The organism is Marinomonas sp. NPDC078689, assembly GCF_044542435.1.
GTDB classification, from domain to species: domain Bacteria; phylum Pseudomonadota; class Gammaproteobacteria; order Pseudomonadales; family Marinomonadaceae; genus Marinomonas; species Marinomonas arenicola.
In genome coordinates, this window is sequence record NZ_JBITUJ010000005.1 from 1 (window position 1) to 230,686 (window position 230,686).

Sequence of the window (230,686 nt, forward strand, 5' to 3'; positions counted from 1 at the left end):
GCTCGACTTGCATGTGTTAAGCCTGCCGCCAGCGTTCAATCTGAGCCATGATCAAACTCTTCAGTTAAAAAGCTTGCTCACTCAAATCGTTACACTAACAAATAACTTAATTAATCTGTCATCCTAAGACAACAAATCAACATAAAGCGAATTGTTTGTAGACTCTCGTAAGACTTCAATTTTTTTGATCAACTACCTTCCGGTAAACCGAACGGCGATGATCTTCTGAAGACTCCAGCGAGCGCCCACACAAATTATCTGATTATCTATTTTAAAGAGCGTGCTAACCTGTTGGCTTACTTAGTAAGCTAGACATCGTCTTCGTTGTTGTGAAGCGTTGTCCGTGTCAGCGAGGGCGTATATTAAGGATCTACAGATTTAGTGCAACCCTTTTCTGAGAAAAAGTGACATTTATCGCAATTAATTTAAAAGAAAACAAAAATCGTTTAATTAACCAACAAAAAGGCCACTTTCTGTTTGTTTTTTACTCTATTCGTTAGACGGTAGGGCTTTTTTTTTCGCCTCCCAGTCGACATTTGGCGCACTAAGACCATGGCCACCAGCGTAACCTGCACTCTTAGGCTCTTCCCAACCTTCTAATGCACTGGCTTCTAACTTATAAATCTCCACTTCCAGCGGATGGCAGGTTGATAATGGATCTTTTGCTTCTGGTCCCCATAGATCTACAGACAAATCCCCACCAGGGCAGCAAGATAGCGCACACAATAGATCCATCTCTGCAAAAAACTCCAAATAGTCCCCCTTCTTAGCAGGACAGGCTTTCATGAAGTATTTATCTTCATCATTGAGGCCCGTACATTGGAAAATATTCAGCACATCATGAACATCAAATTCTGTTAAGCCATACGGTAGTACCGCGCGCACCAAGTTCGAATGGCAATGAAAGTCGAAATCTTCTCCTGTGAGTAAACGGTTAACATAAGGATCGCAACGCGTGCCCAATAAATCATGCACTCTACCGCCCTCTGCATCTTGCCCATAGTCCGCCAAACTATCATCTATGATGGTCACCATAGGGCGGAGAAAAGGTAAGGTCGACCAAAGACGATCATGAATGCTGACGTGCGCTCTTTGCATTTGTCGAGTACGAGAAGCCCACATACGCTCACGAGGGTCATGCTTGTTCCACATATTGAAATCCCCAACCTGTGGTCCGTCAGACACACGTACCCTGAACACATGACCAGCCGGCACTTCCCATGCTTTGCCAGAGCGCATCGGAATCTTAATCGTTTCCACTAAGGTACGTTGCGCGCCTCCCTCTTTTAAGGAGTTATAAAACGCGGCATCCACCGCCAGTTTTGATCCAGGTCCAGCTCGGTACGCCGCTTCTACTTGACTCATAATGTACTCCCATCTTATTGACTATTTGACTTAGATTAATAAAACCGGAAACTCAAATAAAATGACATTATTTTAAAATACATGACAAATAGTATAGAGGTTGTTGATGAGTCATCCATATACGGCACTGCACACCTTTCACCTCGCCGTTCGCTTTAAGAGCTTAAAGCACACAGCCGCGTATTTACATTTAACAGAGTCGGCTGTTAGCCATCAGATTAAGCGCTTAGAAGCCCAACTCGGCTATGCGCTATTTTATAAGTCAGGCCGTCAGCTCAAAGTCACACCGGAAGGTCGACGCTTATCTAATGAGCTCGCTGCTCCTTTTGACCATATCGATCAACTGCTTTCCACTCCAACCGACGAACGACATCACCCACTGACCATTTATTGTATGCCGTCCCTGATTGAACCTTGGTTACTGCCGCGCTTATTGACCTTTAAAGAGACCCAGCCCAATTATGAATTTGTCATCAATTACCATTCTTCCGCCCCAGAATATTTAGACGAATACAGCCTACGCATCGGCAGTCATGAAGAAGGCGATAGCAGCCCTTATTTACGAACTAAGATTCTGACCGGAGAAACCATCCCTGTTTGCAGCCCTATTTATCTCGCTCGCTTTACCTTGCCCATTTCCAGCACAGACATGCTTGCCGCAGATTTACTTCACGACCATCAACAAGACAGCTGGCAAGCTTGGTTTAGCGCTCAAGGACTCACATTAAACAAACCCACCCAACTGCTCTATGAAGACTTTCATTTGTTAAAGATGGCAACCATTGCCGCACAAGGTATTGCCCTGTGTCCACAAACCCTAATTCAAGAAGACTTGGACAACGGCATCCTAGTTGCATTATCAGAACAGAAAGGAAACATCGGGCGCTACTATGCCATTGAACACAATCAATACGCCCACGCAGACATTCAAACCTTGCTGCAGCACCTCCTTTAAATGCAAAAAAGCCAGTATGGAATCCATACTGGCTTAGGCAGATCTATTACTGGGTTACAAGGCAATCCCTCTAACACGACGCCATGCTAATCCTAAGAATGAATGGACTGCTCTCTACGTCGCTTAACTTCATAAACAATCGCCAAGATAACCGTTATCGAAATCATCACGAGGCCCAACGCATTGACCGCTGGCGTTAGACCGGTACGGACTTTAGACGCGATATAGACGGTCAAGGTGGTGTCATAGCCTTTTACAAACAATGTCGTGTTGTAGTTTTCAAACGACTGTAAGAAAGCAATACCAGCAGCAGAAATGATCGCAGGCTTCAAATACGGCAATAGAATCCGGCGAAACGCTTGCCACTGTGTAGCCCCTAGACTCAAGGCCGCATTTTCCAACGTCCGATCAAAGCGCTGCAATCGCGCCAATACCATCAACATAACATACGCGGCGATAAAGGTTGTTTGCGCAATGACGGTCAGCATAACCCCGCCACTAACGGACAAGCCCTTCCAAAAGATCAAGGTTGAAATACCCACGATAACGCCAGGCGTTAATAATGGGGACATCATTAAGGAATAGAGGAAGGTTTTCCCTCTCCCTTGAAAGGTCGACAAGAACAACGCACAACAAATACCAATCGGCACTGCGACAACCAGCACCCCAACCGCAACGATGACACTGATCCAGAGGGCATGCCACATGGCATCATCTTCTGCTAGCGCACTAAACCACTTAAGAGTGAAGCCTTTCCAAGGAGAGACCGTAGGGAAACGGCTGTCGTTAAATGTCGCTAACCCCATGATGATCAGCGGCGTAAACAGGTACAAAAAGAACACGCCAATATAGAAGCGTACACTCCAACGTAGGATTGTTTCAGATTTCATTTTGCAATGTCCCCCAAGCCCACTTTAAAGATACGCATAACCAAAGCGATAAAACCAATACAGATGATAAGCAATAAGAAGGCATAAGCCGCGCCTTGGTTCCAATCGCCACCCTCAAAGAACCAATTGTAGATGATTTGAGTAAACCAACGACTGCCTGGTGACCCTAAAAGAGAAGGCACGGCATAGCTACCCGCCGCCAACATAAAGGTCATAATACAACCTGTCGCTATCCCTGGCTTGGCATGAGGAATGATCACTCGCCAATGGGTGCGAATCCAGCCTGCTCCCAAATTACGAGCCGCTTTAACTTGATTGCTGTCTAAGCTTTCAATCGCGTTGTAAATAGGAAAAATCATAAACAAAATATAGGCATACACCATCCCGATTAAGACACCACCATCTCCTGACAAGAAACGTATCGGTCTATCTATAAAACCCAGGCCCAGCAACATCGCATTTAATGGCCCCTTATAGGCCAGAATAATGTACCAAGCAAACGTCCGCAGGATTTCATTAATCCAGAATGGGATCACTAACAGCAACAGACAAAAAGCGGCTTGCCTCGGCGTTGCCACTTTCGCCAGATAAAAAGCAATCGGATAACTCACCAACAAGGTAAGCGCTGTAACCAATACGCTCGACCAGATGGTTTTTAAGAAAATCTTTAAATGGATAAGATTACTAAACAGCGTTTCGTAATTCCCTAGAGAATACACATCTTTAGGGCCACCTATTTCAGAAGGAAATAAGTTCGGGCGAAAGGAATAATCCACCATCAGTAGCTGAGGCAAAATCACCATCCCCAGCAACCAAATTGCAATCATGCCGAGAATGCCAACCGCTAAGCTGCTACCAAAGCGCGCTTTCAGTTGGCTAAACATGATCCGCCCCTCCAATCACCACCGCATCTTCAGCACGGTACGATAAAGACACAGGTGCGCCCTTTACTAAGCTGTCTGTATACTGATGCGAGCCTAGCTGTATCGACAAGCTGGTTTGCGCCTGTGTATTCGCATTCAAGGTTAGATAAGACCCTTCGAAGTTCACTTCTTCGATGGCGCTAGGAATAGTCAACATATTATTTTCTGCCGCCAAACGAAAATGTTCAGGTCGAATAAATAGGGTGGCATTGTCACCCACATTGACACCGCTTTGAACACGCCCCTGCAAATGGCCCAATACACCGCAATCTAGATCAGCGATGCCATTATTAAGCTGAGTAACACACCCTTTAATACCGTTATTTTCACCCACAAAAGAGGCGACGAAGGCCGTTTTTGGGTCTCGGTACAAGGTAATCGGATCTGCGACTTGCTGTATTTTCCCTGCAGACATTACGGCAACACGATCCGACATCGTCAATGCTTCGCCTTGATCGTGAGTGATATAAATAAAAGTGATGCCTGTTTTACGCTGGATTTCTTTCAACTCAATGCGCATATGCTGACGCAATTTAAGATCCAAGGCGGACAATGGCTCATCCAGCAACAAGACTTGAGGCTCAACCGCCAAGGCACGAGCAATGGCAATTCGTTGTTTCTGCCCACCCGACAATTCAGAGACTTTTTTGGTGCCGCTGCCTTCTAGTGCGACCAATTCTAGCAGTCGATCCGAGGCCTTTTTCCGCTCACCTTTCGAAACACCACGCACTTCTAGGCCAAATTCAATGTTTTCAGCCACTGTCATTAATGGAAACAGCGCGAGGTTTTGAAAAATCATCGAGGTCGGACGTTTATTCGCTGGCACGCCCCGCATACCTTGACCGCCAATTTTCACGTCGCCATGCGTCGGGTCAAGAAAGCCACTGATCATATTCAAAATGGTGGTTTTGCCACACCCTGATGGCCCTAAGAAACTAAAAAATTCACCCGACTCAATTTTCAAATCGGTTTTCTGAATAGCGGTGAAATCACCAAACTCCATAACGACATTATCTAGATGAACACTGCTGTCCATGTTACCTCTCATTGATATTTTTATAGGTGAAGATCGCTAGACGAAAAAGCCCCTCACAGAGTCAGACTGCAAGGGGCTTTTCGATATCTGTATTACGCAGACAGGTAACGATCTTGGTATTCGTTACGCAGGGCAACGTACCAAGGTTCTTGAATTGGCCACCACCATAGGTTAGCAAGATCTTGCTTAGTATAGGATGAATCGAAGAAATCTTTTGTCGCTTGAGGCAACAAGGCTTCTGCGCCTTTAGACGTTGAATTATAGCCTGTAGACTCAACAAACATAGCGCCGGCTTCTGGTGTGTAATACCAGTTAATAAACTCGTAAACAGAATCCACGTTGTTCGCATTCTTCGGAATAACAAACCCTTCCATCCAAGCCAATGCACCTTCTTTAGGCGCACCGAAGGCCACAGGCTCCCCTTCCGATTTGAGTTTGAATGCGGTGCTATCCCAAGTCTGTCCAATCACTGCGCCATTAGTACGGAACGCGCCTTGCGCTTCATTTTCCGTTGACCAGAACTGTGCAATAGAAGATTTGTGTTCCGCGGCAACTTTTAAGATCACATCAAAATTGGCGCGCATGGCTTTTTCGTTTTTATACGAATCCAATAATGGGTAAGGCAGTTTGCCCGCTTTTTCTAACCATAGACCAATGCCCACCAGCGCCGAATGGCCACGTACTGTTACGCCACCCGAATTCTCTGGCGCCCATAAGTCACCATAGCTTAGGTTTTTAGGGTCTACTTTTGCGTATTCTGTGTTGTAAGCAATGGCTTCTGTTCCCCAATCCGCAGGAGCAAAGTAACGCTTACCTTTCACAACACCACCGACTTCAGAACCACTAATAGCGCTCTCCAAACAGCCATCCCACTTAATTCGAGAGGTATCCAAAGGCTGAACCAAATCGTAATCTACATAACCTGGCACGCGATCGACTGTCGGCATGATGATATCAAACCCGGTACCGTCCGTGGCGCGCAGTGAGTTCATTAACTCATCGTTTGTACCATAAGGTGTAAAGGTCGCATTGATGCCAGTCTTAGCTGTAAAGTCAGCCAACATAGCGTCTGTGATGTATCCTGCCCACGCATAAATACGCAATTCTTTATTCGCTGCAATCGCTTGGTTAATAGAAAAAGGGGTTGCTGCAACCGCGCCTGCGGCGGAAGCACCTTTTATAAACTGACGACGTGAAAGGGTCATTCTAGAGCTCCTTGTGAGTAGTGCCATTATGATCTTATTTTCAGAAGTTTACATAACGCCTTTAAACAAAACAGACGCCTATACGACTCTTATTTTTCATTAAACGAGTAGTCAATAAAAAACCATAATACAAAACAATGACGATTTTGTTACGACTTAGAGATCAATGCCGTCAAATGGGTCGCGTATAGTCAAAAAAACGTCGTTTTTGCTAAAAAGTAATCATTTTCTTATTGTTCCTAAAAATAAACTTAAACGATTCACCAAAAACTATCAATTCGAATGCGAACTTAAATCATTCTAAACTTAATAAAATTTTTTCTAAGTCAATCACACATGTTCGCTAATGAAGACTCGCCACACAAACAAAAGGCAAAAAAAAACCAGCGTAATAACCTACCCATAAGGATAGGCTAATTCGCTGGTTTTTTTATTTAAAAAAGAAAAACTAGAACAAAACGCGCGCTTTGACGGTTCCGTCTACTTCTTTTAATTTCTCTAGCGCCATTTCACCGGCATCGGCAGACACATCCATGACCATGTAACCCAATTTTTCCGTGGTACGTAGGTACTGGCCTGTGATGTTGATATCGTTGTCAGAGAAAATAGCGTTGATTTTAGACAACACGCCAGGACGGTTCTCATGAACATGTAGAATACGGTGATTGTCCGCTTGCGAAGGCAATGCCACTTCAGGGAAGTTAACCGCTGCAATGGTGGTGCCCACATCAGAGTATTTAATCAGCTTCTCAGCCACTTCAATACCGATATTTTCTTGCGCTTCCATGGTGCTACCACCAATATGAGGCGTCAAAATAACGTTATCTAAGCCGCGTAATGGAGAAACAAATTCTTCTGTGTTGCCTTTAGGCTCAACAGGAAATACGTCTACTGCCGCACCGCTTAAGTTACCCGCTTTGATCGCGTCCGCAACCGCACCTAAATCGGCTACTGTGCCGCGAGAAGCGTTGATGAAGATAGATCCTTTCTTCATTTTCGCCACCTCATTCGCACCAATCATCATTTTAGTAGAGTTGGTTTCTGGTACATGCAAGCTGATTACATCACACGTTGCTAGCAATTCGTTCAAGCTCTTAATCTGACGCGCATTACCTAGAGGCAGTTTGGTGATGATGTCGTAGAAACACACTTCCATACCCAAAGATTCAGCCAACACACTAAGCTGAGTACCAATGCTACCGTAACCAATAATGCCTAGGCGTTTGCCGCGTGTTTCATACGAACCTACAGCGGATTTGATCCAACCACCACGATGACAGGCTGCATTCTTTTCAGGAATACCGCGCAACAACAAAATCAACTGACCAAGAACCAGTTCAGCCACACTACGCGTATTCGAGTAAGGCGCGTTAAAGACGACAATCCCTTTCTCACTGGCCGCGTCCAAATTCACTTGGTTCGTACCAATACAGAAACAACCAATCGCCACCAATTTATTGGCATGGGATAGGACTTTTTCTGTCAACTGCGTGCGGGAGCGAATACCAATGAAATGCGCTTCAGAGATCTTACTGATAAGCTCATCTTCAGCCAGTGCTGTTTTATGGTACTCGATATTTGTATAACCAGCGGCATGTAATGCATCCAGTGCAGATTGATGCACGCCTTCTAATAACAAGATTTTAATTTTGTCTTTGTCTAGTGAGGTGTTGCTCATGGCTCGTTCGACTTCTCTATTATGGTGGGGGGAATTTGTGTAAATATGTTAACACAGAACATTCAATGTCGTATTCAAGATACTAGAATGTCTTTCATTATGTTAAGAGCAAAACTCATGCAAACGGTTGTTTTCTTTTTTTCTGCGCATTGCTCAAAGAACAAACAAAATGGTCATGCTATTTAACCAATAAAAAAGGGGCTCATAAGCCCCCTTTCCATTATTCAGCGGTGTCTAAACGTTCTAAGAAAACACCTGTTTCTACATGATGCGTATAAGGGAACTGATCAAACATGGCATAGCGAACGACTTTATGAGTGCTCGCCAGCGCTTCCAAATTCGCTTTCAATGTTTCAGGGTTACAAGAAATATAAAGAATACGATCCACTTTACGAACCAACTCTACGGTGGCATCGTCCAGTCCTGCTCGTGGCGGGTCTACTAAGACAACGGATGGCGACAAAGCGTCCACTCCGGCCTGTAATAAGGTTTTTGGCAATTCACTTTCGCCATTCAATGCGGCCGAGACGTCTTCACTCGCCATTTTCACCACCTGAACATTACTCATACCGTTAATAGCAATGTTCAACTGTGCGGAATTCACTGACACTTTTGATATTTCTGTGGCCACAACACGATCAAATCGACGTGCCAACGGAATGGAAAAATTACCATTACCACAGTACATCTCAAGCAAATCGCCAGACAGGCCTTCTGTTACATCCAGCGCCCATTCCAACATTTTTTCACTGATTCCAGCGTTGGGTTGAGTAAAGCTATTTTCTACTTGCTGGTAATGAAATTTTTGGCCATGAACGGTCAATGTCTCCATGACAAAATCACGTGTCAGAATTTGTTTTTTCTTACGACTACGACCGATAAAGTGACAAGCAGGAAAGGCCTCACTCATTAGGCGAGCGGCTTTATTCCACTCATCATCGATCGGCTTATGGTAAAGCAGGCTAATCAAGGCTTCGCCTGTTGTGGTAGTGAGAAAATCGACCTGAAACAGCTTATGACGCAACACAGGGATATCGCGCACGGCATCAATCAATGCTGGCATCAGTTCATTAATAAGAGTCGAGGCAGCAAGAAATTGATCGGTTCGAATCGGCGTTCTTGGCTCCGCAGAATCAAACATAGCGTAATACAGATCATCGCCTTCATGCCAAATACGGAATTCTGCTCTCATTCGGTAGTGAGTAGGATCACTAGGAAACACTTCCAGATCAGGCAATGGCAGGTCGGCCATTAGGCGAGTCAGCTCTGCGTGTTTTTCTTCAAGCTGTTGTTCGTATAGTTCAGGTTGGATTTGATCCGGTCTCATGACACATTCTCTTAAAAACGATGGAAACTCACCACATTGAGCGCGGCATTATACGAGTTCCAACCCGACAAATCTAATCACTGTTTGTTATCTGGTCGCTCGAATTCACTTCGGGACTAAATACGGGTTCCCAAAAAGGATTTCTAAAGAAAGGGTCAAAGAGAAATCGGCACGATAATTCTCGTCTGCTTCGTACGTCATTTGTGGTTTAACATGACCAATCAGCCAGTTTTTATGCAAAAGTCGGCTGTAATCCACAAAGTACAAAAAGCTGTTGCCGTTTGTATCATCGCCCTCTGCTTGTAGAAAGCTGAGTTGATACAACAATTTGTTTCTTTCGTTGATGGTCTGATTTAGAAAAATATCTTCTCGATAATAAATTTCATCATCTTGCGCAAACCAAGTCGTTCCAAAACGACCACCATATTGAAAATCCTCTCCTAGCTGATGAGCATAACCAAGCTTATAACGTAGCCCGGTTCCTTCCGTATAATACGCAAAAGCCTCTTCTTGCTGATACCAGCGCCATCGCTCATATTGCTCTCCTTGCGAGAAGCGCGTGCGTAAAAAAGGATTCAAAGGGAAGGCCAATAATACGCCACCATCAAAATCTGCACCCCAGCTTTTCTTGATGTATCGAACCGCTGCTGACACATTGGAGTTTGCGACCGAGTTCGCCACGCTACTGTCTCTGGATGTTTCTGTAATTTCGTTGTCGCTCGTTAGATGATCGCCATCTGATTCAATCACAAGGCGCAATCTATCCTTTGTGTTAGGCAGTTTTAAACGCGCGTTAAAATCAAAAAAGCCGTCTGCCCCCTCTTCACTCAAGATAGGACCAAAACGTAAGCGCATATAACTTTTATTGGACAGGGCTTGCTTATTACCTGACAAAAACATGTCAATATTACGTGACCAACTGTCGACCGTTTCTGAGACGGATTGGTGAGCCGACTGCCACCAAGAACCGCCTTCTTCTTGCGACACTTGATGGCTCTCTTCTTCGAGGGGCTTATCGCTCTCTGGGTCTGACGCCATGAGTGGCGCAGACAAAATGAGGCAACCGGCGAACAATAAAGCATCCTTGCAAAATATCATTATTAGCCGTTTTTCAGCATTTGCTGAATCATTAGAGAGGAGTTTTCCGCCGCAACTTTCAAGTATTCCTCAAAGCTTTGTGGCGACTCTTTACCTGCAATGTCCGATAAAGATCGAACGACAACGAAAGGCGTACCAAATTTAAAGCATACTTGAGCCACCGCGGCCGCTTCCATTTCAGCCGCTACCATCTCAGGAAACAAGGCTCTGACCGTTTCGACTCTTACTGGATCGTTCATAAAACTATCGCCGGTGCCGATTAAGCCGACCTTCGCTTTCACACGATTAACATCTTGAACGGCTGTTTGCGCTTGTTTAATCAGTGCCGCATTCGCTTCATAGGTAGCTGGCATACTTGGCACCTGACCCATAGGGTAGCCAAATGCAGTCACATCAACATCATGGTGAACAACGTGATCAGAAATCACCACATCCCCAACATTTAGCTCCTCTGCAAAACCGCCGGCAGAGCCAATATTAATGACGTATTCTGGAGAGAATTTTGATAGCAATAACGTGGTCGACAAAGCGGCATTTACCTTGCCAATGCCTGATTGCAACAACACCACGTCTTTTCCCTCAAACTGGCCGATGAAAAAATCACAGCCGGCGATGCTTTCTTTGCGCACATCGCTCATCCAAGATTTAATAACGGCTACTTCTTCATCCATAGCACCAATTAAACCAATCACCTTACTCATTCATATCTCCTAATAATAATTGGCACTGAATGAATTCTTCCAGTGCACTTATTTGCTCCCCTGTATACGGGGTACTTATTTCAAACAGTGCGACATGTTCCGGTCTTTCTGGCCAGTCTTGTACCGCTAAACAACGCACTTTAGGGTAATGACTTTGTACTCTCAGTAAGACTGAGCTGGCTTGAGGCTCTAATAGAACAATGACCGCATCGGAGTGATACGGTAAAACCGAATCATAACCTGACAAGTCTGATAACCATTGAGAGGCAATCGATCGTTGCTCTAACTCGGCGTATAAAATCGCTTTTGTGACGCGACTACCGCCTACGATTATCCAAGATACCCCTTGGCTCGCCATCAAGGCGGGAACTATCGCCTTGCGTTGTGTCGACTCAATCAGTGCTTGGTGGAGGCTATAATCAAACACGCACCCCGTCACTGAAAACACATCATAATCCCCTAACTCAACAGGCCGTGTATTTAACCAAACCACAGGTAATTGCGTACGGTTATATTGTGTTTCTAAATCGGCTGTTATCGTTTGCTGAACCTCCATTTCTTGATCGCACCCAACAATGACTGCATCAAATTGTTTGATCGACGCCGATTGCATAAAAAAGTCATCGCCCGATAAAAACACCTTCACAGTCACACCTAAGCGCTTTAACCCTTCTTGGACCCTATCTGAATCAGAGTAGTCGTTGACCACCCAAGCGACCACTAAACCGCTCGATAACACAGCATTTTCTTTACCATGCCATTCGAATGGAACATGGATCCGCAAAGCGTTGTTTCGCAACTTATGAGATTGACCACCCAAGGGTTTGAGCACAATCATTAACACCCACTGAAAAAACGGCCGCGATACCATATCGTTGCTAACAACGATTTCTAACATACCGTTTTCAAAACGCACCGTGATGCTTTTTTCCTGCATCGCATTGGTCACTGCCATCATGAAGACCAGATGCAACAAGCTCTTAAGATATGGGTCCAGCGCCACAATGGCGGCACCAGACTCCACTGGGCAGTCAATGCGCATGATCGCAACGTCCAGACCCAACTGATGCATCACATGGGTACTTTCTTGGCTCAGCAGCTTGCCGATGGACGACTGCTCAACGCTGTTATCTATTGTTTGAAAGCTTTCGAGGATTTCTAACACCAAGCTGATCCAGCCTTGCAAATACCCCTCTGGTGAGTATGAGGGTAACTGCGATAGATACGTCATTTCACTCAGTAGCACCTCGACTTCCAATTTTTGATTCAAATCGAGTGTCGACGGTTTTAATTGCTCTAGCTGCCATGACAAACGCCGTTCTTCAGTGGTATCACGCCCTACTAAAACAATGCTTCTAAAGCCATTTTCATTAATAAATGAATGGGCACGCCAGTGGTAAATTTTGTTCAAATTGGAAAGAGTAAGCTCGAAGGAAACCCCCACCCCACCTTTGAGCACTTCTTGAATCGCCTTATGACAAGAGATCGGCATGAAATCAAACACAGTCCGAGAGTTCTTATAATGCGGAAAAAGGCGAATAGCATCCTGATTGATTTCTTCGACTTCGGCCATTTCATCACAGAAAATAATCGCGCTATGGGTGGACTCTAACAACAATTGGAATCGATTTTCTTTCGCCGTTAAAAAACCACGGTATTGGAGACTTTTGGCTTGAATCGGTTGTAACTCACTGTACATAACCTGATCACTCTCAGGGTATTGAGCAATCATACTCAGCGGCATGAACACAAGACGCTTAATCAAAAACATCAATAAGGCATACAAGCCAAGCAAGACCAAAAACACAAAAATCAGCACCTGCATCCACACCGACAAAATGGACTCTGAGATGGGAATTCGTTTCGACAGGCTCAAGCGATATTGGCTGCTGTACACAGGTGTCTCAATATCACTCATCACGGCGACCACGTTATCTGACGGGTCAAAGCCCGCTTTGCTTTCTTTTAAGAGCAAGGCGCCTGTCTCTCTATCATACAAGCTGATTAAGTCTGCCTTGGCGCCATCTAATAGCTCACTTGATAGCGTTAAGTTATTGTTTAATGAAACAAAGCCATATAAATAACCTTCTAAAATACGCCCCTTAGACACCAACTTCTTTTTATACATTAAAAGAATAGCACCGTCCGCCGTTGACACTTTTACCCAGCGATTAATAATGCCTTTAGTCAGCAGCTCGGGGATGTTGTCTTGCGTATAAACTCGCGCTCTTGGGTCCGTGGCGCCTTTGCGCTTTGCCCAGTCAATATAAAAGAAATCCAAGCCACCAAAGAACAGCACCTCATGATGAGAAAACAACATATCCAATTCTGTACCAGGCCGGTAATCCCCTAGAATTAAATCTTGGCTAATGTAGCCCATCTCATATTCTGCACGGGTTAAATAGCTATTTAGCACCTGCTCAACAACATGACTGCGCACTAATAAATTGCTTTTCGCTGCATGGCGAGTGGCACCATCGATGGCCAAAATAGAAACAAAGCCAACGACAATAAAAACCAAGGAAAACAGCAATAAGATGCGGTAAAACGCCCGGCGCTGCAGACTAATGGCCGCTTTCATAAGGCGGCTCCAGAATAGCGATAGGCTCGGCGTATGAGCAATTTGAGACTTTCAGCATCCAAATCTGACGAAATAAGTGACGCCTGCGCAATGTAGAGCTTAGGGACCGCTTCTCCTTCTAAATCGCCTTTAATACCTTCTGCTATGGCAATGGCCAAATCGTCCCATCGAAACAATGTACTCACCAGCGTTCGCTGACTGGTTAGGTTTGACAACTCATTGCTGGAGAACCCCCAGCTATTTGTTTTCACGCCTGCTGAAGGGAAAGCTTGAATCGCGGATGCCACACCATCTGAAATATTTTGTGTGCAACTAAAAATAAAATCGACTGAGTTTGCTGCTAATAAACGACGGGCGGCTTTTTTAGCGCGCTGAACCGAACTTTCCATCGTCTGAATTCTTTGAATAGGACGATTAATCGCTGCCATAGCATCCAGAAAAGCATCGCAGCGCTGATCGCCTAATGCCGTAGAGTCGGCCAAAAATGCCGCTATTCTAGCGTGTGGAGGAAGCTGACGATGAAGGTAACTCACCAGCATATTGACGATTTTAACCTTATCAAAGCCGATATACATGAAAGGTGGATGATTCTGCCAATTCGATAACGGTGTCGCCATATCATAGAACATCACCTTAGGATGCCCCTCTCGCAGCACCTGCTCAACATAACGGCTTTGCACTATGTCCAACTCTGTAATGATTAAATAATCCGGTCGAGAGCGTTTTAACTTAGCGTATTCAGCCGCATCATAATGATTACGCTGGCCGTAAAAGGTTTCCAGTCGATAATCTATTTTCAGCTCACTCATACGACGTTGGAACGCATTAACTAACGAATGGTTCTTGAGTGTCTGGGCTCGACCGAACAACAACATAGTGACCTGCACAGGACGACGTTGAGGTTTATCTACTGGGGTTGGCGGAGAATTCACTGTGGCAGAAAACTGATCACTGAGTGCTTGCTGCTCTGGGTATAGCGAATAGAAATGGCTGCTGTCCATAGTGAACGACTGCACATTAGCCGCTTGAAGAGGCATACACCCGCTGATAATAGCGATTACAAACAGCGTGAAAGGGAGTCGTCGCATTATTTGATCCGATAGCGCTTCAATTAAGAAGCCGTATTAAAAGTAAGCAACAAAAAAGATAAGCGGTATCACAAAGCAACACAAGCGATAGCCTGAGAAAATACGAATGAATTGCCGAAATGACAAATTTTAGACATAAAAAAAGCCGACATAAAGTCAGCTTTTTTTAAATATGGTGCGGAAGGAGAGACTCGAACTCTCACGCCGTGAAGCACTGGAACCTAAATCCAGCGTGTCTACCAATTCCACCACTCCCGCAAGGAATGGCGAGCATTATAGGCAAATCATTTTTCTGGTCAACACTTTTTTTCAATTATCTGATAAAAAGTACAAAACAATTTCTATAGGCTCGCCTTCAGGCATTAATCGCGATTAAAAATTGCGACCGTTTAGGTACTCACCACGCTCATAGCGCACTGCCATCTCTTCAAGATCCATCGTTTGGATACGAGACGCTTGTCCAGCACAGCCAAAGGCTTCGTAACGGTCAATACAAACCGCCTTCATGGCTTTGATGCTTTCGGTTAGATACTTACGAGGGTCGAAGTTGCCCTTATGCTCTGCAAGGCTACGACGAATCGCACCAGTCGCAGCTAAACGCAAGTCGGTATCTATGTTTACTTTACGCACACCGTAACGGATCGCTTTAACGATTTCTTCCACAGGCACACCATAGGTTTCCGGGATTTCACCACCAAATTCGTTGATAATCTCTAACCAATCTTGCGGCACAGAAGAAGAACCGTGCAACACAATGTGTGTATTAGGCAGCAATTCAACAATCTTCGCGATGCGCTCAATGTCTAAGATATCGCCAGTAGGTGGACGAGTAAACTTATACGCGCCGTGGCTAGTACCGATGGCAACCGCTAGCGCATCAATGCCCGTTGCGTTCACAAAATCTACCGCTTCTTGTGGGTCTGTTAGCATTTGATCCATGGTCAAGATACCAGAAGCACCCACACCATCTTCTTCTCCAGCTTCACCTGTTTCTAGCGAACCTAGCACACCCAACTCACCCTCGACAGACACACCACACGCATGAGCAAACTCAACCGTACGGCGAGTCACATCAACATTGTAGTCATAACTGGCTGGCGTCTTTCCATCGGCCATTAGAGAGCCATCCATCATCACGGATGAGAATCCAAGCTGAATAGAGCGCTGGCAAATGGCAGGAGATGTACCATGATCCTGATGCATAACAACAGGAATATGCGGAAAGTCTTCAATGGCCGCAGAGATAAGGTGACGAAGGAAGTGAGAACCTGCGTATTTACGAGCCCCTGCAGAGGCTTGCATGATAACAGGAGAATTCACCTCATTCGCTGCTTCCATAATGGCTTTAACCTGCTCCATGTTATTCACATTAAAAGCAGGAAGACCATAGCTGTGCTCAGCGGCATGATCCAACAATTGACGCATACTAATTAAAGGCATAAAAGTTTTCCTCTGACAATAATCTCCTATGAACATCATAGGAGACGGAGTTATGGCGAACTCTCTGGTTATTTATTTTTTCATAGACACTATCACTAGCGTTATGTGGCTTACGCCTTATCGTCATTGTCATCCTCGACACACGTGCCGAGTTAGTCACTCTCTAGTTTTATTATCCGTCGACTCATCATCAAAACGATCCGGTCAACGTGATTGGCTTTACGCCTTTATTATAACGAACGATTTTCGTCGTTCTTTGATACTAATTTTGCGCGCGACGCTCTAACATCGCAACCGCTGGAAGCACTTTTCCTTCAACAAATTCAAGGAAAGCACCGCCACCTGTCGAAATATACGAAACATGGTCAGTAATATCGTACTTATCAACGGCAGCCAATGTGTCGCCACCACCAGCAATAGAGAAACCATCACTCTTCGCGATCGCCATGGCTAACGCCTTGGTACCACTACCAAACTGGTCAAATTCAAATACGCCAACAGGACCGTTCCAGATGATGGTTTTTGAATTTTCCAACAAGGCAGCAAACGCCGCAGCGGCTTTTGGTCCAATGTCTAAAATCATGTCATCAGGGCCAACATCTTTGGCGTCTTTAATGATGGCTTCTGCATCCGGCGCAAACGCCGTTGCCACAACAACATCTTCAGGCAGAGGAATGCTGGTTTTTGCCATCAAGGCTTTAGCCTGTGGAATGAGATCTTCTTCATACAAAGATTTGCCGATTGGGAAACCCGCTGCGGCAAGAAAAGTGTTCGCGATACCACCACCGACAATCAGCTGATCCACTTTATCGGACAAAGATTCAAGCACGGTTAATTTGGTAGACACTTTAGAGCCACCCACAATCGCCGCCATTGGGCGCGCAGGATTCGCCAAGGCTTTTTCCAAGGCATCCAACTCTGTCGCAAGCAATGGGCCTGCGCAGGCAATCGGAGCAAATTTGGCAACGCCATGGGTCGAGGCTTGTGCACGGTGAGCGGTACCAAAGGCATCCATTACAAAGACATCACACAAGGCCGCCATTTTCTTAGCCAGGCCCTCGTCGTCTTTTTTCTCACCGGCGTTAAAACGTACATTTTCTAGCAATACCAATTGCCCTGCTGCAACGTCTACACCCTCTAGCCAATCTTTTACAAGAGGCACTTCTTGCCCCAATAAAGAAGACAAGTGCTGAGCGACAGGCAACAATGAATATTCTTCTTCATACTCGCCTTCCGTTGGGCGGCCTAGGTGAGACATCACCATAACTTTTGCGCCAGCGGCTAACGCCAATTTTAACGTCGGCAACGCGGCACGAATGCGTGCATCACTTGTTACCTTGCCGTTTTTTACCGGCACATTTAGATCTTCGCGAATAAGCACACGCTTGTCGGCTAAATCAACGTCTTTCATTTTAATTACGGTCATGCACGATTTCCTCGTCATTTAACAGCTATAAATATCGAACTCTAGAAACATTACCTGATGATGACATCAGCCCAATGCTTGGCCACATCCAACATACGATTGGCATAGCCCCATTCATTATCAAACCAGCATAATAGCTTTACCATACGCCCATCAATGACATGGGTTTGGGTGCCATCAACAATCACTGAGCGTGGGTCATGATTGAAATCCACAGACGCGTGAGGCTCATTGGTAAAACCAAGCAAACCAGCATACTTCAAGGTTGCGGCCTGCTGTAATCGCTGATTGATTTCTTCCTTGGTCACTGCATTTTCTGTACGCAAAACCAAATCAATTGCAGAAACATTTAACGTAGGTACACGCACCGCGTTGCAGCCTATTTTCCCGTCTAATTCGGGCATTAATCGAGTAATCCCCCGAGACAAACCAGTATTAACCGGAATGATAGAACTCAGTGCAGAGCGCGTTAAACGTAAGTCTTTAGGGTTATAGCCATCAATAACGGGTTGGTCGTTCATCGCCGAATGAATTGTTTGTGCGACACCATGCTCAATCCCTGCAAACGCTTTGATCGTGTCTAATACGGGAATCAGACAATTGGTAGTGCAAGACGCCGCAGAGACAATCGACTGTTCGGCGGTAATTTGATCCTGGTTAAAACCAAAGACGATCGTTGCGTCCACATCGGCTGCAGCAGGCTGGGAAAGTAACAAGCGAGGAACCCCCGCATCTAGATAGCTTTGCGCGCCTTCACGCTCAGAAAAGCTCCCTGAACATTCCAGCACCATGTCCACATTTAGCGCTTTCCAATCCAATAAATCCGGCGTTTCACAATGAAAACAACGAATTTCGTCGTCGCCAATGATGAGCGAATTTTGCTTAGTATTAACCGGTTTAGGAAAGCGGCCATGCGTCGTGTCATAGCGCGTAAGGTAACTCATTGTCTCGATATCAGACAACTCATTGATCGCCACCACCTGAAGGTGATCGCGGTAGCCGTTTTCGTATAAAGCGCGTAGTACGGAGCGCCCTATTCGACCATAACCATTGATAGCGACTCGTAACATAGCCCTACTTCATCACAACAAAAGGCTTTTCACAGCCCTTCACAAAAAGAAGAAAAAAGAGGCGCACTGATCAGCACACCTCTTTTGCTCGATGTATATTAAGCGGACAACAGTTTTTCTGCCGTGGCTACGACGTTATCGACTGTGAAGCCGAAGTGTTTCAACAAATCGCCACCAGGAGCAGATTCGCCGAAGGTTGTCATGCCAACAGTTGCACCGTCAAAGCCTACATATTTATACCAGAAGTCCACATGCGCCGCTTCGATCGCAACACGCTTAGTCACATTGCTTGGTAATACGGACGCTTTGTAGTCTGCATCTTGAGCGTCGAAAACGGTCGTAGAAGGCATGGACACAACACGTACTTTCGTACCTTTTGCCGTCAATGCTTCTGCAGAAGACATCGCCAGAGCAACTTCAGAACCCGTCGCAATCAAGATCAAATCTGGTGTGCCAGCACAATCTTGTAGAACGTAACCGCCCTTCGCGACATTGGCTAGCTGTTCAGCCGTACGCGCTTGAGCAGGCAAACCTTGGCGAGAGAAAATCAATGATGTTGGTCCATCACGACGCTCAATCGCGGCTTTCCAAGAAACCGCTGTTTCTGCAGCATCACATGGACGCCAAACAGACATATTTGGTGTCATACGTAAGTTAGCAAGTTGTTCAACTGGCTGGTGCGTAGGACCATCTTCACCTTGACCAATAGAGTCATGGGTGTAAACGAAGACATTCTGAATGCCCATCAAAGCAGACATACGTACCGCGTTGCGCGCGTATTCCATGAACATCATGAAAGTCGCACCGTAGTTAATAAAACCACCGTGTAAAGACGCGCCATTCATGATGCCGCTCATACCAAATTCACGAACACCGTAGTAGATGTAGTTACCAGAGGCATCGTCTTGAATGCCTTTTGAACCAGACCAAAGTGTTAAGTTAGAACCCGCTAGATCGGCAGAACCACCTAGTAGCTCAGGCAAAATAGCACCAAAGGTACCAATGGCATTTTGAGACGCTTTACGACTCGCGATGCTTTCGCCTTTGTCTTGGCATTCTTGAATAAAGGCTTGTGCTTTTTCTTCGAAATCCGCAGGCAAATCGCCTTTCAATACACGACGATCAAATTCTGCCGCCAATTCTGGGTAAGCCGCTTTATACGCTTCAAAAGACGCTTCCCATTGAGTTTGTGCTGCCGCGCCTTTTTCTTTGGCATCCCAACCTGCGTACACATCTGCAGGTACTTCAAATGGCGCGTGTTTCCAACCAAGAAACTCACGAGCCGCAGCGATTTCTGCATCGCCTAATGGCGCACCGTGACAGTCGTGGCTACCGGATTTATTTGGTGAACCAAAGCCGATAATTGTTTTACAGCAAATCAATGTGGGTCTAGACGTTTCTGCTTTCGCCGCTTCGATTGACGCTTTGATTGCTTCTGGATCGTGTCCATCAACACCAGCAATAACATGCCAGCCGTAAGACTCAAAACGCTTAGGCGTATCGTCAGTAAACCAACCTTCTACATGGCCATCAATGGAAATGCCGTTGTCATCCCAGAACGCGACCAACTTACCAAGGCCTAAGGTACCCGCCAGTGAACAGGCTTCATGGGAAATACCTTCCATCAAGCAGCCGTCGCCTAGGAAGCAATAAGTATTGTGGTCAACAATAGTGTGACCTTCACGGTTAAACTGAGCCGCTAAGGTTTTCTCAGCAATGGCCATACCGACAGCATTACTGATACCAGCGCCAAGTGGCCCTGTGGTTGTTTCAACACCGTCTGTGTAACCGTATTCAGGGTGACCCGGTGTTTTAGAATGCAACTGGCGGAATTGTTTGATGTCTTCAATGGATAAGTTGTAGCCAGAAAGGTGCAACAAAGAATAAATCAGCATAGAGCCGTGACCATTGGACAAGACAAAGCGGTCACGATCAGCCCATTTCGAATTGGTTGGGTTATGCTTTAGAAAATCGTTCCATAGCACTTCCGCGATGTCTGCCATACCCATTGGGGCACCTGGGTGGCCTGAGTTAGCTTTTTGTACAGCATCCATACTCAGAGCACGTATGGCGTTAGCAAGTTCTTTACGAGACGGCATTGTTATTCCACTCCTGATAGCTCAACGAACAATAAAAAATAGGTTTTATGCTGTGAATTAATCTTGCAATTCACCGGTAGCTCACGCACCAAAATAAAGCAAGAAAAACGAAACAACATGACTTCTGAACCATCCTAGCAAAAAAGAACGTCATTTACTCATTAATATGGCGAGGTTAACTTGAAATTTTAGCCTAGGTAGTAGATCATTTATCGCACTTACAGCGTCGATTTGTTTCGGCTTGCGGACGCTATATAAAAGCAGCTAAACAGAATCAGTATCACCTGTTTAGTTGCGTTCAATGCTAAGCGGGTTTTTTTATGCCTGTTTGGCGCTTATCCATCATTTTTGATAGAGGCCCTAAACATGTCAGAGTATTCTTTATTCACTTCAGAGTCTGTTTCTGAAGGTCACCCAGATAAAATCGCGGACCAAGTGTCCGATGCCATCCTTGATGCCATCCTTGAAAAAGATCCTGAAGCACGCGTTGCGTGTGAAACCCTAGTCAAAACAGGCATGGTTCTTGTGGCTGGTGAAGTCCGTACTGACGCCTGGGTAGACATCGAAGAAATCGCGCGCGGAGTGATCCGTGAGATTGGTTACAACAGTTCAGACATGGGATTCGACTGGGAATCTTGTGCTGTCATGAACGCCATTGGTAAACAATCTGCAGACATCGCCGTTGGTGTAGACGAAGCCAGTGAGAAAGAACAAGGTGCGGGCGACCAAGGGTTAATGTTTGGTTTTGCCACCAATGAGACCGAGGTTCTTATGCCGGCTCCAATTACCTACGCGCACCGTTTGGTTCAACGCCAAGCAGAAGTACGTAAAAACGGCACGCTAGACTTTTTGCGCCCAGATGCGAAGAGCCAAGTGACTTTCCGCTACGATGAAAATGGCAAGCCTTGCGCTATCGACGCCGTGGTTCTTTCAACCCAACACAGCGCGTCCGTTAAACAAGCGGATCTTCGTGAAGCGGTAATGGAAGAGATCATCAAGCCAGTACTACCGGCTGAATGGTTATCGAAAGACACCAAGTACTTTATCAACCCAACCGGTCAGTTCATCATTGGTGGTCCGGTCGGTGATTGCGGTCTAACTGGACGTAAAATCATTGTCGATACATACGGCGGTATGGCACGCCACGGTGGTGGTGCTTTCTCTGGTAAAGATCCATCCAAAGTTGACCGTTCTGCGGCCTACGCGGGTCGTTATGTTGCGAAAAACATCGTTGCGGCTGGGTTAGCAGACAGATGTGAAATCCAAATTTCTTATGCCATTGGTGTTGCTGAGCCAACCTCTATCAGTATCAATACATTTGGCACTGGCAAGGTAAGCGACGCACTGATTTCTCAGCTAGTTCGCGAGCACTTCGAATTGCGTCCTGCTGGTCTGGTTAAAATGCTTGACCTAAAACGACCTATCTACTTGCCGACCGCGGCTTATGGTCACTTTGGTCGTACCGGTGACAACTTCACTTGGGAAAAAACGGACAAAGCAGAGGCGTTACGTCACGCCGCTGGTTTATAATCTCCCGTATTTCCAGTATAAAGCCCTCTCTATAGAGGGCTTTTTTCTTTATCGATTTTTTGTTGGCTTTTTTATACTGACGGAGCGTAATAAAACATGCGAATCCCACGAATTTTTGTTGATATAGCGTTGGCTGAAAACACCAAGATCGAGTTACCTGATTCTGCATTCCAGCATGTTTGCAAAGTACTTCGTTTGAAAAATGGCAACCCTATGCGCCTATTCAATGGCCAAGGTGGCCAATTTTATGGCGAACTATGTGATGTCGAGAAACGCTCAGCCAGTGTCCAGCTATCTACCTTCGAATCACTCAACAACGAATCTCCACTAAAAGTCACCATAGGCCAAACCCTCTCTCGTGGAGAGCGAATGGATTATGCAATCCAAAAAGCCGTGGAATCGGGTGTGTTCGAAATTCAGCCACTTTTTAGCGCCCGCTGCGAAGTAAAATTGCAGGATGGTCGGCTGGAAAAACGTTTGCAACATTGGCAACAAGTCGCCATCAGTGCGGCGGAACAATCTGGTCGCGGCATAGTACCAAAGATTAAGACTCCGATGAATTTACTCGATTGGGTAGCTGGTTGTAACGATATGTTAAAGCTGACGCTTCACCATCACAGCGCAAAACCCATTTCTCAGTATGAACAACCGAGTAATAATCAGGTGGCTTTATTGATCGGCCCTGAAGGAGGACTAACAGAGCAAGAAGTAGAAAGCGCGAAGCTGCACGGCTTTAATGCGATTGCTCTTGGCCCTCGCGTTCTACGCACAGAAACCGCACCTATTGTTGCTCTGACCGCATTAAATTTACTCTGGGGTGACGTTTAACTGTTTTATCTAAAAAGAGATTCCTGTTAATGTAACATAACAACTACAGACTAATAGCTGAAATGGATCTAGCATCGGCAAGAGATGAATTAAGGGATAAACAAGACATGCTATTGAGAACTTTTATATCACATGCGACTTATCTGGGAATCATTTTTTCTTCTGCCAATCTATACGCTATCACTCTAGAAGAAGCGACCTATACGGCCATCAACAATAGCCCAACGGTTAGACAGGCGATTGCAAAATACCGAGAAGATGTGCAAAACACAGAGATCTCAAGACACTCTGGTTTTTACCCAAGCATTGATCTTGCTGCAGGTACTGGTAAAGAACGAACCTATGCAGACTCAGGCATATCGGAAGACGTAACGCTAACAAGGCGCGAACTGTCTTTATCACTAACTCAACCTTTGTTTGATGGTTTTGCCACCACTTATGACGTTAAACGTTTGAACAGCGAAGCTGAGTCGGATCGTTGGAGTGCCTTAGTAAGCGTTGAAAATACCGCACTAAGCGTCGCTCAGGTGTACGCCAATGTCTTACGCTATCGTGAGCTGGTTGCGTTAGCGGACCTCAATTTAGAAACCCACAATCGTATTTACAGCCAAATCAAACTAAAAAGCGACTCAGGCGTTGGCAGACAATCTGATTTAAGCCAAATTACCGCCCGTCTCGCAAAAGCGTATTCCAATCGATTAGCGGCCGTTAATAACCTGAGAGACGCGGAAAGTAACTACAAGAACACAGTCGGCGAATTGCCGCCAAAGGATATGATTTATCCGGTTCCTGATAAAACATTGCTGCCCAAAGATCTCAACGATGCCATTGAGCAATCTCTTGCTAAGAACCCATCAGTTGAAGGCTCTAAATGGGACATAAAAGCCACAGAGCATTTCAAGAAATCGGTTGAAGGGTCCAAATACCCAACGGTCAACTTTGTGGTAGAGCGAACCTGGAATAAAAACATCGACGGCTCTGAAGGTCCAGATGAAGACCTGCAAGCCATGATTCGCCTCAACTACAATCTCTACAATGGTGGCAACTACAAACGCAACAAAGAAGTCGCCGTGCAACAGATTGCTCAAGCGTCTGAGATTCGTCGCCAAACACTTAGAGACACAGAGTTAACTGTGCGCTTAGCGTGGGCGGCTTATGAAGCAACCACAGGCCAAAAAGAACACATAAAAGAATATGTTGTGGCGACCAAAGAGTCTCAAGTTGCCTATGAAAAACAATTCCGTCTAGGTCGACGCACTCTGCTTGATCTGCTCGACAGTGAAAATGAGCTGTTTGAAGCCCGCCAAGATTACGTTAATGCCGATTATGACGAACTGTTCTCTGAATTCCGCCTATTCAATGCAAAAGGCGACCTAATGACAGCATTCAGAATTTATCGTCCGCCATTACTTGGCTTCGAAGATCATTTTGATTCTGAGCCAGCGGCACTCAAAAACCAGTCCCCTAGCGAAGAGCTAAAGGCCGCCGAGTCATCGGTGCAGCCAAGTGAGTCGATACTAAAAAACACAGGACCTAAGCCTACCGCTCCGGCCAAAAAAGAAAACGAAAAGAGCCTCGAAGAGCAACTGTTCTTAGATTCCGATGAACAAAGTGGAGGTTGGCAATAAAACACCTTCTCCTCTTTATCTTGAGTGTCGTCAGTTCAGCGTTATACGCTGCTGACGACTTTTCTCTTTATGGGAAAAATTTCAATCCTCAATCGATAAAAGACGATGACCATGACGGAGTCATCAACTCTCGTGATGTCTGTCCGAATACGCCTCTTGGGGCTTTAGTGACATTACAAGGTTGCCCAGAAAAGAGTTCGTCTGTTTTTTCCATGGATATGCAGATTCTTTTTAAGCCAAATAAATCTGTGGTCAGCCCTCGCTTCTATGGAAAAATCCAGCAGCTTGCAAACTTCTTAATGGACAACCCAGAGACCAAAGTTCGCATTGAAGGGCATACAGATAACGCGGGCGAAGCCAAAATAAATCAGCAACTATCACAAGACAGAGCGAACGCCGTTAGCGAGATTCTTATTGATAAGTTTAGAATTGCGCCACGCCGCGTAACCGCCGTTGGGTATGGTAACCGCAAGCCAATTGCTAGCAACAGCACAGATGAAGGCAAAATGAAAAACCGACGAGTGGTCGCAGAAGTGTATTCCAATCAAAAGCGTAGTCTACAAAAATGGACCATATACAGCGTCGACCAAGACATAAAATAATCCTTTATGTTTGCCAGATAATGGGTGTTTTTCTCTTCTCAGTGCCCCCATATTTCTATAGCATCAACCCCTAACAACTGATGATAAGCGATACGTTCATTTTTTCACTCTACTCATCGCCGCAGGAAACGACACATGACAATTAAACTTGGTATTGTAATGGATCCAATCGGGACCATTAACTACAAGAAAGACACCTCTCTTGCTATGCTGTGGGCCGCCGCTGAAAAAGGCTGGCAACTCATCTATATGGAGCAAAAAGACTTGTTCCTAGAGAACGGCAAAGCCTTCGCTATGGCACGCTCTCTACAGGTCCATAAAAATCCAGAACACTTCTACGATTTAGGCGAAGAAAGCAAAATAGCCTTAGGCGACTTAAATGTTATCTTGATGCGCAAAGATCCACCGTTTGATGGTGAATTTGTCTATAGCACCATGATTCTAGAACAAGCCGAACGCGATGGCGCCATGGTCGTCAATGATCCAAAAAGCCTACGTGACTGCAACGAGAAACTGTTTGCGACACAGTTCCCTGAATGCTGTCCTCCAGTACTAGTCACACGCCGTGCCGACTTATTGAAAGCGTTTCATCAAGAACATGGTGACGTTATCTTTAAACCACTCGACGGCATGGGCGGCAGTTCCATCTTCCGTCTTAAAGCAGACGACGCCAACGTCAGTGTTATCATAGAAACACTCACCAACATGGGCGCCGAGCAAATCATGGCACAAAAGTTTATTCCTGAAATTAAACAGGGAGATAAACGAATCCTAGTGGTCAATGGCGAGCCGATTCCTTTCGCATTGGCACGCATCCCTGCTGCCGGTGAAACGCGCGGTAATCTAGCCGCTGGTGGCCGTGGTGAAGGCAGACCTCTTACTGACCGTGACCGTTGGATCTGCGATCAAGTGATCCCATCCTTGAAAGAAAAAGGGCTTATGTTCGTAGGCCTAGATGTGATCGGGGATTACCTAACTGAAATTAACGTCACTAGCCCGACTTGTGTACGTGAATTGGACACGCAGTTTGATCTAAACATCGCTAAAGTGCTGATGGATGCGATAGAAGCCCGCTTAGCGTCCTAAACACAATGCGAGTGGCGGATAGATTTACTTTTGCCCTCTTTATTGCCATTAGTGCTCATGTGCTAATGGCAATATTTGTTGGCTTCGATTTTTCACTGCCCAGTCCAAGGCCAAAAACGCTAGAAATCACCCTAGTTCAACACTCTTCCAAAGCCCCTAAAGAAGCCGATTTTATTGCTCAGGCCAACCAACAAGCCAGTGGTACTGAACTGCGCAAGCATAAATTAACCACCACAGAAACGGCACGATTTTTATCGGATAACATTCAAGACATTACACCACCGGTACAACCGCAAATTGCCTCTAGCGAACCTGAAAACGATCAACCACTGTTAGCAACATCTCATTCTGAGGCGGTTTTTAAGGTACGAAAAGTCCCTGACCAGCAGCAGAAAACCTTAGAAGAGCGCTTCAAAGGTGAAACACAAATTCCAGACCATCTGTCGGTCGATATTTCTACTCTCGAAGCGTTACTAGACAGACAGCGTCAAGCCTACGCCAAACGTCCCAGAATCCGCCGCCTTACATCGGTATCGGCTAAAGCCGCTGTGGATGCAAAATACCTTGATGATTGGCGTCGCCGTATAGAACGAATTGGCAATATTCATTACCCTGCCGAAGCGAAACGTAACCATCTATATGGTCAATTACGCTTAGCCGTGATGCTGCTTCCCAATGGGCACGTTGAGAATATTGACGTACTGCACTCATCAGGGATTCGAGTATTAGACGATGCCGCCATGAGAATCGTCAGGCTTGCTGCCCCTTTTGAGGTATTTCCTGAGGCCTTGAAAAAAGAAGTCGATCAATTAGAAATCATTCGAACTTGGCAATTCCTACCCGGCAATGAATTACACAGCCAATAGTCGATACCACCAAAAGAAACGGTCTTCAGAATGCAAAAAGCCCTCACTAGGAGGGCTTTTGATTATTACGAATAGGTCAATCAGCTAAACTGACCGTCTCCCATCGCAATACGGATTTTCTTCATCGCATTTTTTTCTAATTGACGAATACGTTCCGCTGAAACGCCGTATTCATCGGCTAACTCATGCAATGTTGACTTGCTGTCAGACAACCAGCGTTGAACCAAAATATTGCGGCTACGCTCATCCAGATCAGACATCGCTTCTTCAAGACGGCTATTGGAGTCGGCTTCCCAGTTACCATTTTCTAATAAGGTCGCTGGGTTATGAGAATGATCTTCCAAATATTGAGAAGGCGCTTGGAAAGCACTGTCATCATCGTCATCTGCAGAAGCGTCAAACGCCATGTCTGAGGCACTCAAACGACCTTCCATCTGACGCACAACCGCAGGAGTCACCCCTAAATCGCTGGCAACAGACTCTACTTCTGAGTTACTAAACCAAGACAATGTCTTTTTAGCACTACGTAGATTAAAGAACATTTTGCGCTGGGCTTTTGTTGTCGCCACTTTCACAATACGCCAGTTCTTAAGGATAAATTCATGAATTTCAGCTTTGATCCAATGCACAGCAAAAGAAACTAGGCGAACACCCACTTCAGGATTAAAGCGTTTTACCGCTTTCATCAAACCCACATTACCTTCTTGGATCAAATCGCCTTGCGCCAAGCCATAACCTGAGTAACTTTTCGCGATATGCACCACGAATCTCAAGTGTGACATTACCAATGTTCGAGCGGCTTCAAGGTCTTCTTTATAATAAAGACGTTCCGCCAGCGCCCGTTCTTCATCGGCTGACAAAATTGGAATTCTGCTGACGGCCTGTACGTAAGATTCTAGGTTCTGACCTGGAATCATCATATCTGTAGGCTGGAGAGCTTTACCCATCTCTATTTCCACCTTTATAAGTTCATATTATCTATGAATCGATAGTAGCAAGTTAATTTCTGTTGTGTGTGGCACAAATGTGAATATAGCGTGTCGTTTGTGTTACCTACAAAAAACACGATCTGTGTCACTGTAATTCTATATGCGCAATATGACGATTAACTGCAATCCAAGCACCTAATACACCAATTAATGCGCTTATAGTTAAACATAAAACAATCTCATCTGCATTAAAAGTCTGTAGCTGAAAGCCACCGTGATACAGCTCAATCAAGCGTTCTGCTGGCGCACTAACCCACCAGCTAAGCAAGAGAATACAAAGGGTGGCAAAGAATCCGCCCAACACGCCAAACCAAAACCCCATATAGAGAAATGGTCGACGAATGTAGCTATCCGTTGCCCCAACAAGCTTCATCACTAGAACTTCATCGCGACGACTTTCAACCGCCATACGAATAGTATTTCCCACGATAAGCAGCACAGCCACCACCAGCAAAATCGATAATGCATACACAAAACGCTGCCCAAAACTCAGTATATTGGCAAGGCGCTGTAACCATTGTGCATCCAACTCCGCATATTCCACTTCATTTTGACCCGAAAGTTGATCACGTAGAGATTGGAGCTCTGCTAACGACTGTAAATTAACAACTTCCCTTGGCACTACCTTCAACACGATCGGTAACGGATTCTCCGGTAACGACGATAAAATCTGCTCATAGCCACTGGAACGCTCGAAGTAACGTAGCCCTTCTTCCTTCGAAACATACTCAACAGAAGCCACATCAGCGCGAGCCGACAGTCGATGAGATAACGCCAGCGCCTTGGTATCGTCTACTTGAGGAAATAAATACAGGGTAATAACAGATTGCTGTTCCCAGTTGTCCGTCACAGATTGCACGTTTTTTAACAGCACATACAAACCGCCAGGCAATGAGAGGGCGATGGCAATAACCATCACCGTCATAATGGTCGCGAGAGGGTAATTCACCAATCGCATGAAGCTTTCGGCCAACGTAGCTTGGTGCTGACGAAGGTATTGCCCAACATCAAAAGAAGGCCGTGTTGGCCAATTATGTTTCGTCGCCTTAACGGACTGTCGTGTGGCACCACGACGAGAAGGTTTTTGAGACATTAGCCAAAACCTCCATCGTTTACCATTCGACCCTGATTCAAGGTCAACACACGGTGACGCATACGCGCGACCAAAGCCAAGTCGTGACTCGCCACCAGTACGGTCACGCCCACATTATTGAATTCTTGAAACAGGTTCATAATTTCCGCAGACAAACGTGGGTCTAGGTTTCCTGTTGGCTCATCCGCTAACAGCAACTGAGGCTTATTGACCACAGCGCGAGCAATCCCCACACGCTGCTGCTCACCGCCAGACAGCGCCATTGGGTTGTATTTCTCTTTGCTCAATAATCCGACTTTATCCAACGCAGCCCGAACGCGTTTCGCCGTTTGCTCATGATCCGCCCCACTCACTTGCAGAGGCAGGGCCACATTATGAAAAACGCTGCGATCAAACAGCAGCTGATGGTTCTGAAAAACCACACCTACGCGGCGTCGGTGCTGAGGGATAGCACGACGACTTAAGGTGCGCAGATCCACCCCATCCACTAGGATTTGCCCTGATGTTTGTCGCTCAATCATCATCATGAGTTTCATTAAGGTACTTTTGCCAGCGCCAGAATGGCCGGTTAGAAACGCCATTTCACCTTGCTGCAAATGAAAACTCACTTGCGATAGGGCTTCTTGACCGCTGTCGTACTTCTTTCCAACTCGCTGAAATTCAATTTCCACGCTGTCTTGGTATCCTTATGTCATTAGCAAACACTGAGGGTCGTTTGAGTCTTTTCTCTATCCACAAGCAACCACTCTTACTCACTATCGAACAGAGCGTCAATAAATTCTTCCGCCACAAAAGGACGTAAGTCGTCCGCCTGCTCACCGACGCCAATATAACGAATCGGCAAACCAAATTGCTTAGCAATGGCGAAAATAATCCCGCCTTTTGCGGTACCGTCTAATTTGGTCAGTGTAATACCACTCACACCCACGGTTTCCGTGAACAACTTAGCTTGGCTTAATGCGTTTTGCCCGGTTCCTGCGTCTAGCACCAACATCACTTCGTGAGGCGCTTTAACATCAAGCTTCTGCATGACACGAACCACTTTTGACAGTTCGTTCATTAAATTGGTTTTGTTTTGCAGACGCCCTGCCGTATCCGCAATAACAATATCAACGCCTTTGGCTTTTGCCGATTCAATGGCATCATAAATAACCGACGCAGAATCCGCTCCCGTATGCTGAGCCACCACAGGGACATTGTTACGCTCGCCCCACACTTGTAACTGCTCAACGGCCGCCGCACGGAAGGTATCGCCTGCAGCCAGCATCACACTTTTGCCTTCTGCTTGATACTTCTTCGCTAACTTACCAATGGTCGTGGTTTTACCCACACCGTTCACACCAACCATCAGGATAACAAAAGGGCCTTCTTGATTGACTGGCACAAGCTCTTTCTGCGATCCCACTAGGATGCTTTGCATCTGTGCTTTCAAGCTGGCCAACAAATCATCTGCGTCTTTTAACTCTTTACGCTTCAGTTTGCCGGTCAACTCATCCATGAGTGACTGTGTCGCATCAAAACCAACATCCGCCATCAACAGTTGTGTTTCTAACTCTTCTAATAAGTCTTCATCGACTTTCTTACCGCCCGAAATAATCGAAGATAATCCGCTTCCTAGACCATTACGAGTACGAGACAAACCTGATTTGATACGTTGCGACCAAGACAGAGTGGGCTTTTCAACGGGCTCTGCTGGGGCGGAAACCACAACGTCTGTTTCAGCCGGTTCTGCCTCAGAAACAGTCTTGGTCATTGTTTCCGTGGCGGTATCGTCGACCGGCTCAGTGCGCGCTTCATTTTCCGCAGCATCAGACTTCTGCGAGTTTTCTACTGCTTCTTCAGCTTTCTGTTCTTCTATACCCTTATTCTTTGCAGCCTTAACATCTGCACCCAATCCTTTTACTACGCGGCGTTTAATAATAATCGCTAAAATGGCCAACGCAGTACCAATGACAATCGGCGCATATCGGGCATACTCACCAAGATACGGTGTTAATAAAGCAATGAGCTGGTTAACAAATTCCATCAAGTCGGTCTCTTATGTCTAGACTGGTGCTGTTTACACCAGTGAAATGCTATTATTCAATACAGCAGCCACTATGGTTGGCACTGAAAGCGGTGATTTTATCATCATTCCTATTGGCAAACAGGTCTAGTTTTGTGGAAAAGCCACACATCGCGCCTGTCTTTCTTACGGTTCGATATGTTTAACAGTAAAAAACCTCTTTTTAGCCGCCCTGCTTTGGCCGCCGTCATGGTGCTATCGACCCTGGTTATCTGGGTATTAAATTTAACCGCACCAGCGCCGCGTTTTCCAACCCCTAAAGTAGAAACCTGGAAAACCCAGTCAGGCATACCGGTCATTTGGCTGTCTCAGGAAAAATGGAAAAACACCAATAAATTAGAATTGCGCTTTACCTTTAAAAACACATCACAAAGCGCCCCTCTCACGGACGCCACGCTTTCATTATTGATGGCAGATTCACTGCCTCTGAGCACATCGACCATCAATCAGAGACTAGCACCCCTTGCGGCAAAAGTGAGCAGCGATTACGACCATGAAAGTCAAACCATTGCGCTGACACTCAACAGTGAACCGGCCTACCTTATGCCGACACTGACATTGATGTCTCAATGGTTATCCGCCCCCGCATTTAAAGCACGGGCTTTTGATCACTGGAATAGACGATTCAATAACACATTGCCAACCCAACAAACGCTAGAGAACATATTGTTTGCCAACACAGCGGCGACCTCTTCGCCAGCGATTACACTCGCCGCAATCAAAAGCCACTACGCTCAACTCACCCAACAAGCTTCCGCTATTTTTGTCATTGGTGAAATGACCAAACAAACACAAGACGCCATCAAAGCAAGCCTAAATACGCTAAGCAAACATTTCTCCGTCGCCAGCCATACGCCAAAGGGTTCGCCAATATCATGGCAGCAGCCAGCGCCCACCCCACAAGCAACACAAATCACACCACCGAAAGAAACTCAGAGCATGCTGGCGCTCACGCCGCTCTCATCAGTAAAACAGTGGCTTAGCTTACAGATCTGGGGCGCAGACCTGATTGATAGCTTGAGCAATCAAGGCACATTTGGTTATGTACGCCTTAATTTAACGCTCTCAGCCAAGCATCCATGGGCCTATTGGCGAGCACAACATACAGAACCATTGTTAGCGTCAAAACAGAAAACACCAGCGGCAAACGAAGTCAGTGCTCGTAGCATGATCGAGCTCGCTCGCATCCCCTCATTACAGGATAACGCACGCTTTAAAGCGCTACTAGATCAGTTAAAAAGTCAGCTTGCGCAACGCACATTAGACCCAAGCTGGTGGGCGTTACTTGCAACCAGTGCGACCCAAGAAGACAGCTCACTAACCTTGGCTCAATTTGCGAGCCACTACCAAGATGCCATCGATACGTTTAACCAAGACGACTATAAAGCGGCCCTTGAATCGCTGCTCATCACACCGTCTTATCAAGAGATTCAGGTCTACTAATGAAAAAGAAAATCAGTGTTCACTCATCCACAAAATCCAAAGAAAGAGCGTCAAAACTGCGCATCATTTCTGGTGAATGGCGTTCAAGACAGCTGCCTATCCCTAATATTGAAGGGCTGAGACCAACACCAGATAGAGTCCGAGAAACACTGTTTAATTGGATAAATTACGAAATACCAGGCGCACGCTGTGCCGATTTATTCTGTGGCTCTGGCGCACTGGGGTTAGAAGCCTTATCACGTGGGGCGAAGAGCGCCATTTTTGTCGACAATTCAAAAGTCGTCGCGCAACAAATGAACGACAACCTCACCACATTAAAAGCAGAGAATTATCAGGTAGTACAACAAAATGCCGCTGAGTTTTTGGCCACTGCGACACCCCAACCTCTCGACCTTATCTTTTTAGACCCGCCGTTTCGTAAAAACTGGTTAGCGCAAATCGTGCCTCTGCTTGAGAACGGTTGGCTCGCAGACACGGCATTGGTCTACATCGAAATGGAAAAAGAAGCCTCTCTGCCTAGCTTGCCAGCCTCTTGGACCTTACAGAAAGAAAAAACCGCTGGCCAACTGGTGTATCGATTGTTTGCAGTGAATCAAGCAAACCACTAAATCGACCTTAACAACGGGGGTTTGATCCATTCGCACAACCATGATCTGCCCCCATGTTTAGCACAAGCAAGCATTTCTCCTCACCTCTCTTGATGAGGTCTTCCGCAACCGCTAGACTGTGCTCCAAGATTCACACTGTCCGCTTGCTATCTCAGCAAAGCGCGATGACTTTCACCAGGACACCTAAAGCCTATGCCGGACGCTATTCCAGTCGATTCTGTTGGTATCGTGGCGCCACATATTGCGCAGTTTGAGACACCTCTTACGCTCTCTTGTGGCCAAGATTTACCAGCCTATCAACTTGTTTATGAAACTTATGGAACTCTGAATTCCAATGCTTCTAATGCCATTCTGATTTGCCACGCACTCAGTGGTGATCACCATGCCGCAGGTTATCACGCCATGTCGGACAAGAAACCTGGTTGGTGGGACAGCGCTATTGGGCCAGGCAAAGCCATCGACACTGAGCGCTTTTTTGTCATCAGTTTAAACAATCTAGGCGGCTGTTCAGGCAGCACTGGTCCGACCAGCATCAACCCGGAAACCGGTGATATTTGGGGTGAAAATTTCCCTATTGTTACCGTGCAGGATTGGGTCGAAAGCCAAGCTCGCCTGGCGGACAGATTAGGCATTCAAACCTTTGCGGCCATCGTGGGTGGCAGTCTTGGCGGTATGCAGGTGCTCGAATGGAGCATTCGCTTTCCTACACGCTTAAAAGCAGCGGTGATCATCGCCTCAGCACCGAACCTATCGACCCAGAACATTGCGTTTAACGAAGTGGCGCGTCAGTCCATCCGACGTGACCCAGAGTTTCATGACGGACGCTATTTAAACAAGCAATCCGTGCCAACCAATGGCCTTGGATTGGCCCGCATGCTAGGGCACATTACCTACTTGTCCGATGACGCCATGGGCTCGAAGTTTGGCCGTCAGATGCGCCATGATAATTACCAATACAACTATGGCATCGAGTTCGAAGTAGAAAGCTACTTGCGTTATCAAGGCGAAGCCTTTACCAAACGCTTTGACGCCAACACCTATATGTTGATGACAAAGGCTCTGGATTATTTTGACCCTGCTGCCGAAACTGATGGTGACTTATCCGCGGTTCTGAGCCGTGCCCAATGCGAGTTTTTATTGGTCTCTTTCACCACCGACTGGCGTTTTGCCCCAGAGCGAAGCGAAGAAATAGTCAATGCCTTGGTAAAAGCAGGAAAGCATGTCTCTTACGCAAAAATAGAAGCCGCTGAAGGCCACGACGCTTTCTTGTTTCCTATACCTCGTTATATGACAACGCTAAACAGTTTTTTAACGCGCATCGGTAATCGAATCTTAAAGGAGGCTCAATAATGCGTTCTGATTTAGAAATGATCGATGAATGGATTCAGCCTAATTTACGTGTATTGGATTTGGCTTGCGGCCCAGGTGAACTTCTTCATCACTTGATGAACAACAAGCAAATCACTGGCTATGGCTTAGAAATTGGCCCAGAGGATCTCAATACCTGTATTGAAAAAGGCATTCCAGTTTTAGAGCAGAACATCGACGAAGGCCTACAAAACTTTGAAGATCATAGCTTTGACCTGGTCTTGATGACCCACGCTTTGCAGCAATTTCGTCGTCCAGATTTATTGATCGATGAAATGTTGCGCATTGGCAAAGAATGCATCATTACCTTCCCAAACTTTGGTCATTGGCGCAGCCGTCTGCATTTAGCACTCAAAGGTCGAATGCCCGTGTCCGATTTCTTACCTTATAATTGGTATGACACACCTAACATTCACTTTTTCACCTTCCAAGATTTTGAGCGCCTGTGCAACGAAAAAGGCATTAAGATTTTGCGCTGGGCAGCAGTCGATGGTCATCTACGAGATCATTGGTGGATTCGCACCATGCCTAACATGTTCAGCGAAACCGCCATTTTTCACATTACTCGTTAAGCCATTGTGCAACAGAGTATAAAAAGCAAACAGCACCAGAAGGCGGCTATTTAGTCGCCTTTTTACATCACAATATCGCATTTACTGCAGAGGAAAAACGATGAGCCAGACCATCGTACTAGCCAGCAATAACGCTGGTAAAATCAAAGAATTCAACGCTTTATTGGGAGACCTAGGCTTTGATGTAAAACCACAGAACGAGTTTGGCGTACCAGAAGCGGATGAAACCGGTCTGACGTTCATCGAAAATGCCATTTTAAAGGCTCGCAATGCATGCGCGCATACCGGTCTACCGGCATTAGCCGATGACTCTGGTATTGAAGTCGATTTCTTAAACGGCGCACCCGGTATTTATTCTGCACGCTTCGCCGGAGAGCATGGAGACAACGACGCCAACAATGCGCTCTTGCTCGAGAAACTAGAGGGCGTTGCAGATCATGAACGTAGCGCTCGCTTTCATTGTGTACTGGCGTATTTGCGCCATAAAGACGATCCAACGCCTTTGGTGTTCCATGGGGTATGGGAAGGCCGTATTTTACCAACAACGGAAGGCCAAGAAGGCTTTGGCTATGACCCGCTATTTTATGTACCCGAATGCGGCTGCAGTGCGGCCAGCTTACCAAAAGAAGTGAAAAATCAAATAAGTCATCGCGCCCAAGCGCTAAAACAGCTGGTGGCCGCCTTCCAACAACGCAGTGCTTCTCTATGATAAACCTCACCGCCAGCTTGCCGCCGCTTAGCCTTTACATCCATTTGCCTTGGTGTGTTAAAAAATGCCCCTATTGCGACTTTAACTCACACCAAGCCGATCGTTTCGAAAAAGAGGGCAAGTTGCCCGAAGACGCTTATCTAGCGCAATTGTTGGCGGATTTAGACGCGGATTTGGCTTATGTAGCAGGACGGCCGATTCAAACCGCCTTCATTGGTGGCGGTACGCCGAGCTTGATGAGCGAAGACTTTTACTACCGTTTAATGGATGCGCTACGCGACAAGCTCACTTGGGTGGATAACGCAGAAATCACCATGGAAGCCAACCCAGGCACGTTTGAACAAGAGAAATTTCGTCACTTTCGTCAAGCAGGCATCAACCGATTGTCTATTGGCATCCAGAGTTTTCAGCCAACGCTGCTAACAACGCTAGGCAGAATCCACAACCGCGAAGAAGCCATCCACGCGGTGGAGAAATCTCGTCTTGCGGGCTTCGATAATATTAATATCGATTTGATGCACGGCCTGCCCGAGCAAAGCCTTGATATGGCACTGGACGATTTGGCCCTCGCCATTCAGCTCGATCCTGAGCATTTATCCTGGTATCAACTCACCATAGAGCCCAACACGGAATTTTATCGACGTCCGCCAACCTTGCCTGAAGACAATACGCTATGGGGAATTCAAGACGCAGGTCAGGCGCTGCTTGAAAAACACGGCTACGCACAATACGAGGTGTCCGCAAACGCCAAACACAATCGTCGAGCCGCGCATAACTTAAATTATTGGCGCTTTGGTGATTATCTTGGCATTGGCGCGGGGGCTCACGGTAAAGTGACTCTCCCTGATGGGCAAATCTTTCGCACTCGTAAAACTCGTCACCCAAACCATTACCTAAACACACTGCCCGAAGCATTAGTGATCAAAGAATCCATAGAGCAAGAAGATTTGCCATTGGAATTTATGATGAATCGCCTGCGCTTGTTTGAAACCTTCGATTTACAAGATTACCAGCGTTACACCTACCAAGCGCTACCAGACGCATTGCTAAAAGCGTGTAATACCGCGATTAAGAAAGGGTTTTTAGACGCTGAGCAGTGGTCGAATGGCAAAGTGCAAACCACAGAGAAGGGCAAATTATTCTTAAATGAGTTGCTTGAATTGTTTCTTTCTTAATGTCCTCTTTTTTGACAATGGTTTGACATCTAAACAAATAAATGTAAATCTTGCCGCCTATTTATAGGGTGGGAACCAACAGCGTCCCACTTTATTCTTGTTTTAGATAAACACGACATAGCGTGTTTATCTAAAACAACATCGTCTAAACAACATAATTAGCGCCATCGGACTATTTATCTGTGTCATCTAATTGTTATAAAAGACCTGATAGTGTCTTTACTACCACCTAACACCACGCGACCTATTTACTCCTTGCAGGCCTTAACGCTGAGCAAAGAGATTAATAACAAGCAAACTTGGCGTGCTGAGGCGGAATAGGACAATAGATGACGTAAAAAGAACAGTTCACCTCCAGTCCTTTTTCTATGATGAAGTTGGAGTGGTAAAACACTGGCCAATTGGCTGCACGTAGTTTGTTTAGAAAGATTCGAAAAGTGTTCACTTATTCAGGAGAGATCTATGAAAAACAAGGCGCCGAGCAACGGCCGGCAAGAATACAATACCTCGTATACCGTGGGGCAAGACAATATTCGTTTCCTTGGAATGGATATCCTAAACCCGGTATTTAGCACCAGTGCAATCATCATCCTTGCATTTATCATTGCTACCATCATGTTCCCTGCCGATGCCAAAGAGGTATTAATGGGCGCTCGAACATGGTCAATCAATAACTTCGATTGGTTCTTCATAATTTCAGGCAATATTTTTGTCCTATTTTGTATCGCTCTGATTCTGTCCCCTATGGGTAAAATTCGTTTGGGTGGCAGTGAAGCCAAAGCAGAACACTCAACCATTACTTGGTTCTCAATGCTGTTTGCCGCGGGCATGGGTATTGGCTTGATGTTCTGGAGTGTGGCAGAACCGGTGGCTTATTACACTGGCTGGTACGGTACACCGCTTAATGTCACCGCCAACACACCAGAAGCAATGAAAATGGCAATGGGCGCAACCATGTTCCATTGGGGTCTTCACCCTTGGGCGATCTATGCGGTTGTTGCATTGTCACTTGCCTTCTTTGCTTACAACAAAGGCTTGCCTCTTACTATTCGCTCTGCTTTCTACCCTTTATTCGGGGAAAAAGTGTGGGGTGTTATCGGTCATGCTATCGATACATTAGCGGTTATCGCCACCATCTTTGGTTTGGCAACCTCCCTTGGTTTTGGTGCTCAACAGGCCGCCAGTGGATTAAACTTCCTATTTAATATCCCGAACACTCTAACCACACAAATTGTGGTGATTTGTGGTGTTACCGCAGTGGCTATTTTCTCTGTAGCTCGTGGCCTTGAAGGCGGCGTGAAGCTATTGAGTAACGTCAACATGATCATCGCGGCTGTGTTTGCAGCGTTTGTTTTGATCATGGGTAATACCGGCGTCATCTTCGGCACCATGGGTACCACTTTAATAGCGTATGTCGAAAACATAGTGCCGCTTGGTAACTGGATTGGCCGTGAAGACCAAACCTTCTACCACGGTTGGACTATCTTCTACTGGGCTTGGTGGATTTCCTGGTCCCCATTTGTAGGTATGTTTATCGCGCGTGTTTCTCGTGGCCGTACGGTTCGTGAGTTCCTAACCGCAGTATTACTTGTGCCTACAGTTGTCTCCATTGTCTGGATGTCTATCTTTGGTGGTTCCGCTCTGGATCAAATCACTCATGGCACTGGCGCTCTGGCTGGTGGCTTAACCGATGTGTCTTTGGCGATGTTCCAAATGCTAGAAGGCTTGCCGCTAACCTCTGTCGCTTCCTTCATTGGTATCGTGCTTGTGTTGGTCTTCTTTGTGACTTCATCTGACTCAGGCTCTCTGGTCATCGACGGTATTACCGCCGGTGGTAAAACAGATGCGCCTATGATTCAGCGTGTTTTCTGGGCGGTATTAGAAGGTGTTATTGCCATTGCCTTGTTGGTTGGCGGCGGCTCAGAAGCCCTGTCAGCGATTCAAGCGGCGGCGGTGACCATCGGCTTACCGTTTACCTTACTGATGCTGGTAATGTGTGTTGCCTTGTTTAAAGGACTGCGTGGCGACATGCATCTTTATAAATAAAGCAGACGATAAACAGTGTTAATACGAGCGGCTTTGGCCGCTCGTATTGTTTTCAGCCGAGAAGTCCTTTATTATTCGCGGCCTCTTAGGGGAGTAATCTTCTTTGCGTTTTGCAAAGATTCTTTGTCAACATAATTGAGCCTCATGCTCGTGGCAAAGAAGTCCAAATTCGAACCACTATCGAATGGGATTGATGAGACTTAAGACAATGACTTGGCTCAGGTGGGCTCAAGTGTGTTGTCTTTTGTTTATCTGCCCACCTAGGAATTCCCAATAATGGAAGCACTCATAACCTCTATCTCTACCGTTGCCCTTGCTGAAATGGGTGACAAAACACAACTTCTTGCTCTCTTTCTTGCTGCCCGTTTTCCATCAAAAACGGCGATTATCTTAGGCATGCTGTTTGCCACGTTAATCAATCACGCCCTGTCTGCCTGGTTTGGTGTTGAGGCGGCGAATTGGATTCCTGCTAGTTGGGTTAACTGGGTGGTGGGTGTCAGTTTTATCGCCGTCGGATTATGGCTGCTGATTCCAGATAAAGACGACAGCGAAGAAGGAAGCATGCTCAAATATGGCGCCTTCACAGCCACGCTTATCTTATTTTTCCTTGCCGAGATTGGCGACAAGACTCAAATCGCTACCGTATTATTAGGGGCACATTATGGGTCGGTTGGCCTGGTTTTACTTGGTTCAACCATTGGTATGATGCTCGCCAATGTCCCCGTGGTCTTTGCCGGCAACTGGATAATGGACCGTATCAACCCAACACTTACCCGTCGACTCGCTTGCGTGCTATTTTTAGTCATGGGGTTAGTCAGTATTATATCGCCAATGCTTTAATCACTAGGAATACGTTATGGATGTCGAATTAACCGAGATAGTAGAAGCACTTTGCCAACACGCGCCTTTTAGTGAGCTTGCTGATGATCCGCAACTGAACGATATGGTCAAGGAAGTAGAGGTTCAGTACTTGCGAGCTGGCGAATGGGCGATCCAACCTGGCATACTCAATCACACTCTATTCTTCATCCGTAGTGGCGCTGTTGAAGCCCTTAGCAAAGAACAAAAGCTGATTCGGCGTATGAATGAAGGGGAGCTGTTTGGTTACGCTTCTCTTCTACGTGGCGGTAAATTCTCTCAATCAATGCGCGCGATTGAAGACAGCCTACTTTATCGTATTCCCGCTCGTTGGTTCTTAAAACTCTACGAAGAAAACGATAGTTTTTCTGATTTTTTCGAACTTGAACAAGAAGTTAGACTAAAAGTGGCGATGGAATCCCAGAGCTCTGGCATCTCTTTGATGACCTGCCCTATTGTTAGTCTACTGCGCCGAAATCCCATCACGATTGGTATCGATGGGAATATTCGCATGGCCGCAAAAATGATGGCGGATAACAAAGTATCCAGCCTCCTCATCATGGAAAACGACATCTTAGTTGGCATTTTAACAGACCGCGACCTACGTAACCGTGTCGTCGCAGCGGGATTGGATTACGATACGCCAGTGGGTCAAGTGATGACGGTTGATCCTGTCACCATGGACAGTGGCGATTATGCGGCTGAAGCCGTATTGAAGATGATGGAAAAAAACATTCATCACATTCCCATCCTGAAGGGAAGTCAGCCCGTTGGGGTGGTCAGTACCGGCGATATTATCCAAGCGGAAAGCCACGGCAGTATTTATCTGATTAGCGACATTTACAAGCAAACCAGCATCGAAGGATTGCAGGCGATCAGCCGCAAAATGACGCACACCTTTACTCAGCTGGTCCTCGCTGATGCCAATACCCAAATGATCGGTAATGCCATGTCCCATATTGGCACCGCGTTTGTAAAACGCTTACTAAAGTTGGGCGAAGAGAAATTTGGTAAGCCGCCTGTGCCCTACTGTTTTGTCGCACTAGGCTCTCAAGCACGCGAAGAACAAACCATTAAAACCGACCAAGACAACGCGCTGATTTTAAGCAATCACTATGACCCTAAAGCGCATGGTGAATACTTTGAAAAGCTAAGCGACTGGGTCTGCAAAAGCCTAGATATGTGTGGTTATCCTCTGTGCACCGGCGATGTTATGGCGTCTAACACGCTTTGGCGTCAGCCGCTGAATCAGTGGAAAAAATATTTCAGCGACTGGATCAAAGAACCTAAGGCCGAAGCCTTGTTACATTTGTCTATTTTCTTTGATTTAAAAGGAATATACGGTGACAAGTACTTAGCGAAGGATCTAAGTCGACACATACGAAAAGAAGCAAAAGCCAACCCAGGCTTTCTGACTTTTATGGCACGTAACGCGAACCAACGAAAACCGCCACTCGGCTTCTTTCGACAATTTGTATTGGACGGCGAAGGGAAACAGTCTCGAACCTTTAACCTGAAAGAAAGAGGCATTGCCCCGATCATAGACATTGTCCGAGTGCATGCCTTAGCCTGTGGCAGCGACAAGCTAAACACACTAGAACGTTTGGAAGATATCGACAACGCGGGCTTGTTACCTGATGGCCGCGCGAAGGACTTGGCTCTGGCCTTAGAAATGATTGGCATGGTGCGCATTCGCAGCCAAAAAGATCAGATCGAAAAAGAACTCATCGTGACCAACCACGTTAACCCTGCCCTGTTATCATCGTTTGAAAAACGACACCTACGAGACGCGTTTCACATCGTCGAAAGACAGCAGGAGTTTATTAAATTTCGCTATGCTGGGAAGCGTAGTTAGATGTTTACGCGACTGATGACCGCCATTAAAGGACCCAAAGCTCAACCGCTCCAAGATTGGCAAGCGATGTTCAAGCAATGGGCTAAAGAGGCGCCAGAGGGCCCTCTTAAACGTTATTATGAAGCAGGGACAATAGCGCTAGACACACCATTAAAAGAAGCCCCTTTGTTGGCGCTGGATTTAGAAACCACCGGACTTGACCCACTCAACGATGAAATTATCAGCTTAGGGTGTGTGCCGATGGATCATAAAATCATTCGCTGCCAAGGTGCTGGGTATTGGATGGCAAAGCCAGAACGTACCCTTAATGCCGAGTCGGTGACCATCCATGAAATCACCCATACGGAGTTAGCCGAAGCGCCGCCTTTGCACCGCATCCTCAATGAGATTCTTAACGTGCTCTCAGGCAAGGTCGTCGTGGTTCACTGCGTGTCTATCGAACGTGAATTTCTACGCGAAGCGGCGTTAAATGTGTATGGTTTCCCTTTGTACTTTCCCGTCCTAGACACCATGCAAATAGAACATCTGGCGCAAAATAAAACCCCTTGGTGGAAGCGCATCATCGCCAGACAGCCATCGTTACGCTTAGACGCTTGTCGCCAACGCTATCACCTACCACGTTACAAAGCTCATCATGCTCTCACCGATGCCTTATCTTCCGCAGAGTTGCTGCAAGCACAGATTAGCTACCACCTTGATCCAGAGGCCAACATCTCCGCCTATTGGCTCTAATAAAAAAGCGAGGTGTATGACCAGCACACACCTCGCTTTTAGACATTTCTTGGCAATTGATCAGCGCCTCTAAAACGAGCAGCGCATCAATCACTCACCTTTACATTAAAAGGTACTCAGACGCGCTTGCGCTTGCTCAAGCGTAGGCAAAGAAGGATACGCGCCAAGTTTGGTCACTGAGTCGGCACCGCAGGCGGCCGCAAAACGAATAATGTCCGTCAGTTGTGCTTGTGATAGTGCCGCCAAAGAATCGCTGTCACCACCTTGCTCCGCCAATTGATACAGCAAGCCGCCAACAAAAGCATCACCGGCAGCCGTCGTATCTTTTACGTCCACTTTTGGCGTCACAACTTCGCCTTTGCCTTGTGCTTTACTGTAAAAACGAATGGAATTACCACCGTCAGTTAACACAAACAAGGTCACGCCAGCGGCTAGGCTCTCATCAATCAAGGCAAATGGGTCATCCGCTAGTACTGCTAACTCTTCTAGGCTGGCTTTAACCACGTCACCACTTTGCATCCAGTCAATCACCCGCTGGGTATCGACGTTATGGTCAGGCCAAAGGTTAATACGCAAGTTTACATCGATACTGACGACCCAATTCGCGGCACGCGCCATCCGAATACCAGCCAAGGTCGCTTGAGTAATAGACTCGTCTGTTAAAGTATTAGAGCAGGTGTGGAACACGCCGTGTCCTTCAAACCAAGTAGGTTTAAAGTCAGCTTCACGGAATAACATGTCCGCAGAAGGGTTGCGATAAAACTCAAAACTGCGCTCACCTGTATTGTCTAAGCTAACAAACGCCAAGGCTGTTTTTGCCTCGTTTGTCATCAGCATACTGTCCGTCACCACACCATAGCTTTCAAGAGAACTTTTTAGAAAGTGACCAAACGCATCGTCACCTACTTGCCCAGCAAAATGGCTATTGCCACCAAGCTGTGCTGCAGCAACGGCGACATTCGCCGGTGCACCGCCAGGGAATTTAGTAAAAGATTCCAGTTCGCCAGCTTGTGTCGCACCGTTAGAAAGGAAGTCGATCAGGGCTTCGCCGAACGCCATTATTTTTGTCGTCATCTTGTGATTCTCTATATTGAGCAATGAGGTCTGAAAGGTGAAAAATTATGCAGGGAGACGAAAATTAAATCAATTTAATTTATTTAATTGACTTCGCTATCCTCGATCATTGTAACAATTGGTTCCTTTTGGGTTTCTTGTTAGACTGAAACTTCTCTGCATAACTTTACTGTCTTTCACTGAGAATAATAATGACGAAAGCCAAATGTATCTACGTCGTTGACGACGATGACGACATTCGTACCTTGCTACAAACCTACCTAGAGAAACACCAGTTTCAGGTTTTAACCGCAGAGTCTGGCGAAGCGTTTCTGGCCGATTTCAAACCTTCTCAAGACGTCGACTTAGTGATTCTCGACATCATGCTACCGGGGCAAGATGGCTTTTCCGTATGCCGTTCATTACGCACCCAATCGCAAGTGCCCGTGATTATGCTGACTGCGAACTCAGACGAGATGGACCGCATTATTGGCCTAGAAATTGGCGCCGACGATTACCTGGCTAAGCCGTTTAACCCAAGAGAGTTGCTGGCGCGCATCAAAGCCATTTTACGACGCATGGAACACACCGAAATAGTAGAAGCGCCTAATGTGGCTCAACGCTTTTATCATTTCTCTCAGTTCACCTTAGACACCCTCTCTAGAGAACTGAATTACCAGAACGAGAAAGAGTCTTTGTCTGGCGCGGATTACAACCTGCTCATGCTTTTTTTGGCAAGCCCTGGCAAAGTACTTACCCGAGAACACATTGCAGAAAATACTCGCGGCCGTGATAGCGCGCCCCTAGATCGTTTTATTGATGTGCATGTCAGCCGCTTACGTCAACGCCTGCGTGAAGACGCAAGACAGCCCCAGCTGATTAAAACCGTTCGAGGCCAAGGCTATATTTTAACCGCCGATGTAATGACATCCGATATGGCACATGTGGATGAGTCGCATTAATAAGCGCATTAAGCGCTGGTCTAACTCCCTCACAGGGCAGATCCTCATCATCATGGCGTTGGGCGTGGCTAGTGCGCAGTTTATTAGCTCGACCATTTGGCTTCGTCAGCTGAATTCTGATACAGAGAAAAACGTACTCGAAGTATCAAGGCATATGTCATACCGTATCGCCTCTACCGTCAGCTACTTCACTTCATTGCCACGCAACTACCGCCACATTGTCATTGATCAATTACAAAGCATGGGGGGAACGCGCTTTTTCGTGACTCTCAATCGTGAAGAAATCCGCATTAACGAGCTTCACGACTCCCCCTTAATGGACATAGTAAAGAACCAAGTAGAATCAACCTTGGTCAAACAGCTCGGCATCCACAACGCCAAAATTGCCTTCTCTAGCCCAGACGACCTACACGTCATCAATAACCACACGCTCTTAACCGATTTGCCAGAGCGATGGGGGAATCACAGCTTATTAGTCAAACCTCTCACGCCGCCCATTATCATTATTCAAATCCCGATTAACGACAAAGACTGGTTATACCTCGCCAGCTTAATGCCCGACCCGTACTTTTTGGATGGCACCTCCGCCCTCACCGGTGAACGCCTCTTTACCATGACAGTCTCGGTGATCACTGTGCTGTTACTTAGCCTGTTGATTCTGCGTCGGGTGACTCGCCCACTCGCCATGCTAGCCAGAGCCGCAGAGCGCTTTGGTCAAGGCGATTCAAAACCTCTAAAGGAATACGGCAGTGTGGAAGTGCGCAATACCGCACGCGCCTTTAACGACATGCAGGCGCGGATTCAACGCTATTTGAATGACAGAGAACGACTGTTTGCGTCCATCTCTCATGATTTAAAAACGCCTATTACTCGACTGCGGCTGAGAGCGGAGTTACTCGATGAAGACGACACCCGAGAAGCGATGATTCGAGACTTAGAAGATCTGGATATGTTGGTAAAAGGGGCATTACAAAGCGTAAAAGAAACCGATATTCACGAAAATCGTGTCGAACTGGATATTTTACGCATGCTAAAAGACATGCAAAGCACCGCCAATTTAAGCACAGAAAAACTCACCATTAGCGGCCAATTAAACCACCCTTATATAGGCAAACCTCTCGCCATTAAACGCTGTTTGGGCAACCTGATCGACAACGCACTGTATTACGGAGCAAAGGCCACGGTATTAATAGAAGACAGTGAGAATGATCTTTGTATTCGCATTTGCGATCAGGGTCCGGGGATTCCAAGTGAACAAATAGACAAAATGTTCCAGCCTTATACTCGCCTCACGCCAGATCATTCAGGTCACCCAGGCGGCATGGGCTTAGGGCTCAGTATTGCGAGGAACATTGCTCGAGCACATGGCGGTGAAGTCGTTTTGAGCAACCTACCAGAAAAAGGGTTAGAAGCTCGGCTATGGTTGCCAAGGCACTGAATAAAGGGCTTTTTTTCACTCAACACACAGTGCAAGTTTATGCACATTGTTAAGAGGAAAACCGCAAAAAAAGTCAATTATTCTCTCTTTTACTATCCGTTTTCCTTCAAATCGCCGCGCTTTTGCAAGACTTTGTTACATTTGGTTGCTCTATCTTACCCATCAACAGCAAGCGCTCTGCTAAATTGAGACTCTTGATAAGGTATCTTGCGTAGATGCCCTTCAAGTTAACAATAAACCAAGCCTTCAGCGCTTGGATACCATAAAAATAACAAAGGTCACTATCATGAAGAAAATTGCATTAGGCTTGTCTACCGTGGCACTCGCGTTGGCAGCAGCCAACAGCCAAGCAGGTGAAGTAGAAGTACTTCACTGGTGGACATCGGGCAGTGAAGCAACAGCAATCAACGTTCTGAAACAAGAAATGGAAGATGCTGGCGACACTTGGAAAGACTTTGCCGTCGCCGGTGGTGGTGGTGAATCCGCTATGACCGTTCTAAAATCCCGCGCTATTGCAGGCAACCCTCCAGCCGCAGCACAAATCAAAGGCCCTACTATCCAAGAATGGGGCGATCTAGGTTTCTTAGCAAATATAGACGATGTCGCAAAAGCGGGACACTGGGATCAAATTCTTCCTCCTGTGGTTAGTAATGTCATGAAATACGATGGTCATTATGTTGCGGCACCAGTCAACGTACACCGTGTAAACTGGTTGTGGGCAAACCCAGATGTATTCCGTAAAGCGGGCGCATCGATTCCAACCACTTGGGACCAATTCTTTGTCGCGGCCGACAAAATCAAAAAAGCCGGTTTCATTCCTCTCGCTCATGGCGGCCAAGCATGGCAAGACGCAACACTATTCGAAGCCATTGCTCTTTCAGAAGGAACCGATTTCTATAAAGCGGCTTTCATCGACCTAAAAGACGATGCGCTTAAAGGTCCGAAAATGATCGACGCACTAACGACCTTCAAAAAGATGCGTCAATACGTCGACCCAGGTTTCTCTGGCCGAGACTGGAACGTAGCAACCTCTTTGGTTATCAACGGTAAAGCGGCGATGCAGGTCATGGGTGACTGGGCAAAAGGCGAATTTACTTCAGCGGGCAAAAAACCAGGTATCGATTACATCTGTGTGCCAGCACCGGGCACCAGTGGTCAATACACGTTTAACATCGACTCTCTTGCGATGTTCCAAGTCGATGGCAAAGACACACAAAAAGCCCAAAAAGACTTGGCTCGTTTGATTCTTGAGCCTAAATTCCAAGAAACCTTCAACTTAGCGAAAGGGTCTATCCCAGTACGTTTAGGCATGCCTCGAGATAAATTCGATACTTGTGCCGACTCGTCTATGGACGCCTTCAATGCCGCATCCGCGTCTGGCGATCTATTGCCAAGCATGGCTCACGGCATGGCAGTGAACTCTATGGTTCAAGGCGCTATGTTTGATGTCATCACAAACTTCTTCAACACAGAAAGCATGACGCCAGAACAAGCGGCTGACAAATTGGCCCGCGCTGTTAAAGCAAGCATGTAATCATCACCACCTGCTCGCGAGGCTGACCGCTGGTCAGCCTCTTTATTTCTCCTTTGTAGTGAAGTAATCAATTATGAATACTAACACCGCCAATTCTGGGTCAAAAAAGACTCAGTCAGGACGCTCTGCGCGCTTCAGTTTGGCCGATTGGATGCCTAAAATTGTACTCGCGCCAACCATGATCATCGCCATTGTGTGTATTTATGGCTACATGATTTGGAGCGCCGTGCTCTCTTTTACTAACTCTCGTATGCTGCCTTCGTACAAATTCGTTGGCTGGGATCAATACGAGCGCTTGTTTAACAACGACCGTTGGATGGTGGCGCTGACTAACCTCGGCATCTTCGGCAGCTTGTTTATTTTGATCTGTTTATTCCTTGGCATCATGTTAGCCATTTTCCTAGATCAGAAAATCCGTGCAGAAGGCGCGCTTCGAACCATTTACCTTTACCCAATGGCGATCTCATTTATCGTGACTGGTACCGCCTGGAAGTGGTTATTAAACCCAACCAATGGCATTCAAAAGCTGATGATAGACATGGGCTTTGAGAACTTTAAATTTGATTGGCTCACCAACCCCGACATGGTGGTGTACTGTTTGGTTATTGCGGCCGTCTGGCAAGCCTCTGGTTTTGTAATGGCGCTTTTCTTAGCGGGTCTGCGTGGCGTAGATGGTGACTTAATCAAAGCCGCTCATCTTGATGGTGCCAGCACCTTTACCACCTATCGCCGTATTATTTTACCGTCGCTAAAACCTGTTTTCTTCAGTGCTTTGGTGATCTTGTCCCACATTGCAATTAAGAGTTTCGACTTGGTTCAAGCGCTAACCAATGGCGGTCCAGGTTACGCGTCTGACTTACCGGCTAACTTCATGTACACCTACACCTTCACTCGTAGCCAAATTGGTATGGGCTCGGCATCAGCAATGGTGATGCTAGGCTGTATCTTGGCGATCTTAGTCCCTTATTTGTACTCAGAGTTACGAGGTGAAAAAAATGAAAAATAACCCAGTCGCTCGTAAAACATCCGGCGTTAGCAAGGTGTTACGCATCGCCTTATATACGGTGCTTTTGGTAATGGCCTTTTTCTACCTGATGCCACTGGTCATCATGTTAATTACCTCCTTAAAAGACTCAGAAGAAGTGCGTAACGGTACATTATTGTCGTTACCGGCTTATTTGCATTTCGACTCTTGGACTAAAGCCTGGTCTGGCGCCTGTACTGGCAGTACTTGTACGGGGATTTCCCCATACTTTTTGAACTCTTTTAAAATTGTGATTCCTGCAGTGGCGATCTCCACCTTGCTGGGCGCGATCAACGGTTACGTTATTTCTTTATGGAAATTCCGTGGCAGTGACCTGTTCTTTGCCGCCTTGTTACTTGGCTGTTTTATCCCTTTCCAAGTGGTATTACTGCCAATGGCACAGACACTAGGTTGGTTAGGCATTGCCAGTTCAACCACAGGTTTGGTCTTTGTGCATGTGGTCTATGGTGTGGCGTTTACAACGCTCTTCTTCCGTAACTTCTATCAGTCTATTCCAGGCGAATTGGTCAAAGCGGCACGTCTTGATGGCGCCGGTTTCTTTACCATTTTCTATCGCATTATTTTGCCGGTTTCTACACCGATTATCGTCGTGACCGTCATCTGGCAATTCACACAAATTTGGAACGATTTCTTATTTGGTGTGGCGTTCTCTGGCTTTGACTCTCAACCCGTCACCGTTGCCTTGAACAACCTAGTGAATACCAGCTTTGGTGGTAAAGAATATAACGTCGATATGGCCGCTGCCATCATCGCGGCCTTGCCAACCATAGTCGTTTACGTATTAGCAGGAAAATACTTCGTCCGTGGCTTAACCGCCGGTGCCGTAAAAGGTTAACAACACCGCTCGCGCCTATACATTTTTTCACTGCGCGGGCGATTTAGACAGAATTTGGAGCAATAACATGGCAAACCTAACCATAGATAACGTTAAAAAAAGCTACGGTAAAACCGAGATTCTAAAAGGCATTAACATTTCCATCGAAGCCGGTGAATTCTTAATTTTGGTGGGACCATCAGGTTGTGGTAAATCCACTTTGATGAATTCCATCGCCGGACTAGAAGACGTCACGGAAGGTCGCATTCTGATCGACGATAAAGACGTCACCTACACCAGCCCAAAAGACCGTGATATCGCCATGGTGTTTCAATCTTATGCCTTGTACCCAAACATGACGGTAGAGCAAAATATCTCGTTTGGTTTAGAAATGCGCAAAGTACCAAAGGCAGACCGCGACGTAGAAATACAGCGCGTTGCTGAACTGTTACAAATTAGTCACTTACTCGATCGTAAGCCGGCACAATTATCAGGCGGTCAACGCCAACGTGTGGCGATGGGACGTGCGCTTGCTCGCCGCCCTCAGCTGTACTTATTCGATGAGCCGCTTTCTAACCTAGACGCAAAACTGCGTGTCGAAATGCGTACCGAAATTAAAAAACTGCACAAGAAACTCGGCACAACCATCGTCTACGTAACCCATGACCAAATCGAAGCCATGACTTTGGCCGACCGTATTGCGGTCATGAAAGACGGTGAAGTGCAGCAGCTTGGCACCCCACAAGAAATCTATGACAACCCAGCCAACTTGTTTGTGGCCGGATTTATGGGGTCTCCGGCGATGAACTTCATCCCGGCAAAAGTCGTCGATCAAAATGGTACACCAATGCTAGAGCTAGCGGCCAACACCACCACGGCGATTCCATTCCCAAGACCTGAATCGCTGAAAAGCCGCATAGGGGAAACCGTTTTACTGGGTCTGCGTCCAGAAATGATTACCGAACCACAACCTCATAAAGAGGGCCAAGAGTTTGTTATGACCACTGGCGTAGAAGTAGAAGTAACGGAGCCAATGGGTGCCGACACCATGATCATCACCCGAATCAATGATGCGGAAATTAACTGTCGCTCTAACCCAAGCTACCTTGCCGAGCCGGGTTCTGTGATCGACATGATGTTTGATACCTCTAAAGCCGTTATTTTCGAACCAAAGACAGGCCATCGTTTGGATATTTAAGCGATTTTAGGAACATCTAGGCGTTTTTAATAAACGTCTAGATGTTTTTTGGGTCGCACTTAAACAGGTTTTGATGGATTTTAAGCCTCTTTTTGCTAGACCCTAATCTCTTTTTGAGAGCACCTAATCTCTTTTTGAGAGCACCTAATCTCTTTTTGCTAGACCCTAATCTCTTTTTGATAGTACCTAAGCACTATTTTCGCCAACCTTCGGGTTGGCTTTTTTTGGCCTTCATTCTCTACGCCCCCCCTTTTCAGCCAGTACTCGCCGCTCTTTACAAGATAGTGTCTCGAATTCATTCCCCATTTGCGTTACCTTCCCATATTAATCCCCATCGTAATGTCACGGAGCCTATTCCGCATTCATTCAAGGGGCGCACGCATGGCGCATCATCACGATCTTAAAGGAACCAAGACATGAAACGACTCTCTCGCTTTATGCACCACCTCATCATTTTTAGTGTTATTGCTCTGATAGCGGGCTGTACCGTGATGACGCCACGGCAACCAGATTGGCAGCCAGGCAAGGAATACCACCTCACCATCTTGCACACCAATGATCATCACGGGCATTTCTGGAAAAATAGCCAAGGCGAATACGGCATGGCAGCGCGTAAAACCTTGGTCGATAATATTCGCGAAGAAGTCGCCTTAGATGACGCGCACATGCTATTGCTCTCTGGCGGAGACATTAATACCGGCGTGCCTGAGTCCGATTTGCAAAATGCAGAGCCCGATTTTAAAGGCATGCGCCTACTCGGCTACGACGCTATGGCGATAGGCAACCATGAGTTCGATAACACCTTACCAGTGCTGAGAAAGCAGCAAGAGTGGGCTGGATTTCCTTTTCTTTCGGCCAATGTGTTCGACAAAAGCACCGGTGCCCCCTTGTTTCAGGCTTATAAAATCTTTCAAGAAGGGGGCCTTAAAGTGGCGGTTGTCGGTTTCACCACAGACGACACCATCAAGCAAGGAAACCCAGAAAATCTGAAAGGCGTCGAAATTCGTTCTCCAATCGAAGTCGCCAAAAAACTCATTCCTGAACTGCGTAAGCAAGCCGATCTCATCATCGCTGTGACGCATATGGGCCATTATGATAATGGTCAACACGGTAGCAATGCTCCTGGTGATGTCGCCTTAGCACGAGCCGTACCTGGTATCGATGTGATTGTCGGAGGCCATTCTCAAGACCCTTTATTCAAACCTGACGTGCAAAATGGCACCTTGATTTTACAAGCGCACGAGTGGGGAAAATACCTAGGTCGTCTTGATCTTGTGATCAAAAATGGCGCGATTGTGTCTTCTCACTATAAACTCATCCCTATCAACCTACAGAAGAAAACCGCCGCCTCCGCAGAAACTCACAACACTCGCGCGTTGCTCAACGATAAAATCGCCGAAGACCCCAGCATGATAGCGCTGCTTACGCCTTACCAAGAAAAAGGCCAAAAAGAGCTCAGCGTGAAAGTCGGTGACGCTAACGGACGTTTTATCGGTGATCGACACAGTGTGCGTTACCGCGAGACGAATTTAGGCAATCTAATCGCCCGCGCCATGATGGAAAAAACCAAGGCTGACATTGGCATTATGAACTCAGGAGGCATCCGCGATGACCTTCCTAAAGGTCGAATCACCTACAAAAGCGTTCTCCAAGTACAGCCGTTTGGCAACATGGTGTCCTACATCGACTTTTCTGCGCAGGAACTCACCGATTACTTGTCTGCCGTCGCCTCTATTCCGCCAGGAACCGGTGGCTTCGCTCAGATTCAAGGCGTATCACTGACACTACAAAACGGCAAAGCGACGCACATTAAAGTGAATGGGCAGCCGCTCAATCCAACCCGTCATTATCGGGTGGCACTCAATGAGTTTTCCGCCAGCGGTGGTGACGGTTACCCTAAAATCAGCCAGCACCCGAGCTTTGTGAATTCAGGCTACACCGACGCCGATGTACTGAAAGACTACATCCACGCGCATTCCCCTTTAGCGCCACAAGACTACGCGCCAACTGGCGCGATCAAACGCGAATAAGAAACCCGCTTTTAGCCTAGATATGAGCAACAAAAAAGAGCCGTTCACATTGTGAACGGCTCTTTTTATTGAAGGCGATTTATCATGAAAATTTACGGTTTCGTATGCGTATAAGTCAAAGTCCAAGTTAATGGCTTCGGCAATTTCTCCGACTCTAACGTGGCCGTATATTCCAATGTATTCGCGTCTAACATCTTCCATGTATTGGTGCGTTTACCGCGTTCGGACTCCAGTATGACGTCCACTTCGTTCGCGGTTTGATGGAATGTCGAGAAAATCTCGCGATCATCATCGCCCTGGGTTTTAAAGCGATTTGCATTTAATGGGATTGTCTCTGCTGCTTCTGTATCGCACTGCCACTGCCATTGCTTGGCTTGTGTCGATAGCTGCCATTGGTGGCAAATTCTGGCTTCTTTCTCCAGAATCGGCCGCGCTATCATGCGCACAAAAAAGTTCATCTCTTTCGCAACACTGTCTACCGCCGCATCCAGCTTAGCTTGAGTACTGCCAGCGTCTTGCAAATACCACTGACCATCGACTGGCGCCGCAAATACGCTCGAACTTAATCCTATGAGCAGCGATCCTGTTACCATCCACTTTTTCACCGGTACCTCCTTATTCTTATTGTTAGGTAGCCAAGATGATGACAGAGAAGTCCTCCATTGTGAGGGTCAAAAACGCGCACAATAGCTAACATTAACCGCCAGCTGAGATTTGAGCGGCTGCTGTGATGCTGCTTTTAGTATCCATATTCGATGGTAACGGGGCATCGTTGAGCAACAAGGCTGTCGCTGTATCGACCTCTACTGGGCGCGAAAAGTAGTAGCCTTGGAAGCGTGAGCAACCAATGCGCATTAGAATGTCTTTTTCTTCGCCATGCTCCACGCCTTCTGCCAATACGGAAAGGTTCATGTGGCTGGCCATGGATATGATGGTATTGATAATCACATGACTGTTGGGGTCGCTGGAAATATCCCTCACAAACGACTGATCTATTTTTAATTGATCAAGCGGTAGATGCTGAAGATAGCGCAGAGACGAATACCCAGTCCCAAAATCGTCGATGGAGAAATGTACGTTTTTCTCCTTAAGACTGCGCATTTTTGCCGCAACAGAAGTAATGCTCTCTACCAACATACCTTCGGTGATTTCGAGATCTAATAAATTAGGGTCAATATTGGTTCGCTCGATAACATCTTGAATGGTGTCGACAAAACTGTCTTTGGCGAATTGAGAAGGGCTAATATTGATTGCCAACGCCTTAAATCGTGCCGGTAATCCGGCATCTTGCCATATTTTTAACTGATGACATGCCGTGTCTAGTACCCATTGACCTAGCTCGCTAATCAAGCCGATTTCCTCTGCAACGGGGATAAAACGCCCCGGAGGAACCTGCCCTAGCTCCCTATTGTGCCAGCGCAACAAGGCTTCAAAGCCGATGATATAGCCACGATCGTTTACCTGAGGTTGATACACTAAATAAAATTCGTCTTTCTCGAGCGCGTAATGCAATGCCTTTTCCATGGCGAGCCGTTCAGCGGCTGAATTTCTCATCGCATCATTGTAGAAGTGCAAATTGCCACGGCCATTCTCTTTGGCCTGATACATGGCCGTGTCCGCTTTTTGTAAAATGTTCATACCATCGGACTGATCCAACGGAAAGAGGCTAATACCAATACTCGCACTGAGTAATATTTCAGTACGGTTCAAGTGAATCGGTCGACTCAAGGCGTCCAATATATCATTCGCTAGGCGCGTCACTTCTGCCTGCGCTTTGTCGCTGTCTGCGGACAAACTGGGCAGCAAAACAACAAACTCATCGCCTCCAATACGAGCCACAACATCCTGCTCTGATAACAACGACTGTACTCGTTTTGCCGTTCTGACTAGAACAGTATCACCCGCATGATGCCCAAGGGAGTCATTGATGCTTTTAAAGCGGTCTAAATCAATAAACAATAAGCCGCCAACAACGCCTGATTGTTTTGCTTTTTCTACGGTTTTTTCTAGACGTTCATTAAAAAAGCGACGATTTGGCAATTCGGTTAACGCATCGTAATAAGCCAGATACCTCACTTTCTCTTGGTCTTTTCTACGTTCAGTAATGTCTCGAACAGAGGCCAAAAAGTGCGGTTTTTCATCCAAGAAAATAACGTTACTGCGCACTTCTACAGGAATAAAATGGCCATCACTACGACGGTATTCCGTTTCAAATAACTTAACGTCTTCTGTTCCCGTCAGGCTTAGTTCCATTGACGATAAATGATGTTTAGGATCAATATCTTGGATATTGAGGGTCAGCAAATGCTCTTGGTCGTACCTGAGCAAATGACTCGCTTCGCTGTTGCAGTCCAAAATTCGACCTTTCAAATTCGCCAGCAACATACACTCACTAGACTGATGCAACACCGCTTTAAAGTATGACTCACTCTTTTCTAACTGGCTCTCCACATATTTCTGCTGATGCCACAATGCTGAAAAGGTTCTCGCCAACACACCAAGCTCGTCATCCCGCGACGTTTCTTCAAATTGCAATGTTGTGCTGGAAAGGGTTTTGTCGCTGAGTTGAGACAGCTTTTTAATGAAGCGATTCAAAGGGCGAGAAGTCAGCAAATAGAATAAGGTCATCATCGAAATGCCGAATAACAAGGTCATCGTTATGGTGATGCCCACCAAGCGCACACTTCGTGAAATAAAACTGGCGGTAACCGCACCAACATCCACCACCCCCGTCACTGAGCCGACTGTGATACGGCCATCGTAGTTCAGTGGCAGCACTACCCTCTTGGTTAAACCATTGAATAAGTAATCAGACAGCCAACGAAAGTTCGAGGGTTTAACGGGGCGATAGAGGTAGGCTAATTGATTGCCTAGCTCGTCTCTTAACGTCACTTCTCGAAACACGTCAGACTGAATCAAGCCTGCTAATACTCGTTCAGCCAGACTCGAGTTGAGTGTGTAGGCGGCCTCAGTGGTCGCGCTTTTCACCGTGTTGAATGTCGCCATTATTCGATGATGAATGCTGTCTTTTTCTTCTCGCCAATCCGCAATGATCTGAAACGAGCTCATGATGATACTCAATAGCAGCATTAACCCTAATGCCCACTTTGCCTGTTTATACGACAGTCTCTTACGCAGCGCTAACATGATGTTCCTTTTCTCTTCATGCTAATCCAACATCCCTTCTGATCGATAACGTTTAAGAATCTCGCGCCACTCACCATTGGCTTTCACCTCATCTAATCCTTTATCTAAAATGACACGCCATTTATCGGCGTTTGGGTAGTGCTTGCTAAAACAAACCGTATAGTGCTGTTCGGCCAAATCGCTGACCTCATAAAAGCTCAATTTATCCTCTATGCCTAATCGTCGCGCTTCAAAATACGCACCCGCTCGCTCCGTCAGAAACACATCCTGATTCCGTCGTAATAGAAGATTAAAACCCTGCGCTATACTGCCGACCGTGTGATAGTCAATCTTGGCATTTTCCAATAGAGTCGCTTGAGCCCAGCCATTCATCGCCATAGTATGGTGTTTTTTGGCGGTTGCCATCGGATAGGCACCAGGGGCTAAATAGTCACGTCGGGTAATAAAAACGCTGCGAGATTGGCTGATTATCTGAGAAAAGCGGGCAAAGTCGTGCCGCGAGGGTAACGGTCGACAAGACACGGCTCCTAGCCCAACACCTGCTTGTAGATTCCTCATGATGCGCTTCCACGGCATCAACTCGAAATGCACAGTCACGCCTTGAGTCGCGTAAGCCTGACGGACTAGATCTATGTCCATGCCATACACGCCAGCGTCTTTATTTACGTCGTCTGTGGCAGGCAAAATGGAGGAATCTATCATATAGGGCGGAAAGTGCACGCCGTACAGAGTAATGTCCTGTGCATTCGCTCCTTGGCAAAAAAGCCCTGCTAGCAGCACACTGTTTATCATCGACCTATTAAGATACTTCATGCTGGGAACTTCCTTTTGCCTCATTAGCCTAACGACTATTTCCATGATAGACACACACGCTGTCCAATATGACTCAGAAATAACAGACACTCAAGCATTAGAGGCAGATTCCTACTGGCTACCGCCAAAAGTCATGCCACCTAGAAATAAGAACCAAAAAAAAATCAGCCGAAGCTGATTTTTTTAAACAAGAACCCTTTGCATAACGGAGATTAATTATTCACCATCAGCAAGTGTTTTGCGTTGTAATTCAATGATCTCAGCGATGCCTTTACGAGCCACAGCCAACATGCCCACCATGTGTTCATCGCTGAACGCTTCGCCTTCTGCGGTACCTTGGATCTCGATGAAACCGCCTTTGTCATTCATGATAACGTTCATGTCTGTTTCGGCATTAGAATCTTCTGGGTAATCCAGATCCAACACAGGTACACCTTTATAAACACCCACAGAGATCGCGGCAATTTGTGACACGATTGGGTTTTCTTTCACCCTTTTTTTGTCCATCAGAACTTGCATCGCATCCGCTAAGGCAACAAAGCCACCGGTAATAGACGCCGTACGAGTACCACCGTCAGCTTGAATCACATCACAGTCAATCGTGATGGTATTTTCACCCAACTTTTTAAGATCCACAGCGGCGCGCAAAGAACGACCGATCAAACGTTGGATTTCAACCGTGCGACCATTTTGCTTGCCACGAGCGGCTTCACGATCAACACGGCTGTGTGTAGAACGTGGCAACATGCCGTATTCAGCCGTAATCCAACCTTGGCCCTTACCTTTCAAGAAACGCGGCACGCCATTGACCACGGTTGCGGTACAAATAACCTTAGTATCGCCACACTCGATCAATACCGACCCTTCGGCATGCTTCGTAAAGTTGCGTGTAATTTTAAGGGGACGTAACTGATCTGCTTCTCTTCCGCTCGGACGCATATTTGTCTCTCTGTTAATTGAACCATTCTAAAGCGGCAATTATAACGAACCTACACAAAATTACCCCCCTTCCCTATGAAACTATTACTCATCAGGTACACTATTCATTCGGCCTTTTAGGCTCTATTTATTAATATGCTATCAAACTTTAGGTATTTAACATGACTGCAAGCATGACCGCCTTCTCTCGCCAAGAAGCAGTATACGATTGGGGCACCATCAGCTGGGAAATTCGCTCAGTAAATCAACGCTATCTAGAGCCACATTTCCGTTTACCTGAAAGCTTTCGTGAGCTTGAATTCGCCTTTCGTGATGTGCTGAGAAAAAAACTCAACCGCGGTAAATTAGAATGCCAACTGCGCTTTCAAGCCGTAGACAAAGCAGCGGCGAGCCTAAATATAAACGCAAGTAATGCACAAGCACTTGCCGATGCTATTGATAATCTTGGTACTTGGTTTAAAGATTTGAACCCAGCCAACCCGCTCGATATTCTTCAATGGCCAGGCATCTTAAACAACGAAGGTAGCGACTTCGATATGATGAAAAAAGCCGTCTCTGAACTCTTTTCGCAAGGTGTAGAAGAACTTATTCAAGTGCGTTTACGCGAAGGTGAGCAGCTGAAAACCATCATCGAACAACGCCTAGATGCCATTGATCAAATCGTCGTCGACGTACAAGCCAAATTGCCAGAAATTCTAGCGGCACAAAAGCAAAACCTGATCGACAAATTAGAAGCGGCCAAAGCGGATCTTGATCCAATGCGAGTAGAGGCAGAAATTGTCATGCTGGCCCAAAAAGCCGACGTAGCAGAAGAACTCGACCGCCTTGCCACACACACCAAAGAAGTACGCCGTCAGCTGCAACAAAAAGGCCCAATTGGTCGTCGCCTCGACTTCTTAATGCAAGAACTCAACCGCGAAGCCAACACGCTATCGTCTAAATCCATCGTCGTTGAAACCACTCAAAGCGCCGTGGAACTGAAGGTTTTGATTGAACAAATGCGAGAACAGATCCAGAATATTGAGTAATCACAAAAGTAAAAGGTGGCACAATGCTGAATAGAGAGGATCTAACACACACGCTAAGGCAGTTAATGCCGGAGGTTAGATTGGTCTATTTGTTTGGCTCACAAGCAGATGGCAGTGCCACCCCTTCAAGTGATATCGATATTGCCGTGCTGCTCAAGAAAAAATTAGACCCAGTAGCACGTTTCGACCTAGAGCAAACCCTTGCCATCAAACTCGATAAGGATGTCGACTTGGTAGACTTATTAACCGCCTCAACGGTCTTACAAAACCAAGTCATCATGAATGGCGAGCTACTTTTCGGCAGCGAGAGCGAACAGGTTAAGTTTGAAATGCAGATCATGTCCATGTATCAGCATTTGAACGAGGAACGGGCTGACATTTTGCAGGAATACTTAAAATGAACGACTCAGTACTCAATAAGCTAGCAACGGTTGATCGCTGCTTGAAGCGCATTCGAGACGTTTACGATCTTGCGAAAGAGCAGTTCGATACCGATTACACCAGCCAAGATTCTATTATTCTGAACCTTCAGCGCGCCTGCGAATCCAGCATTGATGCAGCTAATATACTTAATAAGCAGCACCAAACAGGCATCCCCCAAAGCAGTCGCGACAGCTTTGAATTACTCAAAAAAGCCGGTTTTATTTCTGCGCCTCTCGCGTTAAGTCTTCAGAAAATGGTTGGCTTGAGGAATATTGCAGTTCATGACTACCAAACACTAAACTTAGACATCGTGAAGTATGTGGTCGAGCATCGATTAGGTGACTTTGAAGAGTTTGTTGAGGCCGTTAAAAAAACAGCTTAGCCCGCGGTTAACTTCGCCACTTGTTGCCACATAAAGTTCGGCATGGGCTGTTTTAGCTTCGAGGTAATACTCATAGATTGGGAGCCTGTGTGAGATACATACTCCACTTCACCATAATTAACAAAACCCATGGTGCGGCCATATTCATCTTTACTTTTCTCACGAACAAATAAAAATAGGGAGCAATATACTTTTTAGGTATTTTTACCAAATAGAACTCAAACCTTCGTATAGTTCCAGGTCGCCTTGAATATCTTCCCAATACGTGACCTTTTGTAAACACTCTGCTTTCATTAATTTAAAGTTAAAATGTTCTTCATAAGGCTTTCTAATTACGCGGTTTAAAAGAACAGGCGCTCCAGCAAACTCAAACACCCAGTATTTTTCAATAGAGTCACTATCCTTTCCAGCTAGCTCCTTGTCTATGTCACGCCTCGGTAAAAGCTTCACATTAGCGACTGAATACAAGTATTTTCCTAGCTGCTCTCTATCTTGATCACTGTCACGGACTGTGAGTACTAGGTAACGTACTTCACGTATAATGTTCCTGTGTACATTTTGACGATTAGTTGCAATAAGTCTTGTATGGTAACCCTTTAAACTACCTGTTCTAGCTTGTTCCAAATACTCTTGGTCACGATCAAGTTCATTCACTGGCGCCACGAATGTCAAACCGTAGTGTCTAGATACATGAACGCCATAAGGCGCAATACGAGCAGAATCTTCAACAAAATGATAATCATGTGGAGACGATTTTTTATAGTCCAAAACCTCTCGAGTTTTACCAAGCTTATGTGCCAAATATTCTTTTATCCAATAGCTATGTGAACCTTGGCTATCTTCACTTGGCAATAGTGGAAATGCACCAATACCAATTTCCTGGATAGCTTCAGCATATGGGTTCTGTTCAGTTTTTTGATTTGGAAAAAATCCCGGATACAAAGCAAACGCGCCAAGAACGGGGCGACTTTTCAGAGGTGACTCATATTCGAAGAGGTGCTGATGAATGATCGCATCACGGTATCTATGCATCTGATTAATAGCGTCTTCTGGTACGGCATCTTTATCACCAAACTGCGTAGAATCTATACGATATTTTGCATCAAACAAAATAAAGAAGGATTCACCACTTTCCAATGTGACACGAAGCACAATGTCAGGCCGATGATTTGCAAGCCAAGTCCGATTAGCAGAACCACTAGGTGTAAATGAGGGCTCATGAGCAAGCTCTATCTGCATACCATCACTTTTGTGTTGGTATACAAAAGCGGCTGCCATCTCGTCCTTTGGAAATGCTTTCTCAAACTGTATTTGTTTAAGGTTACTAAGCGTTTTGATTTGTTGTATAAAACCCAAAGACTCGATAATCGACTTCACTTCTAAGAAGCACCAAATCTCATAAATATCCGCAACAGACTTCATGGATAACTGGCTTTCTCCACTGCTTCCATTTAAATAGTATTTCAGTTGCTGCCAGACTTTATATACTTTTGAATAGCCAGCGGCTTCTTGCAGCACTTTAGATTCGGTATTTTGCCCTTTAAAGTCACCCACCTCTTGCCATAATGGATGCTTTGCATATCTACTAACCTGATCACGCCATACTTCTAAGTCTTTAATAAAAGATATAGAGACTTTTGAATCTTTCTCTTCCCGAGAGGCTAAAAGTATCTGAGATAAGCTCACTTTGGTTTTCACCAAAGCCATTTTAATAAAGCGGTTTTCTGGGGTATCAAGGTTCAAGCGCTGCTTTTTGATAGCAAGCCGAGATGTGCGTTTTGACGCTATCAATTCCTTTGCTCTCTGCTCCTGATTTGCTCCTAGCCTTTTGCTTACCTTCTCTAATTTTTGATGAATCGTATAAGACTGCAAGCGATTATGAGGAGCGCTCAATATTCTTTTAACACCTTGATTAAACTCCGCAACTAGACGCTCAAATTGCGCTAACCAGAAAAGCTCAAACTTTTCAGGCTGCCTAGATGATTTACCTTGAAAATGCGTTGTTTTACCACTAATAGCATATCGCCATAGTGGATAAACACGATCAATTTCTTGGTTCATAATACTCAAATCTAGAACCTGAACCATTTTCGTCGCGAAGACGTTAAAAACCACAGGAACAACTTGTTGAACCCCATTGATACTGTATTCAATTTCAAAACGACATAAGCCAACATCATTACCAAAGTTAATTGCTGCATGTAACGCTTTTCGCTTGGGGTGAGGTGAGAAGCATTGATCAAGCAAAGCATACTTGTGATTTACGGAAAATGAGTTCTTATCAACATGGTCATTAAACTCAATTTCAAACCAATATTGACGGTTTTCAAAAAAGAACGGCTGTAGGTGTGGTGGCCCCACAATATCAAAACTAGGCAACATTGGCTGAGAACCAACCAGAACAAGTATTTCTTCCCCTTTAGGTAGCTCAATCGATCTTGACGAATAGGTTCTTTTTAGCTTATTTCGAGGGGAATCTAAGCTATCTGTCGATACATGAATATCAAAATCATCATGTTCACAACTCAACGTTTCAGTATTTTTTTTAACCATATTCCATTACCACCAAAGCATCAAAGTTCCGTTGATTTAAGGCCAAAAAGAGGTAAACCCACGAACAAGCTGATAGTTCATCCAGTTCAATTTATCCTTAGAGCGACAATCCACAATAATATTTTCACCTTTCGGCTCTTCTTTCTCACGGTACAAATCAGGCCGTCCTGCTTCCCAAACATCAGCAAGCTGTGCTTCCAAAACTTTTAACAATTCCTCTAAGATATTGCCCTCACCATGCCCAGACAACTTATCTTCATCACCTTCGATGCGCGGCAATACTTTACACATCATAAAGTCGTCCCACACGGCTTTTAAAGTCGTTTCGTCTTTGGGTTGATTAGCGGTAACAGCAAGCAGTAATTCATTAAGTGCGCGAAATGCTAATTCAAACGGTGTGTTTTTTAGCACTGAATTTACTTGGTTTAAGAAGTCAACCGTTGCAGCACCAACATTAATATTTACTCCACCTTCAATGACTACTTCATAATCAACATCTGCTTTGCTAGCATGTGACCAAATGGGATAGCTAAGGCGCTTATTGCAGCTAGTTGGGGTGAAAAAATCGTTATAGTCGTTCGGGAAAAACACGCCAAAATCAAAGCTCAGCGCTCGGTCAATCACCTTGCGTGAAAAGCCGTGAGTGGTTTCATCCATATTCACCGTGCCCGCGACCAGCAGGTTAAACGGAATACCTAAACCATATTGGCAAATATGTGCCCACAGTTCATCGTATTGCGCATCATCAAAGCCTAGCGTTTCGCGCAGCTTTTCTTTATCCGCGACTTCTTTAATGGTGGCGGGTTTTAATAGCGCATCACTATTGTAGGTAAAGCTGTCATCTGTCCAACGCCATTCGCGGGTTTCCAGTACCGACAAATAATCAGCAAAATACTGCTCAACAGGGGCAAGGTTCATTTCATCCAAACACAGCCAATAAGGCAGCACCTTATCTAACTCATCACGTTCACCTGCTACGACTAAACGCTCGCCTTGGTCTTCGCTCTCTTGCACTTCAACGGTTAAGCCACTATCAGCAATCGCACACCAAGCTTTGGCGATAAATTGCAATACATCAGTAGCGATGTATTCCGCAGCGCCATTTAAGCGTGAAATATACCCCAGCAAATCGCTCGGCTCATGCCAGTCGGGGCGCACCGAGGTCAAACAATAGGTATCAGCAAACTGCTGTGATGTTTTTGCTTGCTCACGCACAAAGCGGGTTTTACCTGTTCCTGAGATACCTGCGAGAAGAAGGAAGGGTTTGGATAAAGCTTGTGCGTTACTAACTGCATGTGCATGTTGCGAATACTGATTAGTATCTAAATTTACATCTGCATATATATCTAACAGCTCTTTTAGGTCAGAGGTAAGAGTATCTTCATCAGGCATATTTTCCAGAGGATAAAATTTTGCACCAGCTGAAGCCCACTCATAAGATCGGCCTAATGTTGTATTAGAGCGTAAATCAACTTTCTGGTCCCAAGCGTTCAGTCGACTATCAAAACTCCTTATGTTATTGCGTAGTTCCTCAGCTTTTTGCCTTGCTAAAGCTGTTCCATATTGTTTCTTAAGCTCTGTAGTTCCAAAACCCAACGAGAGATAAACACCACTACCGTCTGAACGAAACAAATAAACAGGATAAATACCGGACTGCGTTGACTCTGTAATTGACGGGTTGAGTATCGAGAGCCAAGGTACGTCGGCCCAATTCCCAGCGCCAGCACTCGCTTTTATTAGGTAATTAGCTGGAGATGGCAGCTTGCTTTCAATTGCTTTAATTAAATCTTGTCTTAGTAAATTGGCTATTGGATGGCTCGTAAACTGCTCATTTTTTGCTTGTTCCCAACCACCTGCTATTTCTGTTAAAAGTTGTCTTAAACTCATACGTATCCTTTATACTAAGACCAAGAATTTTTGGTATTGCAGCTCTATTTTTTTTGGTTTTGCATATCCTGAAGATGCCAACTTTACGATGCCCAAACCATCAAGTGTTTTCAATGTTCTCGACACATTGCTGACCGCTCGGCCAGTCAGCATGGCCAGCTCAGTCACCGATTGCGGCTGTTGGTCGGCAATCACTTTTAACAATTGCTGATTTTCTTTCGACAGCACATTGGCCACCGATTTCAGCGAATCGAACCAAATATCGACGGGGTAATCGGGATCGAGCGTTTGACCTTTAATGCCTATTACACAGCGCGACTGTTTTACGTTTTTCATTTCTTTACTCGCATAGCTTACTCAAATCGTTTGCTCGCACTCCCTACTGTCCTCTCTCTACTCTCAATAAAGCCAGCGAGTGCGTAAAACAGCATTTGATCCATCAAAAGACTGTACGTTTATACATAAGCTTCGTATCTTATCAACTGCTGATAATCGCGCAAGTAAATTATCTCGCTTGAGTGAAAATCAATCTCACTGATCTGTTAAGTTCAGTTAGGAGTTTGCATGTCTATTATTAAAGAGTTAAACGGACGCAGTAGGTAGATAAATGCCCAGATCATGCAGCTTTTTGAGGGTACACACAGCTACCTGCCCCAAAAGCCCAAGGTATGGCGTATTACTTTGAAACTTCCTACCCAAAACCCAGTTTTGGTGAGTCGTTTGGCTTATGTCTTGATTTGTCGAGTAGATCGACACACTAGAAAGTTATGTCGAAAAAACAGTAAAAAATCGACACATGAAATTGATATGTCGATCTAATCGACAGGACCTGTTCAGATCTTGGTTCACTTTACTTCGAGAGATTGGCAATTTATAGAAAAAACGCGGCATTTTCCTGCTTGCGCTGATCCAATGTCTTCGCAATCGCAGACATTGTTGTTTTACTTATCCCTTGTTGCATCGCAAGATAAGTAAATTGGCTGATGGCTTCTGCGACTTCTTCAATGACTTGCTTTGCCTCATGCCAACTCCCATAGCCAGCACTGGTCGCTAGCTTTTGCATCACCTTAAGCGGTGGCGCTTTGCCATAACCTCCGAACGCAGTGGCGTGTTCGTTGAATGGATGTGGGCTGTAAGTAACATCGTAAAAAGGTGCAGGATCCCATTGACCGTCATCCGCTTGCAAAAACGCCCAGTTTTTACTGTGGTCGTCTTGGTTAGACGACAGCAGGTTAAACATGGCACGGCGAAATTGCAGTTGCCCAGCCGCTGGAGATTTACACAACTGACGGCTAGCTTTGATCAAGTCAATATAATCTAAGCTTGGCGTTCTAAAGTCCGCATCCAGCAGCCCGCAAGCGCTGTGCATATGCAAGCAACCTGCACTGCGCTCGCTGCCTAAGTCTGCCTGCTCAGTCACATAATCAAAACGCTTAAGCGCTAACCACGCAGGCGCACCGCTTGAGGATGGTGCTTCAATGAGTTGCCATTGCGGTGGTTGACACTTAGCAAGTTCTGCCATTTGTAAATAAACCGCCTCACACAAACCTTCTTCATGGCCGAGCGCTAGATTTTTCGAGGTGAACTTAATCAGCCAAGCCTCATCTCCAGGCTGAGCAAAGGTTCGACAATGCTGAGTTTCCCCAGCGGGCATATAAATCTGCGCCTTGGGCCTTGCCCCACCCGAACTACCTCCGGCGACTAATGCGGCCAATACCTGTTGAGTATGTCCATCTAACTCATCGTGGTTGTCGTCTATATAATCTGACATTGAAGAATCGAACAGCGTCTGCGCTTCTAAGCCTAAAGTAGCTAAATCAATGTCAGCGTTCGTCGTGGTTGAAAACTCAGACACCGGAGAAAAAGACAATGCTCCCATGCCTTTATCACCAACAAAGGCCAGCCTATCCATCGCCGTTAATTGATTAGGCAGGATGCCCTTTTGCCGGAAAATACGATCTTGCAACAGCATGCCCCAGCCATCGGGTAAACAATCTCCAAATACGCCATGTACTCCTTGATGAGGCGCTCTAGGTGCGGCTTGAACTTGCGCATTCGCTTGCAAGGTAAAAGGTGATAAATTGCCAAACTGCTGCAAATAGCTGTCTGCATACTGAAAAAAAACACCTTGACGATTCTGCGCCAAGACCCCTACTGCAACCTGCTCACCTGAACTTAAGGTGCGAGTCACGGCGAGTTTTTGAATGGGGTTAAAACTCATCTTTTAGCACCTCATCAATACTCGTGGGTACAGCAGCGCGTTCTTTGTTAGGTTGTGTGAGCCCATACAAACGCCCAAGCGAGTCAAGGGTCTGCCAAAGCAACAATAATTGGCGAAATGAAATTTGCCCAGTTAGCTCAAACTTCTTAATGGTGGCCGCAGGTACACAGCTTCGCTCAGCAAGCGCTGCTCGTGACAGCTTTGCCTGTTTTCGTAACTCACGCAAATAAGACGCATAGGCTTGGCTGACGTCGGTATCATCAAGTAAGGTAAAATTCATCCGCAAAGACCAAATGGATACAGTTATATCCATTATAGCAAAATAAAGCATAAAGTGGACACTACTGTACCCATAAAAAATGGAGTGTTGAAAAATCACTCGATAAAGCCTTTCAAAATTGCTATTTTTAAACCCTAACAGCAGCATAAAAACGGCACTGTTTTTCCATTGCTAACCACTAAGGTTTAGTAAAAGCCATAGGCAAGTGTTGGGCAGTACCACCTCTTAAAGCGATATCGATAAAGCTCGTTCGCTCACATAGCAGCTTTTTTGTAAAACCGCGTCGTTTCATTGCCAACAACAAGTCCTCACCAAAGTGGGTCAGGATTTTGCGCTGCTTTGGAAACAACACATTGTGTAAATCACGCTTAGCCATAACATTAACCAAAGGGACTATATTCCCACTATTCGAACATTAATGGGAATATAGTCCAACTTTTAAATCCAACCAAATCTAACACGCGAAAAATGGGACTATATTCCCGTTTTTATCATAAAAGTGGGATTAATATCCCACTTTTAGATTCAGCTTGCACGATGGAAAGAGCGATAGTGCAAAGAACTGGAAACCCGCTACCAGGGATCTACACAAAGTGACTTTATTGATAACAAGCTGTAGACCCATTGAGTATGACTTGCGATCTTCAGAACGCCCCACAAATAGCATTCTTCTCTATTTCTAACTAGCTGCAGTTTTTAGACCTTGTGGCAATCAGTAAATTGAAACAATACGTTTTACTTATAAATTCACCAAATCCGATAGAATAAATCCACGGACAATTTGATTAAAAATAGGCATTCTTAACAGATAGCTTTTCGTTGTAGGTTTAAAGGGTAATCCATCAATAAATGTCTTTTAAACGATTTAAAGCGTTTTTATCTGATCAATCGGTTAAGATAAAATAAAATTGATTATCCACCATTCTAGTTATGGAAAACGACAAATGACTGGCACAGGCTCCCGTTCATCGATTGTTGTCTTAATAATGCTTTTGTGCGGGCTATTGTCTTCGATCGTGAATGCGGCGCCACCGACGCTTCAGGTCAACCATGATTTTAAAAAGCTGGAACAGTTCCAGATGGGGTATTTTGTCGATCCATCCGGCAATATGCCCATTAGCCAAGTACAAAACCAACACTTTGAAGCGTCTTCTAACTCAATCACCTTGGGGTCCAACGCAAAGACAACTTGGGCAAAAATAGTACTTCAAAATACCAGCGACTCCCCGATCACTCTCTACCTTCATAATCCTTATGCTTACTACAATCATGCCATTGAACTTAATGAAGTAGTCAATGGCCAAGTCACCCGTAAGCGGCTGTTGGATATGGATAATAAAGACACCTACGAGTGGATGTATCAGGGCACTGCTGTGTTTGACATAACGCTCCCACGCCAACAGGTCACAACACTTTACTTGAAGAATGTTTCTTATATTTATCAAGTGTTTAGCGTTGAACTCTACAGTCAAGATTTATCAAAAAGAGTACTCATAAACCAATACAATGACATTACCTTGATTGTGGGTATGGTATTGGCGCTCATTATTTATAACTTCTTTCTGTTTTTGTCATCGCGCTTAAAAGAACATCTTTTTTATGCCTGCTACTTGGTTTCAGGGGGCTTTTGGATCGCCCTTTCATACGGCTTATTTGCCAGCTTTTTTGATGTCTTTGGCTCTATCACACTGAAATGGAATATCGCCCTCGGCACCATGCCGATCTGTTTGTTGTTCTTCATGATCAACATTTTTGAAACGAGAAAAAAATACCCGATCGAACACAAAGCTTTGCTGACGACCATTGCCATATTAGCCACCAATTCTATCTATGGTTTGTTTGACATTATCAGTGCGCTTGAATATGCCAGTACACTGGCCTTTATTGTTATGTCCATCAGCCTATGCGTCACCATTTCAATGTTTGTGCGTCGGCACCCTCTTTCCCTTTTATTTTTAATTGGCCATGGTTTTTTCGTTACATTTAGCCTGTTGGCTGTGCTGTTTTATCAGGGAAGAATTGGCTTCAACTATATCAATAGCCACGGAGTTGGCATTGGGATTTTGTTAGAATCGCTTGTGCTATCACTGATCATTGCCAATCGTATTCGCACATTAGAAAAGCTCGAGGCGACCCAAGCGGAGTTGCAGCTACTGGCTTCCACAGACCCATTAACACAGCTGCTGAACCGCCGATCATTTGACTTAGAAGCCAGTGCATTGTTAAACCAAGATAAACAAATACGATTCCCTCTTTCACTGGCCATTCTCGACATCGATTTCTTCAAAAACATCAATGACACCTATGGGCACAGCTTAGGAGATCAAGTCATTGTACGCGTCGCCGACGTGCTCAGAGCACAGTGCCGTCTGCAAGATATTGTTGCCCGTTATGGCGGAGAAGAGTTCGTTATTCTGATGCCAAATACCACCCGAGAAAAAGCCCACGTATTAGCCGAGCGCATTCGTACCACCTTGGCCCACACTAGCGTTCAGGTTGACCAAAATCAGTTAGTCAACTTCACGCTTAGTGTGGGGATTTCCGAAGTGGATGCTAAGACCGCAGATCTACAAGCCGCTATAAATCAAGCAGATAAAGCCTTGTACAAAGCCAAAAACAGCGGACGAAACCAGTCTCAGCTGCACATTAGCTAATACTCTAGAGGCTGCATTTTTTGCTATACCTCACAACTCACCCTGCAAACGCCTGTTTAAAGGCGTCAAACAACCATTCATAAGCAGGGCCTCGCTGGGCGCCTTTTTTGGAGACTAGATCCACTGGCACCGACCAAGGTTTATGGTCGAAAACCACGTCTATTTTATGAATATTGTTGTGTTCTATGAGCGGCGAAACCAAGGGTAAAGGCAAGTATGCCCAGCCGACCTTCTGCATCACCAACTCCAGCGCGGCGTAATTGCTAGAGCACCACCAGACATTGGGCGTTATGCTGATCAATGCCTGAGGCTCTTTCTTACGCGTACCTCGAACCGTCACCTGACGATAAGGCGCTAGATCAGACTCTGAGCTCACTCTTTGCCCAGCTAAAGGGAAGGCTTCATGGCAAACGGCAATAAAATCGACCCCGCCCACATAGCAAAAATCGACTTGTTTATTGGCTTCAATTTCAGCAAACATCACACCTATGTCTATATTACCGGTAGCAACGGCGTTAACTATGTCTGGCGACGCCAAAGACACAAGCTCAATCTGAACGTAAGGAAACGTCAGCGCAAACTGTTGCAATACGGTTGAAACGTAAGGCGCTAATAAAGCGTCGTCTACTGCGATGGTAAGTCCGCTTTCCTCATTCCTCAAAATCGATTCTGCAATCTGTTCGAATTCATAAGATTGCGCCAAAAGCGACCGCGCGCTGCGAATTAAACGCTCGCCTTCTGGTGTCAACTTGGGGCTACGAGAGCTTCTATCAAATAGCTCAACGCCCAAGTCCAGCTCCAAATTACTAATCCCATGGCTAACCGCCGACTGCACTTTTCCAAGCCGTCTCGCGCACGCCGAAAATGAACCGAGTTCGGCCGACAACACCAGCATATTGATCTGTTCTAGACTTATCATATGAATAATATCGATAGTTAATAACTTTTAAATATCATAATAATTGATAGTATAAAGCGCAAACCTACTTTTCTCCTTCCTCATACACGCCGTAAGGAACTACCCTAATGAGCTGGTTATATTTGCTACTTGCCGGTCTTACTGAAATCGGCTGGCCTATTGGCTTGAAAATAGCGCAATCCGGCGGCTCCAAAATCGCAGGAATCGCCATCGCCGTGTTCTTTATGTTTATCAGCGGCACGTTACTTTGGCTCGCCCAAAAAGAGATTCCGATGGGAACTGCCTATGCAGTATGGACAGGAATCGGTGCCTCAGGCACCTTTTTAGTTGGCATTTGGTTTTATGGGGACCCAACATCCTTAATGCGTTATAGCGGCGTCTTACTCATTATTCTCGGTGTCGTTGTGTTAAAATTCGCACACTGATCACTCGAATCACAAGCAGCGTCTTGGCAACAATTATAATGCCCTTACTAACCGCGCTATAAAGTAGAATGCCGCCAACAAGCAAGCGGCATTTCCTTGATGGGTTAACAGGGAATAACACTCTCACTCTTTTCCGAATTTGGCTGATTACACTATGAATACCTTACGTCGCCTCGCACAACATGACGCCGCCTACTTGCTCGTATTTATTTTTCTTATCTCACTCAATTTGCGCGGTCCCGTTACTGGCTTGCCGCCATTATTAGACCGCATCAGCCAAGATTTACATCTATCTAGCTCTCAGTCCGGTTTATTAACCAGCTTGCCTCTGCTTATTTTTGCGCTATTCGCACCGGTGGCGTCTTGGTTAACCAGACATTTTCAGATCGAACGTATCTTAGCCACTGGAGTTGGTTTAATAGCCCTAGGGATGGTGGCTCGCTCCCTTGGCTCACTCAGTACCTTGTACATGGGCGCTGTGCTGATTGGTGCCGGTATCGCCATTGGTAATGTTTTGCTGCCCAGTTTATTAAAACGTGAATTCCCAAATCACATTGTTCAGCTCACTGCCATTTATGTCCTGATGATGAGCGTGGGCGGATTCATAATGTCCAGTTTTGCGGTGCCATTAAGCGTGTTTGCTGAAGGGTCGGGCTTCACCCTACCAATGAGCAGCTGGTCATTCGCATTAGCTTGCCAAGGGTTAATGATTCTTTTGCCATTGGTGGTTTGGTTTACGTGCAAAATAACCCAGCACCACACGCCACAAATCAATAACACTGAAGTGTCCCCCAAACTATGGCGTTCTGTTACTGCGTGGCAAGTGGCTGGGTTTCTCGCCGTTAACTCATTAGTGAATTACATCGTCGTCGCTTGGGTGCCTTCCATCTTGGTGAGCTACGGTTATACGGACTCAACCGCCGGCTTGTATCAAGGCTATTTACAGCTGGCTGGGGCGTTACCGTCGTTAATTCTCGCGCCCTTTATCCATCGCTTAGGCAGCCACCGCCGACTGTGCTTAATTGCAACAGGCTTAACTTGGTTGAGTTTATTTGGCTTTTTATACCTTCCTAGCTGGTCTGGTGTCTGGGCCGTGAGCTTTGGTTTTGGGGTCAGCATGGGATTTATTTTGGGTTTATCCTTTGTCAGCTTAAGAACCAATAGTCCCAAGCAAGCCGCGGCACTCTCAGGTATGGCGCAGCTTATTGGCTACACATTAGCCGCCTTGGGTCCGGTGCTTATTGGGGCTCTTCATGACTGGCGTCATTCATGGGATGAACCGCTCTATGTGCTCTTAGTAATTGGCTTTTTGTGGATGATTCTAGGTTGGATGGCGAGCCCTAAACCGTCGAAATAACGCGATTGGCTTATAAAAGCGTAAGAAATACAGTTTTATCGGTGATCAAAAAAGTACTCAGTCGAAAAAAAAAGGGAGAGTGTTATACTCCATTTTTTCTCCATATTTGTCGCTTAGGAATCATCGGTTCATGTATCAAACGAGAGTTCGTTCACTGTTCGTCACTTTAACGGTTCAAATACTGTATCTCGTGCTGATTTTGATGGCGTCGCGCTATGTCATGTTGGCGGTTTTCTCTGAACCTAGTCAATTAGCCACTCACAGCGACGACGTACAACGCATGTGGACAACCGGTGTACGCTACGATTTGCGTGTCGGTGGTATGCTAATGGTGCCCTTTGCTTTATTGGGTCTCCTAATGGCAAGCAGTCGCATTACATGGCGCGCTTTCAGAGTCTGCTTACCTTGGATATTTGGCTTCATTGCTTTTGCCGTCGCTATGGTCGCCATCAGTAACTATTACTACTATCAGACCTACCACAATACCTTTGATGTGTTTGCTTTTGGTCTGGCTGAAGACGATACCGCCAGCGTCTTAGCGAATATGTGGGAAGGCTATCCCGTGATTCGAGGTTTGCTTGCCGCACTGGCTGCGGCCTATCTTTCCGGCCGCTTTACTCATTATTTCCTAAAAGACAAAGCCCCTAAAAAGTGGAATCTAGCCCTCTTTGTTTTGTTCACTTTTATCATGATTCTTATCTTGGCGATTATTAGCCGCGGCAGTCTAGGCACCTTCCCATTAAGACGTGGTAATGCGCAGGTATCGCAACTTTTATTACTCAATAAAATAACACCAAATGGTTTGATGAGCCTCAACTGGGCCATCAATGACCATAACGAAGATTTGTCTTTTTCTCCGGTTAGCAAGGCCAAAGGCGAGCAATTAGAGAAACAGCTGGGCATCAGCAGTCTAATAGAAAAAACACCTAAAAACCCTTGGCTTGCAGAACACAAACCCAATGTTGTGATGGTGCTCATGGAGAGTTTCGGTAGCAACATGCTGCAATTTGATGAAGTCGGTAAGAATGATCTGCTCGGTCACCTTCGCCCACATTTTGCAGAAGATTTTGTCTTCAAACGCTTTGTCTCTGAAGACAATGGCACCGCGCCGTCTCTGGCCGCTATGTTCTTTCACAGCCCTCTGCAAAACATTAGCCACAGCTCAGCACAACACACCAAGCTAACGGGTACACCCTTCGATGTGTACAAGAAAGCAGGCTACAAAGTCATTTTCATCTCACCTGGTAATATGATGTGGCGTAACCTGGTGAACTATTTACCTGTTCAAGGCGTGGATGCGGTTTACGACCAAAACACCTTAATGAAGATGTACCCTGAATCTGCCAATGAAATCACCGATTGGGGCGTGCCTGATGACTACGCTTATCGTCTTGCAGAGAAGTTGCTAAAAGAGTCGAAAGAACCGACCTTTATCAGCATTCTGACCATTACGAATCACCCTCCTTATGTCACACCGGATCGCTACCAACCGCAACCTATCGCGCTCACGCCTGAGGTAAAACGACACGCTGAGGCACAAGGCCAAGAAGAGCTCAACATTCAAGAAACTTACCAATATGCAGCAGACGCCTTTGGTCAGTTTATTAGTTCCGTGGAAAGCTCCGATAAGGCTGATAGTACCTTGATCGCCGCCACTGGCGACCATCAAATGCGCCGTCTCAAGGCCTATTACCCAGAAGAGCAAATGCTCGATCGTGCGGTGCCTTTCTATCTGCATGTGCCAAAGAAAATACTCGACAACAGCCAATGGCACTACGATCCAAGTCGCGTCGGTTCGCACAAGGATATCTTTCCAACGCTGTACAATTACTCATTATCAGACACCTCTTATCAAGCCATTGCTGGGCGTAACATGCTGGCAGTAGAAGACGATAAGCAACGTGCGTTTGGTTACAACACCACCCTTTGGATAGATGACAAGGGGGCTTATCCAATGAGTGGTCAACCGGCTTTTTACCCTTGGAAAGACGCAACCAGCTTAGAAGTTAAAAAACAAAGCCAACAGGTTCCCCCTTTCCAGCAAGCTCGCCAAAAGGCGCTGCCAGAGCTATTACGCTGGCAAATTAACGCACATATAAAAGGCTTTAAAGAATAACGGAAATGATAGATGACCAAGGGGTTTATAACCCTTTGGACATCTCCTCTAATGATACATCTCTGGTTTGTACCAAAGGGATGATGATAGTAAAACTCGTTCCTTCTCCTTCTTTAGACTCGATTTCTATTCGGCCCTTCATAAGGGTATATACCCATTGATGAACTAAATGCAGACCAAGCCCAGTGTGTTTATCGACTCGTCCGGTCGTCACAAAGGGGTCAAAAATACGCTCCCGTACCTCGGAAGAAATACCGTTACCATTATCCTTGACGCTTAGTGCTAACATGTCATTCTGGCATTTTGCTGTCAGCGTAATAATGCCTTTCGGATAATCTTTCAAACCATGCTGCAGCGCATTGTCTATCAAGTTTTGTATCACTTGGGAAAGGATCCCAGGAAAACCTTGCATATGAATATCTGCGTCACACTCATCCTTTATTAACACGTGAGGAAAGCGCTTCAATCTAGGCTTATACACAGTTAATAGGTCCTGTAGCACACTATTGAGTACAAAATCCTGCACATCCTGTCCTGAGCGATCCAAGGTAATACGTTTGAAACTCGCGACTAGATTGATCGCTCGTGTAAGGTTTTTCTCCGCTATTTCTAGTGTTTTTCCCATACTCTGACGATTTCTATCTGACAACGAATCCGCCTCTTTATTAATCAATGCGGTTAATGAAGACAGTGCCATACGCACGCCTCCCAATGGCGTATTCATTTCATGGGCTAAGCCTGCCACCATTAGCCCTAATGCCGATAGTTTGCTGTTCTCTACCAACTCACTTTGTAGCTCAACCAATTGGTGATTAACCACGTTAAACTCATTATTGGCGACTTTGAGCTGTGCTTGCTCTGCCTCTAATGCAGACAATAGAGCACGGCGTTTATAAGACGCGTTCATTTGCCACCACACTAAAAAGGACAAGATAAGAAAGGCCGCACTGCCCAAAGAGAAAATTAACCATTGGAGGTATTCTCGATACTCATCCAGCACATGACTTCGTGAACGTGCAACAAAATACAAAAATGAGGACTGCTCCGTCTCCATAGACGAGATTGGTGCTTCGACTATTACCCTCATTGAGCTCCAAACTTGCCCCTCTGAAATGCGACTAGAAAGCCCTTCTTCAGAAGAAATGGATGCCCACACTTTGGGGTACAAAGACTTTACATAGTTCGTCTGTTTATCTTGCTTTAAGGCACTAGCCCATTCTTTTTGAGCGTCTTGACTGATCAGCCACTCACCATTTTCGCTCACCACATCCATAAAAAAACGATCATTGGACAAGGTTCTAAGCTGAGCGAATAACTTGGTCAGGTCATAATTGACCACTAGCACACCTTGACGCTCACGATTGATAGACACCGCACCTCGTAGAGTGGGTTCAAGAGGGCGAACAATTTGGTCGTTTTCCATATTCAGATCAACAGGGGAAATATAGACATCGTTTTCTGTTGCAAGCTTGGCTTGCTGAAAATAATAGCGGTCCGACTTATCTTGTAATTGACTAGCGGGGACCACGGCTATCTTCCCATCACGGGCGTTGATGCGTATTAGCTCTTTACCATTCGAGTCAAGCCAGCGTACTTGAGAAATAAAAGGGGAAGTCAGCGCAAATTGAGAGAAGATTTGCGAAATATCAGACTGCCAAAAAACAGACTCAGGAATATGGTGATGGGAGGTAAGAAGTGCATACACGCTATTCCGAAGGAAAAGCGTCGTACTTTTTATATGTCCTAATTCACGGTTAAAAAGGCTGCTTCCTTGCGATAAAAGTCCAGATTCTTCTAGGGTTAACTGAGTGACATATCGATTTTCGAATAACCGGTAATTACTCCACCCTACCAATACGACAACTAAAAAAAGAGTAATCATAGTCGTCGGAAATAGCATTTTCTTAGGGATGCGCGTCATCGGGCTAGACCCTGGCTCCCAGAATGTCCTTCTACCCAGCTAATCACCTGCTCTAGCGGCATAGGTCGCGCAAACAGATAGCCTTGCCCTTGTTGACACCCTAAATCAATCAAATTCTGTCTCTGGGTATCGGTTTCTATACCTTCTGCTATCACGGAAAGCCCCAAGACTTGGGCCAGATCGATAATCATTTTTAGTATCTGCCAATCTTTTTCTGAGTCAGCCATGCGCCAAACAAAGCTGCGGTCAATTTTTAGCGTAGAAAGAGCCAAACTCGACAAATACGCTAATGACGAATAGCCAGTACCAAAATCATCAATGTTTACTTTCATACCGCTTTTTTTCAGCGCATCAAGCTGCTTACAAATAACGGCTTTTTCTTCGATCAACTGCGTTTCTGTGATCTCCAGCTCAATAAGCTGAGAGTCCACATCAAGTTCTCTAAACAAGGCTTCTAATCGCTCAAAATAATCTGGGCGAACCACGTCTCCGCCCGTCACATTAACGGAGATAGGGACACGAATACCCTGCTCAATCAAGGCTTTCTGTGCCACACAAGAACGGCGCATGATATTTTCGTCTAGTCGCCCTATCAAACCGCAGCTTTCAGCAAGGGTGATAAATTGATCTGGGGGAATATAGGAACCACTATGGTGTTTCCAACGAGCTAAGGCTTCAAAACCGATTAGCTCACTATTTTCTAGAGAGACTTTAGGTTGTAAATAGATCTCGATCTGGTCTTTCACCACAGCATCACGAAGGTCTTTCAGCAATGCATAGCGCTCTGACATCGCCGTCGCCAATGCTTCGCTATACACCAAAAAGGATAAGCCATGGCGTTTAGCGTGCTCTAATGCACTTTCTCCAGCACTAATAATTTGCTCTGCTTCATAATGATCAAACAAAGCCAAATCAATCGAGCTCATAACAATATCGACCGAGTGAGTGACATCCTCAATGCTCAGGTTGGCATGAATAATCGGCTCTAATTTTTGTTCGTCATACTCTTGATTGGTATAAACAACGACGGCTAATGTGTCTCTGTCGATCAAGGCAATATTGATGTTGTCAGTAAAATAAGTTCGTAAGTGGCTGTAAAGCGACTGAATAAGTTGGTCAACAAATTTTGTCCCAAAAACAGTTTCAGTGTGGGACAGATCTTCCACATGTAGCATCAGTAATTTGGCATATGGCAAATCGACCAATGACATATTTTTAATCTCGCGCGATAGCCAGTTTTTATTATGAATACCCGACACCGGATCGAAATACGCCAACTCAGTTAATTTGCCATGCAAAGCAACATTGCGAAAACCTACATTGATATTTTCACACATGACTTGCAGCAAATTCAGATCATTCGGCAATAACTCTCTGTCTAACTTCACCAGCAAAATACACTCTTTTCCTTCGAGCTCTTTATTGGCAAAGAATAAGATTGAGTAACCTTCAATAAAAACATGTTGCTTAGCCTGACAGGCTTTAGAGATGCAAACCATGAGCTCTTTGTCATCAAGAACATTGCCTAAATATTGATGAGAGTAATGTGCTAAGTCCCCACTGGCGGCGACAATAAGTGCTTGTTCAACACCATGATCGAAGCCACTCGAGAAACAAACAATACCGCCTGTTTTCATATTTAGTAATTGGGAGACTTCTTCTAGAATCGATTGGGTATAAGCCAAAATATCACGTTTAGTTGCAAGCCGCTGACTCGACTCAACAAGCATTTGCATGCCATGCCGAGCCTCTTTCATGTCTTTTAAATGATGCCAGGTTCGTAGGTTGCTTAAAATAATCGTCTGGAGATGATCATGGGTAAGATCCGGCTTGCTCCAGTAGTCATCAATATCATAATTTTTCATAATATCGTTTACTGGCGCTGCACCTGATTGCCCAGTTAACAATACAATTCGAACAAGATCATTGCCTATTCCATCTCGAATCGTATCGACAAGTCGTAACCCTGCATCGTCAGCTTCCATAATCACATCGAGCAAGATAACGCTAATATCTGGGTTTTTAGCGATCACTTTTATCGCTTCTCTTGCTGAATTAGCCGTTAGGATTTCAACATCTTTATCATCGTAGTTTAGCGTCACCAAAGCGTTGATTAACGCTTCTTGGTAATCTAGGTCATCTTCCACTGAAAGTACTTTGTAGGTGTGGCTTCTTTGCTCAAGCAAAGGTGTGTGTGTTTTTTCCAGTTTCGCTGTATTCATAGAACGGCTCATCCTTGCTCTGAAAACATTTTTTCATTATTAAAAGTCTAGATGCTAGAGACTTATTTTTCCTAACTAAAACCATTCGAATTGTATTTCCCTCAAATTCAAAGTGTTCCTTTGGCATACACACCTAGAAAGTACCTTCTAATGCCTCAATAGAACATAAGCGGAGCGAAAAACAGCATATTATGATATAGTCATATTACTTATATTTTGGCTAATCTCAACTGGGTTTAAAGGTAATATGGATCGACACACGGGCAACTTATTTATCCTTTCTGCGCCTTCTGGTGCAGGCAAATCTTCTTTATATAAAGCATTATTACAAGCGGATGATAAGGTTCGTATTTCGATATCTCACACCACAAGAGCACCACGAAAAGGTGAAGAGCATGGTCGTGAATACTACTTTACTGAAGACGAAGATTTTTTAGATATGATTGCCGAAGATGCCTTTTTCGAACATGCTCAAGTGTTTGATAACTATTATGGCACTTCGAAAGCGTCGATTTTCAACATGCTAGAGCAAGGCTTAGACGTTATTCTAGAGATCGATTGGCAAGGCGCGCGCCAAGTGCGTAAGCTCTACCCAGATGCCATTGGTGTCTTTATATTACCGCCTTCTTTAAAAGCACTTGAAGAACGTTTGCATGGTCGCGGAACAGACAGTGAAGAGGTCATTCAGCGTCGCATGAGTAAGGCAGTTGCTGAGATGTCACACTATGATGAATACGATTTTGTCATCGTAAATGACGACTTTGAGACCGCGTTAACACAAATGCAGTCGATTTTTACCGCAATGCGCTCAAAAAACACCGTAATGAAACAAAAATATGGCAATCTTATCAATGATCTCTTGTCATTATGAGAAGCCGTTAAGTAGAATTACATTTGCATAAATAGATAACCGCAATACAGAGGTCAAAATGGCTCGAGTTACCGTAGAAGATTGTTTAGAAAACGTTGATAACCGCTTTGAATTAGTCATGGTGGCATCAAAACGTGCACGTCAACTTGCCACTGGTGGTGAAGAAGCGAAAGTGGCACTTGAAGACGACAAAGTAACCGTAGTTGCTTTACGTGAAATAGCTGAAAACTTGATTAACGCCAAAAACGTTGATCTTCAAAAGCAACCTATTCACGAGTTCTAATATTGATGGTGTCGCTCATACCACTGCCGTCGTGCTTTCTATTTGCTGTTGTGAGGTGAGCGATGTATACCATTGAAAATTTAGCTCAGACATTAAGTCAATATTTACCTCACGAGCAAGTCGCTCAGGTAAAACGCGCATACTATTACGCAGAACAAGCTCATGATGGGCAATGGCGTAAAAGTGGCGAACCTTATGTTACCCATCCACTTGCTGCCGCTGAAATCCTTGCGGATTTACGCATGGACAGTGAAGGGTTAACAGCAGCCCTCCTTCATGACGTTATCGAAGACACCGGCATCAGCCGTGAAGCGTTAACTGAGCAGTTTGGAGAAGGCGTTGCCAGTTTGGTTGATGGCGTTAGTAAACTGACGCATCTTGAGTTCAATAGCCAAATTGAAAAGCAAGCTCATAACTTCCAGAAAATGGCCATGGCCATGGCGGATGACATTCGAGTCATTCTCGTCAAATTGGCGGACCGTCTGCACAATATGCGCACGCTGGATTCGATGCCAGCTCACAAAAAACGCCGTATTGCTCGCGAAACTCTCGATATTTATGCCCCTATTGCAAACCGCTTAGGGATGTACAATGTTCGAGTGGCTCTGGAATCTCTCGCTTTTGAAGCTTACTACCCAATGCGGGCTCGCATGCTGCAGCGTGCTATCAACAAGAAATATGGCCACCGCAGCAAAGATACCGAAAAACTTGAAGATTTTATTCGCTCTGAATTAGCCGCCGACTATATCGACGCTCATATCAGTGTGAGAGAAAAACACATCTACAGTATTTATCAGAAGATGAGCAAAAAACGCCGCTCTCTTGATGAAATCATGGATGTGTTAGGTGTGCGTATCGTGACCGATCGCCACGACAGCTGCTATCGCATTCTCGGCATTATTCATGCCTTGTTTAAACCCATCGAAGGCCGCTTTAAAGATTATATCGCCGTTCCAAAATCCAATGGCTACCAATCGCTGCATACCACGGTTGTTGGTACTAATGGCCTACCGATGGAAGTACAAATCCGCACCGAAGAGATGGATTTAGTCGCTAATAACGGCATCGCAGCGCATTGGGCTTATAAATTCAGTGGCAATGCCGCCGCGCCAAACAATCACGATCGAGCAACGAAATGGGTGAAAAGCTTGCTGGAAATCCAGCAAAAAGCAGGTAACCCGATTGAGTTTGTTGATAATGTTAAAAGTGATTTGTTCCCTGATGAGGTGTATGTATTTACTCCGAAAGGTCAGATCATCGAACTGCCATCTGGTGCTACACCGGTCGATTTTGCTTATGGCGTACACACAGAAATTGGTAACACCTGTATTTCTTGTCGCATCAACCGCCGCCTGGCACCGCTTAGCACTCAGCTCGAAAGCGGACAGACCGTTGAAATCATCAGTGCCAAAAATGCGCAACCTAACGTTGCTTGGTTAAGCTTTGCCATCACGGGTAAAGCGCGCACGAATATTCGCCATTACCTTAAAGACAAACAGCGTGAAAATGCGATATCTATCGGACATCGTCTGCTAACTCGCTCGTTAAATGCCTTTAAAACGAATATTGAAGAACTAACGAAAGAGCAAATCGATCAAGTCCTTGTGCAACATCAACTTAACACTCTGGATGATTTACTTGAGTCCATCGGCAAAGGCCGACATGTTGGTTATTTGGTCGCACGAGAGCTGTTCCCAAATTACGATGAAAACACTCTTATCACGCCGAAATCCTTTAAGGTGAACGGCTCTGAGGGAATGCTGATTTCGTATGCGAAATGTTGCTCACCAATTCCTGGAGACCCAATTGTTGGTCACGTTCAAGTGGATAAAGGGATCATTATTCATCATTTGAACTGCCCGAACATTCAAGATCATCTCTCCAGCCCTGAGCGCTTTATCCGTATGGTTTGGGGCAAAGATATTGAAGAAGATCTCAATATTAGCCTGATTGTTAGTTACATTAATGAACGTGGTGCCGTGGCAAAAATTGCCAGCTCCATCAGCGATACCGATTATCAAGTGTCTAACTTAGACATTATTGAACGTGGACGTGTCAGTCGCCTTCGTTTGAATATCACTATTTCTAGTCGTGTTGGCTTAGCAGACGTAATGCGCCGTATTAAGGCTGTTCGTTGCGTCGAGAAAGTCTCTCGTGAGACCATTGTTGGTCGTTAGAGCCTTTAACATGACCTCTATATTTTAACCCGCCTCAGTCAGAACAGACCGAGGCGATATAACATTGAAATGGGATTAAATATCATGGCAAAGCAAGTGATTCACACTGAAAAAGCACCAGCAGCAATCGGCCCTTATTCTCAAGCGGTTCGTGCAGGCAACACAGTTTACCTTTCTGGCCAAATTCCTTTGGTTGCTGAAACCATGGAAGTGATCAGCGAAGACATCGTTGAGCAAACCACGCAAGTGTTCAAAAACTTACAAGCAGTTTGTGAAGCCGCTGGCGGTTCTTTGGAAGACGTTGTGAAATTCAACATTTTCATGACAGACCTAGGCAACTTTGCAACCGTCAACGAAGTGATGACTCAGTTTATCAAACAACCTTACCCAGCTCGTGCCGCAATGGGCGTTCGTGCGCTACCAAAAGGCGTTCAGGTTGAAATCGAAGGCATCATGGTACTTGAAGACTAGTTATCCAATCATGTTGCTCGCAGCATGATGAAGATGATCTAAAAAGAGGCGCTCGACGCCTCTTTTTTTATGGCTAGTGTTCGGCTAGATAAGCGCTTACTAGCTCATCATAACCACTCACATAACTAGGGTAATGAAAACAAAATCCTGTTTCTTTGAGCGCTTGATTACTAATTCGCTTGCCTGAAGTGGGCAAAAAGTCACTGACCTTTTCAGGGAGATTCGCTTTAGTGTCTAGCAGCTTAGCAATACACAGCTTCACCTCCCACATAGTGACTGGCGTATCGTCAGTAACATTATAATGACTCGCCAATGCCGCACCACTAAGCACCTTGTCTGCCACATGACACAGAGCGCGCACAACATCGTGACGATGCACACGATTGGTCCAACTGTTTGCTTCCCAAATCTCATCAGACATCACTTTGCTGAGCATTCGATACCGCTTCGGCCCATAAATACCTGAGCACCGCAGGGCAATCGAAGGCATAGCTTGCGAGAGCAATTGTTCCGTTTCTAACAAGATAGCCGCGGTCGCTTTACTGCCGAGCGGAGGTGTATTTTGATCAATCCATTCTCCTTTATTTTGCCCATAAACACTGGTACTGGAGACAAAGATAATGGGCGTCTGGGCACTTTGATAACGCGCTACAAGACGCTTAGCCGTATCGTAATACGCGGCACGGTAAGCCGTTTCCGTTCGACCTGAAGGCGTCATGATTAACACAATAAGATCCACCTCAGGCAGATCGTCGTCTCCCAGTTGCGTGATATCACCGGTCATCCCATGAACTCCTTTGGGAAAGGCGCTGCCAGTACGACGAATACCGTAAACCTGATCCCCTCTGGCCACAAAATACGGCGCCATACCACGCCCTAAATCACCACACCCTGCGATCAGGATTCGTTTTGAATTCATGACTACCTCTTTAAGCAATAAAAGCGCAAACTAGATTATCTGGTACACTTTATCAAATTTTGTATTATCATAGTTATTAACAATGATTAGGTTGAGGGCACGATATGACATTAACTGAATTAAAGTACGTTGTTATGCTGGCAAAAGAAAAACACTTTGGCCACGCTGCCGAAAAATGCCATGTTTCTCAACCGACTCTGAGTGTTGCCGTGAAAAAGCTCGAAGAAGAGCTAGGCGCAGCCATCTTCGAACGCAGTAAAAGCTCGGTCTATATCACTCCCATTGGTGAGCAAATCGTGGCCCAAGCCAAACGCGTTATCGAGCAGGCTAACACGATTAAAGAGTTGGCGTCGTCCGGTCATAACCAACTAAAAGGTCCTATTAAAATTGGCGCCATTTTTACCATTGCGCCCTACCTTTTCCCGATGATGATCCCTAATCTACGCGCCATCACTAACGACATGCCATTGATCATTGAAGAAGATCTCACTGAGAACTTACGCCCTAAACTGCGTAATGGCGAGCTCGATGCGATTATTATCGCGCTCCCCTTCAATGAGCCCGACGTAGTGACCCAGCCAATTTACGAAGAAGAGTTTGTCGTATTAATGCCCAAGGATCACCCTTGGACTAAACTTTCTCACATCAACACGGATCAGCTTTCTACTGACAACTTGCTGTTATTAGGCAAAGGGCACTGTTTCAGTGAGCAAGTTCTAGAAGCTTGTCCTTTAGTGAAAGAAGAAGAGTTTAGCGAAGGACGCACCATTGTTAACGGCAGCTCATTAGAAACCATCCGCTACATGGTGGCATCTGGATTAGGCGTCACTGTGCTACCAAAATCCGCCGTCACAAACATCGACCATACTTTATTAGAAGTTCGCCCATTTGAAGAGCCTGCACCAAAGCGTACTGTTGCCTTAGCGTGGCGTGCAAGCTACCCACGCCCAAATGCCATCGACGTGGTAAGCCAAGCTATCCGCAACACCAGCAAGAAGCTGGATATCTAAGCTCGCCATGATAGACGACCTCGACACACAAGATGTGAGAGAGCTGAAAGGGGTTGGCGATGCCATGGCTGAAAAATTGGCAAAGCTGCACCTTCATACGGTGCAAGATTTGCTTTTTCATCTCCCCATTCGCTATCAGGACAGAACCCGAGTGCTGCCCATCGGACATTTGCGCTTTGGTGATGAGGCGGTCATTGAAGGCACTTCCACCGGTTGCGAAATAAAAATGGGCAAACGTCGCAGCTTGTTGTGTCGTATCAAGGATTCAACGGGCACCTTATGCCTGCGCTTTTTCCATTTTTCTGCGGCGCAAAAAAAGCAATTAGAGTCCGGTAATCGGATCCGTTGCTTTGGGGAAATACGTCGCGGCAGCACTGGATTTGAAATTTATCATCCTGAATACAAGATCATTAGTAACACAGACACACACTCAGATACGGATCAATTGACGCCGATTTATCCGTTAACAGAAGGCCTAACACAAGCCAAAATTCGGCAGTTGTGTGAGCAAGCATTGGAGCGTTTAACGCCCTACAATCTCAAAGAGTGGCTGCCCGATACCATACGTCAGTCATTTAGCTTGCCACCATTAGACGACGCGATTCGTTTTCTTCACCACCCGACAACTGACGCGAATTTAGAGCAATTACGAGCCGGTGCGCATCCTGCACAATACCGACTTTCTTTTGAAGAACTGATGGCCCATCAGCTGTCTTTGATTGGCAAGAAAATCAAAGCCAAAGAAGACAAGGCGATTCGTGTAACAGAACCAGGTCAACTGGCTCAAGGATTACTAGAGCAACTGCCTTTTTCCCCTACCAACGCCCAGCAACGTGTTTTTCAAGAGCTCTTAACCGACCTCCAATCGGGCCACCCAATGCTCCGCCTAGTGCAAGGCGATGTCGGCTCAGGAAAAACACTGGTCGCAGCGTTAGCGGCAGCAGCCATCGTCAATGCGGGTTATCAAGTTGCTATTATGGCGCCAACGGAGATCTTGGCTGAGCAGCACCTCGCAAACTTCACTCAATGGTTTACGCCACTGGGCTTAAATGTCGCTTGGATGGCAGGAAAGCTAAAAGGCAAAGCCCGTGAAGTCGAACTGGAAAATATCGCGTCGGGCGCCGCTCATATCGTCGTCGGCACCCACGCCCTTTTCCAAGAAAGCGTCCAATTTGATCGTCTAGCATTGGCCATCATCGACGAACAACATCGCTTTGGTGTTCATCAACGTATGGCATTGCGAGAAAAGGGCTTACAACAAGGGTTTCAGCCTCATCAGCTGATTATGACGGCTACCCCTATTCCTCGTACCCTGGCCATGTCAGCGTATGCGGATTTAGATTGCTCAATAATAGACGAACTGCCGCCAGGAAGAACCCCAGTTAATACCATTGTGGTATCAGACCAACGCCGTAACGAAGTCATAGAGCGTGTAAAAATCGCCTGCCAAGAAGGCAAACAAGTCTATTGGGTATGTACCCTCATTGAAGAGTCAGAAGCCTTACAATGCCAAGCGGCGGAAGACACGGCTATTCTACTCGCAGAGCAACTTAACGGTTTGTCTATTGGCTTGGTTCACGGACGACTTAAGTCGTCTGAAAAGGCCGAGATTATGGCAAGATTCAAAGCGAATGAGATACAACTTCTGGTGGCCACCACTGTCATCGAAGTGGGTGTGGATGTGCCTAATGCGAGCTTAATGATCATTGAAAACCCAGAACGTCTGGGGCTTGCTCAGCTGCATCAATTACGCGGCCGAGTAGGTCGAGGGCAAACGGCCAGCCATTGTGTCTTATTGTATAAAGCCCCTTTAGGCCAACAAGGGAAAGAACGCTTATCCACGATGCGAGAAACCAGTGATGGTTTCAAAATTGCGGAAAAAGATTTAGAACTGCGCGGCCCAGGTGAATTACTAGGCACTCGTCAAACGGGGCTATGGGAATTTAAAGTCGCAGATCTGCAAAGAGACAAAGCACTGCTTGACGATGTACAAAAAGCCGCCACGCAACTGCATCAGCACTACCCAGAAAGGGTCTCGCCCTTACTGGCTCGATGGCTGCCAAACCACAGCCAGTATTTGAACGTATAAACGCCTGCAGCGCCCAAACAAAAGGCGCTGGAATATCCCTTCCGCGCCTTTTGTATTCGTTTCATATCGCTGTCATCAACCCTTATGGGATGCTAACGACCGTGGTATTTTTCACTTCTTCCATCGCCACATACGTTCTCGACTCACGCACATGTGGCAAGGTCAGTAATGTTTCGCCAAGCAACAAGCGGTAAGAATCCATATTGGACACACGCGCTTTTAATAGATATTCGAAATCACCTGCAATCAAGTGACACTCAAGAATCTCGGGGATTTCTGTGACCGCGGTTTTAAATTCGTTGAAACCTTCTGGGGAAGTTGTTTTTAAACGAATTTCCACAAATACAAGTAAACCAGCATCCACCTTTTTAGGGTCCACTAACGCGCAATAGCCTGTGATATAGCCGTTACGTTCTAGACGTCGCACCCGCTCTAAACACGGGGTCGCACTCAAGCCTACACGACTGGCTAATTCAACGTTTGATAAGCGGCCGTTGACTTGCAGTTCACGCAGAATCTTTTTGTCCAAACGATCGAGCGGTTTAGTTGAGCTTTCCATTCGACATGGATCTCCTTAATCACACTAAAGTATTGTTAATACTATCATGTAGATAACAAAGTATGGGAAGCGCTTTCTAGAATATATTTCTACCCTAAAAACACCGTCATTTGAATTGCACCAATATAAAACAAAAGAAAGTCCACGCACCAAATTGGTATTTTTTGGCTGTTTTTAACCTATATCAGTCATTTTGCTTCTTAGCTATGCACCATTAGATGTCACGTTTTCTTACAAAAACACACACTTTTTAATAAACAAAGAAAACTGCCTGTTTTTTAAACACCTTCCTGTTTTTATGGGCTTATTTTGTAAGAATTATGCACTAATAACCATATTTATAGCACTTTATCCTTGACTAGAGACCATCAACAGTCGTTCTATTAGGTAATGCAACATTCTTCTAGAAGAATGCTCTGTATCTAAAATTAAAAAAATAATCATGATGTTGGCAATATTTTTGCATTGTTTACCTATAAGTCCCAAGACTTATAAAAACGAAAAAATACAACACACACAAAAGAAAGAAATGCCTGGGAGGCTATCAATGAAATCGAACGTTTGTAAACTACTCTCAACAGCCGCTGTTGCTGCCGCCATTAGTACTGGTGCTGCCGCAGGTACACTAGATGACGTTAAAGCAAAAGGTTTCGTACAATGTGGCGTAAGCCAAGGCGTGCCAGGTTTCTCAAATGCTGATGACAAAGGTAATTGGACAGGGATCGATGTTGACGCTTGCCGCGCCGTTGCTGCCGCTATCTTTGGTGATGCTCAAAAAGTAAAATTCACACCTCTTTCTGCTAAAGAGCGTTTCACTGCACTACAATCTGGCGAAATCGATATTCTTTCTCGTAACACCACCTGGACTTATACTCGTGACGTTTCTCTAGGTCTTGATTTTACCGCGACTAACTTTTACGACGGCCAAGGCTTCATGGTTCGTAAAGATCTTGGTGTAGAATCTGCTTTAGACCTTGATGGCGCAACCGTTTGTACTGAACAAGGTACAACAACAGAATTGAACATGGCTGACTTCTTCCGTAAGCACAATATGTCTTACGTACCAGTTGTCGTGCAAAAAGCTGACGAAGCGGTATCCGCATACGATTCAGGTCGTTGTGATGTTTACACTACGGATAAATCCGGTTTAGCAGCACACCGTACTAAACTTAAAAACCCAAGCAACAACATCATCCTTCCAGAAACCATTTCTAAAGAGCCTTTAGGCCCTGTGGTTCGTCACGGCGACAACCAGTGGAAAGATTTGGTTACTTGGGTAATGTACGTACAAGTAAATGCCGAAGAAATGGGCATCACGTCTAAAAACGTCGCTAAGATCAAAGCTGATGCAAAAGATCCAGGCATCCGTCGCCTTCTAGGAGCTGAAGGCAACATGGGTCAAGATCTAGGTCTTAATGCAGATTGGGCTTACAACGTTATCGCAGAAGTAGGTAACTACGGCGAAGAGTTCGAACGTAACCTAGGTAAAGACACTGCGCTTAACCTTCCTCGTGCCATCAACAATCTATGGAACAATGGCGGCATCATGTACGCGCCACCAGTACGTTAATATCTGAATTAGGTAACTCGCTTCGGGTTATTATCCAGCGGCCATCCGCCGCTGGATCTCTCCCCCTTCCTTTATACCTCTGACGAGCATATCTACTGCCTGAATCAAGATGAGCAATATAAAAAATACTCCTAGTAACAAAAGTTTTCTGAATGATGCCGGTAATCGCTCCCTCATCTTTCAGATCGTACTTTTAGCTGTCGTTGTTTTCGTTGGTTATTACCTTTTCAGTAACCTACAAGCCAACTTAGAAAACAGAGGGATTTCTACTGGTTTCTCATTTTTAAATGAGCCAGCGGGCTTTCCTATCCTTATACACCTTGTTAGTTACACAGAATCCAGCACTTATGGACGTGCTTTCTTAGTTGCTTTGATCAATACTTTCGTGATCTCGCTCCTAGGTATTATTCTCGCCACTATTATTGGCGTTGTGATGGGCTTGGCTCGCTTATCAAAAAACTGGTTAGTTGCACGCCTTGCAACGGTTTACATCGAAACCATGCGTAACATCCCTTTGTTACTGCAAATGTTCTTCTGGTACTTTGCTGTGCTAGCCGCTCTCCCCGTACCTCGTAATAGTTATGAGTTTGCGGACTTCCTACTTAATAAACGTGGCATCTACTCGCCAAACCCTATCGCTCAAGATGGTTTTGGTCTGGTCATCGTTGGCTTTATAGTTTCCATTGCCTTAGCTATCGGTCTCATTGTATGGGCGAAAAAACGTCAAACACGTACAGGGCTATGGTTTCCTGCTTACTGGTCATCACTGGGTATTATTCTAGCCGTTACTTTTCTCTTTTTTGCTGCAGCAGGCTTTCCTTTAGAGTTTGATTTACCGCAGAAAAGTCGATTTAACGTGACCGGAGGTATGGTATTACCGCCTGAGTTTGTTGCTGTACTTGTGGCTCTTTCAACTTATACGGGGGCTTTTATCGCTGAAATCGTACGTGCTGGTATTCTTTCCGTTAACTGGGGTCAAACAGAAGCCGCTCGCTCTTTAGGCTTGCGCGACAGTATGACCCAACGTCTGATTGTTTTGCCTCAAGCACTGCGCGTTATTATCCCACCGTTAACAAGCCAATATCTAAACCTTGCGAAGAACTCTTCGTTGGGTGCCGCTATTGCTTACCCTGAATTGGTGGCCGTGATCATGGGGACAACGCTGAACCAAACTGGTCAAGCGATTGAAACCATTGGTCTTTGTATGTTGGTTTACGGTTCATTGAGTCTTTCGATCTCATTGTTCATGAACTGGTACAACAAAAAAATGTCATTAATTGAGCGCTAGGAGGCTAAATATGGCTATTGAATTTAAACCATCACCCAGCCTCCCACCACCGTCTACTGCGGTAGGTCCTGTGGCTTGGGTACGTCAGAACTTATTCTCTTCTCCATTGAATGTGTTCTTAACTTTATTCAGCATTTACATTATTTATTTGCTCGTTCCTCCCATTATTGAATGGGGTATTATCAACGCAACCTGGGAAGGTGCATCTAAGGCAGAATGTACTGCTGGCGGTGCCTGTTGGGCGTTTATCAATGTCTATTTCGAACAGTTCATGTATGGCTTATACCCATCTGAGGAAACATGGCGCATTAATTTAGCCGTAATCCTAATTGTTCTTCTCATTGGTATGTTTGCCATCAAGGCAATTAATAAGCTATTCCTGTCTTTAACCATTCTGCTGGTTTACCCAGTGGTTGCTTACTTCTTGTTTGCAGGCGGCGTATTTGGCTTAGAAGTAGTGGAAACATCTCGTTGGGGTGGCTTGTTCTTAACCGTCTTATTGGGTGTGGTTGGTATTGTTGCCTCCTTCCCTTTAGGGGCGCTATTAGCGTTAGGACGTCGCTCTAACATGCCTGTTGCGAAATCTGTTTCTTTGGTCTTTATCGAAACGATTCGTGCGGTACCATTGATCACTATTTTGTTTATGGCATCGGTAATGATCCCGCTGTTCTTACCAGAAGGTCTAAACTTTAATAAATTATTGCGAGTATTGATCGGTATCACTCTGTTTTCTTCTGCCTATATGGCCGAAGTAATTCGTGGTGGGCTACAAGCCATTCCAAAAGGCCAATACGAAGCCGCTGATGCAATGGGGTTAACTTATTGGCAATCAATGGTGTTGGTTATTCTGCCTCAAGCACTGAAGCTGGTTATTCCAGGCATTGTGAACTCGTTCATCAGCTTATTTAAAGATACAACACTGGTTTATATCGTAGGCATGTTTGACTTCTTAGGAAGGATACAAGCCGCCAATCACGATACAAATTGGTTAGGAACAACAGTGGAAGGCTATGCCTTCGCAGCCCTTGTTTACTGGATCTTCTGCTTTGGTATGTCACGTTACAGTATGGCACTAGAGCGTAAATTAGACACCGGACACAAGCGGAATTAGTTAAGAATTTGAGGCCTTTAAAATGACAAATACGAACATGGCACGCGCCCAATTAGAGCCGGGTGAATCTGCAATCATCGAGTTTAACGATGTTAATAAATGGTATGGCGACTTTCATGTATTGAAGAACATTAACTTCAGTATTAAAAAAGGTGAGCGCATTGTTGTCTGTGGACCTTCTGGTTCTGGTAAGTCCACTATGACTCGCTGTATTAACCGTTTAGAAGAACATCAAAAAGGTAGCATCCTGGTCGATGGTATTGAAATGAATAACAACTTGAAAAACATCGAAGCCATACGCAAAGACGTTGGCATGGTGTTCCAGCATTTCAATTTGTTTCCTCATCTCACTATCCTAGAAAACCTGACGTTGGCTCCGATTTGGGTACGTAAAATGCCTAAAAAAGAAGCTGAAGAAATGGCAATGCATTACTTGGAGCGTGTAAAAATCGCTAACCAAGCATTGAAATACCCAGGACAGCTCTCAGGTGGTCAACAACAACGTGTGGCGATTGCACGAGGCTTGTGCATGCAACCTCGCATCATGCTATTTGATGAGCCAACCTCTGCCCTTGACCCTGAAATGATCAAGGAAGTATTGGACACTATGGTTCAATTAGCAGAAGAAGGCATGACCATGGTGTGTGTTACCCACGAAATGGGCTTTGCTAAAACCGTTGCTGACCGCGTTGTGTTTATGGATGCCGGAGAAATCGTGGAAGCAAATGAGCCTCACGAGTTCTTCGATAACCCACAACATGATCGAACTCAAATGTTCTTGAGCCAAATTTTGAATCACTAATCATTCAAAAACTGCTATATTTAAAAGGCTCCTTTTAGGAGCCTTTTTTACGTTTTAAGCAACGATTCTATTTGAGCTGATTTATGAAGTTCGTAGCACCAGAGTTAACCCATACCAAAAAAGTACGAGTGGTCCATTTGGCGGACCATACAGGGCGCTTACAGGTTATTTTCCCTGAAGATAGCATGCTAGACTTGGCCGCTATTGCACGTTTAACAAAGCGTCGCTTTGATCCCATCGCTAATTACAACACCGCTGGTGACCCTCTTTTACAATCTGCTAACTGCTCTAGCATCATAGAAAAAAGCCTTCTAAAAGAATCTTTTATCGAGATTCGCAGTAATGCGAACAGCCAATATCATCAGCTGTCTACTGAGGATTTTATCACCCGTTTTTCAGGCCCTCTTAGCCGTTTCGAAAACATTTCCATTCACATAGACGACATCCAAAAACCCTCCAGTAATTATCTTAATGACGAACAACAAATGCTGGAGTCTCTCGGTCAATTCCAATCGATCCGACTCAAGCAACGACTGGAAGAAACCTTAGAAATCCCGCCTCTGCCGGCGATTTCTAACCAAATAATACGACTCAGTTCCAATGAGTCATCCGGTATGGATGAGCTGTGTGATGTGATTAGCCTAGACCCAAGCTTGGCAGCACAAGTTGTCAGCTGGGCGGCCTCCCCCTATTACGGTGCAAAAGGGGGCATAGAGTCCGTTAAAGACGCGATTATTCGTGTGCTTGGCTATGATATGGTGATGAACTTGGCACTTGGTCTTTCAATGGGAAATGCTTTTGCGCAACCAGAAGACGGCCCTCGTCACTATGAAGATTTTTGGCTTAGCTCAGTCTCCCATGCCGCTTTGATGGAAGCGCTGGTTGCAGTCGTGCCTATTGCCCACCGCCCAAGTAGCGGGCATGCCTACCTAACGGGCCTGTTGCATAATTTCGGATTTCTCGCGATTAGCACTATGATGCCGCCCCATTTTTCTATTTTATCTCGCTACAAAGAAGCCAATGCCCACCTAACGTCAGACATTGTCGAAATGCAAATTTTGCGTTTCACCAAAGAACAACTTGGCTCATGGTTACTAAAGCACTGGGATATTCCAGAGAATATCTGTATTGCGATTCGTTACAGTAAATCCCCTAGCTACCAAGGTGAATACGCCAACTTAGCGAATCTTCTGTACATTACACACCAGCTTAATAGTCACCAAGAAATAGAGCCCTCTGTTCTTGAGCGCATGGGGGTTTCGTTAGAACAAGTAGAAGCCTGTCATAGCAAAGTCCAGCAATCTTCGGCAGAACTGTATAAAATGGTCGCCCTGATCAACGGTAAGAAGTCTTAAGCCCTATAATGCAGATCAACCATACCATTGCACAGCAATTAGATTACCGCTGGCACCCTATACACAGAGTGAACAAAGCAAAAATCCCAGCGGATTTATGGCCTTGGCTTTCCACTGCGGCCTCATTGACTAAGAAGTTACAACAAGCGGGAACCTTGAGCGTAGAAATATTAGAGGACGGCTGGGGCAAGCCAACCCAAAGAGAAAGAAGAAAGTTGGGACTCTCTCCTCGGCATGCCGCTCGTATTCGCACCGTGCTCCTGAAGTTTAATGGCGAAGCTGTGATTTATGGCCGCTCGATCATTCCAGCACAATCGCTTCGAGGTCACTGGCGTAGAGTCAGCCAACTAAAAGAAAAACCGCTTGGCGGGTATTTATTTCGTCATCGCAACTTATCTCGCAGCACCATTGAAATCGCCGAATTACCGGCTTGCTTATTCCCAGACGTGAATAAAAAAATCTGGGCAAGACGCTCCGTCTTTCAACAATATGGGCCAGGTATATTAGTTAACGAAGCTTTCTTTGATACTATTCTCGACATCAAGCCTATTCTGAGACCTCTATGAGTAAACTACACGATTACGCTGATCTAACTCGCTTTAATCGCCCAATTGGGTCGTTATTATTAATGTGGCCAACACTATGGGCGCTTTGGCTAGCGGCCGATGGCTGGCCCCAGTGGCAATTGGTGGTGATCTTTGTCTTGGGCGTTTTTAGTATGCGTTCCGCGGGTTGCGTTATTAATGACTACGCCGACCGCAAAATTGATGGCCATGTTGATCGCACTAAAAATCGCCCTCTTCCATCAGGGCGAGTCAGTGAGAAAGAAGCATTAGGGCTATTCGCTGCCTTGGTCGTATTAAGCTTTGTGCTGGTGTTATTTACCGATCTGCGTACGATTCTTTTGTCGTTTGTCGGCCTTGGTCTCGCGGCGTTATACCCTTTTATGAAGCGCTACACTCACCTTCCTCAGCTGTTTCTGGGGCTTGCATTCTCTTGGGCCATTCCAATGGCTTACAGCGCGCAGGGAGGCGATTTACTAGACCCCCAGCTATGGATGCTGTTTTTGGCAAATTGCCTGTGGACCATCGCCTACGACACCTACTATGCCATGACGGATCGCCCTGATGATCTCAAGATTGGCGTTAAATCAACTGCCATTCTCTTCGCACAATACGATCTGTTGGTAATCCTTTGTTTGCAAGCATTGACCCTATCTCTGCTACTGTGGATTGGGGTGCTTTCGCATTTACAATGGCCGTACTTTTTGTCCATTTTGGTTGCTATTGTTTTGTTTTACATGCAGTTTAACAAAGCGAAAGGCAGAGAACGCCTACCTTGTTTCCATGCATTTTTAGACAATAATCGCATCGGATATTGTATTTTCATCGGCTTGGCCGTCAGTTATTTGGTTTAAATATGGCAAACATGTGACAATGTAACCTAATTGTCACATTTTGCGGATTAAATAAAACCGTTCCTGAGATGAGGGTGAATCCTGTGACCGGTAAAAAAGTATTAATCATTGATGATGAGTCTTCCATTCGCGAAATGATCGCGGTTGCCCTAGAAATGGCTGGGTACGAATACATGGAAGCCGAAAATAGCCAACAAGCCCATGAAATTATTGTGGACCATAGACCAGACTTAATTCTCTGTGACTGGATGATGCCAGGCGGTAGCGGAATTGAGCTGACTCGACGCTTAAAAAAAGACAGCACCACAGCGGAAATCCCCGTTATTTTATTGACCGCGAAAAGCGAAGAAGACAATAAGATTCAAGGTTTAGAAGTCGGTGCGGATGACTACATCACCAAACCTTTTTCACCTCGTGAACTGGTCGCTCGCTTAAAAGCCGTGTTACGCAGAGCAACGCCACAAGGGGTTGATGAACCGATTGAAATTGATGGTTTGGTGCTTGACCCAATTAGTCAACGAGTCACCATTGGCAGCACGCCCTTAGACATGGGACCAACCGAATACCGTTTGCTTAAGTTCCTCATGACGCATCAAGAAAGAGCCTACTCCAGAGCGCAGTTGCTCGACCAAGTATGGGGCGGTAATGTTTATGTTGAAGAAAGAACCGTTGATGTTCATATTCGTCGTCTCCGTAAAGCCATTGGCACAGACCACGACTCGTTAATTCAAACAGTCCGAGGCACGGGCTACCGATTCTCAGCTAAACGGACCGCATAACATATGAAAACCATTTGGCGACAATCTATTATCCGCTGGCTACTTGGGCTAGCGGCCTGTGTCGTTATCGGGTTAATTATTAAGCAGACTTTTCTTGTTGTCTTAATCTATCTGCTTGGCTCTCTTTATCACCAACTTTATCAGCTTTACCAATTCCATAACTGGTTACGCTATTCCGGCAAAGCACCACCGCCGGAAGCATCTGGTATCTGGGGGGATATCTTTGATGCCGTCTATCGCTTGCAGAAAAAACAACGCAAATCTAAGCGTCGTATGCAGCAAGCATTAACCAGAATCGAGCATTCTACCGCGGCGCTAAAAGAAGGCGTCATCATGGCAGACAGCGAGGGAAATCTGGAATGGTGGAACAATTCCGCCGGCCATTTTTTTGGCCTCATGCGACCGGTTGACCGTGGCCAAGCCATTACCAATATTATGCGCAACCCCAGCTTTTTTCGTTACTTCACACAGAAGCGTTTTGGGGAACCGCTGATCATCAAGTCCCCTGCGAAAGAAGGGGTGTATTTGGAAATTCAAACCACGCTCTATGATAAGAATGACCATCTCATTTTTGTCCGCGATGTGACCCGACTTCACTTGCTAGAACAAATGCGCAAAGATTTCGTTGCCAACGCTTCTCACGAACTAAAAACCCCTCTTACCGTAATCAAGGGCTACTTAGAGACCCTAGACATGTTCAAGGAAAACCTGCCTCCTAGCATGCAAAAAGGCATAGTAAACATGTCTGATCAGTCGGTTCGAATGGAACACTTAATCGAAGACCTATTGTTGCTATCTCGGTTGGAAAGTAACGAAAAACGCGAAGAAGATCAGTGGAATGCCATGCAAGATTTCTCGTCAGCCATCCAAAAAATGGCCACCCCGATACTTTCAGAGAAACATCAGATACGTTTTGAGATCACCACTAATGATCGCATCTATGGCTCCTATAATGAGCTCTACAGCGCCTTCTCTAACCTAGTTGTGAATGCCATTAAGTACTCACCTGATGGCGGAGAGATTGTCGTGACATGGGAGTCGAGTGAGTTTAACGGTGTCTTCTCTGTGAAAGACAATGGCTTAGGCATTGACCCAAGACACATACCACGCCTTACTGAGCGCTTCTTTCGTGTCGACAAGGGACGTAGCTCTAAAACAGGAGGAACAGGCCTCGGACTCGCCATCGTTAAACATGTGCTCATGCATCATGATGCGAAATTACAAATCCGCAGTGATTTGAATCAGGGCAGCGTCTTCTCATGTCATTTCCCTGCAAGCCGAGTACGCAGTGACAGCATCCCTTCTGTCTCCGTTTCTAGCGCCCCGATATCCGAAGAATAAAAAAATGGCCCGCTAAAAAGCGAGCCATTTTCTAATACGATGAACGCTTAGAAGTGATTAAATAACTTACCAATAAACGCCTCTTTTTCTGCATCTTGATCAATAAGCCCTAAGATCACGGTAAGAAAAGTGGAGTCGTGTTTCTTTTCTGTCGTGGCCACCGATTGAATATAGTAATTCAGCCGGTTCACTTGGCCAGCTAGCTCTAAATCTAATACCGCCTGCCCTAGTACTTGAGGCACCACATCATCGCTCTTAATCAGAATAGTCACATCCTGTTTACTCAGCTGAATGACCATGCAGCGAAACTGCTTCTCTTCAAATCTCACCATGGTCGGTATTTTCACGTCTTTACTCGTGACAGCCGTCGCTGCCGGATGAGTAAATTTCGTCGCCTGTACTGGCCGAGTCGATTTGCCAGCTCCCATTAGGACATCGATCGAAGCCGCCGCAACACCACCTTGCCCTGCCGCATTCGCTGCATTTCGAGGCTTTTCGGCAGCAAGCTTACTTTCCATTTTATGTTTTTTGGACGCGCTTAAAATTTTATTAACCAGCTGTTCACTCGAAAATGGCTTGCCTAAATAATCCGTAACCCCGGATTGCACCGCTTCCACCACATTACTTTTATCGCCACGACTGGTAATCATAATAAAAGGGATATCTTCCTTTTTATAATTTGCCTGCTCACGACACCATTTGAGCAGTTCAACACCCGTCATTTCCGGCATTTCCCAATCACACAAAATCATGTCAAATTGGCTTTTTTCAAGCATTTTCTGAGCTTTTCGGCCATTTACGGCTTCTTCCACAACAGACGCTGGGAATTGCTGGCGTATTGTTCGTTTGATCAAATCACGGGTAAAGGACGCGTCATCCACGACAAGAATTTTTATCGACATTATAAAAGTCCACTCGTACGGCCCACTAACGAAGACACATCTCCGTGTTGTGGTCTAAATACCGAAATCCACAATAAAGTCGCGGCAACCACCGCAATCGGCATCACAAATAAGTTAAGCAAAGGTATCGTTAGACACACCATAACGATGCCACCGAATGTCCAACATAACAAAGGTTTAGTGCGCAACATCTGACGCATATCGTGAAAGGCTACCTTATTGTTATCAAAGGCATAATCCATATATTGCAACGATAGCATCCAAGCAGAAAAGAGTAAGAGCAAGACAGGCGCAACAACATTGACGAGGGGAATAAATGACAGCATCAGCAGTAAAATAAAACGCGGTAAGAAATACAGTATTTTTTGCAGTTCACGCTGTAACGTTCGTCCCGTCATCACCAATATGGCTTTGGCATTAAGCGCCTCATCGAATACTTTTCCGGTTTGACGCTCTTCCACTTTCTCGGCAAGAAACGCCATAAAAGGCGCGGCCAAGATGTTGATACCAACCGAGAAGCTGTAAAACAGTAACACTGTGATAATGGCGGCAAAAATCAGATAGAACAACCAGTGCAAAAAGGCCAGCCAACCGGGTAGATAATCCATCGCGATGGTAATCAGATCATTGAAATAACTCAATGCCACCATGTAAAGCAGAGCCATTAAGGCAAAGTTTGCTAACAAGGGCACCACAATAAATATTCTCAACCCAGGTGAAACGGCCAAAGGTAATGCTTTCAAAAACGCACCTGCGGCCTTAAATGGCTGTGTAATCACTCTTCCTACCTTAAATTTAGTCAATTTTTATCATCAATCCTCAGAGAGTAACACGCGCTTATCATGGGCTCCATACAGAGTCTCGACTATCCAGATGACACGCCGCTATTTCCCCCTTAAGCCGCTTGAAAAGCGTCTTTTTAACCGGCTTAAACAAGGTCGATTTTATCCCCAGCGTTTATTTGACGCATAGCTTGATGCGGAATTTCGATTGTGACCTTTTGTAAATTGATGAACTATGAAAGCTCAGCGGTCGCTTAATGCCATGCGATGCACGGCTGCCATTATAAAAATACATAAACAAAAGTTAACTACGAAGGGAACACTATGAAAATGACAAAAACGTTACTTGCGAGTGCGGTTATCGCAGCATCGTTTACCGCTATGCAGGTACACGCAGCCGATGTGCCGGCGGGTGTAAAGCTAGCGGACAAACAAGAATTAGTAAAAGGCGGTGAAAGAGAACCAGCGACACTAGATCCGCAGAAGATCCAAGGAACGCCTGGTTCTCTTCGCGCTAAAGATCTTTTTGAAGGACTTTACAGTGAAGGCGAAGGTGGCAAGCTAGTACCTGGCGTGGCCACAGGCTATACGGTAAATGACGACAATACCGTTTACACTTTTAACTTACGTCACGATGCAAAATGGTCTGACGGCACCCCAGTCACAGCCAATGACTTTGTGTATGGCTTCCAGCGCCTTGTCGACCCAAAAACCGCCTCTGTTTACTCTTGGTACGCGGCCCTTGCTGGTATCATTAATGCACAAAACATCATTGACGGTAAGGCTAAACCGGCTGACATGGGGGTTAAAGCACTGGATAAATACACTTTCCAAGTCACTCTAGATCATCCAGTACCTTACTTCGTTAAAATGACCGTGAACTCGGCCATGTACCCAGCGCCCAAAAAAGCCATTGAAAAATTTGGTGACAACTGGACGAAACCAGGCAACTTGGTCAGCAACGGCGCTTACAAGTTAGACACTTGGATTGTTAATGAGAAAATGGTGTTTGTCCGTAACCATGATTACTGGAACGACAAAAAAACCATTATTAACAAGGTGACTGTCTTACCGATTAAAGATTCAACCGTCGAGTTCAGCCGTTACCAAGCTGGGGATTTGGATGTTACCTCTTTTTCAGGTATTCCGACTAACCGCTACAAAGAGTTATTGAAAACCACGCCGGACGAAGTAAAAGTCACACCGCAATTAGCGGCCTACTACTACGACTTTAACAACCAAAAACCGCCTTTTGATGATGTTCGAGTCCGTAAAGCGCTTTCTTACGCGATCGACCGTACTATCATCACCAAATACGTCACTGGCGTTGGGGAGATCCCAGCCTATACATTTACGCCTCCTTCTGTTGATGGTTTTAAAGCAAAACAGCCTGAATACGCGAAGTGGACACAAGCTGAACGTAATGCAAAAGCAAAAGAACTGCTGAAAGAAGCCGGTTACGATAAGAACAACCCACTTGATTTCACCTTGCTGTACAACACCAACGATGGCCATAAGAAGATTGCCATCGCGGTGGCGTCCATGTGGAAAAAAACCTTGGGAGTCAACGCAACACTTGAAAACCAAGAATGGAAAACCTTCATCGACACTCGTAACCTAGGCAACTTTGGCGTAGCGCGTGATGGTTGGGTAGGTGATTACAACGAAGCCTCTACTTTCTTGGATTTGTTTAAATCTACCAATACCAGTAACAACGCCCATTACAACAACCCAGAATATGATGGTTATATGGCACAAGCGGCCAAAGCGAAGGACCCTGCGCCCTTCTATCAAAAAGCAGAAGATTTAGTGATTGATAAAGACATGGCCGTTGCGCCTATTTACCAATACTCAATCAAACGCCTAGTGAAAACCTACGTCGGCGGTTACAAACCCAACCTTGAAGACAATATCTACACTCGCGATATGTACATCATCGCCCATTAAGATTGCTTCGACCTCTCCCAGCGCAGTCATGCGCTGGGTATTTACTCCCAATTAACGGTTCCTAGTATTAGCCGTCTAGCGGCGACCTAATCAGGTGTTTTTTATGCTCAGATTTATTATTAAGCGCTTGCTTGAAGCGATTCCTACGCTGCTTGCTTTAGTGACTCTTTCGTTCTTTTTAATGCACTTTGCTCCGGGCAGCCCGTTTACCTCAGAGCGTGGTGTGCCGCCCGCCGTGTTGGCAAATTTGCAAGCCAAGTACCACATGAATGAATCCCTAATGAGTCAATATTTTCATTACCTTTGGGATCTGCTGCACGGCAACTTAGGGTATTCCTTTCGTTTCACCGACTTCACCATCAACCAATTGGTCGCACAAAGCTTTCCAGTCTCTGCTGAAATCGGCTTTTGGTCTTTTGTCGTTGCTGTCTCTATCGGTGTGTTATGTGGTGTGTTTGCCGCATTGCGTCAAAACTCTTTGCTCGACTATGGGGTGATGGCCTTTGCCAACATCGGCATGGTACTGCCAAACTTTGTGATTGCCCCCTTGTGCATTCTCTTTTTCTCCATTCATTATCACTGGTTGCCAGCCGGTGGTTGGAATGGCGGAGCTTGGCCTTACTTGATCATGCCTGTTATTGCCATGTCCACCAGCTACATTGCACAAATTGCCCGTATCACTCGCGGCAGCATGATAGAAACCATGCATTCCAACTTCATCCGTACCGCCAGAGCAAAAGGCCTGCCGAAGTCGCACATTATTATTCGTCATGCACTGCGCCCAGCGATGCTGCCTGTGGTGTCTTATCTAGGCCCGGCTTTTGTCGGCATTATCACCGGCTCCGTGGTGGTGGATCAGTTTTTTGGTACCGGGGGCATTGGCCAGCATTTCGTAAATGGTGCGATCAATCGTGATTACTCTATGGTCATGGGCATCACCATTTTGATCGGCACGTTGACCATTCTTTTTAACGCCATTGTCGACATCGTTTATGTCTTCATTGACCCAAAAATTCGTTACTAGAGCACGTCACCATGATAACAAATAAAGAAAATATAACGGCCGTAACACAATTCGCCGAGCAGGTTGTCGAAGTAGAAGGCCGCAGCTTATGGCAGGATGCTCGACGTCGTTTTTTCAGTAATAAAGCCGCGGTAATTAGCTTAATCATACTGTCGATAATCGCCGGATTGTCCATCTTTGGCCCTATATTAAGCCAATGGAATTACGCTGATATCGACTGGGAAGCCCTCTCCGATATCTCAACATTAGGCAGCCCTAGCATCGCCTCAGGGCATTATTTTGGCACCGACCCACTAGGCCGAGATATCTTCGTACGCACCATGCAAGGCGGTCAAATATCCTTAATGGTCGGGGTGCTCGGCAGCTTTGTCGCCATCGTCATTGGCACTCTATATGGCGCCACATCTGGCTATATGGGCGGCCGCGTAGACAGTGTGATGATGCGTTTTCTTGAAATCCTTAACTCGTTTCCTTTTATGTTTTTCGTGATCATTATGATGACGGTATTCGGTCGTCATATTTTATTGATCTTCGTCGCCATTGGCGCCGTTTCTTGGTTAGACATGGCGAGGATCGTTCGCGGCCAAACCTTAAGTTTAAAAAACAAGGAATACATTGAAGCCGCTTACGCTTGTGGTGTCTCCACACCCAAAATCATTTTGCGTCATATCGTGCCAAATGTGTTGGGCGTGGTGATCATTTACGCGACCTTATTGGTGCCGAATATGATTCTCCTAGAATCCTTTATCAGTTTCTTAGGGCTTGGCGTACAAGAGCCAATGACAAGCTGGGGAGCCTTGATTTCAGAAGGCGCTCCAAACATGGAAATTGCGGTTTGGCAGCTAGCTTGGCCCTTGGCCTTTTTGGTCGTCACCCTGTTTTGTTTTAACTTCCTAGGCGACGGTTTACGCGACGCTCTAGATCCAAAAGACCGCTAGGAGGCGACCATGACATCCTTGAACAATACGCCCAAACAGGCGACCAACAACATTCTAGAAGTCGACCATCTGAGGGTCAATTTCACTACGCCAGATGGCCAAGTAACCGCCGTCAACGACCTTAATTTCAATCTCGCTCAAGGCGAAACACTTGGCATCGTTGGTGAATCCGGTTCAGGCAAAAGCCAAACCGCCTTTGCACTCATGGGGTTGCTCGCCGGTAATGGCCTAATCGAAGGCGAAGCTCGCTTTGAAGGACAGAACATTCTTAGCCTAAATGAAAAGGCAATGAATAAGATCCGTTCGGAAAAAATCGCGATGATTTTCCAAGATCCTATGACGTCATTAAACCCTTACATGAAAGTCGGTCAGCAATTAATGGAAGTGCTGATTTTGCACAAAGGCATGAGCAAAGCCGATGCGTTTGAGGCGTCTGTGAAGATGCTCGACGCGGTCAAGATGCCAGAAGCCCGTAAGCGGATGAAGATGTATCCTCATGAGTTTTCAGGCGGCATGCGCCAACGAGTAATGATAGCAATGGCGCTATTATGCCAGCCGAAATTGCTCATCGCCGATGAACCAACAACGGCGCTTGATGTAACAGTACAGGCGCAGATTTTGACGCTCTTAAATGAACTGAAAGCGGAGTTCGATACCTCCATTATTATGATCACCCACGATTTAGGTGTGGTGGCTGGGCTCTGCGACAAGGTACTGGTGATGTACGCGGGTCGTACCATGGAATATGGCCTAACAGACGATATTTTCTACCATCCGACTCACCCTTATACGCAAGGCTTATTAGAGGCGATTCCTCGTCTCGATAGCAATGAGGGCACGTTGGCCACCATCGCAGGCAACCCACCCAATTTATTAAACCTACCCACTGGTTGCCCATTCCAAGAACGCTGCCAGCACGCAGAGGACCGCTGTCGTAAAGAAGCACCCTCGCTAGAAGAGTACCAAGCAGGAAAATTGCGCGCTTGTCATAAACCGATTCATTGGGAGCAGGCTGTATGAATAACGCAACCAACACTGTATTGATGAAAGTAGAAGATCTAAAAGTCCATTTTAATGTCAAATCTGATAACGCATGGCCGTGGCAAAAAGGCCAAACGTTAAAAGCCGTCGATGGTGTCGACTTGACCATTTTTGAAGGCGAAACCCTAGGCGTCGTAGGCGAATCAGGCTGTGGTAAATCCACGCTAGCACGCGCGTTATTGCGCCTTGTGCCGATTACCGAAGGTCATGTTGTTTGGCTAGGACAAGACCTAACCGACCTCGACAAAAAACAAATGCGCGACAAACGCCAAGAACTGCAAATGATCTTCCAAGATCCGTTGGCGTCATTGAACCCACGCATGACAGTCGGTGACATCATTGCAGAGCCATTACGCACCTTTAAGCCTCATCTGTCCAAGCAGGAAGTGAAAGATCAGGTACGCGCTATCATGGACCGTGTTGGCTTATTGCCCAATGTCATTAACCGCTACCCTCATGAGTTCTCTGGCGGCCAGTGCCAACGCATCGGCATTGCTCGCGCTTTGATTCTCAAACCCAAATTGGTGGTCTGTGACGAACCCGTGTCGGCATTGGATGTGTCTATTCAGGCGCAGGTCGTAAATTTGCTTAAAGAGCTCCAAGCAGAAATGAGTTTGTCCTTGGTCTTTATCGCTCATGATTTGAGTGTCGTAAAACACATATCAGACCGTGTTCTTGTGATGTATCTTGGCAACGCAGTCGAATTGGCAAGCAAACATGCTCTGTATGATAACCCTCGTCATCCATACACCCAGGCCTTGTTATCTGCCGTGCCAGTGCCAGACCCTAAGCATGAGAGAAACAAAAAGATCCAACTCCTTCTCGGCGACCTCCCCTCCCCGATCAATCCACCATCAGGCTGTGTCTTTCGTACTCGCTGTCCGCATGCGAATGAAGAATGTACCCAGCAAAAACCGGTTCTCGAAAAGCTATCAGACCAACACCAAGCGGCATGCATTCGCCTTGCTGAACTTGCGTAACCAAGCTTGACTCTCTCCTAACAGCGCCCTATATAACTTACTGGGCGTTTGTTATAACCATAGACGTTATTGTGCTCAATCACGTTCTCTGCAAATTGTCCGCACTTTGTTATGATGAAGAATGACTAAATCATAAGGGATCTATGTATGCGTGCATTTCTATTATCTGTGATGCTACTTTTCGTCACACCAGTGTTTGCACTGCCTCAGCCTACTGGACCCGTACTATTAACCTTAACGGGTAATGTCGCCAATACGAACGTTGGCGACAGCGCACAACTCGACAGAAAAATGCTGGAGGCCTTACCTCAGCATAAGCTCACCACAACCATGGGTTGGGTTAGCAAAAACGAACGCCCACACGACTATATTGGCTTTTCCGCCATGGACTTACTAAAGCTAGTGGGTGGCACAGGCGCCACGTTAAGAATCAGGGCGCTTAATCAGTATGTCATTGATATTCCAGTTAGCGATTTTGTGAAGTACGGCGCTATTTTTGCCATTAAAAAAGACGGTAAAAACATTAGTATCAGAAACCTAGGGCCAATAATGGTGCTCTACCCATTTGATGATAATGAGCATTTGCGCAATGAGGTTTACTATTGGCGAGCCATTTGGCAAGTCAGCTCGATCAAGGTACTCACCAATAGCGCTCAGGAAGAATAAAATATGCTAACGCGATTTATGCAAAAACTCTTTCCGCCTAAATTGCAGCACTGGTACCTTTACGGGTTAGCCACTTTTTTCATTAGCACTCTATTACTCTCCTTCAGTCTCGTTATCTATTCTAGCGATGGCTCACAAGCGACCAAGCAACGAATTTATGAAGACTCTCTTTGGAACTCATTACAATTTCAGTTGCAGTCGTATCGCTTTCTTAACTATCTGGTAGAACTCGATAAAAACGATCTGCCTCTAAACGGCGCTGCCTATGCGCAATACGATCTATTAATGAGCCGTGTCGACCTGTTACGTAACGGTGAAGTGGGTTATCTGATTCGCGGCTTAACCGGTGGCAGAACCGTACGCCTGCTCAATATCATTACTGGTGAACTGGAGCTGATCAGTTTAAACCTGTCGAAAATCGAAGAAGGCGACCTTTCCTATCTCAATGATATGACGACTCGGTTAAAGCGACTCGATAACCAGGTTAACGAATTTACCGTGCTAGTCAGTCAAGGCACCAATAAATACATCGCCCGACAAAGACGCGCCCTAGGGGACAATCTAGAACGCGTCCGCATCCTCATGGTGTGCTTTCTTGCGAGCTTGTTTTTACTCTGCTTTTGCATTGTGAAAGGCTTATCTGTGTTCAGAAAGAATCAGAAAAAAAACCAACAGTTGGTTCAAGAAGTCCAAGATATTCATGATGAAAAAGCCAAAATATTGGCGCTTGTCGTGCAAGAAACACGACCTCAAATCCAGGCGTTATTAGGACAACCCTCCAGCTCAGCAGACAAAAACAACGGCTCCAGCCCCACCTTCTCAACGAACGTTAAAGAATCGGCAAATGAGCTGCTGCATACGATTAATATGTTTTCTGATTTGGTCTTGATGGACGCGCAAAAGCTCAATTTGGTGACAACCACCGAATCATTGCAAAAAAACCTCGACGACTATGTGCATATTTTCGCCCATAAATTACAGCCCAAAGGCTTAAAATTAGTGAGCTATATTGATCCTGCCTTACCCTCCATGATCAATCTAGACTTCAAACGCATAAAGGAAATCCTCTTAGAGCTACTGCAAAACGCCATTAGCCATACCTCAAAAGGCAGCATTAGCATTCATGTTAGACCTTCTAGCTTGGCGCCCCCGCAGAACAGCAACGGGGGCAATCACTTTGCCATGTTACAAATAGCCATAAAAGACACGGGCTTTGGGTTAGAAAACTCGCTTCAAAAACACTTACGCTCGTCTCCTCTAACACAAAATGACCAGCACTCTATATTACAAAGCGACATTGGACTGGGTCTGTCCCTTTGCTATCAGCTCGTTCACTTAATGGGGGGCGACATTCACTTCTCGAGCGAACCCAATACGGGAACCGAGTTCTGGGTTGATATTCCTTATGAGACAGACCAAGAGCACACAGAAGAGAGAGAGACTTTCGTTTGTTCTTTGCAAAAAAGAGCGCTTATTTTCACCAAAGACATGCATTTAGCCCAATTTCTACGCATGCAATTAGGGGATTTGAATATTGAGGCGGGATACTATTCGGAAGGCCCTCATCACGAAGAAGAGGAAATTGATCTGGTGATCATCACTGAACCTGACTTGATCAGCCCAGAAACAGAAGCCAGTATTCTACAATGGCAAAAAAATGGCGCGCTGGTTTTATACGATCATCTCCTTGAGCTGGATGCAGAACACTGCCCTTACTTAGCGAGCGCGCAAAGTATCACTTTTCCCCTAACGCAATCTCAGCTAAACATACGCATCAAGCACTTTTTCCAGCGCTCATAGCATTGTCTTAATGTCTTATTTCACCGCGCTATGGCCGCCAGTGTGGCGGGCAGCTACCTCATTCTTCAAGCAAGGCCAAAGCGCGTAACAACACCTTATCTTACAGCGACCAAGTGAAATCCGTTGCGGCCACAAACGTGTCAACCAATCTCTCTAAACCGATTTGATCCGTTGCCGAGAAGCGTGCTGTTGATGGGCTGTCCATATCAAACACTCCCACTAAGCGCCCCTCAACCACAACCGGGATAACCACTTCAGACGCCGACGCGGAATCACACGCGATGTGGCCTGAGAAGGCATGCACATCTTCAACGCGTTGGGTTTCTTGGTGTAAGGCAGCGGCGCCACATACGCCTCGTCCAAAAGGTATCCGAGTGCACGCTACTTTGCCAACATAAGGCCCTAAAACCAGCGCTTCGTTGCGGGCAAAGTAAAAACCCGCCCAATTTAAATCCGCTACCGTTTGCATAATAAACGCAGAAAACTGAGCGGCGTTGCAGATCAAATCACGCTCCCCTGTCAACAAGCCGGCCAACTGGTCGTTCAATTCCTGATAATACACTTCAGGTGTGCTATTCGAGTTGACGTCTATCTCAAACATGGGTGCTTACCTAATCAATGAAAATAATCATCGAATGATAGGCAAAGTCAGATCAAGAACCAATATGAAATACGTAAAAGAATGGGGAATTGAGAGGCGCGATAGGGAAAAGCTGCCCTTGGTCACAACGCGACCTAGAGCAGCTCATACTCATCAAAACAAGCGATCAATATAACAAGGTGATTACTGGTTTACTTGGGCAGCAATCTCATGGGCTGGCGTATGACGAACATCCACCCCTTTCACCATAAACACCAAATGCTGGCATACATGACGTGAGTAATCGCCAATTCGCTCTAAGGAGCGTAAGACCCAGATAACGTTCAATACACGAGAAATACTGCGAGGGTCTTCCATCATGTAAGTAGCCAAAGAACGCAACGCCGTTTTGTATTCTTGGTCCACCGAATGGTCTTGTTTTACAACGGCAATCGCGGCATCGATGTCTAAACGGGCATAAGCATCCAAGGTATCGCGAATCATACGTGACACCATTTGACCAATACGGTTGATCTCTACATAACCGCGAGGAGACTCACCTTCATCAATCAATTTCAGCGTTAATCGTGCAATTTTCTTCGCTTCATCACCCATACGTTCAAGCTCACTGACGGCTTTACTGATGGATAAGACCATGCGTAAGTCACCAGCGGCTGGCTGACGTTTTGCCAGTATACGGTTACATTCCTGATCGATGATGCCATCCAGCTCGTTTACCGTAGCGTCTTTGTCTTTCACATCTTCAGCTAAAGAACCATTGCTATCAATCAAAGCTTGAACGGCATTCTGTACTTGTAATTCAACCACACCACCCATCGTCAGAAAGTGCTGACGTAAAGCTTCCAGCTCGTTGTTAAACTGTTTCGATGTGTGATCTGATGTTAGTTCTTTCATAATTAGTCCTTCCGCCTCGATGCCTTAATGACTGTAATGCGGTTTAATGGAAACCCGTTGATTGACTGTATTGCTTTAGCGTTTGGTTTTTCATCAAGGCTTAAAAAGCCATTAAGCAGTCCTTCCCAAGAAAATAAACAGAACACCAATATAAGATATTTGCTTACTCTATCACCAGACTACTCATATTAAGCCCGAACTATAACGCCACTGTGTTACAGAAATGTTAAAAACAGACTTTCCAGCACACCGCTCAGGGACTATTTCTCATCATAAGAAGATTCCCATATATTCCGATATCCCATAGACTGTTTCCTTACAGTAATATTCTACGTAAACAACAATTACAACTACGGTGATAAGCGAGAGTTTTATGAAAGCAATGCAGATAATGAATTATGGCCCAGCAAGCGATCTAACATTGGTTGACGTTGACACACCAACAATAAATGCAGATCAGGTATTGGTAAAAGTCGGCGCGGCCGGCGTCAACCCTGTCGATACTTACATTCGCTCAGGTGTAAATAATTATTCTGCGACCTTTCCTCATACACCAGGTTCAGACGGTGCCGGTACCGTTATGGAAGTGGGCGCAAACGTTGTTGGTTTTACCGTCGGACAACGCGTGTATTTTAGCCGCAACCTAGGCGGTTCTGCCGCTGAATACACCATTTGTGCGCCAGATAGACTGTTCCCTCTAGCGGACTGCCTAAGCTTTGAAGAAGGTGCTTGCCTTGGTGTTCCTTTCACAACGGCGCATCGCGCACTGTTTGGACGTGCGCAAGCAAAAGCCGGCGACAAAGTATTGATCCATGGAGCCACTGGCGCCGTTGGTACGGCAGCAGTACAGCTTGCGTTAGCCGCAGGAATGGAAGTTGTTGCCAGCGCAGGCACTCAAGCGGGTGTTGAACTGCTTAATCAACTGGGTGTGACGAACGTCATCTTGCACAATGAAGACAATCATTTAGCGCCTTTTCAGTCACTTGAAAACGGCTTTAATGTGATCATTGAGATGCTCGCCAATCACAACCTAGATCAAGATTTAAAAGCCTTGGCTTTTGGTGGTTGTGTGGCCGTTGTTGGCAACCGAGGAACCGTGGAGATTAACCCTAGAGACTTAATGGCTCGTGACGCCTCTGTTATTGGTGTCGCCTTGGCAAATGCTCAACCAAAAGATCTACAACTTATTGCCAAAAGCATGCTGCCGCTGTTTCAAAAAGGCGTATTAAAACCCGTCGTTCGTAAAAGTTACCCATTAACCGAACTCGCACAAGCGCACGATGACGTCTTATTATCAGGCGCATTAGGCAACTTAGTGGTTCAAGTTAACTAGCCATTACCGACCGAAGACACCTTATAGATCAATAAGGTGTCTTTACTATCACGCAACACCGCGAGAACGAACTAACGGACTGAATAAATCTCATCATCTCCCCTCTACTAAAGGCCTATTAAGACAGCTATACTTGGGATTATTTTCCACTACTATATTGATGAGTTTATGTACTTTGACTTCTTCTGAATCTGACGTTTTCAGTTTGCCTAATGAAGCCGATACTCACGACCATGATTACCATCAACTTGTGGTGGTGGTTGATGGTAAGACGGACTTCGATATTGAGGGTAAAAGCAGACAGCTTCCTACTGGTGGTGGCTGTATTTTGCCATCTGAAAACAGTCATGCCTTTGCGGGCCTAGGCGACAATCAGATCATGGTGGTTAACCTTCCTATTCCACCACAAAAAGCCATTACCGACGAAGAATATGAGATAGTGTCACGGCTCTTTGACCAAGCGGCCTACTTTCAATTAAATCCTAGGTTACAAATTCTAGCCTCCGCCTTATCTGGCGAGCTACAACAATACCCAAACGACCCAATGTTAGCCAGAGCCTGTGGTAACACCTTACTCAGCGCTATTCGCCATCAGTTGACGAATAACAAAGACGTAAGAGTCCGTGGCAACCAGCTGGACATTACTAAGCTGGATCAGTTTATCGAGCTCAACTTATCGCGCCGTGTTCATATTAGTCAGTTAGCCAATTTTTGTTTCTTAAGTGTGAGCCAATTTCACGAACGCTTTAAAGAACGAACCGGTATGACGCCTCACCAATATTTAATGCGCAAGCGCTTAGAACGCGCTCAAAAATTATTGAGCGAAGGGTTTCCGCCTATTCAAGTGGCAGAGATGTGTGGTTTCTCAAGTCAAAGTGCAATGACGAATGTGTTTTCTCAAACATTGGGGATTACGCCACTGCGTTATCAAAAACAATTTCCAAAAAGTTAATATTTCCACGTTTTTGGAAAATATTCCATTTCGCTAAATGACAATATCTAAAAACCACTTACGCACCATTCGTAAGCATTTCGATCATTTTAGCGACAGTTTTTGCACAGTTATCGAGCGATGTACGTTTTCTTCCATTAAAATCGGATTTTCTTATAAAAAAAACCGACTTTTTCGAAAGACAGTTTCTACACTCTGTCACTAAAGTGTGTCCATTATCCAGACATGCAATTTTTTGAAAATTAACAGTAAAAATGAACCGTTAATAAAAAAGCAAAAAATCGCCTGATGCTCTATAACAACACACGGTCTAATCAAAAAAAGCCAACCGGCTTTTTGATTTGTAGCGGGAGAATCCGACCATGTTTAAAGCAATTGAAGTATTACAACCCAACTTCATTCAGCGACCACTAAACGAATTGTGGCAGCTCATTTCTCCTCTTTACAATACGGATGAGGAAAAGTGGTTAAACGAATTATTACCTTTAGCTAAGCCGACTGACGCTGCGCTAAAAACCTGCACGGATGCTGCTACACAATTGATCGAACAAGTGCGTAAAGACGATGACAGCATGTCTATGATCGACGCCTTGTTGCTGGAATACAGCCTAGACACAAAAGAAGGCATTTTGCTGATGTGTTTGGCCGAAGCACTAATGCGTGTGCCAGACAAAGCCACTGCAGATGCTTTCATCAAAGACCGTTTAAGTGTGGCCGATTGGGCTTCTCACGCTAAAAACTCTGATTCCTTCTTCGTTAACGCGTCAACATGGGGACTTTTGCTAACCGGCAAAATCGTCACTATGGACGAAAAAAGCGATGGCACACCAGCCAACCTAGTAAACCGCATGGTAAACCGTGTTTCTGAGCCAGTGATTCGTAAAGCGATGAACCAAGCGATGAAAATCATGGGACATCAGTTCGTACTGGGTCGCAACATCGAAGAAGCCTTGTCTCGTGGCAAAAGCTACCGTGACAAAGGTTACACCTACTCTTTCGACATGTTGGGTGAAGCCGCACTAACTTCTGCAGATGCAGACAAATACCTAAAGTCTTACGAGCAAGCGGTTGAATCCGTTGGTCGTGATACGTACACCAAAGGCTACCGCCCAACCATCTCCATCAAACTGTCTGCACTGCACCCACGTTACGAAGTGGGCAGCGAAGAACGCGTGATGACTGAGTTGTTCGAAAGCGTAAAAGGCCTTATCACGAAAGCACGTGCATTGAACGTCGGTATTACTATCGATGCAGAAGAAGCAGATCGTCTTGAATTGTCTCTTCACCTGTTCGAAAAACTGTACCGTGACGAAAGTGTTCGTGGCTGGGGCTTATTTGGTTTGGTTATTCAAGCCTACTCAAAACGCGCGCTACCTGTTCTCGCTTGGCTTGCCGCTTTGGCTAAAGAACAAGGTGACCGCATCCCTGTTCGTCTTGTAAAAGGCGCTTACTGGGATTCTGAGATCAAACTTTGCCAACAACGTGGCATCAATGGTTACCCGGTTTACACTCGTAAAGAAGCGACAGACACTTCTTACTTGGCTTGTGCCCGTTTCCTATTGAGCGAACACACTCGCGCGAACATCTTCCCGCAGTTTGCGAGCCACAACGCACACACAATTGCGACCATCAGCTGCTTAGCACAAGAGCTAGGTGCGACCACGCAAGAATACGAATTCCAACGCCTTCACGGCATGGGCGATGCGTTATACAACAGCCTAATCAAAGGCAATGACATCTGTGTACGTATCTACGCACCAGTAGGTAGCCATAAAGATTTGCTACCTTACTTGGTTCGTCGTCTACTAGAAAACGGCGCCAACAGCTCTTTCGTTCACCGTTTGATCGATGCTCGTTGCCCAATTTCTGAATTGGTAGATCACCCAGTAACAACGCTAGAAGGCCGCAAGTCTCTATCGAACCCAAACATCAAACTGCCAATCGACATGTTTGAAGACCGCAAAAACTCGTTTGGTCCAAACATCGAGATCGAATCTGATTGGGGTCCATTTAAAGCCAAAATTGATGCCTTCATGACGCAAGACACTCAATGGCGTGCTTTCCCTATCGTGGGTGGCGAAAAAGTAGAAACAGGCCAAACACATACCATTACTAGTCCATATGACCACAGTGAAACTGCGGGTCAAATCGACTGGGCAGACGCAGCAACGGTTACTAAAGCCATTGATCTAGCGGATGCGGCTTTCCCTGCATGGTCTGCACGTCCTGCCTCTGAGCGTGCTGATTGCTTAGACAAAACTGCCGACCTAATGGAAGAAAACTACCCAGAGCTAATCGCGCTTTGTCATCGTGAAGCGGGTAAAACCATTCAGGACAGTATTGACGAAGTCCGTGAAGCCGTGGATTTCTGCCGTTACTACGCGCAACAAGCGCGCAGCAACTTCGCAGCGCCTCACACCTTTACTAACTACCTAGGTCAAGAACAAAGCGTTCAACTGACAGGTCGTGGTGTCTTCACTTGTATCAGCCCTTGGAACTTCCCATTGGCGATCTTCTCTGGACAAGTTGTAGCGGCATTGGTTGTTGGTAACACAGTGGTGGCGAAACCCGCTGAACAAACCAGCTTAATCGCGATTCGTGCGGTTGAATTGATGCACCAAGCCGGTGTTCCTACTGATGTACTTCACCTACTTCCAGGTGACGGTGCAACCGTTGGTGCGCCAATCACAAGCGACAAACGCATTGCAGGTTTGGCCTTCACAGGTTCAACCGGCACAGCACAATTGATCAACCGTACCTTGGCAGCTCGTGGTGTTGCACCGGTTCCTGTTATCGCAGAAACAGGTGGTCAGAATGCCATGCTAATCGACTCTACTTCTCTGCCTGAGCAAGTCGTTCGTGATGCCGTGCGTTCCGCCTTCGCTTCTGCTGGTCAACGTTGTTCAGCTCTGCGTGTCATGTTTGTTCAAGAAGACATCGCTGATCGAGTTATTCCGATGATCAAAGGCGCCATGCAAGAACAATCTGTTGGCTTACCTTACCTACACAGCACAGACGTGGGTCCAGTGATCGACAAAAAAGCCCAAGCCATGTTGCTTGAGCACATTGAACGCATGAAAGTAGAAGGCAAATTGATCGGCGAAACCGCATTGCCGACGTTTGCTGACAAAGGAACATTTGTTGCACCTACTGCGTTTGAAATTGCCACTATTGATCAGCTAACGGATGAGAAATTTGGTCCTATCTTGCACGTGGTTCGCTACAAAGCGAAAGACCTAGATAAGATCATCGATACCATCAACAACTCAGGGTTTGGTTTGACCATGGGTGTTCACAGCCGAAATGAAACGACATGTGCACGTATCGCACGTCGCGCTCGCGTTGGTAACTTGTACATTAACCGCGACCAAGTTGGTGCCGTTGTTGGTGTACAGCCATTCGGTGGCCAAGGCTTATCAGGTACCGGTCCTAAAGCGGGCGGTCCACATTATCTACAACGCTTCGCTATTGAAAAGCAACTTTAAGGCGAGCAGAGGAGACAAGGCAATGACAATCGTACAACCTGTTCAAATTCAAGTAGCAGACAAAGTATTTGAAGCATGGGATTCTCTAGGTGTAGAAGGTCGTGACGAGCATTTAGCTCGCACCCTTACCCTATTCCCTGAAGCGCAACGTAAAATGGCGGTTTGGCAGATCGATAACGCTCAGCGTGAAATCGCTGAAACGTTAACTATGGTAGGACCAACAGGTGAAAGCAATGAGCTTTCTACTCAAGGTCGTGGTGCTTTCCTATGTCTTTCTAACGATGACAGTGAAGCGGCTATCGTTGGTTTAGTTGGTCAAGTGTTTGCGGCCTTGATTGCGGGGAACCCAGTCATCACCGTGGGCCCTAAAGGCCAAGAAATCATGGATAAAATCGCCACGTCGGTTCCTGAAGGTGTGATTCAAAACATCGCAGAATCAGCACTAGATTCTATCGTTGAAGCGAATAACCTAGCGGGCATCGCCATTTTGTGTGATGACGCAGAAGCGCAAGCATTAAACCAACGCCTAGCAGCAAAAAGCGGCTTGATCTGTCAGCTAGTCATTGAAAATGACAGCCAGAACTTAACGACTATTGCGGCACCGCATTACATTTTGCGCTTTGTTACAGAGCGCGCTATCTCTATCAACACCACAGCAATCGGCGGTAACGCGACCTTGCTTGAGTTGGGTAGCTTAGACGAGTAATGCAAACGACTCAGAGACCCATGTCTCTGAGTCAAAGTTTCTTTTTCAATAGAGACCTCCCTATTGAACTGATTTACCCTCTTTCCTCGAAAGAGGGTTTTTTTTGTCTTGAAAAACAGCGCTAGCCTAATCTTGGCGTGTAATCCCAAGCCACTCGTTGGCCGGTTTCGGCGGATTGCTCCGCTAAACATAAGCCATAAATAAGTTGGCAAGCCTGCTCCATGGAAACAGGGGCATCACCTTTACCGGCAATGGCATGGCCTAATTGACGATAAAAAGCCGCGTAGTCGCCCTGTGTGGCGGACTCTTGGAACGTTTCTATGTCATTTTGAGTGTGGGCGACAAAACGAGTGTTACGCTGCTGTGCGGCTTGTGAGGGGAATTCAGACTGCCAGGGCATTTGCCCAGCACGTAACGCTTCTTCTTGTGGGTCTAACCCCACACATTGCCAACTGCCTTGTGTAAAACGCGCATTAAAACGACGCATGTCACCTGCTTCAAATGGCGTTGATCCTAAACGAATGCGCTTATCGTCGTAGCCTAGCTCCAGCTCAAACCAGTCGTGTGTTTGGCAGCCTTCTCGCAGGCAATCGATACTCGCATGAAGCCATTTTGGCGCGCCGAAAAGAAACAAGACTTGGTCTAATATGTGCGGTCCAAGGTCCCAGAAAATCCCCGTCCCCACACCAGGCTCTTCACGCCAACGGGCTTGAGCCAGAGGCCGAAAGCGGTCAAAACGAGAATCTAGGTGCTTTAATTCACCCAGTTCTGCGCCATCAATAAGGGCTTTCAGGCGCTGCAAATCCCCATCGAAGCGACGATTCTGATACACGCAAAACACCAAACCTTGCTGCTTGGCTAAGGAGCAAAGCGCTTCGATCTGGCTCACACTCGTCACCGAGGGTTTTTCTAACAACACATGTTTACCGCTTTCGAGCGCACTTTTTGCCTGCTCAAAATGCAACGCATTCGGTGTCGTAATCACCACCAGATCCACATCAGAAGCGGTAAAAACCGCCTCTGCTGTCGATACTACAGTCACTTCTGGCAGCGCGGTGTGCACCTCTTCTACCTTAGAGCTGCACACATACGCCATCTCCATATCAGGATCATTGATCACAAACGGCGCGTGAAAAACACGCCCAGATAAGCCGAAACCAATCAAACCAACACGAATTGCCATGCTCTACCCCTTCCTTTTACTCTTTATTGTTATAAACAGTTTACAGGCAATAAATGAAATTTGCTGTAAGCAAAGAAATAGCCCAACACTCTGGACTTAGTAGCTAAAGAATGGAGGAAAGAGAGCGAGTAAGAGGTTTATTCAGGAAAAAGACCCTGCAGACTTTTTTAAATTATCTCGCTGTCTGATTTGCGCTGAGCTTGCGAAGCAGGCGCAAGCAAATCAGACAAGGAGATATTTCATCTACACCGAAGCTACAAAACTTCCAATTTAGCGAACGACAAGACGAGCCACTTGCTGCCTTCGTCATCGAAGTTCACTTGCACACGAGCCTGTGGGCCTTGGCCTTCGTAGTTGATGACCAAGCCTTCCCCAAACACCGGATGCTTAACCCGATCTCCCATGCTGACATTCACTTCTGGCGCTTTGAAGTTGTTCAGTACCGTACTGTTTTGCAGACGGTTTTTCTCTGTCTGATAATCAGGACGCTGCATAGAAACAGGTCGGCTCACTTGTGAACGCAGGCGAACTTCTTCTAAGCACTCGACTGGGATCTCTTTGATAAAGCGCGATGGGCTATTGAAAGACTCGCTGCCAAACAAACGACGAGACTCTGCGTAGGTGATGTAGAGTTTTTCCATCGCGCGAGTGATGCCCACATAGCAAAGTCGGCGCTCTTCCTCGAGGCGGCCCGGCTCTTCAAAGGACATCTTGCTAGGAAACAGATTTTCTTCCACCCCAGTCAAGAACACCAGAGGGAACTCCAGGCCTTTCGCAGAGTGCAGAGTCATCAATTGCACCGCGTCTTGGTATTCATCCGCTTGCGCATCGCCAGCGTCTAATACGGCTTTGTCTAAGAAAGCCATCAAGGGCGAACTGAACTCTTCGTCTTCATCACTCCAGCTAAAGCCACCTGCCGCGCCGACCAACTCTTTCAAGTTCTCGATGCGTGCTTCGCCTTTCTCACCTTTCTCTTTTTCATGAAACGGGATCAAACCTGCTTCTTCAATGATTTGCTCAAAGATGTCATTTAAGTTGAGGTCTGGTTGCTGAACCGTCGTGTTTAAACCTTCGATCAAATGTAAGAAAGACTTAATGGCATTGGTTGCGCGAGCCGGCATCAAGCTCTTCTCTACAATCATTTGCGCGGCTCGCCACATAGAGCAGCCTTCATCACGAGCCATTTCTCTCAAGGTGCCAATACTGCGCTCACCAATGCCACGAGGCGGCACATTGACGACTCGCTCCATTGCCCCATCGTCATTTGGATCAAGCGCTAAACGGGCGTACGCCAAGGCGTTCTTGATTTCTAGACGATCATAAAATCGATGACCACCGTAAATGCGATAGGCAATCTGTTCGCGCACCAAACATTCTTCCAGCACTCGGGATTGCGCATTGGAACGATACAAAATGGCCATATCACTCAGCGACGTGCCTTTGTCGCGCCATTGCTTAATGATGCCGATGATAAAACGCGCTTCGTCTTGCTCATTGAAGCCAGCATAAAGAGAAATAGGGTCCCCTTCGCCACTTTCTGTCCAAAGCTCTTTGCCAAGACGATCGTCGTTATTTTTGATCAAGCCATTGGCGGCATTCAAAATATGCCCCGTCGAGCGATAGTTTTGCTCCAGACGAATGGTTTGTACATCTTTGAAATGCTTAGTGAAGTTTTGAATATTTTCGATTTTTGCGCCACGCCAACCGTAAATGGATTGGTCATCATCCCCCACCGCGGTAATAGTGCCTTGATCACCAACCATAACGCGTAACCAGGCATATTGGATGGTGTTGGTGTCTTGAAACTCGTCCACCAGCACATGGCGAAAGCGCTCTTGATAATGACGCAACAATGGTGGGTTCGTCAGCATTAACTCATGGGCGCGTAGCAGCAACTCGCCAAAATCCAACAAGCCACCATTTTCACACGCCTCTTCATAATGATAATAAAGTTCTCGCATGCCTTTCGAAAAAGGGTCGTGGCTGTCTGGCACATGGGCTGCGCGTCGGCCTTCGTCTTTTTGCGCGTTGATAAACCAACAGACCTGCTTCGGCGGCCAGCGAGTGTCATCAATATTCATGGATTTCATGATGCGCTTCACTAAGCGCAATTGATCGTCACTGTCCATGATCTGGAAGTTTTCTTTCAGACCAGCATCACGCCAATGGGCACGCAATAATCGATGGGCTAAACCGTGGAACGTTCCCACCCACATACCTTGTGGTGGCACTCCAACAAGCTCTTCAATACGCCCTTGCATTTCACGCGCGGCTTTATTGGTAAAGGTCACCGCCATCAGGCTATAAGGCGACAATTCATAGGCGTGCATTAACCACGCGATGCGATGCACCAATACGCGAGTTTTACCAGATCCTGCCCCCGCGAGTACTAGGCTATTTTGCAATGGTGCGGCCACTGCATCACGCTGTTTATCATTTAACGAGTCGAGGATAAAAGAAACGTCCATTACATTCCGCCGTAATTATTTAATATGTTTGTCATAAAAAAGCGCAAAAATAGGTTGATTTTTGATCGATTAGCGTTTTTTATAAACTTGAAAACGAGTTGTCTGTCTATTTTGACTTTTTTCAACAGTCGATGACAGTGATCTGTGCATTTCAGTGTCATCGAATTAGCCAAAGGGTATAGCGATGAATCATATTTCTGAAACTTTGACTGAAGTAAAAACCGACATCCTTCACGCTTCTATTAGCCTAGAGAAGGAAAAAAGCGAACGTAATCAAAAGGAAGACAGTGTACGCATGCTAAAAGCACGTCGTGCCATTGAACAGCATTTAGAGGAAAAACGCTTACACCAAGCGATTTCTGACGGGTGGGACGAGTAAGACACTTTTTCAATTGTCTCACTAAAAAAGTAATTTATTAAGCAGCAGACACCCTATCTGCTGCTCAAGCTCGCTGACCTTTTCTTCCAGCGATGCTCTCTTTTTCGCTAAGATTTTTGCTTGGCCGCTTTTTTTTACGCTCAAAAACGCACTAAGTATTGATATAAAACAACTGAAAGACACTGCCTATTCGCCCTTCTTTGCTCCCTTTTTATAGCGGTTATGTCTGTGTTGGAGTACCATACGCTCTGATTTCTGATCTTTTAACCGATAATAAAAACAGCAAATAACCCTTTTGGGGAGTCACCATGTTTGAACATATCCAAGCTGCTCCTGCAGACCCTATTCTTGGCCTAAATGACGCTTTCCGTAATGATCTAAATCCCAATAAGATCAATTTAGGTGTGGGTGTATACAAGGATGAACAAGGCGCTACGCCGATATTAAAATCGGTAAAACAAGCAGAAGAGCGCTTGTTGAACCAAGAACTAACAAAAAGCTACTTAAGTATCGAAGGCGCACCAGCCTATCGACAAGCGGTACAAAAACTTCTGTTTGGTGAAGAACACAACATCATTACCAAACAACTTGCACAGACCGCCCATACACCTGGCGGTACTGGTGCACTTCGTGTTGCAGCAGAATTCATTAAAAAACATTTGCCAGAAGCCACCATGTGGGTCAGTAACCCAACATGGGCAAACCACCAAGCGGTTTTCCAATCCGTTGGTTTGGAAGTCGGCAGCTATGCTTATTACGATGCCAACACAAAAGGCTTGGATTTCGAAGCCTTGCTGGCCAGCCTTTCTCAAGTGCCAGCTGGCGACGTGGTTCTGTTTCATGGTTGCTGCCATAATCCGACTGGCATAGATCCAACACCAGAACAGTGGTACCAATTGGCCAAGCTTTGCAGCAAACAAGGGTTCTTGCCTCTGTTTGACTTCGCTTACCAAGGGTTTGGTGAAGGCATTGAAGAAGACGCTAAAGGCTTGCGTACCTTCCTTGAACATGTTCCTGAAATGTTGATCGCAAACTCCTTTTCGAAAAACTTTGGCCTCTACAACGAACGCGTTGGCGCCTTGACGATTGTTTGCGAAACCGCAGAACAAACCGACGCGGCTTTCACTCAAGTGAAACGCTGCATCCGTACGAACTATTCGAATCCACCGTCCCATGGCTCTGCCATTGTCGCTGAGATTCTTAACAGCAAAGAGCTGCGTAGTTTGTGGGAAATGGAGCTGAAAAGCATGCGTTCTCGTATCCATGAGATGCGCAGCTTGTTCGTCAATACACTGCGAACTAAAGGCGTAACACAAGACTTCTCCTTTATTTCTAAGCAACGCGGCATGTTCTCTTTTTCAGGTTTGACACCAGATCAAGTGGCTCAGCTTCGCAAAGACTTTGGTATCTATATTGTGGGTTCTGGACGTATCAACGTCGCTGGAATGACCCATGAAAACATGGATCCTTTGTGCGATGCGATCGCGGCGATTCTCAAAGACTAGCGCGAATTTCACCGAACCTAGAGTGAAATAACGCCACTTAAAAGGCCATTTTAACCATGTTAAAATGGCCTTTTTTAATGTCTTTCTTCGGGTAAATTACGCAAAAAAATACTGTTCAGTGAAGAGTCAGGCTGTTAGCCTTGAAGGCTTTCTTTTATTCATTTTTTGATGGAAATCACCTATGACAGCCACACTAATTTACTGTTATGACCCTATGTGCAGTTGGTGTTGGGGATTTCGCCCTACTTGGACCAAACTGCAAAAAAGCCTGCAACCTTTAATCGATTCGAAGCAGCTTTCGATTCAGCCTATGTTAGGTGGGCTAGCCGTCGATTCAGACACGCCCATGTCAGAAGACATGAAAGCCAAGCTAGAAGTAACCTGGCAGCACATTAGTGCGTCTCTTGGTACGACCTTTAACTTTGATTTTTGGCGCAATGCTCAGCCTCGTCGCTCGACCTATCCTGCGTGCCGCGCTTGCCTGGTCGCCAGAGATTCAGACCTTGAAGATGAGATGTACCATGCGATCCAAGAAGCCTATTATCTTAACGCGCAGAACCCATCAGACCTAGACACACTAACCGCGTGTGCCGAACACATTGGTTTAAAAGCAGCCGGATTCGAAAAGGCCATGGCCCATGTGAAAAATGAAAAATTGCTAGAGCAGGAAATCAATCAAGCGCGTCATTTGGGCTTGAATTCATTCCCTTCTCTGGCCTTATTGCTGGGAGATCACCTAACGCCTATTCCATTGGATTACCAAGATTCAACCACCATGCTAGCGGCCATTAAAAAGGCGCTCGCTTAGCCAAAATCGTGGTTAATCAGATCCAACATTGGGTTATAAAGAGGATTAGCAGACGCATCATGGTGTTTTCTGTCCTCTTTTTTATCAACGGCCTCAGAATCCGTTAAAGGCGTGCTTTTTATCGCTTTTTCAGGACGATCCAGAGGTTCAGATTTAGCGCTGTCAGCGGTGTTTGTTAGGTTGGTTTCTGGTCCGTTTTTGGCCTTCAAAGACAAGCGTTCAGCCAGTTTTTTAGCCAGTGGCTCTATATCATCTAAGGTAACGTTAATCGCCATCCAGTGATCTGCCTCTGGCTCGTCACTGATCAACTGACCTGGCACGATAACATGGCGGTAATTGGCCAGTAATGCTGTCATATCCTGTTGATTTAGTGGCGCCTTTAACTTCATCCAAAGTCCGATTCCTCCCTTACTAGCGGCAAAACTGACTTGCCCTTGTAAATGGGTTTCAAGGTGCGCTTTTATACGCTCAGAATTGGCCCAAACCTGACGAGCTCGACGCACTAACGAGCGTTTTCCTGTCGATAATAACGCCTCGCTCAAGGCGTGTTGCTGGGCATCGCTCAAGGCCATGTCCACCGACAGAAATGCGCCTTCTAACGCACTCTGATGGCGACCTGGCAAACACCAGCCAGCAGAACGATTTACCCCTTTTGTCTCTACTCCTCCGATATAAACAATATGATCGGACGAATCTAACGATTTATAGGTCATTAGCGAGCCTGCTCGATGCGCCAAATGCGAACAAAGATCCCATTCAATGGTTGGCAGTTTTAGCTCATCAATAATGGCCACCCAGCGACGCAAGCTTAAATTACTGATCGCAAGCCCTGCAGGGAAGGCAAACTGCCCAGGTAAAATCAGAAGCTTTATTTCATTTTCCTGCAAACAGCGAACCACTAGATCAAGGTCCACACCTCGGTCTCCAGCCGCTATGCTGATCACTTGGCGGCCCAAACTTTGTAATGTAGATGATAAACGAGGATCGCAAGGCGTAATGACCAACACAGTGTCATCACGCTGAGTCAGTGTTTGAATGCTTTGTGTCAGCATGGTCAAGGGGGAATGCCCCAACCATAATTGCGAGGCGTGATTTTTAATCCCTAACCCTTTGAGGTGTTCACTGACGGTTTCACGGACAGTCAGGTGGCCCTTTCCTAAAACGGGTATATCCACTTCTTCGGAACGCACAGAAGACGCTAGGAAAGCATCGCTTTGATCGACCAAGGCACCGCGGTGGGCAAGGCAAGACCACGCCGCTTTACTGCCTACAGGCGTTAATTTACGCAATGCTTCGCCAGCCAATAAAAGCGCCGGTTTAATATCGCTCCGGTGACAAACAAAGTAACCAGATTTAGGTCGAGATTCGATCCAACCTTCTTCCGTTAATATCTCATAGCCATGGATCACAGTGTTTAAGCTAAGACTAAGCTGCTTAGCCAACGCTCGTAACGAGGGCATGCGATCACCAGGTGCAATCGCTTCTTGTGAGACTTGATCTAAAAACCAGTCCACTACCCCTTTGTATAAAAAATCCGCCACCGCTTTGTACCTTTTCTAGTTTGTCATCTACTATCTGTTATCAAAGAGTAAGGGGGTTATCAAAAAAGACAAGCAAAAAAGGCAAGTAAAATACCAATAATTCCCAATGACCCTAGGAAGTTAAGGTACAATTTCATTAAGTTAACAGCAGTATTGGCGCTTTTTAGGCTTTTACCTAACACTAATGCGTGCTGCAACACGCTTATTTAAGACCACCAGCAACGCAAAAAGTAGACTGTCTATGGCTTTTGATTCTTATACCTTGCGCAACCAGTTCCCCATTCTTCAGCAAACGGCGTATGGGTACCCGTTGGCTTACCTCGACAATGCGGCAACAACGCAAAAGCCATTGTTCGTCTTAGACGCCATCCAAGACTACTATCGCTCTTTTAACGCCAATGTTCATCGTGGTGCGCATTTTCTCAGCGACCGAGCCACCAATCATTTTGAGCAAGCCAGAGAGCGTTTAGCGCACTTTATTAATGCCCCAAAAAACAGCCATGTTATCTGGAGCAAAGGGGCCACAGAAGCGATTAATATGGTCGCTTATGGTCTAGAACACCTACTACAAAAAGACGATGAGATTCTGATTACCAGCCTTGAGCATCACGCCAATCTTGTTCCTTGGCAGCAGCTGGCTTTTCGTACCGGAGCACGGTTGCGCGTACTGCCTCTCACCTCAAATGGCGAATGGGAAAATGAGTATCAGAAATACTTTACCGACAGAACCCGCATCTTTGCTGCGACTCAGGTTTCCAATGCCATCGGCGTAAGCACGCCATTAAAAACCATGATCGCAGAAGCCCAAAAATACCATGCCTTTACCCTAGTAGATGGCGCTCAAGCCGTGGCCCATTACCCTGTGGACGTACAAGACATCGATTGTGACTTCTATGTTTTCTCCGGCCATAAGATGTATGGCCCAACGGGCATTGGGGTTTTATATGGTAAGAGTCAGGCATTAGAGGTTTTAATCCCTTACCAAACGGGTGGCGAAATGGTGCGTCATGTGGCCTATCAAGCGACCGAATTTAACCTGTTACCTTATCGCCTTGAAGCTGGCACACCTCATATAGAAGGTGCCATCGGCCTTGCTGCTGCTTGTGAGTTTCTTACCCAACAAGACAGGCCCGCATTATTAGCATGGGAACAAAAACTCGCCAATCACGTCTACACTCGGCTCATCAAAGAAGGTGGTATCGAGCTCTATTCACCAGAGAAGAACACCACATTGGTGTCGTTAAGTGTACCCAATATTCATACCATCGATTTAAACGCTTACCTAGATAGCAAGGGCGTCGCGGTTCGAGCGGGCAGCCACTGTGCCCATCCATTAATGGCACAGTTAGGTGTCAGTGGTACGTTAAGAGCCTCGTTTGCTTGTTACAATACACTCGAAGAAGCGGATCAATTCTGCGATGTTTTACTAGAAGCTATTGAGATATTAGGCGATGACTGATTTTCCGACGCCACATACAGTTAAACAACAGCTGCAAGCCTGCCGCAGCAAAGAAGAAACGTTTAAAGCATTGGTTACCTTGAGTAAGGCGTTGCCGCGCTTATCAGGTGAAGAGAAAACAGAAGACAATAAAATCAAAGGCTGTGAAAGCGCGGTCTGGCTAATAGTGGTAGAAGACGCTGGACGTCGCTATTTCAAGGCCGACAGCGACGCCAAACTAATGCGGGGTGTACTCGTCGCGGTCATCAGCCTAGTGACAGGAAAAACGCAGCAAACCATACAAAAAATGGACTTAAAAGCAGAGCTAGCTGAATTCAACCTCTCCAGCTATCTCACTAGCTCACGCAGTAATGGTGTGTTGGCCATCCTCAAGCAGATTCAAGACAACCCATTGTCACGTTAGGTCATAATGAAACTCTTTCATACCTTGAGCCACTTTTTTCAGCGTCTGAGTAAAGTTATAAAGAGATTTATGCTGCCGTGCATTCGTTGGGTAGGCTAAACCATATGGGTAGTATACAGCGGGCTCAAAAGGACGAACTATTACCCCTTTTCCTTCCCATACTCTTGCCGCAAAAGGCTCTAACACACCAACAGCCATACCTTCTGCAATAATTCCATACCCAGTGTGCGAAGTGTCTATCATAATATTCTGTTTCAATTGAGACTTTACCGAACTAAGAACACCACCTAGCTCGCTCCAGTATGCTGGAGAATGATCCACCACAGTAAGCACAGACTCACCGATTAAGTCCTCAGCTGTAATTACTGCTTTGTTAGCCAAAGGGTGGTCTGAGCGAGCAGCAAACACGAAACGCGCATGACCAATTAGCTCACGCTCAATACCAATCAATTGTGGCAGTTGTAAGCCAATCGCTAAATCCACTGAGTTCGTTTGCAGCTTCATTACCAACTCAGACATAGCATCTGTATGAATAATCACCCGTTCATCTGGAAAATACTTATTATGCTCCTTCAAAGCGAGTGGTAATAAGCTGCTCGCAATCGCTGATGTACTGGCAATTTTCAACTCACTAGGGGCTCGTGTACGAATATTCGACGCCACAGATTCCAGCTTTTCCATGCCTAAAAAGCTTTCTTCTACCGAACGAAAAAATTCCGCCGCCTCCTGAGTCGGATAAAGCCGTCCCTTGCGTCGATCAAATAAAGCAAAGCCTAAATCGTATTCTAAATCACTTAATAATCGGCTGACAGCAGGTTGTGAGACATGCATTTCAGCCGCGGCTGCTGCGGTTGTGCCTCGTAGCATTATGTAACGAAACGCTTCCAGCTGTCTGAATTTCATAAGAAATGCGCCTTTTCAATAATATTTAGTTATCAACTATACAATAATATAAGTGGATGTCATGGATATAAATTCACATTATTAAAGTACAGAAAAATACGCTCCTGCGTAAAAGACGGTAACAGGCCTCACGCATCTCTCTTAGCAACAGGCCATAAAACTAACGTACTCATAGTAAAAGCGCTTTGATAATAAGGATTACTTCGTGGCAGACATTTCACCTACTCCCATATTAACAGTCGAAAATCTATCTGTTGAGTTCGGCACCTCACGTGTTATCAATGATTTAAGTTTTTCCGTCATGCCTGGACGAACACTGGCTATCGTAGGTGAGTCGGGTTCCGGTAAATCCATTACTTCTCAATCTATTATGCGTTTGGCAGAAACAAATGGTGCCACCTATCCAGCTGGGCGCATTTTGTTCTCCAGCGGCAATGGCGAAGTGGATTTGCTCTCCCAGTCACAGAATGAAATGAGGCGCATCCGCGGCAAAGACATCGCGATGATATTTCAAGAACCCATGACCTCCCTTAATCCTGTTTTTACCATTGGTAATCAAATCTCTGAATCCCTCGCGTTACATAAAAAACTCAGCAAAGAAGAAGCAAGAAAAGAAAGCATACAGCTACTAAAGATGGTGCGTTTACCGGATGCCGAAGACATGCTGAACCGCTACCCACATCAGCTTTCTGGCGGTATGAGGCAGCGAGTCATGATCGCCATGGCCCTCGCGTGCCGCCCTAAAGTACTGATCGCGGATGAACCTACCACCGCCCTAGACGTTACCATTCAAGCTCAGATTTTGACCATTCTGCATGATTTGCAAAAAGAGCTCGATATGGCCGTCATCTTCATCACCCATGACATGGGTGTTGTGGCAGAAATAGCCGACGATGTGGTCGTTATGTGGCAAGGTGAAAAGGTTGAAAACGGCCCAGTTAAAGAGCTCTTTGCACGCCCTCAACACCCCTATACCCAAGCTTTGTTATCCGCTGTTCCTAAGCTAGGTAGTATGACTGGCGAGGCCTTCCCGAAGCGTTTTCCCATTACCATAATGAAGAATGGCTCAGCGTGTTTAGTCGGTGAGGAAGTCTCTCAGAAAACCGCCAATTACGATGAAAAACCTCTGCTTAGCGTACGTAATTTGGTCACGCGTTTTGATAGTAAGAAAAATTTATGGGGCAAGGTGACCCATAGGGTACATGCGGTAGAGAATGTAAGCTTTGATATATTTCGCGGCGAAACCTTAGCCTTAGTCGGTGAATCAGGCTCGGGGAAATCCACCATAGGTCGTACTATTCAACAGCTGCAAAAAGCCACCAGCGGTGAGATCAGCTTTGAAGGAACACCATTCGCGACAATGAGCAAAGTCGATAAGAAAAGACTGCATCAAGAAATCCAATATATTTTCCAAGACCCTTTAGCCTCGCTAGACCCAAGAAAAACCATAGGTTTTTCCATTGCTGAACCGATCAAAACTCACGATTTAATCCGTGGTGAAGAGAAGATCAAAAAACGAGTTGAAGAGCTATTAATACGAGTCGGCTTAACCGCTGAACATGCCAAGCGCTACCCTCATCAATTTTCTGGTGGCCAACGACAACGCATCTGTATTGCCCGAGCGTTGGCCTCAAATCCTAAATTAATCATTGCCGATGAAGCGCTTTCAGCGCTCGATGTTTCTATTCAAGCTCAGATCATTAACCTTTTTATGGAGCTACAAGAAGAGTTTGGTATCGCTTATTTGTTTATTAGTCATGACATGGCGGTAGTTGAAAAAATGAGCCACAGGGTAGCTGTGTTATATCTTGGTCAAGTTGCAGAACTTGGCTCACGCCAGCAGGTTCTTGAAAGCCCAACACACCCTTATACCCAACGCCTGCTCAGTGCGGTTCCCGTTGCAGACCCGACTGTCACAAGGCGCTCAAAACGGCTAACTGGGGAAATTCCAAGCCCAGTACGACGTGTCGATAATGAACCCAGCATAGTGCCCCATATAGAAATAACACCAGGACACTTTGTCGCTGAAGCCTAATAACTAACTACAACAATAATAATGCCATTTATCACAAATTAACGGAGCAATGAATAATGAACAAAAGATCACCTTTAAGGACAATGCTAAAAAGTATTGCTATCGCAAGTTGCTTAGCCACCGCCACAGCAAATGCCACAGGAACGCTAACCGTCTCCTCTTCACAAGACCCTGGCAGCTGGGACCCAATCGATACCTTTCTCGTCAGCTGGGCCGCGGTGGCCACCAATATTTATGATGGCCTAACCTATCGTGATACAGACCTAAAACTGCAGCCAGGGCTGGCGACATCTTGGCAACAGCTTGATCAGGGCAAGCGTATTCGTTTTCATTTGCGTAAAGGCGTGACCTTTCAAAATGGTGAGGCGTTTAACGCGGCTGCCGTAAAATTTACCTTTGACCGACTTATGGGTGACGAAGGCAGAAAAGGCCCACAACGCTCCAATTACTCCAGTATTGATTCTGTAGAAGTGATTGATGACTATACCGTTGATTTTCACCTGAGCGCACCCGATCCTGTACTATTAACCAAACTAGCAGGTTATGGCGCCATGATAGTGCCGCCGAAATACATTAAAGAAAAAGGCGATGCGTATTTCAATAGCCACCCTATTGGAACAGGCCCTTTTAAAGTGGTGTCTTATCAACCAAAAGTAGGCGTCAAATTAGAAGCGAATAAACACTTTTGGGGCAAAGCTCCTAAGATCTCCAATCTTAACTACCGCTTTATCAGCGAGCCTTCTACCGCAGTAGCTGAGCTTCAATCCGGACGCATAGACCTGATTACCCCCAATATCCCCATTGGTATGATTTCGACTATCGAGCAAGACCCAGATTTAAAGGTTATATCTACCGTGAGTCCGAGTGTCTACGCTCTGCGCTTTAATACTCAGCGAGGCATCACTAAAGATGCGAAAGTCAGAAAAGCCTTAATTTACGGGGTTGACCGTCAAGCCATCATTGACTCTATTTTAGCCGGTCAAGCAGAACCAATTAGTAGCTTCCAAAGCTCAATCTCATTTGGTAATGATCCAAAGATGAAACCACTGGCTTATGATCCATCACAAGCCATGAAGCTGTTAAAAGAGGCTGGTGTTAAACCTGGCACCAAGATCCAAATAGATATTCGCGGTAATGATCCAACCTTTAATGAGGTGACTCAAGCCATTGCCAGTTATCTGCAAATCATTGGCGTAAACGCCACTATCAAACCATATGAAACAAGCGTGTTGCTAAATGACATTATTCCAGCAGGTAAAACCGGTGAAATGTTTCAACAATCATGGGGGGGTTGGACCCTCGATTATGACAATACCGCCTACTTCATGTACCACTCAGGGGAAAAATGGAACCCTTATGACAGCGATCCAAAACTCGATGCATTATTAGAATCTCAACGCGATATTACCGACCGAGATAAACGAGAGTCCATTCTCAAATCCATTGCGAAATACACAGTGGACCAGTCATTAGAAATGCCACTTTACAACCTAAATGCCATTTATGCGGTATCCAATAGGGTCAAAGGCTTTGTGCCGGTTGCTGACAACCGCTTGCGATTTACCGACGTGAGCGTCGAGTAACGTGAGCGCCAAGTAAAAAGAGGCACTAACGTCCCCGTTTAAACATCCGATTTAAGCGCTTTTAAACGGGGGCTATCTCAATTCATAACACAGTATTCAGCGTTAAATGAGGGATGTCACTCTCTTAATGCTGAAAAGGCAGCCTTATTAGAAGCTGGCTTTATAAGGGAAAAGGGAATGGTAAACTTTTTAATAAAACGACTTTTACAAGCAATATTCGTACTGCTTGCCGTCACCTTACTGGTGGCTTTTGCAATTCGCCTAACCGGCGATCCTGCGCTTATGCTGACACAAGGTGCTGGCAGTGTCACAGAAGCAGATTTGGCGATGATTCGAGAATCATTAGGTATTAATAAGCCCTTTTTTGTTCAGTATTTTGAATTTCTGTCAGGCCTTTTTCATTTTGATTTTGGGCGTAGCTTTTTAGGCGGAACTCCAGTTTATCAGCTCATCAGCACTGCGTTACCTGCCACTGTTATGCTGGCGGCTTCTGTCATGGTCATCTCCATTGTTATCTCAATTCCGTTGGGTATCAAAGCTGCCGTGTCTAAAGGAAAGTGGGCTGACCAGGTGATCCGAATTTCTTCATTAATCGGTCTATCTTTTCCCAATTTTTGGCTAGCTCTGATGCTGGTATTGATTTTTTCTATCTGGCTACAGTGGCTACCACCAAGCGGTATGTATGGCTTTTCCAGCTTCCTTATGCCGGCTTTTACTATGGCCATTATTTTAGTCGCAACAAACGTCCGACTAGTACGCTCTTCCATGCTAGAAACTCTGCAATCCCAATACATCATGGTAGCAAGGGCAAAAGGACTCAGTGAAAACACTGTGCTTTATAAACACGCCCTACGTAACTGTGCGATTCCGCTTATTACCTATTTTGGTTTGCAATTCGGCGGCCTGTTAGGCGGCATTGTCGTCATTGAGCGGGTTTTTAATTGGCCAGGTTTAGGCACTCTTGCCTTCGATGCAGTAAGTGGCCGCGACTATCCGGTACTGCAAGCTGTTATCACTATTTTATCCATGCTCATCGTAAGCGTTAACCTCTTGGTTGATATTGCGTATGGCTTAATTGACCCACGTATTCGCACGGAGTAGTCATGTCTCAACATCGTTTTAGTGCTCATTTATCCAGATACAACAGCATGGAATTTATTGTCGGAGCTCTGCTCACTGGTGGTATTTGCTTTTTAGTGATTTTTTCAGATTTGCTGTTCCAAAGTCCCGATAAAATCAACTTGTCGGCACGTTTACTCGGTCCTTTTATTAACCCAGACCACCTATTTGGTACCGATCCGCTGGGCCGAGATATCTTCGCGCGAGTGGTAGCCGGTGGCAAAGTGTCTCTGCAAGTGGGTTTTTTATCTGTTGCTGGCGCGGTTGTTCTAGGCGTTATTATGGGCTTAATTTCTGGCTATTATCGCGGTTTCTGGGACGTAATTGTCATGCGTTTTGCGGATGTTCAATTAGCGATGCCTTTCATACTTTTAGCCATCACTTTCATCGCGATTGTCGGTGGAGGTTTAGGCAATATGATCATTCTGCTTATTCTTTCCCAATGGGTACAGTACGCTAGGCTAGTTCGCGGCTCGGTTCTATCATTGAGAGACCGTGAATTTATCCAATCCGCACAAGCTATCGGCGTTAGTAACTTTAGCATTCTATTCCGTCATCTACTGCCTAACCTAATTGGCCCTGTTATCGTACTGATGACCTTAAACGTCGCCAATAACATTCTGTTAGAAAGTAGTTTGACTTTTCTTGGATTAGGCGTGGACCCATTAACCCCTAGCTGGGGCGGTATGCTAGCTGACGGCCGAACCTATATTCAAAATGCATGGTGGGTCAGCCTCTTCCCAGGATTAGCTATTTTGCTCACCGTATTAGGCCTAAATCTACTAGGTGACTGGTTACGAGACAGTCTTGATCCAACAGGTAGAACGTCACGATGAACCATATATTTTCGACAAACTTCATACCAACCACAGAGCAGTTGATCGAGAAATTCTCGCATCCTGAGTGTCAAGGACAAGAGGTTGAAGCTTGGATCTTTGCCGACAAAGAGCAGCGTCAACAACTGGAAACACGCTTATTAGAGGTCGGCGTAAAGGCTAAAATACGCAGCGCCTACAAACCGCTATTACACTTTTTCTTAGAAGAATTAGCGCTGGATTTGAGTACGCTAACCTCTGTTGAAGTAGCCTATCCTGTCCATAAATCCGCCTCAGAAAAACGATTTTTATTAGAAACTTACCCGTTAGCGGCGTTGCTCGAAGCACCAGTAAATTTTAGCGAAAATAAAGACAGTGTCGATTTCTACAAAGTCACCTTATATAGACTAGATGCAACGCCACTTTCCTATCATGTGTTTGCGCCAAACTACTTGCATCTGGATGTTATAGGTCAACAACATTTATCGCCATGCGGTTGGCTAAAAGTCGTCAATCCGCAAGGAGAAAACCTAGAAAATAAGCGTCTAATAACAGATTACGAGATGCTTTTTAGTTCGGCGATGAAAGCGGTCTCTGAGCATTCATGGGGAGAAAATAGTCCTTACTTTGAAGAACTTAATATTCAGGTTTCGTTACCTTGGAAAGAGTTTCCTTTGGCTTACCAACACGAGGTTATTAGCCTCAGTGAGGCCTTACATGAAGACTTATATTTCTCAATACTGGAATGGTTTAAGGTAAAACAAGGCTACCTACCAACCGACCGAGAAGGTCAACCAGGACAAATAGTCCCAGAAATTACCTATTCGGCAAACTCATCTCTTAGCCTAAGCATAGAAACACGACCTTATCAGATCAATAAAACACACAGTTTGCAGATTTTAGAAAAGGCCAGTGCTCCCTTAAGCATGGCGCAAGTTAGCGCAGAGCTGGCACTTATTGAAGGGACTGAGTTCACCGCAAGCACGATCACAGGCCAAGCCATTCAAGCCCGCTATCACTATGGCACTGACTTTCCTGTGATGATAAGCGGTGGACAGCATGCTAATGAAACGACAGGTGTCGTTGGAACATTACGTGCCGCACAATATTTAAATGAGCAACCAAACAGCCATTTTACCATTTCACCATTAGAAAACCCTGACGGGTATGCGCTGCATCAGAGATTAATTAACGATAACCCATGTCATATGCATCATGCTGCTCGCTATACAGCGCTCGGTGATGACTTAGAATATCGAATCGAAGCTCCATTTTATGAAAAAGAAATTCGCCATAAAGCACGTGCTATAAGCCAAGCTAAATTGCACATCAATCTACATGGCTATCCATCCCATGAATGGACACGCCCCTTTTCGGGCTATGTTCCCCACGGCTTTACTATGTGGACGATACCAAAAGGCTTTTTCTTAATTCTACGCCATAACTCTAATCCCGAATGGTCAGCTTATGCCGAGGAATTTATTCATCAGGTTACATTAGAGCTAGTCAAACTGCCTGGCGTACTGGCGTTTAATGACAAGCAAATTGAGCTTTATAAAGTCCATGCTGGAGACTCAATGTTTCGCATTATTAATAGTTTTCCTTGCCTAATATCGCACAGCAAAGAGGGAGATATTCCTTTACAACTCATCACAGAATACCCTGATGAAACCCTTTATGGTGAGCACTTTATAGCAGGGCACAATGTACAAACCGCCACAGTATTAGCGGCTTATAAAGCGCATCAAATACTGTCGTCTAGATAACTAAACGCCGTTACTAGGCAGCCTGCTTGTCGCGGCTTTCTAGTAACGGCGCCTACTCGCTTTTTCTTTATGGCTGAAAAGGCATTACCACGCTAGATACATGGCGATCCAGCTCCGTGCGAATACGCTCAATGCCTTCGGGTGTTAGCCAAAACTTCACAATCACCACTTGTTTTTCCTTGCCGTTGTCTTTGTAGTCCACAGACCAAGCACGTTTGTGCTCTTGTATGCTCACCACGTCTTTGTAGTGAATCGCTTTTACAACGGTAACTTTTGACGGTTTAACCTCAAACAGCTCATTTTTAAACACCACGTAAGGTGTGTTTTTCCAGTACTTTGCTGTCATGTAGCGTGAGCCTATCAACAATAATACGGGGACGATCAAGAAATAGTTGTTCACGTAAATACACACCGCCAGCAATGGCAAGCAAGACATCAGTGCATAACGAATAATTCGAAAAGACAGATTCGCGCCTTTTTCACCATAGATTACGGTGGGTTTTGTTGTTTCTGACAAGCTCATAGTCGGTCTCTTTCACAATGGATTGATCAATATAGATAAGAAATATTAAAGGTTTATTGGTCCGATTTTGCTAATTTTTCGAGCACTTTTGACACCGCAACAAAACCAAAAGTAGCGGTCACTGCGGTGCTTGCACCAAAACCAGTATCACACCCCATTTTGGTTTCTGTATCCCCTTTCAGTCTCGTTTTAGAAACCGTGCCGTCGCCTTGTGGGTAGTTCAACTGCTCAATGGAATACACACATTCAATGTGAAAACGGCGTTTGGTATTTCGACTGAAGTTATAATAACGACGTAAAAAATTACGCAAGTTCGCCGCTAATGGATCGCCAATCGTTTTTGCCAGATCCGCGGTCTGAATTTTGGTCGGATCGGTTTGTCCGCCAGCACCACCAATCGTGATAACAGAACGCTTGTTGCTCTTACACCAAGCCACTAGAGCGGCTTTTGGCTTAATGCTATCAACGCAGTCAATAATGTAATCAAATTGCTCTGCAAGCAGCTCAGAGAGGTTTTCAGGGGTAATAAAGTCTTCTACCACCGTTACTTCACAGTTTGGATTAATCAGGCCAATGCGTTGGCTCATCACATCCACTTTTGATTGGCCGATATTGCCGTCTAATGCATGAATTTGGCGATTGGTGTTGGTGATACAAATATCATCCATGTCGATAAGCGTAATTTTACCAATACCCGAGCGCGCTAAGGCTTCTGCAGCCCACGAACCAACGCCACCAATGCCCACCACACAGACGTGTGCTTGAGAAAAAGTCAGGTAGGCCGCATCACCATATAAACGGCGAATTCCGCCAAATCGTTGATCGTCAGTCACTTTCTACTCCTCGCAAAAAACAGTGCTTTGCGTTTTATCACTTATTAAATGTCTTGTTCCATGCCTTTACACCAACACAAACGGGCGAGTATTCTGCACCCTACTATTGATATTTGGTTTTTGTGACTCTTATGATCCAACATGCTTTTGAACAACTCGGTCTCACCCCGAGAGAAACACAGCTCTACCAAACTTTGTTGAAGCTTGGACCTTCGTCTATTCGAGACATAGCTGAACACAGCGGTATTAACCGTGGTACCGCCTATGAAGCGCTTAAACAATTGCAGAGCAAAGGGGTGATCAGTTATTTTCCAAAAGGGAAACGCCGCTTTTTTATGGCGGAAAATCCAGATATTTTGCTCAGTCTCGCGGAAGACAAACGCCTCCAATTAGACAAAACCATTGAGTCACTCAAAAGCACTATCATTCCCAATTTAAGCCAACAGCAGCCGGATTATCACCATACTGACGTTCGCTATTATGAGGGTGACGATGGCATAGAGTGGGTATTGCGCGACATTTTAAACGTCGTATCGCAACAAGACCATAAAGAATATTGCGTGTTTTCATCTAAACCGATTCGCCCTTACCTATATCGTCCGTTTCCGAACTACACCAAACAACGTGTAAAGCTAGGCATTAACGTAAAAGTCATCGCATTAGGAGAAGGTGGTGAAGAAGCGGAATTATCAGAACGTAAGTGGATCAAAACCGAAGGCCCGGTAGACGCCAGCTACATTGCAATCTATCCGCCTAAGTGTGCGATTATTTCTCTCGCCAGCAACAACTTCCCTTCCGCTGTCGTACTAGAGTCTCAAGACATCGCCAAGGCTCAACAAATCATCTTCGATACGCTTTGGAAGATGCTGTAACCCTTCTCTGTGTACTTTCATTCGTCTTTTACAAGACATAAAAAAGCAGCCCTAGGGCTGCTTTTTAGACTGTTCAGATCCAGCGTTTCGCTTATTGATGGCGGAACTGCTGGATAGTACGCAAGCGAGCCATGGCTTCTGCCAATTCCGCTGTTGCACGAGAATAGTCAACATCAGGTTTTTGGTTGGCTAAAAGCTCTTGAGCATGTTGCTTCGCTTTTAGTGCCGCCTCTTCGTCAAGATCTCTTGCACGAATGGCCGTGTTGGCCAAGACGGTGACACGGTGCGGTTGAACTTCTAGGAAGCCACCGGACACGAAGATGATCTCTTCGTCACCATTTTCTTTAACCACACGAACAGGACCTGGTTGCAGAGTCGTCAATAATGGCGCATGACCAGGCATAATACCCAGATCACCAAAATCACCTGCAGCCACAAGAGATTTAACGGTACCGTTAAAGATCTCTTGTTCAGCGCTTACGATATCGCAGTGTACTGTGATAGCCATAAGTTGCCTCTCTTAGTCAGACTAAGCAAGAACGCCTAAACGCTCTTGCTTCGCGTGATGGTTAAAGTTTCTTAGCTTTCTCGACGGCTTCGTCGATGCTACCAATCATGTAGAACGCTTGTTCTGGAAGGTCATCAAACTCACCATCCAAAATGCCTTTAAAGCCGCGGATAGTATCTTTCAAAGAAACATACTTACCTGGTGCGCCAGTAAAGACTTCTGCTACGAAGAAAGGCTGAGACAAGAAACGCTGGATTTTACGAGAACGGTTAACCGTTTGCTTATCTTCTTCAGATAACTCGTCCATACCCAAGATTGCGATGATGTCTTTAAGCTCTTTGTAACGTTGCAATACCATTTGTACGCCACGTGCTACGTCGTAGTGCTCTTGACCGATAACCAGAGGGTCAAGCTGACGTGAAGTAGAGTCAAGAGGATCGATCGCTGGGTAGATACCCAAAGATGCGATGTCACGAGACAATACAACGGTTGCGTCCAAGTGAGAGAAGGTTGTTGCTGGAGACGGGTCAGTCAAGTCATCCGCAGGTACGTATACCGCTTGGACAGACGTGATAGAACCAGTCTTAGTAGAGGTGATACGTTCTTGAAGAACACCCATCTCTTCAGCAAGTGTAGGCTGGTAACCTACCGCAGATGGCATACGACCTAGCAATGCAGATACTTCCGTACCAGCAAGCGTGTAACGGTAGATGTTATCTACGAAGAAAAGTACGTCACGACCTTCGTCACGGAATTTCTCAGCCATAGTCAAACCAGTCAAAGCAACACGAAGACGGTTACCTGGTGGCTCGTTCATTTGACCGTATACAAGAGATACTTTATCGATTACGTTCGAATCCGTCATCTCATGGTAGAAATCGTTACCTTCACGAGTACGCTCACCAACACCAGCGAATACAGAGTAACCGCTGTGCTCGATTGCGATGTTACGGATAAGTTCCATCATGTTTACGGTTTTACCTACACCGGCACCACCAAACAGACCAACTTTACCACCTTTCGCGAAAGGACAAACAAGATCGATAACCTTGATTCCTGTTTCTAGCAATTCGTTGCTAGAAGACTGATCAGCATAAGAAGGAGCAGCACGGTGAATTGACCAACGCTCTTCTTCGCCAATTGGGCCTTTTTCATCAATTGGATTACCTAGAACGTCCATAATACGTCCTAGTGTTTGAGTACCAACTGGTACAGAAACTGGTTTGTTTGTGTTTTCAACAATCAAGCCACGTTTCATGCCGTCAGTGGAACCCATGGCGATGGTACGAACAACACCGTCGCCTAGTTGTTGTTGAACTTCCAACACCAACTCTTTACCCTCGATGGTAAGGGCATCATATACTTTTGGCACATTATCACGTGGGAATTCCACGTCGATAACCGCACCGATAATCTGTACGATTTGTCCGCTACTCATGTTCGGATCCTCTTAATACCTAAATACCTTAAACCGCTGCCGCGCCGCTGACTATCTCAGAAATTTCCTGAGTAATCGCTGCTTGACGAGCCTTGTTGTACACCAACTGCAATTCATCAATGATATCGCCTGCGTTGTCGGTTGCGTTCTTCATAGCAAGCATACGAGCTGCTTGTTCACACGCAATGTTTTCAACGACAGATTGATATACTTGAGATTCAATGTAGCGAACCAATAACTCGTTTAGAATTTCAACGGCTTCTGGCTCATAGATGTAATCCCAGTGGTGCTTTAACTCTGTATTCTCTTCTGCTTTCAATGGCAAAAGCTGCTCGACTTTAGGGGTCTGAGTCATGGTGTTCACGAACTCATTTGAAACCACATAAAGACGATCAATGCGACCTTCATCAAATGCATCAAGCATCACCTTCACACTACCGACTAAGTCGTCTGCTTTAGGTGCATCACCCAAACCAGTGAAGGCTGCTGTTACGTTTCCGCCGTAGTTACGAAAGAATGTTACGGCTTTACCGCCAATCGCACAGATGTCAATTTCGACACCAGCGTCAGCTTGCTGTTTCATTCCTTTTAATGCTGCTTTGAACACATTAAAGTTCAAACCACCACATAAACCACGATCAGAAGAGATTACGATATAACCAACACGCTTCGCCTCACGCTCGGTAAGGTAACGGTGTTTATACTCAGGATTCGCGTTGGCCAAATGACCAACTACTTGGCGAATTCGTTCCGCATACGGACGAGAAGCGGCCATACGATCCTGAGCTTTACGCGTCTTACTTGCTGCTACTTTTTCCATAGCACGAGTAATTTTACGCGTATTGTTAATGCTCGAAATCTGAGTACGTATCTCTTTTCCGACTGCCATAATAGAACTGCCCTTGTGAGAATGTTATTTCACAAACTGCAAAGAAAGACTGGTGATGGACTGCGTTAACAGCCTATCACCAAGCTCATTACCAAGTTTGTGTCGCTTTAAACTTCTCGATTGCCGCTTTAAATGTCGCTTCAATCTCGCCGTTAAAATTACCAGTTTTGTTAATATCAGCCATAAGGTCAGCGTGTTCGCTGTTCATGTAGCTGATTAGAGAGCTTTCAAAACTGCCAATCTTGCTTGTTTCAACATCTTCAAGGTAGCCATCATTAGCAGCGTAAAGGACTACGCCCATGTCAGCGACAGGCATTGGAGAGAACTGCTTCTGTTTCATCAGTTCTGTAACCTGTTTACCGTGCTCTAACTGCTTACGAGTTGCTTCATCTAAGTCAGATGCGAACTGAGCGAATGCCGCCAATTCACGGTACTGAGCTAAGGCCAGACGAATACCACCGCCTAGTTTCTTAACGATCTTAGTTTGCGCTGCACCACCTACACGAGAAACCGAGATACCTGCGTTCATTGCTGGGCGAATACCCGCGTTGAATGCACTCGCTTCAAGGAAGATCTGTCCATCAGTGATGGAAATAACGTTCGTTGGTACGAAAGCAGATACGTCACCACCTTGAGTCTCGATGATTGGCAATGCAGTCAAAGAACCTGTTTTGCCTTTCACTTCACCATTGGTGAACTTCTCAACGTATTCAACGCTTACGCGTGAAGCACGTTCTAGAAGACGAGAGTGAAGGTAGAACACATCACCTGGGTACGCTTCACGACCTGGTGGACGACGTAGTAGCAATGAGATTTGACGGTAAGCCCAAGCTTGTTTCGTCAAATCATCATATACGATCAATGCGTCTTCACCGCGGTCACGGAAGTATTCACCCATTGTACAGCCAGTGTATGGAGCAAGATAAAGCATTGCTGCTGGATCAGATGCGCCGGCTGCGACAACCGTGGTGTATTCCATTGCGCCAGCTTCTTCAAGCTTACGTACAACGTTAGCAATAGTAGATTGCTTCTGACCGATGGCTACGTATACACACTTAATACCGCTGTCTTTCTGAGCGATGATAGTGTCGATAGCCAACGCCGTTTTACCAATCTGACGGTCGCCGATGATCAACTCACGTTGACCACGACCCACTGGAACCATGGCATCGATCGCCTTGTAACCAGTTTGGATAGGTTGATCAACGGACTGACGAGCGATAACGCCCGGTGCCACTTTCTCAACTTTATCTGTCAATTTAGTGTCGATCGCGCCTTTGCCGTCGATTGGGTGACCCAATGCGTCAACAACACGACCTAGTAGTTCAGGACCCACTGGAACTTCCAGAATACGACCTGTACATTTAACTTTTTGACCTTCTACAAGGTCTTGGTATTGACCCAGTACAACCGCACCTACAGAGTCACGCTCTAGGTTCAAAGCCATACCAAAAATACCACCAGGGAATTCAATCATTTCCCCGTACATTACGTCTGCCAAACCGTGGATCAGAACGATACCGTCTGCCACGCTGACAATTGTGCCTTCATTCTGGGCATCAGAAGAAACATCAAGGTTCTCGATGCGCTTCTTGATAATCTCGCTGATCTCAGATGGATTCAGTTGCTGCATGCTAAATTCCTCAACCCTGTTTTCGATTTAACGAAATACTAGGAGTTTATCGCCTCGGCCAGTTTCGCTAATTTACCGCGTACTGAACCGTCGATGATTAAGTCACCGGTACGGATAACCACGCCACCAATTAGGCTCGCGTCTGTTTCATTGGTTAAGTTGACCGTACGATCTAACTTTTTCGCCAACGAAGCGGCTAATGATTGTGCTTGTTCAGTTGATAACTCGAACGCTGAAGTAAATTTAACATCTACTGCTTTTTCGAAGTTCAATTTGAACTCTTGAAATAACGTTGAAATAGCAGGTAACAGCAATAAACGCTTGTTCTCTGCAAGGTTAAGCAAAAATGCTTTACCTTGTTCTGTCGTTACTTCAGCACAAACTTCCGCTAGAGCGTTTGCCTTCTCTTCCGCACTAAAAGCAGGGTTCTGAAGTGCGATCTTAAGCTTAGGTTCAGAGGTAACAGACGCTAATATGTTCAACATACTAGCCCACTCTGTTACATGACCTTGCTCACGAGCTACTTCAAAAGCCGCTTTAGCGTACGGTCGCGCGACTGTTTTTAATTCAGCCATTAGACCCTCGCTTAAAGCTCTTTGGCGAGTTGTTCAACGATCTCGCTATGTGCTTTTTCGTCAATAGTGGCACCCAAAATTTTCTCGGCACCGGCATAAGCAAGAACAGAAACTTGAGCTCGCAATGCTTCTTTAGCACGCACAACATCTTGTTCTATTTCTACTTGAGCCGCTTCGCGCAGACGCTTGCCATCGGCAATTACCTGCTCTTTCGCCTCGTCGATCATTTGGTTCGCACGTTTGTTGGCTTGTTCAATAATCTCGGCCGCGTGTTCCTTGCTTTCGCGTAATGTTTGAGCAGCTTGTTCTTGAGCTAACTCTAAATCACGTGAAGCACGGTTCGCTGCTTCCAAACCGTCTGCAATTTTTTTGCTACGCTCTTCGAGCGCAGCAATAACTGGTGGCCACACATATTTCATGCAGAACCAGACAAAAATCGCAAACGAGATAGCTTGGCCTACAAGTGTGAGATTTAAATTCACGCTAATATCCTCGCTCTAAGTCGTTTATAAATAGTTTCTGCAAAGTGTCGCAGAATCTTAACCAGCGACCTGAGCAACAAAAGGATTCGCGAAAGTAAAGAACAATGCGATACCTACACCGATCATAGTTACGGCGTCAAGAAGACCCGCTACGATGAACATTTTAACTTGCAGCATTGGAACCATCTCTGGTTGACGCGCAGCGCCTTCCAAGAATTTGCCACCTAGTAGACCAAAACCAATCGCAGTACCTAGGGCACCTAGACCGATAAGAAGGGCTACAGCAATCGCAGTAAGACCAACTACAGTTTCCATTTTAACTCCTACATTTTCACAGTTTTAGATTCAAGAAATAAGTATAACTAAAGAACTCTTTTTTAATGCTCTTCGTGTGCCATGCTTAGGTACACAATGGTCAACATCATAAAGATGAAGGCCTGAAGCACGATAATCAAAATATGGAAGATTGCCCAAGGCACAGAAAGCGCCCACTGCAAGCCCCAAGGCAGAACAGCGATCAAGATAAAGATCAATTCACCGGCATACAAGTTACCAAATAGTCGCAATGCCAATGACACAGGCTTCGCAAGCAGGCCAACACCTTCAAGTAACAAGTTGAAAGGAATCATCCATTTGCCAAACGGCTGTAATGTTAACTCACCAACAAAACCACTCACGCCTTTTACTTTGATGCTGTAGTAAATGATCAAAGCAAAAACCGAAAGAGACATACCCAAGGTCGCATTCACATCTGTCGTAGGGACAAATTTGAAGTACACATGACCGTCGGTTGCGCCAAACAGGTTAACCCCAACCCAATTTGCCAAAACAGGCAAAAAGTCGACTGGAACCAAGTCCATCGCGTTCATTAAGAACACCCAAACGAAAATGGTTAACGCCAGTGGAGCAATGACTTTATTTTTTCCATGGAAGGTTTCTTTGACGCTGCCGTCAACAAACTCCACCATCAATTCAACAAAGTTTTGCAATCCAGACGGTGTATCTGCAGACACTTTCTTTGCTGCCATGCGAAACAACCACAAAAATAGAACACCAAGTGCGATAGAAACCGCCATTGTGTCTAAATGAATTGCCCAGAACCCCATTTCCGACGCTGCCTTAGCACTATGGGCAATACCCCACGAACCATCAGGATGCTGACCAAAAGTCAAATTCTGAAGGTGGTGTTGTATGTATGCGGAAGTCGTTGGACTTTCAATTGCCATATTTATATCCACGCTCTTTCAATGATTAAAATCTTAACCTTCTGTACGGTTACTTATTCAGTACAAAAGGGCTGAGCCAATGACTCAAAATCGCAACACCAAAGCCAGCAAAAAAACTGCCTGCCGCTAAGGGTTTAATAAAAAGAAAAACCAGCGACAATAACACCGCTGTCAAAACCAACTTACCGGTTTCTCCTTTATAGAATGCTCTTACGACATCCTTAGCTGGGCGAGTTCCTCGATAACCAAAGACACGCCATGCCATGTAAATATTAGGAACCAAACTGCAAAGAGCCCCCAGTACAAAAGAGTACCCGTAGAGACCACTAAGAAAGCAAAAAATTCCCAAAGAAATGAAGAAAACGAAAAGAATCTGCAAAAATATGAAGCGAATGACCGATTGTTTCTTAGCAAGAAGCAACGCTGTCGCTGTTAAAGGCTTCTTGTTAGTCATTTTCTACTACCTTTTTGCGATGCACCAAAATAAAGCAAGGAAGGTGCATTTTCTTCCCTCAATTCTAAAATTCGACGCATTATATGAGTATTAGAAGCTGTGATCAACCGAAACTGACCACTCTCACCACTTCTTAGTAATTATGTCCAGATGGGAAAATCAACTTGTCATAAAATTACTTTATTTTTTCGTAAAGAGCTCACTGATCAGTAGCTCAAGATGCTCAGGATTGCGGTATTCAATAACCACTTTTCCTTTGCCTTTTGCGGACGGCTGAATTTTTACAGAAGCGTTTATAGACTGACTAATTTTCTCAGCTTCGGCGTTAAAATCAGGTAAGGCAGGCGTATTTTTCTCTGTGTTTTCAGGGGCTTGAAGTAGTTTCACTAAACGTTCAGTTTCACGAACTGACAAAGATTTAGTCACCACTTGAGAGGCAGCCTGTATTTGTTTTTCTTGCTCTAAGGGTAACAAAGCACGTGCGTGCCCCATTTCAATATCACCGTGTTCTAATAAACGACGCACCTCAGGAGAAAGTCCCAATAAACGCAATAAATTGGCCACGGTAGAACGAGATTTACCAACGGTATCAGCAACTTGCTGCTGAGTTAGGTGAAAATCCTCAACTAAACGTTGCAGTGCTAATGCTTCTTCAACAGGGTTTAAGTCTTCACGTTGAATGTTTTCAATCAACGCTAATACCACGGCATCCGAATCTTCAACATGACGAACAATGACCGGCACTTGAGTCAGGTCGGCTAATTTAGCCGCCCGCCAACGACGCTCACCAGCAATAATTTCATACTGATTTGTGCCATTTGGACGAACCACGATCGGCTGCATGATGCCTTGAGTTCGAATCGAAGACGCCAACTCATCCAACAAGGCAGGGTTCATATCACGACGAGGCTGAAACTTACCTTTAGAAAGCCACTCTACAGGCAAATAGGTTAAGCCCTTAATAGGCTCACTACCAGAAGGTGTCTGTGATTCGGTCGTCGTGGCCTGCGGTGCTAACAAGGCATCTAAACCGCGACCTAAGCCTCTTTTTTTCATCGTCATCTTCTAACACCTTAATTGAAATCAGTATAATCGCTATGCTCGCACTCTAAGAGTGCGTTTTTCTAATAAACTCGCCCGCGAGTGCGAGATAAGCAATGGCACCACGAGATTGTTTTTCATAATGCAGCACTGGAAGCCCGTAACTCGGCGCTTCAGCAAGACGTATATTTCTTGGAATTACCGTATCGTAAACCTTACTGCCAAAGTGCTTTTGCAGTTGGCCTGACACATCGTGCGTTAAGCTGGGCCGAGGATCATACATAGTTCGCAGAATACCCTCAATTTCCAATGAAGGGTTCAGCGCACGAGTAATATGCTCTATGGTTTGCAACAGCGCAGTAAGCCCTTCAAGAGCGTAATATTCGCATTGCACAGGAATCAATACGCCTTGCGAAGCCGCCAACGCATTGACGGTCAACATGTTTAATGCAGGCGGACAATCTAACAAAATATAATCAAAGTCATTATCGACTTCGTAAAGTCCCGCCCGTAAACGGGTTTCTTTACTCGGTAAATCCAACAAGGCAACTTCAGCCCCGGTTAAATCACCATTGGCCGGTAGCACCCAATATTTACCTGGATCAGGGGTGTCTTCCATCACGACTTTCATGACTTCTTTCACCCCATGACTACCAACCAATACATCAAAGACACTGGTTTCTAGCTGATCTTTGATTAATCCACTTCCCGTTGTGGCGTTACCTTGAGGGTCGAGATCGATCAAAAGCACACGGCGTTTCATCGCCGCTAAAGAAGCGGCCAAATTGACGCAGGTTGTGGTTTTACCCACCCCACCTTTTTGATTCGTGACTGCGATTATTCTCGCCATGGTTATTTATCCTTTACGTGCCATCACGACCATATGACGCTCGGCATGTATGGTTGGCACATTGAGCGGTTCGATATGGATGACCTCTACTCCAGACGGCAACCCAGCAAGCTCTTCACTAGGGTATACCCCTTTCATAGCCAAAAAGTTACCTGTGTCCTTTGGTAGCGGCAAGGTCCAGTTTATCATGTCTTGAAGCGAAGCAAAGGCTCGAGAAATAACATGATCATAGTGACCTTGATAAGCGTGTTTCTCAACGCGCTCATTAGCAACCGTGACATTATTAATGCCCAGTTCCATTTTAACTTGGGTTAGAAAACGGGTTTTTTTGCCGTTGCTGTCGAGCAAAGTAAAACGTTTTTCAGGAAAACAAATAGCAAGCACCATACCAGGTAAGCCAGGACCGGTTCCCACATCGATGATGTCGTCTCCGGTAATAAAGGGCAAAGTGGCTAAGCTATCAAGTAGATGTAATGAAATCATCTGATCAACATCTCGAATCGCAGTAAGATTGTAGGCCTTATTCCATTTTTGGAACATAGCAAGGTAATCTACCAGCGTTTGAATCGTTGTATCAGATAAATCGGCGCCCATTTGTTGGGCGCCTTTTTGAATGGCATCAAAGTGAGTCACAGTCGAATCCAATTAAAAGGCGTTATCGGCTGCTGATTCTAGGCACTTTTGCGTGCAATCGCACGTTTTTTCAAGTGAATTAATAGTAAGGATACTGCCGCAGGCGTGACACCTTGGATACGAGATGCCGCTGCAAGCGTTGCTGGACGGGATTGAGTCAGCTTTTGCTTGATCTCATTAGACAAACCTTCCATCTTGCTATAATCCAGATCCGCAGGTAATTCGGTATTCTCTTGTCGGCGTAAGCGCTCAATGTCTTCCGCTTGACGAGTAATATAGCCGGCGTATTTCACCGCGATTTGAACTTGCTCAGACACTTGTTCATCAACCGGAGTTTCTGGCGCATTCTTCAAATTGGCAATATCGCTGTAAACCACATTCGGACGTTTCAATAAATCCAATAAGCTGTATTCATGGGTTATTGGCGTTTCAAGCTTAGGGTTTATAACGTCTGCTTCAGGTGAATTAGGCACAATCCAGCTGGATTTTAAACGCTGAGTTTCCAGTTCAATGGCTTCGCGTTTTTTACAGAATTGTTCCCAACGAGCGTCTGAAACCAACCCAAGTTCGCGGCCTTTTTCAGTCAAACGCATGTCTGCATTGTCTTCACGAAGAATCAAACGGTATTCCGCTCGACTGGTGAACATTCGATAAGGTTCTTTGGTTCCCATGGTGATCAAATCATCCACCAACACACCTAAATAGGCTTCATCACGGCGAGGCGTCCAAGCGTCTTTGTCTTGAGCAAGACGCGCAGCGTTAATCCCAGCCAACAAACCTTGTGCACCCGCTTCTTCATAACCGGTTGTACCATTGATTTGACCAGCGAAGAACAAACCAGGCATGTGCTTGGTTTCTAAAGAGTATTTTAGGTCTTGAGGATTGAAGTAATCGTACTCAATAGCGTAACCAGGACGAATGATATGAGCATTTTCCATGCCTTTCATTGAGCGAACTAGCTCAATTTGCACATCAAATGGCAAAGACGTTGAAATGCCATTCGGATAAAGTTCGTGAGTGGTTAAACCTTCTGGCTCAATAAAAATCTGATGAGAGTTTTTATCCGCAAAACGCACGATTTTATCTTCAATAGAAGGACAGTAACGTGGGCCAACACCTTCAATCACACCTGTGTACATAGGAGAACGATCCATACCACTACGAATAATATCGTGTGTTTTTTCATTGGTATGAGTAATAAAGCATTCAATTTGACGTGGGTGCATTCCACGGTTGCCCATATAGGACATCACAGGAGTGGTGTCATCACCTGGCTGCGCCTGCATTTGAGAAAAATCAACAGAACGCGCATCAATACGTGGTGGCGTACCTGTTTTCAAACGGTCTACACGAAATGGCAAAGCGCGTAGCTTTTCAGCCAAACCTATTGATGGTGGATCACCGGCTCGCCCACCCGCGTGGTTTTGTAAACCAACGTGGATAATGCCGCCTAAAAATGTTCCAGCTGTTAACACAACCGTTTTACTGTTAAAGCGGATACCAGTTTGAGTGATAACCCCTCTTGCTTCGCCATCTTCAACAATAAGATCTTCAGCAGATTGTTGGAATAACCAAAGATTTTCTTGGTTTTCCAATTGGTAGCGAATAGCGGCTTTATAAAGAATACGATCCGCTTGAGCACGAGTCGCTCGCACTGCAGGACCTTTACGAGAATTCAAAGTACGAAATTGAATGCCAGCTTTATCTGTAGCCAGTGCCATAGCACCGTCTAAAGCATCAATTTCTTTTACTAAGTGGGACTTCCCGATACCACCGATAGCAGGGTTACAGGACATTTGTCCTAAAGTTTCAATGTTGTGGGACAACAATAACGTTTTCACACCCATACGTGCAGCGGCTAAAGCAGCTTCCGTACCAGCGTGTCCACCACCGACCACAATCACATCAAAGCGGGTTGGGAAATCCACGGGAACCTCGGAATAAAAAATGAATAAAAAACGAACAACTCGAATCAGGGCGCTTAGTATATCGGCTAATTTTGAAAAAGAAAGCGACGCTAGAGCCCATTACCCGGTCATCAATATTAATATAAGTATATTATATATATGTCTTTTTATGTTTGTTATGTTTATATAGCAGCCTAAAATCAGTGGATAACTTAAAAATATTCATATAAATTATGATTTTACAGCGATAACAACTTGTTAAGACAGGGCGGGTTATCTTGTGGTGTGGATAACCTGAGCCTGTGTATAAAAGGGGTAGTTATACACGGCGATTTTTTTACCTCTGAGTTGTTAAAAACTGTGCAAAACTTCTTATGAACCTATCACCATACTTATCAACAAGCGTGTTTTTTGAGTGTTTTTAACGTATCTTTATGTTAAATAAGGTTTTTGTTGTTTTATTAACATGGCTTTATGGCTCTTTCCTATAAAAACTATCCACAAGTAAAAAATCAAAAAAAATTAGATTTCCTTAATTTCTGTAGAAAGTGATATGTGAATAATTCTGCTTTTTCCATGTTTTCAACATGCAGAAGAGATTGTGGAGAAAGGATGAAAGTCTCGATTTTGTTAAATTGTGAGTAACTTTTATACGGTTTTACTTTGCAGCCATGGACTGTTGACGGCCCGATAGGCGTTTAGACATTCCCAAGATGTTGGCAACAACCCCTGTCTCATCGCCAACAATCGGGCGACATTATGAGTAAAGGTCCATTAGGCATAGGGCAGAAATGCGGTAAGCAGTGTGCAGCGATAGGTTCGCTTCGATGGTCAGTGGTGGGATAATAAAAAGCACCATCATGACATGATCGACCTTGTCTTAAAAAGGTCGTCTTCAATCTGGTGCTTTTGATGTAAACGGTTACGCCTTTAGCGTGGGATTAAGCCGTTTTTTTAAGCGTCTTCTTTTAAACTTTTCATGTCTATAATGAAACGATATTTCACATCGCCTTTTTTCATTCGCTGGTAGGCTTCGTTGATGTCTTGAATCTTGATCATTTCAGCATCGCACTCGATATTGTGTTCCGCACAAAAATCCAACACTTCTTGCGTTTCTGCGATACCACCAATTAATGATCCAGTGAGTACTCGACGTTTCAAAATCAAATTAGCAGTGTGAAGCGCAGGTTCAATAGGCTCTATTAGACCAACCAAAATATGCGTTCCGTCGACTTTTAAAACATTAAGGTAAGGGTTCAAGTCGTGTTGTACTGGAATGGTATCTAACAAGTAATCAAAGCTAGAAGCGGCCGCTTGCATTTGAGCGTCGTCGGTCGAAACAATAACATGGTCGGCGCCTTGTTGTTTGGCTTCGCTGACTTTGCTTTCAGAACGGGTAAAAATGGTCACTTCAGCGCCAAGTGCTTTCGCGAATTTAACGCCCATATGGCCCAAACCGCCCATACCGATAACGCCAACTTTGTCTCCAGCTTTCACACCATTATGACGCAATGGAGAATAAGTGGTGATACCTGCACATAATAGTGGCGCGGCTTTGCTGATATCCAATGCTTCAGGAATCGATAAAACAAATTCTTCGCGTACGATAATATGATCAGAATAACCACCATGGTTTAGACTGCCATCAATCATGTCACGGGCGCCGTACGTTCCTTTTATGCCCGCATCGCAGTATTGTTCTAAATTTTGCTGACAAGATGGGCAAGTTTGGCAAGAGTCGACCATACAGCCAACACCAACAAGATCGCCTACTTTGTATTTGCTGACACGACTGCCAATTTCTGTCACGCGGCCAATGATTTCATGACCAGGTACGACTGGGTATTCACTTGGTCCCCAATCACTTTCTGCGACATGGATGTCTGAGTGGCAAACACCGCAATACAGAATATCGATATTAACGTCATTATCACGCAATGCGCGACGTTCAAAAGTAAAGGGGGCTAAAGGGCTTGTTGCAGAACGGGCTGCGTACGCTTTTGCTTGGCTCATAATGCTCTCTCAAATAATTATGATGGGATATGTGCCATGCAGTGTAAAAGATGAAAGCCTACTGTGTGTTGTGCATTCTTGTTATAATTTTGCCAATTCCTCCAAATAGCCCAAACTTAACTTTTCCTACACAATCTTGAATATTATATTTTTACTATTGATTACAGTAGATCAAAGGATAATGCATGCCGAAAACAAAATTAGTCGATTTGATCAAACCTCTTATTGAAGACGATGGCTTTTCAGACAGCTTGATTGAAAATGTACGGTTAATGAAGTGTGCGAAATCCATACCTAGAATGCCGCTTATTTACAGCCCAGGCTTAACCATCATTGTTCAGGGGCGAAAAATTGGCTATCTAGGCGATCGTGAAATTCATTATGATTCCGGCCATTACCTTGTACAAACCTTACCCTTGCCCTTTGAATGCGAAACTTTCGCCAGTGAAGACGCTCCCTTGTTTGGCGTTTCGATTACCATCGATCCTGCATTATTATCTGAGCTGGTTATTGATACCCATGAAGACGAAATTCCGTCATCTGTTCCCTATTTTCCCATGTCTTCAGTCGCCATGAGCGACAACATGGAAGTGGCTGTAACGCGACTTGTCGAAGCGCTCCATGATCCGAAAACGGCGAAAATAATGGGGCAAAGTCGATTGCGTGAAGTGATTTTTGAAGCATTGCAAAGCTCACAAGGCAGCGCATTACGAGCTTTGGTGGTAAACCAAGGACGCTTTTCTCAAATTGTTCACTCTTTAAAGCAACTGCATCAACAATTAGACCAAGAAGTGCGAGTTGAGCAACTTGCGGAAGAAGCCAATATGAGTGTGTCTAGCTTTCATTATCACTTTAAAACGATAGCGGGCTCTTCGCCATTACAATACTTAAAACGTTTGCGTCTTTTAAAATCACAAATGCTTTTAAATCAAGGCTTTAAAAATGTAAGCCAGATTTCTTTAGACGTTGGATACAAAAGTGTTCATCAGTTTAGTCGAGATTATAAGCGTTATTTTGGCGTCCCTCCGACCAAAGACAAACAAAAAGAAAGCGCATTATTGTGATGATTTAAGCGCGTATTTGATTTTAATAGACAAGTGGTCTAAATTATAAGTTCATCATGTCATTAGGTAGGAAATTTTTTTGTTACGATCCGAAGCCATACCAACAACAAGCGTGCTTGAAGGGGCAGTCAAGCCGCGTCGTGGGCGTCCGAAAAAACACCCAAATGAAACGCAAGATACCCGTGAAGTTCTATTGCGCGCAGGCATGTTGGTATTGACGGAAACAGGCTTTACCCGCAGTGGCATAGAGTCGATTTTAAAGTCTGTTGGGGTGCCAAAAGGGTCTTTTTATCACTATTTTGCTAGCAAAGAAGCGTTTGGGTTAGCGGTTCTTGAACGTTACCGACGGTATTTTGAAGCCAAGCTCAGTAGTTTTTTATTGGACGACGCCTTCCCTCCTCTCGAGCGATTACAGCGCTTTGCGAAGGATGCTCAAGACGGTATTGTGCGCCATGATTTTAAGCGCGGCTGCTTAGTTGGTAATTTAGAGCAAGAGTCTGCATTACTGTCAGATGCGTTTCGAGAGCAGCTGCAAGCGACCTACGAAAGCTGGCAACGACATGTGGCTGTGTGCCTATTGGAAGCGCAAAAACAGGGACACATTCAATTAACCGGAAGCCTTGAAGAAACTGCTCAGGCATTTTGGATTGGCTGGGAAGGGGCGGTTCATCGTACTCGACTGATAAAAAGTACTCAGCCGTTGACTGTTTTTCTGTCATTTTTTATTCAGGCTATTACAGCCAAATCGCGTTAAAAAACCAACCAAAAGACTACTTTTGGTTTTTTTATATATTTAAATAGACGATCGGTCTAAAAGGAGATCTTATGTTTCGTGCATTGATTATTGATCAAAATGAAGAACGCCAGCAAACCTGTACTTTGAGCAATGTAGAAGAATCTCAGCTTCCTGAAGGGGATGTTTTAGTTGAAGTTGCTTACAGCACCTTAAATTATAAAGATGCGTTGGCCATTACCGGCAAAGGTCGTATTGCTCGTTCTTTTCCTATGGTGCCAGGCATCGATTTGGTTGGTAAAGTGCTGCAAAGCGATTCTGAACGCTTTCAAGAAGGCGATTGGGTGCTGCTTAACGGTTTTGGTGTGGGTGAAATGCATTGGGGTGGATTGGCGGAAAAAGCGCGTCTGAAAAGTGAATGGCTTATTCCATTGCCAAGCGGTATCGATGCGAAACAATCGATGGCCGTTGGCACCGCAGGATACACCGCAATGCTGTCTGTTTTAGCATTAGAAAAACAAGGTGTGACACCGGATTCTGGGGAAATCTTAGTGACTGGCGCAAACGGTGGCGTGGGCAGTTATGCGATTCGCTTGTTAAACCGTCTTGGCTATCAAGTGGTCGCGTCTACCGGAAGAATGGAAGAAACAGAGTATCTAAAAAGCCTGGGTGCAAACGATGTTATTGATCGTGCTACCTTGTCTGAGCCAGGTAAACCGTTGCAAAAAGAACGTTGGGCTGGGGTTATTGACTGTGTTGGTAGTCATACTTTGGTCAATGTGTGTGCCAGCACCAAGTACGGTGGTGTGGTGACTGCATGTGGTTTAGCACAAGGTCTCGACTTCCCTGCTTCTGTGGCGCCCTTTATACTGCGTGGTGTTAAATTGATTGGCATCGACAGTGTGATGCGACCTTTAGCGGATCGAATGGAAGCATGGCAGCGCTTAGGCGAACTGTTACAAGCGGAAGATTTCGATGCGATTAGTCAAGAAATTACGCTGGATGACGTCGCCAAAACCGCTTCTGCTTTACTTGATGGTAAAGTACGTGGACGAGTCATTGTGGCTTTTTAAGAGAGCAGCGTTTTATGTATGTGTTAGACCACGCTATTGCCATGAAAATTGTCAGCCGAACCATGGCCATTTTGGATTACAACGTGAATGTGATGAACAGTCAGGGAACCATTCTAGGTTCTGGTGACAGTCAGCGTATTGGCACCGTTCACGAAGGCGCATTGCTGGCGATAACACATAATCGGATCGTTGAAATTAACCAAGACGTGTCAGATAGCTTAATGGGCGTAAAGCCCGGCATTAATGTCCCCTTGCACCATCATGGAAATATCATAGGTGTGATTGGTATTACTGGGGACGTTAGTGAGCTTAATCAGTATGGTTTATTGTTAAAAATGACCGCGGAAATGATCGTTGAGCAAGCCAACCTTCAAGAAACCATACAGTGGGAAAACCGCCAAAAAGAAGAGTTTATTCTACAGCTGATTCGTGCGGATTTTGAATTAACACCACAGGTGGTTTCTTGGGCTGGGCAGCTTGGCATTGCTCTCGATATGCCAAGAGTGGCTGCTGTGATCGAAGTCAGTGATAACACGGGGAGTTTAAAAGAGCTCGTGCATTTATTGCAGCACCCAGAGCGCGACAACTTGGTGGCGATGACGTCGTTGAATCAATTGGTGATTCTAAAACCTGCTTTTCTTGATGGCTTCGCGTGGGACCCAGAACTTGAGAGTCGTCGTATTGATCAATTATTGAAGCGTTTGCCCCAGCCGCTTGCTGGGCATACTAAAATAGCCTTGGGGCACTATTTTCCAGGCTTAGAAGGCTTGTCTCATTCCTATCAAACAGCGCAAGATGCCCTTACTACAGGGAAAAAACTCAAACCAGATGAGCAGAAGTATCTCTTTGAAGAGTATTCCTTACAGGTTTTGTTGTCTGGCATGAAGCAAACATGGCGTGGTGAGGTGCTTTCTTCGCCTTACCAAACTCTTTTGGAAGCTGATAAAAAAGGCTTATTAATTAAGACGTTATCTGCTTACATCAAACACTTCGGTGACCTTCAAGCGTGCGCTAATGCACTGCATATCCATAGAAATACACTGCGTTATCGATTGGATAAAATTCAACGTTTAACCCATCTTAATATTCATTCTTTGGATGGATTATTCAGCCTGTACTTAGGGCAATTGATTACGAAATAACGCTCTTATTTATCATATACGCTTAATTTTTTGTGTATATGAACAAAAAATAGAAAAATCTCCCCGCCATTTCCAGACAATCGTCTAAAGCTTCCTATGCTATTTTGGTGAATAATAACCCGTTCTAATACTGAGCGTTTTCTCGCTCTACCTAATAAAAATTAAAAAGGTAAAATCATGGCTCTCGTACTCATCTTGATTGCGGTCATCATCTTTATTGTTTTGGCGACCTCTAAATATAAGCTTCACCCCTTTCTTACCTTAATCCTAGCGGCTTTTATTGCTGCATTTGCGTATGGTTTACCGAGCAGCACCATTGCTAAAACTATAACGTCTGGTTTTGGTGGGATTCTAGGTTATATCGGTTTAGTGATTGTTTTAGGTACGATTATCGGCACCATTTTAGAAAAAAGTGGCGCTGCCATTACCATGGCCGATGTGGTGATAAAGCTATTAGGAAAGCGTTTCCCGACGCTGACCATGTCCATTATAGGCTACATCGTTTCTATTCCTGTGTTCTGTGATTCTGGCTTTGTCATCTTAAACTCCCTTAAGCAATCCATGGCAAATCGTATGAAGGTGTCGAGCGTTTCTATGAGTGTGGCTTTGGCGACGGGCTTGTATGCAACTCATACGTTTGTACCGCCAACACCTGGTCCGATTGCTGCAGCTGGTAATCTTGGATTAGAGTCGAATTTAGGTTTGGTTATTGGCGTGGGCCTTTTGGTGTCTGCGGTTGCTGCGATTGCAGGAATGTTGTGGGCAAACCGATTTTCTAACGTTGAGCCTGATGGTGAAGGTGCCGCTGAGCTGAAAATAGAAAATAAAGATTACGATGCGCTTAAGCAAAGTTATGGAGTGCTACCAAGCCCAATAAAAGCTTTTGCCCCTATTTTTGTACCCATTTTGCTTATTTGTTTTGGTTCTATTGCCAATTTCCCTTCTCTACCGCTAGGTCACAGTGGCCTTTATCAAACGCTTGTTTTTTTAGGGCAGCCTGTTAATGCCTTGTTGATTGGTTTGTTTTTATCTTTGCCTTTATTAAAAGGCGATAACAAGGTCACGGCGTTTAGTGAGCGCATTAGTGAAGGTTTAGTATCTGCGGCCCCTATTCTACTGATCACCGGCGCTGGTGGAGCATTTGGTGCTGTGCTTAAAGCGACGCCCATTGGTGACTATTTGGGATCGTCTTTGTCGGCCTTAGGCGTGGGAATTTTTATGCCTTTCTTAGTGTCTGCCGCTCTTAAATCTGCGCAAGGTTCATCAACAGTTGCCTTGGTCACCACCTCTGCGTTGGTTGCGCCACTGCTTGGTCAGATTGGCTTAGACAGTGAAATGGGACGCGTACTAACAGTGATGGCGATTGGTGCGGGTGCGATGACGGTTTCTCATGCGAATGACAGTTTTTTCTGGGTGGTTGCTCAGTTTAGCCGCATGAGCGTGAATCAGGCTTATAAAGCACAAACCATGGCGACGCTTATTCAGGGTGTGACCGCGATGTGCGCTGTGTATTTGTTGAGTCTAGTATTGCTTTAAAGGCCAACAGGCTAGTTTGCTATAGATCTATCAAGCACTCAGGCGCTTATGTTTGAGTGTGTTTTACTCTTTTAGAGCGCTCGATTTTCTGGATGTGAGTGCGTTTGTTAATGATTTGCTTTTTTTCTTAATGGGTATTTTTATGAAAATTGTCATTGCTCCCGATTCATTTAAAGAAAGTCTGAGCGCGTTAGGTGTTTCTAATGCCATTGAAGCGGGTTTTCGCCATGTTTTTCCGGATGCTGAGTACGTCAAAGTACCAATGGCCGATGGTGGTGAAGGCACAGTTCAATCCATGGTGGACGCCACAGAAGGTTACTTTATTGATTTGAGCGTCACAGGGCCGCTTGGACAGCCCGTTCAGGCTCAATATGGTGTGTTAGGTAGCCAACCGGGTAAACCCAGTACTGCGATTATTGAAATGGCGTCAGCGTCGGGTTTGCATCTGGTCCCCAGAGAACAACGTGATCCGCGTATCACCACCAGCTATGGTACTGGTGAATTGATTAAGGATGCCTTAGATCGTGGTATTGAGCACATTATTCTTGGCCTAGGTGGCAGTGCGACAAACGACGGTGGCGCAGGCATGGTGCAGGCATTGGGCTATCAGTTACAAGACGTAAATGGCAGGGAGATTCCATTCGGCGGTCTTGCGTTGAAGCAACTTAACAGGATCGACGCGAGCTTGGTTCACCCGAAATTGGCGGCTTGTGTTATTGAGGTGGCGTGTGATGTGGACAACCCTTTATGTGGTGAACGCGGTGCGTCGGCGATTTTCGGCCCTCAAAAAGGCGCGACGCCAGCAATGGTTCAAGCATTAGATCTGTCACTCGCACACTTTGCGGATGTGATTGTCAGCAGTGGCCGAGAAGACCAGCGTTTGGTCGCAGGGGCTGGTGCTGCAGGTGGGATGGGACTTGGGGTTAAGGCGTTTCTAGGTGGCAAATTAAAGCCCGGAATCGAGATCGTCATGGCGACGGTCGCGTTTGCTGAGAAGCTTGAAGGCGCCGACTTGGTGATTACCGGTGAAGGCCGTATTGATGGACAAACGGCATTTGGCAAAACCCCAATGGGGGTATTAAAGCAAGCCCAAGATAAAGGTTTACCGACGATTGGTATTGCTGGTTGCCTCGGTGAAGGGGCTGAAATTATGTTGGAAAAAGGCATGTTGGCTATTTTCCCCATCATCCCCTTTTTGCATTCTTTAGAGCAGGTGTTGGCTGAAGCTGAAGCTAACGTTACTTATACTGCTCGTAATATCGCACAAAGCATCAAGCTTGGTGGCCAGTTAAACCGCTAGCTAAGCGGTAAAGTTTGGGTGCAGAACAGTTAACTCAGAGGCTGTTTTGCACTTTTTTCCATGATAACGTCGCTTATTCAGTGGTTTCTTCTTGAGCTTTAGCGCGGGGTAATTGGTCGCTGTTCCAGCCTCCTCCTAACGCCGCAATAAGCTGTACGCTGTTTACCAATTGCGTGCTGATTAAGCTCAATTGGCTTTGTTGCTGGCTTAAGCTGGTGGCTTCGGTTGTGGCGACATCTAAGTAATCAATCATGCCTAATTTGAACTGATTGTAAGTAACGCGGGCGGACTCTTTAGCAAATTGAGTCGCCAGTTGCTGAGCCTGTATTTCTTTCTCAAGCACTTGCATCTCTACCAGATAATCTTCGACTTCTTGAAACGCGCTGAGTACCGTCTGACGGTAATTAGCGATATTGGCGGCATACTCAGCTTTGGCTTGTTTTACCTGGGCTTTGGTTGCCCCGAAATCAAAGATATTGCCACTAAGTGAAGGCCCAACAGACCACGCTCTGGATGGCAACTCGAAGAGATTGCCAAGCACGCTGTTTTCAAAACCGGCACTGGCTGATAACGATAAATCGGGATAATACCCAGCGATGGCAACACCCACGGACGCATTGGCAGACGCCATGTTTCGCTCCGCATAGGCAATATCCGGGCGACGCTCTAAGAGTGCGGAAGGCAGCGTTTTAGGGACCGCAGGCAATTGAAAGCTCAGTGGCTGAGCGGCTAATGAAAACGCCGCCGGCGGTTTACCGATGAGCGCCGCAATGGCGTGTTCGTATTGTGCCCGTTGCCATTGTAAATCGAGCATAGAGACGCGCGTACTATGGAGCTGAGTCTGTGCCTGTGACACGGATGCACTGGAAATATTGCCCACTTTGTATTGGTTGGTGACGACTTTCAAGTAGTGCTGATACACGGTGATATTAGCCTGATAAAGGCGGATTTTTTCGTCTAATACGCGCAACTGAAAATAATATTGAGCCAACGAAGATTGGGCACTGAGTATCGCTGAGGCTAATTGCGCAGCACTGGCTTGTGCGCTGGCGCGGTCGGCTTCACGCGTGCGTCGTAATTTGCCCCATAAATCGATTTCCCAGCTTACGGTGCCTTGCGCAGAGTACGCATTGCTGGTTTGGCTCTGGCTACCAGAACGTGTTGCGCTCGCTGTGGCACCGATAGATGGGTACAGATTCGCGCCTGCTTCTTCGGCCACCGCTTTTGCTTTTTCGTAGTCTGCTGCGTATTCAGCGACGTTCTGGTTGCTGATTCTTACCTGTGCGATCAAGGCAGATAAGGTGTCGTCTTGATACAGATCCCACCAAGCACCTTTCGGCTGTAAGTCAGATGGAGTGGCTTTTTTCCAGCCTTTTGCTTCTTTGAATTGCTCGCTGCTGGGCGCATCGGGACGCTGGTAATCTGGTCCTACGGCGCTACAGCCTGCGAGTACCAAGGAAATTAAGGTCAAGGCAAACACTTGTGTTATTCGATTATTCATCATGATCCATTTTTATCATTGGTTACAGTGCTGGTGGGGTTCAATGAGTGACTTTCTTGTGCTCGGTCACGTCCTACAAGGCGTAGCCACAGACCTTTACCTGTGTCGCTGATGCGCTCCATATAAAGGTAAACCACAGGTGTGGTGTAGAGTGTTAGGAGCTGGCTAACGAGCAAGCCACCACAAATGGCTATCCCTAATGGGCTGCGTAAATCCGCATCTCCACCGCTTGCAATGGCCATGGGTAGAGCGCCAAAAAACGCCGCTAAAGAGGTCATCATGATAGGACGGAAGCGCTTTAGACAGGCTTCCCGGATCGCCTCTTCAGAAGATAAGCCCTGTCGTCGCTGCGCATCTAATGCAAAATCAATCATCATAATGGCGTTCTTTTTAACAATGCCGATCAACAGCAAAATGCCAATAAACGCGACGACCGTCAGCTGGGTGCTGGTTATTTTCATTAGCAACAAGGCCCCCAGTCCAGCGGATGGCAAGGTCGATAAAATGGTCAGCGGATGGGCAAAGCTCTCGTATAACATGCCTAAGATCAGGTAAACCGACAGCAAGGCCGCAAGGATTAACCATGGCAAGCTGCTGGCAAAGGCTTGCGACAGTTTGGCGCTACCGGCGTAATTGGCCACGATACTGCTGGGTACCGCTAAGCTCGCAAGTTCTGCTTTGATTGCTTGTTGGGCTTGTTGTAACGTGCTGCCATCGGCGGTGTTGAACGCAATAGTGACAGTGGCAGAAAGGTCCTGATGGGCGACCGACAAAGAGGCATTACCGCTTTTTAGGCGAGTAAATTCACTGATTGGTATGACATCGCCACTGTTATTAACGATATTGAGAGAGCGCAGTACTTCGCTGTCGCTGGTGTAGTCGCTGGTTAAGCCCATGACCACATGGTATTGGGTGGATTCCTTATATAAAGTCGTGATTTGTCGCTGGCTGAAGGCGTTGCTCAACAGGGTATCAAAATCGTCTACCGAAATGCCCAAACGGGTGGCAGCGGCTCTGTCTATGATGATCTGTACCTCTTGACCGCCCTCTTGAAGATCTGAATCTACTCCGCTGAGTTGAGGCAATTTGGCCAGCGCGGTTTTAATTTTTGGTGCCCATGCCCGTAATGTGTCTAGGCTGTCGGATTGCAGACTTAATTGATAATTGGCGTTGGCGCTGCGTCCGCCTCCTCGAATATCACTGTCGGCGCGTAAAAATAAACTGCCATCGGCCAGTTGTTGGCCTTGTTTGTATAAGCGGTTGGCGACTTCGCTTGCGGTTGCTTGGCGCTCACCAATGGGTTTGAGACGAATAAAGAACTGGCCAACATTACGGGAACCGTGGCGGGAACTGCTGATTGAACTCATTACCCCCGCAACGGCAGGGTCATTTTTTATCATTTGAGAGTATTTGCGTAGCCGAGGCTCCATGGCGGCAAAGGAGGTATTTTGATCGGCTCGTACTGCACCAAACACAATGCCTGTGTCTTGTTCTGGAAAAAAGCCCTTTTGCACGCTGCTGTACAGATTGACGTTGAGAAGAACTGTTCCAAGCAGAGCCAACATCGTCAGTCGCTTGTGTGCCAGCACTCGATCTAAGCTAGTACGGTAGCCGTTCTGTAGCCTTGTAAAAGCCGATTCAATAACGCGATAAAGCCATGGCTGCTTGCTACTGACCGTATGGCGTCGCAGCATCCGCGAGCACAGCATTGGCGTTAACGTCAGTGACACCAACATAGAAATCACCAAAGAGACGGATAACGTGACCGCAAACTCTCGTAATAGCTGGCCCACCATGCTGTTCATAAAGAGCAAAGGAATAAACACGGCAATCAGGGAAATTGTCATCGCCAATACCGTAAAGCCGACCTCCTTGGCCCCTTTCAAAGACGCTCTGACAGGCCCTAAGCCATTTTCTATGTGTCTTGAGGTGTTTTCCAAGACAACGATGGCATCGTCGACCACAAAGCCGGTAGAGACGATGAGCGCCATTAAAGACAAGTTGTCTAGGCTATAACCCAGTAAATACATCACGGCAAAGGTGCCCAATAGCGACACTGGCAAGGCCATTGCCGGAATCAATAAGGCACGACCATTGCGTAAGAACACAAACACAACGGCGATGACCAAGGCGATGGCAATCAATAATGTGCGCTCCGTTTCATGCAAAGCAGAGCGTACGGTTGGCGAGCGATCCAGCACAATGTTCAATTCGGCATCTTTTGGTAACAGTTTTTTAAAGAGCGGTAACTGAGCTTTGATGTCATCAATGGTCGACAGCATATTGCTGCCTGAGGATTGCGTAACGCCAAGGTTGATGGCGGGCTGATTGTTGTAATAGCCGACATTGAAACGGTTCTCGACGCCGTCCGACACCTGAGCCACATCGGATAAATGAATCGCGGCCCCATCCACATGATAAATAACCAAATCAGCGAATTCTTGAGCGTGCAGTAGTTGATCATTGGTGTTGACCATCCAGCTGCTTTTTTCCCCTTGGATAATGCCTTTCGGCTGATGATCCGTCGCGTTCACTATGGCTTTACGAACCGTGTCTAACGAAATGCCGTAATGGGTTAAGGCTTGTGGGTGTAAATCGATACGCACGGCCGGCAAGGCGCTGCCAAATAAAGAGACGTCACTGACCCCTTCAATTTGTGAAATACGAGGTTCTAACTGGTTGGCGGCAAAATCATACAGTGTGCTTGGGCTCAATGATGGCGAAGTCAAAGAGAGCATGAAAATCGGCGCCGAGGAAGGGTTTCTCTTCTGGTAGGTTGGCGACGACGTCATGGCGCTGGGTAAGAGGCTCTTAGCGGCGTTAATCGCGGCTTGCACTTCTCGAGCTGCGCCGTTGATATCGCGGTTTATATCAAACACCAAGACGATAGACGTAGAGCCTTGTGAGCTCGACGAGGTCATTTCACTGATGCCTGAAATTTGCCCTAACGCGCGCTCTAGCGGTGTTGAAACGGTGGCGGCCATGACCTCTGGGCTGGCGCCAGATAGGCTGGCATTCACCACTATCATAGGGCTTGAGATGGCCGGTAAGCTTGCCACAGGCAGCCACTGAAAGGCGATTACTCCCAATAACATGATGGCCATGGTGATCAGCCAAGTGGCCACCGGCCGAAAGATAAACACACGCGACAGGTTCATTAGATTGACCCTTTCGCGTTTTGTTTTTTGGTGCGTCGACGACGATAAATCAACTTATCAAACAACAGATAAATAACCGGAGTAGAAAACAACGTCAGTAATTGACTGAGGATCAAACCGCCGACAATAACCAACCCCATTGGCTGGCGTAATTCCGCGCCTGAGCCTTGCGCCAGCATTAAGGGCAAAGCGCCAAACAGTGCGGCCATGGTGGTCATTAAAATCGGTCGTAAACGCAATAAACACGCCTGATGAATGGCTTCTCTAGGGGACAAATGTTGCTCTTTCTCGGCTTCTAAGGCGAAATCGATCATCATGATGGCGTTCTTTTTGACAATCCCGATCAGCAAGATAACACCGATGAGCGCGATCAAATTGAAATCCGTGTCGCGCATTAATAGCGCGAGAAATGCGCCAATGGCAGCGGTCGGCAAGGTGGATAGAATCGTTAAAGGGTGAATAAAGCTTTCGTACAAGATGCCCAGTACCACATACATGGTCAGCAATGCCGCCAAGATGAGCCATAAGGTGTTGCCGGTAGCGTCACTAAACGCCGACGCCGAACCTTGGTATTTGAGCGTTAGACTGTCTGGGACCTTAAGCTGATTGATGGTGTCGCTAATGGCCTGTTGAGCTTGTTCTAATGAGTAACCCTGTGAGACATCAAAAGAGACAGTCACCGCAGGTATTTGCCCTAAACGCGCCTTCATTAAGGCGCCGGTAGTTTGTGTCACCGTCGCCACATCCGTGAGACGCACCATAGGGGTGTCATCATCGTCACTGCTGGCGGTTCCAGCCAGATAAATATGATTGAGAGTATCGGTTGCGCTCAGAGGATTAGGGGGGACTTCAAGCACGACGCGATACTGATTCGATTGGGTAAAGATCGTTGAGATCAAACGTTGTCCGAAAGCGTTGTATAAGGCGGTGTCAACGTCGGCGGCGGTAATCCCATAGCGTGCGGCAATGTCTCGATGAATGGTGACATAGCTGACCAGTCCTTGATCCTCTAAATTACTCACAACATGACGAAGTTCGGGTTGCTGCTGCAAGGCGGACACCAGCTTAGGTGTCCACTTGGTCAGCTGGGTGCTGTCGGTGTCGTCGAGGGTGAACTGATATTGGCTTGGGGTGATTTGATCATCGACGGTGAGATCTTGTTGGGCTTGTAAATAAAGCTGAATGCCAGGCACATCCGCGACTCTGTGTCGTAAGCGCTCAATAATGTCAGGAGCGCGGTCTTCCCGCTGTTCAAAACTGGTGAGGTTGATTTGCAACATACCGCGATTAAGGCTGGTATTTTGCCCATCCACGCCTAGGGTCGAGCTAATACTGGCAACATCTGAATCGGTCAATAAATGGCGAATAATGGCCTGCTGTCGAATGCTCATTTCTTTAAAAGAGACGCTGTCTGAGGCCACAGTAATACCGCGAATAACCCCTGTGTCTTGCGTTGGGAAAAAGCCTTTCGGCAACAAGACATACAAGCCGACAGTCAATAATAAGGTGCCAAAAATCACGGCCAAAGCGATGCGCTGGTGGTTCAATACCTTGCTTAACGCACGGTCGTAGGCGGCAACGATTTGGTCGAATACTTGACCGCCTTTTTTATAAAAACGACTTTGTTCTGCATCGGGAATACGGCGCAACAAATATGCGCAAAGCATCGGGGTTAAGGTCAGAGATATCACCATGGAAACTAAAATAGCCACCGATAAGGTAATGGCAAACTCACGGAATAAGCGCCCAACGACGTCGCCCATAAAAAGCAAAGGAATCAACACGGCAATCAGCGAAAAAGTCAGAGAAATGACGGTAAAGGCGATTTGTTTGGAGCCTTTCAAGGCGGCCTGAAGAGGAGACTCTCCGCGCTCTAAGTGGCGGGAAATATTCTCAACCACCACAATGGCATCGTCTATGACAAAGCCGGTGGCGATAGTCAGAGCCATTAAACTTAAGTTATTGATACTGAACCCTGCTAGGTACATGACCACAAAGGTGCCAATCAAAGACAAAGGCACCGCAACGCTAGGAATCAGGGTTGCCGCCAAGTTTCGTAAAAACAAAAAGGTCACCATCACCACTAAGGCAATGGACAACATCAGCTCAAATTTTACATCACTGATGGATGAGCGAATGGTTTGTGTGCGATCCGATAAAATCGTTAATTTGACGCTGTCTGGAAGCAGGGTTTGTAATTTCGGTAATTTGGCTTTGATGTTGTCGACGACATCAATCACATTGGCGCCAGGTTGGCGTTTCACCTGCATGATAATGGCGGGTTTTCCATTGGCCGTGGCGGATAAGTAGTCATTTTCATTACCTGAAACGACCTTGGCCACGTCTTGTAGGTGTAATGCCGCGCCATTTTCGTATTTCAAAATGAGGCTGCTGTATTGCGCCGCGCTTTCTAATTGGTCGTTTGCATCGATCGTAATAGAGTGATATTTGCTGTCGAAGCCGCCTTTTGAGCCGTTTAAATTGCTGTTATTGACTAGGGTATAGATGTCTTCAAGGGTCAAATTGTGCGCGGCTAACGCCTTAGGGTCTGCCTTAATTCGAATGGCTGGCTGATGACCGCCAGCCAAGGTGACCAAACCGACGCCAGATACCTGCGACAGTTTTAAAGCGACACGAGAATTGATCAGATCCTGAACTTTTGTCAGTGGCAAGGTATCAGAGCTGGCGGCAATCGTGAGCACAGCACCATCTGCTGGGTTCACTTTCTTATAGGTTGGTGAATACGGCAAATCAGACGGTAACAAGCTGTCAGCGGCGTTGATCGCAGCTTGGACTTCTTGTTCGGCGACATCCAAAGCAAGGGCTAAGTTAAATTTCAAGGTGATGATCGAGGCCCCACCAGAGCTGGTGGAATATATCTGGTTTAGCCCCGACATTTTTCCCAATTCTTGCTCAAGCGGCGCAGTCACAGACGTTGCCATCACATCAGGGCTTGCGCCAGGGTACAAAGTAGTGACTTGTATCGTCGGATAGTCGACTTCTGGCAAGGCCGATACGGGCAACAAGCTGTAAGTGAACGCACCGGACAACAGCAGTGAAACCATCAATAAAATGGTCGCTACAGGGCGCTCAATAAAGACTCTAGACGGGTTCATTCGCGGTCCTTTGTCTGCTCGTTATCCTTGTGCTGCTCAATAATCTTAACCTTGCTGCCTTCTATTAGATTATCAATGCCTGTCGTTACCAGCTTGTCCCCTACTTTGACCCCAGACAGAGCAACGATGGTGTCTTCGTCTGCAACAGGACCTAGGTTGACCATTTGTTTATGAACGCTATTGTCCGCGTTAATAACAAACACGAAATCGCCGCTGTCATTGAGCTGTAGCGCCGCTTTAGGGATGACCACCGCTTGGTTGAGTTGGGCGATTTTCATGCGTACATTCACAAATTGATTGGGGTAAAGCGTTTCATTGTCATTATTGAATAGTGCCTTTAATTTGACCGTGCCGGTGTCGCTATCAACGCTGTTGCTAATGTTGGCCAGCTTACCTTGCGCTAGTGTTTGTTTACCGATTTGGTCGAATACGAAGACTTGAAAGGACTGATTTTTGCGCCATCCCTGTAGCACACTTTGCAGGCGCGCTTGAGGGATGCTGAAGGTAACGGCAATAGGATTAACTTGTGTAATGGTGACTATTGACGTGGAATCCGCTGTCACCAAGTTGCCTTGGTCCACATCAAGTAGGCCTGTATAGCCACTGATAGGCGCGTGAATTTTAGCGTATTCGATGTCTAATCTAGCCGCGACGATTTGTGCTTTGTCGGTTGCAACCAAGCCTTGGTATTGGCCCACTGTCGCTGCTTGCTCTTGCACATCTTGCGCTGAAATAGAGTCTTCTTTCGCTAGTTGTTGATAGCGCTCTAATGTGGCTTGCGCGCTTTTTAATAACGCTGCATTTTGCGCTAGCTCGCCTTGGTATTGGGCCAAGGTTGCTTGATAGCTCCGATCGTCTATTTGGGCCAGCACATCCCCTGCTTGCACATACTGACCTTCATTGAACAAGACTTTCTGCATTTCACCGGTAACACGACTGGTTACCGTGACAGAGGTATTGGCTTTTACTGTGCCTAACGCATCCAAAAAAACCGCAACATCAGCTTGGCTCGCTTTATCGGCATACACGGCAGTGACCTGATTCGGGTTAAAGCGTCTTCTTCCACCGGGACCTCCAGGGCCTCCGCCTGGTGGTCTTTGGCGTTCGCCTTGTTGCGCACCGTGCGCGGGTTGTTCAGCATGAATATAGTGCCAAGCATACCAACCTCCCCCAATGACCAGAGCGGCAAGAATGAGTAAACCTAGTCGGGATGTTTTGCTTGAACGAGTCGTCATTTTTTTGTCACTGTTATGCAGATGATGAGAAAGTCTGAATCGAAATAAGAAGGATAGTTACCGCAACGCGTTGCTAAATAGGAATCGCTCTTACTCAGAAATTAAGAGCATCAGTCTATGAATAATCCGCTCACCAACAATGCTTTTTACCTTTATTTACATAAGGCGTCTGAGACAGTCGATAAACCAATAGGCGAGCTAAAAAACAGCGAAATATTGAGCGTTAACAAGGTGGTGGGGTGAGAGTTAGCGGAGATATGGAGGCGGTAATAACGTGGTGAAGGGCTATCCTACACCACGTTTTTATACTGCTAAGGGAGGATTATTTACCGATACAGAATGAACCAAAGATGCGGCCGAGCAAGTCATCACTGGTGAATTCACCGGTGATTTCGCTGAGTGCTTGTTGGGCTTCTTTTAGGTCTTCTGCGAGCAATTCTCCGGCGCCATAACCGTGAAGTTGCTCATTACCAGCGTCCAAGAAGCGATTGGCTTTGTTTAGCGCTTCTATGTGTCGACGACGGGCGATAAACCCACCTTCAGTCGTGCTGTCGAAGCCCATGATGGCTTTTAGGTGATCAGTCAGGTCTGACACGCCCTCCCCTGTTTTTGCCGACAGAGAGATCACAGGGACATCATTGATGATTTCTGTGCCAGTGGATTCTTTGGTGAGATCGACCTTGTTTCGAACCAAGGTGAGGTGCTTGGTATCGCCGAGCTTTTCGATGAATTCTGGCCAGATTTCGTTCGGGTCTTTACTGTCGATGGATTGGCTGTCCACCATCATCAAGATCCGGTCAGCTTTGCTGATTTCATCCCATGCGCGTTGAATTCCGATGCGCTCTACTTCGTCTGGACTATCGCGTAAGCCGGCGGTATCAATGATGTGCAGCGGCATGCCATCGAGATGAATGTGCTCGCGCAGAACATCTCGGGTAGTGCCTTCTATGCTGGTTACTATGGCGGAGTCTTTGCCTGATAAGGCGTTCAACAAGCTGGATTTGCCCGCGTTCGGACGGCCAGCGATGACCACATTCATGCCTTCACGAATCAAGGCACCTTGGTTGGCTTCTTTGAGTACTTCGCTCAGTTTTGCTTGGATGCCAGCCAGTTCATTGGCCACTTTGCCATCGCCAATAAAGTCGATTTCTTCTTCAGGAAAATCGATCGCGGCTTCCACATAAATACGCAAGTGGATGAGCGCTTCAACCAGCTCATTAACGCGTTTAGAAAACGCACCCTGTAGTGAGCGTAACGCGCATTTGGCAGCTTGTTCAGACGAACTGTCGATCAAATCCGCAATGGCTTCGGCTTGGGTTAAGTCCATTTTATCGTTTAAAAAAGCCCGCTCAGAAAACTCTCCAGGGCGTGCCAAACGTGCGCCTAAGGCCACACAATGGGTCAGCAGCATGTCCATGATGACAGGGCCACCATGGCCTTGCAGTTCAAAAACATCTTCTCCGGTAAAGGAGTTAGGGCCTGGGAAATACAAGGCAATGCCTTCATCAAGCTGCTCGTTGTTGGCGTCTTTAAAAGGCACATAATGGGCGTAGCGTGGCGTCGGCTCAAAGCCAACAATGGTTTTCGCGATCGCGCTGCTTTTCGGCCCAGATAAACGAATAATACCTACGCCGCCACGGCCAGGTGCGGTCGCTTGAGCAACGATGGTGTCTTGGTCAATGGCGTATTGAAAGTCGGTCATAATCAAACTCTGTACGGTGACTTTATAAGGTGAAAGTAATAGCAATATCACCATTGTCCGTTAGCACGGAGAGCATGGCAATCTAAACGTAAAAAAGGCCTCCCGAAGGAAGCCTTTTTTCAAAGAAGGTCGCGGCTAAAAACAGCGGCTAGGCTTCTCTTTCAATACGCTTGGTAATGATGTACTGCTGTACGATCGACAAGCTGTTGTTGGTTACCCAGTATAGAACAAGACCTGCAGGGAACCACAAGAAGAAGAAGGTAAATGCGATTGGCATTAGCTTCATCAAGCGGGCTTGCATTGGATCTGGTGGAGATGGGTTCAACATTTGCTGACCAAACATACTTAGACCCATCAAGATAGGCAGTACAAAGTATGGGTCCATCACCGACAAGTCATGAATCCATAACATGAATGGTGCGTGACGCAATTGTACGGATTCCATGAGTACCCAGTACAAAGAAAGGAACACTGGCATTTGTACCAAAATTGGCAAACAACCGCCTAGAGGATTGATCTTTTCTTTCTTGTACAGCGCCATCATAGCCGCAGACATTTTCTGACGATCGTCTCCGTGCTGTTCTTTTAGCTTGGCAATTTCAGGGCCGAATTTGCGCATTTTCGCCATAGAACGGTAGCTGGTAGCAGACAACTTGAAGAAGATGGCTTTCACACACACTACGATTAGGATGATAGAAAGACCCCAGTTAATAACCACGGATTGAATCAAGGTTAGTAACCAGAAAATTGGCTTAGCCAACCACCACAACCAACCATAATCGACGGTTAGATCAAGGTTTTCTGCCGTTGCTTCAAGGTGATCTTCCAGTTTTGGACCAACAAAGAATGTGGAACTCAAAGTACCTTGTGAGCCTGGTGCGATTTCCACCGCTGAGCCCGTGAAGCCAACTAGGTTAAAGTCACCATTGGTGCGTGCTTGTAAGGTAAATTTCTTACCTTGCTCAGGCACCCAAGCGGTCACGAAGTAGTGTTGAAGAACCGCTACCCAGCCTTTTTCTGAAGACACTTTAACTGGCTCTTCTTTCATTTTATCGAAAGAAACCTTGTCGTATTTTGTCTCTTCGTCAGAGATAGCGCCACCTAGATAAGGCTGTAGCCCCATGCTAGTTGCTTTACTCGGATCTGGTGAGTTATCGCGTTTGATTTGACCGAATAAGTTACCACGCCATGTTTGGTTTGTGGTGTTATCAACGGTAATCAATTGACGGATACGGTAGTTGCCTTTAGTGAAGCGGAAAGTTTTGGTGTATTTCACCCCTTTCGCATCTGTGTAGTACAGGTTCACATCTAAACTGTCTTTGCCTTTTTCTAAGGTGTAAGACGATTTATCAGATTTGTACACTGGACGACCATTTGGCGACGCGTCAGGACCATCAGGACCGATCAAGCCACTTTGTGTCACATACGTATGGGCCGCGTCATTTTCCAAAATAACAAAAGGATCAGGCTGGCCTAATTCTTTGGTGTATTTAAGAAGTGCAGCGCCAACAAGGTCACCACCAACAGGGTCTATCGTGACTTTAAGTGTATCGGTTGTTACCTCGATAAGCTTTCCTGGGGCAATGCTTTTTGCATTACTAGGAATCGCATTAACACTGGTGTCACTGCTGTGAACGGCATTAGGTAAATCTGTGTCTGACGAAGAGTTCGTCGCAGATTCTGTTTGAGTCGATTGAACTACGCTTTGCTGGGACTGAGGACCATAGTCTTGGGTCCACTGTAAAAACAGCAGGTACCCACTGACAAAAAGCGCACCCCATAAAAAGTAACGTCTGAAATCCATGGTATTCAACTAATTTGTTTGGTTGGACAATGGGTTCGCAGAACCCTATTTAAAAATCACGCGCTATTAAACCAGCCTTTGGCGGTTTTTTCAGCTTATTTCTGATTCGAATGATCGCGTTTTTGATTAGGTGCTGCTTTTTTCGATTTTTTCGCCAATTGATCCCACGCTTTATCGAGGCGTTTGTGCAACGTTGGGTTGTCTAATTCTTTGATGCCCTGACGAGCTAAGAAGACAATATCGAGACCTGCGAGAGGGATTTTGTGATGGCGAAATGAATCGCGTACCAAGCGTTTGATACGATTCCGGCCTACTGCACGTTTATCCGTTTTTTTAGCAACGATAAGACCCAAGCGAGTTTGGTCATCATCTCGTTTTGTTGCCAATAGAAGGAATTCACCTGCGAAGACTTTGGAGGAGGTGTTATTAAATACGGATTGATAATCCCCGGCATTCAGAAGTCTGACGTGCCGAGGAAAACAATATTCGGTCATCAGCGTGTTTATGCGCTTAATACCTTACGGCCGCGAGCACGACGACGAGCGACGATTTGACGTCCGCTTTTGGTAGCCATACGAGCACGGAAACCGTGGTTACGTTTGCGTTTTAGAACGCTAGGTTGGAAAGTTCTTTTCATCTTTATTCACTCACTGAAGCAGTGTTTCAGTTTTGAGGGTTAGCCTTAGCCAAGCCTCTACATTTGATTCAAAATCAGGGCGCGGATTTTAGAACCTTTCCTTAAGGAATTCAATCACTAGCTGCGCTTAATTGTTAAAAAATTAACCACACATTTCATTAAATAGTTATACACAGACTTTTTCCCTGTCAGTGGACAAGCATTTTTAACCATCCAGAAAGTTATTAACAGGTGCGTTTTTTTAAAATTTATGTGCATAAAAATCAAAAGGATAAGTTAAGTTATCCCTGTGAATAATAAGTCAGAAAACACGCTGTTAATATGTGCATAAGTGCGGTGTTTATACACACAAATAAAATCTTATCTACTGCTGTGTATAACCTTGCCTGTTATTAACAAATTTTTTATTTCATACAGAGAATTCGTCTTTTTCTATTTATGTGTGGATAACTAAGGTTTCGCGAGGTAAAATCCGCCTCTTATATCTGTCACTCAACCAGGGAGTACGTCTACAGTGTCTTTGGAGCATTGGAATCTTTGCCTGCAACGCTTGCAGGATGAGTTTTCCACATCGCAGTTCAACACTTGGATTCGTCCGTTACAGGCTGAAATGACGCCCAATGGCGAATTGTGCCTACGCGCGCCCAACCGTTTTGTATTGGATTGGGTGAGCAACAAGTACCAAGCGCGTATTAAGGAGTTGTTGTCAGAATTTGCAGGCAGCGACCCTTCGCCCGCTTTGCGCTTTACTGTGAAAGAGCAAAACTTTGCGCAAGCCAATCAATCTGCCCCGCCACCACCGGCGCCGCCAGTCGAACCTATCTCTAGCCCACTAAATAATGAAGTGGCCAATGAGTCAGGCTATCGCCCAGGTGTTGGCTTTGGTTTAATGGATGGTGAAGGCAGTCAGCACGCTGATTTAGAGTTTGAAGCCCCATTAACCTTATCGGGCGCAGGTTTACGCGGCCATGATTTGGAACCTTACGAGCAAGGTCAGCTACCGCTTACCGCGCCAAAACGTAAAGTAGAAGTGGAAGGTGGTATTAACCACGGCGCTAACCTAAACAATTCGTTTACCTTTGAGAACTTTATCGAGGGTAAATCGAACCAGCTTGCTCATGCCGCGGCGTTGCAAGTGGCTGAAAACCCAGGCGGTGCTTATAACCCACTCTTTATCTACGGTGGCGTTGGTTTGGGTAAAACTCACTTAATGCAAGCCGTTGGTACAGAAATGATGCGTCATAACCCGAATGCCAAGGTGGTTTACCTGCATTCTGAGCGTTTTGTCGCCGACATGGTAAAAGCCTTGCAGTTGAATGCGATTAACGATTTCAAACGTTATTATCGTTCTGTGGATGCATTACTGATTGATGACATTCAGTTTTTTGCCGGCAAAGACCGAACGCAAGAAGAGTTTTTTCATACCTTCAATGCCTTATTAGAAGGCGGTCAGCAGATGATTTTGACCTGTGATCGTTATCCAAAGGAAATTCAAGGTTTAGAAGACCGCTTGAAGTCTCGTTTTGGCTGGGGTCTGACCGTTGCCATCGAACCACCCGAGTTAGAAACCCGAGTGGCTATCTTGATGCGTAAAGCCGATGAAAGTGGCGTGAAGCTGTCTTATGATTCTGCCTTCTTTATCGCTCAAAAAATTCGATCTAATGTGCGAGAATTAGAAGGCGCGTTAAAACGCGTTATTGCTAACTCACACTTTACGGGTCGTGCGATTACCCCTGATTTTGTTCGCGAATCACTAAAAGACCTTTTGGCCTTGCAAGATAAGTTGGTGAACATTGATAATATTCAGCGCATCGTCGCGGAGTATTATAAGATTAAGATCAGTGATTTATTGTCTAAGCGTCGCAGTCGGTCTGTTGCTCGCCCTCGCCAAGTTGCCATGTCGCTTGCGAAGGAATTGACCAACCATAGCTTGCCAGAAATTGGTGATGCGTTTGGCGGCCGTGATCATACCACCGCTTTGCATGCGATTCGTAAGATCAAAGAACTACAAGATACGGATTCTGATATCCGTGAAGATTACAAACAATTGATGCGAATTCTGACCACCTGATGGTCTAAGACGTTGAGTTAACGGGGAAAATAATGAAATTTTCAGTTGTCCGCGAGACACTTCTTAAGCCACTTCAATTGGTGGCGGGCGTTGTAGAGCGCAAACAGACCATGCCAGTTTTGGCCAATGTCTTGGTGGAAGTAAAAGACCAAACATTAACCCTTACCGGTTCGGATTTAGAAGTGGAATTGGTGGGTCATGTCCCATTAGACGAGTGTGAAGAAGGCCGTATTACTGTGCCGGCTCGTAAGCTAATGGACATCTGTAAAAGCTTACCAGACAGTGCCGTTATTGAATTTACGCTAGATGAACAAAAAGCCGTGATTCGTTCTGGTCGCTCGCGCTTTAGCTTATCGACATTGCCGGCTGATGAGTTTCCAAATATTCAAGACATGCAAGGCGACCTAACGGTGGCGATTCCGCAAGTGAGCGTGCGTCGTTTGATCGATCGTACGGGCTTTGCGATGGCCAACCAAGATGTTCGTTATTACTTAAACGGCATGTTGTTTGAAGTCGCAGACGGCCAATTACGCGTGGTAGCAACCGATGGCCACCGTTTGGCGACGGCGGTAGAAGACGCTCACGTGAGTGGCGATTTAACGCAAGTGATCGTGCCGCGTAAAGGTGTATTGGAATTAAATCGCCTATTAAACGACACCGAAGAAGTGGTTGAGTTAACCGTAGGTTCTAACCATATTCGTGCCAAAGTTGGCGAATATATCTTCACTTCTAAGCTTGTTGACGGCAAGTTCCCAGATTATCACCGGGTGATTCCTCGCAATAACGAGAAAATCATCATCGCTGATCGTCTTGAGCTACGCCAAGTTTTCTTACGTGCTTCGATCCTATCGAACGAAAAATACCGTGGTGTGCGTTTGATCTTATCAAATGGCATGTTGCAAGTGTTTGCCAATAACCCAGAGCAAGAAGAAGCCGAAGAATCCGTATTGGTTCAATACCAAGGCGATAATTTGGAAGTGGGCTTCAACGTGGGTTACTTGTTGGATGTGCTGGGCGTTGTGGACACACAAGAAGTACGTTTGTCACTGAACGACTCTAACAGCAGTGCACTGATCGAAGAAGCGCAAAGCCATGCAGCACAATACGTTGTGATGCCAATGCGTCTGTAATCTTCCTGTGAAACCGCTTGGCTTGCTTAACAGGTAGGCTTAAGCGGTTTTCTCTACTTCCTCCGAATAAGGTTTTCGCTTTATGCCACTGGTGCGTTTGGACATCTCTCATGTTCGCAACCTCTCAAGTGTGCGCTTTGAACCTTCACCCCAAGTTAATGTCATTATTGGTGAAAACGGCAGTGGTAAAACCTCTGTTCTGGAAGCGATTCACCTACTTTCCTTCGGTCGTTCTTTTCGTAGCCACAAACACAAAACCTATATCCAACACGAAAACGAGCATTGTTTGGTGTTCGCTCAATTGCATCAAGAGCACGGCAACCCTGTGCCAGTTGGCCTTCAGCGTCATCGTGATGGGCAAATTGACGTGCGCATTCAAGGACAGCGAGCTCAGTCGGTTGTTGAGCTTGCAGAGCGTTTGCCGGTGCAGCTTATTAACCCAGACGCGTTTCGATTATTAGAAGGCTCGCCAAGTGTTAGAAGGCAATTTATCGACTGGGGTGTGTTTCATTTTGACAGTGAATTTATTCGCGCATGGCGAGGCTGGCAAAAAGCATTAAAACAGCGGAATACCTTGCTCAGACGTGGTAAAATATCCCCTAGTTTATTGGCGGCTTTCGATCAGGAATTAATCCGCCTCGGTGAACAGGTGAATACCTCGCGTAAAGCCTATGTTGAGCGCCTAACACCTTATTTTTTAACGGTGTTGTCATTGCTGAACGAAGACTTAAATGTCTCTTTGCAATTCTTCCAAGGGTGGGATTCGCAAAAGTCGTTACAGATGGCGGTAGAAGCCGGCCGAGAACGCGATATTGAGTTAGGTTACACGCACACAGGCCCGCAACGAGCGGATTTGCGTGTTAAAGCCGAGACCGGCGATGCCTTAGATACCTTGTCGCGCGGACAGCAAAAGTTAGTTGTGTCCGCATTGAAAATCGCCCAAGGGCAGCTGCTGATCGACATGGGCCGCCCATTGGTCTTTTTAGTGGACGATTTACCCGCAGAGTTAGATGCCAATCATAGGCAAAAACTGTGTCGTTTATTGGAGTCACTAAACAGCCAAATTTTTATTACGAGTGTTGGACCAGATACCACGGATTTTGCGTGGGCCGACACCACAGACGTTCGTCACTTTTCTATGAATAACGGCGAATTGTCCTTATCGAGCAAAGGTTTGCAGGAGAGTTAAATGAGTGAAAATAATTACGATTCGTCCAGTATCAAGGTGCTCAAAGGGCTAGATGCCGTACGTAAACGTCCTGGTATGTATATTGGTGACACAGACGATGGAACAGGCTTGCACCACATGGTATTCGAAGTGGTCGATAACTCGATCGATGAAGCCTTAGCAGGTCACTGTGATACCATCACCGTTCTAATCCACCCTGATGAATCCATTTCTGTCTCTGATAATGGTCGTGGTATCCCTGTTGATATGCACGAAGAAGAAGGCGTATCCGCTGCCGAAGTTATCATGACCGTCCTACACGCTGGCGGTAAGTTTGACGATAACTCTTACAAGGTGTCTGGTGGTCTTCACGGTGTTGGGGTGTCTGTTGTAAACGCGCTTTCTGAAGCACTGACATTGACGATCCGTAAAAACGGCAAAGTCTACGAACAGCATTATGTTCATGGCGTACCACAAGCGCCGTTGGCGATCGTTGGCGACTCTGATGGTGCCGGTACTACCGTGCATTTCAAACCGTCTCCTGAAACTTTCAACAACATCTTATTTGTCTACGACATTTTGGCTAAGCGCCTACGTGAGTTGTCTTTCTTGAACTCTGGCGTGGCGATTAAGCTGAAAGATGAGCGTTCTGGTAAAGAAGAATTCTTCAACTACGAAGGCGGCTTGCGTTCTTTTGTTGAGCATTTGAATACCAACAAAACGCCAATCAACGATATTTTTCACTTCATCTGCCAGCGTGATGACCTAGAAGACGGCATCGCAGTAGAAGTGGCGCTGCAGTGGAACGAAGGTTTTCAAGAAAACATTTACTGTTACACCAACAACATCCCACAGCGCGATGGCGGTACTCACTTAGCGGGTTTCCGTGGTGCACTAACTCGTACCTTGAACAACTTCATTGAAAAAGAAGGCTTAGCGAAGAAACAAAAAGTGGCCACTACGGGAGATGACTCTCGTGAAGGGTTGACCGCGATTGTTTCTGTGAAAGTACCGGATCCAAAATTCTCTTCTCAGACCAAAGACAAACTTGTGTCTTCAGAAGTAAAAACGGCGGTAGAACAAGAAATGAGTAAGCGTTTCTCTGAGTTCTTATTAGAGAAACCAAATGAAGCGAAAATCATCGTAAACAAAATGATCGATGCCGCTCGTGCTCGTGAAGCTGCTCGCCGTGCCCGTGACATGACGCGTCGTAAAGGCGCGTTAGACATCGCAGGCTTACCAGGTAAATTGGCCGATTGTCAGGAGAAAGATCCAGCGCTTTCTGAAATCTACCTAGTGGAGGGTGACTCTGCGGGTGGTTCTGCAAAACAAGGTCGTGACCGTCGTACTCAAGCTATCTTGCCGCTCAAAGGTAAAATCTTGAACGTTGAGAAGGCACGCTTTGACAAGATGTTATCGTCTGTTGAAGTGGGCACGCTGATTACCGCACTGGGTTGTGGTATTGGTCGTGATGAGTTCAACGCCGATAAATTACGTTACCACAGTATCGTCATCATGACCGATGCCGACGTCGATGGCTCGCACATCCGTACCTTGTTGCTGACCTTCTTCTTCCGTCAAATGCCGGAAATTATCGAACGTGGCCATATCTTTATTGCGCAACCACCTTTGTTCAAAATCAAACGTGGTAAGCAAGAGCAATACATTAAAGACGAAGCCGCGATGGAACAGTACTTAATTGAAGTGGCTCTAGACGGCGCTCACATGCACGTCAATGAAGACGCTCCAGGCATTCAAGGCGCGCCTTTGGCAACATTAGTACGTGATTACATCCGCATTGAGTCCGATATTGATCGTTTGTCTCGTGTGTATCCAAAAGATGTAATGGGCAAACTTCTGTACTGCAAAGCGTTAACCCAAGACGATCTAATGAACGAAGCGGCTGTTATCGAATGGGTTGAAGCAATTCGTAACCAAATGCCATTAGATGCACGTACCGGTTTCCGTTTTGACTTCTCAGTAGAGAAAGACGAAGAGCGCAACCTGTACTTGCCAGTGGTCAACATCATGTCTCATGGTGTGTCGAACCGTTACCGTTTTGAAGCGACTTTCTTCAACTCACCTGAATACAAACGTATTGTTGCTATGTCTGAAACGGTTGCTGAATTGTTTGGTGAAGAATCTTTCATCCAGCGCGGCGAACGTCGTCAGCCAGTAGAAACCATCAGCGATATGAAAGCTTGGTTGATGAAAGAAGCGTCTCGTGGCTTAACGACACAGCGTTATAAAGGACTGGGTGAGATGAACCCTGAGCAACTTTGGGAAACCACAATGGACCCTGATGCACGTCGCATGTTGCGCGTAACCATCGATGACGCCGTTGCTGCTGACCAAATGTTCACAACCTTAATGGGCGACGAAGTAGAACCACGTCGTAACTTCATTCAAGACAACGCCTTGAATGTAGCGAACTTGGACATCTGATTCTTCGTACCAGCATCCTTCAAAAAACGGTTAGAGTGAACGCTCTAGCCGTTTTTTTATGCCTAGATAAACCTTTCACTGATAATAGAGGTGGGCTTTCTTGTTGCGGGATAGTTGTAGAATCGTTATTACACGGCTTTGATGCAGTCTTCGATCGGTGTCGTTGGTCGTCCGATCAGTGTCGATGTTTTACTAAAGCACTGATAGAGAGCCGCTTCTTAATAAATCAATTAAAAATCGATAGTGAGTACTTACCTTATATTGCTTCATATCGAGCGCTGATTAGGCCGATAATTGGCGTTTTTTATGCTCTCTGGCGTGTTTTGCCTGCAATCTTGGGCAATTCGAACAAAGCGCACCATCACAACGGCGAAAGTGCAAACAGCAGGTTTGACGGACAAATCTGACTTTTTTATCTGGACTGTATTGCAGCCCTTTGAGTGGCGTTAGTGGCAGCGCAAGGGCGTTGGCCCAGTGTTTAAAGTCCGTGTTAATTGCCGCTTCGTCAAACGCTGGAAATAATTGCCCTGCGACAACAAGAGAGGCTAACAACTGATCTGCCAGCAAGGTTTGGTACAGAATGGGGTTGCCGCCAAATAAGGCCATATGAGCATGCTGAAGCGTCTTAAAGAGCCTAGCTAGTGACTGGCAAATGGTGTTAATAAGCTCCTCTTTATGGCCTTCTTGCCATTCTCCGTCAGGCAATTGGTAACCCGCTACCATGGTCGCTTGCTGATTTTGTACTAATGTTTGTAGATTCAGAGGGACGCTTTTTAATTGGTAAACGCAGATCAGCGCAAGATAAATAGGCTGCCAACAGACTAATCCCCAACAGCGTACACGCCAATAAGGCGCACCCGCTTCCGGGTGCGCCTCTTGCAAAGCATGATGCAATGTATGCAGGGCTTGGTCTGGTTCATCGGCGGACAAAGAGCCGATGCCTCTGTCCGCAGGTGTGTTTAGCATTCGCCCCTCTAGAATGGGAATAAAAGAAGCCGCAGTTTTAAAAAGACGAGGCAAAGGGGTTTCCATATTAGCTTCTACCCTCCTTCGCGGCTAAACGTCCCTGTTGGCTGGCCGGATTAAAATTCATAACGACCTGTGATTTCGAAAGAGCGTGAGTCGCCATACCAGCAGTTATCTTCGTCGTAACAGCTGTAGTAGGTTTTATCAAAGGCGTTGTTCATGGAGAAACGAACGCTTGCCCCCTTCCATTTTGAGCCGAGCATGGCCAAATCATACCCTACAGACAAATCAACAAGAGTATAAGAAGGTACAGTATCGGTATTGGTTGAGTTCAGTTCCATTTCACCAACATAGCGAACCCCAGCCCCGAACGTCGCGCCTGTTAGTTGCCCATCTTGTGGTGCGTAAGAAAGCCAAGTAGACAGCTGCTGATCAGGCACCCAAATCGGCGTGTTGCCTTCAATGCCGCTGTTGTCTTTTGTTACTTCTACATCTTGTAATGTATAAGCTGCGCGCCAGTTAATGGCAGGCGTGAGCTGCTGTTGGATCTCAAGCTCTAGGCCTCGAGAGCGAATCTCACCTACTTGGATTTTGTCGTAAGCAGTACCATTCGGATCGCGGGTTAGCACGTTTTCTTTGAGGATCTGAAAACCTGCCAAACTTGCTTTGGTACGGCCTGATTCATACTTAACCCCAGCTTCCCATTGGTTCGCAGTGGAGGTGTCATAAGCATTGCCATCTTTGTCTGTGCCTGAAATGGGTTCAAAGCTCTGTGCGTAACTAATAAAGGGCGATAGACCATTGTCCATTTTATAGAGCACACCAAGGCGACCTGTAAATTGATCTTGGTCTACTGAGCTATCGACATCGGAACCGTACTGAATACCCTTAGTGGTCGAGTGGTATTTGTCGTAACGGCCTCCGGCGATCAGAATCCATTGGTTAAGGCGTATTTGGTCTTGAATGTATAAACCGGTTTGCTCTTTCTTAATAGTGAAATCACTGCTGTAGCCAGATGCTGCGAAATCTAGATTATTGTAAGAGATTTGATAATAATCTGGATCGTATAAATTAAGGCTAGGCGCCGCCGCATCTTCATATTGAATGTCGGATTTTAGTTTCAGATAATCCACCCCAATCAGTAAGTTATGCTCTGTTTCACCTAGGTCAAAGACACCAGAAAACTGGTTATCAATAGTGATGCCTTTACTGGACTCGTCGGTTAGGTAGGCACGTCTTGATACTGTTGTTTCGTCAGCGCTTAAACCTGCTGTATAAGTATTTTCTTGATAAGCGGTGGCGTCCATGAAGCGGGCATTTTGCAAGAAGCTCCAAGTATCATTAATGGTGTGGTCTATTTTATAGCCAAGTAAAAACTCTTCTCGGCGATAGGTATTCCAGTCGGCGTCTCCAGAAAATGCATCTGAATCCAATGAGCCATTAATGTTGCTGTATACCGTTCCTTTAGAGGGTAATGAGGTATAGGCACCCATACTTGGGTCTTTTTGGTAATACATATTGATGTTTAATAGCGTGTCGTCACTGATTTGCCAGTCAATCGATGGCGCAATCATGATGCGCTCTTCTTCCGTCGTTGTTGCTTGGCCGTCTTTCTTGCGGAACAGACCAATCACTCGATAATTTATATCGTCGGTTAGAGCGCCTGTGCTGTCGATTTGTGTTTCGCGCTTATTGTCGTTACCAAGGGTGACTTCAACACTGCTTTTACTTTCTTTTTGTGGTGATTTACTGATCATGTTCACCATGCCACCTGGTGGCATAGAGCCATATAGCGTCGAGGTGGGTCCTTTAAAGACTTCAACTTGTTCAACCGCAGCCATGTCGATTTGCGGTTGTAAGTTCCAGTCGTTAAACAGTAATTGCAAACCATCGTAGTAGGTTTGATAGTTTTGGAAGCCTCGAATATTAAACAAATCTATGCGTGTCACTGCGCCGCCACGAAGTTCGGTATTCACCCCTGATGTGTATCTAACCGCTTCAGCAACGGTTTCAGTTCCTCTTTGCTGTAAGGTTTCTTGATCAACAACCGAAATGCCCTGAGGTGTTTCTTCGGGGTCTAATTGGGTTTTGGTCGCGGTGTTGCGGTAGGTTTGTCCTTTAACCACTAACGGGCTTAGTTGATCAGTGGATAGAGTGATCTCTTCTTCAGTATTGGCTGCATTCCCTGCCGAGGTATTAGTATTTGAGGACTCAGCCGCAAATGAATGTGATGAAGCACTGGCAATCGCGAGTGCGAGTAAAGTGGGTTGAATCGGCAAAGAGGATTTCATTTTGACTCCGAGAGTGTGTTTTATTTTATAATGAGAATGAATCTCATTATATTTCTCGGGAGTGGATAAAACTTAACGATTTGGTGCATCTTGAATGAAATAAGCAAAACTCTTTACTCTATCTTGGCTGAATCGGCAGCCAGTACTCCATGTAACTCTGAGTGCTGTTTGGGTCGTAATTGACATCATATTTCTCCAATTCATAACCTGAAACACTGTAGTAATTTGACTCAGGTAGCCAGCAATGCAGAAACCAGCCTACTGCTTTTTCGACTTCAGAGGCTTTACCGTGTACTGGGATCACTGCATATTCTTGAGCTGGAACTACAATGCTCTCTTGGCCTTCTAATCGCTCCCCTAAATACCCTGCCCAATAACACATTTGCTCTGGGTGCTGAGCATCATAATGTGTGTCTATTATGCCGATGGGGCTTTTGTCTTTGATGGCCGCGGCTTGTTTTTCAACGCTGTTCCATAGTTTGGGCACACGTTCAAGAAAGTCTGGGGCTGAAGAAAAAGGCCCTCGAATCCAGTCGTGCGTGCCATAAAGGCAAAGTGAATCGTGGTTTTCAATTCGGATTTGCGTAAAGGCTTTGGATTTGTCTGCCGATAGCGCATTGTTCGTTCGATAGTGTAAGGGGGTTCTTAACCCTTGGCGCTTGCCTCTCTGGCGATACGATCGAGGGGTGCAATGAAACATCTGTTTGAAAGCGCGGGAGAAACTGATTTCTGAATCAAAGCCACATTGCATCGCTACGTCCACTTGGCGGCTTGTGCTAGAAAGCAGCAACTCAGCGGCTTTGCTTAAACGAAGCTCTCTAATGTATTGAGCGACCGTAAGCCCAGTGGCTTCGCCAAAAACGCGTTGGAATTGCCAACGTGACCAACAGCTTCTTTCTGCTAGGTTCGTCACATTAATAGGTTCATCCAGATTGTCATGGATGTAATCTAAAACCTTTTCGATGCGAGTGAGTCTGTTTTGCTGAGCCATAATAAGATACGAATAAATTAATAATAACCATTATCATCTATGGGTCTATAAAATACCAACTTTTGTGTGATTTTAAAACAGAAGTCCCGTCGATAGAGAATACGTAATTCGTGCTAAAGAGGCTCAAAATGCATGCGCTTTTTCTGAATGCCTATTAGAGGATGAGTTAAGACTTTGCGAAGCGGCGTTGAACCTACTGAATAAGTCGTGAGTGTATTAACCTGCCTTATCGTCGGCAGATTAAGCGCCGTTCCAATGAGAAATGTATTTTGATGTTTGTTGATACATCGAGAACAAAAAGGCGTCCTTGGTGCAATATGGAAAGCGGTGGGTTTCTATCAGGAAAAAACAATAGGAATGACCAATAGAGCAAGAAGAAAGTAAGCACTTACCTACCTCTTACTCTATTAATCTCAGCTTTGTTAGCTGTATTTCTGTAGTGTTGCTATGGTAAATGCCGCTAGGTCTGTGTAGATATCAAAGTAGAAATCGATCTCTTTATACTGTGTCTCACGTCCATTTCCTGTTAGCACAAGCACAGGAGCGCAGCCTCTTGCCTTACCGGCCTGCAAATCTCGTAATGAATCCCCTACCATGATGGCAGGTGTGGTTTCAAAAGAGACACCAAGTTGAGTTTCAATAGCCTCAATCATGCCGCTATTTGGTTTACGACACTGGCAATTATCATCAGGTCCGTGTGGGCAATATTCGACTCCAGCAATGGCGCCACCTTCTGCTTCTACCAGTGTTTTCATTTTGTCATGCATGGCCTTGAGTGTTGCTTCGTCGTAATAACCACGAGCGATGCCAGATTGGTTAGTTACGACAAAAACTTGAAAGCCTGCTTTTGATAATGCGGCAATGGATTTGATGCTGCCTGGTAATGGAATCCATTCTTCCACCGATTTTACATAGGCGTCAGAGTCTTGGTTAATGACGCCGTCTCGGTCTAATAGAATAATGGGTTTAACTTGCGCCATGGTGAGCTACCTTTTGGGAACATGATTCGCCTTAAACAAGGCTGAGTGAATAGTCGATTATTTCGTGTCGCGGATATCCGCAAATTGAGCCTGATGGCAAGCGCGGCTTAAATCTTCCGGAGCAAGGCCGATGTCTAAGCCACGCTTGCCGCCACTGACATAGATTTTAGAAAACGCTTTTGCACTGCTATCGATACAAGTGACTAGCCGCTTCTTTTGACCTATAGGACTGATACCACCGACCAAATAGCCAGTGAGCCTTTCTGCCTCTTTAGGATCAGCCATGCGCAATTTTTTAACGTTAAAAGCGCTTGCTGCTCGTTTCAAATTCAACGTGCTTGTTACAGGGACTATGGCCACAAAGAAGTGTTTGTCGTCGCTTACTAACAACGTTTTAAACACAGACTCAGGGTCTAAGTTGAGCTTTGTTGCCGCCTCTTCGCCAAAGTTATGGCAGTTAGTATCGTGCTCGTATTCGTGAATAGAGACGGCCATTTTTTGTTTCTTTAATAGGTTAATCGCGGGCGTCATGACAACCTCGTCGTTATTTCTGCCAAAACATAGGGGTAAATAATACCAGCAAGGTGAAGACTTCTAAACGACCTAGCAACATAGAAAAACACAGCATCCATTTGGCAGGGTCATTGACCCCAGCAAAGGTACTTGAAACACTGCCAAGCCCAGGGCCTAGGTTGTTTAAAGTCGCTGCAACCGCAGACCAAGCGGTGACTTGGTCGAGCCCCGTTGCCATTAACCCGATCATCAAGATGACATAGACCAACAGGTACGCGGAGAAAAAGCCCCATACCGCTGACACCACTCGTTCTTGAATGGCTTTGCCACCCACCTTAACGGGAATAACCGCATTTGGGTGTACGAGGCGTTGAATTTCACGCAGTCCCTGCTTGAGGATCAGTAGAATCCGAATGACCTTCATACCGCCACCAGTAGAGCTCGCACAGCCGCCAGCAAATGAGGTGACAATCAATAAGAAGGGTAAGAAATGCGGCCAGGTTGAGAAGTCCGAAGTACCAAACCCTGAGGTTGTGGCGATCGAGACACTCTCAAATACAGCGTAACGCAATGACGAGCCCCAGTCATAGGTGGAGGTCATGGCGAGAACAAACGTAGACAAAGAAATGGTACAAAGCAGGATAAAGAGGAAGAAACGTGCCTCAGGATCCATTAGGTAATGCAATACGCTTTTGTGTCGCCAAGCGTGAAAATGCAGCGCGAAGTTAAACGCTGAAACCACCATGAAGAAGGTGGCAATCATCTCTATCGGCACACTATTAAAATAACCAATACTGTCATCATGAGTGGAAAAACCACCGATCGCAACGGTCGAGAAACTGTGACAAATAGCATCAAATAGGCTCATTCCTGCAACCCAATAGCCTATCGCACAAACGCACGTGAGCGTGGCATAAATGTACCAAAGTGCTTTGGCGGTTTCGGCAATACGAGGCGTCAGCTTGGTGTCTTTTACTGGGCCTGGTGTTTCTGCTCGGTAAAGCTGCATACCACCTATGCCTAACATTGGCATGATAGCCACGGCCAAAACGATAATCCCCATCCCGCCTAACCAGGTTAACAATTGACGGTAAAAGAGAATGGATTTAGGCAGATCATCAATGCCTGTCAGTATGGTTGCACCGGTTGTGGTTAAGCCTGAGATGGATTCAAACAGAGCATCGGTAAAAGACAGATCTGGTGTGTCCGCCAAGAAGAAAGGGACTGAGCCGAAGAGGCCAAGTACTGTCCAGAATAGAACGGTAATTAAGAAGCCATCGCGGATTTTGAGCTCGCCTCTATGATTCCGCACAGGAAACCAAAGAAGGAAACCGCCGACTAGGTTGATGCACATAGCATAAACAAAGGAGTCTAATACTCCATCGGAATAAATTAAGGAGACAATCATTGGCGGAATTAAGGAGAGGCTAAATACCATCACCAACAAACCAATAACCCGCAAAATTACTTTAATGTGCATAGTTGCTTCCTAGCTCAGACTCTGCCGAGTCTGGCTTAATTTAATCACCTAGCTGAAGGTCTTCTTATTTTCAGCGCTTTTTTATGTGTGGCTTTACTCAGTGTTCACACGATAAAAAAGCAAGGTTGGTTATTTAAAAGAAGGTTAATCCCACTTGGAATAGTTGCTCTACAGCAGGGATCTGTTTCTTATTCGAGACGAAAATAATCACGTGATCTTCAGCCTGAATGACCACATCACCAGTTGCTAGGATGATGTCATCATCACGGACTACTGCGCCTATCGTCGCGCCTTCTGGTAGGTTGATTTTAGCTATGCTTCGGCCAACCACTTTTGACGAACGAATGTCCCCATGGGCCACCGCCTCTAATGCCTCTGCTGCGCCTTTGCGCATAGAGTGAACGTTGACGACGTCGCCACGACGAATATAACTCAACAAGGAGCTGATCGTTGTTTGCTGTGGCGAGATGGCGATATCGATCATACCTTCTTGCACTATATCGACATAGGCAGGGTTATTGATGATGGTCATTACCGTGCGTACGCCTAATACTTTCGCCAGCATAGACGACATGATGTTGGCTTCGTCGTTATTGGTCAGTGCACAGAACACATCGGTAGATTCTATGTTTTCTTCTAACAGCAATTCTTTTTTCGACGCGTCTCCGTTAAGGACGATCGTGCTGTCTAGGTTCTCTGATAAATAACGGCAGCGCTCTAAATCCCGCTCAATGATTTTGACACGGTATTCTTTTTCTAAGCTCTGCGCCAAACGCTCACCAATGTTGCCACCGCCAGCAATAATGATGCGACGATAAGGTGTGTCTAGCGGGCGCAACTCACTCATTACATCCAGCACATCGCGTTGTGGCGTGAGGAAGAAGACTTCATCATTGGCTCGAATGCAAGTATTGCCATCGGGTTTTATAGATTGACCATCGCGATAAATAGCGGCTATTCGGGTTTGAATCGACGGCATGTGTTCGCGTAAATAGCTGATTGGCTGATCAATCAGTGGACCGCCCTTTTCTGCTTTTACGACGACGAGCTGAACCTTGCCATCGGCAAATTCCATCACTTGCAATGCACCAGGGTAACGAATTAAGCGACTTAAGTGTTTGGTCACTTCTTTTTCTGGACTGATACGTACATCGATAGGCAAAGCTTGATCGTTAAACAGCTCAGGGTAACCGGCATAGGCGCTGGAACGAACTCGGCCAATTTTGGTTGGTGTTTTAAATAGTGTGTGGGCAACTTGGCAAGCCACCATGTTGGTTTCGTCTTGGTTGCTCACCGCGATAAGCATATCGGCATCATTACAGCCGGCTTGTGCCAGTACCGCCGGATGCGAACCGCTGCCTTCAACCGTTTGAATATCTAAACGGTCTTGCAGCTCTCTTAAGCGCGTTAGATCAGGGTCAATGACGGTAATATCATTGTCTTCATTTGCGAGATTCTCAGCCAGAGTAGCGCCAACTTGGCCTGCCCCAATAATGATGATTTTCATAGTTTGCCTTAGAGCACAATGTTAAATACGGGCTCTTTTTCTGGTTATTCTTGTTGGCTCATATGAGTGCCAAAACCGATTTTGAGTTGCCCTCTATGTTAGGCCGAAATTTAGCCACTTCAACCAATTATTTAACGACATCTCTGAAATAGTGAAAAAAATACACTTTTGTCTTTGCCTAGGAAGTAAAACCTCACCTTGTCTGTGCTTCCTCGTACACACAATGATTCTTTAATGTGTGTACGAGCGACGTATCAAGGTGATGGGTTTATGAGTTCACTGACTTTTTTATGCGTAAAAAAATGCCCAGATAATAGAATTGTTTCATGTGAAACAACTATCTGGGCAGGTTTATCTGAGCACATTTTTAATGATAGTGAATCTAGCCTAAAGTGCGTTTTCGTAAATTAGCCTAGACGATATTTTTCTGAATTAAACAGTAATAAAAACCATCGTTGCCTTTGATCGTCGGGAAGAGTTGTTGGCCGTGTGACACAGAGACTCCCGAGGCTACATTCAATACTGGGTTTAATGCATTCAATGGCACTTCTTTAGCATCATCATGAGAAGTCAGAAAAGCAGCAACCTGCTGTTCGTTTTCTTCGGGCATCAGAGAGCAGGTTGCGTAAAGAAGGTGGCCGCCAGGTTTTAAGGTGGTCCAAACTTGCGCCAAAATTGTTTTTTGAATGGTGACGAGTTCATCTATGTCTGCAGGCTTGCGGTTTATTTTGATGTCTGGATTACGACGAATGACACCAGTAGCGGAACAAGGCACATCAAGAAGAATTTTGTCGAATTGCGCCCCATCCCACCAAGTATCAAGATCCCCAGCATCGGCACATTGTAGGTTCGCCATGAGTCCAATGCGTTCCAAATTGGCTTCGATTTTTTCTAAGCGCCATGGTTCTAATTCAACGGCGGTTAGATCGAGCGTTTCTTCTTGGTCTTGCTTTGCGGCTGCAAATTCCAATAGATGACCTGTTTTACCTCCAGGCGCAGCACAGGCGTCCAATACATGTTCCCCTACCTCAGGAGCCAGAATATGGGCAGCAAGTTGAGCAGACTCGTCTTGTACGCTAGAAAAGCCTTCATCGAATTCAGGTAACTCATTTACTCTAACAGCAGATCTTAGGTACAAAGCGGTAGGAGAAAGCTGACCATTTTCTGAGTCTATACCCTCTTCAGCCATTTGTGCCTTGTATGTTTCACGTGAAACTTGGCTCTCGTTAACGCGAATGCACATTGGAGGGTGCGCGTTGCTGGCTTCTATTATCTGTTCAAATTGCTCTGGCCAATGTTTTTTGAAACGCTTAACCAGCCATTTAGGTTGGTTGTACTCAACGGATGGCATGGCCTCCAGTTCTTCAATGATATCATCGGCTTCGCGTTGGTAGCGGCGTAGTACTGCATTGATGAGTTTGGTTGCCCAATCTTTATTAAGTATGCGACAGGCTTCGACGGTTTCGTTTACCGCCGCATGATCTGGCGTATTCATGTATCCCAGTTGATACAGGCCAATCAATAACGCGGCATAAAGGTCCATGTCCTTTTCTTCGAAAGGATGGTTTAAAAGGTGCAGCGCAATACTGTTTAATAAAGGGTACTGACGGCAAACGCCAAAGCACAATTCCTTTAGCAGCGGAATATGCTCGCTGGCCACATCGTGTTGGTGGCGTGCTAGTTGAGTACTCAAAGAACCTTGTTGTAACAAGATATTCGTCACTACTTGAATCGCGACCTGACGAGCACTGTGCTGGATAGAAGGTACATCTGTTGGTTTCATGATAATGACTCTACTAGGCCGAAGTGTTGACCAATTTGTAAGGCGGCTTTGTGTTTGCCGTTTAATGCGTCTTGGATTTTCATGCGTTTGCCACCGGCAAATTGCACTTCAGTAATTCGAACGCTGCCTTGTCCTGTTGCCACAATAACGCCCTCTTTACTGACCACTAGAATTTCGCCAGGCGCTGCGTTTTCGGATTCCACGTTAGCCAATTCTGCCCCATGGATCTTCATCACCCCTTCGCTGCTTTGTGTGAAAGCCGATGGCCAAGGAGATAAGCCTCTGACTTGGCGTTCTATTAATTCAGCGGCTTGTTGCCATTGAAGCTCACCTTCTTGCTTCGTGAGTTTCGCCGCATAGTTACTCAAGCTATCATCTTGTTTTTCTGCAACCAGCTCGCCTTTTTTGAGTTTCTCAAGAGCATCAACCAGCGCTTCTCCTCCCAGTGTTGCCAACTTGTCGTGCAGGCTCGCAGAAGTGTCTGTTGGCTTAATATCACAATAGGCTTTTAGCAACATATCGCCGGTGTCCAGCCCCACATCCATTTGCATAATAGTAATGCCCGTTGTTTCATCGCCAGCGATGAGCGCACGGTGAATAGGCGCAGCACCACGCCAGCGTGGCAAGATAGAGCCATGCACATTAAGGCAACCTAGTTTTGGTGTATCGAGTACGGCCTTTGGCAAAATGATGCCATAAGCCGCCACTATCATGATGTCAGCATTTAGAGCGGCTAACGCGGCCTTGTCTTCTTCTGATTTAAAGTTCACGGGTTGGAAAACGGGAATGTCGTGCTCAAGCGCCAGTTGTTTAACCGGACTTGCTACAAGTTTGTGGCCACGCCCAGCAGGACGATCTGGCTGGGTATAGACGCCAACCAACTCATAGTGATTTTGTTCTTGATTATCTAATAACGCTTGAAGACTGGTGGCAGCAAATTCGGGTGTGCCTGCAAAAACAATACGCAGCGGTGAGGTAGTCATTTGGTTTCCTTTAACGAAAAAATCAGGCCGAGGCCTGATTTACAAAACGGGTATTAATGGGCTGAACGGCGGCCTTTGATAGCGCTCTAGTACGACTGACTGTCGCCGTTGAAGCGAGCGCTATGTAAATCAAAGTTTAATCGCGTTTTTTCTGAGCTTTAACCAGTTTGGTTTTGATTCGATTGCGCTTTAATGGTGACAGGTAATCAACCATTAATTTGCCATCTAGATGGTCAACTTCATGCTGTACACAAACCGCCATTAGCTCATCAACCTTCATTTCGAACGGTTTGCCGTTACGATCAAGCGCTTTCACAATGACTTCTGCGGCACGGTAAATATGTTCATAAAAACCAGGCACAGATAAGCAGCCTTCTTGGAATTCATTAGGCTCGTCATTGATGATTTCAAACTCAGGGTTAATGAACACAAGCGGCTCATTACGCTCTTCTGAGAAATCCATGACAACAAGACGGTAATGGTAATCCACTTGTGTCGCTGCCAGTCCCAAACCATTCTCATCGTACATGGTATCTAGCATGTCATCGATTTGGGTTTGTAATTCAGGTGTGAAGTCTGTAATGGGTTCTGCGACTTTACGAAGACGCGGATCCGGGTATTCAAGTACGGGTAAAACTGCCATGATCTTTTCCAATATGTCTTATATTCGTCGGTCTCGCCATTTTTGGTTCGACTCTTTGCTTTCCTATATTGTACCGCAAGTCACTGAGATGGGCATTGCTGTGATGCCAGTTTTTTAAGCAATTCGATACAATCGACTTAATAGAATCTGTCTATTTCATCGTTTTTAATGGCAAAAAAGCAATTTTCAATCTAGACCAAGATAGGGGCATTGTAAAAATATCGGCCGCTATTTGTTTCACTGTCGCAAGGATGCACAGCAATATGACCACTTCTTCTCGTTTACTTGGAGGGTTGAATCACGAAGATTGGCTCAGCCTGAGCTTTTTGTCTGGCATTGGGCCGGCTCGTTTATCTCGCCTGTTCACCTATTTTGATCAACTCGATCGTATGCAAGAGACCGATTTATTGTCTGAGACGGATGCTCAACCATTTCCGGATCAGGTTAACTACGAACTGCTTCGCCATCTTAAATGGCCGGACGTGACAGCTCGCGAAGCGATGACGTACCTTGATCATCAGACCTTATCGTCAGAGCAAGCTGAAAAGAAGCGACTGTCATTAGATTGGTTGGCAGACGATTATCATCATTTGTTGCTACAAAGCGATCCTCTGTACCCTAATGAATTAAAAGAGATCAGTGTAGCGCCCGCTTTTCTTTATGTGGATGGCGCGTTAGCCAGCTTCGCATTGCCTAAATTGGGCATAGTCGGAGCGCGTCATTGCACGGGATACGGTCGTGAAATTACCCGACAACTTGCGAGCCAATTAGCACGCCAAGGCATTTCGGTGGTCAGTGGTGGTGCCAGAGGCATTGATACCGCCGCCCACCAAGGTGCTCTAGAAGCGGCCATTACTCCGACCATCGCAGTAATGGGAACCGGATTGTTTATGCATTATCCGAAACAAAACAAAGGCTTGTTTCAAGAAATTTTAGCCCAGGGTGGTTGCTTAGTCAGCGAGTACCCATTGATGACCGAAGTTCGTCCTCACCTATTTCCGCCTCGAAATCGAATCATCAGTGGTTTGAGTATGGGCGTGTTAGTCACAGAAGCCTCGCCAAAAAGTGGCTCTCTTATCAGTGCTAATTATGCGGTGCAACAGAATCGCGAGGTCTTTGCATTGCCTGGGCGAGTGAAAGACGCTCAGGCAGAAGGGTGTCATCAATTGATACGTCAAGGTGCCATATTGGTTCGTCATGCTGAGGATATTTTAGATGAGATTCTACCCGCTAGCCGCCTCCAAAATGGAGAAACGACCGGCACGAAAGTAATGAAATCCACAGAGAAAAAATCCATCAAGGGAGGTAATAACAGGCGCATTGTTTCACGGGAAACATTGTTAAAACAAGCAGCTGGACAGACCAAAAGACAGTTAACAGAAGATGCGGCCAACACAAAAGACACGGCGTTTTCTTTGATTGAAATAAATCCTAAAAAGGCGTTACCCGCGCATTTGTCGGACAATGCTCGAACTGTGGCCGCGCTATTAGAGACAGAGTCTCAAGCGATGGATTTTGATGCTCTAGTGCGGCATACGCAGTTAGCGGCTCCCAGCATGATGCAGGTTTTGATGGAGCTGGAGCTTTGTCAGTGCATCGAGAACCGCCACGGTGTGTATGTGCGTTGTTGAGGCGCTTTTATTCGGTGCCGCTAAAAATGTCTTTTTTAAGCTGCTTAATATCGCGACGTTCTTTTTTATTGGGTTTGTGGTCTGACATGATGCGGCCACCAAACGACTTGTGTTCCAGTGCTCTTTTTTCTCGTTTCTCTACGGATTCTGGTGTTTCCTCGTAGAGCAATTGCGCTTCTGGTGCGCCACGGCGTTGCCCACTAATGGCTTTGATTTCGACGACCTTTTCATCCCAACCAAGGCGTAAACCAATCAGTGCTCCAACTTCGACATTGCGGCTGGCTTTGCCTTTGCTGCCATTGTAAGTGACCTTACCGCCATCAATTGCGTCCTTACAAAGAGAGCGCGTTTTAAAAAATCGTGCGGCCCAAAGCCATTTATCCAAACGTACTGCTTGTGGTGCTGGTTGTTTTTCTGCTTTACTCATAAGTTACGTATTGATCCAATTTTGTTTATTATCATGTTCGAGGCTGTTATGCGGGATGTAAGTCATCACCCTATTTTCCAAGCGTTACAAAAAATAATACACGATGCCGCCGATGTGATCATGGAAATTTATCAGCGTGCCGATTTGGGTATTGAACAAAAGTCAGACCATAGTCCCGTGACGGCAGCGGACATTGCAGCCCACAGAACGATCTTGGCGGGCTTGAACGCCATGGCACCGGATGTGCCTGTGTTATCAGAAGAAGGCGTGGTGCCTTTTGAAGAGCGATCTCAGTGGCCTTTATTATGGATTGTCGATCCATTAGATGGCACCAAAGAATTTATTAAGCGCAATGGAGAGTTCAGTATCAACATTGCGTTGGTAGAGAATGGCGTGCCTATCGTTGGAATGGTGTATTTACCGACGACGTCTGAAGGGTATTTTGGGGTTACAAAAAGCTGGCGCGGATTGCCACTTGGTGCTGTGAAATGGCAAGGTCAAGAAGTGGAAACCATTACCGTACGCAAACCCAATACACCACTGATTGCCATGACCAGTCGCAGTCACGGCCCTTCTCTTCCTGCCGAGCTAAAAGCCGATCTGAAAGACAGTTATGAATCGGTACGAGAAATTCCAAAAGGCAGCTCTATCAAAGCGTGTCGTATTGCCGAAGGCGTGGCAGATTTACATCTACGTCGCGGTCCAACCAGCGAATGGGATACGGCGGCACAGCAAGCCATTATTGAAGCCGCTGGCGGTATGTTGGTCTCTCCGACAGGCGACCCTTTCCGTTATAACCAAAGAGAAACATTATTGAATGGGCATTTCTTTGTGTCTGGTCCAGAAATCGCGCCTAACGTGATGGCTTGGTATCAGCAGAAGGCAGACGAAGAAGAGTAGGTTTTCGCTACTCTTCTTGTTCTTATTGGTTATTGGACACTGTTTGTGGGTTTTTGATCGCGGCATGGATGCGGTTAAAAATACGCGTTTGTGCTCGCTTCAAAAAGTCTGCTTGGAGTGGGTGCGTAATAGAACGTGCAATGGCGACGGTACCAACAAGCGACACAACGGTTTCTTCCGCTAGGTCTTTGACATCCCCAGTCGTGCCTTGTTTTTGCAGAATGACCGTCAAACGCTCGATCAAACTGTCCAGACAAGCTTGGTAGGCTTTACGGACTTTCTCTTCTTTATGCGCCGCGTCTGTGACTAGGAACTCTAATGGTGAAGGCGCTTCATCATCGTTATGAGTCCAGCTAAGGTAGCGTGTGACCAAGGCTTTTATATGGGTTTCTTTGTCTTCTGATTGCTTTTCTCTGCGTGCCCAAAAGGAATTTGAGGCAGCAAATTGCAACGCCGCTTCATAGAGGCTGCTTTTGCCTGAGAAATGACCATAAAAAGCACCACGGGTCATGTTGGCTTTTTTCATGATTTGATCCAATGTGACGCTATCAAACCCATAGGTGCAAAATAGTTTAGCGGCCGTCTGCAGAATCCGCTGACGGGTTTGTTCTTTATGCTGTGGCGTGTAAGGCATATTTAGTCTCCTAAATATTATCTTGATCATATATAGATCTACTTTACCATGTCATGTTTCCTTGAGTCGAAAGTAAAAGAGGTTTTCTTATGTCAATCAAGCAAAGAATTGTTATCACGGGCATGGGCTTGGTATCTCCTTTAGGCTTGGGAGTGAATGCTGTTTGGGACCGTATTACCAAAGGCGAATCCGGCATTCGCCGTTTGGCTTTGGAAGGCTCTGAACCATTAGCAACCCAAATAGCAGGTCAAGTACCTAGTCACACAGAACAAGAAAATGGTCTGAATGAAGCAGACTATATGACGCCAAAAGAGCGTAAGCGCATTGATTTATTTACCTTGTTTGCTTTGGCTGCCGCCGATGAAGCGCTGACCCAAGCAAACTGGTTCCCAACGTCGGATGAAGATAAAGAAGCAACTGCGACTATTATCGGCACCGGAATCGGTGGCTTGCCGGCGTTAACGAATGCCCAAAAAATATTAGACGCACAAGGCCCAAGACGCTTGTCGCCATTCACAGTGCCCTCTTTCCTAGCCAACTTGGCGGCTGGGAATGTCTCAATCAAATACGGTTTTAAAGGCCCACTTGGTACGCCAGTGACTGCTTGTGCAGCCGGTGTGCAAGCGATTGGCGATGCGGTTCGTATGTTGCTCACGGGTGAGGCAAAAGTTGCGCTAGCAGGCGGTACCGAAGCTTGTATCGATCCATTGTCTCTCGCAGGTTTTGGTGCTTTGAAAGCCTTGTCAACTTTGAATGAAGCGCCAGAGCATGCCTCTCGCCCGTTTAGTAAGGACCGTGACGGCTTTGTTATCGGTGAAGGTTCTGGTCTATTGGTTATTGAAACGTTAGAGCACGCCTTAGAACGTGGCGCTACGCCACTTGTTGAGATTGTCGGTTACGGCACCAGCGGCGATGCTTATCATCTAACATCTGGTCCAGAAAGCGGTGAAGGCGCAGCTCGTGCGGTGAAACAAGCACTGAAAATGGCAGACCTTGACCCTAGTAAAATTGGTTATGTTAATGCACACGCGACTTCAACCCCTGTGGGTGATCGTGGTGAAATTAATGCGCTACGCAGTATTTTTGGCGAAGGGGTTAAAGACGTGGCCATTTCATCGACTAAATCGGCAACAGGCCATTTGTTAGGCGCGGCTGGCGGTATTGAAAGTATCTTTAGCGCACAAGCGATTCTAACCTCAACGCTACCGCCAACCTTGAACTTACATGAACCAGATGAAGGCATGGAAGATTTAGATCTTGTGCCATTAGTCGCGCGTAAGAAAGACGTGGAATATGTGCTTTCAAACGGTTTTGGTTTTGGTGGTGTCAACGCGGCCTTGATCTTAAAGCGTTATACTGCATGAATAAATAAGTAAGTGTGTACTCACTTATTTTGTTTAAATAGTTAATCTAAGGCGACTCAGTGAGTCGCCTTTTTTATGCTTCTGTTTTGAGTATTTCTAAGTAATCACTACAAACTAAAGAAGGATAACGCTCGCCTTCTCTTAAGCGGTATAAGAGAATACTTAGCACAAACGAATATAGAGTAGAGGAATGAGTTGCCATGAGCGCAAAAAATTACTCACTGGGTCAAGTTGGTGATTATGAGATTAAGCAATTAAAAGTGTTTAAAAGCGTGGTGGATTGCGGTGGTTTTTCGGCGGCAGAAACGGCGTTAAACATCGGGCGTTCAACCATCAGTTTGCATATTTCAAACTTAGAATCTCGCTTAAACTTGGTGCTTTGTAAGCGTGGTCGTGGTGGCTTTTCTCTTACCGAAGAAGGCGTTGTCATTTATCAAATGACAGAAAATCTACTGGATTCTTTGGACGCCTTTCGAACCACGGTAAACAATCTAAATGCCAGCCTTACTGGTAAGTTAAGAATCGCCTTGTCTGATAAGGTGAGCTTAGACCCACGCAGTCATTTTCCTGAGCTGATTCAACGTTTTTCTAACGAGGCTCCAGAAGTTTCTATCACCACGAATGTCGCGTCTATGTCGAATATTGAGCGTATGATATTGAACGATGAGGCGGACATAGGTTTTATACCTTACCACCGTAAACTAGAAGGTTTGGAGTATATCCACCTCTATAGCGATGTGTGTTATTTGTATTGTGGCAGCGAGCACCTGTTGGCAGGCATGTCGGAACAAGAGCAAGACAGCACCGCTGACCTCTATCCAGCGACTCATGCTGGTTTGAAACCCCATGAAGCGATCAGCAATCAAATCGCAAGAATGAACATGACCGCGGTGTCTTATTTTTACGACAGTCGTTTGGCGCTGATCTTATCTGGTAAATACATTGGATTTTTGCCTGAGTTGTACGGCCAACCTTATGTTGAGCAAGGCAAAATAGTGAAAGTGGCAGAAAAGCATCGCTCTTATACCTTAGGAGTGGCGGTGATTTGTAAGAAGTCTTCTCAACCTAATAAGCCGCAAGAACTGTTTCTTAACCTTCTCACACAAACCTTTCAAGAGCTGAGCGCTGCGCCTTATTAGCTAAGACGCAACACGGTTTCTTATTAAGCCGCTGCTATTTGTAGAAGCGGCTTAGCTCGTCCATTGCTTCTGCCATATGTTCATAGTTCAACGTGGGCTTTTCAATTTTATTCATATGCATGTCGTACACTTGCAGCTTACTGTTGTAGTCCGACAGAATAATTTGCTCGTTATCTATGATGGCGAAATTATGATAACTGCTGACTAAGCGCCACGGCTTGGGCTGCACGTCGATTAAGTCATTGCCCATTGAATAATCTTTCTCGTCATTGGTTACTCCCAGAGCGTGTTTAAGGAGTGTGGGCGCTAATTCAAAATGCGTCGTTGTTTTTTCGACGGTTTTGGCTGGTTTGTTTGGCCAATACATAATGAAAGGAACATGGGTTTGTGCCGCCGTAAAGTTACTAGAATGCCCCCAGAAATTGTGTTTATTGTCGTTAAATTCTTGGCCATGATCGCCAGTGAAAACCACAATGGTATTGTCTAATAGACCGCGCTTTTTAAGGTCGTCCATCACCTTGCCAACTAACATATCATCCTGGTAAACGGCGTTACGGTAGCGGTTGTGGTACGGCGTAGGATCGGTGTTATTGGTGAGTGTCAGGTAGTCCATGTCTTCGTCTGGTTGGAAAGGCATCGGCTGACTTTTATCGACTGAATAGCCATGAGGCGCATCGTAGAAGATAAAGCTGAAGAATGGCGTGTTGGGTTTATTCGTTTGATGCTGCTGCATCCACGCTAGGTAATCTTGGGTTGTTTTCGTGTCTCGAGAAATTGGCGAATTCCCTTCTGAATACAATCGCAAGTTATCTACGTTACGAAACACCGTCTCGTTGAAAGCCGGGCTGGTTAAGCCTGCACTGCCAAAAATACCAAATTCATAACCTTGCTGTTTCATGACTTCCATAAGAGCTGGTGCTTTTTTGTTGCCTAACATGGCATTCCAATACTTGCCTGGTAGTCCATAGAAAAGCGAGAAAATCCCAGTCTGAGTCGCATTCCCACCACTGAAATGATGTTCGTACACGGTAGATTGTTGCGCCATTGCCCACATATTTGGGGTGTTGCGCGCATTCATGTCATCACTGCGCCAACAATCTAAAGCGACGATAAGAATGTTCATCGGCTGTGTCGGCGGAATAATGGTTAAGGGCTTTAGCGGGTAGTTAATCGTAGATTGATTGCTTTTTATCTTAATAGCCGCATTGGCTTTTTGAGCTTCGCGGTCAATCCAGCCGTGTTGGCTCATAAAGCCATTGGCTGTGGCAGGGTAAAAAATAGGCAGCCCAGCGTCGTATCGAGTGACACCTTGTTGGTTTTGAGCGGCGGCCCAAATATGAATAAAGTTAGCGATCAAATACATAAAGATAATGCCCGCCATGGTTCTTTTGGCTGGCACAGGCTTGCTGTTATAGCGCCACAGGGTGCGATTGATCCAAAACATCACAATTAAAATAATCGCAATGGCGGCCACCGCAATACTTTGCATCATCACGGAGAAGGTAAAAATATCGTTTTTGCCGTTATTGACAACCAGTGCCCAAACGAATGAATTCAAATGGTAATGATATTGCTGGAAAACAAAGGTATCGAGCAAGACTAAAACCACAATGGAAATGGCAGCCAGTGTAATTAAGGCTCGCGCAAGCCATTGATTGGGAATGATTAAGCTAATGGGCAGTGCGATGAATAACCAAGCGAGAATGGCAAGAAAGCCGAAATGCCCAAGATAAGCAGAAATAAAATAACTGTATCCTAAGAAGTCACTTGGTAAGGGGACATTGGTGTAATAACGCGTTCCAATAGCATAAATAATCAGCAGCACCACGCTGCTCATTTTTAGACTCCAGCGTAATGTCTTTTTAGGTTGGTAATTGATAACTGTCATATAAAGATCATTCTTAGGTAAATTTTCGCAAAATCATAACATAGATAAAAGACTTAAACTTCTGAATAAGTGTGCATCTAGAAAGGCTGTCGCCGCGGTTTTTATGTGAAGAAGAAAAGGGATTTAGGCTCAGATTAAGCGTTTTATAGAAGACGTTGACAACATTTAGCCGCAGGATGTGTTTGTGTGTGATTGGTCTTTTAAGCTAAAAAAAACCGCAGTGCTATGGGGCACTGCGGTGAAAGGGAGGTAATCATATTGCTTGAAATACAGGTTGTTAAGGTACCCGTGATTAGGCTTGAGTAAGCTCTGTGAAACAACGTTTAAAGATGGCCATGCCTTCATCGATAATGTCAGTTTCAATGGTCAATGCTGGTAAAAAGCGGATAACGTTGCCGCGAATACCACAAGACAAAAGTACTAAGCCATTTTCAGCGGCTTTTGCAGACAATTTCTTAGCCAGCTCTGGGTAAGGTTTGTTGACGTCACCCTCGTGTACGAACTCGACCGCGATCATGGCACCAGCATTACGGACTTCGCCAATAATGTGTGGGTATTCAGCTTGAAGGCCTTTTAGGTGCTCGACAAAGTGGGCACCGACTTGTGTTGCACGGGCACACAACTGTTCTTCTTCGATCACATCAAACACCGCAAGACCTGCAGCACAACCGACAGGAGAACCGCCGTATGTTCCGCCTAAACCTCCTGGAATTGGCGCATCCATTATGTCTGCTTTACCGACTACAGCAGCAATAGGGAAACCGCCGGCGATGCCTTTGGCTGCGGTCATCAGATCCGCTTCAATGCCAGCTTGTTCGTGGCAGAACATGGTGCCAGTACGGGCAAAACCTGATTGAATTTCATCCATAATCAATAGAATGCCATGCTCGTCACACAGTTTACGAAGCGTTTGCAAGAAGTTGGCCGACGCTTGGTAGAAACCACCCTCGCCTTGTACTGGCTCAATGATGATAGCCGCAACGCGAGACGGCTCAATGTCACAAGTGAAGCGCATTTGGAGGTCAGCAAGTGCTTGCTCTTCAGTAATGCCAAGGTAATCGTTTGGATAAGGAATATGGTAAATATCACTTGGGAAAGGACCAAAGCCAATTTTGTATGGATTGACTTTGCCCGTTAGCCCCATGGTCATATTAGTACGTCCGTGGAAACCACCGTTAAAGGCAATAACACCTGGGCGACCCGTGTAAGCGCGGGCGATTTTCACACAGTTTTCAACCGCTTCAGCACCGGTAGTGACAAAGATGGACTTTTTCGGAGTATTACCTGGTGCCGCCGCATTTAGCTTTTCCGCCAAAGCGACAGCAGATTCATATGGGCTGACCATCACGCAAGTGTGAGTGAAGCGCTCAAGCTGAGCCTGTACGGCCGCTTTGACTTTTGGGTGGTTATGGCCTGTGTTGACGACAGCAATACCGGCGCCGAAATCAATGTGGCGTTTGCCTTCAACATCCCAGATTTCTGAGTTTAGAGCGCGGTCAACATAAACAGGAGCCATGTTGCCTTGGCCACGAGCGATCGCACTTTCTTTACGTTTTTGTAGGTCAGCGTTGTTCATTTTGTTTTTCACCTTTTAGAGCATGCTCAATGTTGGAACGCGGCGCGTCACACGCCGCGGTTACTTATTAAATAGGGTAAAACAGTCTTACTAAGTGAATGACTTAGCTTAAACCGCCCATACACATGTATTTGATTTCTACGTATTCATCGATGCCATACGAAGAACCTTCACGGCCACTTCCTGACTCTTTTACACCACCGAAAGGGGCGACTTCGCTAGAAATAATGCCTTCGTTGATGCCTACCATGCCGTACTCTAAGGCTTCAGAAACACGCCAAATACGAGCAATATTTTGGGAATAGAAATAAGATGCCAAACCAAATGGGGTATTGTTAGCCATAGCAACCGCTTCTTCTTCCGTTTTAAATTTGAACAAGGGCGCGACTGGACCGAAGATTTCATTGGAGAAAATCTCCATGTCGTCGGTGACGCCTGTCAAAATAGTCGGTTCAAAGAAACGCTCGCCAGCGTGTGATTTTTTGCCGCCAATGATGGCTTTAGCGCCTTGTTTGATCGCGCCGCTCACTAGTTGCTCAACTTTGTCTACCGCGGCATTATTAATCAGTGGGCCAATGGTCACGCCGTCTAAGAAGCCATCACCGGTACTAAATTCGGCCACACGTTTTGCAAGTTTTTCCGCAAAGGCATCGTACACACCTTCTTGAATCAACAAACGGTTCGCACAAACACAGGTCTGTCCTGCATTGCGATATTTAGAGGCAATAGCGCCTTCCACTGCCGCGTCTAGATCAGCATCATCAAAGACGATGAAAGGTGCGTTGCCGCCTAACTCCATCGAGGTACGTTTTACGGTTTGCGCACATTGAGAAAGCAATAGCTTGCCCACAGGTGTGGAACCCGTGAAAGACAATTTACGAACCGTAGGATGGCCTGTTAACACACCGCCAATGGCTTTAGCATCACGCCCAACAACGACGTTTAATACGCCAGCAGGAATGCCTGCCTGATGCGCTAATTCAGCGAGTGCAAGAGCGCACAATGGCGTTTCATCAGACGGTTTGATCACAATCGCACAACCGGCCGCCAACGCAGGCCCTGCTTTACGAGTGATCATGGCAATGGGAAAGTTCCAAGGCGTGATAGCCGCAACAACACCAATTGGCTGTTTGATGGTTAACACGCGTTTGTCTTTTGCAAAGGTTGGTATGGTGTCGCCATTTAGACGGCGAGCTTCGTCTGCGAACCAGTCAATAAAAGACGCACCGTAAAGTACTTCGCCTTTCGCTTCTGCAAGCGGTTTACCTTGTTCTAAAGTCATGAGAGCCGCAAGGTCATCTTGGTTTTCTAAGATCAGCTGATTCCAGCGACGCATTAATGTCGCTCGCTCTTTAGCAGTACGAGATTGCCACTCTTTTTGAGCAATGGCAGCGGCTTCAACCGCTTGCGTTGTCTCTTGCGCACCTAAATCTTGCACATCGATTAGGTGTTCGCCATTCGATGGGTTGATAATCGCAAAGGTTTTTCCTGATGCGGAAGATACCCATTCACCACCAATATAAGAGTGGCTTTTAAGGAGGGCTGGCTGTGTTAACTGTACTGACATAAATAACTCCAAACTCACTTGGGAGAATCGTTGTAAAGTGCCGTTAAGGTAGAAATAACCGCGTTCTTCGATAGTAGATAAAGCATTGGGATAGAAAAATGAAAAGCTATCAATGCAATGTTTGAAGTTTCTCAAACATTCGCGCGAAAGCACAATTTGCTGCTGCCATCTTCTTTGTTCTTGATGGCTTTTTACTAAAAGGTAGCCCTTTTCTTTCAGTCTATCCCTGAATGAGATAAAGGCACGTAAAAGGTGAAGAATACGCTAAGGCCAGAAAAACTTTAGCCCTTCTTTGCACGAACTTTTGCGTATAATAGAGGCGATTGTGTGTGTTTAACGTGCTGCACAGAGATTTTAAAGAGGAAAGAATATTGGCTCAGAATCGAGCGGTTGTCCGTCAAAGCTTACCGGATGTTATTGTTGCAGATCTTCGACAGCGTATTTTATCAGGTGACCTTGCTGAGGGAGAACTGATTCGCCAAGAAGTGCTTGCTGAAGAATACGATGTATCGCGAATGCCTGTTCGTGAGGCGCTGCGCCGCTTGGACGCAGAAGGTCTAGTGGTGTTTATTAACAACCGTGGCGCCACAGTAACGACACATACATTGGATGAAATTCGTGAGATCTTTGATGTTCGAACGCTACTCGAAGTGGACCTTTTTAAGCGCGCTATCCCGCTAATGCAAGACGTACATTTTGCCGAATGCGAAGCCATCCTAGAAGAAATGGAAACCTCGTATCGAGACTGTCATGTGGCAGACTGGGGCCCGCTCAATGCTCGATACCACGCAGCATTGTATGAAGCGGCAGGCCGAGAATTAACCACCAATTTATTAGCACGGGTGAGCTTGCAGGCGAATCGCTACGTCAGTATGCACATCGATCAGTTGAAAAAATCAGACAGTGCCCAACAAGATCACCGAGCGTTATTGACGTTTGCGCGCCAGAGAGACATCGACTCTGCTGCGGAAAAACTGCGTTCTCATATAGAAGATACTAAGCGCCAGGTATTGGAGTTAATCGCCGAAACCCGCGCTTAGTCTTCTGTTTTATAAGAGATTATTTACGTAACGCCAATAGGTCGTTGTACAGAGTTTGAGGGATTTCTACGGCGTCACGAGCAAGGTTACGCTCACGAGCTTGATAACGACGCTGGGAAGGCAAGCGAGCACCTTGATCAATAATATCCGCAAATAAGCGCTCTGCTCTATCGTTGTTAGCGGCCGCCTTGCCACCGCTCAATAGGTTAGGATCAAAGGCAATAATAATTTCCCCATGGTAAGGCGCTTCAGGCTGTCCGTTGGCGGCTTCCATACTCTCTTTACTGGTTAAATCATCAATTAAAGGGCCGGCGAGCAACTCGATCATAATCGACAGTGCAGAGCCTTTATAATCTCCAAATGTCAGCATAGCGCCCCCCATAGCGGCTTCGGCATCGGTCGTTGGCTGACCTTCTTTATCAATGGCTACGCCCTCTGGGAGTGGTTTGCCGGCGCGGCGATAAAGCTCTATTTCACCCCGAGCGAATTGGCTAGTGGCAAAGTCAAACGTGAACGGATGTTGCCCTTGGCGTGGCCAGCTAAAGGCCAAAGGGTTGGTACCAAGCGTGCCTCGTGAACCGCCCGCTGGCGCAACCCAAGCGTGGCTCGGCACCATGGCTAAGCCTGCCAAACCCGCGGCAGAGAGCTTCTCAACCTCTGGCCACAACGCAGAAAAATGGAAACAGCGGTTAATGGCCAACGCGGCAATGCCATTCTTTTTGGTCTTCTCAATTAATAAAGGTAAGGCGGCATCCATTGCCAATAATGAGATGCCTCCGTTGGCGTCGGCTTTCACAACAGAAGGCGCCGCATCCACAATAGTGGGCTTGGCTGAGCCGTTAATACGACCAAATTTCATACTTTGCGTGCACATGAGAAGGCGGAACAAACCATGAGAATGGCAGTCGTCTTGCTGACAGGCCAGAATCACATCCGTGATGGACTTGGCGTGATCTTCGCTGAATCCGTTGTCCATTAGAATACTTTCGCTGAGCTCGCGCGCTTGCGCCAAACTCAGGATGATATTGTCACTCATGTTTTTTCCTTCTATTGTGGATTGTCCCGTTGAATCGACATTATAGAGAAGCTTAAAACCATGTTTTAAAGCGTTCTACTGAATAGGGCGCCATGGCAATACTGGGTGCCTCCCCTGAGAGTAATGTCGCCACCAGTTCGGCGGTGCCTGCGGATTGAGTTAGCCCTAAATGACCGTGTCCAAACGCATACACAACGCGCTTAGAATTACTTGAATAATCGATGACTGGCAAGCTGTCAGGCATCGAGGGACGAAACCCCATCCATTGCTTACCTGCGCTAATGTCTAATGTGGGCAGGAACGCCGCGGCTTTCTTGAGTAGTACATCGGCGCGCTGAAAGTTCGGTTTTAACTGTAGCCCCGCGAGTTCTACAGCACCTCCAACGCGAATTCCCTTGCCTATTCTTGTGACCACAAAGCCATGATTACTAAAGGTAAGATGGGTTTTTAGGTCAAATTCACTGCTTGAAAAGGTTGTGTTGTACCCTCGTTCTGTATCAAGCGGTAAATTGTCCCCTATTGATTGCGCTAATGTTTTTGACCAAGCACCGGTTGCGACCACAAGCTGATGACATTGATAGTCGGCCGTGTCGCCCTTTAGCAGCACATGATCCTCTTTGATCTCTATAGCGCGCACTGTGGAAACGGCTATTTTACCGCCCTTTTTATTGAACGCTGTCGCAAGGTGTTGAGTCCATAAGGCTGGGTCCACCACATTCTTCCATTCAGGCGTGAAGCCTGCGTGAGTAAATCTAGGGTGAATGCCGGGTTGGATTTTTGCGATGGCTTCAGGGCTGTCTAAAAGCTCGAAGGCGACCCCATGTTCTTTGCGGGTTTGCCAGCTTGCAAGACTGGCGTTGAACTCGGCTTCACCTTCATACAGTTGCAGTTGGCCTTCATGGCGAATCAGCGCGTTGCCATGAGTCGCTTGTATCTGACGCTCAAGAGCGGCTTTTGACAATGTCATTAAGCTGGCTTGAGCGGTCAATGCTGAGTGGTATTTCGTTGCGGAACTGGCGCGCCAAAAACGCCACATCCATGGTAGGATTTTCAGTGCATAAGCAGGACGCAGAGACAGAGGCCCCAATGGGTCCAGTAGCCATTTTGGTGCCTTGCGCATAATACCAGGCGTTGCCAAAGGAATGACATCAGCAAAGGCAAAGGCGCCAGCATTTCCTGCGGAGGTTTCCGCTGCCACGCCGCTACGATCAAGTACCAGCACTTGCCGACCTTCTGATTGCAGTTTTAACGCAATACTGATGCCGATAATACCGGCACCGATCACGATAACATCTTGAACATGTGAATGGCTCAAGAGCACTCCTTAATAATGATGAGCTACTCAGCGAATCTCACCCCATGACGCAATGGGTCATTAGGGTTGCTGACGAGGGTCGCTTCGCGAGTGATAAACGCCTGTCCCGTAATAGAAGGAATCACGGCTCCCGCAGGCGCATTGGGACCATGAGAGTGTTGATAGCTTAAGGTGTAACCACTGCCGATAATGCTCTCCTGATAAATCTCCTCACCCGCTTGCAGCAAACCATCCGCCGCCAAACAGGCCAAACGCGCCGAACTGCCAGTACCGCAAGGTGAGCGGTCGTAGGCATTGTCGGGGCATAGGACGAAATTGCGAGAGTGGTGTGTCGCTGTTTGCGCCGGACCGTAGAAAATAATGTGATCGATCACTCCAGCATGCGCACCTTCTATTCCAGCCCCATAAATGGCGTCTCGGACACGAATGCCTGCTTCTGTTAACTCCCTGATATTACTGGGAATAACAGGGATTGGGCTGTCATTGATGATAAAAAACCAGTTGCCACCGTAGGCAATATCACCTGTTACCTTTCCAAGGTTAGTTACATCAACTGTTACTGCTTTCTGGGCACGATAGCTGTCGATATTCTTTACCGTGACGGTGTTTTTATCACTTAACGTCACGTTAACAATACCAACGGGGGTTTCAATTTTGTGGGAGCCGATACCGATTTTACCCATGTGCGCTAGGGTCGCGGCTACGCCAATGGTGCCGTGTCCACACATGCCAATGACCGCAGCAGCATCAAAGAAAATGACGCCCGCTACGCAATCTGGGTCAGTCGGTTCAACTAACAGAGCACCGACCATCGCCTCTTGACCATAAGGCTCGGTGACCACGGAGCGGTAGAAGTCGGTGAAGTCGTTTGCCAGTCGTGCAGCACGTTCAGACAAGGGGCCAGAACCAAGGTCTGGGCCGCCTTCTAAAATGACTCGGGTAGGTTCACCTTCTGTATGACTATCGATTACCAACATTCTGTAATGACTCCACCTTGTTTAAACCAATCCGCAAACCAGGCTTTAAACAAAGCATACTGCTGTTCACAATAAGTCCGTTGGGCGGCGTTTAGTTCATCTGTTTCGTTAAAATGTAAGTGATACTCTTGTTCTCCATTTAATACCAAGAGGTATTTGAAGAACAACACCAATTCAGGGCCTTCATCAAAACTGGCTAATACAGACATGCCTTCTTCTAATTCTTGAGCGCGTATTCGAGCTTCTGCGTTGCCAGCAGCGGCGCGTTTGGACAACTCAGCCAGCAACAGCACTTCTTTGGGCAAAGCGGTTCCTATTCCGGTAATGGCACCAACCGCACCGCATTTCACAAAACCATGATAAACAGCGGTATCGACTCCCACCATTAATAAAACGTCATCGTCTTTAGAGGTGATATTTTCGGCTGCATAACGCATGGCTTCTTTGCTGCCAAACTCTTTAAAGCCGATCAGATTCGTGTGTTCAGAGCGCAGCTCAAAAAATAGGTCAGCGCGAGTTTCAAAGCCATACACAGGGCTGTTGTAAATGATCGCCGGAATAGAAGGTGCGGCGCTCAGAATGGCTTTAAAATGATGTTTTTGTGCGCTGATGACGGAACCGCGAGACAGCACACGAGGAATGACCATTAACCCGGCGGCGCCTACTTTTTCGGCATGAGTGGCCAGCGCCACAGCAGATTTTGTATTAATGGCCCCCGTCCCAACAACAACCGGAATACCTGCATTCACCAAGCGTTCAACGCCTTCCATGCGCTCAGCGTCTGTTAGCAAGGGCCAATCACCCATAGAGCCGCAATACACCACGGCAGACATCCCTGCCGCGATCATCTCTTTGCCCTTCTTCACCAAGTTGTCGAAGTCTGGTGTGCGATCGGCTTTACATGGTGTCATGAGTGCAGGCATTACGCCGTTAAAAACAGATTTGTTCATTGTCCACGCCTCTTGTTGTTGGTTTGTGTTTCTTGTTATCTCACAATTGGATATTGGATACAAAATATATTTTGAGTAAAAAACAGTCAACGCTATAAAGTTATAATGAATGAAAAGTTTTATAGCCGAATAGAGACAGATTGAATTAGGAGAGAAGGTATTGTCTTATTTAGAGCAGTTTATGCAGCAGTGGAAAATGTATTTAAAACAACATCTTTCCCACTGTGGGCTGAGCTATGTAGAAACAGGTAGTGGCGATAAATTTGATATTAAAGCGAATTCGTTGGCCTATTTTCGCAGCTTGCGGACGGCCTCTACATCCATCGTTGGCATGGATGATTCAAGGGATGAGTTGGCCTGGGCCATGTTAGTAAAGCAGTTATCAGCGCTGGCGAATAAAGCCGAAATAGGCACTTCTAATCTCGTTGCTAAGCTGCATATTGAAGAAACTCAAATCCAGATAACGCTCAATTTTAGCTACGATAACGAGCAACATATTGTTTATGTGAGCTAGTGGCTGAATCAGAGTTGAGGCTGGCGATAAGGCGAGAAGAAGCCCCTAACAGCCGTTGAACATGCAGACGCGATTTCGCCCTGTCTGTTTCGCTTTATAAAGCGCAGTGTCCGCTTCTCGCAGTAATTCATCTGTGTAGCAATGCAGCCCAAAGCTGAAGGTAATTCCGAGCGAAACGGTATAGTAAATCGTTTGTTTATCGTGGCTTGTTAGGCCTTCTGCAGACAGGGATTCACGCAGGGATTCTGCCACTTCTAAGGTGGAAACTCGGTCTGTGTCGGGCAGTAAAATAGCGAACTCTTCACCGCCGATACGGCCCATAATGGCGCCTTCAGGCAGGTTAGCGAGGCTGTTTTTAGCCAGATGTTTTAATACTAGGTCGCCGAGATCGTGACCATGAATATCGTTAATTTTTTTGAAATGGTCGACGTCCATCATGAGCAGCGCGCAATTTTCCTTTAAGGCGCTAGCTTGTTTGAGCAGGTTACTACTGAGTTCAAAAAAGGAGCGGCGGTTGGCGAGCCCCGTTAGATAATCAAAATAAGCTCGGCGTTCCAGTTCTTGATGAGCGTTGTGGTTTTCAATGGCAATGCTGGCAAGGTTACTGGCGAATTGAATTTGCTCAATGTCTTTTTGTGTTGGTGTGGGCGACGGGCTGTTGTAAATGGCGAAGGTGCCGAGCAGCGTGCCGTCAGCGTCTCTGATGGGGTCTGACCAGCAAGAGGTGAGCCCTGCTTTTTGTGTTAATTCAGTAAACGCTTGCCAGTTAGTGTGAGTGTCTATGTCTTCTACTATGACGCGTTGGTTATGGTAGGCCGCAGCCCCACAAGAGCCGATGTTAGGTCCCACATGGATGCCGTGTATTGCTTGATTGTAAAAACCTGGAAGGTTTGGTGCAGCTCCCAGTAATAAGCGCTGTTCTTGTTTGTCGAACAATAAAACGCTGCACAGCGATGGGGGGCTTTCTCGTTGTACTTGCTGAACAATAACCGTCAGTACGTCTTTCAGAGAGGAGCTTTTGGCGACCATTTCCAGCATATCACTGCGTACTTGCAGGCGTTGCTCAATGATCAATTGATCGGTTATGTCGTTCACGTAAAAAAACTTTTTCCCTTCAAATAGGGTCAAAGATATACAAACTTGTCGAACGCTGCCGTCTTTGCTTCCTAGACTTGTTTCTATGCTGGAAGGCGGCAGATTTGGTGATGCGCCCTCTTCGATCCGTGTTAACCACGGCTCCACGCTTTGTTCATTGGCTTCAGAAAGCGGTAAGGATTTATCGTACCAGGTAGCGAGGTCAGGAATGTCCGTTAGAGTGTAACCAAATAACGTTTGGAAGGTGTTATTAAGCAATAGGGTTTGCGTTGATGCGGTGTCGAATACAGCGACCGCCATAGGCGCAAACTTCAGCAAGTTTTCTAGCTGCGCTACTTGATTCTTCTCTGCTAATGTCATTATGTCATGCTCGCTCGTAAAACCTTTCCAATTGCTGTATCTCGCCGCTTGTTCATTGGACGGAGGGGGGAATTGGAACAACAAATCGCTTAGTAAATATACAGTAAACGATTAGCGAAAGAATGCAGTATGGCGCTTTTTCCGGTATTTAATTGTCATAAATTTGTAAGTGGGTGTGAGGATTTGGAAGTAAAAACAGAGCGAAGCTGTGAGAACGCAGCCTTTTGAGCATAGGTTATAACACCATGATGGATGTTAGTCGTGCGAAATAAGAGAGTGAAAAAGGGTAAATAGTTTGTTTTCACGGGTTATTTTCTGATTTAAATCGTGTGGTTATTTTGAGGCTAATTCGCCTTGATGTACTATGTGGGCTTATTTCATTCAGGCAAGATATTGGTCAAGATGAGCACAACAGACAAACATTTACATAATCCTACGTTCAAGTGGCGCTTTCTTCTTCCTCAACACTGGTTGACTTGGCTCGGTCTTTTTTTTGCAGCCTTGATTGCGTTTGTTCCCTTTCGGATACGAGATAAGGTTGGCGCGAAGATCGCGCACCTCTTGGTGAAGCGGAACAACAGCGCGTTAAAGCGCGCGCGCCTAAACCTACAACACTGCTTTCCAGAAAAGTCACTAGAAGAGCGTGAAGACATTTTGACACGTTGCTTTGAAACCGCCGTGCAGTTTTTTCTTGGCTATGCTGGTTTGCTAGTACGCAGCAAAAAGCACAACCAAGCCAAAGGCGTCATGATAGGCGCAGAGAATTTGTTGCCATTATTAGACCGTGGCGAAAAGATCATTGCCTTGGTTCCTCACTGTTGGGCGATTGATTACGCCGCTGTGATGATTGCGGCTAAGGGCTATCAAGTCTCAACCATGATGAAGCCGCAGAAAAAAGAAATTGTCGATTGGTTGATTCACAAACAGCGCATGCAATTTGGTGGCAAAATTTACCCACGATCAGCCGGTATTAAGCCTTTTCTAAAATCCGTCAAAGAGGGTTATCTAGGCTATTATTTGCCGGATGAAGATCTAGGTCCGCAGCATTCTGTCTTTGTTCCCTTTTTCGGTGAAACCAAAGCCACCATGAAAGGTTTAGGCAAATTTGCCAAGCTGACAAAGGGGGTTGTGGTGCCTATGTTGCCGACCTATAACGCTAAAAACGGTAAGTATGAGTTGTTTATTTTACCGGCGTTAGAAAACTTCCCGACAGGGGATGAAGAGCAAGACGCCATTGCCATGAACCAAGCCATGGAAACGCTGATTGCAGAGCACCCTGAACAATACATGTGGATTTTAAATTTGCTGCGCAGTCGCCCAGACGGCAGCAAGCTTTATTAACGTCAAAGAGACGACACTCAACAACGAAACGTAAAATATGATGTTGTTGTAGAAGCGGTTTTTCTTTGTTGAAACGCCGCTTCTCCGCTTCATATGCTTTCACTTTCAATGATGAACTGCGGCTCATCGATTGCCTGTTATTGCGTAGTAGGCCGAACCAAACGTGATGGAGTTCCTCATGTCAGACAGTAAACAAACTTCTCTAACCCGTCTTGATATAGACGCGGTTAAAACCTACCTGCTTTCTTTACAAGACCAGATTTGTCATGCCTTAGAAGGCGTTGAGCCAGAGCGTCGTTTTACGGAAGATGCTTGGGATCGTCCAAATGGCGGCGGTGGTCGAACCCGCGTGATTGCAGATGGAAAAGTGATTGAAAAAGGCGGAGTCAATTTTTCCCATGTAATGGGGGATAACCTCCCTCCTTCTGCTACGGCAGACCGTCCGGAATTAGCCGGTGGCAGTTTTGAAGCCATGGGAGTGTCCTTGGTGATTCATCCGAAAAACCCAATGGCGCCAACATCCCATGCTAATGTGCGTTTATTTATCGTGCATAAAGAAGGCATGGAGCCAGTTTGGTGGTTTGGCGGTGGCTTTGATCTGACGCCTTATTATGGTTTTGATGAAGATTGTGTTGCTTGGCACCAAGCGGCTTTTGACGCGGTAGAGCCATTTGGCGAAGGCTATTACCAACGCTTCAAACTGTGGTGTGATGAGTACTTTTATCTTAAACACCGAGGCGAGCCGCGCGGCATAGGTGGGCTGTTTTATGACGACTTCAATGAAGGCAGCTTCGAGCACGGTTTTGGTATGATGCGCGCAGTGGGTGACGCTTATAGCAAGGCCTATATGCCAATTTTAGAGCGTCGTAAGGAGCTTCCTTTTACGGAGCAGCAACGCGATTTTCAGCTGCATCGTCGTGGTCGTTACGTGGAATTTAATTTGGTGTTTGACCGAGGTACGCATTTTGGTTTGCAAAGCGGCGCTGGACGCACAGAATCTATTTTAATGTCTTTGCCGCCAGAAGTTCGTTGGACCTATGACTATCAAGTTGAACACGGCAGCGAAGAAGCCAAATTGACCGATTACTATTTGACCTCCAAAGATTGGCTCAACGGTTAAGCGCGAAAAAGTAGCGTTACTAGATGATCTTCTAGTGACTAACAATATTGAGACAAAGAGGCTAGATCGTGGATTTATACGCAGTTGTTGGTAACCCTATAGCACACAGCAAATCGCCGAGTATTCATACCTATTTTGCGCAGAACACTCAGCAAGATTTACACTATTCGACGCTGTTAGGCGACGAAGAGCGCTTTGAAGAGCAAGTAACAGAATTCTTTAAAAATGGTGGCAAAGGGTTAAATGTCACCATGCCTTTTAAAGGTCGTGCTTATGATATGTGTGATGTGCTGAGTAAACGAGCCAAGCTAGCCGGTGCGGTTAATACCCTAATGATGGGAAGAAATGGCGACATCTTTGGTGATACCACAGACGGTGTTGGCATGGTCAACGATATCACCAAAAACCATGGGCAAACCTTACAGGGTAAACGCGTGTTGGTGATTGGAGCGGGCGGTGCAGTACGTGGTGTACTCGAACCTGTTTTGGCCGAAAAACCCGCCTCTGTTACCATAGTGAATCGAACCGTTTCTAAAGCCGAAGCGCTGGCTGAACAATACGGCTGTCTGGCTTCTTCCTTTGAGGCATTAGAGGGGACGTTTGATGTGATTATCAATGGCTCAGCCAGCAGTATTTCAGGCCGCTTACCGCCATTAAAAGACAGCATTATCGACGCCAACACCTGGTGTTACGACATGGCTTACAGTAAAGAGCGCACATTGTTTCTGACGTGGGCTGAGCAGCATGGCGCACAAGGCGTCGATGGTTTAGGAATGTTGGTTTGCCAAGCGGCAGAATCGTTTTATTTATGGCGCCAAGTTCGCCCTGAAACCAGCTCTTTGGTCACCAAAATGCGTCAGGAGATGGAAGCTTAAGGATGAAAGCGCAGTGGTTTAATCGCGTTGATCAGATCGGTGAAGCCAATTGGCAAGCTGCTATTGGTGAGACCCGTTACCCCTTTGCGCAGTATGCGTTCCATCAGGCATTAGAGCAAAGTAATAGCATTGGTGATGACACTGGTTGGTATCCAGAATACTTACTGGTGTCAGACGACGATGACCAGCCTTTGGCAATCGCGCCCACCTACCTGAAAACCCATTCTCAAGGTGAGTTTGTGTTTGACTGGGCTTGGGCCGATGCATACCAGCGCTATGGCATGGAATATTACCCTAAGCGCGTTTGGGCGGTTCCCTTTTCTCCTGTCACGGGCATTCGTTTGTTTTCCCATTTGGATCCAAATGGTGACAATGCCGACTTTGCCAATATGTATCCTGCATTGGCAAAACTGATGACGGACGCCAATCAAGAGCGTCATTTTTCAAGCTGGCATTTACTCTTTACTAAGCCTGAACACGCTGACTTATTTCGTCACGATAAAACGCTATTACAGCGTATTTCCTGTCAGTTTCATTGGTTTAATCGTGATTATCGCGACATGGATGACTATTTCTCACACTTCTCGAGTCGTAAACGTAAAGCGGCGCGCAAAGAGCGTAATAAGGTTGTTCAACAAGGTGTGACCTTGACGCGAACACTGGGCAATGAACTGACATCCGCTGAGATCGATTTCTTTTACCTGTGCTACCAATCGACCTATGCAAAGCGCGGTCAGCAAGGTTATCTGACGCGAGAATTCTTTGGCTTGCTCGCGGACACCATGGGCGATCAAATCCTATTGGTGCAGGCCTACAGAGAAGGCGAAGCAATTGCCGCTTCTTGGTGTTTCTTTGACGACCATTCTTTATATGGGCGCTATTGGGGCTGCATGGAAGAAGTGGATTGCCTGCACTTTGAAGCCTGTTACTACCAAGGTATCGAGTTCTGCTTGGAAAAAGGGTTACAGCATTTCGATCCTGGTACACAAGGGGAACACAAGATTGCTCGTGGCTTTGAACCTGTTTTTAGCCATAGTGTGCATTACATTGCCCACCAAGGATTTCGTGACGCGATTGGCAATTTCTGTGAGGAAGAAGCGCAAGCGGTACGTGAGTATCATCAAGATACCCACGCATTATTGCCTTTCAAACAAGCACCTCGCTAATGGCTAAATAGCCATTGCTCGGCTCAGGCTGAACCGCTTCTAATGGGCAGAAGCGGTTGCTACCACACTCTTAAACGTCTTGATGTGGGCCAAATAATTCGTAATGAATTCGATCCGCTTCAACGCCCAGTGTGAGCAATTGCTGTTTCACGAACATCATAAAGCCCACTGGACCACAAAGGTAAAAATCCCCTTCGCTTAATGGCAGTTCATCTTGGATGTCTGCAAGTTGCATATTGCCTTCGTACACACCCTCTTCTGTTTCTCTAGCACGTTCATACCAAGTATGAACAGACAGTTGAGGCAACTGCGCTTTAACGCTGCTTACGTGCGCTTTAAACGAATGCTGACCTTCGTGAGCACAAGCGTGTAAGTAGCTAATTGGTTGGCGGTAACCTTGTTTCGCGAAGGTATCCAACATCGCTTGCATAGGGGTTAAGCCAACGCCTCCAGAAATCAATACCACAGGTTTTGCTTTATCTTCGAAGATAAAATCACCCGCTGGTGGCATGGCTTCGACAATGTCGCCGACATTGATGTGATCGTGTAAGTAGTTAGACATGACGCCTGCCATATCATCGCTGCCTTCACGTTTAACGCTAATGCGGTAGCTTTTGCCGTTGGCAGTAGTAGACAAAGAATACTGACGAATCTCTTCGTACTGGTTGCCTTTAGGGTGAACTTTAATGCCAAGGTACTGACCTGGTGTGTAATCGATCACTGCTTTACCATCGACAGGCTCTAACACAAAGCTAGTTACCAATTCAGACTCTGGGGTTTTAGACGCCACGCGGAACTGACGGAAATCTTTCCAGCCACCGGTTTCTGCGGCATTTTTCTCGTACAAATCGCCTTCCACTTTGATGAAGATTTCAGCCAATTGACCGTAGGCGGCGACCCAAGCTTCTTCTACGTCTTGAGTGAAGGCTTCAGGAGCAAGTTCACGCAAGGTCTCAATCAAGTGATGACCAACAATGTCGTATTGGTCTGGTTGGATGTTGAAACTTGTGTGTTTGTGAGCAATGCGCATAACGGCGCTTGTGAGCACTTCTAAGTTGTCGATATGTGTGGCGTAAGCGGCAATCGCATTGAACAAGGCAGCAGGTTGGCGGCCTGTTTTTTGGTTGGTCATGTTAAACACATCGTTTAGCTCTGGGTTGTGTTTAAACATACGTTTGTAAAAATGCTCAGTAATGGCTGGTCCGGCAGAGGCGAGTAATGGGATAGTCGCTTTTACTGTATCTATGTGTTTCTGCGATAGCATTGTGGTGCTCCTTTCTACTGAAATGTCGTCGTTAAATATCAATTACTCCTTCTATTGCGAAAGGCGTGCCAATAAAATAAATTCATATATTTCAATGTTTTACGATTTTATATTTTAAAAGTGAGTCATTTAGACCTAAATAAAAATAGGTCATTTAGTTTCTTCTGTGTCAAAATGACTCAAGATTAATGGGTTGATAGGGAAAAAGAATGAATCAGGTGTCCAACAATGCCTTGCTGAGTTTTGCCCTCGATTTGGCGAGTGCAGTCACACAGACTAATCGATTTGAACAGCTAGTGTATGCGGTTCGAGCAACGATTAATTGTGATGCTGTGGTGCTATTGATACATCATCATGGTGTGTTGACACCGATAGCTCAACGGGGGTTGTCGGAAGACCTAATGGGGCGTCGTTTTACCATTGCAGAGCACCCACGCTTGCGTGAAATCTGTGCGGGTCATTATCCGGTTCGATTTCCTGCTGATTCCGCTTTGCCCGACCCTTATGATGGCATGGTGCTTGGTCACGATGAGCATCTGCGGGTGCATTCTTGTATGGGTGTGCCTTTGTACTTGGATGGCACTCTGATTGGCGTGGTGACGTTAGACAGCATTACTCCGAATGTGTTTGATGATATTGATTCGCGAGCGCTTGAAATCATTGGCACCATGGCGGCGATGACGTTGAATACTGCGATTTTAATGGAGCAGCTAGAAGCAAAGTCACAACGAGCAGAGCATGCTTTGCAAGCGATGAACGAGCAGTCAAGAGTCAACGATGGCCATGAAATGATCGGTCAAAGTGATGTTATGAAAACGCTTTATCAAGCGATTAAGTTGGTTGCTCCTTCTGATTTTGCCATTTTGATTGAAGGTGAAACCGGGGTTGGTAAAGAGCTGGTCGCGCGCGCTTTGCATCATGCTTCCAATCGCAGCAATTTGCCCATGGTGTATGTGAATTGTGCCGCTATCCCGCAGAATTTGATTGAAAGTGAGCTGTTCGGACACGTAAAAGGCGCGTTCACCGGCGCCGATCGTGATCGCGAAGGCAAGTTTGTCTTAGCGGATGGAGGCACCCTCTTTCTCGATGAGATTGGAGAGCTGCCACTAGAAGTTCAAGGCAGTTTGTTAAGAGCGATTCAAAACCAAGAGATACAAGCGGTAGGTAAGGACGATATTCGCAAAGTCGACGTTCGTATTATCGCGGCGACCAACCGACGACTAGAGCAAGAAGTGGCAGAGCATCGTTTTCGCTCAGACCTTTTTCATCGACTTAGCGTTTTTCCTATTCAAGTGCCTTCATTAAAAGAACGGCAAGGTGACATTCCTCTATTAGCGGGCTTTTTTGCCGAAAGTTTTCGCCGCAAACTCGGACTTCAACAGCTGACGTTGTCGGCCGCCGCCATCTCCTTGTTAGAAGCGTACCATTGGCCTGGAAACGTTCGAGAGTTAGAGCATGTTATTTCTCGGGCTGCCCTATTTGCTAAAGCGGATGCGCCCACAGGCATCACTATTATTACGCCGCAGCATCTAACAGGGTTACAGGTTGATAACTCTTATCAAGAAAAGGTACAAACAACAGAAACCGCGCTTGAATCACCTCAAGAAGCAGGCTTTGAACCTATCGACTTACGACTAGAAACCGAGCGATATCAAAAGGATAGAATTCGCCATGCACTGGAAGCAGCACATGGAAACTGGTCGCAAGCCGCGCGCTCTTTAGCGATGGATCGTGCCAATTTGACACGATTAGCCAAGCGTTTAGGCATCAGTGTAGGAAAGGAAATAAAAAGTTAGTCGCTATGACCATGGCGGGCAGCACTGACTTGACGGACCCGCTCTGCAGGAAACTCAAGCTTAGTAAGCAAATAAGCGCGTAGTTCGTCTTGGTAACCTAGCTCGATTAACGCCGCTTCCATGCAATTGAGCCACATGGCCTTTTCCTTCTCGGTGACGACCAAGTGAGCATGGGCTTGCGGTAGGCTAATGGGGCCAAATTTTTTCGAAAATAAACGTTCTCCTCCCATCCAACCGGATAAGAAAGCCACGAGTTTTTCAATAGTCAGCTCGATGTTATTGGGGTGCATGTCGAATAACGGCCGAAATTCTGGCGTATTTTCCATTAGCCGATAGAAGGTTTCGACCAATGTTTGCAGCCCCGATAATCCACCGACGGCTTGCAATGTTCCATCGCCTTCGCCATAAGGTGGACGAAAAGAATCTGTCATTTACTCTGAATCCGATGTGCTGCTATCGGTTTTTTTGTCGTTTTTAGCACGATCCATCTTAATCGAATTGCGGTAACCGCCAAGTGCGGCCAAAGCACCAATAATAAAACTCATATACAGTGGAATTTGAAACAGCATGGTGATGCTGATAAACACACAACCTACGGCCAATCCTTCTAACCAAGGTCTAAGTTGCTTTTTCATAGTGTCTCCGGTGCATAAAAAATAAGCGCGAGTTTAACAAAATTTATCCGCGTTGTAGTCCTAGTTGTGGAAAAAAGCATCACTTATCCCATAAAAAACCGAATATGAGTGAACAAAACTTATTGGGGGGTAAAATAGGCTTATTCCCAAATATAAGAGAAAAATGCCCCCAAAGACCTCGATCACGGTTAAAATACGGCACTATTTCCCTTATAAAGTGGCTATTTGTGTATAACTAGGCAAATTACCCACATTGAAAATCAAATTCGCTATGCAATGTGGGCAAACTTTTATCCACAATGTCAAAAATATCCACAAGGTTGTGATTCTGGTGCCGTTATTAAGTTTTCAACAGATTATCCACTCTTATAAAAGCGATGCCGCCTTACATCAGAAAATCTGGCGTATGGCTTGGCCTCCTATGATCTCCAATATCACAACGCCATTATTAGGGCTTGTGGATACGGCGGTTGTTGGGCATTTAGGCACCGCGACTCACCTAGGAGCGGTGGCGATTGGCGCGAGTATTTTTAGCTTTTTGTTTTGGGCATTTGGCTTTTTGCGCATGGGGTCAACTGGGCTGACGGCGCAAGCGTTAGGCCAAGGCGATGAGCGGCGTGTACGAGAGCTCTTGTTGCAGTCTATTTTGATGGGGGTATTCATTGGCTTAATGCTGATTCTTTTCCGTCACCCTATTATTGACTTGGCCATCACCCTGATGGCACCGAGTGCCGACGTAGAACCTTGGGCTCGTTTATATTGTGAGGCGAGAATTTTTAGCGCACCGGCGGTACTAGCAGGGTACGCCTTAATGGGGTGGTTCTTTGGGGTGCAGTATTCCAAAGGCCCACTGTGGATGTTATTGATCATTAATCTGGCCAATATGGTGTTGGATTATATTGCCGTCTATGGCTTAGGTATGGCCAGTGATGGCGTCGCTTGGGCAACTGTTTTTGCGCATTATATTGGCGTGACTGTGGCTGGGGTAATTGCGTGGCATAAGCTAAAAGGTTTCAGCGGTCATGTGCCACTTAAAGCGTTGGCAAAATGGCGTGAATACATGGCGTTGATTCGGGTAAACCGCTATCTGTTTGTGCGCACGATTCTGTTGTTGCTGGTGATGCTATTTTTCACCGCGCAAGGCGCTCGCCAAGGGGATTCTGTGTTGGCGGCCAATGCCGTATTACTGACATTTTTAATGATTATTTCCAATGGCTTAGATGGCTTTGCCTTCTCTGTTGAAGCGCTTTGCGGTGAGTACTATGGTCGCAAGGATAAAGCCTCATTTCAAAAAGTATTGCGCCTTTCCACCTATTGGGCGCTTCTTGCTGCGCTAATCCTTGTGGTTATTTTTTGGGTTTTTGGTAATGGAATCATAGGGTTATTAACCAGCGTTCAGTCAGTTAGAGACGATGCTGCTCTGTACCTACCTTGGCTTATTATTTTTCCTCTGTTGGGTATTTGGTCTTTTATGCTGGATGGTGTTTTTGTTGGCACTACCAGTGTAAAGCAGATGCAAAACACCATGATAGTGTGTGTTATCGGCGTCTTTTTCCCTTCTTGGTATTTGACTCAAGGATTGGGGAATCATGGCTTGTGGCTTAGCCAAGCGCTGTTATTTGTTGCCCGTGGACTCACCTTGTATTGGTGCTATCGGCAAAATATGAAAACCGGGGTTTGGTTTAGTAATCAGTCGAAGGCCGTCAGCGACTAGCTTATCTGGCCGTGGCTGGCCTTCGGGCTCAACCCTATTTCTGGATTGAAAGCCTGCTAAATTCAGCGGTTTAGCAGGCGTTGAGCCTAGTATTTGTTGAGCCTAGTTTTATTGTGGGCTGAGGCTTTCGTTGCGCCTGAGTGAACGTTGAATACGGGTTTCTTCTTGGCGCATTTTGAGCAAATTTTCTTCCACAAAAACAAGATGTGCATGCGCGGCGTCGCGAGCGCTTTCGGCGTTCCCAGCGATGATGGCCTCATACATGGCTCGGTGTTGATCCATAATCAGCTTGCGCGCAGCCTTCTTTTCAAAGAGGTTTTTTAAGTTAGCCGAAATGCTGCTGGCTAGAATTGAAAACAGACTGCGCAAGGTGTGAAGTAATACGACGTTATGCGCAGATTCGGCGATAATCATATGAAATTCCGCGTCTAGTTTCGCTTCTAAGGCAAAATCTTGCTGCTGATTTGCTTCTTCTAATTGATGAAAACATTGGCTTAATCGGGCTTTGTCCGCATCGGTACTACGGTGTGCCGCGTAATAGGCAGACAGACTTTCTAGAGCATCTCGAAACTCAAGTTGATCGTATAAAAACTCGTCATGAGCGCTGAGTAAGTCGTGAAGAGGGTCGGCAAACGAGCTGCCTATTTGATCTGATACGTAAGTGCCGCCACCGTGTCGGCTGTAGAGGATACCGCGCGCAATCAATTTCTGAATCGCTTCTCTTAACGAGGGACGCGACACTTCAAACCGCGTCGCCAACTCTCGCTCCGGTGGCAGTTTTTGACCTGGGGTGAAGCTGCCTTCTAAAATCATGCTTTCTAACTGCTGCATAATGATGTCTGAGATTTTAGGTTGTTTCACGAGGGCAAAGCGATTGGTTTCCATGAGCTGCCTTTCTTTCATTTAGTAAGTTAAGCCTTGTTTGACAGTGCTGAGCGACCGAGAGAATGCGTATCTGTTGATAACATTAAAAGTGGTCAAACCAATATTAAATGACGCTAAAATCCGCTAACTCACTACTATTGTATAGGTTGACAAATGCTAGCAGGGTTTTTATTGTAGCTCAGTTTTACAAGGTAAATTGGTATTACCAATTTATTATTTTGTACGATCTCTGTCTAGTTGTTTATTCGTTTAAATGACCAAAATAATAACAGTAAGTTGGCCTCATACGCCTTGGGATGCATTGTTATGACTTCTCCATTATTAACCTCACAAAATACCCACCCTCTCTATTTAGACTTGTATCGAGAGTTAACAAAGACCATTGATGACGACCGTTTGATCCGTGATCCGTTGCGTACCTTGGCGTACGGCACAGACGCCAGCTTCTATCGCTTGATTCCGCAATTAGTGGTCCGTGTTAATGACGAAGCAGAAGTTCGTTTGGTATTAAAAGAGGCGAAGCGGAGAAGTCTTCCTGTTACCTTTCGCGCGGCGGGCACTAGTCTGTCAGGTCAAGCGGTAACAGAATCCATCTTGATCCAACTTTCGGATAATTGGAAAGGTCATAGAATCCATCAACACGGGCAGATTATTTCGTTGCAACCAGGGGTTATCGGTGCTCGTGCGAATCAATTATTGGCGCCTTTTCAGCGTAAAATAGGCCCTGATCCAGCGTCTATTAATGCGTGTATGATTGGTGGGATAGCGGCGAATAATGCCAGTGGCATGTGTTGCGGTACCGCGCAAAACAGCTATAACACCATCCAAAGCGCTCGCATCTTATTGGCCGACGGCACGCTTCTCGACACCGCCGATGAGGCAAGTAAAGCAAGCTTTGCCCAAACCCATGCCCATTTACTCGAAACCTTAGCGGAATTGGGTGAGAAAACCCGCAGTAATACGGCGCTTGCGGATAAAATAAGACACAAATACCGTCTTAAGAATACAACGGGATACAGTCTAAACAGCTTGGTGGATTATCAAGATCCATTCGATATTTTGCTGCATTTAATGATTGGTTCTGAGGGCACATTAGGCTTCTTAAGCGAAGTGACCTATCAAACGGTCGTGGATCACCCCGTCAAAGCCGCCACCATGTTGTTTTTTGAAGACATGGAAGTCACATGCCGTGCAGTAACCGCATTAAAAAGTGCTCCAGTGGCCGCTGTTGAGCTGATTGACCGAGCGGGATTACGAGCGGTCGAAGGCAAACCCGGTATGCCAGACATGCTTTCTTCGCTGGGCGATAAAGCGGCAGGCTTATTGATTGATGTACGAGCCTCAGATCAACAGGAGTTGTTACGTCATCTTGAACAAGTTTCTGCGTCGCTTTGCCACTCTGAACCGATCAACCCAATTGAATTCACACAAGAAAAAGCGATTTACGATTCTTATTGGAAAATTCGCAAAGGGCTATTCCCCGCTGTAGGCGCGGTTCGTCCTGTTGGCACCACAGTGATCATTGAAGACGTGGCCTTCCCTGTTGAGCAATTAGCAGAAGGCGTTTTGGAACTGCAGGGCGTCTTCCATAAACATGGTTATGACGAGGCGATCTTGTTTGGTCATGCTTTAGAAGGCAACTTGCACTTTGTGTTTACGCAAGGCTTTGATGCACCAGCCGAAGTGATTCGTTATGAAAAACTCATGGATGAAGTTGCCCAGTTGGTGGCCGTAAAATATCAAGGTTCATTAAAAGCCGAACATGGGACTGGCCGAAACATGGCGCCTTATGTGTCCCTAGAGTGGGGTCAAGAAGCGTATGACATCATGTGGGAAATCAAGCGAGCTTTCGATCCCGATAGCCTGCTGAATCCAGATGTAATTTTGACCCACAATGCGAACTTGCACGTACAAAATCTTAAGCCGTTGCCCAAAGCCAATGACAAGGTGGATACCTGCATTGAGTGTGGTTTTTGTGAATCCTCTTGCCCTTCTAAATCCCTGACCTTGACCCCTCGTCAACGCATCGTGATATGGCGTGAAATTCAACGGCTCAGCGCGGCAGGCGACCAAGCGGAACGCTTAGCTCTATTGAAAAAAGACTATGATTATCAAGGTGTTGATACTTGTGCTGGCTGTGGGCTGTGTTCTATGCAGTGCCCAGTTGGTATTAATACCGGCGATTTAACGCGAGAATTACGACACGATCGTCATCCAGATAATAAAGTCGGCTATTGGATCGGTGATCATTTTGAAGGGGTGACTAAAACCGCGCGCTTTGGACTGGCTTCTGCTGCGACTATGAAACGAGTCGTTGGTGATGGTGGTATGAAAGCCATCACAGGGATTGCGAATGCCGTCTCGGGCGGCGTGGTCCCAAAATGGCGGTCGACGATGCCGAAGGCGTCAATCCCACTGAAAAACTTGCTTGAAAACAATGATTGTAGCGCCACTCAGAGTGACCAACTTACGGTTGTGTATTTACCCAGCTGTGCGACTCGAGTAATGGGCAGTGGCCCTGAGTCTAAAGATCAGCGCCCTGTTATGGAAGTGATGTTGAGTGTGCTGAAAAAGTCAGGATATCGCGTGATTATTCCCGACGGCGTAGAAAGTAGCTGCTGTGGTTTGGCTTTTCAGAGCAAAGGGCAGTTCGCTGTCGCGGAGCAGAAAGCGAACGATCTCAATACATCGTTATTAGCCGCCAGTGAGAATGGTCGCTACCCAATTGTCTGCGATACCAGCCCTTGTTTGCTGCGTATGAAAGAAACCTTGGACGAGAAACTGAAGCTGTACGAGCAGGTGTCATTTATCAATGAGTTTGCTTTGCCACATTTACAGATCAGCAAAAAGTCAGCGCGTATTGCGGTGCACGTTACCTGCAGCACTACTCGTATGGGCTTAGCGGATAGTTTTGTCGCGTTAGCGCATCAACTAGCGGACGAAGTGGTGATTCCTGCTGATATTACGTGTTGTGGTTTCGCTGGTGACAAGGGATTCTCTACCCCTGAACTGAATGCAAGTGCCTTAAAAACGTTATCTAAAGCAGTCGAAGGGTGTGACGCTGGTTACTCGAATAGCCGGACGTGTGAAATTGGTTTAAGTGAGCACAGCGGGTTGGATTATCAGTCGATTGTCTATCTAGTTGATGAGTTGAGTCAGCCTTGCCAGTAACGGATTGCTCGCGATATCGAGCTAAGATGCCCATGGGTGCCTGCAGCGGATACTTTTTATAAAGATAAGTGGCTATATCAATAACCACTTATCTTTATGCGGGTTTATTTAGAATGCGTTCGGGTTCGTGGGCAGCGCAAATGACGCTTGTTGTATCGGGTCTTGCTCTAGCGGCCCCCATTGCTGTTGCAGCGGCACTACGCCAGCCCAAACCGGCCAATCATTGTCGTCTGGGTCATCCACAGGAGGTTCCGCTCTAACTTTAATCGACGCCTCTTCTATTTTGATTCTTAATAAGCCTGTCGCTTTGATTTCAATGTCATTGATCGGCCTGAGCGCATCCCAACGACCAGGGCTAACTTTATCGAGGAAGATTTTAAACTGACGGATCTTTTCATCCGTGTTTTCAATTAATTCAGGAACGCCAAACAAGGTTACTGAACGGTAATTGACAGAATGGTGCATGGCTGAGCGCGCCATCACTAAGCCATCTAGCTGGCAAATATTAATGCAAACTTTCTCTGCATCATCGATCGGCGCCTTGATGTTTCTTGCTTTCGCATGCCCATGCCAATAAAAGTATTCCCCCTCACGCCAATGGCAAGTGGGTGTGACAAACACCTGGCCGTTTTTGCTCTGTCCCACATGGCACATTAGTGTGTCATCAATGATGCGAAAGGCGGTCTCTGGGTCGTACTGTGCTCTGTTCGGGCCGCGTTTTACTTTGCTAAGTGGCGTTTCTAAAGTCTGGGGCATGATTTCTCTTCTTGTGTCTTGTTAAGTGACTGGCTATAACAAGACTCTAGAGTGATCTGGTATTTATAAAAATAGCCAGAATATAGATAAATAAGCAGGCCAGATATGAAGCACGCCATTGCCAGTTTGCGCTTTTCTTTGGATGAAGGCGGCGCCGCCTATTATCAGCAACTGATGACCCAGATCCAGCAAGGCATTGTCTCGGGTGAGTTATCGGTTGGTGATAAGTTGCCATCGTCACGGGCGCTCGCCATTACCTTAGGTGTTTCTCGAAGCACTACCTCCAAAGCGTACGAACATTTGGTCGCGGAAGGCATTTTGTTAAGCGAGGAAAAACGCGGTGTCTTTGTGGCTGCCCAGCCTATTGTCAGGCAGGCGAAGCGAGAAGAGGACAAGATTGTGGTACCGCCAGCAGAGCCTGCGCTGCAATGGACGTTTGATTCTGGGGTGGATGTGGATGTCTTCCCGAATAAAGAGTGGGCGGCCAGCATGCGTCGTAGTTGGTTGGCGCCAGACCCTGCGGTGCTGCAAGGACAGTATCATACTGGGTTACCCGAGCTGAAAGTCGCCATTGTTGATTACCTTTACCGCGTTCGCGGATTAAGCTGTGTACCTGAGCAAATTATCGTGACAGCAGGAAGCCGAGACAGCTTGATGTTGTTACATCATGCCCTGTCTTGTTTGGCGCTCCCCCCCGACTCTCTTGACTCTTCCGTCGGTGAGTCTGCTCTAGGAAAGATAGCTTGGTGGGCCGAAGATCCTACTTATCCGCCGATACGAGAAGTTCTGTCGCAGCAAGGGCCGCTTTCTTTTATTCCAGTCGATGACGAAGGCGCCTTGTTGGTGCCGACAAAAGACGCGACGCAGCAGGTCACGAATGTGGCGCTGTTGACCCCGAATAGGCAGTATCCGCTAGGGATAAGCATGAGCTCCTTACGTCGCCAACAATGGTTACAGCGCCTACAATCCAGAACGCAGAATTGGTGGTTGATTGAAGACGATTATGACAACGAGTTTGTCTACCAAGGTCGAGTCGATGTGCCTTTTATGCAAACGGCCTCTTTGCATAAAGACGCCATTGATCGCACCTTCTTTATTGGCAGTTTTTCTAAGGTGCTTTTCCGTGGCCTACGATTAGGCTTTATCGTGTCGCCACAGGGTCATATAGCACAGCTTAATGAAAGTCAGCGCACGATAGGCTTTTCTGCCTCTTTGCCGATCCAGCCCGCGGTTGCGGACTTCATGCACCGCGGAGGGTTTGATCGACATATTAATCGGATGCGTCGGCATTACCGACTAAAGCGCGACGCATTGCTGACAATATTAACTGAGCAACTGGCTTTGTGGTGTGAGTGGCAAAAGCCGCAAGGAGGGATGCACATCTTGTTGGAAATAAAACCAGACTGGTTACAGGCAAGAGAAGATATTAAATGGGACAGAGAAATTGCGCAGGATTTAGTAAAGGAAGGGGTTGTTTTGTCACCACTAACGCGACATTTTTCAATTAGTTATCAACGCCAAGGCTTTGTTCTAGGTTTTAGTGGATCATCAATTGCAACAATGCGCCAGTCCATTAATGTGCTAAAAAAATGGTTTTTAGACCACAATGAATGACGCTTGGTCTTACAATCGTCAGGAATCTTCTTTATAACGTAAGTTGAATGGTCAGCATAAGCCTTCGTTATGATCAATAAGGCGCTTTTTTATAAAAAGGCCGTGAAGCGAATGCCGACAAAGGCTAAACTACACTTTGTGCGATTGTATAATTTTTGATATATTCCGCGCACTAGAATGAGTGTAATACAGAAAACACGGTTATTACGCGGTTAATACTTGATAATTTTGGACGAGAAATTGAACTCACTACAAAATAGTTTGCATAAGAAAGCGCTACTTTCTCAGCAAATGTCACCTACTTGGTTGACAGCTTTGTGGTGCCTGTCGTTTTCCGTTATCACGCTCTGCGTTGTGACTTTTCTTATCCCTCCAACACAAGCGCACCTTCTCAATTCCCCTATTTTTACGTCGGTGCTGTTAATCAGCACAAACGTTACCTATTTATTGGTTAGATATTGGCGCACAAATGCAAATATCAACCTAGCTCGCCAAAAAATGGCCTTCTTGATTAATCGTGATGACTCTTTAATAGAGCAGTTGGTTCGTGTTGAGGCACGGCCCACGACAGGATGAAATAGAGCACCCTTTTTCAGATTTAGGTGATCCAACAAGACATTTGCCTCGTTAATATACATTAATGAAGTAGGGGTCTTTGTAATACTGATTTCAGTGTGCGGAGCATCTTTGCTGAAATGCCCGGTCTAGGCCGGATTTTTCGTTCTGCATTTTTAATGGTAAAGATGCAGTGTTGTGAACCTCAGGGTTAGAGGATGATTCTTTTGTTAACTCGTATCCTAAGTAAAATCGCGTTGGCTATTACAGTAGGCTTGCTTGCTGGTTGCCAAGGTGGCGTGCTTGATCCAAAAGGGCAAGTTGGCGTTGATGAAAAGCAGTTGATCATTGTATCAACCGTTTTAATGCTACTTGTTGTGATCCCAGTGATCTTCTTAACGCTTTATTTCGCTTGGAAATATCGTGAAGGTCGTGATGAGATCTACGAACCTAAGTGGTCCCACTCCACTAAAATCGAAGCTGTATGTTGGGCAGTTCCAATTATTATCGTCCTAATTTTGGGCGTAATTACTTGGAAATCTACCCACGCACTAGACCCTTATAAACCGTTGAAGTCTGATAAAGAACATATCACGGTAGAAGTCGTTTCTATGAACTGGAAGTGGTTATTTATCTATCCAGAGCAAGGAATTGCGACCGTGAACAAGTTGGTATTCCCAACCGATGTTCCTGTTTCATTCAAACTTTCTTCAGAAGGAACTATGAACTCGTTCTTCATTCCGCAATTGGGTAGTCAAATTTACTCAATGGCTGGCATGGTGACTAAGCTGCACTTGATTGCAAACGAGCCTGGTACTTACCAAGGTTTCTCTGCAAACTACAGCGGCGCTGGTTTCAGTGGAATGAAGTTTGAAGCCATCGCTACTCCAACTGAAGCGGATTTTGAAGCTTGGGTTGAAGGTGTGAAAGCAGGTACTCATGGCGATGTAATTAATCATGCCATCTTGGATCAAGCGTCTTATGACAAGCTTGCTGAGTATGATGCCGATCCTCATCATGTACATGTAGCGACTCCTGTTCAGTACTACAACTCAATCAAACCAGGCATCTTCCATGACAATGTCATGAAATTCATGAAAGATCACGGCAAAGTTGAGCTTCTAAAAGGCACCCCTTTTGATTCTACAATGATTAAAGGCAGCATGGATCATAGCGATATGGACCACGGCAGCATGAATCATAGTGAAATGAGCCATGAATCGCCTGAACACGTGGAGGAAGACAAGTAATGTCTATTCTAGGTAAATTATCGTTAGACGCGATTCCATACCATGAACCAATTTTGGTCGGAACATTTAGTGCCATTGTGGTTGGTGCAATAGCGCTTGCTTATTTGCTTATCAAGTACAACTTGCTAGGTGTGTTATGGCGCGACTGGATTACGTCTATTGACCACAAACGTCTAGGTGTAATGTACATAGTACTTGCGCTTATCATGCTGCTTCGAGGATTCTCGGACGCTATTATGATGCGTTTGCAGCTCGCATTGGCGACCAATGGTGACCCAGGTTACCTACCGCCCCATCACTATGACCAAGTCTTTACGGCGCACGGTGTCATCATGATCATCTTTATGGCAATGCCATTTATGATTGGTTTGATGAACATTGTTGTACCACTACAGATTGGTGCGCGTGATGTTGCCTTCCCGTTCCTAAACAACCTTAGCTTCTGGCTAACGGCTGGTGGTGCGATCCTAATCAACATCTCTCTTTTCGTGGGTGAGTTTGCAAAAACAGGTTGGGTGGCGTATCCGCCATTGGCCGGGTTGCAGTTCAGTCCGGACGTGGGGGTTGATTACTACATATGGGCACTGCAGATATCCGGGATAGGGACGACCTTAACGGCCGTTAACTTCTTGGCAACTGTGTTCAAAATGCGTGCTCCAGGCATGAAATTGATGGATATGCCGATCTTCACTTGGACCTGTACTTGGGCCAACATCCTGATCGCTGCTTCTTTCCCAATTTTGACTGCAGTATTGGCAATGCTAACGCTTGACCGTTACCTAGACTTCCACTTCTTTACGAATGATGGCGGTGGTAACTCAATGATGTATATCAACTTGTTCTGGGCATGGGGTCACCCTGAGGTGTACATCCTTATACTGCCTGCATTTGGTATCTTCTCTGAGGTTGTCTCTACCTTTACTGGTAAGCGTTTGTTCGGTTACAAATCTATGGTTTGGGCGACAGCATCGATTTCCATTCTTGGTTTCATCGTATGGCTGCATCACTTCTTTACCATGGGTTCAAGTGCCAACGTCAATGCCTTCTTTGGTATCATGACCATGATCATTGCGGTACCGACGGGTGTGAAACTGTTTAACTGGTTGTTCACTATGTACCGCGGTCGCCTTCGCGTTACCGTTCCGGTTCTTTGGACGCTTGGTTTCATGGTGACCTTCACTATCGGTGGTATGACAGGTGTATTGCTTGCTGTACCTGGTGCTGACTATGTATTGCACAACAGCTTGTTCTTGATTGCCCACTTCCATAACGTAATTATTGGTGGTGCGGTGTTTGGATACCTTGCAGGTTTTGCTTTCTGGTTCCCTAAAGTAATGGGCTTCCACCTTAACGTTAAGTTGGGTAAAGCGGCTTTCTGGTGCTGGTTGATTGGCTTCTTGTTAGCCTTCTTACCATTGTATGTATTGGGTTTCCTAGGTATGACTCGTCGTCTAAACCATACGAATAACCCTGACTGGAACATCTGGTTGTACATTGCTTTGGTGGGTGCGTTTATCATCATGGCCGGTATTATTTGCCAGTTGCTACAATTGTATGTCAGCTTCCGTGACCGCGCACAAAACTTGGACACTACTGGTGATCCATGGAATGGTCATACTCTTGAGTGGTCTACTGCATCTCCACCGCAGTACTATAACTTTGCTAAAATCCCAACGATCTCTAGCCTTGATGCATTCACTGATATGAAAGAGAAAGGTGAAGCATATGTTCGTCAAGAGAGTTATGAGTCGATCCATATGCCGAAAAACACAGCTTCAGGTATCTTAATCGCTGGTTGTATTACGGTGATGGGCTTTGCCTTAATCTGGCACATTTGGTGGTTGGCTGCGCTTGGCTTGTTTGGTGGCTTTGTATCTCTTGTCCTGCGTGCTTATACCAAAGACGTTGATTACTACGTTCAACCAGATGAAGTGGCTCGTATTGAGAATGCGCATCTAGATAGCGTGGCTAAGGGGTAATCATGAGCACTACACATTTGAATACGCACGACGCTCACGACGAGCATCACGATCACGATCCAGCACCACATAATGTGTTTGGTTTTTGGTTATACCTGATGACGGACTGTTTGTTATTCGCATCCGTCTTCGCTACCTACGCTGTGCTCTTTATGAACACAGCAGGTGGTGTATCAGGCAAAGATATCTTTGAATTAGACTTCGTTGCCTACGAAACGGCAGCGCTACTTCTTTCAAGTATCACTTACGGTTTTGCAATGATTTGCGCGCACAATAAAAACAAAAAAGGCACCCTTAGCTGGTTGTCTGTTACGTTTCTTTTGGGTGCTATCTTCATCGCGATGGAAATCTATGAATTCCATCACTTAATCGTCAATGGTCATGGTCCTCAAGCCAGCGCTTTCTTGTCAGCCTTCTTTGCCCTTGTCGGCACACACGGCTTGCACGTAACAGCAGGCTTGATCTGGATGGCCATCCTAATGATTGAGTTAGTAGTGTCTGGATTTGGTAGTCGTACAGTGACACGCTTAAGCTGCTTAAGCTTGTTCTGGCACTTCCTAGACGTTGTCTGGATTTGTGTTTTCACCGTTGTTTATCTGATGGGAGCGATCTAATGAGCGGTCATTCTTCTGAAGCAAATACACACGGTAGCGTTAAGTCTTACCTAACAGGTTTTGTGCTGTCAGTTATTCTGACAGCCATTCCATTCTGGATGGTAATGACGGAAACGTTTGATAAAGGTCCTACTTACATAACAATTATATTGTTAGCCATTGTTCAAATTTTTGTTCACTTGAAGTACTTCCTTCACTTGAACTTCTCTGACCAAGGCAAGTTGGACACTTATTCTTTCATATTCGCTGCTGTAATTATTGTAATGGTTGTCGCGTTATCCGTATGGATTATCTACGCATCCAATGCAATGATGATGTAAGCAGAATAATTTGATGAATATGCGGAGTAAAAGCCGCGTCGATGGGAGTCTATAAAGATGTTTAAGCGTTACCTACAGGTGACTAAACCGGGCATCATTATGGGCAACCTCATCTCAGTTGCGGGAGGCTTCTTATTAGCCTCTCGCGGCGAGATCGACTGGATTCTTATGCTAGCGACAGTCATTGGCTTGTCGTTAGTTGTTGCTTCTGGCTGTGCCATTAACAACTATGTAGACAGAGACATAGATGCAAAAATGCAACGCACACGTAACCGAGTAACGGTCACGGGTGAAATGTCTGGTAAAGCCGCTTTTTTCCATGGTGTTGTGTTAGGTCTAGTGGGTATGGCCTTATTGGTTTACTTCACTAACTGGGTTGCTGTTTCCTTCGCAGGATTTGGCTACTTTGTATATGTTGGCCTATACACCATGTACTTTAAGCGCAAATCCGTATACGGAACGGCGATTGGTAGCTTATCTGGCGCGGTACCACCTGTTGTTGGGTACTGTGCTGCTGCAGGTCAATTTGATGCCGGCGCTGCGATTCTTCTTTTGATGTTTTGTATTTGGCAAATGCCGCATTCTTATGCCATTGCCATCTTTCGTTACAAAGATTACGCCGCTGCCAACATCCCAGTGCTTCCTGTTGCTGAAGGTATTACCAAAGCGAAACGCCATATCGTGTTACACATAGCCGCGTTTGCGATTGTGACTGCACTGCTGCCGTTAACCGGTTATGTGGGTGTTGGTTTTATGGTCGTAGCATTGGCAACCAGCCTTTGGTGGCTAGCGATGGCGCTACGAGGTTACCGTAAGGACATTGATGTGAACGGTTGGGCTCGCCAAGTGTTTTTCTTTTCTATCATCACAGTGACTGCGTTAAGCGTCACCATGGCGATAGACTTTAAAACGCCTGCGGATCTTTTGGTCTTCGCCTCAGCGCACTAATCTTTGTTCTTATTGCGGATGTTTCTATCAGCAATGTCTTTATAAAAACGGGCTTCTAGCCCGTTTTTTATTGCCTAGTGTTTTCATGCCCCACCTTGTCCAGAAGTAGGACTCTGCGCCCTGTTATGATAAACAATAGCGCGGTATCTCTGACCGCTTCAGTTTGCTACTTTGTGCTATCGGGACCAAGGACAATGTGATGAAACGACTTCTTCTGCTGCCACTGTGTTTTTCTTTATTGATGGGAAGTGCCCTTGTGCATGCGATCGCATGTGATCGACTAGCGACAATAGCGCCACAAGGCATCCAGATCAGTTCTCAGCGTTATTTGCCTGATGGTCAATCACTAACACCATTTTGTCTTGTGAAAGGGCAGATGAACGATCGTATCGGCGCAGATGGCAAACCGTATGCCTTACAGTTTGAATTGCGGTTGCCGGACTATTGGCAAGGGCGTTTTGCCTATCAGTTTAATGAAGGCAACGATGGTTATGTAAAGCCTGCGGTAGGAAAAGTCGCGGGTCTAGCGCCCAATCAATATGCCATCAATCGGGGCTTTGCGGTCATTTCCAGCAACGGTGGGCACGATGCAGAACCCATTTCCACCGCAGGGCTAGTGGGGTCAGCATTGTTCGCCCGTGATCCACAAGCGCGCCGTGATTATGGCTATGATGCGGTGCGCAAACTGTACCCTGTGGCGCGAACACTCATCCAGCATTATTACAGCGCCCCGATTCGTTACAGCTATGGCATTGGTGAGGGCAACGGTGGACGACTTGCCATGGTGGTGGCGTCTCGTTTTCCGCAGATGTTCAATGGCTTACTGGTTGGCTCCCCTGGTATCAAGCTGCCTCAAGCGGCGCTGCAATACGCATGGGATGCACAAATACTTCATCGTCTCAGCCCGCAGACATTAACCACACGAGACATGGCGGTTTTTGCGCAAGGCGTGCTTAAACAGTGCGATGGCTTAGATGGTATTCAAGACGATTTGATCTTCGCCTCAGAAGCCTGTCAGCGGCATTTCCAACCGACATTATTGGCCTGCAAAGGCGAGTTTGATCGTTACTGTTTGGCGCCAGAAAAAGTGGCGGCGATTGTGCGCATGCAACAAGGCCCTAAAAATTCGCACGGGCAAGCCCTGTATTCCGACTGGGTGTATGACTCTGGCATTGGCTCAGCCAATTGGCGCCGCTGGAGAATTCAAAGTGGGGTCCGCGTTTGGCAAGATAAACCGGCTTCGAGTGTCTTGGGTGCGGCGGCATTAGCGAATATTTTCATGACGCCTCCGGTCCATACTGGTACGAGTCCCAGCGCGCTAGAGGCGTATTTACTCGGCTTTGATTTTGATAAAGACGCCCCTCAAATTTACGCCAATGACTCTCGTTTTCCAGACTCAGCAATGACCTTTATGGCCTCACCTGAGGTAAACAACCCTACCTTGTCTGCGTTTCAGCATAATGATGGGAAAATGATTGTTTTCCATGGCAATAGTGACCCAGTTTTTTCCATCAAAAGCACCCTTCGCTGGTACCAGGACCTGGATTTCAATCTGCACGGCAAAGCGAATCAGTTTGTTCGCTTATACCGTATTCCGGGCATGCCTCATGGTGAAGGTGGCCTCTCGTTGGGCCGCTTCGACACGCTGTTAGCGCTGATGAACTGGGTGGAAAAACAGCAAACAGCAAACCGTATCATAGCAACCGCGAGCACCGCTAACCCAGAAATAACCCCACGTATAGTCGACTTAGAACGCCCTCTTTGCCCGTACCCAACGACGGCCATTTATCGTCAAGGTGATGTACGTCTCGCCAGTTCGTTTGCCTGCCTGAAAAAGCCATAGCAGCAAATAAGGCGGTTTGCGTTAGCGGCCACCACCAACATCAATAAAACCGGCTGTGGTATAGCTGGATTTTTCACTCACTAGCCACATAATGGCTTCGGCGACTTCTTCTGGTTGGCCGCCACGCTTTAGCGGCAGAGTTGGACCAAGACGGTCGACACGTCCAGCTTCGCCACCTTCGGCGTGCATTTGGGTATAAATGAGCCCTGGGCGGACTGCATTGACACGAATTCCCTCATTAGCCACTTCAAGGGCAAAGCCTTTGGTAAAGGTGTCGATGGCGCCCTTGCTGGCGGCATAATCCACGTACTCATTGGGCGAACCATATACCGCAGCAATAGACGACAGATTCACAATGGCTCCGCCCTGACCGCCAGTACTCTTTGCCATATGGGCAAAGGCTTGCTGGCAGCAGCTCATGGTGCCAAAGACATTGGTCTGAAAAATTTGCTGCCAGCGCTCAGGCGCGGTGTCTACGAAACGAGCTTGAGTATCTAAAATACCAGCACTGTTCACCAAGGCACTAACTGCGCCCCAGTTCTGACGGATTTGCTCAAACATCGCGGCCACTTGATCTGGCTGACTGACATCTGCTTGCAGACAATGCGCAAGCCCGCCACCTTGTTTGATGCCGTTGGCAAGCGCTTCTGCGGCGTTAGCATCATTACGGTAATTGATAATGACTCTATAACCTTGTTTCGCCGCTAATTTAGCGGTGGCAGCACCAATCCCACGGCTGGCTCCAGTGATCAAAATAATGGCTTGTTGCATGGCAACCTCGACTCAAATTAAACAAAGTATTGCGCGTGAATAATCACGCGAAATAAACACAATGATGCAAACACCATACAGATAATAATCTACTTTTGTATAGTGGCTTTTAGCGACAGCCAGCGCTGTTATTGAGTTAAGAATAGGCTTGTTAAGTCGTGGCTTAGCATGGAAGATTTTCGTTCAAACCTAGCGATGTGATAGACCGCACGTTATGATGCTCTTCATAGTAACGTCTGCGCGTTAAAATCATGTATAGGAGGCTGAGATGAGTTCACAAGACCGACACTTTATTCTAGGTTACGGTAGTCTGATCAATGGTGAAAGCCGTGCTAAAACAGGCGAAACAGGTGACGTTTGGCCAGTCAAATTACATGGTTTTGAGCGTCATTGGTCGGTAATGTCTGCTGACTATGGCATGAGTTCAGTCGCTGTCGTTGAAGCCGCAGAGCGAGCTTGTAATGGTGTGTT

The 230,686-nt window shown here is 46.0% G+C and carries 192 protein-coding genes, 1 tRNA gene, 1 rRNA gene, 1 pseudogene and 1 riboswitch (1 of these 196 cut by a window edge); of the genes and pseudogenes, 100 read left to right on the forward strand and 95 right to left on the reverse strand.

Going from position 1 to position 230,686, the window contains the following annotated elements; all coding sequences use genetic code 11:
* Positions 1-67: ribosomal RNA gene (locus ACIGBN_RS09885) — 16S ribosomal RNA — on the reverse strand; the annotation flags it as partial.
* Positions 68-489: 422 nt separating this feature from the next.
* Complete coding sequence (locus ACIGBN_RS09890) at positions 490-1,365, reverse strand: urea carboxylase-associated family protein (protein ID WP_396665169.1); 876 nt, start codon at positions 1,363-1,365, stop codon at positions 490-492.
* 106 nt (positions 1,366-1,471) lie between these two features.
* Between ACIGBN_RS09890 and ACIGBN_RS09895 the strand changes: the two genes are divergently transcribed.
* Positions 1,472-2,320, forward strand: a complete 849-nt coding sequence (locus tag ACIGBN_RS09895; RefSeq protein ID WP_396665171.1) for a LysR family transcriptional regulator — start codon at positions 1,472-1,474, stop codon at positions 2,318-2,320.
* 92 nt (positions 2,321-2,412) lie between these two features.
* Here ACIGBN_RS09895 and ACIGBN_RS09900 read toward each other — a convergent pair whose 3' ends face one another.
* The 15 genes from ACIGBN_RS09900 to tkt form a co-directional block, all read right to left on the reverse strand.
* Complete coding sequence (locus ACIGBN_RS09900; protein ID WP_133002134.1) at positions 2,413-3,210, reverse strand: ABC transporter permease; 798 nt, start codon at positions 3,208-3,210, stop codon at positions 2,413-2,415.
* Positions 3,207-4,094, reverse strand: coding sequence for an ABC transporter permease (locus ACIGBN_RS09905; protein ID WP_133002135.1), 888 nt, complete (start codon positions 4,092-4,094; stop codon positions 3,207-3,209). Before ACIGBN_RS09905 ends, ACIGBN_RS09900 begins: the two co-directional genes overlap by 4 nt.
* Positions 4,087-5,169 carry an ABC transporter ATP-binding protein gene (locus ACIGBN_RS09910; RefSeq protein WP_133002136.1) on the reverse strand — a complete coding sequence of 361 codons (1,083 nt, stop codon included), beginning with the start codon at positions 5,167-5,169 and terminating at the stop codon, positions 4,087-4,089. Before ACIGBN_RS09910 ends, ACIGBN_RS09905 begins: the two co-directional genes overlap by 8 nt.
* A gap of 92 nt (positions 5,170-5,261) precedes the next feature.
* Complete coding sequence (locus tag ACIGBN_RS09915) at positions 5,262-6,374, reverse strand: extracellular solute-binding protein (protein WP_133002137.1); 1,113 nt, start codon at positions 6,372-6,374, stop codon at positions 5,262-5,264.
* Positions 6,375-6,822: 448 nt separating this feature from the next.
* A complete protein-coding gene (gene serA / locus ACIGBN_RS09920) occupies positions 6,823-8,052 on the reverse strand; it encodes a phosphoglycerate dehydrogenase (protein ID WP_133002138.1) in 1,230 nt (409 codons plus the stop codon).
* A 220-nt stretch (positions 8,053-8,272) separates the two neighbouring features.
* On the reverse strand, positions 8,273-9,379 hold the full coding sequence (trmA, locus tag ACIGBN_RS09925) for a tRNA (uridine(54)-C5)-methyltransferase TrmA (protein ID WP_396665175.1): 1,107 nt from the start codon (positions 9,377-9,379) through the stop codon (positions 8,273-8,275).
* Positions 9,380-9,484: 105 nt separating this feature from the next.
* Positions 9,485-10,477, reverse strand: a complete 993-nt coding sequence (locus tag ACIGBN_RS09930) for a hypothetical protein (RefSeq protein WP_396665177.1) — start codon at positions 10,475-10,477, stop codon at positions 9,485-9,487.
* Positions 10,478-10,479: 2 nt separating this feature from the next.
* Positions 10,480-11,178: a 5'-methylthioadenosine/S-adenosylhomocysteine nucleosidase gene (gene mtnN / locus ACIGBN_RS09935; RefSeq protein WP_396665179.1), complete on the reverse strand. Its 699-nt coding sequence runs from the start codon at positions 11,176-11,178 to the stop codon at positions 10,480-10,482.
* Positions 11,171-13,759, reverse strand: coding sequence for a hypothetical protein (locus ACIGBN_RS09940; RefSeq protein ID WP_396665181.1), 2,589 nt, complete (start codon positions 13,757-13,759; stop codon positions 11,171-11,173). The genes mtnN and ACIGBN_RS09940 overlap by 8 nt, the downstream gene beginning before the upstream one ends.
* Positions 13,756-14,847, reverse strand: coding sequence for a substrate-binding domain-containing protein (locus tag ACIGBN_RS09945; protein WP_396665183.1), 1,092 nt, complete (start codon positions 14,845-14,847; stop codon positions 13,756-13,758). Before ACIGBN_RS09945 ends, ACIGBN_RS09940 begins: the two co-directional genes overlap by 4 nt.
* A gap of 173 nt (positions 14,848-15,020) precedes the next feature.
* A tRNA-Leu gene (locus ACIGBN_RS09950) sits at positions 15,021-15,105 on the reverse strand.
* Positions 15,106-15,219: 114 nt separating this feature from the next.
* Entirely contained in the window at positions 15,220-16,287 is a 1,068-nt protein-coding gene (gene fba, locus ACIGBN_RS09955; protein WP_133002144.1) for a class II fructose-bisphosphate aldolase, read from the reverse strand.
* Between the two features lie 262 nt (positions 16,288-16,549).
* The gene (locus ACIGBN_RS09960; protein ID WP_133002145.1) at positions 16,550-17,713 is read right to left on the reverse strand and encodes a phosphoglycerate kinase; all 1,164 of its coding nucleotides are present in this window, start codon (positions 17,711-17,713) and stop codon (positions 16,550-16,552) included.
* Positions 17,714-17,763: 50 nt separating this feature from the next.
* The gene (locus ACIGBN_RS09965; RefSeq protein ID WP_133002146.1) at positions 17,764-18,783 is read right to left on the reverse strand and encodes a type I glyceraldehyde-3-phosphate dehydrogenase; all 1,020 of its coding nucleotides are present in this window, start codon (positions 18,781-18,783) and stop codon (positions 17,764-17,766) included.
* Positions 18,784-18,881: 98 nt separating this feature from the next.
* Positions 18,882-20,882, reverse strand: coding sequence for a transketolase (gene tkt, locus ACIGBN_RS09970; RefSeq protein WP_396665186.1), 2,001 nt, complete (start codon positions 20,880-20,882; stop codon positions 18,882-18,884).
* 213 nt (positions 20,883-21,095) lie between these two features.
* A riboswitch (SAM riboswitch) is annotated at positions 21,096-21,171 on the forward strand.
* Positions 21,172-21,248: 77 nt separating this feature from the next.
* On the opposite strand from tkt, the gene metK reads away from it, so the two are divergent.
* The 6 genes from metK to ACIGBN_RS10000 all read left to right on the forward strand — a co-directional run bounded on the left by metK (position 21,249) and on the right by ACIGBN_RS10000 (position 27,422).
* Entirely contained in the window at positions 21,249-22,412 is a 1,164-nt protein-coding gene (gene metK, locus ACIGBN_RS09975; RefSeq protein ID WP_396665188.1) for a methionine adenosyltransferase, read from the forward strand.
* A 96-nt stretch (positions 22,413-22,508) separates the two neighbouring features.
* Positions 22,509-23,240, forward strand: coding sequence for a 16S rRNA (uracil(1498)-N(3))-methyltransferase (locus ACIGBN_RS09980; protein ID WP_396665190.1), 732 nt, complete (start codon positions 22,509-22,511; stop codon positions 23,238-23,240).
* Positions 23,241-23,347: 107 nt separating this feature from the next.
* Positions 23,348-24,868: a TolC family outer membrane protein gene (locus ACIGBN_RS09985; protein WP_396665192.1), complete on the forward strand. Its 1,521-nt coding sequence runs from the start codon at positions 23,348-23,350 to the stop codon at positions 24,866-24,868.
* Positions 24,859-25,470: an OmpA family protein gene (locus ACIGBN_RS09990; protein ID WP_396665194.1), complete on the forward strand. Its 612-nt coding sequence runs from the start codon at positions 24,859-24,861 to the stop codon at positions 25,468-25,470. Before ACIGBN_RS09985 ends, ACIGBN_RS09990 begins: the two co-directional genes overlap by 10 nt.
* 135 nt (positions 25,471-25,605) lie before the next feature.
* Complete coding sequence (gene gshB / locus ACIGBN_RS09995; protein ID WP_133002152.1) at positions 25,606-26,556, forward strand: glutathione synthase; 951 nt, start codon at positions 25,606-25,608, stop codon at positions 26,554-26,556.
* 65 nt (positions 26,557-26,621) lie between these two features.
* Positions 26,622-27,422, forward strand: coding sequence for an energy transducer TonB (locus tag ACIGBN_RS10000; RefSeq protein ID WP_396665196.1), 801 nt, complete (start codon positions 26,622-26,624; stop codon positions 27,420-27,422).
* An 80-nt stretch (positions 27,423-27,502) separates the two neighbouring features.
* Here the strand turns inward: ACIGBN_RS10000 and rpoH are convergent, their stop codons facing one another.
* The 4 genes from rpoH to ftsY form a co-directional block, all read right to left on the reverse strand.
* A complete protein-coding gene (rpoH, locus tag ACIGBN_RS10005; RefSeq protein ID WP_133002154.1) occupies positions 27,503-28,369 on the reverse strand; it encodes an RNA polymerase sigma factor RpoH in 867 nt (288 codons plus the stop codon).
* 127 nt (positions 28,370-28,496) lie between these two features.
* Complete coding sequence (gene ftsX / locus ACIGBN_RS10010) at positions 28,497-29,504, reverse strand: permease-like cell division protein FtsX (RefSeq protein ID WP_133002155.1); 1,008 nt, start codon at positions 29,502-29,504, stop codon at positions 28,497-28,499.
* The gene (gene ftsE, locus ACIGBN_RS10015; protein WP_133002156.1) at positions 29,504-30,175 is read right to left on the reverse strand and encodes a cell division ATP-binding protein FtsE; all 672 of its coding nucleotides are present in this window, start codon (positions 30,173-30,175) and stop codon (positions 29,504-29,506) included. Before ftsE ends, ftsX begins: the two co-directional genes overlap by 1 nt.
* A 77-nt stretch (positions 30,176-30,252) precedes the next feature.
* Positions 30,253-31,530, reverse strand: a complete 1,278-nt coding sequence (ftsY, locus tag ACIGBN_RS10020; protein WP_396665200.1) for a signal recognition particle-docking protein FtsY — start codon at positions 31,528-31,530, stop codon at positions 30,253-30,255.
* Between the two features lie 177 nt (positions 31,531-31,707).
* Between ftsY and ACIGBN_RS10025 the strand changes: the two genes are divergently transcribed.
* From ACIGBN_RS10025 to ACIGBN_RS10070, 10 genes are all read left to right on the forward strand, one after another.
* A complete protein-coding gene (locus tag ACIGBN_RS10025) occupies positions 31,708-33,012 on the forward strand; it encodes an insulinase family protein (protein WP_396665202.1) in 1,305 nt (434 codons plus the stop codon).
* Positions 33,012-33,620, forward strand: a complete 609-nt coding sequence (rsmD, locus tag ACIGBN_RS10030) for a 16S rRNA (guanine(966)-N(2))-methyltransferase RsmD (protein ID WP_133002158.1) — start codon at positions 33,012-33,014, stop codon at positions 33,618-33,620. The genes ACIGBN_RS10025 and rsmD overlap by 1 nt, the downstream gene beginning before the upstream one ends.
* Positions 33,621-33,812: 192 nt before the next feature.
* The gene (locus tag ACIGBN_RS10035; protein WP_133002159.1) at positions 33,813-34,970 is read left to right on the forward strand and encodes a homoserine O-acetyltransferase; all 1,158 of its coding nucleotides are present in this window, start codon (positions 33,813-33,815) and stop codon (positions 34,968-34,970) included.
* Complete coding sequence (gene metW, locus ACIGBN_RS10040) at positions 34,970-35,560, forward strand: methionine biosynthesis protein MetW (protein WP_133002160.1); 591 nt, start codon at positions 34,970-34,972, stop codon at positions 35,558-35,560. The genes ACIGBN_RS10035 and metW overlap by 1 nt, the downstream gene beginning before the upstream one ends.
* A gap of 100 nt (positions 35,561-35,660) precedes the next feature.
* Positions 35,661-36,269, forward strand: coding sequence for an RdgB/HAM1 family non-canonical purine NTP pyrophosphatase (gene rdgB, locus ACIGBN_RS10045; RefSeq protein ID WP_133002161.1), 609 nt, complete (start codon positions 35,661-35,663; stop codon positions 36,267-36,269).
* On the forward strand, positions 36,266-37,444 hold the full coding sequence (gene hemW / locus ACIGBN_RS10050; RefSeq protein WP_396665206.1) for a radical SAM family heme chaperone HemW: 1,179 nt from the start codon (positions 36,266-36,268) through the stop codon (positions 37,442-37,444). Before rdgB ends, hemW begins: the two co-directional genes overlap by 4 nt.
* Positions 37,445-37,906: 462 nt before the next feature.
* Positions 37,907-39,490 carry a BCCT family transporter gene (locus ACIGBN_RS10055; protein WP_133002163.1) on the forward strand — a complete coding sequence of 528 codons (1,584 nt, stop codon included), beginning with the start codon at positions 37,907-37,909 and terminating at the stop codon, positions 39,488-39,490.
* Positions 39,491-39,766: 276 nt separating this feature from the next.
* Positions 39,767-40,330: a TMEM165/GDT1 family protein gene (locus tag ACIGBN_RS10060; RefSeq protein WP_133002164.1), complete on the forward strand. Its 564-nt coding sequence runs from the start codon at positions 39,767-39,769 to the stop codon at positions 40,328-40,330.
* Between the two features lie 16 nt (positions 40,331-40,346).
* Positions 40,347-42,203 carry a DUF294 nucleotidyltransferase-like domain-containing protein gene (locus tag ACIGBN_RS10065; RefSeq protein ID WP_396665209.1) on the forward strand — a complete coding sequence of 619 codons (1,857 nt, stop codon included), beginning with the start codon at positions 40,347-40,349 and terminating at the stop codon, positions 42,201-42,203.
* Entirely contained in the window at positions 42,204-42,935 is a 732-nt protein-coding gene (locus ACIGBN_RS10070) for a 3'-5' exonuclease (RefSeq protein WP_396665211.1), read from the forward strand. It begins immediately after the preceding gene.
* Between the two features lie 105 nt (positions 42,936-43,040).
* Here ACIGBN_RS10070 and ACIGBN_RS10075 read toward each other — a convergent pair whose 3' ends face one another.
* Positions 43,041-44,009 carry a carbohydrate kinase gene (locus ACIGBN_RS10075; protein ID WP_396665212.1) on the reverse strand — a complete coding sequence of 323 codons (969 nt, stop codon included), beginning with the start codon at positions 44,007-44,009 and terminating at the stop codon, positions 43,041-43,043.
* A gap of 191 nt (positions 44,010-44,200) precedes the next feature.
* Here ACIGBN_RS10075 and ACIGBN_RS10080 point away from each other — a divergent pair, with 191 nt between their 5' ends.
* The 7 genes from ACIGBN_RS10080 (at position 44,201) to ushA (ending at position 53,009) form a co-directional block, all read left to right on the forward strand.
* Positions 44,201-44,950, forward strand: a complete 750-nt coding sequence (locus tag ACIGBN_RS10080; RefSeq protein WP_133002167.1) for a response regulator — start codon at positions 44,201-44,203, stop codon at positions 44,948-44,950.
* Positions 44,937-46,388: an ATP-binding protein gene (locus tag ACIGBN_RS10085; protein ID WP_133002168.1), complete on the forward strand. Its 1,452-nt coding sequence runs from the start codon at positions 44,937-44,939 to the stop codon at positions 46,386-46,388. The genes ACIGBN_RS10080 and ACIGBN_RS10085 overlap by 14 nt, the downstream gene beginning before the upstream one ends.
* Positions 46,389-46,674: 286 nt before the next feature.
* Positions 46,675-47,922, forward strand: a complete 1,248-nt coding sequence (locus ACIGBN_RS10090; protein ID WP_133002169.1) for an ABC transporter substrate-binding protein — start codon at positions 46,675-46,677, stop codon at positions 47,920-47,922.
* A 73-nt stretch (positions 47,923-47,995) separates the two neighbouring features.
* A complete protein-coding gene (locus ACIGBN_RS10095) occupies positions 47,996-48,928 on the forward strand; it encodes a carbohydrate ABC transporter permease (protein ID WP_133002170.1) in 933 nt (310 codons plus the stop codon).
* Positions 48,918-49,802, forward strand: a complete 885-nt coding sequence (locus tag ACIGBN_RS10100) for a carbohydrate ABC transporter permease (protein WP_341563580.1) — start codon at positions 48,918-48,920, stop codon at positions 49,800-49,802. The genes ACIGBN_RS10095 and ACIGBN_RS10100 overlap by 11 nt, the downstream gene beginning before the upstream one ends.
* Before the next feature lie 67 nt (positions 49,803-49,869).
* On the forward strand, positions 49,870-50,979 hold the full coding sequence (locus ACIGBN_RS10105; protein ID WP_133002172.1) for an ABC transporter ATP-binding protein: 1,110 nt from the start codon (positions 49,870-49,872) through the stop codon (positions 50,977-50,979).
* A 416-nt stretch (positions 50,980-51,395) separates the two neighbouring features.
* Positions 51,396-53,009, forward strand: coding sequence for a bifunctional UDP-sugar hydrolase/5'-nucleotidase UshA (ushA, locus tag ACIGBN_RS10110; protein ID WP_396665216.1), 1,614 nt, complete (start codon positions 51,396-51,398; stop codon positions 53,007-53,009).
* Between the two features lie 92 nt (positions 53,010-53,101).
* Here ushA and ACIGBN_RS10115 read toward each other — a convergent pair whose 3' ends face one another.
* From ACIGBN_RS10115 to rph, 4 genes are all read right to left on the reverse strand, one after another.
* The gene (locus ACIGBN_RS10115; RefSeq protein ID WP_133002174.1) at positions 53,102-53,614 is read right to left on the reverse strand and encodes a hypothetical protein; all 513 of its coding nucleotides are present in this window, start codon (positions 53,612-53,614) and stop codon (positions 53,102-53,104) included.
* 91 nt (positions 53,615-53,705) lie between these two features.
* Positions 53,706-56,156, reverse strand: coding sequence for an EAL domain-containing protein (locus tag ACIGBN_RS10120; RefSeq protein ID WP_396665218.1), 2,451 nt, complete (start codon positions 56,154-56,156; stop codon positions 53,706-53,708).
* A 21-nt stretch (positions 56,157-56,177) separates the two neighbouring features.
* Positions 56,178-56,969: a substrate-binding periplasmic protein gene (locus ACIGBN_RS10125; protein WP_396665220.1), complete on the reverse strand. Its 792-nt coding sequence runs from the start codon at positions 56,967-56,969 to the stop codon at positions 56,178-56,180.
* A gap of 216 nt (positions 56,970-57,185) precedes the next feature.
* Positions 57,186-57,908, reverse strand: coding sequence for a ribonuclease PH (gene rph / locus ACIGBN_RS10130; RefSeq protein WP_133002177.1), 723 nt, complete (start codon positions 57,906-57,908; stop codon positions 57,186-57,188).
* Positions 57,909-58,069: 161 nt separating this feature from the next.
* Here rph and ACIGBN_RS10135 point away from each other — a divergent pair, with 161 nt between their 5' ends.
* The 3 genes from ACIGBN_RS10135 to ACIGBN_RS10145 are packed head-to-tail and all read left to right on the forward strand — an operon-like array spanning position 58,070 to position 59,741.
* Positions 58,070-58,936, forward strand: coding sequence for a YicC/YloC family endoribonuclease (locus tag ACIGBN_RS10135; protein ID WP_341566343.1), 867 nt, complete (start codon positions 58,070-58,072; stop codon positions 58,934-58,936).
* Positions 58,937-58,959: 23 nt separating this feature from the next.
* On the forward strand, positions 58,960-59,337 hold the full coding sequence (locus tag ACIGBN_RS10140; protein WP_396665223.1) for a nucleotidyltransferase domain-containing protein: 378 nt from the start codon (positions 58,960-58,962) through the stop codon (positions 59,335-59,337).
* Positions 59,334-59,741, forward strand: coding sequence for a DUF86 domain-containing protein (locus ACIGBN_RS10145; RefSeq protein WP_396665225.1), 408 nt, complete (start codon positions 59,334-59,336; stop codon positions 59,739-59,741). The genes ACIGBN_RS10140 and ACIGBN_RS10145 overlap by 4 nt, the downstream gene beginning before the upstream one ends.
* 204 nt (positions 59,742-59,945) lie before the next feature.
* Here ACIGBN_RS10145 and ACIGBN_RS10150 read toward each other — a convergent pair whose 3' ends face one another.
* The 6 genes and pseudogenes from ACIGBN_RS10150 to ACIGBN_RS10175 form a co-directional block, all read right to left on the reverse strand.
* Positions 59,946-62,294, reverse strand: coding sequence for a DUF2357 domain-containing protein (locus ACIGBN_RS10150; protein ID WP_396665227.1), 2,349 nt, complete (start codon positions 62,292-62,294; stop codon positions 59,946-59,948).
* 36 nt (positions 62,295-62,330) lie between these two features.
* Entirely contained in the window at positions 62,331-64,181 is a 1,851-nt protein-coding gene (locus tag ACIGBN_RS10155) for a DUF3578 domain-containing protein (protein ID WP_396665228.1), read from the reverse strand.
* 9 nt (positions 64,182-64,190) lie between these two features.
* Positions 64,191-64,517: a helix-turn-helix domain-containing protein gene (locus ACIGBN_RS10160; protein ID WP_396665230.1), complete on the reverse strand. Its 327-nt coding sequence runs from the start codon at positions 64,515-64,517 to the stop codon at positions 64,191-64,193.
* A 535-nt stretch (positions 64,518-65,052) separates the two neighbouring features.
* Complete coding sequence (locus tag ACIGBN_RS10165) at positions 65,053-66,402, reverse strand: type II toxin-antitoxin system HipA family toxin (protein WP_396665231.1); 1,350 nt, start codon at positions 66,400-66,402, stop codon at positions 65,053-65,055.
* Positions 66,392-66,682, reverse strand: a complete 291-nt coding sequence (locus ACIGBN_RS10170) for a helix-turn-helix domain-containing protein (RefSeq protein ID WP_396665233.1) — start codon at positions 66,680-66,682, stop codon at positions 66,392-66,394. Before ACIGBN_RS10170 ends, ACIGBN_RS10165 begins: the two co-directional genes overlap by 11 nt.
* Positions 66,683-66,923: 241 nt before the next feature.
* Positions 66,924-67,058: pseudogene (locus tag ACIGBN_RS10175) on the reverse strand (transcriptional regulator); the annotation flags it as partial.
* Positions 67,059-67,626: 568 nt separating this feature from the next.
* On the opposite strand from ACIGBN_RS10175, the gene ACIGBN_RS10180 reads away from it, so the two are divergent.
* Positions 67,627-69,336, forward strand: coding sequence for a diguanylate cyclase (locus ACIGBN_RS10180; protein ID WP_396665235.1), 1,710 nt, complete (start codon positions 67,627-67,629; stop codon positions 69,334-69,336).
* 37 nt (positions 69,337-69,373) lie between these two features.
* Here ACIGBN_RS10180 and ACIGBN_RS10185 read toward each other — a convergent pair whose 3' ends face one another.
* Positions 69,374-70,255 (reverse strand): LysR family transcriptional regulator, encoded by an 882-nt coding sequence (locus ACIGBN_RS10185; RefSeq protein WP_396665237.1) that lies wholly within the window; start codon positions 70,253-70,255, stop codon positions 69,374-69,376.
* Positions 70,256-70,362: 107 nt separating this feature from the next.
* Here ACIGBN_RS10185 and ACIGBN_RS10190 point away from each other — a divergent pair, with 107 nt between their 5' ends.
* From ACIGBN_RS10190 to ACIGBN_RS10200, 3 genes are all read left to right on the forward strand, one after another.
* Positions 70,363-70,680: a multidrug efflux SMR transporter gene (locus ACIGBN_RS10190; RefSeq protein ID WP_133002186.1), complete on the forward strand. Its 318-nt coding sequence runs from the start codon at positions 70,363-70,365 to the stop codon at positions 70,678-70,680.
* 154 nt (positions 70,681-70,834) lie between these two features.
* A complete protein-coding gene (locus tag ACIGBN_RS10195) occupies positions 70,835-72,037 on the forward strand; it encodes an MFS transporter (protein ID WP_341566348.1) in 1,203 nt (400 codons plus the stop codon).
* Between the two features lie 130 nt (positions 72,038-72,167).
* Positions 72,168-74,153 carry an LTA synthase family protein gene (locus ACIGBN_RS10200; protein ID WP_396665240.1) on the forward strand — a complete coding sequence of 662 codons (1,986 nt, stop codon included), beginning with the start codon at positions 72,168-72,170 and terminating at the stop codon, positions 74,151-74,153.
* Between the two features lie 25 nt (positions 74,154-74,178).
* Here the strand turns inward: ACIGBN_RS10200 and ACIGBN_RS10205 are convergent, their stop codons facing one another.
* Complete coding sequence (locus tag ACIGBN_RS10205; protein ID WP_396665242.1) at positions 74,179-76,074, reverse strand: ATP-binding protein; 1,896 nt, start codon at positions 76,072-76,074, stop codon at positions 74,179-74,181.
* The gene (locus ACIGBN_RS10210; protein ID WP_396665244.1) at positions 76,071-78,296 is read right to left on the reverse strand and encodes an EAL domain-containing protein; all 2,226 of its coding nucleotides are present in this window, start codon (positions 78,294-78,296) and stop codon (positions 76,071-76,073) included. Before ACIGBN_RS10210 ends, ACIGBN_RS10205 begins: the two co-directional genes overlap by 4 nt.
* 247 nt (positions 78,297-78,543) lie before the next feature.
* On the opposite strand from ACIGBN_RS10210, the gene gmk reads away from it, so the two are divergent.
* From gmk to ACIGBN_RS10230, 4 genes are all read left to right on the forward strand, one after another.
* The gene (gmk, locus tag ACIGBN_RS10215; RefSeq protein ID WP_133002190.1) at positions 78,544-79,167 is read left to right on the forward strand and encodes a guanylate kinase; all 624 of its coding nucleotides are present in this window, start codon (positions 78,544-78,546) and stop codon (positions 79,165-79,167) included.
* Between the two features lie 58 nt (positions 79,168-79,225).
* Entirely contained in the window at positions 79,226-79,450 is a 225-nt protein-coding gene (gene rpoZ / locus ACIGBN_RS10220; protein ID WP_133002191.1) for a DNA-directed RNA polymerase subunit omega, read from the forward strand.
* 62 nt (positions 79,451-79,512) lie between these two features.
* Complete coding sequence (locus tag ACIGBN_RS10225) at positions 79,513-81,627, forward strand: bifunctional (p)ppGpp synthetase/guanosine-3',5'-bis(diphosphate) 3'-pyrophosphohydrolase (protein ID WP_133002192.1); 2,115 nt, start codon at positions 79,513-79,515, stop codon at positions 81,625-81,627.
* A gap of 84 nt (positions 81,628-81,711) precedes the next feature.
* Complete coding sequence (locus ACIGBN_RS10230) at positions 81,712-82,098, forward strand: RidA family protein (protein ID WP_133002193.1); 387 nt, start codon at positions 81,712-81,714, stop codon at positions 82,096-82,098.
* Positions 82,099-82,171: 73 nt separating this feature from the next.
* On the opposite strand, the gene ACIGBN_RS10235 is transcribed toward ACIGBN_RS10230, so the two are convergent.
* Positions 82,172-83,017: an NAD-dependent epimerase/dehydratase family protein gene (locus ACIGBN_RS10235; RefSeq protein ID WP_133002194.1), complete on the reverse strand. Its 846-nt coding sequence runs from the start codon at positions 83,015-83,017 to the stop codon at positions 82,172-82,174.
* Between the two features lie 104 nt (positions 83,018-83,121).
* On the opposite strand from ACIGBN_RS10235, the gene ACIGBN_RS10240 reads away from it, so the two are divergent.
* Positions 83,122-84,027 carry a hydrogen peroxide-inducible genes activator gene (locus ACIGBN_RS10240; protein ID WP_133002195.1) on the forward strand — a complete coding sequence of 302 codons (906 nt, stop codon included), beginning with the start codon at positions 83,122-83,124 and terminating at the stop codon, positions 84,025-84,027.
* A 7-nt stretch (positions 84,028-84,034) separates the two neighbouring features.
* Positions 84,035-86,116 carry an ATP-dependent DNA helicase RecG gene (gene recG, locus ACIGBN_RS10245; protein ID WP_396665248.1) on the forward strand — a complete coding sequence of 694 codons (2,082 nt, stop codon included), beginning with the start codon at positions 84,035-84,037 and terminating at the stop codon, positions 86,114-86,116.
* Between the two features lie 82 nt (positions 86,117-86,198).
* On the opposite strand, the gene lrp is transcribed toward recG, so the two are convergent.
* Complete coding sequence (lrp, locus tag ACIGBN_RS10250) at positions 86,199-86,675, reverse strand: leucine-responsive transcriptional regulator Lrp (protein ID WP_133002197.1); 477 nt, start codon at positions 86,673-86,675, stop codon at positions 86,199-86,201.
* A gap of 547 nt (positions 86,676-87,222) precedes the next feature.
* Here lrp and ACIGBN_RS10255 point away from each other — a divergent pair.
* From ACIGBN_RS10255 to phoR, 9 genes are all read left to right on the forward strand, one after another.
* Positions 87,223-88,245: an amino acid ABC transporter substrate-binding protein gene (locus tag ACIGBN_RS10255; RefSeq protein ID WP_396665250.1), complete on the forward strand. Its 1,023-nt coding sequence runs from the start codon at positions 87,223-87,225 to the stop codon at positions 88,243-88,245.
* Positions 88,246-88,354: 109 nt separating this feature from the next.
* Positions 88,355-89,533, forward strand: a complete 1,179-nt coding sequence (locus ACIGBN_RS10260; protein ID WP_341563540.1) for an amino acid ABC transporter permease — start codon at positions 88,355-88,357, stop codon at positions 89,531-89,533.
* Between the two features lie 10 nt (positions 89,534-89,543).
* Positions 89,544-90,644 carry an amino acid ABC transporter permease gene (locus ACIGBN_RS10265; RefSeq protein WP_396665253.1) on the forward strand — a complete coding sequence of 367 codons (1,101 nt, stop codon included), beginning with the start codon at positions 89,544-89,546 and terminating at the stop codon, positions 90,642-90,644.
* A gap of 22 nt (positions 90,645-90,666) precedes the next feature.
* On the forward strand, positions 90,667-91,446 hold the full coding sequence (locus ACIGBN_RS10270) for an amino acid ABC transporter ATP-binding protein (protein WP_341563536.1): 780 nt from the start codon (positions 90,667-90,669) through the stop codon (positions 91,444-91,446).
* An 83-nt stretch (positions 91,447-91,529) separates the two neighbouring features.
* A complete protein-coding gene (locus ACIGBN_RS10275; RefSeq protein ID WP_133002202.1) occupies positions 91,530-92,801 on the forward strand; it encodes an HDOD domain-containing protein in 1,272 nt (423 codons plus the stop codon).
* A gap of 8 nt (positions 92,802-92,809) precedes the next feature.
* Positions 92,810-93,367, forward strand: a complete 558-nt coding sequence (locus ACIGBN_RS10280) for a chorismate lyase (RefSeq protein ID WP_243711938.1) — start codon at positions 92,810-92,812, stop codon at positions 93,365-93,367.
* On the forward strand, positions 93,364-94,218 hold the full coding sequence (gene ubiA, locus ACIGBN_RS10285) for a 4-hydroxybenzoate octaprenyltransferase (protein ID WP_341566354.1): 855 nt from the start codon (positions 93,364-93,366) through the stop codon (positions 94,216-94,218). The genes ACIGBN_RS10280 and ubiA overlap by 4 nt, the downstream gene beginning before the upstream one ends.
* 83 nt (positions 94,219-94,301) lie before the next feature.
* Entirely contained in the window at positions 94,302-94,997 is a 696-nt protein-coding gene (gene phoB / locus ACIGBN_RS10290) for a phosphate regulon transcriptional regulator PhoB (RefSeq protein WP_133002205.1), read from the forward strand.
* A 3-nt stretch (positions 94,998-95,000) separates the two neighbouring features.
* The gene (gene phoR / locus ACIGBN_RS10295; protein ID WP_133002206.1) at positions 95,001-96,338 is read left to right on the forward strand and encodes a phosphate regulon sensor histidine kinase PhoR; all 1,338 of its coding nucleotides are present in this window, start codon (positions 95,001-95,003) and stop codon (positions 96,336-96,338) included.
* A 47-nt stretch (positions 96,339-96,385) separates the two neighbouring features.
* On the opposite strand, the gene ACIGBN_RS10300 is transcribed toward phoR, so the two are convergent.
* On the reverse strand, positions 96,386-97,240 hold the full coding sequence (locus ACIGBN_RS10300) for a response regulator (RefSeq protein ID WP_396665257.1): 855 nt from the start codon (positions 97,238-97,240) through the stop codon (positions 96,386-96,388).
* On the reverse strand, positions 97,240-98,019 hold the full coding sequence (gene cysZ, locus ACIGBN_RS10305) for a sulfate transporter CysZ (protein ID WP_133002208.1): 780 nt from the start codon (positions 98,017-98,019) through the stop codon (positions 97,240-97,242). The genes ACIGBN_RS10300 and cysZ overlap by 1 nt, the downstream gene beginning before the upstream one ends.
* A gap of 327 nt (positions 98,020-98,346) precedes the next feature.
* On the opposite strand from cysZ, the gene ACIGBN_RS10310 reads away from it, so the two are divergent.
* The 7 genes from ACIGBN_RS10310 (at position 98,347) to ACIGBN_RS10340 (ending at position 106,418) form a co-directional block, all read left to right on the forward strand.
* Positions 98,347-99,969 carry an ABC transporter substrate-binding protein gene (locus ACIGBN_RS10310; RefSeq protein ID WP_396665259.1) on the forward strand — a complete coding sequence of 541 codons (1,623 nt, stop codon included), beginning with the start codon at positions 98,347-98,349 and terminating at the stop codon, positions 99,967-99,969.
* A gap of 103 nt (positions 99,970-100,072) precedes the next feature.
* The gene (gene oppB, locus ACIGBN_RS10315) at positions 100,073-100,993 is read left to right on the forward strand and encodes an oligopeptide ABC transporter permease OppB (RefSeq protein ID WP_133002210.1); all 921 of its coding nucleotides are present in this window, start codon (positions 100,073-100,075) and stop codon (positions 100,991-100,993) included.
* Between the two features lie 11 nt (positions 100,994-101,004).
* Positions 101,005-101,931 carry an oligopeptide ABC transporter permease OppC gene (gene oppC / locus ACIGBN_RS10320; protein ID WP_133002211.1) on the forward strand — a complete coding sequence of 309 codons (927 nt, stop codon included), beginning with the start codon at positions 101,005-101,007 and terminating at the stop codon, positions 101,929-101,931.
* 9 nt (positions 101,932-101,940) lie between these two features.
* A complete protein-coding gene (gene oppD / locus ACIGBN_RS10325) occupies positions 101,941-102,951 on the forward strand; it encodes an oligopeptide ABC transporter ATP-binding protein OppD (RefSeq protein WP_396665262.1) in 1,011 nt (336 codons plus the stop codon).
* Positions 102,948-103,952, forward strand: a complete 1,005-nt coding sequence (gene oppF / locus ACIGBN_RS10330; RefSeq protein WP_133002213.1) for a murein tripeptide/oligopeptide ABC transporter ATP binding protein OppF — start codon at positions 102,948-102,950, stop codon at positions 103,950-103,952. The genes oppD and oppF overlap by 4 nt, the downstream gene beginning before the upstream one ends.
* Before the next feature lie 147 nt (positions 103,953-104,099).
* Positions 104,100-104,618, forward strand: a complete 519-nt coding sequence (locus tag ACIGBN_RS10335; protein ID WP_133002214.1) for a hypothetical protein — start codon at positions 104,100-104,102, stop codon at positions 104,616-104,618.
* A 3-nt stretch (positions 104,619-104,621) separates the two neighbouring features.
* Complete coding sequence (locus ACIGBN_RS10340; protein ID WP_396665264.1) at positions 104,622-106,418, forward strand: sensor histidine kinase; 1,797 nt, start codon at positions 104,622-104,624, stop codon at positions 106,416-106,418.
* 100 nt (positions 106,419-106,518) lie between these two features.
* Here the strand turns inward: ACIGBN_RS10340 and ACIGBN_RS10345 are convergent, their stop codons facing one another.
* Complete coding sequence (locus ACIGBN_RS10345) at positions 106,519-107,019, reverse strand: GAF domain-containing protein (protein ID WP_133002216.1); 501 nt, start codon at positions 107,017-107,019, stop codon at positions 106,519-106,521.
* Positions 107,020-107,202: 183 nt separating this feature from the next.
* Positions 107,203-107,913 (reverse strand): phosphate signaling complex protein PhoU, encoded by a 711-nt coding sequence (phoU, locus tag ACIGBN_RS10350; RefSeq protein ID WP_133002217.1) that lies wholly within the window; start codon positions 107,911-107,913, stop codon positions 107,203-107,205.
* Positions 107,914-108,286: 373 nt separating this feature from the next.
* Between phoU and ACIGBN_RS10355 the strand changes: the two genes are divergently transcribed.
* The 4 genes from ACIGBN_RS10355 (at position 108,287) to ACIGBN_RS10370 (ending at position 114,389) form a co-directional block, all read left to right on the forward strand.
* Positions 108,287-109,246, forward strand: a complete 960-nt coding sequence (locus tag ACIGBN_RS10355) for an NADPH:quinone reductase (RefSeq protein WP_133002218.1) — start codon at positions 108,287-108,289, stop codon at positions 109,244-109,246.
* A 175-nt stretch (positions 109,247-109,421) separates the two neighbouring features.
* Entirely contained in the window at positions 109,422-110,198 is a 777-nt protein-coding gene (locus ACIGBN_RS10360; protein ID WP_133002219.1) for an AraC family transcriptional regulator, read from the forward strand.
* Positions 110,199-110,560: 362 nt separating this feature from the next.
* On the forward strand, positions 110,561-113,683 hold the full coding sequence (gene putA / locus ACIGBN_RS10365) for a bifunctional proline dehydrogenase/L-glutamate gamma-semialdehyde dehydrogenase PutA (protein ID WP_396665267.1): 3,123 nt from the start codon (positions 110,561-110,563) through the stop codon (positions 113,681-113,683).
* A gap of 22 nt (positions 113,684-113,705) precedes the next feature.
* Positions 113,706-114,389 (forward strand): 1-pyrroline-5-carboxylate dehydrogenase, encoded by a 684-nt coding sequence (locus ACIGBN_RS10370; protein ID WP_341566360.1) that lies wholly within the window; start codon positions 113,706-113,708, stop codon positions 114,387-114,389.
* A 121-nt stretch (positions 114,390-114,510) separates the two neighbouring features.
* On the opposite strand, the gene ACIGBN_RS10375 is transcribed toward ACIGBN_RS10370, so the two are convergent.
* On the reverse strand, positions 114,511-115,572 hold the full coding sequence (locus ACIGBN_RS10375) for a Gfo/Idh/MocA family oxidoreductase (RefSeq protein ID WP_396665269.1): 1,062 nt from the start codon (positions 115,570-115,572) through the stop codon (positions 114,511-114,513).
* 254 nt (positions 115,573-115,826) lie between these two features.
* Positions 115,827-118,040 carry a DNA helicase II gene (uvrD, locus tag ACIGBN_RS10380; protein WP_133002223.1) on the reverse strand — a complete coding sequence of 738 codons (2,214 nt, stop codon included), beginning with the start codon at positions 118,038-118,040 and terminating at the stop codon, positions 115,827-115,829.
* Between the two features lie 184 nt (positions 118,041-118,224).
* Between uvrD and ACIGBN_RS10385 the strand changes: the two genes are divergently transcribed.
* From ACIGBN_RS10385 to ACIGBN_RS10395, 3 genes are all read left to right on the forward strand, one after another.
* Positions 118,225-118,419, forward strand: coding sequence for a PA3496 family putative envelope integrity protein (locus ACIGBN_RS10385; protein WP_133002224.1), 195 nt, complete (start codon positions 118,225-118,227; stop codon positions 118,417-118,419).
* A 308-nt stretch (positions 118,420-118,727) separates the two neighbouring features.
* On the forward strand, positions 118,728-119,924 hold the full coding sequence (locus ACIGBN_RS10390; protein ID WP_133002225.1) for an amino acid aminotransferase: 1,197 nt from the start codon (positions 118,728-118,730) through the stop codon (positions 119,922-119,924).
* A gap of 181 nt (positions 119,925-120,105) precedes the next feature.
* On the forward strand, positions 120,106-120,732 hold the full coding sequence (locus ACIGBN_RS10395) for a DsbA family protein (protein WP_396665272.1): 627 nt from the start codon (positions 120,106-120,108) through the stop codon (positions 120,730-120,732).
* Here ACIGBN_RS10395 and ACIGBN_RS10400 read toward each other — a convergent pair.
* Positions 120,729-122,273 (reverse strand): GntR family transcriptional regulator, encoded by a 1,545-nt coding sequence (locus ACIGBN_RS10400; RefSeq protein WP_396665274.1) that lies wholly within the window; start codon positions 122,271-122,273, stop codon positions 120,729-120,731. The genes ACIGBN_RS10395 and ACIGBN_RS10400 overlap by 4 nt on opposite strands.
* A gap of 241 nt (positions 122,274-122,514) precedes the next feature.
* Here ACIGBN_RS10400 and ACIGBN_RS10405 point away from each other — a divergent pair, with 241 nt between their 5' ends.
* Entirely contained in the window at positions 122,515-123,732 is a 1,218-nt protein-coding gene (locus ACIGBN_RS10405; RefSeq protein WP_133002228.1) for an aminotransferase class V-fold PLP-dependent enzyme, read from the forward strand.
* Entirely contained in the window at positions 123,725-124,135 is a 411-nt protein-coding gene (locus ACIGBN_RS10410; protein ID WP_396665277.1) for a SufE family protein, read from the forward strand. Before ACIGBN_RS10405 ends, ACIGBN_RS10410 begins: the two co-directional genes overlap by 8 nt.
* Here the strand turns inward: ACIGBN_RS10410 and ACIGBN_RS10415 are convergent.
* The gene (locus ACIGBN_RS10415) at positions 124,127-125,038 is read right to left on the reverse strand and encodes a LysR family transcriptional regulator (RefSeq protein WP_396665279.1); all 912 of its coding nucleotides are present in this window, start codon (positions 125,036-125,038) and stop codon (positions 124,127-124,129) included. The genes ACIGBN_RS10410 and ACIGBN_RS10415 overlap by 9 nt on opposite strands.
* A gap of 214 nt (positions 125,039-125,252) precedes the next feature.
* On the opposite strand from ACIGBN_RS10415, the gene ACIGBN_RS10420 reads away from it, so the two are divergent.
* From ACIGBN_RS10420 to ACIGBN_RS10440, 5 genes are all read left to right on the forward strand, one after another.
* The gene (locus ACIGBN_RS10420; RefSeq protein ID WP_396665395.1) at positions 125,253-127,073 is read left to right on the forward strand and encodes a dipeptide ABC transporter ATP-binding protein; all 1,821 of its coding nucleotides are present in this window, start codon (positions 125,253-125,255) and stop codon (positions 127,071-127,073) included.
* A gap of 56 nt (positions 127,074-127,129) precedes the next feature.
* The gene (locus ACIGBN_RS10425; protein ID WP_396665281.1) at positions 127,130-128,656 is read left to right on the forward strand and encodes an ABC transporter substrate-binding protein; all 1,527 of its coding nucleotides are present in this window, start codon (positions 127,130-127,132) and stop codon (positions 128,654-128,656) included.
* A gap of 177 nt (positions 128,657-128,833) precedes the next feature.
* Positions 128,834-129,757 carry an ABC transporter permease gene (locus tag ACIGBN_RS10430; RefSeq protein ID WP_396665283.1) on the forward strand — a complete coding sequence of 308 codons (924 nt, stop codon included), beginning with the start codon at positions 128,834-128,836 and terminating at the stop codon, positions 129,755-129,757.
* Positions 129,758-129,759: 2 nt separating this feature from the next.
* Positions 129,760-130,611, forward strand: a complete 852-nt coding sequence (locus ACIGBN_RS10435) for an ABC transporter permease (RefSeq protein WP_396665285.1) — start codon at positions 129,760-129,762, stop codon at positions 130,609-130,611.
* Positions 130,608-132,356, forward strand: coding sequence for a M14 family metallopeptidase (locus ACIGBN_RS10440; RefSeq protein WP_396665287.1), 1,749 nt, complete (start codon positions 130,608-130,610; stop codon positions 132,354-132,356). Before ACIGBN_RS10435 ends, ACIGBN_RS10440 begins: the two co-directional genes overlap by 4 nt.
* Before the next feature lie 67 nt (positions 132,357-132,423).
* Here the strand turns inward: ACIGBN_RS10440 and ACIGBN_RS10445 are convergent, their stop codons facing one another.
* Together ACIGBN_RS10445 and tcdA are read right to left on the reverse strand one after the other, a co-directional pair.
* On the reverse strand, positions 132,424-132,879 hold the full coding sequence (locus ACIGBN_RS10445) for a hypothetical protein (RefSeq protein WP_396665289.1): 456 nt from the start codon (positions 132,877-132,879) through the stop codon (positions 132,424-132,426).
* 53 nt (positions 132,880-132,932) lie between these two features.
* Complete coding sequence (gene tcdA / locus ACIGBN_RS10450; protein ID WP_341566367.1) at positions 132,933-133,712, reverse strand: tRNA cyclic N6-threonylcarbamoyladenosine(37) synthase TcdA; 780 nt, start codon at positions 133,710-133,712, stop codon at positions 132,933-132,935.
* Between the two features lie 131 nt (positions 133,713-133,843).
* On the opposite strand from tcdA, the gene ACIGBN_RS10455 reads away from it, so the two are divergent.
* A complete protein-coding gene (locus tag ACIGBN_RS10455; RefSeq protein WP_133002232.1) occupies positions 133,844-134,584 on the forward strand; it encodes a TrmB family transcriptional regulator in 741 nt (246 codons plus the stop codon).
* A 91-nt stretch (positions 134,585-134,675) separates the two neighbouring features.
* On the opposite strand, the gene ACIGBN_RS10460 is transcribed toward ACIGBN_RS10455, so the two are convergent.
* From ACIGBN_RS10460 to ACIGBN_RS10525, 14 genes are all read right to left on the reverse strand, one after another.
* Positions 134,676-135,092 (reverse strand): F0F1 ATP synthase subunit epsilon, encoded by a 417-nt coding sequence (locus ACIGBN_RS10460; RefSeq protein WP_133002233.1) that lies wholly within the window; start codon positions 135,090-135,092, stop codon positions 134,676-134,678.
* Between the two features lie 61 nt (positions 135,093-135,153).
* Complete coding sequence (gene atpD / locus ACIGBN_RS10465; protein ID WP_133002234.1) at positions 135,154-136,530, reverse strand: F0F1 ATP synthase subunit beta; 1,377 nt, start codon at positions 136,528-136,530, stop codon at positions 135,154-135,156.
* Positions 136,531-136,558: 28 nt separating this feature from the next.
* On the reverse strand, positions 136,559-137,419 hold the full coding sequence (atpG, locus tag ACIGBN_RS10470) for a F0F1 ATP synthase subunit gamma (protein WP_133002235.1): 861 nt from the start codon (positions 137,417-137,419) through the stop codon (positions 136,559-136,561).
* Positions 137,420-137,507: 88 nt separating this feature from the next.
* On the reverse strand, positions 137,508-139,052 hold the full coding sequence (atpA, locus tag ACIGBN_RS10475) for a F0F1 ATP synthase subunit alpha (RefSeq protein WP_133002236.1): 1,545 nt from the start codon (positions 139,050-139,052) through the stop codon (positions 137,508-137,510).
* Between the two features lie 38 nt (positions 139,053-139,090).
* Positions 139,091-139,627, reverse strand: a complete 537-nt coding sequence (locus ACIGBN_RS10480; protein ID WP_396665293.1) for a F0F1 ATP synthase subunit delta — start codon at positions 139,625-139,627, stop codon at positions 139,091-139,093.
* An 11-nt stretch (positions 139,628-139,638) separates the two neighbouring features.
* Positions 139,639-140,109: a F0F1 ATP synthase subunit B gene (locus ACIGBN_RS10485; RefSeq protein ID WP_133002238.1), complete on the reverse strand. Its 471-nt coding sequence runs from the start codon at positions 140,107-140,109 to the stop codon at positions 139,639-139,641.
* Between the two features lie 57 nt (positions 140,110-140,166).
* On the reverse strand, positions 140,167-140,424 hold the full coding sequence (gene atpE, locus ACIGBN_RS10490; RefSeq protein ID WP_009834415.1) for a F0F1 ATP synthase subunit C: 258 nt from the start codon (positions 140,422-140,424) through the stop codon (positions 140,167-140,169).
* Between the two features lie 62 nt (positions 140,425-140,486).
* Positions 140,487-141,335, reverse strand: coding sequence for a F0F1 ATP synthase subunit A (gene atpB, locus ACIGBN_RS10495; protein WP_133002239.1), 849 nt, complete (start codon positions 141,333-141,335; stop codon positions 140,487-140,489).
* A 49-nt stretch (positions 141,336-141,384) separates the two neighbouring features.
* Entirely contained in the window at positions 141,385-141,789 is a 405-nt protein-coding gene (locus tag ACIGBN_RS10500) for an ATP synthase subunit I (RefSeq protein WP_133002240.1), read from the reverse strand.
* A 180-nt stretch (positions 141,790-141,969) separates the two neighbouring features.
* A complete protein-coding gene (locus ACIGBN_RS10505; protein ID WP_133002241.1) occupies positions 141,970-142,851 on the reverse strand; it encodes a ParB/RepB/Spo0J family partition protein in 882 nt (293 codons plus the stop codon).
* A 46-nt stretch (positions 142,852-142,897) separates the two neighbouring features.
* A complete protein-coding gene (locus ACIGBN_RS10510) occupies positions 142,898-143,680 on the reverse strand; it encodes a ParA family protein (protein ID WP_133002242.1) in 783 nt (260 codons plus the stop codon).
* 6 nt (positions 143,681-143,686) lie between these two features.
* Positions 143,687-144,313 (reverse strand): 16S rRNA (guanine(527)-N(7))-methyltransferase RsmG, encoded by a 627-nt coding sequence (gene rsmG, locus ACIGBN_RS10515; RefSeq protein WP_133002243.1) that lies wholly within the window; start codon positions 144,311-144,313, stop codon positions 143,687-143,689.
* A gap of 38 nt (positions 144,314-144,351) precedes the next feature.
* A complete protein-coding gene (gene mnmG / locus ACIGBN_RS10520; RefSeq protein ID WP_133002244.1) occupies positions 144,352-146,241 on the reverse strand; it encodes a tRNA uridine-5-carboxymethylaminomethyl(34) synthesis enzyme MnmG in 1,890 nt (629 codons plus the stop codon).
* A 933-nt stretch (positions 146,242-147,174) separates the two neighbouring features.
* On the reverse strand, positions 147,175-148,233 hold the full coding sequence (locus tag ACIGBN_RS10525) for an NAD(P)-dependent alcohol dehydrogenase (RefSeq protein WP_133002245.1): 1,059 nt from the start codon (positions 148,231-148,233) through the stop codon (positions 147,175-147,177).
* 185 nt (positions 148,234-148,418) lie between these two features.
* On the opposite strand from ACIGBN_RS10525, the gene ACIGBN_RS10530 reads away from it, so the two are divergent.
* From ACIGBN_RS10530 to ACIGBN_RS10555, 6 genes are all read left to right on the forward strand, one after another.
* A complete protein-coding gene (locus ACIGBN_RS10530; protein ID WP_396665298.1) occupies positions 148,419-149,297 on the forward strand; it encodes an AraC family transcriptional regulator N-terminal domain-containing protein in 879 nt (292 codons plus the stop codon).
* A gap of 79 nt (positions 149,298-149,376) precedes the next feature.
* Positions 149,377-150,051: a TetR/AcrR family transcriptional regulator gene (locus tag ACIGBN_RS10535; RefSeq protein ID WP_207923331.1), complete on the forward strand. Its 675-nt coding sequence runs from the start codon at positions 149,377-149,379 to the stop codon at positions 150,049-150,051.
* Positions 150,052-150,122: 71 nt separating this feature from the next.
* On the forward strand, positions 150,123-151,103 hold the full coding sequence (locus ACIGBN_RS10540) for an MDR family oxidoreductase (protein ID WP_396665301.1): 981 nt from the start codon (positions 150,123-150,125) through the stop codon (positions 151,101-151,103).
* A gap of 14 nt (positions 151,104-151,117) precedes the next feature.
* The gene (locus ACIGBN_RS10545) at positions 151,118-152,245 is read left to right on the forward strand and encodes a sugar diacid recognition domain-containing protein (protein WP_133002248.1); all 1,128 of its coding nucleotides are present in this window, start codon (positions 151,118-151,120) and stop codon (positions 152,243-152,245) included.
* A gap of 177 nt (positions 152,246-152,422) precedes the next feature.
* A complete protein-coding gene (locus tag ACIGBN_RS10550) occupies positions 152,423-153,781 on the forward strand; it encodes a GntP family permease (protein WP_133002249.1) in 1,359 nt (452 codons plus the stop codon).
* Positions 153,782-153,923: 142 nt separating this feature from the next.
* Positions 153,924-155,081: a glycerate kinase gene (locus ACIGBN_RS10555; protein WP_396665304.1), complete on the forward strand. Its 1,158-nt coding sequence runs from the start codon at positions 153,924-153,926 to the stop codon at positions 155,079-155,081.
* 73 nt (positions 155,082-155,154) lie between these two features.
* Here the strand turns inward: ACIGBN_RS10555 and ACIGBN_RS10560 are convergent, their stop codons facing one another.
* The 8 genes from ACIGBN_RS10560 to rpmH all read right to left on the reverse strand — a co-directional run bounded on the left by ACIGBN_RS10560 (position 155,155) and on the right by rpmH (position 168,234).
* Entirely contained in the window at positions 155,155-156,585 is a 1,431-nt protein-coding gene (locus ACIGBN_RS10560) for an efflux transporter outer membrane subunit (protein ID WP_396665306.1), read from the reverse strand.
* A complete protein-coding gene (locus tag ACIGBN_RS10565; protein WP_396665308.1) occupies positions 156,582-159,740 on the reverse strand; it encodes an efflux RND transporter permease subunit in 3,159 nt (1,052 codons plus the stop codon). Before ACIGBN_RS10565 ends, ACIGBN_RS10560 begins: the two co-directional genes overlap by 4 nt.
* The gene (locus tag ACIGBN_RS10570; protein ID WP_396665310.1) at positions 159,740-162,856 is read right to left on the reverse strand and encodes an efflux RND transporter permease subunit; all 3,117 of its coding nucleotides are present in this window, start codon (positions 162,854-162,856) and stop codon (positions 159,740-159,742) included. Before ACIGBN_RS10570 ends, ACIGBN_RS10565 begins: the two co-directional genes overlap by 1 nt.
* On the reverse strand, positions 162,853-164,091 hold the full coding sequence (locus ACIGBN_RS10575; protein WP_396665311.1) for an efflux RND transporter periplasmic adaptor subunit: 1,239 nt from the start codon (positions 164,089-164,091) through the stop codon (positions 162,853-162,855). The genes ACIGBN_RS10570 and ACIGBN_RS10575 overlap by 4 nt, the downstream gene beginning before the upstream one ends.
* A 322-nt stretch (positions 164,092-164,413) precedes the next feature.
* Positions 164,414-165,793, reverse strand: a complete 1,380-nt coding sequence (mnmE, locus tag ACIGBN_RS10580) for a tRNA uridine-5-carboxymethylaminomethyl(34) synthesis GTPase MnmE (protein ID WP_133002255.1) — start codon at positions 165,791-165,793, stop codon at positions 164,414-164,416.
* A 148-nt stretch (positions 165,794-165,941) separates the two neighbouring features.
* The gene (yidC, locus tag ACIGBN_RS10585) at positions 165,942-167,597 is read right to left on the reverse strand and encodes a membrane protein insertase YidC (protein ID WP_133002256.1); all 1,656 of its coding nucleotides are present in this window, start codon (positions 167,595-167,597) and stop codon (positions 165,942-165,944) included.
* Positions 167,598-167,692: 95 nt separating this feature from the next.
* Positions 167,693-168,091 carry a ribonuclease P protein component gene (gene rnpA / locus ACIGBN_RS10590; protein ID WP_133002257.1) on the reverse strand — a complete coding sequence of 133 codons (399 nt, stop codon included), beginning with the start codon at positions 168,089-168,091 and terminating at the stop codon, positions 167,693-167,695.
* 8 nt (positions 168,092-168,099) lie between these two features.
* On the reverse strand, positions 168,100-168,234 hold the full coding sequence (gene rpmH / locus ACIGBN_RS10595; RefSeq protein WP_084035504.1) for a 50S ribosomal protein L34: 135 nt from the start codon (positions 168,232-168,234) through the stop codon (positions 168,100-168,102).
* A gap of 514 nt (positions 168,235-168,748) precedes the next feature.
* On the opposite strand from rpmH, the gene dnaA reads away from it, so the two are divergent.
* The 4 genes from dnaA (at position 168,749) to gyrB (ending at position 175,048) form a co-directional block, all read left to right on the forward strand.
* A complete protein-coding gene (dnaA, locus tag ACIGBN_RS10600; RefSeq protein WP_133002258.1) occupies positions 168,749-170,305 on the forward strand; it encodes a chromosomal replication initiator protein DnaA in 1,557 nt (518 codons plus the stop codon).
* A gap of 32 nt (positions 170,306-170,337) precedes the next feature.
* On the forward strand, positions 170,338-171,435 hold the full coding sequence (gene dnaN, locus ACIGBN_RS10605; RefSeq protein WP_133002259.1) for a DNA polymerase III subunit beta: 1,098 nt from the start codon (positions 170,338-170,340) through the stop codon (positions 171,433-171,435).
* Positions 171,436-171,517: 82 nt separating this feature from the next.
* Entirely contained in the window at positions 171,518-172,624 is a 1,107-nt protein-coding gene (recF, locus tag ACIGBN_RS10610) for a DNA replication/repair protein RecF (RefSeq protein WP_133002260.1), read from the forward strand.
* The gene (gyrB, locus tag ACIGBN_RS10615) at positions 172,625-175,048 is read left to right on the forward strand and encodes a DNA topoisomerase (ATP-hydrolyzing) subunit B (protein WP_133002261.1); all 2,424 of its coding nucleotides are present in this window, start codon (positions 172,625-172,627) and stop codon (positions 175,046-175,048) included.
* Positions 175,049-175,330: 282 nt separating this feature from the next.
* Here gyrB and ACIGBN_RS10620 read toward each other — a convergent pair whose 3' ends face one another.
* The 3 genes from ACIGBN_RS10620 to ACIGBN_RS10630 all read right to left on the reverse strand — a co-directional run bounded on the left by ACIGBN_RS10620 (position 175,331) and on the right by ACIGBN_RS10630 (position 179,296).
* Positions 175,331-176,080 carry a siderophore ferric iron reductase gene (locus ACIGBN_RS10620; RefSeq protein WP_396665316.1) on the reverse strand — a complete coding sequence of 250 codons (750 nt, stop codon included), beginning with the start codon at positions 176,078-176,080 and terminating at the stop codon, positions 175,331-175,333.
* Positions 176,081-176,130: 50 nt separating this feature from the next.
* Entirely contained in the window at positions 176,131-178,305 is a 2,175-nt protein-coding gene (locus ACIGBN_RS10625; RefSeq protein WP_396665317.1) for a TonB-dependent siderophore receptor, read from the reverse strand.
* A 118-nt stretch (positions 178,306-178,423) separates the two neighbouring features.
* Positions 178,424-179,296, reverse strand: a complete 873-nt coding sequence (locus tag ACIGBN_RS10630) for an AraC family transcriptional regulator (protein WP_133002264.1) — start codon at positions 179,294-179,296, stop codon at positions 178,424-178,426.
* Positions 179,297-179,535: 239 nt separating this feature from the next.
* Between ACIGBN_RS10630 and ACIGBN_RS10635 the strand changes: the two genes are divergently transcribed.
* On the forward strand, positions 179,536-179,664 hold the full coding sequence (locus ACIGBN_RS10635) for a CGNR zinc finger domain-containing protein (protein ID WP_396665397.1): 129 nt from the start codon (positions 179,536-179,538) through the stop codon (positions 179,662-179,664).
* 54 nt (positions 179,665-179,718) lie between these two features.
* Here the strand turns inward: ACIGBN_RS10635 and gmhB are convergent, their stop codons facing one another.
* From gmhB to def, 7 genes are all read right to left on the reverse strand, one after another.
* Positions 179,719-180,276 (reverse strand): D-glycero-beta-D-manno-heptose 1,7-bisphosphate 7-phosphatase, encoded by a 558-nt coding sequence (gene gmhB / locus ACIGBN_RS10640; protein WP_396665319.1) that lies wholly within the window; start codon positions 180,274-180,276, stop codon positions 179,719-179,721.
* A 57-nt stretch (positions 180,277-180,333) separates the two neighbouring features.
* Complete coding sequence (gene ybaK / locus ACIGBN_RS10645; protein WP_133002267.1) at positions 180,334-180,807, reverse strand: Cys-tRNA(Pro) deacylase; 474 nt, start codon at positions 180,805-180,807, stop codon at positions 180,334-180,336.
* Between the two features lie 13 nt (positions 180,808-180,820).
* Positions 180,821-182,269: a TrkH family potassium uptake protein gene (locus tag ACIGBN_RS10650; RefSeq protein WP_396665322.1), complete on the reverse strand. Its 1,449-nt coding sequence runs from the start codon at positions 182,267-182,269 to the stop codon at positions 180,821-180,823.
* Between the two features lie 133 nt (positions 182,270-182,402).
* Positions 182,403-183,776, reverse strand: coding sequence for a Trk system potassium transporter TrkA (trkA, locus tag ACIGBN_RS10655; protein ID WP_133002269.1), 1,374 nt, complete (start codon positions 183,774-183,776; stop codon positions 182,403-182,405).
* A gap of 412 nt (positions 183,777-184,188) precedes the next feature.
* Entirely contained in the window at positions 184,189-185,559 is a 1,371-nt protein-coding gene (rsmB, locus tag ACIGBN_RS10660) for a 16S rRNA (cytosine(967)-C(5))-methyltransferase RsmB (protein ID WP_396665324.1), read from the reverse strand.
* Positions 185,556-186,542, reverse strand: coding sequence for a methionyl-tRNA formyltransferase (fmt, locus tag ACIGBN_RS10665; RefSeq protein WP_133002271.1), 987 nt, complete (start codon positions 186,540-186,542; stop codon positions 185,556-185,558). The genes rsmB and fmt overlap by 4 nt, the downstream gene beginning before the upstream one ends.
* Before the next feature lie 136 nt (positions 186,543-186,678).
* Positions 186,679-187,185 carry a peptide deformylase gene (def, locus tag ACIGBN_RS10670; RefSeq protein WP_133002272.1) on the reverse strand — a complete coding sequence of 169 codons (507 nt, stop codon included), beginning with the start codon at positions 187,183-187,185 and terminating at the stop codon, positions 186,679-186,681.
* A gap of 263 nt (positions 187,186-187,448) precedes the next feature.
* Between def and dprA the strand changes: the two genes are divergently transcribed.
* Positions 187,449-188,816 carry a DNA-processing protein DprA gene (gene dprA / locus ACIGBN_RS10675; protein ID WP_396665327.1) on the forward strand — a complete coding sequence of 456 codons (1,368 nt, stop codon included), beginning with the start codon at positions 187,449-187,451 and terminating at the stop codon, positions 188,814-188,816.
* A 7-nt stretch (positions 188,817-188,823) separates the two neighbouring features.
* On the opposite strand, the gene ACIGBN_RS10680 is transcribed toward dprA, so the two are convergent.
* On the reverse strand, positions 188,824-189,243 hold the full coding sequence (locus tag ACIGBN_RS10680) for an RNA-binding S4 domain-containing protein (protein WP_133002274.1): 420 nt from the start codon (positions 189,241-189,243) through the stop codon (positions 188,824-188,826).
* 48 nt (positions 189,244-189,291) lie between these two features.
* Here ACIGBN_RS10680 and cysQ point away from each other — a divergent pair, with 48 nt between their 5' ends.
* Positions 189,292-190,143, forward strand: coding sequence for a 3'(2'),5'-bisphosphate nucleotidase CysQ (gene cysQ / locus ACIGBN_RS10685; protein ID WP_133002275.1), 852 nt, complete (start codon positions 189,292-189,294; stop codon positions 190,141-190,143).
* Positions 190,144-190,165: 22 nt separating this feature from the next.
* Here the strand turns inward: cysQ and ACIGBN_RS10690 are convergent, their stop codons facing one another.
* Entirely contained in the window at positions 190,166-190,777 is a 612-nt protein-coding gene (locus ACIGBN_RS10690) for a TetR/AcrR family transcriptional regulator (RefSeq protein ID WP_133002276.1), read from the reverse strand.
* A gap of 89 nt (positions 190,778-190,866) precedes the next feature.
* Here ACIGBN_RS10690 and fabF point away from each other — a divergent pair, with 89 nt between their 5' ends.
* Positions 190,867-192,141 (forward strand): beta-ketoacyl-ACP synthase II, encoded by a 1,275-nt coding sequence (gene fabF / locus ACIGBN_RS10695; RefSeq protein ID WP_133002277.1) that lies wholly within the window; start codon positions 190,867-190,869, stop codon positions 192,139-192,141.
* Positions 192,142-192,341: 200 nt separating this feature from the next.
* Positions 192,342-193,280 carry a LysR family transcriptional regulator gene (locus tag ACIGBN_RS10700; RefSeq protein WP_133002280.1) on the forward strand — a complete coding sequence of 313 codons (939 nt, stop codon included), beginning with the start codon at positions 192,342-192,344 and terminating at the stop codon, positions 193,278-193,280.
* Between the two features lie 34 nt (positions 193,281-193,314).
* On the opposite strand, the gene ACIGBN_RS10705 is transcribed toward ACIGBN_RS10700, so the two are convergent.
* From ACIGBN_RS10705 to ACIGBN_RS10715, 3 genes are all read right to left on the reverse strand, one after another.
* On the reverse strand, positions 193,315-195,168 hold the full coding sequence (locus tag ACIGBN_RS10705) for a DUF3413 domain-containing protein (RefSeq protein ID WP_396665331.1): 1,854 nt from the start codon (positions 195,166-195,168) through the stop codon (positions 193,315-193,317).
* 292 nt (positions 195,169-195,460) lie between these two features.
* Positions 195,461-196,744, reverse strand: a complete 1,284-nt coding sequence (gene gabT, locus ACIGBN_RS10710; RefSeq protein ID WP_396665333.1) for a 4-aminobutyrate--2-oxoglutarate transaminase — start codon at positions 196,742-196,744, stop codon at positions 195,461-195,463.
* Positions 196,745-196,847: 103 nt separating this feature from the next.
* A complete protein-coding gene (locus ACIGBN_RS10715) occupies positions 196,848-198,311 on the reverse strand; it encodes an NAD-dependent succinate-semialdehyde dehydrogenase (RefSeq protein WP_396665335.1) in 1,464 nt (487 codons plus the stop codon).
* A 371-nt stretch (positions 198,312-198,682) separates the two neighbouring features.
* Here ACIGBN_RS10715 and ACIGBN_RS10720 point away from each other — a divergent pair, with 371 nt between their 5' ends.
* On the forward strand, positions 198,683-199,351 hold the full coding sequence (locus ACIGBN_RS10720) for a GntR family transcriptional regulator (protein WP_396665337.1): 669 nt from the start codon (positions 198,683-198,685) through the stop codon (positions 199,349-199,351).
* Positions 199,352-199,370: 19 nt separating this feature from the next.
* Here the strand turns inward: ACIGBN_RS10720 and ACIGBN_RS10725 are convergent, their stop codons facing one another.
* The 4 genes from ACIGBN_RS10725 to ACIGBN_RS10740 are packed head-to-tail and all read right to left on the reverse strand — an operon-like array spanning position 199,371 to position 203,629.
* The gene (locus tag ACIGBN_RS10725; protein WP_396665339.1) at positions 199,371-200,387 is read right to left on the reverse strand and encodes an Ldh family oxidoreductase; all 1,017 of its coding nucleotides are present in this window, start codon (positions 200,385-200,387) and stop codon (positions 199,371-199,373) included.
* 52 nt (positions 200,388-200,439) lie between these two features.
* On the reverse strand, positions 200,440-201,702 hold the full coding sequence (locus tag ACIGBN_RS10730; protein WP_396665341.1) for an NAD(P)/FAD-dependent oxidoreductase: 1,263 nt from the start codon (positions 201,700-201,702) through the stop codon (positions 200,440-200,442).
* A gap of 23 nt (positions 201,703-201,725) precedes the next feature.
* On the reverse strand, positions 201,726-202,679 hold the full coding sequence (locus ACIGBN_RS10735) for a proline racemase family protein (protein ID WP_396665343.1): 954 nt from the start codon (positions 202,677-202,679) through the stop codon (positions 201,726-201,728).
* Positions 202,670-203,629, reverse strand: a complete 960-nt coding sequence (locus ACIGBN_RS10740; protein ID WP_396665345.1) for a dihydrodipicolinate synthase family protein — start codon at positions 203,627-203,629, stop codon at positions 202,670-202,672. The genes ACIGBN_RS10735 and ACIGBN_RS10740 overlap by 10 nt, the downstream gene beginning before the upstream one ends.
* Before the next feature lie 160 nt (positions 203,630-203,789).
* Between ACIGBN_RS10740 and ACIGBN_RS10745 the strand changes: the two genes are divergently transcribed.
* Complete coding sequence (locus tag ACIGBN_RS10745; protein WP_243711941.1) at positions 203,790-204,143, forward strand: hypothetical protein; 354 nt, start codon at positions 203,790-203,792, stop codon at positions 204,141-204,143.
* A 45-nt stretch (positions 204,144-204,188) separates the two neighbouring features.
* On the opposite strand, the gene ACIGBN_RS10750 is transcribed toward ACIGBN_RS10745, so the two are convergent.
* Positions 204,189-205,598 carry a diguanylate cyclase gene (locus ACIGBN_RS10750; RefSeq protein WP_396665348.1) on the reverse strand — a complete coding sequence of 470 codons (1,410 nt, stop codon included), beginning with the start codon at positions 205,596-205,598 and terminating at the stop codon, positions 204,189-204,191.
* A 402-nt stretch (positions 205,599-206,000) separates the two neighbouring features.
* Here ACIGBN_RS10750 and lpxM point away from each other — a divergent pair, with 402 nt between their 5' ends.
* The 4 genes from lpxM (at position 206,001) to ACIGBN_RS10770 (ending at position 210,100) form a co-directional block, all read left to right on the forward strand.
* Complete coding sequence (gene lpxM / locus ACIGBN_RS10755) at positions 206,001-206,939, forward strand: lauroyl-Kdo(2)-lipid IV(A) myristoyltransferase (protein ID WP_133002290.1); 939 nt, start codon at positions 206,001-206,003, stop codon at positions 206,937-206,939.
* A 178-nt stretch (positions 206,940-207,117) separates the two neighbouring features.
* Positions 207,118-208,059: an oxygen-dependent coproporphyrinogen oxidase gene (gene hemF / locus ACIGBN_RS10760; protein WP_396665350.1), complete on the forward strand. Its 942-nt coding sequence runs from the start codon at positions 207,118-207,120 to the stop codon at positions 208,057-208,059.
* A 68-nt stretch (positions 208,060-208,127) separates the two neighbouring features.
* Positions 208,128-208,934 carry a shikimate dehydrogenase gene (gene aroE / locus ACIGBN_RS10765; protein WP_396665352.1) on the forward strand — a complete coding sequence of 269 codons (807 nt, stop codon included), beginning with the start codon at positions 208,128-208,130 and terminating at the stop codon, positions 208,932-208,934.
* 2 nt (positions 208,935-208,936) lie between these two features.
* On the forward strand, positions 208,937-210,100 hold the full coding sequence (locus tag ACIGBN_RS10770) for a GNAT family N-acetyltransferase (RefSeq protein WP_396665354.1): 1,164 nt from the start codon (positions 208,937-208,939) through the stop codon (positions 210,098-210,100).
* A gap of 70 nt (positions 210,101-210,170) precedes the next feature.
* Here the strand turns inward: ACIGBN_RS10770 and hmpA are convergent, their stop codons facing one another.
* Positions 210,171-211,364 (reverse strand): NO-inducible flavohemoprotein, encoded by a 1,194-nt coding sequence (hmpA, locus tag ACIGBN_RS10775; RefSeq protein WP_396665356.1) that lies wholly within the window; start codon positions 211,362-211,364, stop codon positions 210,171-210,173.
* Positions 211,365-211,573: 209 nt separating this feature from the next.
* Between hmpA and norR the strand changes: the two genes are divergently transcribed.
* On the forward strand, positions 211,574-213,160 hold the full coding sequence (gene norR / locus ACIGBN_RS10780; protein ID WP_396665358.1) for a nitric oxide reductase transcriptional regulator NorR: 1,587 nt from the start codon (positions 211,574-211,576) through the stop codon (positions 213,158-213,160).
* Here the strand turns inward: norR and ACIGBN_RS10785 are convergent.
* Both ACIGBN_RS10785 and ACIGBN_RS10790 read right to left on the reverse strand, forming a co-directional pair.
* Positions 213,157-213,591: a group II truncated hemoglobin gene (locus ACIGBN_RS10785; protein WP_133002296.1), complete on the reverse strand. Its 435-nt coding sequence runs from the start codon at positions 213,589-213,591 to the stop codon at positions 213,157-213,159. The two genes, norR and ACIGBN_RS10785, sit on opposite strands and share 4 nt — an antisense overlap.
* Positions 213,592-213,795: a hypothetical protein gene (locus ACIGBN_RS10790; RefSeq protein WP_133002297.1), complete on the reverse strand. Its 204-nt coding sequence runs from the start codon at positions 213,793-213,795 to the stop codon at positions 213,592-213,594. It abuts the gene before it with no gap.
* A gap of 406 nt (positions 213,796-214,201) precedes the next feature.
* Between ACIGBN_RS10790 and ACIGBN_RS10795 the strand changes: the two genes are divergently transcribed.
* A complete protein-coding gene (locus tag ACIGBN_RS10795; protein ID WP_396665399.1) occupies positions 214,202-215,509 on the forward strand; it encodes an MATE family efflux transporter in 1,308 nt (435 codons plus the stop codon).
* A 108-nt stretch (positions 215,510-215,617) separates the two neighbouring features.
* Here the strand turns inward: ACIGBN_RS10795 and ACIGBN_RS10800 are convergent, their stop codons facing one another.
* A complete protein-coding gene (locus ACIGBN_RS10800; protein ID WP_396665361.1) occupies positions 215,618-216,394 on the reverse strand; it encodes an FCD domain-containing protein in 777 nt (258 codons plus the stop codon).
* 306 nt (positions 216,395-216,700) lie between these two features.
* On the opposite strand from ACIGBN_RS10800, the gene ACIGBN_RS10805 reads away from it, so the two are divergent.
* Entirely contained in the window at positions 216,701-219,565 is a 2,865-nt protein-coding gene (locus ACIGBN_RS10805) for an FAD-binding and (Fe-S)-binding domain-containing protein (RefSeq protein ID WP_396665363.1), read from the forward strand.
* 108 nt (positions 219,566-219,673) lie between these two features.
* Here ACIGBN_RS10805 and ACIGBN_RS10810 read toward each other — a convergent pair whose 3' ends face one another.
* Positions 219,674-220,321 (reverse strand): pyridoxamine 5'-phosphate oxidase family protein, encoded by a 648-nt coding sequence (locus ACIGBN_RS10810; protein ID WP_396665365.1) that lies wholly within the window; start codon positions 220,319-220,321, stop codon positions 219,674-219,676.
* Positions 220,322-220,426: 105 nt separating this feature from the next.
* Here ACIGBN_RS10810 and ACIGBN_RS10815 point away from each other — a divergent pair, with 105 nt between their 5' ends.
* From ACIGBN_RS10815 to ACIGBN_RS10845, 7 genes are all read left to right on the forward strand, one after another.
* Positions 220,427-221,935 carry a PLP-dependent aminotransferase family protein gene (locus ACIGBN_RS10815; RefSeq protein WP_396665367.1) on the forward strand — a complete coding sequence of 503 codons (1,509 nt, stop codon included), beginning with the start codon at positions 220,427-220,429 and terminating at the stop codon, positions 221,933-221,935.
* A 773-nt stretch (positions 221,936-222,708) separates the two neighbouring features.
* Positions 222,709-223,740 carry a ubiquinol oxidase subunit II gene (cyoA, locus tag ACIGBN_RS10820; RefSeq protein ID WP_396665369.1) on the forward strand — a complete coding sequence of 344 codons (1,032 nt, stop codon included), beginning with the start codon at positions 222,709-222,711 and terminating at the stop codon, positions 223,738-223,740.
* Positions 223,740-225,719 carry a cytochrome o ubiquinol oxidase subunit I gene (gene cyoB, locus ACIGBN_RS10825; protein ID WP_396665371.1) on the forward strand — a complete coding sequence of 660 codons (1,980 nt, stop codon included), beginning with the start codon at positions 223,740-223,742 and terminating at the stop codon, positions 225,717-225,719. Before cyoA ends, cyoB begins: the two co-directional genes overlap by 1 nt.
* Before the next feature lie 2 nt (positions 225,720-225,721).
* Positions 225,722-226,333: a cytochrome o ubiquinol oxidase subunit III gene (gene cyoC / locus ACIGBN_RS10830; RefSeq protein WP_396665373.1), complete on the forward strand. Its 612-nt coding sequence runs from the start codon at positions 225,722-225,724 to the stop codon at positions 226,331-226,333.
* Positions 226,333-226,653, forward strand: a complete 321-nt coding sequence (cyoD, locus tag ACIGBN_RS10835; RefSeq protein ID WP_133002305.1) for a cytochrome o ubiquinol oxidase subunit IV — start codon at positions 226,333-226,335, stop codon at positions 226,651-226,653. Before cyoC ends, cyoD begins: the two co-directional genes overlap by 1 nt.
* Positions 226,654-226,710: 57 nt before the next feature.
* On the forward strand, positions 226,711-227,601 hold the full coding sequence (cyoE, locus tag ACIGBN_RS10840) for a heme o synthase (protein ID WP_133002306.1): 891 nt from the start codon (positions 226,711-226,713) through the stop codon (positions 227,599-227,601).
* Positions 227,602-227,800: 199 nt separating this feature from the next.
* A complete protein-coding gene (locus ACIGBN_RS10845; RefSeq protein ID WP_396665376.1) occupies positions 227,801-229,444 on the forward strand; it encodes a tannase/feruloyl esterase family alpha/beta hydrolase in 1,644 nt (547 codons plus the stop codon).
* A gap of 21 nt (positions 229,445-229,465) precedes the next feature.
* Here ACIGBN_RS10845 and ACIGBN_RS10850 read toward each other — a convergent pair whose 3' ends face one another.
* Positions 229,466-230,215 (reverse strand): SDR family oxidoreductase, encoded by a 750-nt coding sequence (locus ACIGBN_RS10850; RefSeq protein WP_396665378.1) that lies wholly within the window; start codon positions 230,213-230,215, stop codon positions 229,466-229,468.
* Positions 230,216-230,483: 268 nt separating this feature from the next.
* Here ACIGBN_RS10850 and ACIGBN_RS10855 point away from each other — a divergent pair, with 268 nt between their 5' ends.
* Positions 230,484-230,686, forward strand: partial view of a gamma-glutamylcyclotransferase family protein gene (locus ACIGBN_RS10855; protein WP_133002309.1) — the 5' portion only. Its footprint extends 406 nt past the window's final position; 203 of the gene's 609 nt are visible here — the first part of the coding sequence; it begins with the start codon at positions 230,484-230,486; its stop codon lies off the right edge, out of view.

Bases quoted from the DNA above. Each gene is read 5' to 3' on its own strand.
- ACIGBN_RS09890 (WP_396665169.1), bottom strand. From the start codon at position 1,365: ATGAGTCAAGTAGAAGCGGCGTACCGAGCTGGACCTGGATCAAAACTG.
- ACIGBN_RS09895 (WP_396665171.1), top strand. From the start codon at position 1,472: ATGAGTCATCCATATACGGCACTGCACACCTTTCACCTCGCCGTTCGC.
- ACIGBN_RS09900 (WP_133002134.1), bottom strand. From the start codon at position 3,210: ATGAAATCTGAAACAATCCTACGTTGGAGTGTACGCTTCTATATTGGC.
- ACIGBN_RS09905 (WP_133002135.1), bottom strand. From the start codon at position 4,094: ATGTTTAGCCAACTGAAAGCGCGCTTTGGTAGCAGCTTAGCGGTTGGC.
- ACIGBN_RS09910 (WP_133002136.1), bottom strand. From the start codon at position 5,169: ATGGACAGCAGTGTTCATCTAGATAATGTCGTTATGGAGTTTGGTGAT.
- ACIGBN_RS09915 (WP_133002137.1), bottom strand. From the start codon at position 6,374: ATGACCCTTTCACGTCGTCAGTTTATAAAAGGTGCTTCCGCCGCAGGC.
- serA (WP_133002138.1), bottom strand. From the start codon at position 8,052: ATGAGCAACACCTCACTAGACAAAGACAAAATTAAAATCTTGTTATTA.
- trmA (WP_396665175.1), bottom strand. From the start codon at position 9,379: ATGAGACCGGATCAAATCCAACCTGAACTATACGAACAACAGCTTGAA.
- ACIGBN_RS09930 (WP_396665177.1), bottom strand. From the start codon at position 10,477: ATGATATTTTGCAAGGATGCTTTATTGTTCGCCGGTTGCCTCATTTTG.
- mtnN (WP_396665179.1), bottom strand. From the start codon at position 11,178: ATGAGTAAGGTGATTGGTTTAATTGGTGCTATGGATGAAGAAGTAGCC.
- ACIGBN_RS09940 (WP_396665181.1), bottom strand. From the start codon at position 13,759: ATGAAAGCGGCCATTAGTCTGCAGCGCCGGGCGTTTTACCGCATCTTA.
- ACIGBN_RS09945 (WP_396665183.1), bottom strand. From the start codon at position 14,847: ATGCGACGACTCCCTTTCACGCTGTTTGTAATCGCTATTATCAGCGGG.
- fba (WP_133002144.1), bottom strand. From the start codon at position 16,287: ATGCCTTTAATTAGTATGCGTCAATTGTTGGATCATGCCGCTGAGCAC.
- ACIGBN_RS09960 (WP_133002145.1), bottom strand. From the start codon at position 17,713: ATGACCGTAATTAAAATGAAAGACGTTGATTTAGCCGACAAGCGTGTG.
- ACIGBN_RS09965 (WP_133002146.1), bottom strand. From the start codon at position 18,783: ATGTTACGAGTCGCTATCAATGGTTATGGTCGAATAGGGCGCTCCGTA.
- tkt (WP_396665186.1), bottom strand. From the start codon at position 20,882: ATGCCGTCTCGTAAAGAACTTGCTAACGCCATACGTGCTCTGAGTATG.
- metK (WP_396665188.1), top strand. From the start codon at position 21,249: ATGTCAGAGTATTCTTTATTCACTTCAGAGTCTGTTTCTGAAGGTCAC.
- ACIGBN_RS09980 (WP_396665190.1), top strand. From the start codon at position 22,509: ATGCGAATCCCACGAATTTTTGTTGATATAGCGTTGGCTGAAAACACC.
- ACIGBN_RS09985 (WP_396665192.1), top strand. From the start codon at position 23,348: ATGCTATTGAGAACTTTTATATCACATGCGACTTATCTGGGAATCATT.
- gshB (WP_133002152.1), top strand. From the start codon at position 25,606: ATGACAATTAAACTTGGTATTGTAATGGATCCAATCGGGACCATTAAC.
- ACIGBN_RS10000 (WP_396665196.1), top strand. From the start codon at position 26,622: ATGGCAATATTTGTTGGCTTCGATTTTTCACTGCCCAGTCCAAGGCCA.
- rpoH (WP_133002154.1), bottom strand. From the start codon at position 28,369: ATGGGTAAAGCTCTCCAGCCTACAGATATGATGATTCCAGGTCAGAAC.
- ftsX (WP_133002155.1), bottom strand. From the start codon at position 29,504: ATGTCTCAAAAACCTTCTCGTCGTGGTGCCACACGACAGTCCGTTAAG.
- ftsY (WP_396665200.1), bottom strand. From the start codon at position 31,530: ATGGAATTTGTTAACCAGCTCATTGCTTTATTAACACCGTATCTTGGT.
- ACIGBN_RS10025 (WP_396665202.1), top strand. From the start codon at position 31,708: ATGTTTAACAGTAAAAAACCTCTTTTTAGCCGCCCTGCTTTGGCCGCC.
- rsmD (WP_133002158.1), top strand. From the start codon at position 33,012: ATGAAAAAGAAAATCAGTGTTCACTCATCCACAAAATCCAAAGAAAGA.
- ACIGBN_RS10035 (WP_133002159.1), top strand. From the start codon at position 33,813: ATGCCGGACGCTATTCCAGTCGATTCTGTTGGTATCGTGGCGCCACAT.
- metW (WP_133002160.1), top strand. From the start codon at position 34,970: ATGCGTTCTGATTTAGAAATGATCGATGAATGGATTCAGCCTAATTTA.
- rdgB (WP_133002161.1), top strand. From the start codon at position 35,661: ATGAGCCAGACCATCGTACTAGCCAGCAATAACGCTGGTAAAATCAAA.
- hemW (WP_396665206.1), top strand. From the start codon at position 36,266: ATGATAAACCTCACCGCCAGCTTGCCGCCGCTTAGCCTTTACATCCAT.
- ACIGBN_RS10055 (WP_133002163.1), top strand. From the start codon at position 37,907: ATGAAAAACAAGGCGCCGAGCAACGGCCGGCAAGAATACAATACCTCG.
- ACIGBN_RS10060 (WP_133002164.1), top strand. From the start codon at position 39,767: ATGGAAGCACTCATAACCTCTATCTCTACCGTTGCCCTTGCTGAAATG.
- ACIGBN_RS10065 (WP_396665209.1), top strand. From the start codon at position 40,347: ATGGATGTCGAATTAACCGAGATAGTAGAAGCACTTTGCCAACACGCG.
- ACIGBN_RS10070 (WP_396665211.1), top strand. From the start codon at position 42,204: ATGTTTACGCGACTGATGACCGCCATTAAAGGACCCAAAGCTCAACCG.
- ACIGBN_RS10075 (WP_396665212.1), bottom strand. From the start codon at position 44,009: ATGACGACAAAAATAATGGCGTTCGGCGAAGCCCTGATCGACTTCCTT.
- ACIGBN_RS10080 (WP_133002167.1), top strand. From the start codon at position 44,201: ATGACGAAAGCCAAATGTATCTACGTCGTTGACGACGATGACGACATT.
- ACIGBN_RS10085 (WP_133002168.1), top strand. From the start codon at position 44,937: ATGAGTCGCATTAATAAGCGCATTAAGCGCTGGTCTAACTCCCTCACA.
- ACIGBN_RS10090 (WP_133002169.1), top strand. From the start codon at position 46,675: ATGAAGAAAATTGCATTAGGCTTGTCTACCGTGGCACTCGCGTTGGCA.
- ACIGBN_RS10095 (WP_133002170.1), top strand. From the start codon at position 47,996: ATGAATACTAACACCGCCAATTCTGGGTCAAAAAAGACTCAGTCAGGA.
- ACIGBN_RS10100 (WP_341563580.1), top strand. From the start codon at position 48,918: ATGAAAAATAACCCAGTCGCTCGTAAAACATCCGGCGTTAGCAAGGTG.
- ACIGBN_RS10105 (WP_133002172.1), top strand. From the start codon at position 49,870: ATGGCAAACCTAACCATAGATAACGTTAAAAAAAGCTACGGTAAAACC.
- ushA (WP_396665216.1), top strand. From the start codon at position 51,396: ATGAAACGACTCTCTCGCTTTATGCACCACCTCATCATTTTTAGTGTT.
- ACIGBN_RS10120 (WP_396665218.1), bottom strand. From the start codon at position 56,156: ATGTTAGCGCTGCGTAAGAGACTGTCGTATAAACAGGCAAAGTGGGCA.
- ACIGBN_RS10125 (WP_396665220.1), bottom strand. From the start codon at position 56,969: ATGAAGTATCTTAATAGGTCGATGATAAACAGTGTGCTGCTAGCAGGG.
- rph (WP_133002177.1), bottom strand. From the start codon at position 57,908: ATGCGTCCGAGCGGAAGAGAAGCAGATCAGTTACGTCCCCTTAAAATT.
- ACIGBN_RS10135 (WP_341566343.1), top strand. From the start codon at position 58,070: ATGACTGCAAGCATGACCGCCTTCTCTCGCCAAGAAGCAGTATACGAT.
- ACIGBN_RS10140 (WP_396665223.1), top strand. From the start codon at position 58,960: ATGCTGAATAGAGAGGATCTAACACACACGCTAAGGCAGTTAATGCCG.
- ACIGBN_RS10145 (WP_396665225.1), top strand. From the start codon at position 59,334: ATGAACGACTCAGTACTCAATAAGCTAGCAACGGTTGATCGCTGCTTG.
- ACIGBN_RS10150 (WP_396665227.1), bottom strand. From the start codon at position 62,294: ATGGTTAAAAAAAATACTGAAACGTTGAGTTGTGAACATGATGATTTT.
- ACIGBN_RS10155 (WP_396665228.1), bottom strand. From the start codon at position 64,181: ATGAGTTTAAGACAACTTTTAACAGAAATAGCAGGTGGTTGGGAACAA.
- ACIGBN_RS10160 (WP_396665230.1), bottom strand. From the start codon at position 64,517: ATGAAAAACGTAAAACAGTCGCGCTGTGTAATAGGCATTAAAGGTCAA.
- ACIGBN_RS10165 (WP_396665231.1), bottom strand. From the start codon at position 66,402: ATGAGTTTTAACCCCATTCAAAAACTCGCCGTGACTCGCACCTTAAGT.
- ACIGBN_RS10170 (WP_396665233.1), bottom strand. From the start codon at position 66,682: ATGAATTTTACCTTACTTGATGATACCGACGTCAGCCAAGCCTATGCG.
- ACIGBN_RS10180 (WP_396665235.1), top strand. From the start codon at position 67,627: ATGACTGGCACAGGCTCCCGTTCATCGATTGTTGTCTTAATAATGCTT.
- ACIGBN_RS10185 (WP_396665237.1), bottom strand. From the start codon at position 70,255: ATGATAAGTCTAGAACAGATCAATATGCTGGTGTTGTCGGCCGAACTC.
- ACIGBN_RS10190 (WP_133002186.1), top strand. From the start codon at position 70,363: ATGAGCTGGTTATATTTGCTACTTGCCGGTCTTACTGAAATCGGCTGG.
- ACIGBN_RS10195 (WP_341566348.1), top strand. From the start codon at position 70,835: ATGAATACCTTACGTCGCCTCGCACAACATGACGCCGCCTACTTGCTC.
- ACIGBN_RS10200 (WP_396665240.1), top strand. From the start codon at position 72,168: ATGTATCAAACGAGAGTTCGTTCACTGTTCGTCACTTTAACGGTTCAA.
- ACIGBN_RS10205 (WP_396665242.1), bottom strand. From the start codon at position 76,074: ATGACGCGCATCCCTAAGAAAATGCTATTTCCGACGACTATGATTACT.
- ACIGBN_RS10210 (WP_396665244.1), bottom strand. From the start codon at position 78,296: ATGAATACAGCGAAACTGGAAAAAACACACACACCTTTGCTTGAGCAA.
- gmk (WP_133002190.1), top strand. From the start codon at position 78,544: ATGGATCGACACACGGGCAACTTATTTATCCTTTCTGCGCCTTCTGGT.
- rpoZ (WP_133002191.1), top strand. From the start codon at position 79,226: ATGGCTCGAGTTACCGTAGAAGATTGTTTAGAAAACGTTGATAACCGC.
- ACIGBN_RS10225 (WP_133002192.1), top strand. From the start codon at position 79,513: ATGTATACCATTGAAAATTTAGCTCAGACATTAAGTCAATATTTACCT.
- ACIGBN_RS10230 (WP_133002193.1), top strand. From the start codon at position 81,712: ATGGCAAAGCAAGTGATTCACACTGAAAAAGCACCAGCAGCAATCGGC.
- ACIGBN_RS10235 (WP_133002194.1), bottom strand. From the start codon at position 83,017: ATGAATTCAAAACGAATCCTGATCGCAGGGTGTGGTGATTTAGGGCGT.
- ACIGBN_RS10240 (WP_133002195.1), top strand. From the start codon at position 83,122: ATGACATTAACTGAATTAAAGTACGTTGTTATGCTGGCAAAAGAAAAA.
- recG (WP_396665248.1), top strand. From the start codon at position 84,035: ATGATAGACGACCTCGACACACAAGATGTGAGAGAGCTGAAAGGGGTT.
- lrp (WP_133002197.1), bottom strand. From the start codon at position 86,675: ATGGAAAGCTCAACTAAACCGCTCGATCGTTTGGACAAAAAGATTCTG.
- ACIGBN_RS10255 (WP_396665250.1), top strand. From the start codon at position 87,223: ATGAAATCGAACGTTTGTAAACTACTCTCAACAGCCGCTGTTGCTGCC.
- ACIGBN_RS10260 (WP_341563540.1), top strand. From the start codon at position 88,355: ATGAGCAATATAAAAAATACTCCTAGTAACAAAAGTTTTCTGAATGAT.
- ACIGBN_RS10265 (WP_396665253.1), top strand. From the start codon at position 89,544: ATGGCTATTGAATTTAAACCATCACCCAGCCTCCCACCACCGTCTACT.
- ACIGBN_RS10270 (WP_341563536.1), top strand. From the start codon at position 90,667: ATGACAAATACGAACATGGCACGCGCCCAATTAGAGCCGGGTGAATCT.
- ACIGBN_RS10275 (WP_133002202.1), top strand. From the start codon at position 91,530: ATGAAGTTCGTAGCACCAGAGTTAACCCATACCAAAAAAGTACGAGTG.
- ACIGBN_RS10280 (WP_243711938.1), top strand. From the start codon at position 92,810: ATGCAGATCAACCATACCATTGCACAGCAATTAGATTACCGCTGGCAC.
- ubiA (WP_341566354.1), top strand. From the start codon at position 93,364: ATGAGTAAACTACACGATTACGCTGATCTAACTCGCTTTAATCGCCCA.
- phoR (WP_133002206.1), top strand. From the start codon at position 95,001: ATGAAAACCATTTGGCGACAATCTATTATCCGCTGGCTACTTGGGCTA.
- ACIGBN_RS10300 (WP_396665257.1), bottom strand. From the start codon at position 97,240: ATGTCGATAAAAATTCTTGTCGTGGATGACGCGTCCTTTACCCGTGAT.
- ACIGBN_RS10310 (WP_396665259.1), top strand. From the start codon at position 98,347: ATGAAAATGACAAAAACGTTACTTGCGAGTGCGGTTATCGCAGCATCG.
- oppB (WP_133002210.1), top strand. From the start codon at position 100,073: ATGCTCAGATTTATTATTAAGCGCTTGCTTGAAGCGATTCCTACGCTG.
- oppC (WP_133002211.1), top strand. From the start codon at position 101,005: ATGATAACAAATAAAGAAAATATAACGGCCGTAACACAATTCGCCGAG.
- oppD (WP_396665262.1), top strand. From the start codon at position 101,941: ATGACATCCTTGAACAATACGCCCAAACAGGCGACCAACAACATTCTA.
- oppF (WP_133002213.1), top strand. From the start codon at position 102,948: ATGAATAACGCAACCAACACTGTATTGATGAAAGTAGAAGATCTAAAA.
- ACIGBN_RS10335 (WP_133002214.1), top strand. From the start codon at position 104,100: ATGCGTGCATTTCTATTATCTGTGATGCTACTTTTCGTCACACCAGTG.
- ACIGBN_RS10340 (WP_396665264.1), top strand. From the start codon at position 104,622: ATGCTAACGCGATTTATGCAAAAACTCTTTCCGCCTAAATTGCAGCAC.
- ACIGBN_RS10345 (WP_133002216.1), bottom strand. From the start codon at position 107,019: ATGTTTGAGATAGACGTCAACTCGAATAGCACACCTGAAGTGTATTAT.
- phoU (WP_133002217.1), bottom strand. From the start codon at position 107,913: ATGAAAGAACTAACATCAGATCACACATCGAAACAGTTTAACAACGAG.
- ACIGBN_RS10355 (WP_133002218.1), top strand. From the start codon at position 108,287: ATGAAAGCAATGCAGATAATGAATTATGGCCCAGCAAGCGATCTAACA.
- putA (WP_396665267.1), top strand. From the start codon at position 110,561: ATGTTTAAAGCAATTGAAGTATTACAACCCAACTTCATTCAGCGACCA.
- ACIGBN_RS10370 (WP_341566360.1), top strand. From the start codon at position 113,706: ATGACAATCGTACAACCTGTTCAAATTCAAGTAGCAGACAAAGTATTT.
- ACIGBN_RS10375 (WP_396665269.1), bottom strand. From the start codon at position 115,572: ATGGCAATTCGTGTTGGTTTGATTGGTTTCGGCTTATCTGGGCGTGTT.
- uvrD (WP_133002223.1), bottom strand. From the start codon at position 118,040: ATGGACGTTTCTTTTATCCTCGACTCGTTAAATGATAAACAGCGTGAT.
- ACIGBN_RS10385 (WP_133002224.1), top strand. From the start codon at position 118,225: ATGAATCATATTTCTGAAACTTTGACTGAAGTAAAAACCGACATCCTT.
- ACIGBN_RS10390 (WP_133002225.1), top strand. From the start codon at position 118,728: ATGTTTGAACATATCCAAGCTGCTCCTGCAGACCCTATTCTTGGCCTA.
- ACIGBN_RS10395 (WP_396665272.1), top strand. From the start codon at position 120,106: ATGACAGCCACACTAATTTACTGTTATGACCCTATGTGCAGTTGGTGT.
- ACIGBN_RS10405 (WP_133002228.1), top strand. From the start codon at position 122,515: ATGGCTTTTGATTCTTATACCTTGCGCAACCAGTTCCCCATTCTTCAG.
- ACIGBN_RS10410 (WP_396665277.1), top strand. From the start codon at position 123,725: ATGACTGATTTTCCGACGCCACATACAGTTAAACAACAGCTGCAAGCC.
- ACIGBN_RS10415 (WP_396665279.1), bottom strand. From the start codon at position 125,038: ATGAAATTCAGACAGCTGGAAGCGTTTCGTTACATAATGCTACGAGGC.
- ACIGBN_RS10425 (WP_396665281.1), top strand. From the start codon at position 127,130: ATGAACAAAAGATCACCTTTAAGGACAATGCTAAAAAGTATTGCTATC.
- ACIGBN_RS10430 (WP_396665283.1), top strand. From the start codon at position 128,834: ATGGTAAACTTTTTAATAAAACGACTTTTACAAGCAATATTCGTACTG.
- ACIGBN_RS10435 (WP_396665285.1), top strand. From the start codon at position 129,760: ATGTCTCAACATCGTTTTAGTGCTCATTTATCCAGATACAACAGCATG.
- ACIGBN_RS10440 (WP_396665287.1), top strand. From the start codon at position 130,608: ATGAACCATATATTTTCGACAAACTTCATACCAACCACAGAGCAGTTG.
- ACIGBN_RS10445 (WP_396665289.1), bottom strand. From the start codon at position 132,879: ATGAGCTTGTCAGAAACAACAAAACCCACCGTAATCTATGGTGAAAAA.
- ACIGBN_RS10455 (WP_133002232.1), top strand. From the start codon at position 133,844: ATGATCCAACATGCTTTTGAACAACTCGGTCTCACCCCGAGAGAAACA.
- ACIGBN_RS10460 (WP_133002233.1), bottom strand. From the start codon at position 135,092: ATGGCTATCACAGTACACTGCGATATCGTAAGCGCTGAACAAGAGATC.
- atpD (WP_133002234.1), bottom strand. From the start codon at position 136,530: ATGAGTAGCGGACAAATCGTACAGATTATCGGTGCGGTTATCGACGTG.
- atpG (WP_133002235.1), bottom strand. From the start codon at position 137,419: ATGGCAGTCGGAAAAGAGATACGTACTCAGATTTCGAGCATTAACAAT.
- atpA (WP_133002236.1), bottom strand. From the start codon at position 139,052: ATGCAGCAACTGAATCCATCTGAGATCAGCGAGATTATCAAGAAGCGC.
- ACIGBN_RS10480 (WP_396665293.1), bottom strand. From the start codon at position 139,627: ATGGCTGAATTAAAAACAGTCGCGCGACCGTACGCTAAAGCGGCTTTT.
- atpE (WP_009834415.1), bottom strand. From the start codon at position 140,424: ATGGAAACTGTAGTTGGTCTTACTGCGATTGCTGTAGCCCTTCTTATC.
- atpB (WP_133002239.1), bottom strand. From the start codon at position 141,335: ATGGCAATTGAAAGTCCAACGACTTCCGCATACATACAACACCACCTT.
- ACIGBN_RS10500 (WP_133002240.1), bottom strand. From the start codon at position 141,789: ATGACTAACAAGAAGCCTTTAACAGCGACAGCGTTGCTTCTTGCTAAG.
- ACIGBN_RS10505 (WP_133002241.1), bottom strand. From the start codon at position 142,851: ATGACGATGAAAAAAAGAGGCTTAGGTCGCGGTTTAGATGCCTTGTTA.
- ACIGBN_RS10510 (WP_133002242.1), bottom strand. From the start codon at position 143,680: ATGGCGAGAATAATCGCAGTCACGAATCAAAAAGGTGGGGTGGGTAAA.
- ACIGBN_RS10525 (WP_133002245.1), bottom strand. From the start codon at position 148,233: ATGAGCCAAGCAAAAGCGTACGCAGCCCGTTCTGCAACAAGCCCTTTA.
- ACIGBN_RS10530 (WP_396665298.1), top strand. From the start codon at position 148,419: ATGCCGAAAACAAAATTAGTCGATTTGATCAAACCTCTTATTGAAGAC.
- ACIGBN_RS10540 (WP_396665301.1), top strand. From the start codon at position 150,123: ATGTTTCGTGCATTGATTATTGATCAAAATGAAGAACGCCAGCAAACC.
- ACIGBN_RS10545 (WP_133002248.1), top strand. From the start codon at position 151,118: ATGTATGTGTTAGACCACGCTATTGCCATGAAAATTGTCAGCCGAACC.
- ACIGBN_RS10550 (WP_133002249.1), top strand. From the start codon at position 152,423: ATGGCTCTCGTACTCATCTTGATTGCGGTCATCATCTTTATTGTTTTG.
- ACIGBN_RS10555 (WP_396665304.1), top strand. From the start codon at position 153,924: ATGAAAATTGTCATTGCTCCCGATTCATTTAAAGAAAGTCTGAGCGCG.
- ACIGBN_RS10560 (WP_396665306.1), bottom strand. From the start codon at position 156,585: ATGATGAATAATCGAATAACACAAGTGTTTGCCTTGACCTTAATTTCC.
- ACIGBN_RS10565 (WP_396665308.1), bottom strand. From the start codon at position 159,740: ATGAACCTGTCGCGTGTGTTTATCTTTCGGCCGGTGGCCACTTGGCTG.
- ACIGBN_RS10570 (WP_396665310.1), bottom strand. From the start codon at position 162,856: ATGAACCCGTCTAGAGTCTTTATTGAGCGCCCTGTAGCGACCATTTTA.
- ACIGBN_RS10575 (WP_396665311.1), bottom strand. From the start codon at position 164,091: ATGACGACTCGTTCAAGCAAAACATCCCGACTAGGTTTACTCATTCTT.
- mnmE (WP_133002255.1), bottom strand. From the start codon at position 165,793: ATGACCGACTTTCAATACGCCATTGACCAAGACACCATCGTTGCTCAA.
- yidC (WP_133002256.1), bottom strand. From the start codon at position 167,597: ATGGATTTCAGACGTTACTTTTTATGGGGTGCGCTTTTTGTCAGTGGG.
- rnpA (WP_133002257.1), bottom strand. From the start codon at position 168,091: ATGACCGAATATTGTTTTCCTCGGCACGTCAGACTTCTGAATGCCGGG.
- rpmH (WP_084035504.1), bottom strand. From the start codon at position 168,234: ATGAAAAGAACTTTCCAACCTAGCGTTCTAAAACGCAAACGTAACCAC.
- dnaN (WP_133002259.1), top strand. From the start codon at position 170,338: ATGAAATTTTCAGTTGTCCGCGAGACACTTCTTAAGCCACTTCAATTG.
- recF (WP_133002260.1), top strand. From the start codon at position 171,518: ATGCCACTGGTGCGTTTGGACATCTCTCATGTTCGCAACCTCTCAAGT.
- gyrB (WP_133002261.1), top strand. From the start codon at position 172,625: ATGAGTGAAAATAATTACGATTCGTCCAGTATCAAGGTGCTCAAAGGG.
- ACIGBN_RS10620 (WP_396665316.1), bottom strand. From the start codon at position 176,080: ATGGAAACCCCTTTGCCTCGTCTTTTTAAAACTGCGGCTTCTTTTATT.
- ACIGBN_RS10625 (WP_396665317.1), bottom strand. From the start codon at position 178,305: ATGAAATCCTCTTTGCCGATTCAACCCACTTTACTCGCACTCGCGATT.
- ACIGBN_RS10630 (WP_133002264.1), bottom strand. From the start codon at position 179,296: ATGGCTCAGCAAAACAGACTCACTCGCATCGAAAAGGTTTTAGATTAC.
- gmhB (WP_396665319.1), bottom strand. From the start codon at position 180,276: ATGGCGCAAGTTAAACCCATTATTCTATTAGACCGAGACGGCGTCATT.
- ybaK (WP_133002267.1), bottom strand. From the start codon at position 180,807: ATGACGCCCGCGATTAACCTATTAAAGAAACAAAAAATGGCCGTCTCT.
- ACIGBN_RS10650 (WP_396665322.1), bottom strand. From the start codon at position 182,269: ATGCACATTAAAGTAATTTTGCGGGTTATTGGTTTGTTGGTGATGGTA.
- trkA (WP_133002269.1), bottom strand. From the start codon at position 183,776: ATGAAAATCATCATTATTGGGGCAGGCCAAGTTGGCGCTACTCTGGCT.
- rsmB (WP_396665324.1), bottom strand. From the start codon at position 185,559: ATGAAACCAACAGATGTACCTTCTATCCAGCACAGTGCTCGTCAGGTC.
- fmt (WP_133002271.1), bottom strand. From the start codon at position 186,542: ATGACTACCTCACCGCTGCGTATTGTTTTTGCAGGCACACCCGAATTT.
- def (WP_133002272.1), bottom strand. From the start codon at position 187,185: ATGGCAGTTTTACCCGTACTTGAATACCCGGATCCGCGTCTTCGTAAA.
- dprA (WP_396665327.1), top strand. From the start codon at position 187,449: ATGACCACTTCTTCTCGTTTACTTGGAGGGTTGAATCACGAAGATTGG.
- ACIGBN_RS10680 (WP_133002274.1), bottom strand. From the start codon at position 189,243: ATGAGTAAAGCAGAAAAACAACCAGCACCACAAGCAGTACGTTTGGAT.
- cysQ (WP_133002275.1), top strand. From the start codon at position 189,292: ATGCGGGATGTAAGTCATCACCCTATTTTCCAAGCGTTACAAAAAATA.
- ACIGBN_RS10690 (WP_133002276.1), bottom strand. From the start codon at position 190,777: ATGCCTTACACGCCACAGCATAAAGAACAAACCCGTCAGCGGATTCTG.
- fabF (WP_133002277.1), top strand. From the start codon at position 190,867: ATGTCAATCAAGCAAAGAATTGTTATCACGGGCATGGGCTTGGTATCT.
- ACIGBN_RS10700 (WP_133002280.1), top strand. From the start codon at position 192,342: ATGAGCGCAAAAAATTACTCACTGGGTCAAGTTGGTGATTATGAGATT.
- ACIGBN_RS10705 (WP_396665331.1), bottom strand. From the start codon at position 195,168: ATGACAGTTATCAATTACCAACCTAAAAAGACATTACGCTGGAGTCTA.
- gabT (WP_396665333.1), bottom strand. From the start codon at position 196,744: ATGAACAACGCTGACCTACAAAAACGTAAAGAAAGTGCGATCGCTCGT.
- ACIGBN_RS10715 (WP_396665335.1), bottom strand. From the start codon at position 198,311: ATGTCAGTACAGTTAACACAGCCAGCCCTCCTTAAAAGCCACTCTTAT.
- ACIGBN_RS10725 (WP_396665339.1), bottom strand. From the start codon at position 200,387: ATGAGTGACAATATCATCCTGAGTTTGGCGCAAGCGCGCGAGCTCAGC.
- ACIGBN_RS10735 (WP_396665343.1), bottom strand. From the start codon at position 202,679: ATGTTGGTAATCGATAGTCATACAGAAGGTGAACCTACCCGAGTCATT.
- ACIGBN_RS10740 (WP_396665345.1), bottom strand. From the start codon at position 203,629: ATGAACAAATCTGTTTTTAACGGCGTAATGCCTGCACTCATGACACCA.
- ACIGBN_RS10750 (WP_396665348.1), bottom strand. From the start codon at position 205,598: ATGACATTAGCAGAGAAGAATCAAGTAGCGCAGCTAGAAAACTTGCTG.
- lpxM (WP_133002290.1), top strand. From the start codon at position 206,001: ATGAGCACAACAGACAAACATTTACATAATCCTACGTTCAAGTGGCGC.
- hemF (WP_396665350.1), top strand. From the start codon at position 207,118: ATGTCAGACAGTAAACAAACTTCTCTAACCCGTCTTGATATAGACGCG.
- ACIGBN_RS10770 (WP_396665354.1), top strand. From the start codon at position 208,937: ATGAAAGCGCAGTGGTTTAATCGCGTTGATCAGATCGGTGAAGCCAAT.
- hmpA (WP_396665356.1), bottom strand. From the start codon at position 211,364: ATGCTATCGCAGAAACACATAGATACAGTAAAAGCGACTATCCCATTA.
- norR (WP_396665358.1), top strand. From the start codon at position 211,574: ATGAATCAGGTGTCCAACAATGCCTTGCTGAGTTTTGCCCTCGATTTG.
- ACIGBN_RS10785 (WP_133002296.1), bottom strand. From the start codon at position 213,591: ATGACAGATTCTTTTCGTCCACCTTATGGCGAAGGCGATGGAACATTG.
- ACIGBN_RS10790 (WP_133002297.1), bottom strand. From the start codon at position 213,795: ATGAAAAAGCAACTTAGACCTTGGTTAGAAGGATTGGCCGTAGGTTGT.
- ACIGBN_RS10795 (WP_396665399.1), top strand. From the start codon at position 214,202: ATGGCTTGGCCTCCTATGATCTCCAATATCACAACGCCATTATTAGGG.
- ACIGBN_RS10800 (WP_396665361.1), bottom strand. From the start codon at position 216,394: ATGGAAACCAATCGCTTTGCCCTCGTGAAACAACCTAAAATCTCAGAC.
- ACIGBN_RS10805 (WP_396665363.1), top strand. From the start codon at position 216,701: ATGACTTCTCCATTATTAACCTCACAAAATACCCACCCTCTCTATTTA.
- ACIGBN_RS10810 (WP_396665365.1), bottom strand. From the start codon at position 220,321: ATGCCCCAGACTTTAGAAACGCCACTTAGCAAAGTAAAACGCGGCCCG.
- ACIGBN_RS10815 (WP_396665367.1), top strand. From the start codon at position 220,427: ATGAAGCACGCCATTGCCAGTTTGCGCTTTTCTTTGGATGAAGGCGGC.
- cyoA (WP_396665369.1), top strand. From the start codon at position 222,709: ATGATTCTTTTGTTAACTCGTATCCTAAGTAAAATCGCGTTGGCTATT.
- cyoB (WP_396665371.1), top strand. From the start codon at position 223,740: ATGTCTATTCTAGGTAAATTATCGTTAGACGCGATTCCATACCATGAA.
- cyoC (WP_396665373.1), top strand. From the start codon at position 225,722: ATGAGCACTACACATTTGAATACGCACGACGCTCACGACGAGCATCAC.
- cyoD (WP_133002305.1), top strand. From the start codon at position 226,333: ATGAGCGGTCATTCTTCTGAAGCAAATACACACGGTAGCGTTAAGTCT.
- cyoE (WP_133002306.1), top strand. From the start codon at position 226,711: ATGTTTAAGCGTTACCTACAGGTGACTAAACCGGGCATCATTATGGGC.
- ACIGBN_RS10845 (WP_396665376.1), top strand. From the start codon at position 227,801: ATGAAACGACTTCTTCTGCTGCCACTGTGTTTTTCTTTATTGATGGGA.
- ACIGBN_RS10850 (WP_396665378.1), bottom strand. From the start codon at position 230,215: ATGCAACAAGCCATTATTTTGATCACTGGAGCCAGCCGTGGGATTGGT.